The following is a 225,746-nucleotide window of genomic DNA, read 5'->3' as shown; positions in this document are numbered from 1 at the left end:
GGTGGCGATATTGGTTGACAGGGGTCCGATCTGCTGCGACGCCGGGGCGGTTCCGGGGTGAAAGACTACGAAGTGCGGCGACCCGCAGGCATACATTGGGAACAGGTGCTGTTCTGCGAACTGCTTATCTGGAAAAAAGCGGCTGTTTTACGGTGAAGATCAGGAACAAGTGGCCCGTGTTTCAGTGCACTGTAAACTGGGCACGCGCGCGACACAGGTCTACGTTTATCGCCGGTGGCGCGGCGGGGTCAAGTTCTTTTTGTGCAGCGGGAGTGCGGAAATGTGTCGCTACCGATGTGGAAAATTCAGTTCTACAGTCGAACAGTGATGTGAGTCATGAACTCATTGTTGACCGCGCGCTGCATGATGCCGGGTGCGTCGTTCTGGAGTCCTTTCTAAAAAGTGAGTCTGTCATGCGCAGGTATTATGCCGAACTTTGTGTGGGCGTTTTTTCCCTGCACATCAGGGCCGTTGGGCTATTGGCAGTGAGGGGGGATGAACTTCCAACAACTATATTTTGACTGTTATCGGTGACAAGCCTGCATACATGGATTAACATAACAGATCAATAAATCCTGATTCGTATTCCCGTCCGAAAAAAATGACCTTCCGAGGCGCTCCATGAAACTACTGCCTTCATTCGCTTTCCTGATCATTGGTTGTGTTTTCTCAACACCTGCGTCAGCAGACTGGCCGCAATTTCGAGGAGATGCGGCCCGCAGCGGCTATACTGCAGACCCATTGCCCAATCGCATGGAACTGCAGTGGACGTTCCGAACAAAACACGCTCCCGCTCCCGCCTGGCCGACGCACACCCGCATCAAGTTTGATGAAGTTTTTCAGCCCATCATTGTCGATCAGACGGTGCTGTTCGGCAGCTCGGCCGATGACCAGCTTTATGCCCTCGACCTGAAAACGGGAGAACTGAAATGGAAATTCTTCACCGAAGGCCCGATCCGTTTTGCACCGGCGGCCTGGAAAGACCGCGTGTTTGTCGCCAGCGATGATGGCTGTCTTTACGCGCTGGCCATCAAAGACGGTTCCCTGCTCTGGAAAAAACAGGGAGGTCCTGCGAAAAAATATATCATGGGCAATGACCGTCTCATCTCACACTGGCCCGCACGAGGCGGCCCGGCAGTGGTCGGCGACCAGGTCTATTTCGCCGCTGGTGTCTGGCCTTCCGATGGCGTTTACCTCTATGCCCTCGACGCCACAACGGGCGACGTAATCTGGAGCAATCAGAATTCCGGTCAAATGCTGATGAATCAACCGCATGGCGGCGCGAGTGCGAAAAGTGGTGTCTCTTCTCAGGGTTACCTGGCTGCCAGCGAAAACCAGATTTTCATGCCCACCGGACGCGCAGTTCCCGCGGCATTCGAACGGGCGACCGGCCATTTTCAATACTATCACCTGCAAAAGAACCAGCAGCGCGGCGGTTCGGATGTTATGCTCACCGATCAATTTTTCTGTAACGCCGGTTGTCTCTATGATCAGACAAACGGCAACCTGAGCCAACAGACGGGGACCGGTCCGATGGTGGCTACTCCCAAAGGCATTCTTCGCGGGAATGGCCAGTCCCTGATTTACAGCCAATGGTCAGACACAACGACTCGCGACCGCAAAGGTCAGCCGATCTCTGTCAGACAGCTCAAAGAGAAACGACTGATCCCGTTGGACTATACCGTTACCGATGTCATCGTGGCGGGCAACGATGCGTATTGTGGTTCTCACAATAAAGTGACTGGTGTCGACTTCAAAGCGCAAGCCAACTCCTGGTGGTCGCATGATATTAAAGGGACCGTCCGCGGCCTGGCGGCCTCCGATGAATGTCTCGTCGTCAGCACCGATCAGGGCGTCATCAGCTGCTTTGCGAATGCTGAACCCAATCAGACAAAGACCAGCAAACGTCCCTTCAGGGAGATGCCTTTTTCCGTCAGGCAGATTTATTCCACTGCCGCACAAGAAATTTGTGACAAAACCGATGTCAAATCCGGAATCTGCATCGATCTGAATGCCGACGATGCGTACCTCGCAGCAGCATTGGCCCGGATTTCGACTTTCCAGATATATGTCGTCATGAAAAACGAGGAACAGGCCGCTACTGCACGTCAATTTCTACATAATGCAGGCTTATATGGTTCACGGGTTATCGTGCATGTCGCTGATTCGGAGCAGCTTCCCTATTCCAAAAATTTTGCAAACCTGGTGATCTGCTCTGCTTCACTCTACCGGGATATGAACGCGCAACTTTTAAGCGAAGCCCGACGCATCCAGCGTCCTTATGGCGGTCAGTTTTGCCGGGGACCGGTCAGGAAAATGCAGGTGGAAACCAAAGCCGACCTGCAAGGGGCCGGGAGCTGGACGCACCAGTATTCCAATTCCACGAATACGGTCAACTCTGACGATGAAATCGTTAAAGGACCGCTCAAAATGTACTGGTACCGTGATGTCGATTTCCAGATTCCCAATCGTCACGGCCAGGGTCCCGCCCCACTGGTAAATCGAGGGGTGATGGTCGTCGGAGGCCTGCATGGTTTATGTGGTCTCGATGCTTACAATGGACATACGCTCTGGAAATACAAGCTCAAGAATAATCTCACCGATATGAATGGTATTCACCATGATGTCAGCACCGCGGAAGTCGGTAGCAACTTTTGTCTGGGAGGTGATTATGCCTTTGTCTGTAAGGACGAGTTTTGCCATCAGATCGAATTGAAAACCGGCAAACTGGTCAGAAAGATTTCCACCCCCGTCAGCCGTGATGATCCGAATCAGAACTGGGGATATCTTGGGTATCATGACGGCGTGGTATATGGCTCCGTGAGTAACGACGCGCATTACACCAGCCCCCGCTACAAAGGCCTGACACTGCGCAATGAATCCGTATTGTTTTACGCCATCGATGCCCACACGGGAAATGTACTCTGGACTTATCAGCCCGAATATTCGATTCGCAACAACGCGATCACTATCGGCAACGATCGTGTATTTCTGGTCGATCGGGAAATCGCTAAAGCAGACCACATCAAAGAAGCACGACGAAACGGACGCCCCAATCCCCCCTCACCTGAAGATGCCCAGCGCAAAGGTAAACTGAAAGCATTCCAGGCAAAAACCGGGAAAGACCTCTGGGAGGATAACCAGGAAGTCTTTGGTACTCAGCTGGCGGTTTCAGAAGAGAATGAGATGCTGCTGATGTTCTACCAGGGAATTCGGCACAAGTTTTTCAGACTTCCCTCCGAAGTCGGCGGGCGTATGGCGGCCATCGATGCGAAGACCGGCAAGCGGATCTGGGACATCAAAGCCGAGTATCAGTCGCACCCCGTCATTAACGGCGACAAGATCTATGCCCAGGGAGGTGCCTGGAATTTAAAAACAGGAAAACCCATCGATTTCCAATTCGACCGCTCCTACGGCTGTGGTCAGATCTCCGCCAGCAAACACATGATGGTCTTTCGCTCGGCGACACTCGGTTATTTGGATCTGACCCGTAAAGCAGGCGTCGAAAACTTCGGCGGTATCCGCCTCGGCTGCTACATCAACGCCATCCCCGCGGGAGGCCTGGTCCTCGTTCCCGATGGTTCATCCCAATGTAACTGCTCCTACCAGATGCAGGCCTGGTTCGCGTTGGAAGGCAGTGATTGAGCAGACGTATGGCCAGAAAACGAATTGAAACCAGTAGAATCTCTATAATTCGAGAATTAAACGGTAGTTCTGCTGTGAAGCGTGCGTTAGGGTACCTGACGGGTCAGTGTTCTATTTGATTTAAACCATCAAACACTGAGAAATCGAACTTGTGGGCCCCCAACAGGGAGATCGATTCTGATGAAATATCTGATAGCGTTCGCAGCAGTCGCTGTATTAATTGCGACAGGAGTCTCTTCTCATCCGCCACGTGGTAACAGAGATCAGGACTGCCGGCGACCGGAGGGTCCCCCTCCTGATCCCTATATGATTCTGTTTGATACCGATCAGGATGGTGAGATTTCTAAACAGGAAATCGAACAGTCAACCGTTGTACTGAAGAATCTGGATCGTGATCAGAGTGGCACGCTGACACGCGAGGAAATGCCGCGCCCTCCCCATCATCCACGAGATCACCACCCCGGTGCGGAGCATCACCGACGACCAGGAGCCAATCGCCCCCCTCGACATGAACTAAAACCAATGCCAGAACAAAGGCAACAGAAAGCAGTCTCAAAAAACACTGCTGCTGACACGGTCATTTTTACAGGAGGGTACGAAACAGATCCTCGTGATCACGGACGCCCGGTCGTTCTGATTGCTGCGGCACTTGGTGTGAAACCGGAAGTCTTTCGTCAGGCATTCAGTAATGTGAAACCGGCGCGCGGCGGTGATCCTTCACCTGCCAGAGCTCGCGCTAACAAAGAGACCTTGATGGCGGCACTTGGTAAACATGGTATCTCCAACGATCGGCTGGATACTGTTTCCAATTATTATCGCTATCAGCCTGAACGTGGAGGTCTCTGGAAACATACACCTGCCACAGCAAAGGCCATTATCAAAGAGGGAAAGGTAACCGACTTGCAGATCACCAATGCGGGTTCAGGTTATATAACGCCTCCCAAAGTAACTATTGCCGGCCATGAAGATGTAAAAGTAAAGGTCACGCTTGAATTCAGCCAGGACTTTTCGAAAAATGGCAGCATTAAATCATTAAAGATCGTGAAGTAAGTAGCCTCTTCCGGTGGTTGATGAAATGTGCAATTACCGGAAACAGTTTCACGACAGTCTCTGTAACACCAGACGGGAGGCTAACCGGCGGATAAGGCAGCCGCTTTTTGCTGAAGCAGTTCCAATTGCATTTTGATTTTCTCTTTTGCTGCAGCACTCTGGTAAAGTGATAACAGTTCTTGTGCCGTAACCCGCAGCTCAACGAACGGTTCGGAATTGTCGCTGGCGTAAGCGTCCAGAGACTCCATCAGCACCGTCAGGTTCTGAGCTGCAGCTTTCGGTCGTTTTTTTGCTGCGATCACAAACTCTTCAATGGATTTTGTAGCCATCTGACTTTTTTCTGTCGCTGTGGAAGGAGCTGCAGAACTGCCTCCACAACCGGAAATCAGAAGAGCCATCAGGAGGATCATCGCGTGATATGCCGGATACCCGGTAAGCTCTGGACTGTTATTCATCGTTTCCTCTTTCCGTTCTGTTAAAAAAACAACCCCAGTAATCCTTACTGGGGTTGTTGATTTTAAATGGTTAAATCAAATTAATACTCACCCAGTACGCTACCATCGCCGATCGACAGCAGGTTGAGGTAGGTCGTCTGATCGACATTTTCAGAAATAAACCGCACCGATCCATCTGCCAATGCAGTATGCACCCCTCCGGTATGGAAGCTGCGTGCTGCCTGCCCCGACCCGTCATTGGTATCATCCGGATTATTTCGTCGATTGAAGTTGTAATCGGTAGTATCATTGGATGCATAAGGTGTCCGGTCATAAACGGTCTGGCTGTTAGGTGTCAGAACTCCGTTCTCGTTGGTCCCACTGAACAAGGCTCCTGTGCACCAACCCCAGGCACCTTTGTCATCGCCTGTGTTGGTACCCACAACAATCTCAGCCAGCATAATCGTGTTCGAGGTGCCATCGGTAATATCGCGAATCTGCGCCCCATTCTGAGCAATCTCACTGAAAATCCCACGGCGGGTGCTGTTGAAATCTGCAAGATCCAATGTGGAACCAGCACCGACAGAACCGGCGTACGTGATCTTCGAAAATCCTGTGAAGTCCTGCGTCAGCAGGTAACTGTCAATGCCCGGTTGTGAGGGACAACGCAACAGAGGAATCTTAGCCTGCAGGACGCTCGTACTGGAATTGGAGTTCGTGCTGCGTGCGTTCAGGGACATATTGTAATTGTTATACAAGGTCGCCTGATCCATGAACGGCAGGATCTGCACGACCCAGGTCGTGCCCCAGTTGGCATCACGACCATTCGCGGGAGCAGAACCAACTCCATACCAGACCGCTCCCGGAGGAAACGTGCCATGGGAATCGTGATAATTGTGCAACGCCAGACTAATCTGCTTCAGGCTGTTTTTACAGGTGCTGCGCCGAGCTGCTTCTCGCGCCTGTTGCACGGCGGGCAACAAAAGTGCAATCAGAATGGCAATGATGGCAATCACAACCAGCAGTTCAATTAATGTGAATCCCCGTTTCGAATATACGTACTTTGATCGCATTTCCTTAATCTTTCAATGATTAAAGTAATCTGAATTTGATCCCCAACCAGGTTGGGATCAGGAAGACATGATCTCGCTGGCTGCCTTTCCAGAAAGCAGTCAGGGCCCATCAGGTTTGATGACAGGGAACAGGAGAAAAGCAAATCTCCGTCCTGTAGTGATAATGAAACACCCACGCGAAATCAGAGTATCGGGGATTTTTTGAAAATATCTCTCAAGCAGAAGTCACTGAAGTCGCTTCTGAAGAGGGACGCTTGTCTGACAAAAACGAGAACAATCGTACCCATCCCCGAGAATCGATCCAATGCGACATCAGAAAACTGAGCCAGATGAAACAATATCAGCTGACTGGTCCACGGACCGGTGGACCGATATCAGAACAGCAGTCCAGACGACATCGTCACAGCGGCTGCCGCCTGTCACGCGTGACCCCTGCGGCAGCCGAAGTGGAATTCATGAGAGGCGGGCTTCAGTCGGCAGTCGACAGGGCATTCGCTTTCTGCTGCAGCACTTCCAGTTGTGCGTTGATTTTATCTTTCGCAGCGGAACTCTGATACAGCGACAACAGCTCTTTAGCTGCATCACGCAGTTCGATGTAAGGTCCTGCGTAATCGTTGGCATAAGCATCAAGGGACTCCATCAGAATTGTCAGATTCTGTGCAGCCTTCTTGGGACTTTTCTTTGCAGCCGCGACGAAATCATCAATCGTTTTTTTCGCAACTTCACTTTTCTGTGTCTCCGAAGGAGGTGGAGCCGAAGGCCCCCCACAACCAGGCAATACTGACGAGAACAGAAGCAACATTGCAATGCAGGCCAACCGTCTGCAGAGCTCTGGGCTGTTTTTTTTCATTTCTTTGTTCCTGTTTTTGTTTAAAAAAAGCAGCTCCAGTGTAAAACACGGGAGCTGCAGATGAAAGCTATCGTTTCGGTGTCTCGACTCGATTAATACTCACCAAGTACGTTTCCGTCATCAATGGACAGTAAATTCAGGTATGTATTCTGATCTACGTTTTCCGAGATGAATCGTACCGAACCATCTGCCAGGGTCACATGCGCACCACCCACATGGAAACTACGTAGTCCCTGACCAGCACCGGCACCTGTAATGTCCGGGTTATTACGTCGATTAAAATTCTTATCGGAAGTATTGTTCGAAGCATAGGGGGTGCCGTCGGTTACCTTAGTTGTATTGGGAGTCAGGATACCATTACTGTTTCTCCCGCTGAACAAGGCTCCTGTACACCAGCCCCAGGCACCTTTGTCATCACCAGAACTCGTTCCCACTACAATTTCACCGAGCATGATGGCATTTGAAGTTCCATCTGAAATGTCACGAATCTTAGCACCGTTCTGAGCAATCGGACTGAATATACCGCGACGGTCACTGTTGAAATCAGAAATATTCAAACTCGAACCTGCTCCAACAGAACCAGCGTAAGTGATTCGGGAGAATCCGGTGAAGTCCTGAGTCAAGAGAGAACGGTCCACTCCGGTTTGGGAAGGGCAACGCAAAACTGGAATTTTTGCCCGCAGTACACTCGTACCTGAATTGGCATTGGCACTCCGTGCGTTCAAAGACATATTGTATTGATTATATAAAGGAGCCTGGTCCATATACGGCAGAAGCTGCACGATCCAAGTGGTTCCCCAGTTCGCATCCCGACCGTTGGGTGGAGCGGAACCATTACCATACCACACTGCCCCTGGAGGAAAGGTGCGGTGTGAATCGTGATAGTTATGCAATGCCAGTCCTACCTGCTTCAATGCATTTTTACAGGTACTCCGGCGGGCTGCTTCACGTGCCTGTTGCACTGCAGGGAGTAACAGAGCAATCAGAATCGCGATGATGGCAATCACCACCAGCAATTCGATTAATGTAAAACCTCGCTTGAGTGAGACGTTTTTCGATCTCATGATTTCAACCCTTTAACTATAGAAATATGAATGGAGACAATACCGGAAATAATGGCATTGAAATGAGAGCCCGGGTCAATCGCTTTAATAGATTAAAGCAGGGCAAATAAGAATGGCTTAACAATTGGAGGGAACACCAACACACTCAAAACAGCGTAAAGTAAAGCAGCACTCTATCTTTCGTTAATCTCTCATGAATTTTATAGATTTATCGGTTAGAGGCAACAAGAAGAATTCTTTAATTCACAGACTAGTTGAAAAAAAACCGACATGTACAGTGAATTAACAGTGAACACACCATATTCAATAAAACTAACTAATGGTTTACAGATAAATTATACTCCTACGTATTAATTCTTCGAAAGAGCATCACATTTAACCATAGCGTCTTTCAATCTAATAGACTCGGTCCAAATGAACCTCGAGACGCGACAGTAAAACGGTACACCTTCTTACGCCAGCATACCATCAATCTGAACGTTCACGATCAGATTTTCGGATCACTTCTGTTTCTTCTCGAAATTTGACTTCCAACTTGCGACCCACCCTTTCTTAACTTACATTAGAAAGCTCGTGTATTCCATAACGCACTCGAGTCAACAACCAGGTCCAACCCACAAGGAAATCCACATGAAAAAATTGACCGCAAACCTGGAGTCATCTGCCAGACTCGCACTCTGGTTCTGCCTGTTGACCGTCGGCCTTTTTCATTTTGGACAACCGGAAATCTACGCCACCCAGTGGAAAGCGGGGATCGCCAAAGCCATCATTACTCCCCAGACCGGTGTCTGGCTCGCTGGATATGGTTCCAAGCGGCTACCCGATGGAAAGCTGCATGAAATCTGGATGAAAGCCCTGGCCCTGGAGGATGACAAAGGCCATCGCGCGGTCCTGATCACCAGCGACTTTCAAGGTGTCCCCCGCAGTATGAGCGACCGCGTCTTCGCTGAGGTCAAACAGAAATACCAGCTGAATCGCCAACAGGTCATGTTTACCTTTTCGCATAACCACTGTGGTCCCCGACTGGGTGATGATCTTTACGATTATTATCCCGTCGACCCAATGCAGGTCAGACTGGTGAATGAATACACAGACCGCATGGTTGTAAAAACCGTGGAGATGGTCGGCGAGTCACTGAAAAACCTTGCTCCAGCTCGACTGCAGTTAGGTACTGGACACACCACCTTCGCCGTCAACCGGCGCAATAATCGCGAAGCTGATATTCCCAACCTCCTCAAGGCGGGCAAAGAACTGGTGGGACCAGTCGACCATGATGTTCCCGTAATGACAGTCACGCGCCCCGATGGCAAACTGGATGCCGTTCTGTTTGGCTACGCCTGTCACCCCACGACGCTCAGTTTCACCAAGGTCTGCGGCGACTATCCCGGCTTTGCCCAGCTGGAACTTGAACAGAAACATCCCGGCGTCACAGCCATGTTTGTCAACACCTGTGGAGGAGATCAGAACCCACTCCCCCGCCGCAAAGTCGAACTCTGTGAAAAATATGGACACATGCTGGCAGTCGCCGTTGAAGAAGTCCTGCAGAAACCACTTCAACCCATCTCGGATGGTTTATCGACCGCATTTGAGTACGTCGACCTCCCTTATCTTAAAACCGTCACCCGTGCCGATCTGGAAGCCGACCTGAAAAGCAACAGTGCCATCAAAAAACGCTGGGCTGAACGACTGCTGAAAAAACTGGACGCCGGAGAAAAATTCCCTTCTGCCTATCCTTACCCGCTCCATGCCTGGCGACTGGGAAGCGAAATGCTGATGATCGGTATGGGTGCTGAAACGGTTGTTGACTATGCGTTGAAATTCAAACGCGAATTTGGTCCGGGTACCTGGGTCTGCGGTTATGCAGATGACATGATCTCCTACATCCCCTCCAGACGTGTCTGGCTGGAAGGGGGTTATGAAGGGGGCTATAACCTGTATGAATACGGTCGTCCCGCTTACCGTTGGGGACCAGATACAGAAACACTGATTTCAAACTCTGTTGGCAAACTGGTCAAACAGGTTGAACGCAAATCTGACTGAACCAGTCCGATTCAATTTATGTTTTGACCGAAGCGCTCGGTTTCCCTGCCAGAATCTTTTGTATCAGCGGATGAGCGAGCAGCTCCTCTCGCTCGGCTGCGGTTGCAGGCCGTATCGGCTGAGGGGCAAAGTTGCCTGGAATACCCCGTTCATTCAGCAGGGTGGTGACTGATGAAAACAGGGGTGCAGAGAAAGTCGTCAGTAATTTCAGTAAAGCAGACAGATCCTGCTGCACCAGCGCCAGACGATTCCAGTCTTCAACCAGAGTCGCCTCTACCATGGCTTCAATCCATTCAGGTACGACAATATAGATTCCATCCAGATGTTCTTTGACTCCTGACTGCAGCAGGACATCCATGAGATTGGGTTGCGCTACGATCACGCGGAACTCTTCGCCCACCCTGTCAATCACAGGACGAATCGACGTAAAATGATCCGAGCATTTAATCCCTCGAATATTTGGATGCTTTGCCAATTGCAGAACCGTATCGACTTCCAGTTTCGTACCCGTCGTCTGTGGCAGATCGTAGAGAAACACTGGCTTGGTACTCAGGTCGGCGAGCGCCTCAAAATAATCAACCAGGTCACTTTGACTGTACTTGAGAAAGTAGGGGGATATCACCACAACCCCATCAATGGCGAAATCTTCTACCATGCGAATACGCTCGCTGGTGCGCACAAAGCTGGTATCGCCCACTCCCACCAGCAGCTCGGCATGTCCTGAATTGAACTGCACGCTCTGCTCCACAAGCTGTCGGTACGTGGTATCCTTCAGCAATTGCATCAGCCCCATCGTCCCGGCGACCAGAAAGCCATTAATCCCGTGCGTTTGCTGGTCCTGAATCTGTGCCTCCAGCCCCGCCAGATGCAGATCTTCTTCGCCTGTCAGAGGCGTTCCCAAAGCTGTAATCATTTTCAACGAGTGGGTCATGCTGTTTACTTTCTCAATAAGGATTTAAGCCGTCTGTTCGATAAATTCAGCGAAGGAGATCACCGGACAAGTCGTATCCGATAACATACGATCAACCGATCCCTGATCTTTAAACCCACTGCCCGTGATCACACAGACAACAGTCTCCTCACTCTTAATTTTCCCCTCGGCGGCTGCCTGTAATACTCCCGCCAGCGAAACCGCTGCAGCAGGTTCACAGAAAATGCCTTCCTGACGCGCGAGCAGCGCCTGGACTTCATATACAAATTCGTCTTCCACCAGATATCCATGACCTCCCGTTTCCCGGCAGGCGTCAATCACATCATTTCCATCCAGCACACTGGCCACCTGCAGGCCACCAATCTTCGTTGTACTCTGGCAGGTTTGAGCACGATCATTTCCCGCCTGTAACGGGCCTGCGATCGTATTGTTTCCTACTGGTTGCACACAATGAAACGCTGGCAATCGTTCGATTTGCAGTTCCTCTCGGGCCGCCTGAAATCCTCGATAGACTGCCAATAGCAGTCCTCCGCCTCCGGCACAACAGAACAGATGATCGATGGTCCCCTGCTTTTCAGAGATCTGGTCTACCAGTTCCCTTCCTATGAATTCAACTCCCGCCATTCCTGTGGGATTATACTGATAGCTGCTGACCTGCAACTCTGTATTCGCGGCGGCTCCCAGATGTTTCAGATACTTGAACACCTTACCAGAAATTTCCGGGTCTGCACCAAACCCCTCAATTCTCCAGACAGTAGCACCATACGCCTGCATCTGTTTCAGTTTGTTTTCAGGAGCACCAATGAATACGGCGACCTGACAGGTCATTCCCGCAGCCGCACAATAAGCTGCCAGCGCTGAACCGGCATTACCACTCGAACAGGTTACCACTCTGCTCTTCTCCTGCGCGAGCATATCTGTGATGGCGGCAGCAGCAAAACGGTCTTTGTAGGAACCCGTCGGGTTCACCGTTTCCAGCTTAAAATATAAATTGGCAAGGCCCGCGTCAGAACCAATCCGACGCGACTTGATCAGAGGCGTATGCCCTTCTCCCAGCGTGAAATACGCCGATTCCATAACTTTTCCTTTACCAGAGATGCCAACTGAGATACCCCCTGATTCACAAACATGAATGAGCAGACATTAAATCAGAATCAGACTCTCAACATCAGCAATCTTGATCAAAACTTCATGAAAAGTCTTGACGAGTAAATAACCGGTTATATGATAATAAACCAGATTGTCATACAATCTTTCTGTTTATAGTATAACTTGAGAGCAGCGACAATGAACTCCTCTCCTGGATTTTCAAACCAGATTTTAGCTGACTGTCATGCTTTTATTTTAAAATACATTTCTACTGTCATCTACGGCGCTCACAGGAAAGCAGTGAATCAATGGAAGTATCGCGGGACGATATCTCACTTGCAGCAACGGAACCCCGAACGTTGAGTGCCGAACTAGCAGACCATCTTTGTGAACGCATACGCAGCAAACGCCTGGCTCCCGGCGATCGTCTGGGAACCGAAGCAGAACTGGCAGATCAGTTTGGTGTATCACGGACCGTTGTTCGTGAAGCCGTTGGCTCTCTCAGAGGGCTGGGCGTGGTCATTGGTCGGCAGGGACGTGGTCTCTGTGTAGCAGAAGCGGATAATTTCTCTGACGTACTCAGAAAAGCACTGGTCCCTCAGGTTGCCAGTCCTCAAGGCTGGAGGGAGTTACAACAGTTACGTGCCGTGATTGAAATCGGTTCCATTGCACTCGCAGTGGATCTGATCACATCTGAAGAAATCATCCGCCTGCAGACCATTGTTTCCGAAATGAAACGCGTGATGAAAAAGATAAAACAGGACCCCCGGGGCGCCAGTAAGGCATATAAAGAGATGGATTGCCTGTTTCACCAGACGATTCTGGCAGCCTCGCATGGTAATTTTGTCAAACAGTTCCATGGTGTGCTGCTGGATTACTTTCATGCAGGTGACCTGTATGGCCAGGTCCCCACGACAAAGGGACTCCGACAACATGAACTGATCGCAAATGCGATTGCTGACCGGGACACCGACCAGGCAACCAGGCATCTGACTGATCACCTGAAACCTCAATTAAAAGCACCGACCCAGTAATTACGGAGACGAACGAGTCGCTCTAATATCAGAATACAGAAATTGAAATTACGATACATCCGGCGCGGATATCGAAACAAGAATAACAGCTTCAGCTAGATGAATTTGATTCCTGCAGACCTTATCACAGAACCTTTGGTCTTCTGGCTTACATTAGAAGATGCACCTGTGTGCCTGGGTGATTATATCGTTTATATTTTCTGAGCTTCGCTTGATGGAGACGATTCTATGTTCCTGATTAATAACAAGAAACGACATCGCGGATTTACTTTGATTGAGCTACTGGTGGTCATTGCCATCATCGCGATCCTGATTGCCCTCCTGCTGCCAGCGGTCCAGCAGGCTCGAGAGGCAGCCCGCCGCTCCTCCTGTAAAAACAATTTCAAGCAGGTCGGTCTGGCTTTGCACAACTACCATGACACGTTCACTGCCTTTCCCATCGGGGCAGGTATTAGTGGAGGATGCAGCGGTTACTCCGGCGCCCATCTGTTTTCCTGGGGCGTGCGGATTCTGCCTTATCTCGATCAGGCAAATATTTATAACAACCTCAACTTTTCCGGCCCCACGCCTTTCGTCCCAGCCAACTTCAGTTCCAGCACCTGCCTCGTTCCGGTCCAGCCATTTCTCTGCCCCAGTAACCCACAACCTGATGCCATCGTCAATAAAGCGGGCGCTTTTGCCGGTGCTCTCCCGGATGGAATGGCTAGAACCGATATGGCGGGCGTTGCCGACTCGATCAGCTGGAAATGTAACAGTGGCTCCGGTGTGCGTCCGACTTCGGTGGGTAATGGCGTCCTGTTTGCCATCTCGCGAGTTAAAATGCGTGACATCATTGATGGTGCCAGCAACACCCTCATTGTTGGAGAAGTCACAGGTTCCCTGACTTCATCCGGACTGAACGGAAACTCTTACACTGGCTACGATGTCTTCGACACCAGTAACGGTATCAATAGCATCGACACGGTTCCCGGCGGTGGAACCTTTGCTTTTCGCCCCCAGGGATTCTCCAGCTTTCACGTCGGCGGAGCCCATTTTGTACTCGGCGATGGCTCTGTCCGCTTTATCTCGGAAAACATTGACCAAGGAACCCTCTCGGCAATAACCACTCGCAATGGACGGGAAGTCGTAGGCGAATTCTAGAGCGCATCACATTTAACCATAGCGTCTCTCAACCTATTATACTCGGTCCAAATGGCCCAGGAGACGCTACAGTAAAACTGGACACAGTCTAAACGGAAAAAGTTTATGGACTCTATCTGAATTTTGAGTCAAACGCAGACCCGCTCTCTCAGGGATGCCACGAGGACGCCTGTAACTGGCAATCATGCATAGTGAGGCAGAGTCGAATAAACAGTTGAAAGGAGGCAGAAATGCCTGAACTGAAAATGGGATTATGCATTCTGATCAGCCTGCTGCTGGCAGGATGTGGCGGGGTCGGTGATGCCCCCGACCGCCGCATTGTCAGGGGAACGGTTACCCTCAATGGTACTCCACTTGAGGGAGGCGTCATTCGCTTTCTCCCTCAACCTACAGGCCCCATTGCAGCGGGAAAAATTCGTGATGGGAAATACGAAGTCATCAATAAAGGGGGAGTCCCTCTCGGAAAACATAAAGTGGAGATCAAAGGCACTCCGATTCTTCCCGACGATACCACCGGCATGTCACTCGGAGAAATTGATGCAGCAACCAAACCCGCCATCAAAGTTCCCGAAAAGTATTACAAAGACTCCCAACTCGAAGCAACAGTGGAAGCAGGCAATGCCCCCTACTCTGTTGACTTCGAACTGAAAGACTGACTCACTACATCAATTGAAATTAAGGTTTACAGATATGCTACAGCGCCTCATCATAGCCTCCTTCCTCGTTTCAATCTGCTTCTCATCAACAACAGTCACTCAGGCAGAATGGAATCATCCCCAGACGAAAAAACTGCCACACCAGCATCTGGGTCCCTTTATTAAACTTCAGAATGGCAGCCTGCTGGCTCCGGATGCAAAACAATCTTTACTCAGCACCGATCAGGGAAAAACCTGGGAACCCACTCCCCTGTATCAGGAACCAGCAAAGTTCCATACCAGCAATGAACGCGCTCTGCTTCAGACAAAAAAAGGAACCATTGTCCTCGCATTCATGAATCTGGCTGAACGGAAATTCCACTGGGATGACAAACAGGGAGGCCCACAGTCCGACTGTTATCTGCCCGTGTATATCGTCCGCAGTACCGATGACGGAAAGTCATGGCTCCCGCCCCAGATCCTGCAGGACCATGGCTGGTGCGGTGCCGTGCGTAGTATCATCCAGACTCGCTCCGGTCGCATTATCGTGGTCGTCTCTCAATCGATCGCCAACCCGGGCCGTCACGTGATGCTGACCTATTATTCCGATGATGAAGGGGCTACCTGGAATCACAGCAACATGATTGACCTGGGTGGCTCAGGAGATCATGACGGAGCGATGGAAGGGACGATCGTCGAATTGAAGGACGGCCGCATTTACGCGTTGATCCGCACGAAATTTGGACGGTTCTGGGAAGCCTTCTCAACTGACGAAGGCGCTTCCTGGCGGACCATTCGCCCTTCACAGATCCCTGCCAGCAGTTCACCTGCGATTCTGCAAAGACTGGAAAGTGGACGCATCGTGATGCTCTGGAACCGCTTCCGTGATCCCAAACGCAAACTCGGACGACGCGAAGAACTCTCGATCGCCTTTTCTGACGATGAGTGTAACTCCTGGAGCGAACCTGTGGTCATCGCCCGCGATCTGACACCGGCCGGAAAGAAACGCGAAAACCGGGTCTCCTATCCTTACGTGACAGAAGTTACTCCAGGAGAACTCTGGATCACTACCATGCAGGGACCAGTAAGACTGAGTTTGAAGGAAGAGGATTTTCTGAAATAACTCCAGAATCAGTTCCCACATCTTTCGTCTCAACTTCCCACAGAGCAAACGGTTACATGATTATGCGCCTGCCGACGTTCTGCAACCCAATGCAAATAAATTTTATTTGCATTGGGTGAATCCCATTCTACAGTGCCTCATATTCATTTTAATTCCAGAGATATTGGCATTATCTTCTTTACATCCAGACCATCTTTGTTTATCAACGAAACAAGGCAATGTCTTTTTCTCGCATTTAATTCCATACTATATGCGTTAAATTGCATTACATCAGATAATCTTGATTTACCAGGAAGCTTGAGGTCTGCTGTGAGTAAAACTGCTGAACTTGTCACGGTTAAGACAGTCGCCAAAGCAGCCGACTGTGCAGTCAGTACGGTCAGTCGCGCCTTGCGGGATGATCCTTCCATCAGCGATGCCGCCAAACAGCGCATTCGCCAGGTCGCTCAGTCTTTAGACTATCGCCCCCTCAGGCGTCGCCGCCCTAAAACTGAGACCAACCTTAATTCGACCAGTATCCTGACTGATAAACAATTGCTCGTCGTCTCCCTGGGACTGGATCGATCACTGATCTCTCTCCCGGTCGTCAGCTCTGCCATCAGTGGAGTTGAAGATGTGTCCTCCGAACTGGGAGTGCGTTTTCAGATCGCCCATATCCCCGACCTGCAGTCCGTGCCTGCCCATCTGGATTTCAATCAGATGGATGGTCTGTTTCTAATTGGTCCGCTTCAGGGAAAAATGCTGATCGAATCCAACAGAACATTAATGGAACGACTTTCTCGCATTCCATCAGTCTGGCTCCTTGGCAGACCACAAGGTTGTGCGGGTGACTGTGTAGGAGCGAACGATGTTCTTCTAGGCGAAAAGGCAGCAGACTATCTCGCCGATCACGGACACCAGCATGTCGCCTTTCTCAGTCCTAAACCAGATCACCTGATTATGATGAATCGCGAAACAGGCTTTGTCTCACAGGCCATGCGTCGTGGCCTGGAGATTCAGCGTTTCATCGACCCTCCCTCCCGCGGCTGGAAACTGCCGATGAAACCTCCTCTCTCCACAGAGGCCGTGCAGCATCTGGTAGACCAGTTGTTGAAGGCGAGAAAACGTCCGACAGCGATTTTCGCAGGCGCAGACAGTGTCGCGGCGGTCGTCTACGGATCGCTGGCCCGTCGCGGCATCAAAGTGGGTGAAGAGATCAGCGTCATTTCCGGCAACAACGACCACGCATTTATTACAGGCCTGTATCCACAACTGACGACGTTTGATATTCACGCCCATGATATCGGCCGCCTGGCAGTCCGTCAGTTGGAAACCCGCCTGACAATGAACAACGCCATCGCCAACGTTGATTTAACCCTTAAACCTCATTTGACACCTGGCGAATCAGTTCGCCAGCTCAACAGCTAACGATTATCAATCTGCACCAATAGAGGAAAACCAGATATGCAGGCGCTCACAAGACGTCAGTTTATTACCACCGCCAGTGTCGGCGCTGCCGGCCTGCTGAGGCTCAACAGATTACAGGCTGATAAAGCAGCTAAGCCGGAACTCACACTCGGCTTCAGCCTGTATGGCATGCCCCATATAAAAACAGATGAGGCACTTCGCATCGTCGCCGACATCGGTTATGACTCGGTGGAACTGACCCTCATGGATGACTGGGACGCCACACCGGCTAAAATGAATGCTGACCGTCGCGCATCGATTTCCAGAACACTTGACGATACCGGTTTGAAACTGACCTCGTTAATGGAGCATTGCAACCTGACCGGTTCCAAAGCCAGCCAGCAGAAAGTCCTCGAACGACTCAAAAAAGCGGCCGAACTGGGACACGATCTGCGACCAACACAGCCACCGCTCATTGAAACTGTAGCCGGTAGTGGGAAATGGGAAACGCTCAAAAACGAAATGCGTGATAACCTGGGAGAGTGGGCTAAAGTCGCCGCCAGCATGAAAACTGTCATCGCCGTCAAACCACATCGGGGCGGCGTGGTGGATCACCCTGATCAGGGAGTCTGGCTGGTCGAACAGATTAATAGCCCCTGGATTCGTCTCGATTATGACTACAGTCACTTTACGCATCGCGATATCTCACTGAAAGAATCTCTGCAGACCATGCTGCCTTACACGAGCTTCATCCAGGTGAAAGACACGATCATGAAAGACGGAAAAGTCCGTTTCGCTCTGCCTGGTGAAAGTGGTGAAATCGACTACGTACAATTGCTCAAATTGGCAGTCGCTGGGGGCTATCGCGGTGACATCTGCTGCGAAGTCAGCAGCATGGTCTTCCGGCAGAAAGGCTATGATCCGGTCGCTGCTGCCAGAACCTGCTACCAGAACCTGGCCCCCGCTTTCAAACAGGCGGGAATAGCGCGAGGTTAAACCGTTTTCAGAACCTGAGCATAAATGATTCACTGATGACGCAATACAAACAATTACAACAACTCGTTCTGGTCATGACACTGGCAGCATCATTTAGCCTGACCGATACACTCCGCGCAGTCGAACCTGCCAAGCCTGATGCCAGCCAGCTCGAATTCTTCGAACAACATATTCGCCCCGTGCTGATTGAAAAATGTGCCGACTGCCATACTGGTGATGCCGACGCCGAAAGCCCCCTGGCCGTCCACTCCCGTGCAGCCCTTATTAAAGGCGGTGATTATGGGCCCGCGATTCTGCCCGGAAATGCACAACAGAGCCTGTTGTTTCAATCCATCCAGCGAACCCACAAAGCTCTGAAAATGCCACCTGATTCAGATGAGAAACTCCAACCAGAAACCATAGCCCATTTCAAACACTGGATAGACGGGGGGGCTCCCTGGCCTGCTGAAAAATCAAAGCCAGTCACGACATCACAAAAAGCCAAACCACAGCAACTGACAACCTCGCACTGGGGCTTTCTGCCGCGAAAAGAAATCACCCCGCCAACCATCAGCAATCCCCACTGGTCGGAATCCCCTGTGGATCGCTTCGTCTACGCTCGACTGCAGAAAGAAAGTCTTAAACCTGTCGGCCTCGCTTCGCGGCGTACTTTAATCAGACGCGCCACGTTTGACCTCACGGGACTGCCTCCCACACCGGAGCAAGTCAAAGAGTTCCAAAACGATCCGGCAGCCGATTTGACTGCGTTTGCAAAAGTCGTTGATCGACTGCTGGCATCACGGGCATATGGAGAACGCTGGGGGCGACACTGGCTCGACGTCGCACGCTACGCAGATACCCAAGGCGATGTGGGCGATTTTCCCATTCCCGGCGCATACCTCTATCGTAACTGGGTTATTGACGCACTCAACGCCGATCTCCCCTATGATCAATTCCTGAAAGCCCAACTCGCAGGAGATATTCTGGCAGAACGCGAAGCCGATCCGGAACAGGCACGTCAGCTCAAAATTGCGACAGGCTTCATTGCTCTGTCGCGACGCTTCGGCAATACTCGCTATGAAGACCAGAACCTGACCATCGACGATACGATCGACACCGTCGGACGTGGCATCATGGGGGTCACCTTAAAGTGTGCCCGCTGCCATGATCATAAATTCGATCCGATGCTGGCCACCGATTATTACGGCTTGTATGGCATTTTTGAAAGCACGCTCTATCCCAGCATGGGTGCTTCCAATCAACCCTCACCCGCACAACTCGTCTCTGCAGAGCACGATCCAGATTCGCAACAGAGAATTGACGAATACTGGGACCTGCTCAGCTATTATCAACATCAAATCCGTAATCACTTCCGCCCCTGGTTAAAGCCGACCCTCGAAGAGTATAAAGAGGTCACTGTCAAAATCAAAGAAGCGAAAAAAAACGGAGACCCGACAAACAAACTCGAACAACGCCGCCAGAAACTCCTGGGATCACACAAAGGCAAATTCCGGGAACTCATGCTACACGGCCTCCCCTGGCTTAAATCCGAAAAAGCCCGAATGGTGAAAGAGCCTCCCGCAGAAATGCTGTATGCAGTCATCGATGGCAAGCCCCACCACTCCCGACTGCATCGACGCGGCAATCCCGAGAATCCGGGAGACATCGTTCCGCGACAGTTCATCAACGTCATCTCAAACTCAAAACCGGAGATCGACAAGACGGAATCTGGTCGCGAAGAACTGGCCGACTGGCTCACCGCCCCTGCACATCCCCTGACCGCACGCGTAATTGTCAACCGGATCTGGTATCATCACTTCGGACAGGGGCTCGTCAAAACAGTCGATAACTTCGGCGTACTCGGCGATACTCCCTCTCATCCGCAACTGCTCGATTACCTCGCGAACGAACTCATAAAGCAGCAATGGTCGCTCAAAGCCCTGCATCGCCAGATTATGTTAAGCCGCGCCTATCGACTCGACAGCCGTGATATCACGGAAAACATCAACCATGATCCGGATAATGTCCTGCTCTGGAAATATTCCCGCAGACGACTGGACGCCGAATCCATTCGTGACGCCCTGTTGTTTGTTTCCGGTGAACTGGATCGCGAACAGGGGGGACCGCATCCCTTCACCCCCTGGCACAAAAAAGGGTATAGCCTGAATCGTCCGTTCCATGAAGACTTTCCTACAAAAAAACGCAGCGTGTACCTAATGACCCAAAGGCTCTATAAACACCCTTTCCTCGGACGGTTCAATGGACCGGAAACCAACGAAACATCAGGCCTCAGAGACAGCTCTCACCTGCCGACACAGGCCCTGTACCTGATGAATGCCCCGCTTCTTCCGGAGCTTGCGGAAGCCTTTGGTAAACGGATACTACAGTCAGCCGCGACGGAGGAAGAGCAGATCATCCAGGCGTACCAGCTCGCCTTCTGTCGCAACCCGACCGCTGCAGAGCTGCCAGAGGCAACGCAGTTTCTGAAATACTATCGCGAGGAATTAAAAACAGAACGATCGGATAAAGACACGGATACCAGTCAGACCGCCTGGGCAGGACTCGCCAAGGTGTTGCTCACCAGCAACGAATTCTTTTTTATCGATTAACATCTTGAATTATAAACGATCAGGTTTGAACCCATGCACGACTCTTCCTTATTCTCACGTCGCCAGCTTCTGCAGACCGGACTTGGAACAGTTGCAGGACTTGCGTTGCCGAATACACTACCAGCAGGCCTTGAACTGCCGCATCACCGCCCGGCGGCCAAACATGTCATCATGCTCTACATGTCAGGCGGATATTCGCACGTGGACACGTTCGACCCCAAACCCGAGTTGACTCGGCGGCACGATCAGTCAATCGGTGATGAAAACAAAGCCGCTGTCTCCGGACAGCCGATTGTCGAACGCTACCTGAAAGCCCCTTTGTGGAAGTTTCGTCCCAATCGGGAATGTGGCACAGAGGTCAGTGATCTATTTCCCCACATTCGTAAGATCATGCATGAAACTGCTCTCATTCGCTCGATGAACTGTGACCACCGGGATCACGGTGAAGCCACACTGCAACTGCATACAGGCAGTACCTCAGCCGCCATGCCCGGTATCGGCGCCTGGTTAAGCTACGGGCTAAAGTCATTCAACCCGAACCTGCCTTCACATGTTGTTATTTCAGAACACCGTCCTTACAACGGCCCTCAACTCTGGGACTCCAACTTCCTGCCCGCTGCCAATACAGGCGTTCGCGTGGTTCCCGGCGATAACCCGATTCCGTTTCTCAAATCACCCACTTCGCAGTCACGGCAGCAGCTGGAGCTCGGGCTGTTAAGAAAAATGAACCAGCGTCACTTTAATCAGCGTGACCACGACGCCCAACTGGCAGGCCGCATGTCGACGTTCACCACAGCCGCCGGCCTGCAGAAACAGGCTCCTGAAGCGCTCGATCTGTCAAAAGAAAGCAGCGCAACACTCAAACTATATGGTGCCGACAAAAAAGATCAGGCAAGCTACGCAGGTCAATGTATTATGGCACGCCGCCTGGTTGAACGAGGTGTTCGCTTTGTTGAGATCATCGATGCCGTCGGTGCCTGCCGAGACAACTGGGATGCCGCCCACCGCGATATTGCGTCACACGAAAAATACGCCCGCCGTGTTGATCAACCTGTCGCCGCTTTACTGCAGGACCTGAAACAACGCGGCCTGCTGCAGGATACGCTACTCGTCTTCTGCACCGAGTTCGGTCGTACCCCCTGGGCGCAGGATGGCAAAGGAACCAAATCGCGCAACCATCACCCTGAAGCATTTTCCTGCTGGCTTGCCGGCGGAAATGTCCGGGGTGGCATGATTCACGGACAGACCGACGATATCGGCAATTATGTCACAAAAGACCTGGTGCACGTTCATGATTTTCATGCCACCATTCTGCATATCATGGGACTGGACCACGAAAAACTGACCTATCGCCACGCAGGTCGTGATTTCCGACTGACTGATGTCCATGGTCACGTCGTCAAAGAAATTCTCCACGCATAAAGGCTCATATCACAGAACAATCGCAGGCTGGCGTTTTTTTCGACAGCACTGACGCTTTTTCCAACTCCCCTGCTAAAATAAAATTCCAGACTTTTAAATTTGGTCTGCCTATACTGAAGAGGGCTGTTGCATTTCAAAAGAGGAACAGCTTTTGCGGGCTGTTTCAAATGAAAAACTCTCAGTATCAAAATTCAGGAGCATTTAAAATGAACTGGTTTCTACGCCTGATGATCATCGGCTGTCTCTGCTGGAATATCAGCCCTCTCTCTGCAGCAGGCCCGGATGCAGCAGAGTTAAGAGCATCCCGTGACAAAGCGATCAACTTCCTGAAGAACTCGCAGAACGAAGATGGTACCTGGACCTTCAATGAAGCAGCAGGGATCTCAGCTCTGGTGACATCGGCGCTGATTGAATCTGGCGTCCCTGTAACTGACCCGACCGTAGACAAAGCGTTAAAGAAACTTGTCTCCTTCTGCCAGGAAGATGGTCGTATCTGCTCTGCCCGCAGTCAGCACTCCGGTTACGAAACGGCTGTTGCATTGATGGCATTACAGGATGCCAACCAGTCCGGCAAGTACACACCTCAGATCAAAAAAGCAGAAAAGTTCCTTCGCAGTCTGCAGTTCGATGAAAGCAAAGATATCAAACCCAGCGATCTCGAATACGGGGGTGCAGGCTATGGTCCTGATGGAGGTCGTCCTGACCTATCCAATACCGTCTTCATGATTGAAGCCCTCAAAGCCGCCGGTGCGAAAGCCGATGATCCCGATATCCAGAAAGCACTCACTTTTGTTTCCCGCTGTCAAAACCTGGAAAGCGAATTCAATACTTCTCCTGCCGCTGCCAAAGTCAATGATGGCGGCTTCTACTACAACGTCTCTGCCGGCGGTGCCTCTCCTTCCGGAAAAAATCAAGACGGCGGCCTCCGCTCTTACGGCAGCATGACTTATGCCGGACTCAAAAGCATGATTTACGCCGGGCTGACTCCCAAAGATCCGCGCGTCAAGGCAGCCCTCGACTGGATTCAGAAAAACTACACTGTCGAAAACAACCCCGGGATGGGCGATAACGGTCTCTACTACTACTACCAGCTGTTTGCCAAAGCACTCGACACCGCCGATCTGAAACAGGTCAAAGACAGCAAAGGCCAGGAGCACGACTGGCGCAAAGAGCTGGCCAATCACCTGTTTAAAATCCAGCAGGATAACGGTAGCTGGGTCAACTCCAAATCCAATCGCTGGTTTGAAGGAGACCCGAACCTCGTTACCGCTTACACACTGCTCGCATTGAAGAACTGTGAGCCCAAACCTGAGGCGGACTGACGCTCAGTCCTTTGTACTCGGATTTGCCAGTGATCGCTGTCGCAGCCAGTCTGCGGCGCGATCCGGCCAGGTATCGACGTAGGAATCATCCACGGGCCGCATCCCGTAACCATGACCGCCATTCTCGTAAATATGCAGCTCGCTGGGCACGCCATTTTTCTTGAGAGCAGTATAAAACAGAATGCTGCTGATGGGCGTTGCATGGTCATTGTGTGCATGAACCATCAGTGTTGGCGGTGTTGTCTTATTAATCGTCAGCACCTCATTCAGTTCCCCTGTTTTTTCATCGACCAGTCGCCAGGGATAAATCAGCATACTGAAATCGGGGCGGCACGAAACCTGATCCACATCGTCAGCCGCTGCATAGGCTCGTTCCTCAAATCGGGTGGTAATCAAAGCTGCAGCCTGACCTCCAGCAGAAAAACCGATCACACCAATCTGCTCAGGCTTGATTCCCCATTCCGCAGCCCGTTTCCGCACCAGGCTGACAGCACGCTGTCCATCCTGTAAAGGCCTCTCCGAATAGGGGGGCAACCGGGAATCGGTCTGCGCGCGAGGCTTCGGTTCTTTGGTTCGATAATGCGCAACAAACGCGGTAATCCCCAGAGAATTCAACCACTCTGCCGTTTCAGATCCCTCTTTATCCGCGACTACATAATTGTAGGCACCGCCCGGAAAAATCAGGACTGCAGTTCCGTTGCGTTTTCCTGCTGGAGGTTGAAACAGGTGCAGTTGAGGGCGTGTGATCTCTTTAATGCGGGTTGCCGGTGGATTTTCGTTCGCCCGCCGGTCCAGAGTGACGCCAGTCTCACGGGTCGTTTCTCCTGGCGCGTTCTGTTCCCAAAGATCAATCACCGCATCCGGCTCGCGTGCTTCAACAAGCGAACTGAAACTCAAGCCTGCCATTAAGATGAATAACCATGTTTTGTTGAACCGTCTCACGCCAGTATCTCCTTGATGATGCTTGACGGTTCGACGCCCGTCAGTTTGAAATCCAATCCCTGATGTCGATAAGTAAACCGTTCATGCTCGATGCCCAGCAGATGCAATACGGTGGCATGCAGATCACGCACATGTACCGGGTTTTCCGCAACATTATAACTGAATTCATCAGTGGCCCCGTAGGTCAGCCCCGCTTTGACTCCCCCCCCTGCCAGCCAGGTAGTAAAGCAGCGTGGATGATGATCGCGGCCCCCTTCGGGACTGTCCCATTTCCCCTGCCCGGCAACACCACGACCAAACTCGCCACCCCAGATCACCAGGGTCTCATCTAAGAGCCCACGCTGCTTCAGATCTTTGACAAGCGCGGCACTGGCCTGGTCTGTATCACGACAACGGGCGACACACCACGAACTCAGACGGCTGTGATGATCCCAGTCGGGATGAAACAACTGCACGAACCGCACACCCCGTTCAATCAACCGCCGGGCCTGCACGCAGTTGGCTGCGTAACTTCCCGGACGCCGTGAATCGGGTCCATATAATTCGAACGTCGATTCCGGTTCGTCGCTCAGATCATTCAGCTCGGGGATACTGGACTGCATCCGCCAAGCCATTTCATATTGACGAATCCGCGTTTCGATTTCTGGATCGCCGGTCTGCTCCAGTCGCATCTGGTTCAATTCAGAAATGCCGTTTAGCATCCCCCGTCGAATACTGCGGGGCATGCCATCGGGATCGCGCAGATAGAGGACGGGCTCTTTCGCATTCCTCAGTTTAACACCCTGATATCGTGAAGGCAAAAATCCACTGCCCCAGTAATGATCATACAACGGTTGATCGCTGGGTCGCTTCATCTTCGAAATCAGCACCAGGTAATCCGGCAGATTCTGATTTTCGCTGCCCAGCCCGTAACTGCTCCAGGCACCAATGGAAGGACGTCCCGGCAACTGATGCCCGGTCAAAAATTTCGTCATCGCAGGGGCATGGTTGATCTGATCTGTGACCATCGACTTGATGAAGCAGAGTTCATCGGCAACTTCACCATGATAAGGCAGCCACTCTCCGAGCGTTGCGCCGCTTTCACCATACCACTTGAACTTCGTGCGGGAAGGCATGATCAACTGCTTCTGATTAGCAGTCATCGTGGTCAGCCGCTGTCCGCCGCGCACACTTTCCGGCAGCTCCTTGCCTGCCCACTTCATGAGATCAGGCTTATAGTCAAAGAGCTCAATCTGCGATGGACCTCCCGACTGAGTCAGAAAGATCACATTCTTTGCTCGTGGCGGTTTGTGAGGCAGATCGGGCAAGCCGATATTCTGATTCGGTTTTGCAGCCGCACGACGTGTGTTTTCTAACAGGTTGAGCGCCATCGCCCCCAGGCTGACGCCCGCTCCCCGCCCTAGAAAATAGCGGCGTGTCTCTTGAAGTGCTGCATACTCAAGTGGCTTATTCATGGGTGATCGCCTCGTCCAGATTAAAGATCATGCTCGCTACCACCATATAAGCGGCCAGTTCGTCTGCCGTAACTTTGTTTTTTACTGGAGGCTGCCCACTGGAAATCAGCTTCAAAGCCTCATCCTGTTTCCGGTGATAATAAGCGTAGGACTGCTGCTGTTCCTGTTTTAGAACCTTCAATTCCCGCTGCTGTAATTTTCGTGATAGAATATGTTGAGCAATAAAATTCAGACGCTCATCTATTGTTTTCTGCTGCTGAATCGCCGTGCGTGCTAATTCCCGTGAAGATTCCAGAATGCTTTGATCGTTAAGTAATGTCAAAGCCTGCAGAGGTGTGTTGGTTCGTCGGGGCTGTACTTCACACACCCGCCGCTGTGCACTGTCAAACAGAAATGTGGGTGCACTCGAACGACGCCAGAAGGCATATAGACTCCGTCGGTACTGGGCTGCTCCCTGGCTGGGTTCATAGCGGAAGCGCCCCATAAACATTTCGGCCCAGACTCCCTGTGGCTGATAAGGCATTACAGGAGGACCTCCCAGCGCCGGGTTGAGCAGTCCACTCGCCTGCAGCGCCGCATCGCGAATCATCCAGCTGGGTAAGCGAAAGCGGGCTCCCCGTGCCAGTAGACGATTTTCCGGATCGCGCTCCAGCAATTCCACAGTGACTCGGCTCTGCTGCTGATAGGTGCGACTGGTCACAATTAACCTGAGAATATGCTGCAGGTCCCAGTTATGTTCCATCAGTTCCACTGCCAGCCAGTCAAGAACCGCCGGATGAGTTGGTAATTCTCCCTGCAAACCAAAATCGCCTGGCGTGTGGACGAGTCCCGTGCCAAAACAGTTCTGCCATAAGTGATTCACTACAACCCGCGCCGTTAACGGATTATGACGTGAGACCAGCCACTCTGCCAGATCCAACCGGTCTTTTTTCTGGTCACCAGAAAGAGGCAGAATCGCAGCGGGTACCGCACGTGAAACTTCCTTGCCATGCTTGTCCCAGACGCCTCGTTCCAGCACAAATGTTTTGCGAGGTTCTTTAAGCTCTGCCAATACCATGACATTCAGTTTGCCAGCTGCCTTTTTCACCTGAGTCAACTGCGAGTTTGCCTGATCCAGCTCTGCTTTTCGCTGCTGATAAACATCGTGATCCACCAGAAACTGATCCAGCAGACGCTGCTTCAGTTTCGGATCGATTTTTTCAGTCTCGTTAATTTTAGCAGCTGTGAGTGCTTCTAAAGGCATGGGATCCAGCGAACGAACAGCGGGCCCCGGCTGGTCTGTCAGCATCACTCGAAAGCGGCCAATATTCGCATCTCCTTCAGTGGACCGATGCAGCATCACAAAGATCAGTTCTTCGCTCTCATCCAGAATCAATGGCTCTGCCAGCTCGAAAACAGCGACATGTTTCGTTTGAGCATCATGAGTTTCCGTCGTCCAACCGTTCCGGGGATCGTCATCAAGCGTGTCTTTAATTTTTCCATAATTGCGCCCTTTAACATCCTTTTCGACATCTGCAATCGCGGAGACAAAGTCAATGTCTTTCAGCTGCGAACTCCCCTCACGTCGAACCTGAAGTTTGACATCAGTCAGAATAAACTCACCACTGTCACCGCGACTTAATTTCCCTGCGGTGTGTGATTCATGTGGAAAGACTTCCAGCCGTACCCCTGTTACACGAGGCAACCTCGTCGCTGCAATCAGTCGATAATCATCCTGCCTGAGTTTCGGCCCACTGGTTTGAATTACTCCCGTTTTCTCAGCAGTCAAAACGGTTCCTTCGACCGAATTGACTGATCGCAGTTCCGGTAGATGCCACGCGGTAAACCCATTTTTAACCCGCTGCGTCTGCTCTATCAGCCACGGTTCAAATTCCAGTTTCGCCTGCTGAAGTGCGGTTGCTTCCAGTGGCTTGCGATTATCTACAACCTGCTGTGCTTCTTTGACGGCACGTGCTGCCAGCGGCGATTGATATTTTAAATACGGCTTCGCACGACTGCCGGCCTTGCCATCTTCGTCGATACTGTTGAAGAACGCATACAAACTGTAGTAGTCTGCCTGTGAGATGGGATCGAATTTATGAGAATGACACTGGCAACAGCCCAGCGTTAATCCCAGCCAGACCGTCCCCGTTGTATTGACCCGGTCGATCACATAATCGACGCGCGACTCTTCAGGATCGCGGCCCCCTTCGCCGTTGGTCATGTGATTCCGGTGAAAACAGGTCGCCAGTTTTTGCTCGTCTGTTGCATCCGGTAACAGATCGCCGGCGAACTGCTCAATCGTAAACTGATCAAAAGGTTTGTTTTGATTGAATGACTGAATCACCCAATCCCGCCACGGCCAGTTTGTCCTGGTCGAATCCTGTTGAAAACCATCGGTATCTGAGTAACGCGCCAGATCCAGCCACCACATCGCCATTCGCTCGCCATAATATTTTGACTTGAGCAGACGATTGACCAGCTTCAAATCCGCAGCAGGTGACTTGTCATTCACGAAAGCATCTACTTCATCCACCGTCGGCGGCAGCCCCGTTAAATCAAAAGAGAGCCGGCGAATCAGGGTCCGTTTCGATGCCGGTTCTGAGAACGCCAGTCGCTCTTCTAACAGTTTTCGATTGACCAGCGCATCAATGGGATTCAGTTGCGATTCCTGTTCATTCAATACGACTTTAACGGGAGGCTCGAAAGACCAGTGCTTTCCCCACTGTGCCCCTTCTGCAATCCATTGTCGGATGGTTGCAGTTTGTTTTTTTGTCAGTGGCTTGCGATGCGAATCAGCAGGTGGCATTACCAGATCTGAATCGGAACTGGTGATTCGCGACAGAACTTCACTCAGCTCCGGCTTTCCTGGGGCGATAGGATAAGTCCCGTCCCGATTCTCAGTTGCTGCTTCGACCAGATCGAGCCTGAGAGCGGCTTCACGATGTGTCGGATCCGGGCCATGACAGTGAAAGCAACGATCAGAAAGTATCGGCAGGATATCATGGCTGAAGTTGATCTTTTCCGCTGCGCACAACACATCCCCGGCGAAAACACTTAAAAGGATAAAGATCAGCTTAGGCAGGTCAGGCATGAACGCTCAATCCAGACTTTCAGGGCAGGCAGGGCAAAGAGAAAGAATTCTTTCTGGGTACTTTAAATTCATGTTACGGTCGACAGTTACCCAAGTCTAGACTGTGTCCAGTTTTACTGTAGCATCTCCAGGGCTGTTTGGTCCGAGCAGATTAAATTGAATGATACGATAGTTAAATGTGATCCGTTCTAAAGAAACCAACAGAATCAGCAGCTCTGATCTGTTTCCAAGGGCTTACTCAAGGGACGCATTTGAATCACGATTATAAGATTTCCGAAAAACAACCTAATCCTGAAACATCACTACACAAATAAAACGCCCCCCCCACTCTAATTACATAAATACATAAGCAGTTTTATTAAAAAATGATTGACAACCCAACTTCTCAGTATACCATTTTGTTTAGGACCTTTATTAACTTTTTTAACAGAGAAATACGAGAACGATATAAGAATAAGCGACTCAAATTTTCCAGCCGCTCACTATTTCCTTTTTCCATACCATATTAATTTTATATGAGGAAATTAACCATGGGCAATTTATCCAAACGAAAAGCTTTCACGTTAATTGAATTACTCGTTGTCATCGCGATCATCGCGATCCTGATTGCTCTGCTGCTACCCGCGGTCCAACAGGCACGTGAAGCAGCCCGTCGCTCCCAATGCAAGAACAACATGAAACAGTTGGGACTCGCCTTTCATAACTATCATGACACGTTCACCAGCTTTCCTAACGGCAGTCATCCCACCCCCGGTTATCCTGGTGGGGGTTATCACATGGGCTGGGCTCCCAAAATTTTCCCTTATATTGATGAAACGAACCGTGTACAAGCCATGGAAAGTTTCTCTGCAGATCCCATTACACAACTGGCCCCCTGGCGATTCGACAGTGCGCCCCACAATGGTTCCAATCAGATCTGGGGACCTGTACCTGTTTTTGCCTGCCCCTCCTCAGCCCTGGGGGATCGGTCTCCAGATATCGTGAACTCCACACTCCCCTGGATTGTAGGACATGGTGCCCTGCACTATCGAGGCTGTGCAGGACGCATTGAAGATGTCACAAACCCCACGGACAGTAATAACTATCGCTGGGCCAACACCGGGCTCATGTATCCTCAGAGCAAAACTCGTTTCCGTGATATCACTGATGGAGCCACAAACACAATTCTACTGGGTGAATCTTCTTCTTCGCACGGCTGGTCTTCTTCCATGAAGGCGGGCTGGGGAGGCATCCAACCCTGGACGTGGGGAATGTACTGGTACACTGACACCCGGAGACTGACTTTGGACAGTAAGAACATTCAGTTTCCCATCAACTATCGAGGAGACTTCGGTACGAACCACACACCTTTTACCAGCTACCATATTGGGGGCGCTCATTTCATGATGGGTGACGGTTCGGTTCACTTTATCAGTGAGAATATCGATCTGGCTCTACTCAAAGCACTAGGAACACGTGCCGGTGGAGAAATACTCGGCGAGTGGTAAGTCTTCTGAGAAACTCACCATTGAGACGGGAGAGCCGAGGTACAGGCATCCCGTCTCTGAGTCTCACTTACGAAATATATTAGAGGTTTCTAAACCAGTTCTCTGCTAACTACATGTCAAGTCAGGTATTTCCCATGAGCCTACCACTATTCATTTATAATCACTCAAGCCGCTTTAACAGGAAACCATTGCTCTTTATGGTCTGTGTTTTGTTATCAACTTTAACAGGTTGTGGGGATGGACATCCTGCAAGATCGCTTGTGACAGGCACAGTCAGCTATAATGGTAAACCTATAAGTATCGGATCACTCGTCTTCGTACCAGTCGGCGGTGGACCTTCAGCACAGGGAAAGGTCGCCCGCGATGGATCTTATGAAATGGGAACTTTCGATGAGGACGATGGAGTCATTCCTGGTAACTATAAAGTAATGATCGTTGCTTTAACCAGTTCCGGAGGTTCGGGTTTACCGGAAGATGAAGTAAAAGCAAACAACGAACCGGTCTCTGTCATTCCTGAATGGTATGGTGATCTTGAAAAGTCCGGGCTGTTGGTTACCGTCACCGCAGACAAACCCAATACCATTGATTTCCCACTGACTGACGATAAACCGAAAGATCCTGTCACAAAATAATTCAACTGGTCATTGCAGTACGGAACATCAACTCCGTACTGCAATGCTTTCCTCTCTTTACTGCCTGCCTTCTCCGAAACTCCACTCATACAGGGTAATTCCAGCGTTTTTTCGAAGTGTCTGATCGGCTCAAACTCGACTGAATGCCACTAATAACCTCATACTCTCCCCGTCACCGTAGATTCCGGCATTCAATTCGCTTTCAGACACACTGTTGAATATAATGCAGGAAGGCTGTTATTGCCTGCTTCCACCTCGCTCTCCACAAATGACCAGTTATTGCAGAGAACATAACTTTAAAGATTATTCATGAGTACAAATTCGCCTTCCAGTCGCCAGCAGTTTGAAGAATATAAAGCAGAATTTCGAGAAGTACAGACCGGCGCTCAGGGAAAGCCGTCCACAATACGCGACCGCACATCGTGGGAGCTGGTCAAGAGTTTTCTGAGGCTGCTCAAAGTTCATCGCCGGTCGATGATATTAGCTCTGTTGACCTTAACAGTCGCGACCTTACTCGCCTTGATCCCGCCAGCGGCAACCAAATTTGTCGTTGATTACGTGCTCGACAAAAAACCGCTGCCGAAGTTGATACCGGCTTGGTTTCCTCATGAACCCTGGCCAATGCTGGTGTCGATTACGGTGACCGTCATTATTATCTCCATGATTCGCATTGGCCTGCAGATCTGGGGACGCTGGCACGCGACACGCGTGACCAAAATGATTCAGATGAAAGTTCGCAAAGAAGTATTCGCACAGGCAGTCCGGTTGCCTCTGCATCGGGTACAGGAACTTAAATCAGGAGGCGCCGCAAGTATTCTACGCGAAGATGCCGGCAGTGTGGGAGAACTTGTGTTTGGCATGCTTTACAATCCCTGCCGTGCCATCATTCAATTGCTGGGCAGCCTGATAATCCTCGCCTGGGTCGACTGGCGACTACTGCTGGGGGCCCTCTTTCTTGTCCCTCTGGTTTATCTGTCTCATCGTACCTGGATCAGTCAAATTCGCCCACAACATAAAAAGATCCGGGCACAACGCGTTGCCGTTGATGCTTTGGCCACAGAATCGTTTGGTGGAATGCGCGTGGTCCGTGCCTTTGGACGCCAGCGATCAGAAACCAGCCGCGTGCTGAGAGGTAATCACCTGATGGGACGCCAGGAACTCTATGCCTGGTGGTGGGCACGCTTCATTGAGATTGTCTGGGAAACTCTGATCCCAGTCGCTTCCGCCTGTCTGTTGCTCTATGGCGGCTGGCAGGTGCTTCAGGGAGAATTAACACTCGGTGACCTGGTCATGTTTCTGGCTTACCTGCTGATGTTGCTCGGTCCACTGGCAGTACTCGCACAGAGTGCAGCACAGTTTCAGAACAGCCTGTCCGGGTTCGATCGCGTCCTGGAGTTGCTGGACGAACCTCGCGAAATGGAATCGGCAACCGCGCGGACAATCAACAAATCAGAAATCGAGGGACAAATCACATTTGAAAACGTCAGCTTTCAGTATCCGAATTCAACACAGTATGCATTAGAGGAGATCTCACTCGATATCGCTCCCGGTGAAACCATTGCCCTGGTTGGCCCCAGCGGCGCCGGCAAAACCACTTTCTGCAATCTGGTCGCCCGCTTTTACGATCCCACATCAGGACGGGTTCTGCTCGATGGTCGGAATCTGATTGATCTCGACGTGGAAAGTTACCGAAATCATATCGGCGTCGTCGAACAAGATGTATTTCTGTTTGATGGCTCGATCGCCGAGAACATTGGATACGGAGATCGCAAAGCGACAATCGAACAGATTCAATATGCTGCAAAAATTGCAAACGCAGACGAATTCATCAGAACATTACCGAACGGCTATCGTACATTGATCGGAGAACGTGGTGTCAAATTGAGTGGAGGACAACGCCAGCGACTGGCGATTGCCCGCGCGATTCTCGCTGACCCCAAAATATTAATTCTTGATGAAGCCACCAGCAATCTGGACACTGAAAGCGAACGGCTGATTCAGGATAGCCTGACCACGCTGATGCAGGATCGCACCTGCTTTGTGATTGCACACCGCCTGAGTACGATCACCCATGCCAGTCGTATTGTCGTTTTTGAGGGGGGGCGTATCATCGAAAGTGGCGCACATGAAACCCTGATGGAGACTGGCGGAAAGTATAAGGAGATGGTACTCCTACAGACCAGCCCTGCGAAGGTGACTTAAAAATGCGCAGGCGATGCACATTCGTTTTCTGAATTATGGACTTCTTGGTCACATTTTAAAATTGAAATCACACACTCGCATGTTTACAATTTTATGTATCACTCCTGTATCGTGAGTGCATCACGATCCCACCCAATGTTGAAATAAAAACAGATTCATTCATTTCAACAGCGTTCACAAGAAATCAACAGATAATCATTACCTTTTTCAGATAATGATTTGATATCGAAACCAACCCGAAAAGGAAATCAGTAGAATGAAATCCATCGTTCTCAGTCACAGTCAATCAATTTTCAAATTCAGCATCGTTTGCGGAATGACGATTGGCTTTCTTCAACAGAGCAATCTGCAGGCAGCTGAAAAACAGACCACCCCTAAATCAAATAAAGTGATGCTGGGGACAGCAGAGCTGACCTCAGGCATTCCTGGAAAAGGTCCTTTGAGCGAACAGGAAATCAAAAACTGGCTCAAAGATCCTGAAAACCATGAAGTTCTGGAAATCACACTGCCACTCGGCTTAAGTGCAGGCACTGCCCAGATGGTCGGACTCAAAGAGAATCCGCTCACTCGTGCGAAGGTGGAACTGGGACGCCAATTGTATTTCGATACGCGTCTCTCTGTCGACAATTCCATCAGTTGTGCCAGCTGTCATCACCCCGATGAAGGTTTTGGACGGCATACGCAATTCGGTATCGGAATCAAAGATCTCGAAGGGGGACGTAATTCACCTGTGAGTTACAACCGGATTCTAAGTGGCCCCCAGTTCTGGGATGGACGCGCCGCCACTTTGGAAGAACAGGCCGTCGGTCCCATTGCCAATCCAATTGAAATGGGACACACCCATGAAGCCGTCGTCAAATCAATTAAAGAGATTCCCGGTTACCGACTGCAATTCCACAAAGTCTTTAATGACGGTGTCAATATCGATAACATCGGCAAGGCCATTGCCGCCTTCGAACGCACACTGGTTTCTGGACCATCCCCCTTCGATTATTATGAGCAACTACGTCCGTTCCTGAAATTGGATAAAGAAGATCTGGAAGACTTCAAAGAAGAATACACGGCTGCCCTGACACTCGCCGAAGCGCATCCCATGTCGGAAAGTGCCAAGCGGGGACGCGAACTGTTTTTCAGTGAGAAGGTCAACTGTGCCGCCTGCCATCTGGGTCCCAACCTCGCTGATGAAAAATATCATAACCTGGGAATCGGAATGTCTGCCAAAGAGCCAGACCTGGGACGCTATGTAGTAACCAAACTGGAAAAAGATAAAGGCGCCTTCAAAACGCCGACGATTCGAAATGTTGAGTTCAGTGCGCCTTACATGCACGATGGCTCACTGAAAACGCTGGAGGAAGTCGTTGAACACTACAATAAGGGAGGGGACCCCAATCCTTATCTAAGTGAAAAAGTCAAGAAACTGAACCTTACTGACCAGGATAAAAAAGATCTGGTCGCGTTTATGAAAGCCTGCAGTGGTCCCTTTACGCAAGTCGAATCGGGACGGTTGCCTCAATAAATCACCTGATTCATCGAGAATGTATCACATTTAACCATAGCGTCTCTCAAACTAATATACTCGGGCCAAACAGCCCTGGAGACGCTACAGTAAAACTAGACACCGTCTAGCTCCTCACAGCCCGGTTTCCAGACCGGGCTGTTTTTTTGTCGCACAGAACTTTTCGTTCTCCTGTTGCATTTTCTTCCAGTCTGGTATTCTTAAAGATCACTGTAAATCAATTCCTGCCAAAGCACTGCTTTATTCAAGAAGGACTCAATTTGACAGGTGTAATGGAAGTCATCTTACTGACTACACTCGCGGGTATCACCATTCCCCTGGGCGGCTTTCTTGCCAAAATCGAACACATACATCCCCAGTGGCTGGAAGACGAGTTTCGGCACTCGGTCATCGCCTTTGGTGGCGGTGTACTGCTGGCTGCAGTCGCTCTGGTGCTCGTACCGGAAGGCATTTACGAACAGCCACCCTGGATTGCTTCCCTCGCCATATTGTCGGGTGGCATCTGTTTTATGTTCTGCGACATTTATCTGGCCACCCATCGCAGTTCAGCTGCGCAACTGCTCGCCATGCTGCTTGACTATGTCCCGGAATCGATGGCATTAGGAGCATCCTTCGCCACCAATAGTCAGTCAGTGGGACTGCTGCTGGCCATCCTGATTGGCCTGCAAAACTTACCTGAAGGCTTTAACGCCTACCGCGAACTGGACAGCTCATCGACTATGAGAAAATCATCCATCCTGCCCGGTTTTTGTCTACTTGTTCTGCTGGGGCCTGCATCAGGACTAACCGGATACTACCTGCTGGCTTTATATCCCCGACTGGTGGGACTGATCATGCTGTTCGCTGCGGGAGGTATTCTTTATCTGACTTTTCAGGACATTGCCCCTCAGGCACAGATCAAACAACGCTGGGCTCCTTCTCTGGGTGCAGTCATCGGTTTTGTCTTCGGACTGATCGCCCAGATGGTCATTGCCTGATAATCGTCAAATCTCCCTGATTCTTCTGCTACCGACATCAACTGTGTTTACACATTGAAATTCCAGTCTATAGTGGATTTATCATCATTTGCTTTCAAACATTTCTGCCATTTCAATATTAAAGGGATGTGCGTGTCGAACTCCAATCCATCGAGCCCGGGTTCACCTGTCTGGAAATCTCTGGAAACATTGATTGCTGTTTTTACGATCATTATGATCACCGCCCATTTAATTCTGCGGTATGGAACAGGTAGCTCTGATCTTCTACAAAACCTTCCTCTCTGGTCCGTACTGGCGCTGGGGGGAACTCCCCTGGTCTGGGGACTGCTGGTCAAAATGGTTCATCGAGAATTCGGCTCCGACCTGCTGGCGGGAATCTCCATCGTCGTATCCGTATTGCTCGATGAATATCTGGCAGGCTCCCTGGTCGTGCTGATGCTGTCCGGCGGTGAAGCGCTGGAAGCTTATGCCGTCCGTAGCGCTTCTTCTGTACTGCAGGCGCTCAGTAATCGCATGCCATCTGTTGCTCACAAGAAGACAGATGCCGATATAGAAGATATCGCCCTTGATCAGATTGCCGTCAATGACACGCTTGCTATCTTCCCGCATGAGATCTGCCCTGTAGATGGAATAGTCATCGAAGGTCATGGCGTGATGGACGAATCCTACCTCACGGGGGAGCCTTATATGATGTCCAAAACGCCGGGCTCCCAGGTACTTTCCGGAGCCATCAATGGTGAAGCGGCTCTGGTCATCCGCGCGGAAAAACGAGCTGTCGACTCCCGCTATGCCAAAATCATGCAGGTGATGCAGACCTCTGAACAGCATCGTCCGCGAATGCGACGTATGGCTGACAAACTCGGCGCCTGGTACACACCACTGGCAGTGCTGATCGGACTGGCTGCCTGGGGACTATCCGGTGATCCAGTTCGCTTTCTGGCTGTCATGGTGGTTGCGACGCCCTGCCCGCTACTGATTGCCATCCCGGTCGCCATCATTGGCTCGATTTCCCTCGCCGCAAGGAGAGCCATCATTGTCCGTGACCCCACGGCGTTAGAAACAGCGGACACCTGTCGCGTCATTATCTTCGATAAAACAGGAACCCTGACTTATGGAGAACCTCATCTTACCGAGCAACTGTGCGCAACAGGCTTCGATCCACTGGAAGTTCTCTCACTTGTTGGTAGCCTGGAGCGTTTTTCCAAACATCCCCTCGCCGGTGCAATTTTAAAAACAATGCAGGAAGCAAATGCGATCAGCCATGAAGCAACCGAAATCAGTGAGCCCCCGGGACAGGGCATGCGGGGAACTGTTGCCGGGCATTCTGTGCAGATCACCAGTCGCAAAAAGCTGTTCAAACAGCAACCCGCTTTGGAAGATCAACTGCCTCCACAGGCAGGAGGCCTGGAATGCGTGATCCTGATCGATGATCAATATGCCGGCATTTATCGATTTCGTGACACCCCACGCACGGATGGTCATTCTTTCATCTCACACCTTTCGCCGCGACACCAGATTCAGAAAACCATGCTGGTTTCCGGTGACCGGGAATCAGAAGTTCGTTATCTGGCTGAGGAGGTTGGCATAGAAAATGTCTACTTCAGCCAGAGCCCCGAACAAAAACTGGAAATCGTCAATGCAGAAACCAGTCAGGCCAATACAATCTTTGTAGGGGATGGTATCAACGACGCACCTGCCCTCGTCGCAGCCACCGTAGGCATGGCCTTTGGCCAAAACAGTGATGTGACCACCGAAGCCGCCGATGTGATTGTGATGGACAGTTCACTACGGAAGATTGATGAATTCCTGCATATCAGCCGCCGCATGCGTCGTATCGCTTTACAAAGCGCCATCGGAGGCATGGCTTTGAGTATGTTGGGAATGCTACTTGCTGCTGCGGGATATCTCCCTCCAGTGGCAGGTGCGCTCTCTCAGGAAGTGATCGATGTGCTTGCCGTACTAAATGCGCTACGAGTCGCTTTACCGCCCAAAGAACTTATTGATTTCAATCCTGATCGCCCTGCCTGAAGTTGCAGGAAAAATCAACGGGAGACGCTTCACTTCGCTTCAAATCGCACTGCAGGAATTCCGTTTGAATAGGAAATCACATAGCGCCCATCCGAAGTGGGATAGATCACATCCTGCTGCAACTCAAAATCAGTCGACGACTGACGCAAGCGAAACTGCTCTTTGCCGGGAATAATATACGGACCACCGTATTTGACAATCATCTTTGTCCTGTCACCCAGTGAATGTCCCGTTGATTTGAATATCACGCCATCCAGATCAGCCTGTGTGACAAACTTTGCCTCAACGTCCAAGTCCGCCGCCTGCATATTCTGAACCATCTGTTTTGCATCTTCATAAGGACAGGTCGTATCCCCTGCTCCATGGATGACCACAATTTTCCCGGCATGCCCCATTGTCTTCATCGCTTTAAGATGTTCCGGATTCCCAATGAAACGAATTTCCTGTGCTCCGGGTGCAAGATAATCTGCTGAATTTTGATCCTGACTGTAGCGGGCATCCAGACTACTGCCCCCCGGCAGATGAAAGGCGATATCATCCGACAGACGAGGCATTCCACAGATATCAACGACACAGGTAAAGGTATGTGGTGCAAACTTATTACACATCAGCGTCACATTTCCTCCTCCCGATCCACCGGTGGAGTAAATCCGACGCGAATTAAAAGGGATCTTCTGTTTGATTAAAGCATGGTAGACATGTGAAAGTGCCCGTAATGCATCAATGGCCTGCAGATAACCAAAATCGTAGGGAGCACCTGACTGATCTCTCCAGGAGCCGCTTTGTACATAATCTACCGAGATCGCAATCACATTCAACTCTTTAGTGAGTATCGCCGGATTCCCGGCCCCTGAATGATTCGTCCCTCCCCAGTTATGCAGATTGAGCATCAGCCCGGTTTCGGCATTCACATTCTTCAGGTCTTTTCCCGGATAATAGAGATACACTTTGACCGACCGTGGTCCCGGCTGAAACGGCCATTCCTGTGTCGCGATGGAAAAAGTGCTGTCCCGCTCTGGTAAATCTGCTGCCTGCAACAGAGAGCACTCTAACCCTGCGAGTATAAATACCAGGCTGGAAAATAGTAATCGGATCATGAAAAGAACCTTCACTGAATACAACAACGCAGAAACGGATTTACGGGAATTCAACAAGCAATCGCTTGACGCTCCCTCTGAGATCGATCATGGTAAATGAATCCCGCAGAGTCAACACTGACCATACCCTATCAGGAAGAAGCCCATGACTTCACTGCCGATTGTAAAACCAGAGGAAATCAAACTCGACAACGAGCGGTTGCAACAGGCGGGAAGTTTGCTGAAAGAGTGGACTGCAGCAGGCAGTGTTCCCGGAGCCGCCATTGTTGTCGGGCGGTACGGTATGATGGTCGAACCTCAATTCTTTGGAAAACAGGGACCCGAAAAAAACGCGGAAGCCATTCGGTCTGATGGTATGTTTTTGCTGGCCTCTATTACCAAACCGATCGTCTATATGAGTGCACTGCGTCTGGTAGAACGAGGCGATCTGGTTCTCTCACTTCCCGTTACACACTATATTCCCGATTTTGCAGCACACCACAAAGAATCCATTCTGGTCCATCATCTGTTTACGCACACTTCGGGCATGCCTGATATGCTGGAAAATAACGTCGCACTTCGTCAGTCCAGGGCGCCGCTCAAACAGTTTATCCAGGGAGCCATCTACGATACCGTCCCCCTGTTCCAACCCGCGGGAACCGGGCTCAGCTATCAGAGCATGGGCACATTGATTCTCGCAGAAATCGTACAGCGATTGACTCGAAAAACCATTGCGCAACACGTTCGGGATGAAATCATCAAACCGCTGGATCTGCAGAATACCTGGCTGGGACGTGGTGACTTTCCCCGTGAAAGACTGGTCCGCGTTGAAACCCCGGAGTATCAGATCGGCTCCAACTTTGGCTGGAACAGTGATTACTGGCAGGATCTGGGAGTCCCCTGGGGGGGCATGTTCAGCTCTCCCGCGGATATGGCAGTCCTCTGTCAGTGCATGCTGAATTATGGCGAAGTGCAAGACCGGCGTCTGCTCTCCCGCTCAATGCTGGAGATGGCAACAACCAACCGATTAAATGACTATCCGGATCTGCCTGAGCCCATCCGCCGCTCGCAGCCCTGGGGGCTGGGCTGGCGATTAAATCATCCTGGTCAGTCCGGGAGTTGGGGAAACCTGCTCGACCGCAGTGTATTTGGACACACTGGCGCAACAGGAACCATGGTCTGGATGGACCGCCGCCGCAATGGATTCGCAGTGCTGTTAACCACAGCCATTCGTTCTCAAGCCCCCTGGCGTCTGGTAAAACTGTCAAACATCATCGCGTCTGCTTTTAATTGAACAGAATTTCTGTCCAGAAATACGTCCCCCACAATTACGATAAATTAAAGTCTGGCTCCTGCTCATTACGATGGAAATGAAGACCGTATAGCAAAGATGCTCGAATTATCATTCGCATAGACAAGTAGGTAAGATAGTTCATCTGGGTCCCGAACCATTTTGGTCTAGGATCATTTTTTTTCATGTTAGAAATTGATGAATTCACATTCATTATTCAGAATAATCCACTATACTGAGTCTCATCCATTTTAAAGCACACATCTTCAAAGAATCATTTCTAAAGTAGAATGACCGGGAAGATGCAGATTTATTCTGGATCTTTACTGGGATCATCTCACCGATCCAGCAAGACATCAGCGCGAAACAGACACCTTTGAATACCAGATGCCAGGCATTGATTATGAACTCTGTGATTCCTGTTCTTGACCCCGCGTCTCCGCAGGCAGAGGCCATTAACAATTTATTTCTACAGGTATTACTCATCAGTGCTGTCATCTTCGCGATCGTATCAGGCTTAATCCTGATTGCCATCTCGCGTGGCCGACGCCGTGACACACTGCCCGAACAGGACTTTGGCAGCGAGAAATCAGAAATCTTCTGGATGATCGGTCCTGTGATCATTGTCATCTGGCTGGTCGCCATCAGTGCCAACCTCGTCATCACCCTCAATGCTATCCCCCAGGCAGACCCCGATGGAAAGACCAATTTCAATGATGTCGATCTGATTGTGACCGGTCATCAATGGTGGTGGGAAGTGAAATATCCCAAATCCGGAATCATAACCGCTAATGAAATTCATATGCCCGCGGGTAAAGACAAAAAATTCCGCATTCTGGTTACATCTGCCGATGTGATCCATTGTTTCTGGGTTCCACAACTGGGACGCAAGATCGATGCCATTCCGGGCAGAGACAATTATATCTGGCTGCAGGCAACAAACCCGGGTTCGTATCAGGGACGCTGTTCTGAATACTGTGGTGCTCAGCATGCCTGGATGAACTTCAAAGTCTACGCTGATACGGACGAAGAATTTCAGACCTGGGAAGCCAGTGAGAAGCAGGTCACCGAACAGCCCCGGTTACTCTCTCCCCTGGCCTCTGACGGCAAAAAGTATTTTTTCCAGGCAACTTGCCCGCAATGTCATACCATTCAGGGAACAGAAGCGGCTGCCACGATTGGTCCTGACCTGACCCACTTTGCCAACCGCAAGGAAATTGGTGCAGGAGTCATTGAAAACACACCGGAAAATCTGGCTTTGTGGCTCAAAAATCCCCAGGCGCTCAAACCGGGATGTAAAATGCCAGACTTCAAGCTGAGTGACACAAACTTAAAACAACTCGTAGCCTACCTGGAGACACTCAAGTGACGACAGGATCCGTCGAACAACCACAACTCACGATGCTTGAACCCCAGCCGACTTCCACGCGCATGCTGGACTGGGTCGGTACACTCGACCACAAACGCATCGGCATCATGTATATCCTCACCGCCGTATTCTATCTGGCGGTCGGAGGCTTCGAAGCTCTGCTGATGCGTATTCAGCTGGCTTTCCCCAACAATACGTTTCTTTCACCGGAAATGTTCAACCAGCTCTTCACCATGCATGGCACCACGATGGTCTTCCTCGTAGGTATGCCGGTCTTAACCGGCTTTGCCAATTATTTCGTTCCCCTGATGATCGGTGCACGCGATGTCGCGTTTCCCCGCTTGAACTCCTTTGGATTCTGGATGTTCTTTTTCGGAGCAGCCCTGCTGCACTTCAGCTTCCTGACCGGATCGGCTCCAAACGCCGGCTGGTTCAGCTATGTGCCCCTCTCTTCCAAAGCCTACAGTTCCCTGCAGGGAGTCGATTACTGGATCATCGGCCTGCTCATCATGGGCATCGGCTCTGTCTCCGGGGCAATCAATATTTTTGCCACGATTATCAATCTGCGGGCCCCAGGCATGAGTCTGCAGCGCGTCCCCCTGTTTGTGTGGATGATGCTGATGCAGGCGATTCTAATCATCCTCGCTCTGCCCGCTCTCAACTCGGCTCTGGCCATGTTATTAATCGACCGCTGGTTAGGCTCCGCGTTTTTCGATCCGACACGAGGTGGTTCCGCAGTCCTCTGGCAGCACTATTTCTGGATCTTCGGTCACCCCGAAGTTTACATCCTGATCCTGCCCGGCTTTGGTATGATCTCAGAAGTCATTCCCGTCTTCTCTAGAAAACCGATCTACGGATATACCTTCGTCGCAGCCTCGTCTGTAGCAATTGTCCTCCTCGGCTACGGAGTCTGGGCGCATCATATGTTTGCCGTCGGGCTGGGCATGTACGCCGACATCTTTTTCGCCGTCGGTTCACTGCTGATTGCCATCCCCACAGGAATCAAAGTCTTTAACTGGACCGCCACACTCTGGGGGGGAGAAATCCAGTTTAACACCTCGCTACATTTTGCAGTCGCGTTTCTACTGCAGTTTGTAGTTGGCGGGCTCACGGGCATCATGTTCGCTGCCGTCCCGATTGACTGGCAACTGACAGATACCTACTTCGTAGTTGCTCACTTTCACTACGTACTGATCGGGGGACTGGTCTTCGCCTTATTCTCGGCAGCCTACTACTGGTTCCCCAAAATGACCGGACGCATGCTGAATGAACGCATCGGAATTCTGCAGTTCTGGCTCTGGGTTCTCGGCTTTAATATGACTTTTATGGTACAGCATTTCCTGGGATTGATGGGTATGCCCCGCCGCGTCTACACCTATGCTGACAATCCCGGTTGGGCCATGCTGAATGGAATTGCGACACTGGGCGCCATTTTCATGGCAGTCGGCACCCTGGTCTTTCTCTGGAATATCTTCAAAAGTTTACGTAGCGGAAAAATTGCCGGCGACAATCCCTGGGATGCCTTCACGCTTGAATGGGCCACCACTTCGCCGCCTCCGCCGGAAAACTTTCCAGTCATCCCCGAAGTGAAAAGTCGACGTCCCGTCTGGGACATCAATCATCCGGAGTATGCTGACTGGAAAAAAGAAAAAACTCCAGAAGATAAAGGCAGACGCGGAAACCTGGCCAAAATCGCTGCCTGGTCATTCATCGCTTCCGAAGCAGTCTTCTTCCTGCTGCTCCTGATCGCATACGTGGTCTTCAATACAAAACTCATGGCACCGGTGGGCGAAGCCAGTTCCCCCGAGACGCTGTCTGATGTGACTTCATCCGTCCTGGACGTCAAACGGACTGGCATCTTCAGCCTGTTCCTGATTGCCAGCAGTATCACTTTCTGGATCGCTGAACGTTTTTTGAAAGCCGGAAAAAAATCTGCGTTTGTCTTTTCCCTGGGCCTCACCATTTTGTTGGGCATCATCTTCCTCGCCGGTCAGGTCTGGGAATATACGGGACTCCTGACGAGTGATATCAGTATCAATACAGACTTGTTCTCAGCAACTTTTTTCACAGTGACCGGGTTCCACGGAATTCACGTGACCGCCGGTGTGATTGCCCTGTTTGTCATGCTGCTGATGGGGCTCAAAGGAAATTTGACATCTGAGAAAACACACGTCTTCGGAGCCGTCGGCGTGTATTGGCACTTTGTCGATGTCGTCTGGATCGCCGTCTTTGGAATTATTTATCTGGGGCTTCTGCAATGAGTTCGTATTTCGATCTGACAAGCAGTTTATGGAAATGGGATTCCCCCGTCTGGCTGTTGGTCCTCGCACTGACCGGGATGTATTTCCTGTTACAGCGTGGCACCACAGGAAAACGCGTGACAGCATTTGCGACTTCAATGTTTGCCCTGGTACTCGCCTACGTCTCCCCAATTGGCGTTCTCTCCGACGGCTACCTGTTCAGTGCGCACGTCATTCAGCATCTGTTGCTCTTATTGATAGTCCCCCTGTTTCTGCTGCTCAGTCTATCTGAATCTGCCATGGAATCGCTGTTCAGCCGTCCTTTCATGAACCGGCTGGGATCTGTGATGGCCGTCCCGTTCCTGGGTTGGCTTAGTGGCCTGGGAGTGATGTGGTTCTGGCATATCCCATCTTTCTGCAATGCATCGACGGTTAACTACTCACTCGGAATTTTCCGGGATGCCACCTTCCTGCTGGCTGGCCTGGCATTCTGGTGGCCCGTCTTTTCGCCTGTCAAACGGTATCATTTGAATCCAGCGGTGGCGGTCGCTTACCTGTTTTCAGCCTGCCTGGCCTGTACGCTGCTGGGCATCTATATCACGTTCACCGTCATCTCCGTCTGTCCCGCGTTTGCCAGCCCCGTCGATCGCATCGGAATTCTGAATCTGCTCTACGACCAGGGACTGACTCCTGCGACAGACCAGCGACTGGGTGGACTCCTGATGTGGGTCCCCCCCTGCTCACTCTACGTGACCGCGATTATGGTCGTTCTCAAACGCTGGTATGCTGATATCGAACATGTCCCGGCTCCACAGTCGACGGCAACACCAGGTTCTCTCAGGGAGGCACATCAGTGAATCAGCCCGATTTACCCGAAACACATTCTGAAGAAACCACCGAACCGGAACTGCAGCCCACGTATGCCCCTGCAACACTCGCCCTGGGTATCATGTTTATGTTCTGGGGAATTTTGACACACTGGAGCATGTCACTGATCGGAATCATGGTCATGGTCGGAGGCATCTGGGCCTGGATGAAAGAGATCAACAGCTCATGGAGTGAAACGCCTTGAATACCGAACAACCTCAGTCAGATCAACCATGTTGCCAGCAACAGCAGCGCCGCACGTTTCTGACCCGTCTTTCCATCGGGTTATCAGCGGTGATTGGACTTATAATCACCTTACCGGGAATCGGCTTCGTTCTGGCACCTGTTTTTCGCAAACCCAAACAGCAATGGAGAACGGTCGGTAAGCTTGAAGACTTCAAAGTTGGTGGATTCGTGCTCGTACAATATGAAGACCCCTCTCCGGTCGTCTGGTCTGGTGTGACGGCCAAAGCCGGTGCCTGGATCCGACGCGCCAGCGAATCTGAATTCATCGCCTTTTCCATCAACTGCCGACACCTGGGTTGCCCGGTTCGCTGGGTTGAGGACCCGCGACTGTTCATGTGCCCCTGTCATGGCGGCGTTTACTATGAAGACGGTACGGTCGCTGCTGGACCTCCACCCGAACCATTGGATCGACTGAAAGTGCGTGTGCGTAATGGTCATGTGGAAATTGAAACAGCACCCACACCTTTGACGCTGACAAAGTTAACCTGAAAACCACCTTTGATGAAAAGCGAGTATCCGGCTGAATGAGTGACAACTTCCTGACTCGAACCTGGAACTGGATTGACAATCGAATTGGTTTTTCCGATTACATTGTTCCGCTGATGGTCCATCTCGTGCCCGACAACGCCCGCTGGTGGTATATCTTCGGTAGCGCCACTCTGTGTGCCTTTGTGGTTCAGGTTCTGACCGGAATCAGCCTGGCCATGTCCTATGTTCCGGGCGGGGAGAACACTTACGAGAGCCTGGTTTACATTACAAATACAGCACCGCTGGGCAGCCTGGTACGGGGCATGCATTATTACGGCGCCTCCGCCATGGTCATGCTCGCCGTCATACACATGGTGCAGGTCTACATGCACGCCACGTATAAATACCCACGCGAAATGAACTGGATGAGCGGGGTCGTGCTGCTCTTCGTCGTGCTCGGCATGGCATTCACCGGTCAGTTATTACGCTGGGATGCGAACGGCGTCTGGTCGGTTACCGTCGCTGCGGAAATGGCAGGGCGAACCCCTATCATCGGCCCGACACTGGCTCACTTTATTCTGGGTGGTGAAACGGTCGGCGGTTCCACCATCACCCGCTTTTTTGCCATGCATGTTTTCATCATGCCTGCTCTGATTTTTGCCGGCATCGGATTGCACATGCTGCTGATCATGAGGCATGGGATTTCCGAAATGCCCGATGTCAAAGAACCGGTTGACCCGGACACCTATAAAGAAGAGTACGAAAAGCGGATTCACAAAACCGGCGTCCCCTTCTGGCCTGATGCCATGTGGCGGGATATGATCTTCTCTACGATTATCGTGGCTGTCATCCTGGGCTGTTCCCTGTTTCTCGGGCCACCCGCTCTGGATCCGCCCCCCAATCCCAGCAGTATCAATGCAAACCCACTGCCCGACTGGTACTTTCTCTGGTACTTCGCCGTACTTTCACTGCTGCCTCCCCAGCTTGAAACCTGGGTCATCCTGGGAGTACCGGTCCTGGGATTCCTCGGACTCTTCTTTCTACCCATGATTTCCAACAAAGGGCACCGCGCCCCTTCCAAACGCCCCTGGGCCGGCTTCACCGTGATCTTCGGATTTGTCGCCTTCCTGGTATTAACAATTTATGGATATAAAAAGCCCTGGTCTCCCGACTTTGGCGTAAAATTTCTGCCGGCATCCATCGTAGGCACCGATCAGGGACCGCTGGCTGAAGGGGCCAAACTGATGCACATTAAAGGCTGCCTGTATTGTCACGATATCGGCGGCTATGGAGGGCATCGTGGTCCGGAACTGACAGAAATCGGGAAATTGCTGACTCGTGACGATTTGATTATCCGCATCAACAATGGCGGACATAATATGCCTGCCTTTGCCAGTTCCATCAGTGATCAGGAATTACAGTTGATTGTTGATTTCCTGCTGACGCGGGGCGTGATGCATGAGGATAATTCCCAAGCGACCGCCACACCCTGACATCGTCTTATTACAAGCGATTCCATCGAGTTCAGATCAAATTAACTCATCACTTCTGACAGGTAAGTTCCATGAGATATTCGGCGTATATCCTGACAATCGTTTTAGCACTGCTCTGCCTGATTCTCGGGCTGACTGTTGAAAGTGATTTTCTCTGGGCGCTACTGGTCCTGATTCCCCTGGCGTTGCTGGGAACCTGGGACCTGATACAGACGCGTCACAGTATCACCCGTAATTACCCGATCATTGCTCACATGCGTTTCCTGCTGGAAATGATCCGTCCTGAAATTCATCAGTATTTTATCGAAAGCAATATCGATGGGCGTCCCTTCAATCACGATGCCCGATCTTTGATTTATGAACGTGCCAAAAACATTGATGGTTTAAAACCTTTTGGAACCGAACTGGATGTCTACGGCGAGGAATACGAATGGCTCAACCATTCCATGGCCCCTCGTCCAAAATCAAAAGAACTCTTCCGTACCACCGTCGGCGGCCCTGAATGCAAACAGCCTTACTCCTGCTCCATTCTTAATATCTCCGCCATGAGCTTTGGTGCGCTCAGCCCGAATGCTCTACTGGCATTGAATGCGGGAGCCAAAAAAGGCAACTTCTATCACTGCACGGGCGAAGGGGGCGTCAGCCCTTATCATCTCAAAAACGGGGGGGACCTGGTCTGGCAAATCGGTACGGGCTACTTTGGCTGCCGTAATAACGATGGGACTTTTAACCCTGATCTGTTCCAGGAACAGGCGGCTCATGAATCCGTCAAGATGATCGAAATCAAAATCTCCCAAGGCGCCAAACCAGGACATGGCGGCGTCCTGCCGGCTGCCAAAATCACTCCTGAAATTGCCTCTACCCGCAAGATTCTGATGGGGCAGGACTGTATTTCTCCCCCCGGCCATAATACCTTCAATACGCCCATCGGTCTCTGCGAATATATCGCGCAACTCCGCGAACTCTCGGGCGGCAAACCGATTGGTTTCAAACTCTGTATCGGCCACCCCTCTGAATTTCTCAGCGTCTGCAAAGCCATGCTGCAGACAGGCATTCTCCCCGACTTCATTACTGTCGACGGAGGTGAAGGGGGAACCGGGGCAGCGCCGCTGGAATTCTCTGATAACATGGGAATGCCTTTGAAAACAGGTCTGATCTTCGTTCACAATGCACTCGTTGGCTGTAATCTCAGAGACAAAATTAAAATCGCCGCCGCAGGAAAAATCAGCTCGGCCTTTACCCTGTCCCGTGCCCTGGCGATCGGTGCCGACTGGTGCAACTCCGCCCGTGGCTTCATGATGGCAGTCGGCTGCATTCAGGCCCAGTCCTGCCACACCAATGAATGTCCCGTCGGTGTCGCGACCCAGGACCCCGGACGTCAACGCGCCCTGAATGTCGGAGATAAAAGCGAACGCACGTATAATTTCCACCACAATACGATGGAAGCGCTGGCGGAAGTCATTGCAGCTGCAGGGCTCGACCATCCCAATGAACTTCGCCCGTGGCACATCTACCTCAGAACCAAACGCACCGAAGTTCTTTCCTACCACGAAGCCTTCGATTTCCTGCAACCGGGTGAACTGCTCAACGATTGCCCTTATCCCGTCTATAAAAAAGTCTGGGACCTGGCCTCCGCGAACACTTTTGAAACACACCACGGCTAAACAGCACTCCCGCTGACAGCCTTTCAACACCTGCAATTTCAGCTGATCTTTCATCAAAAAAGATTGCCGCTTCGTCCCTGCATAAAATCAGATCGTTGGCACAGATCATTCCGGTACCAATCCGAACACTGTTCAGTGGTATTCCATCAATTCTTTGATACCATCCCCGCATGGTTACCACACTCATTGGACATATTGACTCAGACTGCTTCTATGTAAGCTGCGAAAGAATCAGATCTTACAGTCTGCGCGGAGTTCCCTGTGGCGTGCTGGGTAACCAGGGAGCCTGTGTCATCGCCAAGAGCTACGAACTCAAAGCCTATGGCGTCAAAACAGGACACCCGATCTGGGAAGCCAAGAAACTCTGCCCGCACGCCGTTTTCGTGAAGCGGGATTTTCGCTGGTACGAAGTCATTTCCCGGCGACTGCTCGATCTGCTCAAAACTGTCAGCCCCCTGGTTGAATATTACAGCATTGATGAAATGTTTTTTGATGCCTCCGAGCTTCAGCGATATTTTCGACTCCCCCTGGAAGCTGCCACCCGGGCTTTGCAGACACTGGTTCAGGAGGAAATCGGCGTCCCGGTCTCGATCGGAATTGCTCCCTCCCGCACCCTTGCCAAACTGGGCAGCGATGCCGCCAAACCATTCGGCGTGCAGATAATCGAGCGCGACTGTGAACGGTTTCTCCGCTCACAACCCGTGGGGGAACTATGTGGCATCGGCAGCCGTAGCGAGCGCAAACTCCGCGACAGAAACATTCACACCTGCTGGGACTACCGTCAGGCAGATCGTCTGCTGATTCGTAATCTGCTCACCATTAAAGGGGAAGCCCTGTGGTGGGAACTGCGAGGTGATGCGGTCAATCCGATTCAGACCACTCGCCCTCCTCACAAAGCGATTGCCCGCGGCGGCTCGTGTGGCGGAAAGACCATGGATACCGATCGTATTCGTGCCTGGGCGGTACGAAATATCGAGCGCCTGATTGAAGCCCTTGATCATCACCGCGTCTATGCCCGGCACATCAGCCTGCAGATCGACGCCAATAAAACCGCACTCTGGCTGGGACGTACGCCACTGGCGGTCCCTTCCGCATCCTTTCGCATGATTTATGATGCGGTCATGCCCATGCTGGCGACGGCACCAACCACGCACCCGGTCAGCCATATGCACATCATTGCCGAAAATCTGACCTGGCGGGACCGGATCCAGAAATCATTGTTCTTCGAAGACGCGCAAAGCCCCCTCGATCAGATCAAACGGGACATCAATCAAAAACTGGGCCGGTTTGCCATTCGCAGCGCCGAGACACTGCCGCTGCATGAAATCTACCATGACGCGACACACAACTATGACATCTGTGACATTTCTGGAAAGATGTGCTTCTAATGTGCACCGGGATCACCATTGCCTGGCGGGACATCCCCACCAGACTCATTCGCAAACACCAGCTCGACGAACGCATCATCCAGCGCTCGGAAACAGCAGACAAAGAAATCATGTTCATGCAGCGGCATCGTCAGCCCCTGCTCCCTGTCTTTTACCAGGGAGAACTGCAGATCCTTCCCTGGGGTAATCGACAGCGTCACAGCAACGCTCCTCTCGCCTGGTGGTGTGAAGTCGCCACCCTCGAATCAGGCGCCTGGTCCATGTACCACCCCGAACCGGTAGAAATCCTCGCGAACTTCGGACTGGAACGCGGTGTCTGGTTTCAGATCAGAGAAGGCATTCAAGGCGCAATCATTCACGATCAGCACGAACACCCCTGCGTCTACCTGCTCCTGCAACCCGCGTCCCACTACTACCAGGTCATGACCGGCTATCACCGCGAACCCGTCTTTCTGGGTGAGCAGATTTGAAAACGCTGGAGTCAGTTCAAGCCATCCAATCCCAACTAAGCTATTGAGCACACGCTCATCACGCGATATACTTCAGCAAAATTCCCGTCACTCAGGAGAGAAGATTATGAACGGATATCGCTTCTACACTGCTACCAGCCTGCTGTTACTCACCGCGCTATTCACCGCCTGCCAGAAGCCAGCGCCTGCCCCCAAGGAAGAGCCTGGCGTCAATGCAGAAACCGAGATCATCCCCGAACCCAATGCTGGCTCGGAAAAACCGCAGTTGAATGTCGCCATCAGCACGGACATCGCCCCCTATGTCATGAAAAATGGGACGACAGGCATCGAAGTCGATATTGCCACCCAGGCACTCCCCGGTTATCAGCTCAATTTCGTTCAGATGCCTTATGAGAAACTGCAGTCAGCAGTCGCCGAAGATCGGGCCGACATGGCTCTGGGAGTACAGAAATTCAAAGACGTCGAAGGAATTTTCTACTCCGAAAATTTCATCGACTTCGTGAACGCGGCAATCACCAAAAAGTCAGCGAACCTGAAAATCGAAAAGGTCGCCGATCTGGCTGACCATAAAGTGCTCACCTGGCAGGATGCGTACCTCGAACTCGGCCCCGAATTCGAAAAACTGTTCGCCCCCGACAGCCCCCAACGTAAGAACTATGTGGAAGTCGCCGACCAGAGTGAGCAGGTCCAACAGTTCTGGGACGCCAAAGACGCTGTGATTGTAATTGACCGCAGTATCTTCAACGCCATCAGCCAGGCGACAGGACACAAACTGAGCGAAGTCGAGTATGCGTCGATTTTCCCCGAGGCCACGTATTTCAAAGCCAATTTCGAAGAAGCCGACGTCCGCGACGCCTTCAATACCGGCCTGAAAAAACTCTGCAGCAGCGGTGATTACGCCAAGCTGCTCAAGAAATACAACATCGACCTGCCAAGTACCATCTGCGATCAAAAATAGAAACCATGACCAGGATTACCTACCTGAAGGGCGACGCTACCCAGCCGCAGTCGAAGGGCAACAGGATTATTGCGCATGTCTGTAATGATCTGGGCGGCTGGGGCAAAGGCTTCGTACTGGCGATCAGCAAACGCTGGCCTGAACCGGAGGCCGAATACCGCCTGTGGCATCGCCAGCGCGCGAAGAACAGCTTTGGTCTGGGTGAAATTCAGCTGATCAATGTCGAAAAATATATCTGGGTAGCCAATATGATTGGTCAGCGCGGCATGAAAACCGGCAGCAAAGGCCCTCCCGTCCGCTATCCGGCCATCGAACAGGGCTTGAAATCAGTCGCTGAGCAAGCCCGTGAACTTTCGGCATCAGTCCACATGCCACGCATCGGCTGCGGACTGGCTGGTGGAAAATGGGATAAAATTGAACCACTGATTAAACAGACGCTCTGCACTGCAGAGATCGAAGTGTATGTGTATGACTTTGACACATAACCTGGATAGTATTGCCTGTTACTTCAGTCGGCGGCACCGATGTCATTATTGAACGCATCCTGAAGAATCCGGCGTTCGTGCCGTTGATGAGCAATGTAACTGGTAATCCAGTCGCGCAGTTCATCCCGCAATTCAGCTGCCATTTGCTTCATCTGCTGTAGTGGCTGAGAATCTTGCAGACGAGTTCTTAGTTCGTCCAGTTTCTTCAATAACTGGCAGCGTTCCTGGTACAGGTCGCGCACCTGCCCCTGCCAGTTGGGGTGCTCTTCGAGCACCTCTTCAAGATAGCCACCTTCATCCTGCAACTCGAATTCACGAGGCATTGCCTTCAAAAGTGTATCGAGTACTTTTGAAATCCATTTCCAAGCTCCCGCATCACCTTCGGCTTCTTCCAATAAGTCTAATAAGTCACCTAACAGGATATATTCCAGCGCTGAAATCTCTTCCAACGCACCATCGACAAGACATGAATGTTTTCTGGACATATTTAAACTCCTTGATTCACAAAGAGACCACTCTGCGCAAGACGCTCTCTTTGTTGCGGGATAAATTGATATGACGTAGGCAACTCCTGTTTAAATTTTGCTGGGTCAATCGGAAATGAAATAAGAACGCAGTGATTTGCTGATATCAATTTACCACTCCTGCGGGAATACGTCAAAAAAACTTTTTACAGAACTGGCAAATCTTCGGTCTGATACACAGGTTCCCCGACCCCACTTCGCTGAAACAGAGCCTTTCAACCTCTTACAGTATTGAGAGTTAGAATTATTTCCGATAAAAAGATTCCAGCAAAGCAGATACCTGTACCACCCATCACTGACAAGCTGACTGACTCGAATCTGACAACGCTCTCATTGTGAATTTTCCTTTCAAACCGCAGCTTCATTTCATACCCGTTGATCAATAGATTCGTGCCTTGCATTCCACTACACTTGATCATGAACTTAGATTGATTCGTTACTCCCCGGAAAGTAACTCAACAGTGTTGATTACCGAATAAAACGAGATAAAAAGCATGCCTACCACTACTGGAATGAAAGGGGGCGGCTATTACGATGCCAACTCCCAAGTACAACGATTGACATCAGAGGCATTACTCCCCTGGATGGAAGAAGCCATCGACGGCCTTCCGAAACCGGCTCCCGATCAGCGTTCGTGGAATTTTCTGGATATCGGTACGTCGGAAGGCGCCAACTCTATCTATACGATGAACCATCTGATTGAAATATTGCGTCGCAAGTCAGACCTGCCTGTCTGGGCATTGTTTGACGATCTGCCCACCAATGACTTTAATCAGATGTTCCTGAATCTGTTTCCGACATCAAATTCTGCACTTTCTGGTTCCGACGTCTATTCTGCTGCCATCGGCGGATCAGCTTTCGGAAGACTCGTTCCCCCAGAAACCCTGCATTTAGCAACAACATATAACGCCATTGGTTTCTTTGAATCCAAACCATCAGCGCCCCTGCCGCACTTCGTCATTCCGATGATCCCCAATCCTGATGCACCGCGAAAAGGGGTTCATGTTTCCGCCAGCGAATTGATCCCATTCCAGAAACAGTCCTATCAGGATCTCTGCCAGTTTTACACTGCCCGGGCACAGGAACTGGTTCCCGGCGGTAAACTGCTGATCCAGGTCTACGGGAAAACTGAGTCGCAATGCACCGGGCATGGGATCATGGACGTGCTCAGTGATGCGTTTCTCGACTTCGTCGAAGCAGATATGTTACCTCGCAGTTTCTATGAAAACTTTGTCTTTCCTGCCTATTATCGCGATCTCGATGAACTGACGGCTCCCCTCCGGAACGAACCGGAACTTTCAACTTCGTATCGCATTGAACACACGCAAGTCTATGACACTCGGGCCCACTTCGATAATGAATTCGCCCGCACAGGAGACCGCAAGATCTGGGCTCAGAGTTACACCAGCTTCCTGCGGGCCTTTACAGAGCCGGTGCTGGCTGATTCCTTACCCGACGCATTAGTCAAGGATCAGATAGTCGATAAAATCTATCAGCGGATTGAACAGCTTCTGGCTGAAAATCCTGAGCGGTATGAATTCCACTTTATTTCCATCGCTGCTCTGCTGACCCGTCTCTGACCAGTTATTTTCAAACAGGATAGATCGTATGTCATCAAAACAACAATTTAATAGACTGACACCGGAAGAAGCCCACATTATTCTCCATAAAGGAACCGAGCGTCCTTTTATCGGCGAATATACCAATCTTAAATCAGAGGGAACATTTATCTGTCGTCAATGCAATACTCCCCTCTATCGCAGTAAAGACAAATTTGAAAGCCACTGCGGCTGGCCCAGCTTTGATGACGAATTGCCGAATGCCGTCGATCGCATTCCCGATCCGGATGGCTCACGCACCGAGATCATCTGCCATAACTGTGGCGGTCATCTGGGGCACGTCTTTCTGGGAGAGCGCATGACCGACAAAAACACCCGGCACTGTGTAAATTCGATCTCGATGAAATTTATCCCCGCCGGTGAACAATTGCCGCCAGTCATTTCATCAGACAACTCCTGAATATTCACGAACTGCAGGACAGCATCGAACAGCCGGGACGATTGCGGGCCCACTCCGGTCGCTTCCCGGCGTATTCTTCCTGTTCAGGCTGCTCGTCATAAGGTCGCCTCAACACTTCCAGCAGTTCATTCACCAGGGAGAAATCGCCTTCGGCTGCTTTATCAATCGCCAGTTGCGCCAGATAGTTTCGCAGTACGTACTTGGGATTCACGCGATTCATCCGTTCCCGCCGCACTGTGTCTGAAGACTGCTCCTCACGCAAGCGTTTTAAATATCGTTCCAGCCAGCTGACTATTTTTGTGCGCACTTCACCCGTCACTTTTGCGGGATCATAATAGGCATCCATCAGGGGAGCCATTAACTCAGCTGCGTCTGACGATGGTTCACTTTCGGCTTTCAATAATGCCAGTCTGCGAAAGAAAATCGTCATGTCCGTTTCTACCAGTTGCAGCACCTGCTGCAGTTCTTCAATCAGCGGCAAATCACTGTCCCTCTGCAATGAACTGAATCCCAGTTTCTCTGCCATCATCTGCTGGAATCCCTGTTCGAACCCGTCTACATATTCATCCAGCGATTGCTGTAGCGGTTCGGCATCTTCAATTAAAGGAAAGATGGCATTCGCCAGCTGTACGAGATTCCATAAGGCGATCTGCGGCTGATTTCCAAAGCGATAGCGTCGCCCCGCGGCATCGGTGGTATTTGGTGTCCAGTTAGGGTCATAATCTTCCAGCCAGCCATACGGACCATAGTCAATCGTCAGTCCCAGGATTGACATGTTATCCGTATTCATTACGCCATGCACGAAGCCGACGCGCATCCAATGGATAATCATGTCCGCCGTACGACGACAGACTTCTTCGAACCAGCGCAGATAGACTTCACGGCTCGGTTCACCCAGCTCGGGAAAGTCAGTGCGAATCGTATAGTCGACCAGTTTCTGTAACGGTTCAATTTCACCACGGGACGCGAGGATCTGATAATTCCCGAATCGCAGAAACGAAGGCGCGACGCGACACACCACAGCCCCCGGCTCATGCTCGGGATTCCCATCATAAAACATATCGCGCAAAACCTGTTCCCCGGTAAGAACCAGACTCAGCGCCCGTGTTGTCGGCACTCCGAGATGATACATGGCTTCACTGCATAAAAATTCGCGCACGGACGACCGTAACACCGCCAGTCCGTCAGCAGTGCGAGAATAAGGCGTCGGGCCTGCCCCCTTTAACTGCAGTGTCCAGTGTTCCCCTTTTTGATTGCGAACCTCTCCCAGGTTGATCGCCCGGCCATCTCCCAGTTGACCGGCCCAGTTCCCAAACTGATGCCCGCCATAACACATGGCAAACGGGTCCATCCCTTCCAGAACCTGATTCCCGGCGAAGACCTCGGCAAATTCATCTGATTCGACCGCAGCAGTGGAAAGATCTAAAAGATCCGCCACTTCTTTCGAATACGCCACCAGTTGCGGCTGACTCACTCTGGTGGGGGTGACGCGCGAGTAACAGGCCTGACTCACCTGCCTGCGGAAGTTCTCCGTCTCCGGATCAGCGGGCATTTCCCGGGTAAACTGGTTATCAAATTCAAGATCATGCAGATTTTTTATTGTTTGTTGACTGTTCATACCTGAATTCTATCAGCTGAACAGTCTGAAGAAAAGATATGCATTTTCAGCAACCGCTTACCGAACTCTAAAACAACATTCAGAATTCCAGCTGTTTAACCTTCCGTGAAGCGAGATACGCGGTTAAGACCGTGATTGCAGAAATCGTACCAAATACCGGGGGAAAATGATTTCCTGAGAGATCAAACTGACCCTGACTCTCAGCGGTAAACAGATTGTTATAGACATACATCGGGTCGAATTCCATGATTCCAGGAATAGATTCAATGACCATGGTACTGATAATAAATATCGCTAACGCCATCACGGCTCCCCGTACAGGCTTTTTCCACCAGCAAACCCCCAACACAGCGAGAGAATACATCATGGCATGTAAAACAGGAAAACAGGCGATATACGACCAGCTTAACAGATTTCTGTCATGGATATACTGATTATTAATATAAGGATCCAATGGGGATCGGGAGAGCATGTTCCAACCGAGAAGAATGGTAGTGCCATCCAATACGGTCAGTACAGCACACAACCCAACCAGATATTTAAACCAGAACCAGTGGTTCATTTTGAGAGGTCGAGACATCCAGAAATGCCCCAGTCCTGGTGTAAGCTCCGCGGCAAATATTCCCGACCCGACAACCGTCGCCCAGAGTATTCCAATAATCCGCATTGCCGATGATAGACTATAAACTGTTAACTGTATCGTTCCGCCTTCCGTATAACTACTCGTAAGAATATTCGCAAACGACATCAGACAGGCTAAGGTGAGTCCAGCCAAAGCTAATGGAACTGACTGTCTCAAATTAATCCAGGTGAGAGAAAAATATTGTCCCCGATGCGGGAACGAGATCCACGAGAAGAAAGGTGGCCAGCTCCAGCGACGATTCTTTCTTCCTGTGAGATCCAAACTCCGCGTTCCATAACGCTGCGTAAACCAGTACCCCAGCCCGCATAGTATCAGCACATTCAAACACAAAGGCAACCAGATACGATTTGACATATCAAGATCACTGAAACTGCCGACTCCATCTCCATAGCCATAATATATAACCATCGACTGGGGAAACAGCACACCAATCCAGTCTTCCAGGTAAAACAACCCCGCTCTGGATAACATCACGCGGGCTTCCGTTGGTAGAATCCAGGCAAACGAAATCGCTGCTCCCAGGAAACCGATGTGTGATTCTTGTCGTCGTCGCGCACCAGCCAGCACTAGAACCATAAATAAAGCAGTCGCCGATACGGAAGCGACACTGGTAACTTTTGCCAACAGGATCAAGCCTGCCGCGGGTGTCAGACTCTTAAGTTCCCCAATGGAGAAACCGGAAGGGTACCCATCTCGACGCTGAGGAACCTGCTCCAGTATCCCCAAAGCCAGAAGTAAAGCGAGTATCATTGATCCCAGAAAGATGGGGCCCACGAGAGAAATGATTCCCCCAACCAACCTTATAACCGCCACCCGCGAAAGAGATACCGGTAAGGACGAAGTAAACGGAAGAGTGCCTTGCGTGACTTCGCTCAAACAAACCCGCATCGCCAGAAACACGGTCATGAACATACTGTAGACCATACAGATCGAACCGAAACGGGCAACCGGTGTGCGATACCCTGAGGCCAGTTCATAGATAGTCACATAAACCACACCACACAGAATCCAGGACAGACAGACAAAAAATGTCCGCCTGCGTTCCCGCCATTCTTTATAGACCAGTGACTGTAATATTAATTCCATCTGACTGTTCCTTGAAACAAGCCACCTTTTCAGCAGTATTACTCACACAACAGCAGGCATCCCCGCCTGAGGCCAGGCTTGTGTACGACCAATCACAAAGCTTTCAAATATCTCATCCAGGTTCAACTCGATAATTTCATACTCTACTCCCAGTGAAGTCAGTTGTTCCATGAACGGTTCCGCCCCGTCGACGGTCACAACGAACTGCGACTCCCACACTCGGACATCCAATAATCCGGGAGGAGGCGTGATTCCTGCGATTTCCACTGAATTCAGTACAAAGCGTTTGACCTCGGACCGTAGTGTTTCCGTCGCAGACTGTCGAATGATTTTTCCTCCCTCCAGAATCGCCACGGCATCGGCGACCGCTTCGACTTCATCCAGCAGATGCGAGCTGAACAATACCGTTCGACCGGCTGCCTGCAGATGTTCAATCAGATCCCGATTGAATTCTTTGCGGGCAATCGTATCCAGGCCGAGTGCGGGATCATCGAGAATCACCACATTCGGCTCATGCGCGAGCGCCAGTGTCAGTCCCAGCTTGACGTTCTGCCCCTTGGAAAGTCGTTCAATCCGCTGATGACGGGGAATATCGAACCGCTCCAGATAATCGTCTGCCAGCGACTGATTCCAGGCCGGATAAAAGGGATTCAGAAAATGACACAATTCCACCGCCGTCATCCAGCCATACATGGTCTGATCTTCTGCCAGATAACCGACCCGGCGACGCAACTCGATCGCTTCCCTGGTGGGATCGCAGTCATCCACTTGTATTGAACCGGCATCCGGCTTGAGCAACCCCAGCAACATGCGAATCAGTGTCGTCTTACCAGCGCCATTTCTGCCCAGCAACGCCAGCGTCTGTCCGCGGGGAATCTCCAGAGAAACATCTTCCAATACAACATTCTTACCAAACTGTTTTAGGACCTGATCAATTTTGATGGCTGCTGCTGACACGTTCGACTCCTGTGAAATAGATGACTTTCCCAATTCTGTCTCGTGTTATTGACGCGTTGCTGCTTCTGTTTTCAATTCCCGTTTCGACTCTGCAATCGAGGTCGTCAACAGCTTTCGGAGTTCAGCCGCGGTGAGTCCGAGCAGTAACCCCTGGTGAACCACCGCTGAAAATTCCCGTTCCAGTTGCTCCCGCTGCTCCGCCATCTGCTGTCGATTTTCGGAGAAGGCAGCCTGGGGTAATACAAAAGTGCCTTCCCCATGTCGCATTTCCACCAAAGACTCGGCAGCCAGTCGCTCATAGACGCGTACCACCGTGTTAACGTTCACCCCCAGCCGCGATGCCAACTTGCGCACGGAAGGCAGACTATCCCCCGGCTGCAGTGTTCCAGACAGACAGTGTGCCCGGATCTGCTCCATGATCTGCCGGGAGATCGGCGTTGAAGAACCACGTTCGATTCGGATATGCATAAAAACTCACCTCAAAGAGTACACAGTACTATAACAGTTTCTTTCTGCATGTCAATCTTTTTTTTTGAGAAGCACCCGTGAAATACGCTCTCACCTCCGTAACTGTGCCTGCTTCTCCAAAAACACTTGTAGAAAAGCAGACAATCCTTCATAGTTAACATAAACCTTCCTTGATATTTTCTGCCTTCACTAAAGCTCACAGTGATTCACCAGTCAGGATGACCCCGACAGGAGCGAAAACATGAGTCTCATCAATCGCCGCACCTGGTTGCAGCAGGCTTCCGCAGCCTCCCTCCCCTGGCTGATGACACAACCTGTCACTGCAGCTGGCACCGCCGAAAGATCAAAGTTACCAGTTGCTGCTATTGTGACCGAATACACGCCGAACTCGCATGCAGATGTGCTGGTCGGAAAAATCCTGGAAGGCTTCCAGCAACAGGGAGGTGCCGGTCCTGACTTAAAACTGGCTGCACTCTATACCGATCAGGTGCCCGCGCGGGACATGAGCCGCAGCCTGTCACGTAGATACAAATTCCCCCTGGCAGGAACAATTGAAGAAGCGATCACACTCGGAACAGATCAGGTCCAGGTCGCAGGAGTTCTGATTGTCGGCGAACATGGCAACTACCCTTTTACACCTGACACGAAACAACACATGTATCCCCGTAAACAGTTCTTTGATGAAATCACTGCCACGTTCAAGAAATATGGCAAGTCGGTTCCCGTGTACAATGACAAACACATGGGTTATCGCTGGGAGGATGCCAAAGCCATGTACGATACATCACTCAAAATGAATTTCCCCATGATGGCCGGTTCTTCCCTACCAGTCGCCTGGCGCAAACCGAGATTAACGCTGCCCGCTAATTGTGAAATTGAGTCCGTGCTGACAATCGGTCGCGGCAATTTTGAAGCCCACGGCTTTCATTCGCTGGAAGCCCAACAATGTTTAATTGAACATCGCAAAGGTCCTGTGGGAGTTACCGCTGTGGAAACCGCGCAAGGCCAACAGATCTGGAAAGCCGGACGGGAGGGAAAATGGGATCGGGCCATGCTGCAGGCGGCGCTGGATGTAATCCCGAATGTCGCCAAAGGAGACAGGGAGGAGATCCTGAAAGATGACAGTGCGTTCTATTTTCTGGAACATCAGGACGGTTTAAAAAGTACGATCGCGATGGCAAATCGACTCAGTCGGCATTATGCTGTCGCCGTTAAACTGAAAGGAGAAGACAAACCGCGGGCCACCTGGTTCAAACTGGAACTCAAGCCCCCGTTCGGTCATTTTGCCTACCTGCTTCAGGCCATCGAACACATGATTCATACAGGCGAACCAGCCTATCCTGTCGAGCGAACGCTGCTGACTACCGGCATTCTGGACGCCGTCATGCATAGTCTGGCAGCAGACGGCAAACGGATTGAAACGCCTGATCTGGCCATTGATTACAAGCCCGCCCACTGGCCGTATGCGAATCAGCCTGACATTCGATGAGAACACGCTATTTCAAGACATCACACAAACGTTGTGCCAGCAGATTGACCTGATCTGATCTCAGACACAGTGGGTTGACCGTCAGCAGGCCTTCATGCAGCCGGGCATGACCAACATACACCGCAGGCGTACCCTCTCTCAATTTCCGGCAGACATCAAAGGCTGTTCCGACTTTGTCTTCTTCAATCTGAATCTCCAGCAGCGGACAGCGTTCACTGCATTCCGGTATTTCCAGAGAACAGGCGGCATTCACATTCGCCTGTTCCAGCTCCCCTGCGATCTGTTCCAGCCAACGGCGGTACTCCTGGTTCTGCGTATCGTAGGCACCGGAAGAAAACAGTTCTAATGCGGTCAGCAACGCAATGATCTCTTCTTTCGAAACTTTCAGAGCGCGTCCAATCCCATGCCGGGGAATGCCATCGAACAATGTCAGGTCAATCAGGTCAGCCGGAGGATCCCACAACTGCCCATGATCGTCCATGTCAAGCAACTGCAGTGCTGCCGAAGAAATCAGCTCCCGCTTTCCACATAACAGACCTGTCGACTGCGGACCGCGAATTGCTTTTCCACCACTGAAGGCGATCAGATCGGCTCCCGTAGCGGCAATTGCTTTCAGATTGGAGCGCGGTGGCACTTCTCCTGCTGCATCAACGAGAACCGGAATCCCCCGCTGCCGGGCGACTTTAACGACTTCACTCAACGCCGGCTGCGAATTCGGAGCATGCACATAAACAATCCCCGCGGTATGCTCATTGATGGCAGCAGCATACTCCCAGGGTTCCGTTCGTCGAACACCTGCATTCGAAACAATTTCATTGAAACCGACTTCCACCAGCCGTGCCCCGGATGCCCTGACTGCATGGTCATACCCGCTCCGCTGTTCCCGCGCGATAATGAATTCATGTGGAAAGCCGTCACAGTGAGGCAGTTGTTCCATCCGCCTCAAATCATGCCGTGCCAGTATCGCAGCCGCTCCCAGTGTCAACGCTCCCGCAGCACCAGAGGTCACCAGACCGGCTTCCGTACCTGTCTGCTCGGCAATCTTGCGTGAAGCTGCCGCCTGGAGCTGCTCTAATGAAACAGCAATTTCAGACGCCTGTCGAAATGCTTCCAGCACTTCTTCAGGCATCGGTGCGCCGCCCAGTCGAGTCACGCTGCCACAGGCGTTAATAATCGGCTCCACACCAAAACGTTGATAGATACTCACCCGTGACTCACTTTCCATATTTCTGGCGTGCCCAGTTTTTGAAGGCACCCTGAGCTTCTTTTCCTGTTCCAGGAAATCCACCATGCTGCACCATCCAGATGGTAACGATTCCGTCTTCAGGTCGAATTTCCATATTCGTGGCGTGCGCACCACCATGTCCAAACCAGTCTGGTCCCACAGCCAGTCCCAGTCCGTAGCTTTGCTTAACTGCTGCGGTCGTCTGTCGCGTTGTCAGTGCTTTAAACGAGTTTTCGCTTAAATAACGTTTGCCCTTGAACTCTCCTCCGTTAAGCAGCATCTGACAGTAAATCGCAGTGTCCTGCGCAGTCGAAAACAGTCCCCCCGCCGGCATTGGAAACCGGTGCGCGGTATCAGTCAAAGGATAGGTCAACTGGTTCAAGGGGAATTCTGCCAGATCAGTCTTCGAGGCATCAGGGCGATATGACTTCGCCAGTCGAGCGACCTGTGCTGCGTTCGGCCAGAAGGTGGTATCCTTCATTCCCAGGGGATCAAATAATCGTTCCTGCATGAAATCTTCATACTTCTTACCTGACACGACTTCGAGAATCCGCGCCGCCGTGTTAATCCCAGCGTTCGAATATTGATAATGTGTCCCCGGCTCAGTCTGCAGAGGCGTCATCGCATAACTGCGTACGGCTGCTTCCAGAGGCAGCCCATCCAGTGCAGGCACTTCAATCGCGGACTTGAAGGGTAAACCACTCACATGACTCAGCACTTCGCGAATTGTGATTGGATGTGAGGGCTTACGAAGCAGTACATGATTCTCATTTTTTTCTGCGATCACCATCTGTCCCTTGAATTCCGGTAAATATTTCTCCACCGGGTCATCCAGGGATATTTCCCCATCATCGACCAGCATCATCACCGCCGTCGCCGTCATTCCCTTGGATTGAGAGGCGATCCAGAACATCGCGTCCTCAGGCATCGCTTTTTCACCCTCGATATCAGCAAAACCGACAGTATCCACGGAGAGAATCTGATTTTTATCAGCGACCAGGGCAACAGCGCCTGCCAGTTCATGACGATCAACATACGGTTGTAACACAGAAACTGCTGATTCCGGAGTATCAGCATTGGCATTTTTTACTTGAGTTGTAACCGCTGCCAGAATAAGAATTGTAAGGAGTCGAATGCGAGGCTTCATGAGTGTCCTTCAGCTGTTGGAATCAGATTATCAAGTCATTCATCTTACCGAAAGTGTATATCGAAGGTAAAGCGGGCAGACCAATCCTGGTCAAACCGTACGGCTCAGACAGAAGAAATTCATAAGTGTCGAATTGATTCATCGATACTTTTTTCCTGATTCCGGGCAATCATGAACAACTGCACTATAGTCGAGACTCCTGTTTTGTCTATGATTGAGTGTAGACTACAGGTATCCGAACACGCCTGCCCAGCTCATTATCGACTTGAAAATACTAATCCAAACTGGAATGAGATAACTTTATGAATCGTCCCACCAATCTGGCGGAACTCCGCGAAAGCGGCTGGAAGAGTAAAACAGTAAAACGCGAAATTTATGATAATCTCATGCAGGCCCTGCAGACCGGCGATGAACTGTTTCCCGGAATCGTCGGCTATGATGATACTGTAATTCCCGATATCGTCCTGGCACTCCTGTCAGAACATGACATGCTGTTCCTGGGAGAAAAAGGGCAGGCGAAAAGTCGTATCATGCGATTACTGATCCGATTTCTTGATCCGGAGATCCCCTACCTGGACATCCCGGAATCACCGGTCCACGATGATCCCTATCAGCCGATCACCAGTATCGGAAAAAAGTTTATCGCTGATACTCCCGAAGATGAAGTCCCTATCGCCTGGTGGTCCCGAGAGGATCGCTACGCAGAACGACTTGCCCCTGGCACCAAATTCGCCGATGTCATTGGTGAAATCGATCCTGCTAAGCTCGCGCACGGCGAAAGCATGTCCGCAGAAAGTGCCCTGCACTTCGGACTGATTCCCCGCATGCATCGCGGCATCTTTGCCATGAACGAACTTCCCGAACTGGATGAACTCGTACAGGTGGGTCTGTTTAATATTCTGGAAGAACGGGACGTGCAGATTCGCGGCTACCCCATCCGCTTCGACCTCGACATGCTGATTCTGTTTTCATCCAATCCATCAACATTCAACCGTAGTGGAAAAGTCATCCCGCAGTTGAAAGACCGGATCGGCTCAGTCATCCATACTCACTATCCCCGCGATCGCAGCCTGGGAATTGAAATTATGGAACAGGAAGCCAGCGTGGAACTGGAAGGGGAAGTCCCTGTAGTAGTACCTTACTTCATGCGGGAAATCATCGAGCAGATTACCGTTGCCGCCCGGGCTTCAAAATATGTTGATCACGACTCCGGTGTGAGTGCCCGCTTCAGTATTGCCAATTATCGAATGATGGTTGCTGCCGCCCGCAGACGAGGTGCCGTGCTCAATGAAAAACCGGCGGTCCCCCGCATCAGCGACCTGGGACACCTCTACTCTTCTTCATTGGGAAAACTGGAACTAGATCTGATGGGTGCCAACCAGATGTCGGAACGTCAGGTTCTGGACGCCATCATCGCCCAGGCAATTCAGGATGTCTTCCAGGAATACATCGTCGAACATGGTCTGGCAGAGATCGGCGAAATTTTTGCACAAGGCATCAAAATTGAAGTCGGTGACATGCTCCCCTCCTCCCAGTACGCAGATCGACTGAAACGGGTTCCCCCAGTATGGGATAAAGCCTTCGAAGTCAATGCATCGGGAGATGAAGCCATCCGGGCGTCCTGCATCGAATTTGTATTAGCAGGCTTGTATGCCAACAGCAAAATTTCGCGTTCCCAGGATCATGGACGCATTGTCTATGAAACATAAGTGTCACACACTACTACTACCACAACTCTCCCAAGAGAGATTGAGATACGACTATGTCTGATAAACGACTGACCGGCGGGATTATCCATACGTACCAGAAGTACGACCCGAAACGCATCCCCGACCCGATGCAACCTCCTCCCGATCTGGTCTCTCCCGCTTTGAATCACATGATGTATTATGGTTCCATGCGGGAACTGACAGAGGAAGAACTGGCGCGGGCGATCAAGCTGGACCCCAGCCAGATCGCAGGTCTGGGCCCCAGCCTGGATGCACTCGTTGCCATGCTGGAAGAACGTAAACGGAAAATCCTCGAAACGTATGAAACCGACAGTGTAAGAAAAAAAGCCCGTCGTACTTACCGAGACTACGCCAAACACATGCAGCCTCCCCGACGCCTGAAGGATTATTTCAAACAGGCGGTCCGAGAAGAGCAGATCTACGATCTGGAACGAATCTGGTATAAAACAGAAGATGACAGCAGCCCATTTGCCCGGGGACTGGTTCAACTGGTGGATCGTCTGAGCGACAAATATGAAATCGATGAGCTGGCGTCCAAATATTACTTCACCGGGCAAACGTCGATGACGATACCGGAAGCCCTCGAAATCAAAGCAGAACTTGAAAAGATCGAAGAGCTACTCAAGCAGCTGGAAGAAGCCCGCGAGACCGCACAGATTGCCATCATCGATATGGAGGCCCTGTCTGAATTCACACAGCCCGGGGACATGGAAACGCTGGAAGCCCTGCAGAAACAGGTCCGCGACCTGATGCGGGAGATGGCCGATCAGCAGGGACTCGAGTTTTCTAAAGGTCAGTTTCGCCTGACTCCCAAAGCATACCGCCTGTTTCAGAGTCGCATCCTTGAAAAAATCTTCAGCGACCTGCAGGCATCACGTACCGGACGACACACAGGCCCGGTAGTTGGCGAAGGAGCGGTAGAACTTCCCACCACCAAACCCTACGAGTTCGGAGATTCCGTTTCGAACATGGACATCACCCAGTCCTTCACGAATGCGATTCTCCGCGATGGTCCCGGCTTACCTATTCGCTTGAAATCTGATGACCTCGTGATTCATAAAACCCGAAACACGCCCAAGTGCGCTACGACCGTATTGATGGACATGAGCGGCTCTATGCGATACGAAGGTCAGTACGTCAATGTCAAGCAGATGGGCTTGGCGCTCGAAGCATTGATTCGTGGTGAATACCCCGGCGACTACCTGAAATTCATCGAGATGTATACATTCGCCAAACCGCGAACGGCAGCAGAAATTGTAGAGTTGATGCCCAAACCGGTGACCATTTTTGATCCCGTTGTGCGTCTGAAAGTCGACATGAGTGATGAAAACATCAGCGAGCAGATTGTGCCGCCGCACTTCACGAACATACAACATGCCCTGCAGCTCTCAAGACATTTTCTCGCTCTTCAGGATACACCCAACCGCCAGATCATTCTGATTACTGACGGTCTACCTACTGCGCATTTTGAAGGCGAGCAACTGTATCTACTATATCCGCCGGATCCACAGACCGAAGCGGCTACGATGCGGGAAGCCCATTTATGCAAACGTGAAGGCATCACCATCAATATCTTTCTGATTCCCAGCTGGTCACAATCCAGCGAAGATATCCAGTTCGCCCATCGTCTGGCCGAAGCGACGCAGGGCCGCGTCTTCTTCACCGCCGGCCGCGATCTGGACCGCTATGTCGTCTGGGACTACGTTTCTCAACGCCGCGACATCATCGGCTGAGCTGGGCTGAATGTGAAATCATTCCGGCGAATACGATCTTTCAATTACATTAAAGTCTTTGCCACTGCGTATAAATGGCAGTGGCAAAGACTGAAAAATTAATTCTGGGCAAAACCGCCCTTGATATTATAGGGGATTAGTTAGGTTCTATGGTGGAAACATCAACGTCAAGCGTTGAAAGATCCGCCCCATCCTCAGTGGCAACAATTCCGACATATCCATCCAGGGTGAGAATATCACCGGTTGTAAATGTCAGAGGGTAAGTCCCCTCATACAAAAAGTTGTGATTATAATAGTTCTGGTTGGGGATATAACTTTCCAGAATCGTTCCACTGGCATCCTTTACGACAACCTCATCGGTACCAGCCTGAATGCTGAGCACTTTCACGCCATTCTTTTTGACTTCCAGGTATGACAGTCCGTGAGAATCTCCAATCGAGGTATAGCGGTACTTCACATATACAGTGGTCGTAGAAGTTCCCCCCGCGGGTTTTAACAGTTCGTAGCTCGCAAGGTATTCTGCAAAAGGCCAATCAATGGCAGTGGTACTGCTCAGGCTGAAATCAGCCACTTCCTGTTCATCCACATTGGATCCGCAGGTCACGTTATAATAGGAATTGCCCAGTGAAGCAGAGTAAGAAGTTCCATACTGGTCTGCCGACCCGTGGGTTCCTGTGACGGAATCTGTCGTTGATCCACTTTCTGAAGCGCCCGGCACCCCGGTACACGCGTAAGAATCAACCTGAACGTACCCGGAAAGCAACCCCCAGACATCCCCCGGGTCTCCAAACGCTTGTGCTCCCATCCACAGACAGGCGACTCCCATCACCCCGACATTAAAACTCAGTTTTCGCAATCCAATCATAGATACTTCTCCTTCTTAAAAGATGAAAGTATTTCGCAGTCACTAGTCAGTGCCCACGAATCGACTGGACGTATACTACCACGGCAGCATGAACATATTATAAGTCACCGGTGAATGTGTCGTTAATTAGCAATTAGCAAAGCCGGCCTGGTATGACCTCACAATGAAACCGATACTCTTAATGCAATTAGCGATTGCTGCTTCGCCAGACATTCAGGCAACCAAAGTGCTGCTGTTGCAATGAAGTGATCAGTTTTTTACCGGAGTTTCCGTAGCGATCAGCATTTAATGCCATCGCCTGAAGAGCGTGTTCCCGTGCTTTGGTTGTCTGTTGAGTATCTTCATAAAACTGCGCGAGCAAATAATGCTGGTCAGCCGTGGGTGCCAGTGACAACGTCGATAAATACGCACTTTCTGCTTCTTCATAGTTCCCTCGTTTCCTTTCAGCAAAAGCAATCCCTTTCCAGGCAGAGACAATCCCCGCCTGTTGCTGTTCTGAATGCGGCAGTCGTTTCCAGGCATTCAGGGACTTTCGGTACCATTCTTCACTTTCTGCCCACTGCTCCTGCTGCTGATAGATATTTCCCAGCAACTGACAGGTGAGTGGACTGACGGTCTGTTGATCACTCCAGGTAGCCAGCAGTCGGATTGCTGCTTCGCCTTTTCCCAGAATGGTCAATAGCCGGGCCTGTTGATAGGCGGCTTCTTCACTACCTACGGGCTCAAGCTGCATAAACCCGAGGTTGCGTTCGATTTCATAACAGCTCCGATCCAGGTCGCGAGCCAGATCTCCTGCGGGTAGATCACCAATTTTCTGCCAGGGTGCCAGTAAACAGACTTCGCGCGTCAAACGCCGTGCATCCCCCAGGCGACCACTGCCCAATGATTCGTCAATGGTCGTGACGATTTCATCCACCCGCGATTGAATATAGATCGATGGGACCAGGACCGCTGTAATTACAGCCAGCCCCCAGATCAGAGCCCCCTGTTTAAAGGTCGGATCAGAGTATTTCCCTCGCCTTGAGATCTTTCCTTCAACCAGGCACAGAGTCAGCATCAGCCAGAAGGCCAGAACAGGCCGTAAGATGATGGACTCCCACGCATCATAGTTGCTCAATGTTCCACTGGGATGACTGCTGCTCAAAGCCATTACCAGAATCCCTGCCGCCCCAATATAAAAAATCAGCTGAACCAGCTTAAACAGGGGAGGACTGTGTTGACTGAACACACGAAACAACCAGTCTGAGATCAGAATTGCCAGTGGTAACATGCAGACAAAACAGACAATCGCAATATCGACACGCAAATAAGGTAGACTAAGGCTTCCCGAGTTGCGGACTGTTGAGACCCACCAGCCAATCAAGCAAGAAAGAATGATGGCCAACAGAACCAGCAGGCTGCGATTGGGAATCTGAATTGGTGTCTCTGTACCTGGGATTGATTCAGCTGTTGAGATATCGGAAAGGTGCCCCTCTCGGTCCTGACGTTTCATGCGCGAGCGGGCCTCCTCGATTTCCAGAGCAGACCATCATAGGCGTAATGCAGAAACGCCATGATCAGATTGGCCGTAAGCCAGAGTTCCAGCAGACGGGATTCCATCAACCAGGCTCCCATCCCCAAAATCACAACAAACACAGCCAGAATCAGTCCCCAGCGAGGCATCAGTCGCTGAAACAGTTGCGTTGTCGATTGACCGGATTTCCGGGTCCGATCAACTGACCAGTTGACGATCGCCAGGTATTCAATGGAATGAAACAAAGCGGAAGCCGTCGTCAGGACCAGTAGCATCATCGGGTTTTGAGCGGCTACTGCCCCCAACATCGCCAGATACAAGGTCATCACACTGGTGAAGTATAAACATCGACCCACCGTTTGCGCTTTGAGTTGCCAGAGCTCTCTGAGAATCATGGTGACTGGAATCAAAGCAAATACATAATCCAGAGTTCCCCACCCCTGGCTGGCAGCAGACCCCACAGAAGCCCAACTCGCGATTCGGAACGTTACATACAACAGAAAACCCCGCATGAGCCATTTATCGATCCTTAGCCGCCCAGGAGAAAGCCCTCCCGTTTTTCGACCGTATATACTATAGATGCCGTGATGTTGAGCAGCAAAATGCCAGGCATTCCAAATATAATCGATCGTGAGCAGACAGGTGAGTGCCCCCGTAGAGATTTTAACTGCTAGTGGAATCGTTAAGAGGCAGACCGCAATCAGAATGTACTTCGTCTTGTTCGCCTGCAGGCGATCTCGCTCTAAAAACAGCAATGCGGGTGTGATCCAGCGATGCGGCGTTGTAATAAAATAGACCTGCCAGAAACTGATACCACTCTGGATCTCCAATCCTCCCCACCACTGGAGGAATACCAGTACTGGCCACCCCAGGTTCGCCAGGAAGAGCAGGTCGTATCGGGGATCCACGAGCCAGGCTGCCTGTAGTGACTGGCGAAAGCTGCGCACTGCGGAGTCAGGTTGTTCAACAGCCGCTTGTGGCAAAAGTGCGGATTGACTGATTTGAGACATATTTATCATTGCCCTGGAATCAAACCAGGTTCAAAAATATCAAATTACGAACGATTAAGAAAATTGATTCATCTCACAGATCACTAAGCGATACTTTTGAGTCACGTGCTCGGCGATTTCTCTGTAGCTTGAGAATGATTGGAATGAGATTGTTGATCCAGTCATTAATAGAACTCTAGGATGTGGAGTTATTTTAAGCATGAATTGTTAAGAAATTGTTAGCAAATGAAGAAATAGCATTTGCAGATCAGCCTGAAAGTGAAAAAGGCTGTTTCAATCGAAACATTTACATTAATATTTTCAACGTTAATTTTTCGTGAAGCACAGTTTCGGATCCGAATAATACCTGAGAAACAGGCAATCTGCGCAGCAGCAAGTGATCGACACTTCAGAGGGACTGAAACGTGTATCGAGCAGCCTTACATTGATGGAATTAGCCGGCAGGCTGCTCGGGATTAAAGCCTTTGGTATTCTGTCCATGCGGCTTCACAGAAGAATTGTCATCTTCGACTCGAAAAAAGGTGGTGGCACTTTTCCCGGAAGCCAGTTCTTTCACCCGTACTTTCCAGATTCCTGCTTTATCGTTGGGAGCAATCTGGACCAGAAAATTTTGCGCGCCATCCTGGAGAGCACGATAACCGGACATTTCCGCCACTCGTCCTTCGGCATCTTCAATCGATACTTCCACAGGAATGACAGCTGAGACCGGCGCCCCCTGATCATCAAGAACTTTGATCGAAACCGTGGCTGTTTCCCCCCGTTTCAGTGTCGCCGGAATTTGAATAGCCACCTCATTAACAGGTTGATCCGTGCAGAGATAAATCCCGCCTGCACCGGGCCCCAGTTTCACATTGACTGCCTGCTGCAGGTTAGATGACTTTGTATTGACCTGCTGATGTTGAACCAGATCATAAAAATAGCCATTCTTGCGATTCACAGACAAAGTCGCTTCTGCGGGGAGACCGTTTTCCATCACTCGACCATGATGCCCCACATAATCGCCGAATTCGCGATTGTCATTCACCACAAAAATGTAGTCGGCATGCGAGGCTCGGCGACAATAGGGAACCACATTCGGATGAGAAGAATCTACATAGCGTGTGTATTTCCCATCAAGCGCCTGTCGTAATTCTGCAGACTTCTTCTGTAACTCCTGTTTATCAAGATCTGCATTACCAGTCCGCGTGTAAGAAGAGATCCGAATATCAGGTTTGACTGCAGGTGAAACCCGTTCGTCAGCAATTACAATCCCTCCCTGCTTCTGGAAGTCCTTGATTGCCTGCAGGATGGATTCGGTAATCACATCACAGTCCATCATTACCAGTACTTTGTACTGGTTCAGGCCTGTCTGATTGATCGTTTCATCAAACACGACGTCCGTTTGTAAGCCAGCCCACTGTAGCATCTGGTGCGCATCCCCCAGCCAGTAACCGTTCCAGCCATATGTTCCGCGTCTGGCGAAAACCTGAGAGGCAAAACTTTCATAGAAGGCAATATCATTCTTTGCAGCAGGCATCTTTTTTAAGGCCGGTCCCAGAGGCTGGACAACTTCGTGTATTAAACGTTCCAGTTCATATTGAGTCTGGGGATTGGTATATCGATATCCTCCGGCTCCATCAGTCGGCACCAGTGACTGCCAGCCATGGTACATGATTCCCTTAATGGGACGGGAGATTTTAGCCCAGAACGCTTCCCTTAAATGCATCGGTGAGATTGTGATAAAGGCCGCATCGGGTTGCTCTTCTTCCCAGTGTGACAGATTCTCCGGCCCATCACCTGGTTTCTTTGCGATCGGCGCAGTCTGCGAACGATACCAGATGATCTGTGTCATATTCATGACCTCCTGATGCTTCCCAGCCCCCTTCGCCATGGCAAAAAGTTCGTCACCAACGACATTAATACGAATCGGATCCGGATAACTGTAAGTCCAATGGGAGAGCACATCCACATTCCCGCCGGAACCAAATACACTCGCCACGCGCATCGCCGGGTCATACCAGGTCCAGAATTTTTTAGAAGTCGAATTCAGCCCCCGTTCCAGGTCATTGTTTAATTCGTTCCAACCATCACCGGTTTTCCAGTGCCACTTGTAATAAACATATAGCGGATCATTATCTGACACGACACGGTCGGCAGGAAAGTTTTTCAGTTTTTTATAATCGACTCCCCGTGGCGGTCCGGCTTCTGAAGGAATCTCAATTCCGGCAAACTTCTTAAATGCTTCCCGGTCATGCTCATGGAAACAGGGGCGCGAATGTCCTCGAACTTCAGAATGCAGCAGTGCGGCATCCAGTGCGGGATAATCCTGATACGTCTGTGCCAGTGAAGCGCCCACGTTATACGTAAACTCTTTGATTTCTGGAATCAGCGGGCAGATATCTTCCCGGGAAGAATGCGTGGTTCCATCCTGATTGACACGCTGTAGGTTTTCTCGAGTTCTCAGATAAGAACCGGGGGACAGGGATGCATAGAAAGAAATACCATTGGCTAATCCCCGATCTAACCCTGCTCGTATCTCAGCGACATTTTCTTCAGAATCTGCCAGCGTGGGTTTCTCCGCTTCCAGCACTTTCGCGTAGTTCACTCTGGTTCCGACCGCGTGGGTAAAACCGATTTTTTTCAATCGATCAATTTCATTGATCCCGGCCCCCCACATGATTACGGGAAACTTGTCAGGCAATTCCCTTCCCACTATCTGAATCGGAAATGCAGCTTCCGCAGTAGTCCCGGCAGGTCCTGCTGTTTTCAATTTTGCCGTTAATTCATATTCATCCGGTCTTAATGCAGTATTCAAAGGAAACAACACCTGCTGTGGTTTACCTGACTCCAGATTGTTCAATGTGGATGTTCCCTGCACATCACCATTCAGTAACCAGGTGACGGTCGCTTCAGACAGCAATTGCGGCTGCAGGTTTGTCACCTGAAAAGTAAGTGACGGGTTCTGCTCCATTCGGATATAACAGGATCGCTGTGTGAGTCGATCAAAACGGACCGGACGAAATTCCAGTTCTCCGCTGCTGATACGGACCTGATCAATTAGCCCTGGAAAGCCTCCATAATTACTCCCATTGCGATCCCCGATTGTCAGCGGTCGCGTCCCTGGAGTGATTGCTCCTACACTGGCTACAGTTTTGTCGCCATGAGGCAGTCCATTGACAAGGAATCGACCTCGACCAGCCCCGTTATACATAAAAACAATGTGATACCAATTGTCAGGATTCAACTGAAGTGGGTTCGAGTACCAGGTTTCTGAAAAGTCTCCAAAGCCAAGAACAGCTCTCAATGTTCGGGTGCCCGTACGTCCTGCAGGATTAACAATGAGTTGATAATCAGTATGGCTCACATACTTTTTATCGAGCAGATAGGCGGTCTTTGCTTTCTTTATGTCTGCCTCAGGTTTGATCCACATCTCCAGGGTAAACGCGCCTCGAGGTGAAAGTTTGGGAGAATTTTTGACAAAAGCATTATGGCGTTTGTCTTCCACGGGAAACCCTGGGAAAGATCTCATGGCAGCACCAAATTTTCCCTGAGACTCAATATCTGCTCCGTTGAATGTAGCTAAATGATCATTTCCAGAAAGATCAGCCCCCGGTTCTGAACCATCAAACGTCCATAATCCCAGGACATGAGGACCGATGGCATTCTCGTGCGTGTATAATGACTGCCATGGTTCCTGTAATGCGAAAGATTCAGGATCAGCGGCGGAAAGACTGGTAACAAAGCCTAATGATAAAAATAACAGAACAACAGATGGAATTATTTTTCGCATGAACTCGAACTTTCAAATACCACATTTCAGGCTTCAATGGTGTAGACGCTAATTAGTTAACACAGTTTAACAATCCATGTTGCTGAATAAAACGGACTCGCTTCTGATATTTATTTACTAACAGAGACCTCCCTACTGTTGGTTCGTATGAAGTGTCGAGATGAGCTATGACTTAAAGAACGTTCATTCTGTTCAAAAGCCGAACCTTATTTGTTCGCGCGAACGATACTTGCTAGGATACTGAAAGCGTTTCTCGAAAACGGCTTTGATTTGTCTCTTTTTTCGCTGCATCTGCCAGGTTATGTCTACTGAAACTCAACAGACTATAGATAAACTTCCACCGTTGGTCGTCATGAGTGATCTGGACGGCACATTGCTGGATCATGATACATATTCGTTTGCACCCGCTATACCTGTAATCACACGGTTACAGGCAGCGGGAATTCCGCTGATACTGAATACCAGTAAAACGGCAGCCGAACTGATCGCGTTGCGTGAAGCACTGAAAAATACCGATCCCTACGTCGTGGAAAATGGTTCTGCCATCTATTTTCCGGATCCTTCGTTTATCCACACAAGCGGCTCAACTGCACATTTTTCAGGAAATGATGTGCATGTTTTAGGGGCACGCAGAACTGAGATCCTTTCGATCATTCAAAAAAAACGCCATGAAGAAAATTTCCTGTTTTCTGGATTTTCAGACATGGAAGTCTCTGAAGTTATTGCATATACGGGATTATCGGAGTCCGAAGCTGAGCAGGCGATGAACCGGGAATTTTCAGAGCCGTTAATTTGGCAGGACTCGGCACATCAATTGCGTAAGTTTGAAGCACTGATTGCCAATCATGGTCTGCGGCTACTGCGAGGTGGTCGGTTTGTGCATGTGATTGGCGCGTGTGACAAAGGAAAATGTCTGCAATGGTTCAGGGAGTTTTATACCCGTTCCGGTAAACCCACTCCTCGATTCGTGGCACTCGGTGACAGTCAGAATGACGTCGCCATGCTGAATGCAGCAGACATCGCAGTCATTGTGCGCTCTTCCCATCACGAACCTCCCGATCTTGAGAAGCAATCTTCGGTCATTATTACTGAAGAGACTGGCCCACAGGGATGGGCTGTTGCATTAACGCAAATACTGGATGAAACGCTGACCTGATCATCCCGGTTTTGACGCTCAAACTACGATCATGGAGAGCTGGTATGGGAGACTTTTACCAAAACGGTATTATCACGACATTACATAATCTCTCGTCACGCTCAATTGACGAGATGGAAGCGGAACTGCTCCAGTTTTCTAAAATACGCCCGATGAGCCTGGTGCTGCCCTGCCTGTATAGCGAACTGGAAGGGCCTGCACTTGATAAAATTGTCACAGAATTGGCGAAAGTCCGTTATCTGAACGAAATCGTGATTGGCCTGGATCGAGCGGACGAAGCGCAATACAAACACGCCATTCAGTTTTTCAGCCGACTACCTCAGAAACATCGGATTCTCTGGAACGATGGCCCGCGACTGCAGAATGTCAATTCCGTACTGCAAAACCAGGGACTGGCTCCTAACGAACTGGGAAAAGGCTGTAACGTATGGTACTGCCTGGGTTATATTCTGGCCCAGGGAACATCGGCCTCCATCGCATTGCATGATTGCGATATTCTCACCTATGATCGCAGTCTACTGGCACGCCTGATTTATCCTGTTGCCAATCCCAGTTTTAACTATCAGTTCTGCAAAGGTTACTATGCAAGAGTGGCTGACAGCAAAATGAATGGTCGGGTGACCCGTCTGCTGGTGACCCCACTGCTCAGGGCATTGAAGAAAATTCTCGGCTCACTGGATTATCTAGAATACCTCGACAGCTACCGCTATCCACTGGCTGGCGAGTTCTCTTTTCGCGTTGATGTCATCAACGATATCCGCATTCCCAGCGACTGGGGGCTGGAAATCGGCGTGCTCTCGGAAGTGAATCGGAATTACTCGACCAACCGTCTGTGCCAGGTCGACATTGCTGACCGCTATGATCACAAACATCAGAATCTTTCCGTTGACGATTCCCAGGCGGGGCTGTCGAAAATGTCGATTGATATTTCGAAAGGCATTTTCCGTAAGCTGGCCACAAATGGAGTCGTTTTTTCAACGGAAACGTTTCGTTCTATCAAAGCCACTTACTATCGAATTGCCCTCGACTTCATTGAAACGTATCGAAACGACGCCATCATTAATGGATTAGCCCTGGATATTCATAATGAAGAAAAGGCCGTTGAGCTGTTCGCAGAAAATGTGTTAAAAGCGGGTCTGCATTTCCTGGAAAATCCGATGGAAACGCCATTTATCCCCAGCTGGAATCGTGTCCAAAGTGCTTTTCCGGATATTTTTGCGAGCCTGTGCGCCGCTGTTGACGATGACTATCGGGAGTTTGCCTGAAACCATGAGTGAGCCAGTTGAGCATTCTGCAGTCAGTGAGTATCAGTTTCTGATAGAAAACCATTTAAGAATCATTTACCCCGAAATCGATCATACCGCATTTGCCCGGGAACTGATTCAAATCATGTGTCCCGACGGGAAATGCCAGACACCACAGACGCATCAGAATCACTGGGACCAGTCTAATGTAATGATGATCACATACGGCGACAGCCTGCTTACGGAAGACCAGCAGCCCCTGGAAACGCTACTTCAGTTTTCTAAAGAATTTCTGAACGAAACTATCAGCGGAATTCATATCCTCCCGTTTTTCCCCTACAGTTCAGATGACGGATTTTCCATCATTGACTATCACCAGGTGAATCCGCACCTGGGCGACTGGCCCCAGATTAATGCCATCGCAGAAAATTTTCAGTTGATGTCAGACCTGGTAATCAACCATTGCTCCAGTCAAAGTAAATGGTTCCAGCAACTCAGGCGAGGAGAAGCACCAGGTAAGGATTATTTTTTCTGCGCTTCTCCTGAAGACGATTTATCTGAGGTAGTCCGCCCGCGCACCAATGAGCTGTTAAGCCTGATCGAAACCCCCGATGGACCGCGTTATGTCTGGTGCACGTTCAGTCAAGATCAGGTGGACTTGAATTTCGCTAACCCCCAACTGCTGCGGGAAATTGTCAAAATCATCAAGCTCTACCTGGACCACGGAGTCAATATTTTTCGGCTCGACGCGATCGCCTTTATCTGGAAGGTGGTGGGAACAAGCTGTCTGAGTCTGCCGGAAACTCATGAGATCGTGCGTCTCTTCCGTACATTGATCCAGTTTGTGGCACCGACGGCCATGATCATCACAGAAACCAATATTCCCAACCGGGAAAACCTGGCCTATTTCGGGAACTCGAACGAAGCCCATGCCATTTACAACTTTTCACTCCCCCCGCTGCTGGTGAACGCCATGCTCTGTGGCAGCTGTCAGCATTTAAAAACCTGGATGATGAGCATGCCCCCTGCCTTGCATGGCACCACTTATCTGAATTTCATTGCCTCTCACGATGGCATCGGACTCAGACCCGCTGAAGGTCTGATGAGCGAAGATGAAATTGGAAATATGGTCGCCATGATGGAACAATTTGGCGGACGCATCTCCATGCGATCTCTCGCTGGAGGAGTCAAGCGTCCTTATGAAATCAACATCTCGTTAATTGATGCGATGAAAGGGACCTTGGATGGTGAAGACGAATGGCAAGTCGAACGGTTCCTCTGTGCGCACGCCATCATGTTTGCTCTGGAAGGAATCCCTGCGGTTTATATACACAGTTTTCTGGGCACTCTGAATGATCAGGCTGGCGTAAAAGAGACAGGCCTGAACCGTTCTATCAACCGTCATCGCTGGGATTACCACAAACTGGCATTGGCACTCGCCGATGATACTTCCATTCACTCGCAGGTCTTTCTGGGAATGTGCCATCTGCTGAAAGTGCGTCGACATCAGCCGGCTTTTCATCCCAATGCGACGCAGTTCACCTTACATCTGGGAGACAGTGTATTTGCCTTCTGGCGACAGAGCATGGATCGCCAGCAGAGTATTTTCGCGCTCAATAATATTTCCAATCAGGAACAGATTGTCCCGTTATCGGAAATTAATCTGATCGGAACCGATAACTGGACCGATCTAATCAGCGGTGAATTATACTCCGACCTGCGCGCTGAATTGATTCTGAAACCCTATCAGGTAATCTGGTTGACGAATCGCTGGTCGCGCAATTAACTCAAAGCCGCTGATTACACAGAATCAAACCTGGCTCTGAAAGCAGAGTTCGTAACCATCCGGATCTTTGAGAAACAGTTGATTCATTCCATAAAAAGCGGCCCGGGGAGGTTCCAGGTTTAATCCTTTCTTTGAAAACTCTTCAAACATGACCAGGGCATCAAAGCAGAGAAAATAGAAACCCACTCCCTTGATTCGTTCTTCTCTGACTCCATCCTCATCGGGACAGGCAGATTGTAACATCAGCGCCGCCGAACCCCGTTCCAGTCGACACCACTGAATTTTATCTTCAGGTTCCCATTTCATCCTGATTTCAAACCCAAGTTGATCTCTGTAAAAGGAGATCGAATTATCAATATTTTCTACAAACAGGAGAGGCACCAACTCCTGAACAGGATTATTTATCATTGACATGACTGCTCCCTGTGCACTGAGAAAATAAAATGAACATTACCACTTAGTCATCGGATTCGCGATGGACCGTTCCTGGTGAAAATGCAGGCAGGCAGATGGCGATGTACTCCGCCCCGGCTTCTCCAGGAGTGCTGTAGCGGACCCACTCCCCTGCATCCAGTATGATCGCCTGTCCCGTTTTGACTTCAAAAATCCCCTGCTTTGTTTCCACATGTAGTACACCTTTCAAAACGACAGACATCTCCTGAAACTCGGGGGATTGTGCAGGTTCAACCCAGCCGCCGGGAGATACCATTCGGGCGACACTGATGAATTCGTCACCCGTATTCACACGCCCGATAAATTCTTCTATCTGTTTCGGTTTATTACCGGCAGCTTTTACAATTGTGGGGAGTTCAATATAGCGAGGCATGGTGGCTCCTTAATAAAACACAGCATTCGGCAGTCGTTAATGAACCAAAATATTGCAAGATGCTTCTGGCATGAAAGCCAGGACCATACATCCTGTTTTACGCATTCGAAATCGGGATCCTGAAGATCGACTGGCATCAGAAAATATTTCAGTATGAACAGGCTAGGAATGCTATGAATGAATTCTTATCATGATACCAGACTCATCTTAATCAACCTAAATTTAAAAAACTCTGTCACCCAGTTCCATTCGGACCTGCTGAATAATTCATATTTCAGGAGCCAAAATATGTTGACAAGTTTACTGCTACCTGTCCTGCTATCAGCGGTTGCCCTGTTTTTTGCCAGTTTTCTCTCTTGGATGGTCCTGCAACTTCACCGGGATGACTGGAAAAAAATGGAACAGGAAGACGAGTTTCTCAAAACGATGCAGAACCTGAACATGCCTGTTGGCAGTTACATGTTTCCTGGATGTGAATCACCTGATGAAATGAAAAGCGAGGAATATCAGAAGAAATGGAACAAAGGTCCCTGTGGTGTAATGACCGTATATCCCAAAGTGAACATGGGCAAAAACCTGGGCCTGACCTTTGTATTCTTTCTGGTCATCAGCTTTTCTCTCGCTTATCTGTCTTCGCTGGCGATAGCGCCAGGTGCAGAATTTATAGTCGTCTTTCGTTTTTTAGCCACAGCTGGCCTGCTGACTTTTTTATCAGCGAGCATTCAACACTCGATCTGGTTTCACAATCGGATTCTCGGACATGTGATTGAATCTATCGCTTATGCTGTCATAGTCGGCACCATCTTTGGTCTGATGTGGCCAGCTACCTAACTTCTGCAATTCTGATTTTCAATTTGTAAACTGAGGTATATAAATGACTGTTTCTCTTCCACTGTCAGGTCAAAAGTTTCTTCTGTTTACTGGTGAGGACTATGAAGACCTGGAACTCTGGTACCCCAAACTCCGACTGGAAGAAGCAGGCGCAGAAACCACTCTGGCTGGTCTGGAAGCGGGGAAAACCTATCTGGGAAAACACGGATATCCTTCCGTATCGGAAGTCACCATCGACAGTATTAACTCAGCTGATTACCAGGGAGTCATCTGTGCTGGAGGATGGATGCCTGATAAACTCAGGCGATCCGAAAAAGTACTCTCACTCCTGCAGGAATTCCATGAATGCGGAAAACTGATCGCCGCCATCTGTCATGGAGGTTGGATGCCTATTTCTGCAGGAATCTACAACGGCGTCAAAGTCACCGGTTCACCGGGAATCAAAGACGATCTGATCAACGCAGGCGCTGTCTGGGAAGATGCTCCCGTAGTCGTCGACCGCCATTTCGTCTGCAGTCGACGTCCCTCTGATCTACCTGATTTCTGCAAGGGAATTCTCGAAGTTCTGAAAACAACTTAGCCGGTCAATCAAAGATCTGGTTGGCAAGCTGCTGCACTTCTGCAGTCTGATGTATTTTCAGTTGCTGCTGCAATTCGGCGTCTATCAACTTCACTAATCGCTGTTGCTGTTGAATTGCTTTCAACAAGGCGATCGCGCGTCTGTCTGTTCTGATTAACGCCTGCAGCGCAATTTTCTGATTGCGGGGAGTCAATACAGGGAGTGCTGCAATCAGATCTTCAGTTGCTGTCGGTACATCGATATCGCCAAGCCCACTTACGGCTCCCATCTGCAGTTCAGCATGACTGGCATCCTTCAGGTACCGCTTCAGCTGTTTTTGACAGACGTCATAATCCAGCATAGCCACCATCCGCAGCGCATCATAACGGGTGCCCCCTTTCACATCTGGATCATCAGCCATATTGACGGCCCGCTGGAGTGCCTGCTTCCAACGGACCGTCAATTCCGGCCTATCTTTCAGAAGTGAATCAATTTTGCCGCGAGGCCAGTCACCGGCAATCGTAATCCCATTGATGACCCCGCCCCCAATCACTACCGCCTGCCAGCATTCCAGACGTTCATCCAGTTCGGGAAGAGATCCCTCCAGCAGACGAATGACTTCGTCTGCCTGGTTTCGTTTTCCGACAGCGATCGCGGTACGCCAGATCTCAGGTATAGTGCGATATTCATCCGGAGTCCCTACTTTGACGTCTGCCACAAGTGTTTTGATCAATGTGATCGGATCTACTTCTTCCGTTTTAGAGGTTTCCTCACCAGGCAGCACTGGCACTGCCATGTTTTGATTTCCCGTTGTAGTACTGCCCAATGAAATTTCGGAAAGAAAGATCCAACCCTGTTTTCCCTGAAAATCGATGCGAACAAACTGTGCCCGCTGCTCTGGAATATTGATATCAATCGCCCGTCGATCAATTTCATACAGCCCCAGTCCATCAGAGCTGTCATCGAAGGTGGAAAACTTGTGGGGATTTCCAAACTGTTTATTGTTATTACTGAAAGAAACCTGGATCGCGGAGGGTGCATGAATTGATCCCGGTTCATGATTCACGCCATATACTATTCGCAAGGCATTTACAGGCATTTTTCGCTGCAGATCAATCACAATGCGTGGCTGAGGCTCTGTTCCTGCAAAGCGAAAACCAACCCACTGACCGTCATTAAATTGTGTGGAACCAGTAGAACGATTCACCAGTTTTAGATTCTGAGGATCGTCAGGGTAGCTGACATCCGGTTTGACAGATCCTGCATAGCTGTATTTCAAAGGTGCACTGTGTTCCTGCAGAAATACCAGCAAATCCGCCATCGCACCTAAAGGAATCTCACGTTCGAGGCCTTCAGGCATGAGAGATTTCCCACTATTGCTTAATTCATCCAGCTGCGTTCTGAGAATGGTCTGTACCTTTCCCTGCTGCGCTTTCAAGGTAATGCTATTGCTTTGCTCAGACACCAGAATCCCAGTCGTGATGCGACCATCATCAGTCACAGCCAGATACGAAGCATAACGACCATCGACCGCTTTATTCGGGTCGAGAATAGAAGTCAGCAGAAATGACTTCGACTGATCAGTCAGTGCAGCCAGATCCGGCCCCACAACATGCCCCTTCCCATTCAAACGATGGCAGTTAGCACACTGTTTTTCAAAGACCAGACTGCCGCGTTCCACACTTCCCTGCTTCAAATCGAGCGTCGCATACTGTTTCAGGATCGCTTCACGACTTGCGCTGGTGGCGACTGAAAACAATTTTCTCGCACGCTGTTTGATCTTTTCATTTTTATGATCAATCAAAGTCTGACGGTTTGTTAAATCAATCTGAGCAGGTTGAACGATCTTCTGCTCAATTCTGTTTAATAAGTCCAGTGTCGACGATTCGCGGGACAGTAACTGGTGGATAACCTCAGCCTGTAAGGCAGGTGTAAATTGTTTCCAGTTACTGAAAACCAGTTCGAACGCGGCGGGACTCTGTGACTGGATCAGACTTTTCAATGCAGCCATTTGAATGTTCAAAGCAGTTTGAGGTGACAACAATTCTGAAACCAGTTCAAGACTGCCCTGACTTTGCTCCACTGCTAGCACAAACTGTAATGCGGCGATCCGTATGGGCTCTGATTGTTCGGTATTTGATACCTGTTCGCGGGCAAGATTTAAGAGCTCCTTCAATTCCGACTTCTGTTTCTCCACTCTTGATTTATCCCGACTCTTCAAAGACTTTATCACCTGTGTTAAAGCCATCCATTCCCAGGCTTCCGATTTCTGACTCTGAACAACATGGGTAGTCAGTGCTGCAAATACCTGTTCCAATAAGCCAGGATCCCTGGTAGCAACCGCCATCTCCAGCAATGAACGGAACATGGGGAGTAATTTTGGTTTCCCTGCTATTCTGGGAAGCAGACTTACCAGTGCAGGGCTCAAACGAGCGGGCTCAAAACCAGTCAATACAGCGGACCTGAGGTAAAGATTTCCCGAATGCTGCTCCAGCAACTGTAACAGTGCGTTAGTCGCCTCGTCCTCTTTTAGAGAACCTAGCGTGTATGCCAGTTGGAGTTGTACCGGAAGTTCCTGCTCCTGGCCGGCTAGTTCAAGTACTGCTTTAGCCAGTGGTTCTGACTGTTCCAGGAATGGTTCTGCTAACCGAAGTGCTTCCCTGCGTACACCGGGATTCTGATCGTTAATCCGAGTCAGCAGTAACTCGGGGGGCAACGCTTGCAATCCATCCAGGGTACATAATGCCTGCAACCGAGATTGCGACAACTTCGCTTCTTTGGCTATCTGTGACAAGGATGGAATCACTGCTTTATCATCTCGTAAAACCAGTTCCTGTTGAACCATATCACGTAGCGTTCCATTCTCACTCTTGAGCATCTGTGAAAGTTCCTGAGAAGGCAACCGTTTTAAATTGGGAATGGGCTGATATGGTTGATCTCGCACAGAAATTCGATAAATTCGGCCGCGGGTTTCACCAGCACGCACGTTTAATTTCTGGACTGCTTCTGGCGAGAGGAACTTGGGATGTTCAATCAGATACCGGTACATGTCCACAATCAGCAACGAGCCATCAGGTGATGTCCGCGCCTGGACAGGTCGAAACCAGTTATCTGTTGAAGTTAAAAATTCCCGTTCCTGTTCTTCGGGTGCCCTCAGTCCCGAAAACGTCACTCCCGCTGGTGTCACTAACAGACGATGCACCAGCTGATTGACGGGTTCACAGACAAATGCATTTCCATAAAACTCTTTCCCCAGTTGATCATCCCGATACAGCCCCAGACCACAGGCAGAAGTGGGGCGGCCCCGCTGTCCACTTAAATGAAACTGAACCAGATCCCCCACGGGAAACAACTGATTGGCATTTTTACCTTTGGGGATCGAAACTTCCGGGGGAGGCGAACTCACATAAGAGTTCTTCTGGAAATAGGATTCATTCACCGGGTAATGCACGCATAGCGTGCCGTTTCGACAGCCGAACCAGTTTCCACAGTCATCACGCACGCGCCCCTGCTGGGTCCGGCCACTGACTGGCTCCAGGACACCGGTCTCTGGCTGAAACCGGAAATCCCGGTTGGTCACGTTCACAGTCTGCCCGTTGAAGGACTGGATGATGCCGCCGAACAATCCACCGGAGGCATAGACCCAGTTGTCAAGCCCGGGAACCAGGCTGTTTACCCGCGCCTGATAATTATGTGTTGCGAAACCAGTCAGAATTTTCTTCTGAAGATCTGCTTTCCCATCACCGGTGGTATCTTCTGCATAAATGACATCCGGAGCCGTACAGACCAGTACCCCCTGTTTCCAGACCATCAATCCTGTCGGAAAAGCCAGCCCTTCCAGAAATACAGTCGCTTTATCATACCGGCCATCCTGATCCAGATCTTCCAAATATTTTACCATCCCGCCAGGCTTATATTTTCCATCCATGCCCGCAGGATAATCCCGCATCTCCACGACCCACAGTTTTCCATCCGGTCCAAACTCGACCGCTACAGGATCAATCACCAGTGGTTCCGCAGCGACAATCTCCACTTTCAGTTTGTCAGAAAGATTCATGCGCGAAATGGATTCCGCGGGAGTCAACGGCCGTTTACCTCCGGTACGGCTCACATCATCGGCTGCCTTAAAGGAATCAGGAATCTGCTGTGACACCACATCCAGAATTTTTTTCTCCAGACCAGGAGCAAGCGGGCCGGGCAAGTCATACCAGACCATGGCATTCTTCCCCTCATAGCCCCCTTCCAGTAAAACCCGTTCGGATGGGATGTAGCAGGGAACATCATTCGCATAGGAATTCACCCAAACCTTCGCGCCATGTTTTTGTTTGATCGCCAGAGAGTAATCTACGACCACTTCTCCACCGAGAAAAACTATCGCCAGATCATCTCCAAAGGACCAGGTCTTGATCGGATATTCAACTTGATCTGTTAACGCCTCTCCCCGCTTTAGTCTCTCCAGATTTTTTTTCGCATGGTATCCCGTGATCCCCGGTTTGCCGGCACGCTGTTTCCACTCCTCTTCCGTTGGCAGCATCGCCAGCGGCAGTTTAATTTCATCACTGTGCGCTGAAATATTTCCGGCTATGCTTGTGAGACCGCTTTTCAGCCGTTGCTGGACTCCCGTTGCAACAGCTTGCCCGTTCACGCGTGCGGCTCCCTGGTCATCACCTCTGAATTTTGGATTTTGATCCGCGCCACACCCAATCACAACCATCGCCATACAGCCTGGAATATCTGCTTCGATTTCCTCGACAGCACTACCAGCCCAGTCACCGGACATAAAAGACACTCCCCCCAGGGTCGTGCAGTGACAGGCATATCCGACCAAAATGGCCCGTGATTTCCCTTCCGGGCTTTTCACGCGTAAAATCGGTAAGTCATAATCAGTAGGTCCTGTGATATTTCTACGATTTTTTGCAAAGGTCGCAGTCCCGATTCCCCACTCCAGAAATGCAGGTTGTGCATTTTTGATCGCCTGTCGGGCAACTGTCGTTAATTTCTGAACCAGCTCGCTGGTATAACGGTCCACGACTGCCTGCTCTGCCTGGGTAAGATCCTTAGTGTAAATATTGGGAAGCACTCCAGTGAGCATGGGGGCAGCGTGCGTGTGCGTCGAACAAATAACCAGGCCTGCAGGTGTAACCTGATGCTGCTCTTTCAGATTCGCGACAACGCGATTTGTCACTGATGCAGGCACGCCACAATTTTCAACTGAGATCAGGACATGCGGTTGGCCCTGCAGATTCAGGACAGCGACCGCACGAGCCCAGAGCGATTGTTCGACCTGATCAATTAAGTCAGTTCCCCGTGATGCATAACCATTCAGGAGAACTGGATACGCTGGCGTGATGTCGACTTTCGCTATGCCGACCTGATAGGATTGAACATTATCTGCATGACTTCTGGAAAAAGAAATAAATAGAACGACGAGTGACAGCAAGGAACGTGTAAGATGCATTAACTTCTTTCCTCATCCCGGATCTTATACTATGAGCGAAGTATACCAGCCGGTCCAACAGTTAAATCAGGCACACTTTTTAAAAAGAATTCGATTTCTTTAGTATCTTCAGAAACCTTAGTGTACCAGCAGCTTTCAGGCCACATCAATCCAGTAGTGCGACAATCTCTTTCAATTTTGCGACAACAGAAAACTGACCGATGAACTCCGACTCAACACCGCAGGTTGCAATTTTTATCGAAACATCAAAAACATTTGGTCGTGAAATTCTACAGGGAATTTCCACCTACTCACGTACTCATGGTCCCTGGTCGATATACATCGATGAGTGGGGACCACAAACGTCTTTACCTGAGTGGATCAAAAGCTGGCAAGGAGATGGCGTTATCGCTCGCGTTCGCTCGCGCCAAATGGCGAAACGACTGGCACAACTTCAAGTCCCGGTGATTGACACTCTGCAACAGGTGCCCGACCTGGAGATGCCTGCAGTCTATGCCGATGATTCTCTCATCGCGAAACTGGCCTTTGAACATCTACACGATCGTCATCTCCGACAATTCGCATTTGTTGGTGTCGAGAAAGTGCACTGGTCCCATCGGCGTCGAAACGCCTTCGCAGAGATCGCCCGCGACCAGGGGTTTCCCTGCGAAATCTATTCTCCCCTTTCACGTCGGCGTTTTGTGGAAAGCTGGAACGGAGGTCAGGATGATCTGGCAGACTGGCTGGAAGCACTCCCCAAACCCGTCGGTCTATTTGCTGCTCACGACCTGAGAGCGTTATGTGTTCTCGATGCCTGCCGCCGCCGTAACATCGCGATACCGGAACAGGTGGCGGTCGTAGGTGTCGATAATGACGACGTCTTTTGTGATGTCGTTGCCCCCACCCTCACCAGTATTGCACATCAGGCGAAAGAAATTGGTTATGAGGCTGCAGCTCTTCTGGATCAAATGATGCGCGGTAATCAATCTGCACTGACCCGACGACCAATCCCACCCCGGATCCTGATCCCACGCCGATCTACAGATATTATCGCCGTCGAAGATCCCGCTATCGCCTCTGCTCTGGAGTTAATCAGAAGAAAAGCGTGCGAAAAAATCAGCGTCTCCATGATCGCCAGTCAAGTGAATCTAACCCGCCGCTCTCTGGAAAGACGTTTTATAAAGCTTGTTGGTAAAACACCTCACCAGATCATTTCTGAAGAACGCCTGAGACGAGCCAGACAACTACTTATTGATACTGATTTTACACTTGAGCAGATAGCACTGATGGCAGGTTTCTCCAGCGCTGCTTACCTGAGTGTGATTATTAAAGAGAATGAAAACTGTACTCCTACCGAGTTTCGCCAGAGACCCTGATGCAGCTGGCTCAAAACATAATTAACATTCTTGATTTTCTGCTTTTTGAACGGTCAACCTGCCTGCATTACCATTATTGTTCTCATAGTGAATGCCCCCTAAGCCACAACACTGTCTAGGCACTATTCCATATCATCATGATTGAACAGAAGCCACACAGCCTATTGACGATCTAATAGTTTACTCATAAAATGGCCGGATTACCTTCCATTAGCCAGGGGTCAAAATGTCACACAGCAAACTGCAGCATGAGATTAAAAAAAAACAACCTTTTGACTCTTTAGAACAGGCAGCCATTTTAAATATTCTTAGAACCAGTGATGTCTTTCATAACCAGTTTGGCAGACTCTTCAGGGAATATAGTTTAACCCCTTCACAATATAATGTTTTGCGTATTTTGCGTGGTGAAGGCAAGCCTATGCCTTCTCTCGAAATCGCAAACCGTATGGTTCAGGTTGTCCCCGCGATTACAGGTTTACTTGATCGCCTGCAGGCACAGGAATTAATCAAGCGAAAGCGCTGTACCGAAGACCGACGCGTCGTTTATATCGAAATTACTTCCAAAGCCCTGAAATTACTAAAAGAGGTCGATCAACCAGATCTGGACCTGCATCGCAAATTGATTGGTCATCTCAGTTCTACTGAACTCACTGAACTTTCCCGCTTACTGGAAAAAGCAAGACATTCAGTAAAAAACGTAGAATAGACAACACGTAATTGACCAGCCCTTCTCAATTTAAATCCCTGATTGCTAGAGGGATCTCTTCTAAAATCATCAAGGTAGCTCCACACTCGCTTCTGGATGCGAACTCAGCTTTCATTCAGACATAGACGTCCATTCAGATATAGATTACAGATAGAGTGTTACCAGAGCTCGACAACGTTCTGAAAAAGCTTTAGCTCAACGATGCTGATTTCCCATCCGTAGTGAATTTCAATTGAATTTACATCCTCTTACCCGACTTACTGCAGATTCTTATTTCATTCGAGCAGTAGTTTGAGTAAATTGATTCTAAGGCCTGTCCCTGTTCAGAGACAGGAAATGATCATGCTATTGCATTTAATGGTCAGTGAGTCGCAAATCGAGATTCATAGGTTCACTAAACGAAGTTGGCAAACCAACACACAGAAGCCCTTCACCGAGGAACTGACTTAATGAACTACAGCCCTGAATGGCCTTCGACTCATATCACTCTTTTAAATCGAGTTCGATTTCAGACAGATGCCGAGGCATGGAGGGAATTTGTTCGCATCTACAGCCCTCTTATTTTCAATCATTGCCGGAAGTTCCGCCTTAAAGACTGCGACGCGGAAGATGTATGCCAGGAAGTATTTCGGCAGATCAGCACTTCAATGCATTCATTTGAATATAACCGGAAACTGGGACGATTTCGCTCCTGGCTGGGCACGGTAACTTATCATGAGATCTGCCGTTATTTCAAAAATAATAAACGATTCCAGAATCAGACAGGAACTTCTGGTCTACAGGATGCGATCTATCAACAGGCAGGTGAATCAGATGCTGCCTGGGCTGATGAGTTCTGCAGCCATATTTACATGACGGCCCTGAATAATATTCAACCATTGTTTGATGAGCAAACCTGGAAAGCATTTGAACTGACCTGGATAGAGGATCTTGATGCACGGCAGGCTGCTGAAAAGCTGACCAGGGAAATCACCTGGATATATAAAGCGAAATTTCTTGTGCAGAAAAAACTGAAAGAGGAGATACAGCGTCTCTCATTCGACAGTGTCGTATTTCAAAAGTGACGTTTATGTTGGGCCTTTTATGGAAAAGTGTATTTCAGACAGCCAGATCGTTCATTATCTCTCCAACGAGCTTGATGAACTTGAAAATCAGCACGTCAAAGAGCATCTGAATCATTGCGCAAATTGCCAGAAGCGTATCGAGGCCTTCTCGGAGGATAAGGAACTGAAGAGCTGGCAAGAATGCCAGAAACGGCAAAATCAGTCCGGGAATCCAGAACAGCATCCCTTTTCGGAGCAGCAACTGGACCGCATTTTCAACTCCACAATCTCCTCAATAAATCAGCCACCATCGACGGCGTATTCTCCGACCCCGCACACCGGCCCCGGAATTCATAGCCAAGTCGACGAGGAATTGAATCAGATTACAATCCGGGTCATAGGTAATTACCATCTCATAGAGAAAATCGGCCAGGGAGGAATGGGCGTAGTTTACAGGGCAATTCATGCTCGCCTGAAGAAACAGGTTGTCCTCAAATTACTGTTAAATAATCAATGGGATAATGACACACAGACACAAAGGTTCTATCGAGAGATGGAACTGATCGGACAGTTAGATCACCCCAATATTGTCAAAGCCACCGATGCCGGAGAGGCCGATGAAACCTGCTTTCTAGTCATGGAATATTTATCTGGCCATGATTTGAAAACAATCCTCAAATCCGAAAAAATGATCTCGATTACATCTGCCTGTTATATCGTGCGGCAGGTCGCCAACGGTTTGCAATACATCCATAATCATAAACTGATTCATCGGGATATTAAACCATCGAATCTTTTTCTCACCACGGAAGGTGAAGTGAAGATTTTAGACCTCGGGTTAGCTGGCCTGAGTCAGGCGAATACACACTTGAGTGATCTGACAGACAGCCAGTGCATCATGGGCAGTGTGCAATACATGGCCCCCGAACAGGCACACAGTGTGAAAACAATCGACCATCGGGCAGATATCTACAGCCTGGGATGCACATTTTTTAAATTGCTGACCGGACAGTCGCCTTTTAAACAGGAAACCCAGATTGCTACAATTATCGCACATCGTGAAGAGACCGCTCCTCGACTTTCAGATCTGATTCCGGAGATTCCAGAAACATTAGAAGAACTGTTTCAGTCGATGATGAAAAAAGATCCCGTCGACAGAATTCAGACGATGGCCGAAGTAGTCAAAATACTGGACCGATTCCTGAGCCAGCAAAATGAAATCCCTCTCAATGAATCGGCGGAAACCTATCTCAGCGAAAGCCAGGAATTAATTGAACTCTGCCGAAATACAATTCTGACTCCGCCGATTGAGGTCGTCTCCACAGAAGACAGTACTCAGGTTCAACCGTTGAACCGTTTTGTAAATCAAAAACGAGGGATTCTCTTTTTGACACTGATCCTGCTGTTTGGCCTGGGGGCATGGGGGATTTTGAGTTCCCAATCTCCCCCGACTCCGATAGTCGGGCCAGGGCCAGATCAAGAAGCCCCACACTCCCCATTGCCAATGACAGAACCGTCCACAGAACAGGCTAAAATTGAACGCGAGGCAGCGGTCTGGCTCTTGAATCATGACTGCGAAATCGTAATCGATGGAATCTATGATCCGATAATCCAGGTTCAGGATTTACCAGAAGCTGTATTTTTTATCCGAGAGATTAAGTTTCATCCCCAGACAGTCACGCGAGAAGTCATGGCACCACTGAAGGGCCTGGCAAAATTAGAGATCCTGCGTATGGAAGACTGCCACGTTATGGATGATGCGCTTGCTCCGCTCGAAGGAAAGCTAACCTTGAAAACTCTGGATCTGCATGAAACGGGATTGACAAATGCAGGCCTCTCTCACGTAAGCAGCCTGCTTAACCTGACTCACATTTCGCTTCAAAAAAATCGAGAGATTACAGATGAGGGCTTACGAGCTCTGGCTAATTTTAAAAAATTGAGTTCAGTCAATCTGGACCGACTTAATATCACTGACTATGGACTCGAATTCATTAAACACAACCCCCGACTGGACTGGTTAAATATTAAGGACACACATGTTTCTGATAAATCAATTCCTCACCTCATAAAGCTGAATCGAATGAAGGATCTGTATCTTGAAGGATCCAAAATCACAGACCAAGGAATCCAGGAAATCAGAAATGCTTATTCAGGTAGAGACCCCATCAAGTACTAAGCACTCATAACCGCAGTTCTCTCGTTAAAACTCAATTTTGCTGCATAATCTTCCATAACCCTCAGTGTCAGATTTGATTCATGATCTGAAACAGACGAAATCTGATTTCTCATCTTGACCCGTCCGTGCCCTTCTGAATACTACATTAAAGCTGATTTTTCTTCACACTATCCATGAAAAAAGGGCTTCACTCATGGTCGGAAACGCGATTTGGCCGTATGACACTCAGTCAGACATACAACGAAAACCTCGCAATGAACACTCCCCTGCACGATCTCAACGGATCAGTATTGTCATAGCTGCCCGTAATAACTCGGCCTACCTGGCAGAGACGATCGAGTCAGCTTTCAACCAGAGCATTCCTTGCGAGGTGATCTACGCAGACGACTGCAGTTTTGACGATTCAATCAGCATCGCTCGAAAGTACCTGAATCAAGGCTTGATTCTTCTACAATCTCCCTTTCATTCCGGTGTTTGCGAAACTCGTAACAGAGGTTCTGAAATAGCGAGAGGTGATTATCTTCTGTTTCTTGACGGGGATGACATCCTGCCGACAGACTATGTAGAAAAGCATCTCGAAAAAATGGCACCGGATACCCCGTTTGTATATGGGGGTGCAGAAGCCTTTGGAGATTATTCTACGCTCTGGAATGCCCCTGAATGGACAGATGGACGACTCTGGTTAAGAAATTTTGTGAATACATCCGCGCTCTGGAATCGTCAGGCATTTGAAACCGCAGGCCGCTGGCGGAATAAGATTAATACCATGTGGGACTGGGATCTGGCATTACGAGGCTCTCGGCTGGGCACACCTGTCCGCAGTAACGCGATTCTACAATATCGTCAGCATGCAGACTCCTGGTCAGCAAATATCAAGACAAAATATCAGCAGCGCCAGGAAATCTTACTGCCTCAAATGCGACAAATCTGTTCGCGTCTCAGTATCGGTTCGATTATCAGCGGCAGGGTGGCTGACTTTTTTCCCCAGTGGATTTCTGCTCTTACACAATCAGTAAATCTGATCAACTGCTCTGAACCAGCAGAACTGGTACTGCTTGATAATACCAATAATAGCGACACATTGAGAAAGATAAGATCCGAAGTCAGCCGTTACGTCAACACATTTGAAACAATTCGTATACTTCCACACCCAACTTCTTTCACTTTCTCAAATGAAAAAGAACGCAGAGATAAAACAGCTCGTTTTATGGCCCAGGCTTGCAATCGATTGCGATTTGAAATGCGGGGGGATATCCAATGGCTGATTGAAGACGACATCCTGGTCCCACTGGAAGCAGGTATCAATTTAATCTCAAACTTGACAGCTGACTGGGTCCCACCCAATGCGGTCTCTGGATGCTATCGCAATCGTCATATAGAAACCCAATATGTCGGCGGGCAGTTTGATGACCATCATGTCGTGAGTGCATTTTCGGATATTGGCAATGAAACCTGTGCAGTAGATTATTGCGGAACTGGCTGCCTGATGTACTGGAAAGACAGAACCCCACGCTACTGGAATAGCCACTACAGAAACATACCTGCTCATGACTGGGAATGGTGCTCCCAACTAAAATCGATGGAGGGCGCCCTGCTGATGCTACCATCGGTGCTCTGCGGCCATGCAAAGTCTACTACCGAGATACTGTACTGACAGATAATTTCGGGAGACAAAAAAAGAAAGCACGAGCTCACTTACACAATGATAGGAAGCAGGCACTAGTCCCCTAACGTTGTGTGCTCAAGAAGCGTGTGAGCTCGCGCAATTCCATGATGAGTTCATTGATGCATAACACAAAAATGAATAACACCCTCTACCATGCATATAGTGATCTGGATTCGATTTCTTCCAAAAATAATTTAGTTTTTTGATTCTTTTTTAAAAGAAAACAGCAAGAACAATTCGTATGTTTATCAATATATATTTCAACAGACTATAAGTTTAATCAGACATGGCCCAGACAGCAACCCCGAGACCATCTCTCAACAATCCCCCCAATTCCTTTCATATATAACACTTACAATCAATCTATGATTTACACATCGATTGAATTGCAATTCTTCATTCACAACCTTTACCACATTGAGCACACTTTAGATAAATATTTTTAGCCCAGAGAGAAACATGGTCTTTTGACCAGACACTGCCGTACTACGATAAATTTACACCCAACGTATCAGTCTCCTTTATTTTCATTTGACTTCTGATTGTTAACAATTAACATTAAATGATAAATTGCTATATCTGAATTCTTTTGTTCAAGGAACAAAAATGAATGAGCCTCAGCTGGTTCGCGGACTGGGCGAACAAATCGTAGAACGCCTTCGAGAGGACATTCTCTCCGGCAGGATCGCTGAAGGGGAACGACTGCGCGAAGTCGATCTAGCCAAACGATTCTCTGTCAGTCGTGGCCCCATTCGGGAAGCGATTCAGCAACTCGCCTGGGAAGGGGTTGTCGACACAGATCGAAATAAAGGAGCACTGGTTTCCACTTCAGCTCCGGATGAAATCACGGAACTGATCATTCCCCTGCGTTGTACTATTGAAAAATATGCCATTCGCCTGTTTTTTGATCAGCTGACTGATGACGACTTTCTTACCTGGGAAACGATACTGAATAAGATGAAACAGGCATGTGAGTCAAATGATTTTGCTCTCATCTCGGAACATGATATTGCCTTTCATCGTTCTCTGGTGACGCGTGCCAATTCCCCCGATCTCCTCGCCATCTGGTCGGCCATGGTATCACGCATCCGCAGGCACTTTCGGGAATCACATCTGAAATACCAAAAACCGATTCAGATCTATGAGGAACATCTCCCCATCATCAAGTCACTTCGAGAAGGCAGTCTGGCGGAAGTATTACAGACCATTGAAAACCACATTGAATAATTTAGCAGAAATGCTGATTTGCACTATCCGGAATTTTATGCGATGAAATATATTCTGCACTGTTTGTTATGGCTCTTCACTCTGCTCTGGACTTCACCCGCGGAATACGCCTCGGCAGAAGACGCTCCGCTCACCCATAATGAAAAAGAGCTCTTTTTCGAACAACATGTGCGTCCCTTATTGATCAAGCACTGTCAGGAATGTCATGGCGCAAAAAAACAGTTTGCCGAACTAAGACTTGATTCCCGCGCCGCGCTACTTAAAGGAGGAGAAAGTGGTCCGGCTGTCAAAGTAAATCATCCAGAAAAAAGTCTCCTGATCAGTGCCGTCCGTGGTGAATCTCTGGAAATGCCCCCCGACAATTCGCTGACACCCGAAGAAATAGATATCCTGTCGACCTGGATCAGGCAGGGAGCCATCTGGTCTCAATCTGCAAACACAAAACAGCCGATTACCATCGATTATACAAAACACTGGTCTTTTCAGCCGATTCAAGATCCTGCTATTCCCCAGGTAAAAAATAAGGCATGGCCAAAAAATGAAATCGACTTTTTCATTCTCGACCGACTTGAACAGGCAGGGCTGACACCAGCGCCTGCAGCAGACTCAACAGTACTCCTGCGTCGAATTTTCTGGGACCTGACGGGATTACTGCCCTCACGAGAACAGGTTCAGCAATTCACGAACAACGACCGTAACTCCATGGTAGATTCAGCTATCACAGCACAACTGGCTAGCCCGCACTATGGAGAGCGTTGGGGCAGACACTGGCTCGACCTGGCACGTTATGCTGATACCAAAGGTTATGTATTTTTCGAGAAACCAACTTTTCACTTCGCCTACACTTACCGTGACTATGTCATCAACAGCTTCAATCAGGACAAACCCTTTGATCAGTTCATCCGTGAGCAACTCGCCGCCGACTACCTGAAAGAAGACCAGACTCATGAATCACTGGCAGCTCTCGGTTTCATCACATTGGGACCACGCTTCAAAAATGATATCCATGATATCATTTCTGATCGCATCGATGTCGTCACGCGTGGATTCCTGGGGCTCACCGTCGGATGTGCCCGTTGTCACGACCATAAATATGATCCTGTTTCCATCGAAGATTATTACTCGCTGTATGGTGTTTTCCGAAATTCGATTGAGCCCCTCGACCTGCCGTTTCGCAATCAGGACGAACTCTTACCTGAACTACAGGAAAAAGCAGCTCAAATGCGGTCGGCAGCCAGAGAATTAAACAACCTGTACCGTAGTCAGCACGAAAAAGTTTTACGGGACACTTCGGAACGCCTGGCAGAATATCTGATCGTTGCACAGTCACGCCGACAGGGCCCTGATACTGTTAAATTCGATGTGATCGTGGATGGTGATGATCTCAACCCCGAAGTACTTCTGCTTTGGCAGGAATTTCTTGATATCGCTGAAAAATCCGAGGATCCGGTATTTTCGCTCTGGCAGAAACTGGAAGCGATTCCACAGGAAATATTTGCTACCCAAGCTGCAAATGAGCTTGAACGGACAATTTCTGGCTCTAATCCTGACTCAATTGAATATCTGATCGCATCTCATCTGATTAAAATGAAACCACAGCAATTCAATGACATCATTCACGGCTATGCCACGCTCTATCATGAATTCGATCAAGAATGGGCTAACAGAAGTGTCACCGCCAGAAAACCAGAACAGAAACAAAAGCAACGGCCGTTTCCGATTGCCAGACGAGAATATCTGAATTCTTTTTATAGCCCGCATTCACCACTGGTTATTCCATTACATGGCTATACGGTTTTAAAACTTTTTCCAGATAGAAAACTTCAGGAAAAAGTCAAAAAACTGAATGCCGCACTCGACCAGGCCCGCGCACAGGCTCCGGTCGAATTGGCGCAAATGATGACACTCCGTGATGCCGATCATATTATCGAACCACGAGTCTTCAAACGCGGTAATCCCGGTTCACCCGGTCAACCGGTCACCAGAAAGTATCTGAGTTTTTTCAATCAAATCTCCAATGAACCATTTCAGCAGGGAAGTGGAAGGTTGGAATTGGCAAATGCGATTACATCTCCCCGGAATCCACTCACAGCCAGGGTCATCGTGAACCGTGTCTGGCAACATCATTTTGGACAGGGAATCGTCTCCACCCCCAGTGATTTCGGGATTCAGGGTGCCCGGCCAACTCATCCTGAATTATTGGACCACCTTGCCAGTTGGTTCATACGAAATGACTGGTCCATCAAAAAACTCCATCGTTATATCATGCAGTCAGCAACTTACCAGCAGTCAAGCAAATCACATGAGGCAGGTGAGAAAATCGATCCCGCTAACAAACTGTTATGGAGAAAGAATCGCCAACGCCAGGACTTTGAATCGATGCGTGACACCCTGCTCCAGGTGAGCCATCAACTGGAGCAAATGGTAGGTGGTAAATCGGTCGCAGGGATCACAGCTGACTCGAACCGTCGACGTACTCTCTATACTTTCCTCAATCGCCAGGCGGTTCCCGGTCTGCTTCGGACATTCGACTTCCCCTCTCCCGATGTCAGTACCGGTGCTCGAAATTCGACATCGGTCCCTGGTCAATCCCTGTTTCTGATGAATCACCCCCTGGTACTCAAAGCTGCACTCATTCTGGGAAATGAATCAGCACAAGCTTCCACTCCGTCGGCGGGCATTCATCATCTCTATCAGCAAATTCTACAGCGTGATCCGACACAAGCAGAAATCCGCGAAGTACTGGAGTTTCTCAATACAGATCAGGTCCAAATCAAACCAGAACCAACTCGCTCCGAGTGGGAGTATGGCTACGCCGCCTACGACCTGAAAACAAAAACTCTAAACGGTTTCCAAACACTGCCACACTGGAACGGCAAACAGTATCAAGGTGGGGATAAGCTGCCCGATTCCAGAATCGGTTGGGTCTTTTTAGATCAAACCGGCGGGCATCCTGGCAACGATCTGGATCATGTCGCAGTGATTCGCTGGCGTGCTCCTGAAGATATCACCGTGTCCCTGACAGGAACACTCAAACACGAACTGCCACAGGGCAATGGAATTCGTGGTCGAGTACTGGTCAACAATCAGCTGGCACTCGGCCCCTGGACATTACATGAAAGCACGGCGAAAACGGAGATCGAAACAATCAAACTGGAGAAAAACCAGACGATTGATTTCGTCGTCGATATTGCCGGGCAGCTCGGCTACGATTCATTCGTCTGGTCGCCTGAAATCACAGAACATGCGCCAAAATCAACTCCTGCTTCCGAAGCCGAACCACAACCACCGTCACATCAGTGGAACTATTCCAAAGATTTTCGCAAACCTGTACCAATGCAAATTACTCCCTGGCAGAGTCTGGCTCAGGTGCTCCTGTTATCCAATGAATTTCAATTTATCGATTAAATCGGCAGGAACTTATCATGTCCCTCAATCAGCCTACACAACTGACACCGCAGTTTTCCCGGCGTGAAATGCTGACCCGCTCCGGTATGGGAATAGGCATGCTGGCTCTGGCGGAACTCACTGCGAGGGAAAACACCCAGGCTGCCGGCAGAGAAACACCAGTCACACGACATCATCCGGCTCAAGCCAAACAGGTCGTGCATCTGTTTATGAACGGGGGCCCTTCACATGTCGACACTTTTGACCCTAAACCACTACTTAAAAAGTTTCATGGCAAGCCACTGCCAAATCCGAATTTACCTACGGAGCGCAAGACAGCGGGTGCACTAGGATCTCCCTTTCAGTTTAAAAAGTATGGTGAGTCCGGCATCGAAGTCAGTGAACTGTTTGACAAAACAGCCGCGCACATTGATGATATGTGCATTATTCGTTCGATGCATTCTGATATACCCAATCATGAACCATCTCTACTACTCATGAACTGCGGCGACAATGCACTGCCCCGCCCCAGTTTTGGTTCCTGGGTGAATTACGGCCTTGGTTCCCTTAATGAAAATCTACCCGGTTTTGTCGTACTCTGCCCGAACGGTTTTCCGGTCGTCGGCCCTAAAAACTGGCGGTCAGCCTTTCTACCCGGTGCATTCCAGGGAACCCATCTCGACACCAAAGAGACGACTGTCTCCCGGTTGATTGAAAATATCAATAATCCCCAGACTCCCAAACGACAACGACGCCAGTTGGATCTGCTGCAGAAAATTAATCGACGCCACCTGGAACAGCGAGGACACGATTCCTTGCTGGAAGCGCGAATCCAGTCTTTTGAGCTCGCTTACCGTATGCAGTTTGAAGCATCGGATGTGCTTAATCTTTCCAAAGAACCTAAACACATTCAGGAAATGTATGGAGACGGTTTACAAGGGCGTCAACTGTTGATGACACGTCGCCTCCTGGAAAAAGGAGTTCGTTTCATTCAAGTCTGGCATAGTGGTGGACAGGAATGGGACCATCATAGTGGCATTGAAAAAAACTTAAGACGTTTGTGTGGTCAATGGGACCAACCCATCGCCGCTTTTCTGACCGATCTGAGACAACGGGGAATGCTCGATTCCACACTCCTGCTCTGGGGAGGCGAATTTGGCAGAACTCCGGTCGCCGAACTCCCCTCCATGAGTGGACGCGATCACAACCATTACGGCTTCAGCATGTGGATGGCAGGGGGAGGAGTCAAAGGGGGATACGTCCACGGCGCCACCGATGAAACCGGCTTCGCTGCATCAGAGAACAAAGTTCACGTCCATGATCTGCATGCAACGATGCTGCATTTACTCGGCATTGATCACGAACGACTCACCTATCGATACGCCGGTCGGGATTTTCGTTTAACTGACGTTCACGGTCATGTTGTCAAAGACATTATCTCATAAATCACAATTCCATATTTTTCTTCAACCAAGGCTCTCAACATCAATGAAAATTGAACAAATCACGTGTCAGATCTTACGTTCCGGTTCTGTCACCAACAAAACAGCCAGCTGCCAGGATTCCGTTCTGGTCAGAATTAAAACTGACAATGGTCTCGAAGGAATCGGGGAAGCCGACTCCTCTCCTGAAGTCGTCAAAGCAATTATTGATGCTCCCTACAGCCATAATGTGGCCTGTGGTTTGCGAGAATTGCTGATCGGTGAAAACCCGCTTGAAACAGAACGTCTCTGGCAGAAAATGTATCGACACACCATGTATTTCGGGAGAACCGGCGTCACCATCACAGCCATGGCAGCCATTGATATGGCACTGTGGGATCTGAAAGGCAAACACTTTGGTGAACCAATTCACCGACTGCTGGGAGGCCAGCATCATACCGAGTTCCAGGCCTATGCCTCGATCCTGTTTGGTAAAGATGGTCAGGAAACCTGTGACATCGGACAGCGGTGGATTGAAAATGGTTACACCGCAGTCAAGTTTGGCTGGGAACCCATGGGACAGTCGGAACAACTCGATATCGAACTGGTCGCGGGCGCCCGCGAAGGCATGGGTGATGGCATTTTATTGATCGACGCCGGCTGTGTCTGGGATGCCCGTACCGCCTTACAGCGGGCACAGGCTTTCTCCGAATACAATATCGGCTGGCTCGAAGAGCCACTGTTTCCTCATGACATCGCCGGTTATGCCTGGTTGAAAGACCGCTCTCCGGTACCCATCGCAGCCGGCGAAGAAGAGTGTGGCCGCGAATCGTTCCGCCCCTACTTTGAACAACGTGCTCTGGATGTCTATCAAATCGACCTGGCCCGCAATGGTTTTACCGAAGCCAGTTATCTGAAACAACGGGTCGCAGAAATCGGTGCCCGTCCCTGTAATCACTGTTACACCAGTCCGATCACTGTCGCCGCCAGCCTGCATTGGCTAGCCACCTGCAAAGATGCCTTCATCTTTGAAGACTGCGTGGAAGATGAGCCTCTCCGACATGAGTTGACTCTCGAAAAAGTACAGGCCGAAAATGGAGTGATTCAGGTTCCCAATCGCCCCGGTCTGGGAATTACTCTGAATGAAGAATTCGTCGCAGCACATATCGTCGCTGAATCAAACTAAATCAATCCTGTTCCCCTACTCAGAAATAGAAGCTTCAACATGTCTCAAACTCCGATCAGCACCAGGATTGACTTTGATAAGCCCGGCATTCAATGGGGAACACTCAATATCCCGTTCTCCTACAATCTGAGCGGCTGGGCACAACTACAGATTCCCATATCAACCATGGCCCACGGTGAGGGGCCCACTGTCCTGTTGATGGCGGGAAATCATGGCGATGAGTACCCGGGACAGATCGCCATCATGAAACTGATGAAATCGTTGAATCTGGAAGAACTTTCCGGACGGATTATCTTCATCCCGGCAATCAATATTCCCGCCGCCAAAGCTGCGACGCGGCTCTCTCCGCTGGATGGAAAAAATCTGAATCGCTGCTTTCCCGGCAATGCTGAAGGCACCGTCACTGACATCATGGCCCATTATCTGACCCATGAGATCTTTCCCAAAGTCGATATCGTTATTGACCTGCATACCGGAGGTCGTGGAGTCTATTTCTATCCGTGCGCTCACATGCATCTGGTTGAAGATCCCGAACAGCTCCGTCGTATGGCAGCTGCTACCACAGCGTATAATACCGATTTCTCCTTTCTGTATGCCGATATCGCTGGTAAAGGACTACTGCCCGTCGAAGCCGAAAACATGGGTAAAACTGTTGTCACAACGGAAATGGGAGGCGGAGAAGTCACCAACGCCGCCGTACACCGTCTTTGCCAGAATGGTCTGCAGAATGTGCTCATTCATCTGAAAGTCCTCGCTGGTGAAGAAACCTCACGCTCCGATCTGGGACTGCCTCCTACTCGCTGGATCCAGGCACTTGACGCGGAAGATTATATTTTCGCTCCGGAATCAGGCATCTTCGAAAGCTTCGTCGATGTCGGCGCAGATGTTTCGACAGACCAGCCTTTAGGGGCACTGCATTTTCTGGAGCGTCCGGATCGTGAACCCACGATTATCCACGCCCCCTCAAAAGGAATCGCCATTGCTCACCGGGGCCCCACCCTGACCAGTCAAGGCGATATCCTGTTCTGTCTCGCCCATGATGTGGAAGCTGATGTTCTGAAAACATTTTCCTAACGGCAGCTGTCGAAGCAAAAGGGATCACACATATGAGCTGGCTGGACTGGATGATCGTATTCGTGCTGAATGGGTCGGTAATCGCCTTCGGGTTTTACCTGGCTCGCAGCACCCATTCCAGTAGCGACTGGTTCCTGGGAGGTCGCTCCCTCCCCTGGTGGGGACTGGGGCTCTCCATATTTGCTACCAGTGTAGACAACGCCGATGCCGTCTCGCTCACCGGCTACGCCTACAACCACGGCATGCACATCATCACAGCGTTCACACTCGCCAGTGTCTGCGGTGCCGTGCTGGCTTCGTTCGTTGTGGTACCGGTACTCTACAAAGGGGGCTTTTACACAAACGCAGAATACCTGGAAACACGTTTCGGAAAATCGATTCGCACCATCAGCGCACTTATTCAGATTCAGTATCGCACTAGTATGCTCGGCCTGATGATCTGGTCCATCTACCTGATGCTGCAAGGCATACTTGATTTCTCACCCGTTCAATGCTGGTCTCTGATCGTGCTTCTCGTTATTTTTACCGCCGCCTATACGACCTGGGGAGGTTTAACATCTGTTGTCTGGACCGATGCCTTACAGAGTCTGATTATGATCGCTGGCGGCATAACCATTTTTAGTGCAGTCTGGTCCGCCAGCGGCGGCTGGACAGAGACCGTTCAGAAACTTTCAGAGTCAACCGATGCCAACGGTCAGCCGCTGATTAACTGGCTGCACATCGGGCAGTTTCAGGACAGCCAGTCGACTTCCCCTTACCTGATCGTCATGGGCTGGTCGATTATTGGCCTGGGTTATTATACAGTTAACCATACGCAGACTATGCGACTGATGGGGGCTCGCTCCTTGTGGGATATGAAAATGGCGACACTTTTCGGTTGCCTGCTGATTATGCCTATCATGATTGGCACGACGCTGATGGGCGTCATGGGACGCGTCCTGGTACCTGAATTCACAGAACACTCCTCAGCAGACCACTTATTCCCATATTATGCCAATCAGTTTCTGTCCCCCGGCTTCAAAGGATTGGTCGTAGCTGGAATTCTGTCCGCCGCCATCAGCACCTTCGATTCGATCGGCTCCGCATTATCCGCTTTATTCACACGCGATATTTACGCACGCTGGATTTGTACCAGTCAAACCGAAAAACATTACCTTAAAGTCACTCGCTGGGCCACTGTTGGAATCCTGCTCATTGGTTTTCTATATATCCCCTTCATTGTCCGTTATGATAATATGATTCAGGCTTTTCGCACTCTGATTCCAATTTTTGTGACGCCGCTATTCACGATCTATCTTCTGGGAGTTCTCTCACGTGTTCCCCGACAAAGTGGTCTTGTCGGCCTGATCGCCGGATCGTCGTTCGGATTACTCGGCTTCATCGACCGCGAACTGGTTGACATCGGTTGGCTCAGTCCTCTGCTCACTGAAAAATGGTATGCCTTCCCCTGCTCCATGTTAGTCACTGCACTCGCAATGTTTTCAGCGGCTTTGAAATGGGGCTGGTTGGAAAAAGAAACAACACTGGTACTGAAACAGGATGACGTGACGAAAGGAAAGAACTGGCTCACAGACAGCAGGAAAGAACTGCTGGATATCAAAATCAATCCCTTCAAAAAACCAACGCCGCAATACCTGAATCCGAACTGGTACGCCCTGGTCTTAATCGCGATTTCCTTCTGGATAATTTTTGGATTCTTCTGGTAAGCCACATTCTGGCAGGTAGGCAATTAGGATTATTCTCATTATGAATCAATTTCACATCAGATTGTCATTAATAGTACTCTGTCTATTAATAAATACATCAGCACTCATAGCAGAACCCGGCCCGGCACTGTCTGCTCCTCAAGACATCTCATTCATAGCCAGCTGCGATCAGAGCCAGCAACACTACGTCCTCATGCTCCCGAAACCGTTTGATGACCAGAAGCCTCATTCTGTCTTGATTGCCTTACACGGGCATGGATCGGATCGCTGGCAGTTTGTGAAAGAGACGAGAGGGGAATGTAAGGCAACCCGCGATCTCGCCGCGAAGTATCAGATGCTGTATGTCTCCCCCGACTACCGTGCCCGAACATCCTGGATGGGTCCCAAAGCAGAGGCAGACCTCGTCCAGATTATTGCTGACCTCAAAAAACAGTATCAGATCAAGCAGGTCTATCTGTGTGGCGGGTCCATGGGAGGCTCTTCCAGTCTGACCTTTGCAGCTCTGCATCCCGAACTGATTGACGGGGTCGCGGCGATGAATCCCACAGCCAATCACCTGGAATATGATCAGTTTCAGCCCGCCATCCAGACATCATTCGGAGGCACGAAACAGGATATTCCCATTGAGTATAAAAAACGCAGTGCCGAATACTGGCCGGAAAAGTTCACCATGCCCGTCAGTATTTCCGTTGGCGGTCAGGACCATCTGGTGCCTCCCGACAGTGCCCGTCGACTCGCCCAGATCCTCAAACAGCTTAACAGACCGGTTCTGCTCATAGATCGCCCAGAGGCAGGACATTCGACATCCTATGAGGACAGTTATTCCATTCTAAAATTCATGATGGAAAAATCAGCGCAGCAGAATCGGCGTTAAAATTGGTCACGGTCCAATCTGAGTATCGTTGCGCAGCATATTCCCGCGGTTCAGCAACTCTTCAGTCGGCACAACCACCTTGGGCTGCAACTGGTAGGTGAACTCGTGCCGATTGGTCACTTCGAAGGGCAGCAAATTGTCCGACACCGCATCCAAAGGGAAGACCTGATACCACGGAGTTTTCACTTTCTGCATAACGGATTGAGTTTCATAGCCATCTTTGGTTAATGTAATTTCCCGTGTTGCATAATAGGTGAAATCGACGGAGACCGGAGTATACCCGATCTCATCCCCATCCACTTTAACCAGGGCACCGGAGGGAATGGAACGGATCGTCATTCTCCGATGGACACAGCCAGATTGAGAAATCGCCAACAGGACCAGCAGCGCAAGCAGATACCGCCGCTTTGTATTCACGGTTAATTCGCCGCAAAATCCGGAAATCTCAGGCTGACAGGAATCGGACATGGATAATTGAAATCAGAAGTAACGTGAACGGCAAAATAATTCGATCTCGGGTTGGGAAACCCGATAGAAGAGCGGGGATTTTACTGAGATACTGGATTTCTGCCAAGACAAGTTTCTCTATGATAAATGCCCCTCGATATACGTAAGTCATTTATAAATAACACCTTAACAACCACCCACAAACACGATCCCGATCTGAGAAACTGCGAACCTCTTCACAACTCCTTGTTTCAATACATTAAATCGATCGTGAAAACAGCAGATTTAAGGAATACAGGAAATTATTTTGCAGACAAAAGCGGGTAAGTGTGCCCGTTATCTTGAATTTCTTGTCCGAGCGTGCGATAAAGTGCGAATCAACAGTAAGTTATAGAACTCTGAGCCTTACAGCTAGAGTTTTCAACAATCGGGACGTGGCGCAGCCTGGTAGCGCGCTACACTGGGGGTGTAGAGGTCGCAGGTTCAAATCCTGTCGTCCCGACTATCTTTAAAATAAGCTCTTCGGCGAGTATGTCGGAGGGCTTATTTTTTTAACAAAGCGACTTACATCATTTACAAGACAGATGGATTATGTGGTAAGAATAATCCTTAACAGGTTTGCAATACAGAGATCGCTCTCTCTGTATCACATAAGAGCCAATTGATCTAAACTGCAATCTCTGCCTGACTATAGACTCCTCATCTGGATTACTGACGCTCCGCAATTTTGTGAATTCAGTTTCCCCCCCCGGAGTATGACTTCTGATTCGAGATGACATTGCTGAGAGCTAGACTGTGTTCAGTTTTACAGTAGCGTTTCACTGGCTGTTTGGCACGAGTCTATTAAATTGAGAGACGCTATAGTTAAATGTGATGCGTTCTAACAACAATCAATATTGATACCATAGAAACTGAAGAACTATGAAAACTCGCAAACTCGGCAATAGTGGCCTCGAAGTTTCCGCGCTGGGACTCGGTTGCATGGGAATGAGTTTTGGCTACGGCCAGCCCATTGATGAAGTAACCGGCGTTTCACTGATTCGTGCAGCCGTCGATCTGGGTGTCACCCTGTTTGACACGGCCGAAGTCTACGGTCCTTTCACGAATGAAGAACTGGTCGGTAAAGCACTCGCTCCCGTTCGAGATCAGGTTAAAATAGCCACCAAATTCGGCTTCGCTATCGACGATCAGGGAAATCAGACCGGCTTGAACAGCCGACCAGAGCACATCCGAAAAGTGACCGATGCGTGCCTGCAGAGACTGCAAACCGATCATATTGATCTGATGTATCAGCATCGCGTCGATCCCGATGTACCGATCGAAGACGTCGCCGGTACGGTTAAGGAGCTGATTGAAGCTGGCAAAATCAAACATTTTGGCTTATCAGAAGCGGGGGTGGATGTCATCCGACGGGCACATGCCGTTCAACGCGTCGCGGCGTTACAAAGTGAATACTCGCTCTGGTGGCGCGAACCGGAAGAAGAAATTCTGCCCACTCTGGAAGAGCTGGGAATCGGTTTCGTGCCCTTCAGTCCGTTGGGTAAGGGGTTCCTCACCGGTAAAATGGACGAGAACACCACGTTTGAAAGCAGTGATTTTCGTAACAAGGTCCCGCGTCTTTCCGCCGAAAATCGAAAAGCGAATCAGGCGTTCGTCGATCTCCTGGCAGAAATTGCCAGTCAGAAGCAGGCGACCTCTGCACAGATAGCCCTGGCCTGGATGCTTGCAAAGAAACCCTGGATCGTCCCGATTCCGGGTACAACCAAATTACATCGACTGGAAGAGAACATGGCTGCCGCTTCCATTGAGCTCACTGAGGGGGAACTCAGTCAAATCGAACAAGGGGCAGCACGGATTGAAGCAAGCGGCGAACGCTATCCCGAAGCGGCAATGAAAATGATCAATCGTTAAATTATGATCACTTTGAGCCTGAGTCCGTTTCTACGACTCAGGTCCCTTGATATCAAACCCGAAACGAGAGCACATTACTTTTAGCCATAGGATCTCTCAATCTATTATACCCGGTCCACAAGGCCCTGGAGACGCTAGAGTAAAACTGGGTACAATCTAGTCTTCTGCCTTCAATCCAACTGCCTTACCGTCCAACTGCCATTGCTCTTCGATCTCACCCAAAAGATGTGCCAGCGCAGTTGCTGTCACGTCCACCAGATAGGCCTGCTGCTCGATGCGCCCCGGTTTTACTGAGGGTCCATGGACAATCAGGAAGACCCGGCGAATTTCTGGCACCTGATGACCTTTACTATGACCACGTTTCAGGCCACCGTGGTCAGTGCAGACAATGGTCAGCCAGTCTTCGTTTTCATAATTGGGACGGGCTTGCATTGCTCTGAGAACGGTTTTCACACACGCATCAACCTTCTCAATCGCCGAAATGTACTCGGGAACATCCGGACTGAATCCAATCGCATGTCCGGTGGCATCGGTCTGATGAAAATAGACAAACATCGCAGTCGGATTCTCTTCTCTCAGGATGCGTGCTGCCTTGGCTGCGATAATTTTGTCACGCTCTCCTTCCCGTTCCAGTGAACCCGCATTACGGGGATCAGGAGGTTGAACATAAACTCGCACGGTATTGTCTTGATGCAATTCCAGATTTAATGCGCCGGCTTTCCCATCATAATTACCCATTAAAATATTACGGCCCTTATCCGTCGTCTGAAAACGAGCTTCTAAGGTGAAATCCGATCGAGTGACTTCTTGTAACGGTTTCTTCATCGCTATTTTCAAGCCATGCGTTTTGTTGCCATTGACAGGCAATTCCAGTGCCTGTGAATCCGAACCGCTCCTTTGCTTCACCAGCTTGAGTTCCGATGCAGGTGAAACTGGTTTCGCTGGAAAAAGACCTCCAGCATGATCGGCAATATCAGAGAACTGTCCGTCCTGGGCATCGCTTTCCGGCTTGCATTCAAATGTGTACTCAGCAAGCAGTCCTTTGCGATCCACCGATGGACTCGCTCCGGTCGTTCCTTTTACCGACAGTGCAATTTCCTCAGTCGATAACGCCCGCTTCCAGATTCGGATATCATCCAGTTGACCATGAAAGCAGGTTTGCCCCGCACGGGAATCTCGCCCCAGATAATAAAAGTCTCCGCCCAGCTCAAAATCCAGATCCGCTCCGGGCAGCGTAGCGATCTGCTTACCGTCGAGATACAACTGCAATACATCCTGTTTACGGACAGCCAGCAAATGATGCCATTTTCCATCCCGAGTATCGATATTGAGTTTTGATGCAGAAACACTTAAATCCGCGGTCTGATTTTTTACACGTGGTAATGACTCAACCTCAGCAATATCCGCTTCGGACAAAATGTGTTCATGGATCGGCTCCCACGAGACCAGTGATGCTGTCTTTGCATCAGGTCGCTCCCGCTTCAGTCGTTTGAAAAAATGCGGAAACAGTTCGTAGTTCTTGCCTTTGAAATTATTATCTTGTACACCATGTTTGTCGGCCCAGACACCGGTCAGAATACTCGACCAGCCGGGCCCACTGATCGTATCATTTTTCTGATATCGTTCGCCCAGGATCTGTGCCTGATCTGTAAACGCGCCCTCGTGAACCAATCTGTCAAACGTCGGAGTCTTCGCTTTCAACAGCGCATCCGGTCGCGTGCCATCCATGCCGATGATTAACACGCGTTTGCTTGTTCGATCCCCATTAGTCTCAGCCGCCGATAATGGAGGTAACAGAAGAATCTCAGAGAGAAGTAGACAGAAAATGCCGGCTATCTGTTTCAAGTTGCTCATCACAGTTCTTTCCATCAGGCGAGTGATTAGAACTGGCTTCAGTAAAAATCTCTTCAGCCAGATAAGACTATAGTATAGCGCGGCCTGTTTTGAATACTCAACCGCGTTGTGATGAATTTGCGATGAAGTTCTTACTCAGTCCACAAATGGCTGCATTGCCAGATCAGCGACATCATACAATGGCTTCTGCCCCGCTCTGCCTGCCGCATGCGGCCGATTCTGATGACCGCCTTTTCCTTTACCGTGGGTGTCATTCCCCTTGTAATTGCCACTGGCGCCGGTTCTGAAATGCAACATGTACTGGGCACAGCAGTTTTCAGCGGAATGCTGGGTGTCAATCTGTTTGGACTCTTTCTGACTCCTATGTCATGCTACGAAAATGGTCACCTTTCGTGAGCAGACCTGTCCACATGATGTGAAGCCCGAGACATTTCTCGACAACCAGTTATAAAATAAAACCTCAGCATCGATACAATAGCGATGCCGAGGTTTTTCGTATTTCGATCGCGACTCTTGGTTTGACTGTGCCCAGCTTTACTGTAGCGTCTCCAGGGACATGTGAACCGAGTGTAATAGGCCGCGAGACGCTATGCAAAAATGTGATGCGATCTAGGCTACTGTCACATCCAGAGTAATGTCAGCGTTAAACAGTTTCGAAACGGGGCAGCCGGCTTTCGCCATGTCGGCCAGTTCTTCCACCTTGGCAGCATCTGCTCCTGGAACGCTGGCTTTCAAGGTCAGGTGAATCGCATTAATCGCAAAACCCCCTTCAACCTGATTTAACGAGACTTCAGCAGAAGTCTCCAGCTTGTCGGCTGTGAAACCGGCATCGCCCAGAATCTTCGACAGGGCCATTGAGAAACACCCCGCATGTGCAGCTCCCAGTAGCTCTTCAGGGTTCGTTCCCTGCTCACCTTCGAAACGGCTGGAGAAACCATAGGGTAAACTGGTCAGAGCACCACTCTCGGTTGATACTGTCCCTTTTCCATCCTTAAGCCCACCCTGCCAGACTGCAGATCCTGTTCTTTTAATTGTCATAACAAACTCCTTTATTTTGATTGGATACTATTTACAACACCGTCCCGTCAGCTTAATCAATTCTCAGCATCCTGTCACGTTCCAGCCGACAAACACATCCACAGTAAATCTTGATGATTAAAAATCAATCAGATTGAGAATCCCACCATTGCGAGTTACCCGGCCCCAAGACTACAATCTATCATTCTTAAGATCTTGATAACATCTAACCTCAAAATCAGGTTAAAAAAGAGGAATCCAAACCATGTGTCACCGCAATTCATATAGTTATCAAATCCTCTTATTTATCATCATTCTGGTCCCCTGCACCACCGTTCTCGCGGAGCCCCCATCTCCCTTTAAACCAGACACTCCCTATACAGCGAAAAAAAGTGGACCCGTTACCCATGACGTGGAGTTCTCAATCATTGTGACTCCCCCTTATCACTGCAAAGTGTTGAAAGTATGGGTTCCGGTCCCCCAATCCGATGTAGCGCAGAAAATTTCAGAGAGTCTCTTCAGTACCTTTCCAGAAAAAGTCAAACCGCAGGTCTCCAGTGAACCAGTCTACGGAAACCGTTTTGCTTACTTTGAGTTTCATAATCCGCATGGCGCCCAGATCATTACTCATCGCTTTCAGGCAAAGCTCTGGAATCTGAACTGGCAAATCAAACCGGAAGCTGTCGAAATGGTCACAAACTGGCCCGCCCAGTTCGCCCCTTATCTGACACCGCAAACCATTCAGGACCAGCAACAGTTTCAACAGGTGCTGAAGCAGATCGGGAATAAGAACGAAATGAAAAACCCAGATTTGATGCAGGCGATGAGCTGGATTGATCAGAATCTGACCTACGATCACATCAACGCGTCGTTACAGGCCGATGCCAATCACGCCCTTAACAAACGACGCGGCCACTGCAGTGATTACCATGGTTTATGTGCCACATTGGGACGGGCTCTGGGATATCCTACACGTGTCACCTACGGACTGGCCCTCTTCCCCAAGAACTCACCCTCGCATTGTAAAATGGAAGCCTTCCTGCCCCCGTATGGTTGGGTCAGTTTTGATCTTTCGGAAACTCAGAAAATGGTTAAATCAATTCAGGCCTCAAGCGAACTGACTCCACCAATAAAGCGATCGCTTACCACAGCAGCCCGACACAGGCTTCGCTCCGGTTTTCGTGAAAACAGCTGGCTGCTTCTGACAAAAGGCACCAACTACGAACTGGCACCTCCTGCATTAAAACCGGTACGGATCGTTCGCACCGCCTATGTTGAAGCAGATGGAGTGGCACTCCCGGAACCAGACCCGGCTAACAACAACAAGCGTGAATTCTCCTGGATGACATCACACCGCTACACGGCTGACAGGCCCTTCAAGAAACCATTCAAAGATTTCTCGGCGCTCCGCAGCGATTAGCTGGTCCGAGATTTCTATTCCACATCAATTCAATCTCGACAGTTACTTTAGAGAACGATAAGGAATCAGCTTCCACAATCGTTTGTCGCGCAGAAACAGGCTCAGCCAGACCAGTACGCCAATTCCCGCCTGAACGACAAAGGGATCGCCGACGCGCCAATGAATGCAGATCGCACCGCCCAGATAGCCGGTCAATAGAATGGCTCCCAGCACCGACGTCCAGGGAAGCAGATACAGTACCAGGCAGGTCAGCTCCAGAACCGCCAGCGGAACCACCATTGAGTCGGGCAGTCCCAGATGAGCCATGCCTTCTGCCAGTTCAGGGCCTCCTTTAAGTTTCATCACTCCGCTCATTCCGAACAGGAAAGCCATGGCAGCAGCAATCAGACGACCAATCCAGACCAGTGCAGTCTGAGGGCGTTGACTCGGGGTGGATATGGCGTCATTCATAATCAATCCCTGGTTGAGAGCCGGGAAGCAGTGATAAACAGATCAAAACATATACATCAAACAGAGAACGCTATCGTTCTGTTTAAGATCGCAATTGAAATTCACTCGGCTGCAGAAGGATCCATATAGAACACTTCCCAGATATGACCATCCGGATCCTGGAAGCCGTGTGCATACATAAAGCCATGGTCCTGGGGCTCATTATAAATACTTCCCCCGGCAGCAACAGCTTTCTTTACCAGTTCATCTACCTGATCCCGATTCTCACAGGATAATGCCACCAGCACTTCCGTACTTTTTGTCGCATCACAAATTTCTTTGGGAGTGAACATCTTAAATTTGGGATAAGTCAACAGCATGGCATAAATTTCCTCGCTGATCACCACGCAGGCAGCTGTTTCGTCTGTCCATTTTTCATTAATCGAATATCCTAATGCTTTATAGAATGTCATCGACTTATCCAGATCTTTGACCGGGAGGTTTATGAATACTTTTTTCGACATCTCAACTCCAGAATCCAATGTGAGTGATGATTGATTGATTTCTCGTTCGCTTAAACACAAAACTCGGGAATCGCGATAATTATTCTGCCGAGTTCAACCGCTCCGCAGCAGTTCTGATCCGATCTTCCTGCACCTGTAACTCCGGTGTAAATTCTTCGCCGAAATCTTCGGGTTCAAATAAGGGCCGTATTTCAATGTCCGACTCCTCAGACATGGGATTGGGACAGCGTTTCACCCACTTGATCGCTTCTTCCATCGAATCCACCTGCCAGATCCAGAACCCGGCGATCAGCTCTTTCGACTCTGCAAACGGACCATCGATCACCGTACGATTGGTACCGGAAAAACGAACACGGGCACCGCGTGAGCTGGGGTGCAGCCCTTCTCCGGCCAGCATGATTCCTGCTTTGGCCAGTTCTTCATTGAAGTTTCCCATGTCTGTCAGCAACTGTTCGCTCGGCATTTCACCTGCTTCCGAACTGGGAGTGGCCTTGACCATTACCATGACTTTCATTTGATTTTCCTCTCTGTTCATCTCGGAACTGCTATCTGTTTCGCCTGCTGTTCGATTATTTAACAGGTAGTACCGGATTCGACATCGCGGTCTATTTTTTCACTGGAATTTCCGGCAACTCGAAAATGGGCCGAATCTCCACAGTCCCTTTCTTCGCCGGTGGAAGACGACTGGCAATCGCGATCGCCTCGTCGAGATGATCGACATCTATAATATAATATCCCCCCAGCTGTTCGGTGGTCTCTGCAAATGGACCATCTGTAACAATGCGGCGGTCCTCACGAACCCGCACACTGGTAGCCGTCGAAACCAGATGTAATGGCGAAGACGCCAGGTATTGCCCTTTGTCATTCAACTCATGGCAAATCTGCATCGACTCTTCCATGCAGGCAGACCGTTCTTCTTCGGTCCAGTTTCCTTCTTCACCATAAATCAGCAGCATATATTTCATCGTATTCACCTTTAACACTTCGATAAAAATCAATAACTCACGTCAAATTGAATCCAGTTTTATGATTTCGACTCAGGCAGATCAGTAAGTTCAACCACGGGACGCACCTCAACGGTACCGACTCTTGCACCGGGAATACGACGTGCGACCGCGATGGCCGCCTCTCTATTTTTCACATCCACCAGAAAATAACCTCCCAGGTGTTCCGTCGTTTCTGCAAAGGGACCATCTGTGATAAATGCTTCTCCTTCACGAACTCGCACACTCACAGAGGTCGTCACCGGCTGCAGAGGTGCAGCAGAACAATACTCGCCTTCCGCGTCCAGTTCGTAACACAACGCAACAGACTCTTTCATCGCCAGCTTCCGTGCTTCTGCTTCCCAGGCATCTGCTTCTGCATAAACCAGTAACATAAATTTCATAACCGGAATGCTCCCGTTAAGTCTTTCGACGGTAGTGCGAAGTCATAATCTGATGCCACTCTCCTTCTTCGGTCAGGATTTCACTCGCAAGGATCCAGTGAGCGTCATCAATCAGTTCAAGGGAGTCTCTGTAAGACGTCATGCCTTCTCCGTGAAACCTGGGGCCCTCTGCATCCAGGATCAGCTTCTTCTCCGCTTTAATTACACCACGCGTGTATTGCCACAGACAGGTCATCATAGACCCCACGAACGTTCCCACATAACAACTCTTTTTAGCATCGTAGCCTAAAGTCATCAGCGTTGACCAGCGTCCTCCCTCGGGTTCCTCTCCCCTGCCTTCCAGCAGATACCACATTCCCTCCATCGAGCGACATGTGGTTTCGCCTGTTGATTGATGTGTTGGCTCTCCGGGCCCCATCTGACATTCTGTTTCCATCAACCAGTCTCCCAGCAATGGCTCCAGCCAGCTGTGTTCCACCTGGGGTTTTTCAAACATCCTACTATCCTTTTGTCAGTTTATTAAAAAGTGACTTTCTGATATCTGCCTTTCAGGTATTCCCGGCAGTTGCATCACGTGCCTTAATTAAAGCGTTGATCTCATCATCCGCAGGCCGGATTTCAAAAGGCCCGAAACGAACGCCTGGATGCTTTGACATTAGAGCAATGGCATGATTCAAATCCCGGGCTTCCAGAAACAGCAAACCACCAATCTGCTCTTTGGTTTCCGCGAATGGCCCATCGGTCACATCCACCTGCCCTCCTTTCATTCGCAGTGTCACAGCAGCTTCCGCGCGCTGTAATGCTTCACCTCCGACAAAGTGACCGCCTCGTCTGAGTTCGTCATCGTAAGCAAAACATTCTTCCATGAACCCTGCCATTTCAGCTTCCGTTTTGCCTTCCATGGTTGCATCATCGTAGTAGCCCAGACAGACAAATTTCATCTTTTACTCCCCAGAAATGTATATGATCTGATCGTGAAATTTATTGAATTACAATGACTCTCCAGCCGCAGCCTGTTGCAGACGTGCAATATCCAGTTTTGTCATCTGCATCAATTCCTGCATCACCCTCCCGGGAACAGCAGGATCGGGATCTGACATCAACTCAGGCAATATACTGGGAACGATCTGCCAGGAGAGTCCGAACTGATCTTTCAACCAGCCACACTGCCCCGGCTCTCCACCTGCAGATAACTTTTCCCACAGCTCATCGATTTCGTCCTGGGTATCACAGTTCACAGCAAATGAAACCGCTTCGGTAAATCGAAACAGGGGGCCGCCATTCAAGGCCAGAAACTGCTGACCTTCCAGTTCAAATGCAGCTATCATGACCGAACCCTCAGGTCCCAGGGCTCCTGCGCCATAATAATTGACATTCAGTTTCTTCGAGTTTTCAAATACCGACAGATAGAATTCCATCGCCTGCTCGGCATTGTCATTAAACCAGAGAAATGGCGTAATTTTCTGCACCTTGGACATGATCCAGATTCCTAATGATTGGAGTAATAAAGAAGCTGAAAGCAGACAACAGCAAAATCAGCCCTGGCTGAACATTGCCTGCATACCTTCCTGAATTTCTTCCTGACTCAGATCACGCACATGTGTCGCGATCGCCCAGCAATGCCCGAACGGATCTTCCACTTGCCCGTAACGATCTCCCCAGAACATATCAGTCACAGGCATTTTCAATGTGGCTCCCGCTGTGACTGCCTGCTCAACCAACGCATCTGCGTCTTCCACCTGCAGATGCAGTGTCACAGGTGAACCGCTCAATTCTTTGGGACCTTGAATGCCACAATCGCTGTTTGAATCTACCAGCATTACCTGCGAATCACCAATTTTGATACAGCCATGCATCAGCCTTCCATTCGGTCCAGGCATCCGCATTTGTTCGACTGCACCGAAGGCTTTCTCATAAAATGCAATCGCAGCGGCCGCCCCGTCACAGACTAAATGAGGTGTGACCGTATGCATGCCTTCGGGAACAGGTTTAACGTCTGAGTTCTGGTTTGCTGAATTCATGGTATTCCTCCACAGTGCATCTGAAAATGTGAGAATCCGTATTTGCTCTCAATGAGAATCAAATACCTTATTTACCCTGTAGTCGAATGTAACCCGGCGAAATCGACATTCAGGCAGAAACTTTTTTCATTTTGAGAAAAACACGTCTCCCACAGGGAATCTCATCCACATAAAACCAGCAATAGCACTCTCTTACGAATGGATAACTTTACTGAGATTGAGCCTGAATTTGCGCCAGTTCCTGCAGACGCTTTTCCAGAAACCGAGATTCTGCCGTCTGATTCGTCAGGGAGAGTGCTTTCCCATAAGCGGCTCGTGCTGCCTCAATCTGCCCCAGTCGTCTGCAGAGTTCAGCGCGGGCAGCATAGATCAGATGGTACTCCTTGAGATCTCCGCGAATCAGAATCGCATCAATTAACTGCAAACCTACTTCTGCACCATCACGCATCGCAATCGCCACGGCGCGGTTCAATTCAATGATCGGCGTCGGATTGGCCTGTAACAGCAGATTATACCAGGAAACGATACGTGACCAGTCAGTCTCCGCGCTGCGTGAAGCGACTGCATGGACGGATGCGATAGCCGCCTGAATCGTATAACTGCCCACTTCACCGGAGGCAATTGCCTGCTCGACCAGTGCCGTTCCCTCCCGGATCTTTTCCTGATCCCATAAAGAACGATCCTGATCTTCCAGCAGAATCAGATCTCCTTCAGTAGTCGAACGGGCTTCACGGCGCGACTCGTGGATCAGCATCAACGCCAGTAAGCCTTTCACCTCCACATCATCCAGCAGGGCCAGCAATAGGCGGCCCAGTCGAATCGCCTCCTCTGATAAATCTTTACGTGTTAAAGAATCGCCTGACGAAGCAGAATAGCCTTCGTTGAAAACCAGATACACGACCGTCAACACAGCATCCAGCCGCTCAGGCAGATCAGCCCGGTTTGGCACAACATAGGGAATGCCCGCATCACGGATCTTCGACTTGCCCCGTACGATTCGCTGCGCCATTGTGGAAGGCGAAGTCAGAAATGCGCTCGCGATTTCCTCCGTTGACAAGCCACACACTTCGCGTAAGGTCAGCGGAATCTGGACCTGGGGTGCAATCGCGGGATGACAGCAGGTGAAAATCAACCGCAGGCGGTCATCTTCCACTTCATTATCCGACTTGTCAGAATTCAGGGCCGCTATCCCCTCCAGTCTTTGTGCCACTTCAAGCTGTGCCTCATCAAAGCGGACACTGCGGCGAATATGATCAATGGCTTTAAAACGCCCAGTCGATACCAGCCACGATCGGGGATTGGCGGGAATTCCATCACGGTGCCACTGTTCGACCGCTGCAGCAAAAGCTTCGTGCATCGCTTCTTCAGCCAGATCGAAATCACCGATCAGCCGAATTAACGTCGCGAAGACACGTCGTGACTCGCTACGATAAACTTCGTCTACTTTTTCGCGAATTTCTGCAGAGGAAATCTTACTCATCTGACTTCTTCTTTAATCTCAGACGAAAACTGCGCGTTCAAGCAATCTGTATGAAACGACCAAGCGGAAAGTTCAAGCGGGATCTACTTTCCCTTAATGATCTTGCTCAAAATAGGATGATTATCCCGAATGTGATAGGACAATGCCTTGCGGGCTGCACGCCAGTCCTTTTTGATCAATGCTGTCAGAATGGCCTGATGCTGTCTGACCGTTTCAATGGCGGTTTCCCGGTCCTGATCTTCCCAGTCAAACAGAATATCATAATACCTGCCCTGTCGCTGAAAAAAGTCTTTGATGTAATAATTACCCGCTTTTTCGATCAGATATTCATGTAAAGAATTATCGATCTGAACGTCTTCTTTCGCAGACTGTGGAATGACATTACCGTTCAGGATCTTTTGCAGATCTTCTTCCTTAAGATGAGGTTTCGCCAACTCCAGTGCTTTGAGCTCCAGCAGCTCCCGGACTTCGAGAAAAGCCTGCATGTCTTCCTGGCGAAACGGTCTGAGCCGCCAGCCACGTCGCGGAATATGATCCAGAATCCCAGTACCCGCCAGGCGATTTAAAATAATCCGTAGCGAAGAACGACTGATTTTATATCTGCGGGCCGTCACCTCTTCTCGGATATCGACCGGCTCTCCCTTCAGACTGAGCTTCACAAAATCATTTGTGATCACTTCAAACATGTCTGCTGGTGGTTCTGGTAACTCGGAACTTTGCCCCTGTTTGAGAGGCGTAATCTGCTCTGCATTTCGAACCAGTCTGCGATTCGCCCCTTTCTGCAGCAGGCCTTCTTCAACCAGCTCTGCCAATGCTATCCGAACCGGTGAAAAGCTGACCTGGTAGTGTTCTGACAGTGACTCCAGCGTCAACGGAGCCGGTAGTTCCTGACCACTCCGCAAACGAATTTCCAGGTCATTCTTGATGTAGTTCTTGAGAGACATGACGCGATTCTGAGACTAACCGTCTTTGTGGTGAAGTGCCTAAAACAAGGCTGAACCAGTAAACCAGAGGCGAAAGAATACTGCTTCTCCTTCCCATCCAGTTTACATTTCACGCTTCCTGTATGAAAGTCTGCACCTTCAGAAAAGCATAAAACCTTGTTTGACAGTTCTTTCCACAAGTCGCTCTGCTACACGCCCAATTCTTCCCAGGGGCCAGTGATCGCGAAGGTCACGCCTGGATGTTGAATATTTACAAACAGCCATTCCCCATCCGGGCTGAAACAGGCCCCCGCCCATTCACCACCGCTGAAATCTCCTGCCAGCGAGCCGTGCTGACCGCTCTTCAACTGAATATTGTTGACCGCGACCGTCTGCAGTTCCCCTTTACGCGAAAGGGCATGCAGACGCAGAGGCTTCAGGTCAGCGTCTTCACACAGGATCAGTCCGCCTCGGGGGCTGACTGTTAAATTGTCCGGACTGTCGAGAATCTCATGACTCGGCGATTGAAATACCAGCTCCAAAATGTGATCCTGGGGTGAGTAGGACCAGACTTGCCCCAGACCGGCTTCGCCACCATTCGTGCAATTAAAGTACACAACCCCATCGCCAAACCAGCAACCTTCCAGACGGCCAAACGTGGTTGCACCTTTGGCTTTTCCCTGCGAGTAGACTCCGAGACCGTCTTCTTTGCCCGGTGTATTGCGACGCAGGGGATCTTCAATATTTACCCACTCTGCTTCGTAGCGAATTCCAGTCCTGGCGCCGGTTCGCAGATCATCTTTGCCTTTGATCTTAATCATCTGCAGGCGGCCTCCTTTCGTCAGAACCTCAGGTTCGTTCGGCAGGAAGCGATAAAAACCGGCAGTATCACGGTCCTCGGTTTCGTAGATCGTGCCTTCCGCAGGATCAATGGCGAGTGCTTCATGGACGAAACGGCCCAAAGCCTGCAAAGGTTCCACAGAAGCCTTCCCTTCAGCGGGTACTTCGAAGACCCAACCATGATGTTTTTCATGCTCGTACTGAACGTCCCGGAAACTTTCCTTCGGGCCTATCACTGTTTCCTCGCAGGAGAGCCAGGTACCCCAGGGAGTAGGCCCGCCGGCACAGTTCTGTACGGTCCCTGCCAGACTCGTCCAGCTCCTCAACCATTTCCCGGATTTGACATTGAACTGCAGATTCGCACAACCACCGCCTGCCTTGGAATCAAAGGTCAATTCCGCCGGACCAAAACTTTTCGCCCCCTTAATTTCGTGATTTCGACAAAGCGTTATGATATCACCGGTCTGGGAGATCACTCCCATCCCATCATGACCTTCCGGCGTGATTACACCATCAGACATCACATCCCCCACCCAGCCGAATGACTGGTAGCGAAACCCTTCAGGCAGCTTTAATAAAGGCAATCCTGTTGTTTCATCCCGGATCGGGTTGAGACCGGAATCACTTTTCTCAAGCCCTTTGGCTTCGACTGCAGACAGAAAACGAGAAAAGACAGTACCTGCTGCAGGAGCAGCAATCGCTGATTTAAGAAATAGACGCCGCGATGAGGATGTACGCACGAGTCCCTCTGTGAAACTGGAAAGCAGGACATTGTGTCAAATTGTGGTTCCGAACACAGAACCCGGGGAGGAAATGACACTTTTGCAAAATAATACAAGGTTTTGTTAAGTTTTAATGAACAAACAATGAAGACTTCCAAACCAGTTCTTCTTATTCGCATAACCAGAATTTCTTGAACAAAGGGAGAGCCTCTGTTGGGCTCCCTTTTCATTAACACATATGCCCAGTAGAGCTCTATTTCCGCTGAAAACATTCAACTTGACCCGCTCCTGGCATTCAGCATACTTCCCTTGTTTTATGCGTCGCGCGCGTTGCTCATTTTTTCACAATATGAGAATTGATTCACACCTGCCGTTTCTTCACCAGAACAAGTCCCTGAAAACAAGGCTTTTTCTTATTTTCGGACTTTTCAGTCAGCATCCATTCACTCATATTTCTGTCAATTTTGACCCATTTCAAGCCCTTTCAGTACCACGTTTACGCTTTAACACGCTCTGGGGCGCACCAGCCTGAGGACAGTCTCGCACTTATCTAAGTCAACCGACCTGGAATTCAGTATTGAAATTCCAATCTTCTTGCTGCGGGGAGACTCTCAGGCGATAACTGATCTGCGCATCAGCTCCTGCTGAATTTCCAGCCTGGAATATCTGCGTTATTTTATCAGTTGCGCAGCAGTCAGCGGAGATGAAAAGCCGACAGTACCACCAGATAGCAAAGTCACCTCAATCAGCGAGTGACCTGCTGGAAAGGCCGCTCGTCTAGGGGCCTTTTGAAGAAGGAAACGAGAACCCGGACTGACGGATTCGTGAAGGTTGCTGCTGAGGTTGATCTCCGGCCTCCTTCAGTCCCGAACTACCTTTCATCGCACCGCTCACACCCAATACTTCCGGATGGCGGGCAATCTTATCACTGAAAATGCGAATGTCCCGGGCAATCGGCTCCAGGTTATTCAACAACACAGTGAGTGAGCTGGCAGATCGGTTCATGTTCCGATAGAGCTCCGGATCGGACATGAATTTTTTCAGTGACCCATCCCCCTCGTTCAACGCTCGAGAGAAGGAGTTCAGTTCTGCCAGGATGGCATCCAGGCGTGATAAACTGCGATCCATTTTGATAACCATTGACTGGCTGTGTTTAGCCAGCGGATCGGTTACCTGTGAAAGATTATCCAGGTTCTGTCCGGCCTTCTGAACTGCGATTTCGACTGAAGCAATCGTACGTTGTGTACTTTCAATCATCGCTGGCATGGCTGCCATTGAACGTTTCAGGTTTTCCTGCTGCACGGGATCAGCCACCAGTTGATTGACACTGGTCATCATCTGGTTCATCTTACGCATCGCCAGCGAGAACTCTTCCAGGGAAGTCGCTGTGCGTTCGATGACAACATCCAGATTCCCCTCTTTGGTCTCCATCAGGCGATTCATATTGCTCGCTACTTTTTCCCATTCCTGGCTGGTGGCAGAAAAAGCATTGAGGGTTTTGGTCACCTGCTGCTCCATTCGATGCACGATCTCCATCGGATCACTTGACTCACGTCCCACCAGGCGATCCCCCGGGTTCAGGAAATCAGTGCTGACGCCGGGCTCAATCACGATTTTCGAATCCCCCATGATCGAACTGACGATCTGCGGACTGGCATCTTTGCGCAGATGCTGTGACTCGCTGATATTCACCAGCAGCATGACTCCCGGTTTACTGTCACTGGTAATAATCTTATCCACTTCACCAATGCGAATTCCGTGACGCACGACAGGCGTGCCACGATGCACGCCGGAAATCGACTCAAACCGCATGGCAATCGTGTACTTTTTCTTCCACAGTGATTCCAGTTGGCCGAACTGAAAAATCATCCCGGCTCCGGTGATCATTGCAGAAATCACAAATAGTCCTACGCGAAATTGAATCTGGCGGTCCGTCATAATTAACCTCTATCTCGATCTCATCCTTGAGACCAATGACTCTGATCTGGTATTAAAACAATTCTTTTTTCTGTCTCAGAATGGGACAGTTCAACTGGCTTCAGCCAGTTCCCGAATCCGGTCTCCGGCTTCACCATGCACAAACTGATGCACACGCGGTAAGTCAGACTCAAATGCTTCCTCAGCCGTACCTTCGAAGACAATCTGTTCTTCGTTCGGCCCTAGTCGTGCCAATGGATACAGCATGATGATCCGGTCCGCTACTTTTTTCACAGTACTCATATCGTGTGTCACTACGATGCTGGTCACCGGGCGACTGGCGCGTGTCTGTAGGATCAGTTCGTTAATCACATCGGTCATCACCGGGTCGAGCCCCGTGGTAGGTTCGTCATATAACATGACTTCAGGAGTCATCGCCAGCGCCCGTGCCAGACCAACCCGTTTCTTCATGCCACCAGAAAGCTGTGCCGGTTTTTTCTGACTGATCGCTTCGGACAGCCCCACTTCCCTTAAACGTTCTACCACGATCTGATCGATCTCTTCTTTTTTCAGTCGCGTATTCTGTTTCAATCCGAAGGCCACATTTTCGTAAACAGAAAGACTGTCAAATAAGGCAGCTCCCTGAAACAGATAACCAATACGCAACCGGTCGCGATGCAGTTCTCGGGGATTGCGATCCGCAATCGAGCGACCGTTCCACAGAACATCGCCCTGTGAGGGCTGTAGCAGATTCATGATCATTTTCATGGTCACGCTCTTGCCACATCCACTCTCGCCGATCACGACCAGAGTTTCACCGCGGCGCACTCCAAATGAAACATCGCGCAACACCTGCTGTGTGCCGAACTGGCGGGAAACATTCCGCAGTTCAATCACATAACCATCATTGGCGGTTCGTTCATTCATAACTTTAATTTTTCTGTTCGATGTCCAACTGCTACGCTATCGGAGCACACCCGGGTAAACGGTCTGCATGAAGTGATAAAAGTTCACAATCGTGACTCCCAGCAGAAAGTCCAGAATCATGATGACAATAAAGGAATACACAAACGCTTCCGTCGCCGCCTTACCCACTCCTTCAGCACCTGCACCACAATGAAAGCCTCGATGACAGGAAATCAGTGAAATCGCAGCCCCAAAAAAGAAACTTTTGAAAATGCCTCCCAGGACGTCATACGCATACACGAACTGCTCGGAATAATGCCAGTAATAAAATGAATCCACGCCTAAGATCTGCGTGCTGAAAAACCAGCCTCCCAGAATCCCGACCGCGTCGGCAATAATCGTCAACAGGGGAATCAGTAAACAGCAGGAAAGAAACCGTGGCACGACAAGATAGTGAATCGGGTCTGCACCCAGCGCCCGCAAGGCATCAATCTGTTCGGTCACCCGCATCGTTCCCAGTTCCGCCGACATGGAGGTACCCACTCGACCAGCCAGCATGATCGCCGCCAGGACCGGCCCCAGTTCTTCTACCAGCGAAATCGCGATGACGGCACCAATCTGGTTTTCCATATGCATCAATTTGAACTGATCATAAGACTGGACTGCCAGAACCATACCGATAAATCCACCGGTAATCAGAATCACCGGGATACTCTGGATTCCAATATGGTACATGCACGACCAGAGATTACTCCGCGGTGGCAGCCGCGTAATGATCCAACCCAGCATCTCCCAACCAAAGAGAAACAGATCACCCAGCAGGCAGACAGTATTGATGACTCCACGTCCCAAACCGTGAATCAGGGTGTCTCGAGGGACTGAAGGCGAAGCAGATGACATTAATTCTTTCCAGTTCAGACTTTACTATGCAATTGACTTTCTCGTCCGCGGGCAGAAGGTTAATGGATTTTCGGATTTGAATCGAGACCATTTCTGCGCTGCCACCCCAATTCGGCATCGAGGGAATTTTCTAAGCAGAAGGACACATTTTTTGGGTTGAGTCTTTCCGTAACACCGCTTCCCCTGATAAAATACATCAAGATCAGTTGAATTGATAAATTGGGGTGTATCTCCAAGGCCTATATTGATTTAATGAACCTCACTCACTCAGAAAGTCGGTCGATCTGGATGACCAGACCCTGATGTGCTTACCACTTTGACACCAAATCCGATGTACAACAGAGAAAGTAAGGATAGGTAAAATGAGATTTTTTTCTGTCGCGCTGATTTCCGTTATCTCGTTCACTCAGGTCGCTAACCTGTCAGCCGAGGATAAAAAAGCCAATCCCGCCACTGAACAGGCCAAAGCCAAAGTGATTGCCGCCGGGGGATCCGTTCTGGAACTGGCTCAGAATGATGACCGACTTGAAATCGCCTTTCACTTGTCAGACCAGAAAATTACCGACGAAACCCTCAAAACCCTCGCAGGGCTCACAAAAGTGGCCTCACTCAATCTGCGTGGCACAGAAGTGACTTCCGCCGGTCTCGCACAACTGCAGCATCTCAAAGATTTAACTCACCTGCACCTGGAAAAAACCAAGGTGAATGATGCAGGGCTCAAGCAGCTGCAACAACTCCCGAATCTGGAATACCTGAATCTGTATGGTACGGAAATCACTGACGCTGGTCTTTCCCAGCTGAGTTCACTGAAAAAACTCAAACGACTTTATGTCTGGCAGACGAAAATCACTCGCCCTGCTGGACTGGCACTGCAGGAACAGATCACTGGACTGGAAGTTATCGGATTACCCGAAGAGCCCAAACCTGTCGTAGCCGAAAAACCAGAACTCCCTAAACCGGTGGAGAAGAAACCAGAAGCGAAAAAAACCGCTGAGAAAAAACCAAAGCCCAAAACAGAAAAGAAACCGAAACCTAAGCCTGCTGAAAAGAAAGCAGAAAAGAAACCCGCTGAAAAGCCAGCAGAGAAAAAAGAGGCTCCCAAAAAACCTGAGAAAAAAGAGAAATAAGTTCTCAGGATCAACCACCAAATAAAAAAGCAGGGCTGACAATGCCCTGTTTTTTTTGATCCTCTGGAGAAGAGTCGCTCGCATTTCTTGAACGCATCACATTTTGTGAAAGCGTCTCTCAATCTATGGTACGCGGGCCAAACGCCCCTGGGGACGCTACAGTAAAACGGGACACAGTCTAAAACCGGTTTTCACAGGCATCAGAACCGGATTTCCACGGTTATGCTCCCCCCAGGGTAAGTCTGACTGACCTGAACAGCCGACTGGAGACCAATTCCTGCCTGACCAGTTTGAGCAAAACACATCAATCCAGTTGTAAACGTGATCACACTGGCAGTAAAAGCATGGTACAATGCTACATGAGCTACGACTGGAATATCACCTTATGAACAAGGTGATCAACTCAAATCTCAAATGACAAGTCAGGTTCAACCGGGGAGAGAGCGGCATTGGAAATCACATACCAGCAGGAAATAATTGCGCCCATCGAAGTCGTATTCAGTTACTTGAATGACGATGAAAAAATGAAGCTCTGGATGGAAGGGCTGGAATCGGTTGAATATCCCAAGAGGAAAAACACGGAAAATCAGGTGGGGACAAAATTCATTCATACTATTAAAGAAGGTTTGAACACCCAAACGTACGAAGGGACTTTCACCGCATACGAAGCACCCACGCTGATCGCTGTTGAACTGACCCATCCCGCACACCGGATCGAAGTCAGTTATGAATTAACCTCGCTCGGCAGAAAAACGGAACTGGACTATCACTGCGAACTGGAGTTCGCCTCGTTTTACTACCGCTTCATGGGAGTGTTGTTCAGCTGGTTCACAAAGCGAATCCTGAAAACACAGATGGCGAAGCTGAAGGAACTCGCAGAACAGGAATCGGTACGACGTGTTCCGCCGGCGAAATAGCCGCTATTTCTTCTTGACCTTGTCTTTTTTTCTGGCTGTCAGCTCTGAAGGAGTTTCGGGCCCCAGGTGATAGAGCCGCGCTGTCTTGTCAAAACAGGCCACACACATCCGCAGTCCATCGGGATGGAAATCCAGATCGTAAGGCACACTTTTAACCTTTTCTGATGCGAAAGGCTTCTCTTCCCCCAGTTTCCAGAACCAGATCATACCCGACGAATTTCCGCCAACAGCGGAAATGAAATCATTTTCGGGATGAAAGCGGACTCCCCAGCAGGTCCCTTTAAAATTATCATCGGGTGTCATGACCGCCAGTCGCTTACCCGTCGCCCAGTCAAACAGAATTACGGTGGGCACACCAATACCGGCAAAGGCATTTGTAACTTCACCGATTCCACTGATGGCGAAGTATTTGCCATCCCGGCTGATATCCATTCCCCGTACGCCGCCAATGTGGCCACGAAACGTGGTATCGTATTTATAAATCGCGCTCCCGTCGAAATCACGTACCAGCTCGCCAGTTTCAACATCCCACTGTTTTAGATTTCCACGCAAATCTCCGGAAATCAGCCAGCGACCACTCGGGTGGAACTTTACGTTATAAACCTGATATTCATGACCTTCCAGTACCCGGACCAGCTTCGCCGTTTTGACAGACCAGAGTTTGACCAGACAGTCATTTCCCCCCGTTGCTACCAGCGTTCCGTCAGCGCTGATGGCCACTCCCCGCACATACCCTTTATGGGCAGAGACTAAATGCTGTGGCTTTGGTTGCTCTGTCTCAAGATCCCACCAGGCGATCTTGCCTTCATAGGCCCCCGTGATCAACAAGGGATGAGAACGACTCACATCAAAGCGACGGACCCAGCTCTGATGCCCCAACAGCTCCGTATTCTCAGCACTCACCAGATCCCAGCGATTAAAGGCTGACCCCTGGGCGCCTGCCAGCATGTAATTTCCAGTGGCATCAATCTTGCAGGAATACAACGGTCGCGAATGGGAAAAGCTACCTACTTCCCGAAATCGTTCTGGATCGGCGACAGGCGGTTGCTGACGAAACAATTCGACGAATTCCTGATACTGACTCTCTTTCGTCCGCTGTTCTGCCAGTTTTTTTTCAGCTGCCGCTGTCTGCTTTTTCAATTCTGCCTGCTGCTTCTGTTTCACAGGCAGTGACTGCTCCAGCATCATAACCTGCTGTTCCAACTGTTTCAGTTCCTGAGACAATGTTTCAGCTTTGAGTTTCGCCGATTCAGCCGATTCATCAGACTTTGCTTCCAACTTTTTTTTGTCTGTTTTTTTCTCCGGTGTCGCTTTTGCTTCCTGTTGCAGCACTTTCAAAGCATCCGTTGCGGTTTTGATCTTCTGCTTTGTCTTCTGGATCCTGTTCTGAATCTTGCTGATTTCAGAGTCGGCCTGCTTCAGATCTGCTTTGATCTGATTCACGGCTTTCACTTGAGCGTCAGTAAGTTGTGACGCTTTGTCTGCGTCAAGTTCCGCGAATTTCAGGGCAGCAGGCAACTGCGTCGGTCCATGATAGAGGATCGGTTTGACTGCCTGTAGCGGCGATTCGGCAGCATTTTTTTTGTCAGCAGTTTCTTCTGCAGCCGATAAAACGGAAACAGACCACAGTATGACAGCAGTCTGCAGACCGATTATGGAAAACTGCCGTAGATGAAATCCACTCACGCCAGAATCTCCTTGATTGCTTCTGTCTTGGGATCGGCTTTCGCAATCGGCTGACCGTTGGGATAAAATTCTTCTGACGAATCCAGTCCGACTGCCTGATAATAGGTATGAAACAGATGCCCGCCGTTGACTTCACGATCAATCACTTTTGTGCCGGTTTCGTTAGTTTTGCCGGAAACCGCGCCCCCTTTGATTCCAGCCCCACCAACCGCGATAGACCAGGCGGTGCCCCAGTGATCTCGCCCCACGCGTGAATTAATTTTAGGAGTGCGGCCAAATTCACACATGCAGATAATCAGGGTATGTTCCAGCAAACCTCGATCGTAGAGATCAGAAACGAACATCGCGAAGGGGCGATCGAACTCGCCCAGTTGCTCGATATGAAAGTTGAAATTCTCTGAGTGCGTGTCGTAATTCGTATGGCCTACTTTGACAAACGTCACCCCTTTTTCAATCAGCTGTCGCGCCATCAGGCAGTGCTGCCCGAAATCATGCTTGCCATAGCGTTCCACGTCTTTGTCCGAAAAGTGACTGAAGTCAAAGATATCCCGCCGGGACATCAACGCTGCTGCCTGGTCAAACGATTCATTGTAGACTTCGGTATGGGCAGTCTTGCGTTTCTGCTCAAATCGCTGACTGACTTTACTTCTCAGACTCCGCCTGAGCACGTCCCGCTCTGCCGTCATAGAAGAATGCATCGCCAGATTCGCCGGCGCCTTCCCACCTGACAAAACCAGTGGTGCATGACGCGGTCCTAGAAATGTGGCTTCCTTAGAAGAGCCGCCTGCTCCCACAGAGATATATCCCGGCAACGGACTGTCGGGTGGTGACAGATGGCTGGAAAACGAGGAGCCCAGATAAGGATAGGCAAATCCAGGCTGTTCTTTCCGCCCTGTCTGCATAATGTAGGCGCCTTTACCATGGTTATTTTCTTTGGTGTTGATCCCCCGAACCAGCGCCAGGTGATGCATCTGCTGGGCCGTGTGAGGGAGCAGCTCGCTGATCTGCACACCAGGTGCTGATGTGGAAATCGCCTGGAAGGGGCCTCCCGTTTCCGTCCCCGGCTTTGGATCCCAGGTCTCCAGCTGACTCACTCCGCCGGACAGCCAGAACACGACCACCTGTTTCTGTTGCGACGCCAGTTTTTTCGCAGCCTGAACCTGGGTCATTCCACCAAAACCGAGCATACTTAATGCACCAGCGGCAGACCCCCCGAGAAAAGAGCGACGCGTCAGTGATTCATGTGATCCACAAGTATAGTTACAACGCATTGTCATACCTTCTCCCTGCATCCCCTAAGACTGACTGTGTTTGAATCCACTTGAGGATGTTCTATCAGTGATTAAATCGAAACTCCGATGACATTAACAACGCCCAGATCAGATCAGTGACGATCACTGCCCGGTCCTGTCCCTTTTTTCCCGCCAGCAAAGCCGCCACATCCTCAGTTTCGTCCTGAGCTGGATGTCTTGTTAAGACACTGAGGTACAATTCTTCCGCCAGTTGATCGGATTGATCGGCTGGAATCTTCAGGAGACGATCGGCCAGATTTCCGGGCCGCGCCGGCAGAATCACCTGAATCCGCTGATCATTAGACAAATATAAGATCTGATCCGCGGTCGCTTCGAACTCTTTGACGGGCTCTCCGGGTACTCCTCCGAATAAGGATACAAACTGGCGTTCATAGCCCAGCAGGTTTTTTCGTAGTGTTGCTTCACTCAACTTCTTTTTCAGGCTGTTGCGATGCACTTCTGCCAGCCCGGTTGCTTCCATGACCGCCCAGGCATACTGCTCTGGATTTAAAGGCTTCAGTAACGCATGAGTGAATTGCGCATCGGACAAGTCTTTCGCTGTTTTATCCTCAAACAATTCGTTGGCACTTGAGCGCTGGTATGTTTCGCTTAAAGCGATCTCGCGCAGATACCATCTCAGATCATAGTCGTGTGATATCAGTTGATCGGTCAGTACTTCCAGTAACTGCGGGTGCGAGGGAGGATTATCTGAATGGTCCGCATCAAGCGGATGGACGATTCCCCGCCCCAACAGCATCGCCCACAAACGATTTGCCATTGTCCGTGCAAAGCGGCGATTATCAGTAGTAATGGCCTCTCCCAACTGAGCACGTCGGCTGTATTTGGGAATCGGCCTTACATTTTTCGCTGGTTTGACTTTGTACTCTTCTCCTTTTTTGAATGCAGGTTCAGCAATCTTTTTGCCATCAAACACGGCGGGCAGTGTTGTCTCGGGACCTTTGGACGTTTTATCGCGCACTTCAAATACCGACTCATATTTGACTTCGCCTTCTGCTTTCTCAGCAAAGACCGTCTGCTTCTTCTTTTTGTCGGTAAACACAAAACTGCGAACCAGAAACGCGGAGATCCCGTAGTAATGATCCTGCTTCCAGTCTGCGACTTCCGGGTGATCGTGACACTGGGCACACGTCAGATCGGCTCCCAGAAAAATTCGACTGATGTCCCGTGTCAGTTCATTCACCTCACCACTACGAGCCAGATAAAATCGTGCCTCGGCCTGATGTGCTTTATCAGAGCCATCCGCAGAAAGGATTTCTCGCACCAGCTGATCCAGTGGTTTGTTCTCGGCAACAGATGCCCGTAGATATTCTCCCCACGCGCCGACATCAATATACTTCTTATTCATCCGCTGCATCAGCATTACATCCAGACGCTGCGAAACAAAACGGGCGTACTCGGGAGAGCGCAACAGTTCATCGACCAGAACCACACGCTTGTCGTGCCGTTGGTTATTCAGAAACGTCCGCGTCTGTTCGATCGTGGGAATCCGCCCCGTCAGATCGAGATAGATCCGTCTCAGAAATTCAGCATCATCACAGAGCGGAGATGCCAGTTTGTCGTAATCGGTTTGACGGCGCTGGATGAACTGGTCGATCAACACATGCAGTACAGGCCCAGTGGGTAGCATCGGCTTTTTCGCTACCAGTGCCTCATCCCCAGACTGCGATTGACCAGCAGCCGAAATGGAATTTGCTATCGTTTGCAGGAAGAATACCATCAGCAGCAAAACGTAAACTCGCATGTTCGCGCGAAACATGGGTCTCCTTTCTTCCGTTCTCTGCAATGTCGTTCAGACAGTCTCGCTATCTGAGGCGGGACGTAGAGAAACTCATGTTGTTTCAATACGTTGTGGGAAGTCAAAAACACATAGGCAGGTGTTTATTTATCGTCTATTGTGCCTCCCCTGCTCCACTCCGTCAAGTATAATCCACAGATCTTACTTAGCTTTACATAATCCGGCGAAAGGAAACAGAGACGAAACCGAAGCTTGAAAAGCAGGCGCTAGCGGTTCGTTTTCTCAATGGAAGTGGTTTGCGAGTCCGGGGAAATGTCATAACAAGCAGCCATTTCACTGTTTCGCACAAACAGTTTCCCATGCGCTAAAGCAGGATGATTCCAGGTCTGCCCACTGAGTGCCTGAAATTTCGCGATCGGGGAATACTCTTCGGAATCCGCTTTGACCAGTTCCACGCTACCGTCCTCTGCCAAGATCAGCAGCATCGATTCCACGAGCAGCATCTGACCATATCCATAGCGTCCTCTTTTCCACATGCGTTTGCCATTCTCCAGGTTCAGGCAGGTGAGGATCCCTTCATCCAGCCCATACACACAGCCATCACGCATCACAGCAGAATTGAATTTCAGTTTGGGACTTTTACTCGTCCAGACTTCAGTGACTTTCCACTCGTCTCCGGATTTCACTACTGACAGCCGCGCCGAACCAACCCCATAACCGGAGCCGATAAAGACCGACGAATCATCAATGACAATCGGTTGGGCCGCATTGATGCCGGCCTGATTTGTCCAGGGAAAAAACCACAGTGATCGACCGTCTGCCGGCGCAAAGCTTTCCAGTCCTTTCGCGTGAAACACCAGGACCTGAGACACTCCCTGCAATTCAGCCAGTTGAGGAGAGCTGTAACTCGATTTCCGGCTGCCTCCTGTCCAGAGCTGCTTGCCAGTCCGTTTATCAAAGGCAATGATCGAACGATGATCCAGCTCTGACGTATCTACAACCAGCCCCTGATTCACAATTACCAGGTTTTCCCAAATCAGAGGGGAACCTGACATACCCCATTGCAGATTGTTCAGATTCTGTTCTTTGAGCAGATCGTGAGTCCAGACCTCAATGCCGGAAGCCGCTTCGAAACAATGGAGAATTCCCGTTCCTCCCACTGTGTAAAGAAATCCCTGATCGAAGGTCGGCGTCGCGCGTGGCCCCACTCCTCCCAGGGTTTCTTCAAAACGTACTTCATCTTCATAAACCCAGAGTTGATCTCCGGTCCGCCCGTCATAGCAGACCACGACTTCGACAGCGCCTCGCTGCTCTTGAGTATAAACCCGATCGCCGACAATACAAAATGATCCCCAACCCGCGCCGACCGGATGTTTCCAGACTAATTCAGGTGGCTGCGTATTCCAGTCAGTTCGGATCGACTGTTCGCCCGCGATTCCCGTCCGGTCGGTTCCCCGATAGCCAGGCCAGTCTCCTGATATCACTTCCAGAGCCTGTCCCGTTGTTTTTGGCTTTGCTTCGGGGTTATTCTCAATCTGTTCGAAATACGCTTTGGCCCGTTGCTCTGGAGTTGGCAAGAACCGAAATCGAAATCGGGGAACCATATCCCCTTCAAAACTTTCCACGCGCAGCAGCCCAAAGAACAGCACAAAAGCGAATCCAGCAAGCCCGAGTCCTTTGAAGCGTGTCTTCCAGGCTAAACCTGAAAACAGCAGCCACCAGATGAAGAGCCCCACCAGGATATTGCGGATCCCCTCATAGACTGCAAATACCTGATAAGTACGATCCGGCGCAAGCTGAAACCAGCGAAAAAAGATGGCTGCGATCCCCAGCAACAGAATGCCAAGCCCCCACTTCCAGCGAAACGTATGTCGGGGAGTGTCAACACTAGTCGCCTGATCCAGTTCAGCCTCGGTCTGGGGCCCGCCCTCACTCATAAATCAGCCTCGTTATTTTTTAAACAGACCCACATAGGCTTTGACAACACTGGAGGCCGGCTCAAGATCCGATTTCACAATCCCTGCCAATGGCGCATAGATGACTTTTACAGATTGAGAAAAAGGGGGAAACTTCATCTTCCCTTCCATCCAGACCAGTGGTCCCGCCAGCAAGAAGTAGAGCAGCAGGAATGCGGCTGCACACATTGCGACAACCCCTGATTTTTGCAGCATGGTCGTCTGTTCCACATCGGGATCGGGTGACAGACTGGAAATGACTGGCGCATTCATAATTCAACTCAAGATTGTGGGAAACTTCATGGCAATCTTACCCCAAACTCATTTGAGACGTTTCAACAATTATCTGAAATGAAATAGAGTCTGTTTATTTTTTACGGAAGGCAGGCAGTTGCTGGCCGGTTTCACGATCAAATTCATCCGGTCGGCGGGTGCGCGGCAAACGGTCGTGAGTTTCTTCCTGCCATTGATCAAGGGCCGTTCGCAATTCCTGTTGAACTTCCCGATACTCCGGATTTCCCGCCAGGTTGTGTAATTCATGAGGATCTGCTTCCATATCGTACAGTTCCACTTCCTGCCGAGGAATCTGAAAACAGCTTTGCTGATCTTCGGTCAGCTTCCCCGCGTCACGCAGTTCCAGCATTTTGACGTAAGTGTCACTGCGAACGGCATCAGCCGGTGGAGTTCCCGGAAGATCAGTATAGAAATTTCGAATATACTTATAACGAGGAGAACGGACCGCGCGACCAAAATCTTCAAAGTCATGCCAGTTATGCTCCGCAAAAATTAATCCACGGGTAGTTGCTTCCGGACTCTTCAGGAGTTTATGGAAGCTTTTTCCCTGAAACGTTTCTTCCATTGGTAAGCCTGCCAGTTCCAGTACGGTCGGCGCAAGATCCACTGAACTGATCAAAGAATTACAGACACTCCCCGCTTTAACCTGAGCAGGCCACGCGACAATCCAGGGCGTTCGAATTCCGCTGTCATACACGGTTGTTTTACAACGGGGAAAGGGGCGACCGTTATCACTTAAAAAGACAATCACCGTGTTGGATGCCACTTTCTGCGAGTTCAGTTCTTTCCGTACATCTCCAACGACACCATCCAGCCTCGCGATCTCATCATAGTATAAAGCCAGATCGCCGCGCACCTCTGGAGTGTCAGGCAGATAAGGAGGCACGCTGACATCTTCATGAATATGCGGTCGTTCAATGATATTCCGTTGATAGGGACGATGCGGATCAGTAAAGGCAAACCACATGAAAAACGGTTTGTCCTTCGGCCTCTGCTTCAGCGTCGGTACCCATTCGTTCAACTTCGTAGTTACCAGATCAAACTTGCTTTCCGTGGGTGTCCCCAGATGCCATTTCCCGGCGGAGGCAGTATAGTAACCGGCGTCCTTTAACTTCTCCACAAAAGTCACCTGGCTGGCTGGTAGAGGCAGATGCAGTTGATGAGCCCCCGTGCTGTGGGGATAGCGGCCGGTAATGATACTCGCTCGACTGGGACTGCAGGAACTACAGGTTAAATACGCATGATTAAACTTCATGCCATCTGCAGCCAGCTGATTCAGATTAGGCGTCTGGATTTTGGGATGACCATAGGCACCACAGTCATCCCAGGCCATGTCATCCGCAATGAAAACAATAAAATTAGTCTTCGCTGTCGGTTGCGTTTGCGCTGACAATTCCCCTTTCAGCCCCATGAATACCAGTACTGTCATCAGGAAGCATTTCAACGGCATCAATCGCATATCAGTCTCTTTATCAACTTGAAATGAATTCGTTCAAGGCAGGATACGGGCACGCTCATCAGGACTCGGCATCCGGCAGGTCTCGTGTTTTCCAAACAGGCGATAGCGAACACTCGCAATCAATCGGTATCCCAGATCCCGGAACGGAAGGGGAATACACCACAACAACCATCCACAGACATTCCAGGGAAATCCCAGCAGCCACAACAGCCTGACGACTGCCGCTGATCGCTTGTAACAATGCGATCCCTCTACAGTCCGAAAGACAACCGTATCGACATTTGCGAGATCCTGCTCGCTCAATAACTCCTGGGCAGTTTCTCCCTGCAGAGGCGCATAATACAATCGTGCGTGCCGGTCTCGAGCCATCGCAAAATCGACACTGGAATTACATAAACCGCACACACCATCAAAAAACAGAATCGGCTTATCTCTCAAATTGGAAGCCTCTAATTCTTCCGAATTGACGTCCGCAGAAGCAGCAGAGATCGGACGATCAGAATCCATGGTGATCACTGATTTTTTCATGTGATTTCGTTTCTCAATCTGAAACACGATCCAATCTACCGAAAAAACGTACCTTACCTGTAATATTATACGTAATAAGCATTTATCTCCAGTCGTATTTTAATGCATTCGCCGGAATCCCGGTAAAACACTCTGCCTCGCACATTGCTTATGCCCTGAAGGTTCAGATTCACTGAATACTTCTGTCGTTTCCTCAAAATTAACGCTAGAATTCAGGTAGCTATCATGCCGATTTTACTTAAAGAAGGCTGACCACACGTTCTTTACGGTTTAAGGGTTCCATGCACCACCAATCCACACATTCTGATTCGCAATCGCGCTGGAATCAGGGGCTGGGTGTCTCTACGCTGGTTCATCTACTCATTATCGGCAGCCTTTCACTGATCTTCGAATATCAGATCGGAACAGAGTTTTCAGCAGAGTCAGATGCGATTCAGACTCGTTGGGTGCCGGCACAAAATCAACTCGAACCAGAAGTACTTGAACTGGTCCCAGTTACGAAACAGAAAGAGAGCACCAGCAGCTCTGCCCTGCTTTCAAAATTACCACCGCTCGTAGAGCGTTCTTCCGCACCAGATCCTGAATCACGATCATCTTATCTTCAGGGGCCACTCCCTCAGGTGACACAGTATGAAGAAGCACTGACGACAAAATACGGCTCAGAAATCGTGGGTGCACTGCTGACCACAACGGCCCTTGGAAACGCAGGTGACGGTTCTGGTCCGGGAAACGGTAATGGGAAATTCTTTGGAATCAATCCACAGAGTAAAAAGATTGTGTACGTGGTTGATTCATCCAATAGTATGAATTTCCCCCATGAAAGTGAGGGAAAAACCAGACTGGGGCGGGTCAAACTCGAACTGGCACGCGCGATACACTCCATGAGCGAAGACCAGCAGTTTTTTGTGATCTTCTTCAATGACATTGCCATCCCCATGCCCGCCCGTGAATTGCAACCCGCTACGAATGAGGCCAAACAGAAATACCTGACCTGGGTAGCCCGCGTGCCCGGCATCGGCATGACAGAACCATACCAGGCATTACAGCTGGCCTTAAAATTGCAACCGGATACGATTTACTTTCTGACCGACGGTCAGTTCGACCCTGTGATCGTGAAGTCCTTCAATAAAGTCGCTGCACAGAGATACCACAATCACAAAGTTACGGTGAATGGAATTTGCTTTGGTAACCTTGAGGGAGAACAGGCCATTCGGGAACTGTCGGAAAATAATTCCGGGACATTCACCTTTATTCCCTGATCCCAGGCCCCACTACAGAACAAACACACACCAAAGCATGTCTCTCATAGATTCTTTAGTGCCATTCATTATCTAAGTCTTTACAGATAAATGCTTTTTGGAATAGTATGCTCTCTTGCTTTTCTATCATTGCTTTTTTTCGCGTGATATTTTCGGTCGCACTTCGCCCTCTTTGAAGTGAGCATTTTGATTGCTTTTCCTTCAAATAAGTTTCCCGAGCTCGTTATCCGATTCAGTCTGATTGAATCCCAGATAATTTAACAGACAATTTAAACGAGCCGTAAGAAAACCTGGATCACTTAACAACATGAACTCAACGATCACCGCCAAAACACAACCACGAAAACGCGGTGTACGCAAAGGGACGCTGAACTCGCCTTCCTTTCTGGCCTTACTGGCAACTCAGTTTCTGGGAGCAATGAATGACAATATGTTTCGCTGGTTCATCATTCCCATTGCCAAACCAGAGATTGGTGATGCGAATGCCCTTTCCCTAGGGTTGGCGTGCTTTACGCTCCCCTACCTGCTGCTGGCCAGCGTCGCCGGTTATCTGGCAGACCGTTTCAGTAAACGCACCGTTATTATCGCCTGCAAAGTGGCAGAAATCATCATTATGATTGCGGGGGTCTGTGCCGTTCAGATCGGCAATCTCTATCTGCTGTTTTTCATCGTGGCTCTCATGGGCTGTCAAAGCGCACTCTTCGGTCCTGCTAAATTCGGCAGTATCCCCGAAATGTTGCGAGATAATCGTCTTTCACGCGGCAACGGTATCATGGGATTGACTACCGTCGTGTCTTCGGCCCTGGGATTTATCGCAGGTAATTACCTGTACCATTTTACGCAACCCAGTCTCTCCAACCCGGGCTCATTTAGTGATATCAGCTTCGCCGCTTTCACCCTGGTGGGAGTCGCTATACTGGGAACAATCGCCAGCCTGAAAATCAGGAAGCTGGAACCGGCTGCCCCCGATCGTGGGTTTCCCTATAATCCAGCAAAAGAGACCTGGCATCAATTGCAGCTGCTCACCAGCAGTACCCCCCTGCTGAGAACCGCTTTGGGAGTCGCTTTTTTCTGGATGCTTGCTTCACTGGCACAGATGAATGTGGATACGTACGGCATCAATGAACTGAATCTGACTCAGAAAGATATCGGCCCTCTCCTGGGGATCCTTGTTTTCGGCGTTGCCCTGGGTAGTATGCTCGCGGGAATCTGGTCTGCAGGACGCATCGAACTGGGAATTGTTCCACTGGGAGCTGCCGGGATCGTCATGACCTCCCTACTGCTCTACTTCACTGGAAACAGCGTCATCCCCGGATCCGAATCGAACTCACAACTGCTGTACAGCCTCTCGCTGTTGTGGCTGTTTCTACTGGGTGTCAGTTCCGGACTGTTTGACATTCCTCTGGAAACATTTCTGCAACATCGTAGCGATGTCGAAACCCGGGGCAGCATCTTGGCGGCTGCCAACTTCCTGGCATTTCTGTTTATCCTGATTGCCTCCTTTGGTTTCTGGGTGATGCAGGCAAAACTTGAAATGACAGCCAGCCAGATCTTCATGGTTCTGGGGCTGCTCACAATCCCGGTAGGCATCTACATTTTCAAGCTGCTCCCCAATGCCACCATTCGCTTCATGGTCTGGCTGGTCAGTTGTACGATCTATAAACTGCGTGTGAAGGGACTCAAAAACCTGCCTCCCAAAGGGGGGGCCTTGCTGGTCGCCAATCATGTCTCCTGGCTGGATGGCGTGTTCCTGATTCTGACATCCTCGCGTCCGGTCCGTATGATTGCTTATTCCACTTATGTTCAGGGCCCCTGGGTCGCCTGGCTCACGAAGATGTATAATACGATCCCCATCAATGTGGAAGATGGTCCAAAAGCATTAATGAGATCCATCAAAACCGCTCGATCTGCCATTGAAAATGGAGAATTAGTCTGTATCTTTGCGGAAGGGAAATTAACCCGTTCGGGATACCTGCAGCCTTTTCAATCCGGTCTGATGAAAATTATTAAAGGCACCGGTGCTCCGGTGATCCCTGTCTACATTGATGAACTCTGGGGGAGTATCTTTAGTTTTCATGGCGGAAAATTTTTCTGGAAAAAACCCCGCCGGTGGCCTTACCCTGTCTCAATTCGCTTCGGGAAGCCCATTCTTCATCCGGAGAATGAAAAGCACGTCCGTAAGGCAGTGCAAAACCTGGGAGTCGAATCTGCCAATTTTCGAAAGACATATCAAATGATAGCGCCGAGATTGTTTCTGAGAAAATGTAAGAGTCGACGATTCCAGCAAAAAGTTTCTGACTCAACAGGGGTAGAACTGACTGGCGGAAAATTATTGACCGGCGCGCTCCTGATGAGGCGACTGCTCAACAAATACGTTCTGAAGCAAGATGAAAAAATGGTCGGCGTACTGCTGCCTCCCTCCGTTGGTGGGTCTGCTGTGAATGCCAGCCTCGCGATCTCAGGCCGCGTGCCTATCAATCTGAACTACACCCTTTCTGACAGTGATATCAATTACTGTATCAGGGAAGCAGGTATTAAGACCGTACTGACCAGCAGTAAGTTCCTGGAAAAAAAGCCCATCGAAATGGAAGCCAATGTGGTCCTGGTCGATGAGATCAAACTCAAAGCATCCCTGCTCGACAAACTCATTTGCCTGTTCATGGCATTTATCGTCCCAGCCTGGTTGATTGAACGCATTATTGGCCTGACTCAAGTCAGCTCAGACGATCTGAGTACGGTCATCTTCACTTCCGGTTCAACGGGACGCCCCAAGGGAGTCATGCTGACCCATCATAACATCATTTCCAATATCAACTCAGCCGACGACCTGCTGCAACTCGCCCCCCGAGATTGTATTCTGGGAATCCTGCCTTTCTTTCATTCGTTTGGGTACACGATTGCACTCTGGATGCCCTTCGTCAGAAACATGCGATCCTGTTACCACTTTAATCCCACCGATGCCCGCACCGTGGGGAAAATGATTGAGAAATATAAAGTCACACTCTTCACATCCACGCCTACGTTTCTCAGGCACTATTTGAAACGCTGCACTCAGGAACAATTCAAATCGCTGGACATCGTGATTACCGGTGCAGAAAAATTGCCTCAGAGTCTGGCGAAAGAATTTGAAGCGAAATTTGGCATTTTCCCGACCGAAGGTTACGGTACAACAGAACTGTCCCCCGTCGCTGCGGTCAATGTCCCTCCCACACGGCAGTTGGACCCGACGGAAGTCAGTGCCAAACCCGGAACCGTAGGTCGCCCGATCCCCTGTGTGATGGCCAAAACGGTTGACCCCGATACCAATGAAGATCTTCCTGAAGGACAGGAAGGCCTGCTGTTTATCAAGGGGCCTAATGTCATGAAAGGCTATCTGAATAATCCGGAGAAAACGGCAGAGGTCATTATTGACGGCTGGTATAATACCGGTGACTTTGCCACCATCGATGAGGAAGGATTTGTCACGATCACCGGCAGGCAGACCCGCTTCTCCAAAATTGGTGGAGAAATGGTCCCGCATCTCAGGATTGAAGAACTCATCAATGATATTGTGAGTAACCCGGAGGAAGATGAACCCGAAGTGCAGATCGCTGTGACTTCCGTTCCCGACACCAAAAAAGGGGAACGCCTGATCGTCCTGCATAAACCGCTGCAAATTTCAGTCGACGAGATCCTCAAACAACTCGCCAGCGAAAATCTGCCGAATCTCTGGATGCCTTCCAGCGACAGTTTTCTGGAAGTAGATGCGATCCCTCTGCTGGGGACCGGCAAACTCGATCTGGCAAAAATCAAACAGGTCGCCGGTGAAGCCTTTGCAGCCGAAGTCACCAACTGATATTATGGTGTATACTTTACATGCTTTAGCGATGTGCATTCCACACATCTTTCGCTTTCGCAACAACTTATGCAAGTTTTCTGAAAACTGCGTTAGGTTTTGGGGTCTCAAGAGTCCATTAGTGTAAAGAACGGGCCATTGTATAGTAAATTCACTTTTTAGCGTGAAATTACTATGTTATTACCGTTTAGCGATAGTGTAAGCGATAAGGAAGCAGGCATGATAAATCAAAAAGTCAAATTGACGGAGCGACAACTGGCAATCTATCAATTTCTGAAAGACAAAATTGTCAACCGCGGTTATGGCCCCACGGTCCGGGAAATTGGTGATGCATTTGATATCCGATCCCCCAACGGGGTCATGGGACACTTAAAAGCCCTGGAACGCAAAGGGCTGATCAAACGCAAATCCCATATTTCCCGATCTATTCAACTCTGTGACAATGCACAGAAACCGGCAAATGTTACTTTCTCCGGTTCGCTACAGGCTGGTACACCAATCATTCCACCTGCAGCAGATGACTCACAGGTTGATTTCAGCTCTCTGTTCGAAAGTGGCGACAATTTCTGCCTGAAAGTCAAAGGCACATCCATGATTGAAGCACAAATTCAAGATGGAGATTTTGTTGTTGTCAAAAAACAGGACACCTGTCAGCAGGGCGAGATCGTCGTTGCACTGGTTGACAATCAGGAAGCCACATTGAAACGCTTCTACCAGGAAGCAGACCGTGTGCGACTCGAACCTGCCAACTCGACCATGTCCCCCATCTATTCCACCGATGTCAAAGTACTGGGCGTCGTTAAAGGGGTCATCCGCAAATTTAACTGAGAGTCCCTGGTCTGGCTAATCCAGGCCAGTCAGTGTCGCCATCTGAGTTCGAGCCAGGGTAATCAACATCGTTGCCGGCAGTGGTTCTGCCCCAAGCTGACGCAGCATGTTGACGACCTGCGCTGTCGTATATTGCGCATGCGTACAAACATGTAGCAGGATGTCTTCACGGCGGGTCTGGTGGACGCGTCCTTTTCCACTGCTCGTACTCCGTTTACCGACCAGATCATCCAGCGTCTCTGGAGAAAGCTGCTCCAGATACTGAATCCACCGCTGTTCCTGCTCATTCCATTTCTTCGCTAGCTCTTGCAGTGATTCGATTCCACCGGTCCCAAGTTGATTGCCCGGCAGAGCGTCAGCCAAATCGCCAGGTAAAACAGGCGACTCGTTACCCAGCAACGCTTCCAGCCAGACATACTCCGCCGCATACAGATGCAGCAGCGAATTCCAGACCGTCCCCTGACCGATGGAAAATCTCTGATGGAGCTGTTCTTCTGAAAGTGCGGCTGCAGAGCCCAATAAAGCCTGGTTCACCCACCTCCGGTGTTCGTGTAAACGCGTTATTAGTCGAACTGCCATAGAATCCCTCTGAACGAATTAAGCGAATTTTGAATATGTAACTGGTGAATGACGAGATATCTGTTTCTGTTCATAGAGTCAGAGCGGAATTTCACTCCTGGGGTTCACAGTTCAGCTGTATAATTGCCTGACACCACACACTGTTTCTACTTGCGATGACCTGTTTTTGTTTTTTCAGCACGATTTTTGAGCGTTTTTTTATTTAGATTGTTTCTCAGCTCTTGAATTGCCGAAACTATTTTCTATCCTTAGCCTTAGATTCAGCGGGAATCAACACCAACCAGGGGGGATTAGCTCAGTTGGGAGAGCGTTTGGCTGGCAGCCAAAAGGTCACCGGTTCGAGCCCGGTATCCTCCACTCAAAGCCACTTGCAGTATTCTGCAGGTGGCTTTTTTGTTTCTTCGACATCATTTCAAAAACACATCTCGAATTAGAATGCGCCCAGTTTTATGGTAGCGTCTCCAGTGCTGTTCGGCCCGCGAATATTAAATTGAGAGACGCTATGGTTAAATGGGATGGGTTCTAGTAACTCCATCCATTCGCCGACAATAGCGGTTGAACGCTACTCCGTTTTTTACAACTTTCACCAATCGCATCACTTAAGAGAAAAGCCATTCATATAGAATTCATCTTTAAGCGGTTGCAGTGCAAGAATCAGAGAAGGATAATATCCATCTCAAAAGGCAGATAAACGGGGCTCACCCCCACAAAGGCTCATCAGATTTCATTCGCTGACAGAATTCCTGCATCCATGAATTTACACGAAATCGAAGTGGAAGTCCGCTACCTGACAACTGCAGAGGGTGGTCGACAGAACGGGGTCTTTAGTGGGTACAGAGGACAGTTTTATTATAATGGGGGTGATTACGACGGCCCACAGTTCTTTCCGGATCTTACAGAAGGAATGCTGCTTGAACTGGGTGTAACTGTGCGAGCGTTCGTTCGGTTCCCACAAAAACGGTGGGATGAATTTCATTCGCAACAGATCAAGGAAGGGATGGATTTTCTAATTCGCGAAGGCGCAAAAGTCGTGGGACGAGGGACCGTTAAGAAAGTTTAAGTGATTTTTCATTCTCGATATTTGCAGAAGCCGTCTAGTTGTTAAGGAGATATGAGAATGAATGTTTCAAATTCCCTCGAAGTAATTCAACAGTTCCATCGCAGAAAATTTACCGGACCTGAAAATTATGCAGCGGTCTCAAAAGCAGCCAGGCAGGCGTACCAGACTCTCTCTAAAGATGAAGTGGAATTCCTGGTCTTAATGGCACTCACTGATGATAAGAATCTTCAAAATATTCTGGCTTGCCTGGCATGCCTGAATCCGGGTTGCCTGAAAGATTTTCACCAGACATTGATCGAACAGGAAGCTTTCAATCCATCTGAAATCTATTTTGAAGCTAATCATGACGTGACCTCAATACTCATCAGGCTTGTGACAAAGTCAAATGAGATGATGCAGCGGAGTTGTTTATTATCATGCTTGGCGTGGGCTGGAAATGGATATGTGCAAAAGCAGTTTTCGGACTGGAAACAGTCTCCTCCCGAATGGGTTTCTATGCTTTATGTTCCACCGCATCAATATACTTATCAGGCAGGCTGGGAACTATTGTCCAATGGAACGCGGCAGGATTTGTTCTTTGAGACCACCTTACCACTCGTCATACCAGAGGAAGCCCCTTGCAGTAATGACTCGGTTCAAACGGGTATCCCAGCGGAACAACATTGTCCCTGGTGCGAGCGTCAACTTGTCTCCTTACTGGAGTTAGATCTCACCAGCGATGAACTTGCCTTTTTGAATCTTGTGGGGAAATCTCTGCGTTTCACAACTTGTGATGTATGTGCCTGCTACGGCACTCTCTTTTCCAAAGTAGATCGGCAGGGAAATTCATCCTGGCATGCAGCAAACACTCGTCCGGGTTATTTACCCGATGACACCTCTGACTGGGGAGCTTTTCCCATAAAACCACTTGTGCTTTCCGGCCAGGAGCGACACTTTATGGAATCGGCTGACTGGTGTAGTTTACCGGCGATCAATTTCTCTCAAGTTGGCGGCCTGCCATCGTGGATTCAGGATGACAGCTACCCTGATTGCCCGGAATGCTCCAGGAAAATGAAGTTCGTCAGCCAGATCAGTAACGAAGATTATGAAAAATCCATGGAAGGGATCTACTATCTGCTTTTATGCTGTGATTGCAATGTGACGGCCACCGTTTATCAGCAAAGCTGAATCGGGGATCGTCACAGCAATAGATACAGAAGTTTTATCCAGCATAATCGATTTTAATGTATCAATTCTTAACAATTGGACTCCTGCTGAAATCAACTAACCCTGGCGAACGGATCTATCATAAACGGTCCCGTTAAAACGAAAAAGGTCGGCCAGTTTCCCATCGGAAAGACTGGCCGACCTTCAGCTACCACATGCCCGGTCAGGTGAGCACCGGGGTTACATCTCCCCGGTGAGCCCACATTTGGAGCGCGTCACATTTAGTTATAGCGTCTCTCAATCTAATATACTCGGGCCAACAGCCTGGAGACGCTATAGTAAAACTGGACACAATCTCCTTACTTCTGTTTCACATGGGGAGTGGGAGATGGTTGCGGTTCAGGAATCACTTTCTCTTCTCCAGGCACACAACCGGGGCAATCTGGCCCCTCAATCACATTTTCATGGACTGTCCCTGGTTTACAAAGCTCGCAGGGCTGATCCACTACTTCTGGCTCCAGTACTAAATCTTCGGAGTAACTCCCTTGAGTGCCACCGTAGTTAAGACCGTTGCCCACTACATTACAACTGTTATACCCCAGAACCGCTCCGCCGCGCGGATAGTTGTAGTAACATGATCCTGAATAGAAAGCTTTAAACTTGCCAAAATAGCTTTGCGAATAATATCCACTGTAAGCGTAACTTTGATTCAGTGAAGAAATCGCAGTCCCGATATCGGAAAATTCACTGATAACGGCCGTCTGAACATAACTTAAGCCGACAATCATCGCCAGGACGGCAACGGTCAGGATGATGACCAGTTCGGCCGAGAGAACGAATCCACCCTCATCGTTCCAGAACTGAGTTACAAATTGATGCATGGGAAGCTCCTTTTTTATCTTGATATTCCGCGTTTTAATTGAAACGTCTGCTTGATCCGCCCTGAAGAATCACTCCAGCGCGTACAGGATTCAACAGCACGAAGTCAACCTGACTGTTAACTGCATTGATCGTTGCTGTTGCACAATAAATTGTTCTTTTCTCAGGGACATTTCCCTGTCACTGACACTGTTGATCGATTGAAAAACGCCGATTGGCTAAAGCGGGAGAGGAAAGTTTCTCAGGCTTTCCTTTTCTGGTTTTCGAGGCGGAACTCAATTACCTCACTCACCATAAAATCAGGGTAAATACCAGAAGTTCTCTCCGCTTCAGTCAATCAGTCATCGGTGGTCTCTCAGGTCACCGACTTGTGTAACGGTCTCTCAGGTCGCCACACACTCTCTCTATACTTTTGATTTCTCCCGTCGCGTTTAGACAGGAGAAGCTATTTGAAAATGGAATAACCGGCATATTCGGCCTTTTCAGTAACTCCCGAATAACCGGCATGCTTGTTACATTAGGCAATATGCGTGCCATGCAAAGAATCATCACTTCAGATATAACCCCAACATTCGACATAAGCCCTATAATCGGAAGAACTTATAAATTCAGAACAAAGCAACTTCTGATAAAATGCGCAAAGGGAAAAGCGTCAGATCAACCTGAAATGTACAGATTGCTTTACATCGGATTTAACGCTTTTGATAAGAAATCTGGTCGTATCGATTTTGACGATCACACAAGTAAAGCAGATGGCAGGCTCAGAATCAGAACCACTGAAAGGTCTATTACCGCCAGGGAAGTAATTTCCTTTGAATCAACTACTTACGGCTGGATTTGATAGTGAAGAGAAGATTTGAAGTGTTCAGGCGAGGATGGATCCCTCAATTCTGAGATAGAATGGAAGCCACAGACCATTCCACCTTATTTCCTTAAAACTTTCACGGACCCCATCTTGTTCATCTTTACACGAGCAGTGTTCTATGGCCAAAATACTGTTCAGGGCCATTACGACTTGGATCGGCCTAACGCTCTATCAAGCAGTTGAGAAAAGAGAACCATGAAGAATCAGACGCATTTGAAGTATTCAGGAGTGATGTTACTGTCACTGGTCTGCCTGGCGAGTTCATGCCAAAAGTCTGAACGGGACTTACTCGTCGGTCGCTGGCAGAACTCCAGTGGGCCTAACATGATTTTCAATAAGGACGGAAGCGTCTACAGCGTGCATCAGGGGCAACGACGCAAGGGAGCCTATTACCTTGATGTAGAAGCGAAACCTCATCAAATGATCCTCGATATGAGGAAAACCAACATCAATGCGGTATTATTCTTTGATTTCAAAGCTTTCTCGGAGAAACACTTCGAGTTGACTCCGACCTATGTGCAGAGAACCGGGGGAAAGAAAAAGGAGTCTGAGCAGAAACGAAAATTGCTGTTTCAGAAGATCGATCCGAATGACCCTACCATGGGCATCAACCGATTTACCGCAAAAGCGACTCCCTCAGAAGCCCCATAAGCAACCGTTTCGATCGAGTTAGAACAAACGTGTATAGAAAAAGCAGCAGACGTCGGTTGGCGTCTGCTGCTTTTGTTTGTGTTTTATCAATTCTATTATTCAGCACTGCGGACGTTTGTCAGCGATTCCGAACTTTGAACCGTTTCGAAAAATGAGCTATCTGCTGAAGGAATATAGTCATCATTACTGATATGCATCGGAGGCTCGAATCCCTGAATAGGCAGTTCCTGAACAGCGGAAATCTGAGCAACAGATTGTTCCATTGCTCCGATCGCTTCTGCATCAGCTTCTGTGATGATTCGGAATTCTGACTCATCTGCTTCAGAAAGACTCGGCTCTTCAGATACCGTAACGACTTCTTCAGACACCAGTGTATTTGTATCAACTGGTGCGGTGGCAGTATTCTGTGCAACCTGAACTTCCGGTTGAGACATTGCTTTTTGCATCTGTTGTTTCTGCAGCTTGGCAACCTGCACCACGGCTTCTTTAATCGAATCCAGATCTGGATTGATTTCTAAAGCGCGGTGATAGTGCTGGGCGGCGTCATCCAGCTTTCCTTTCTGCAGGCAGATGTATCCCAGATTTGCATGAGCCTCTTCAGCACTCATGACAGAGCGGGCCACCTGGTAAGCTTCATCCATCCGTCCCTGATGCCCTAATACCAGGCTCAAGTTATTGAAGGAGCGTTTGGTGCTGGGATCACGCTTGATAGATTCTTCCAGAGCAATCTCGGCTGCAGGAAGATCATTCTGAAGATACAGGGCATACCCCAGGTCTGTCAGATATTTGGGATTCTCGGGCTGAACCTTGACTGCTTCCATCAAATATTTTGTAGCAGTTTCATGTCGACCCATTTTTGAATTGACGATCCCCATCCGATGCAAAGCAACGGAGTTCTGGGGATTTCGCTGCAACATGACACGATAAGTCTGCTCGGCTTTCACGAACTGGCCTTTTTCTTCAGCCTGTCTTGCCATCATCATTTGGGGAGACTCATCGATTGGCAACTTCAGGCCATTGCCCACCACGTTGTACGAGTGAGAACATCCCGTTGTCAAAAGAGCGGCCACTCCCGAAAAGAGCACCACAGTCCACATTGTTGAGTTTCGCATTCCATTACCTCACAAAATCTAATTGTGATTTTTCACTATCCATTGTGAGAAACACTCAGACCATCCTGGGCAGACACAAGTATAAAAACAGGCATTATTGACCTGAAAGTGACTCGAAATTGAATCCATTCCATATTCAATCCCAGTGAGATTATTTAGTGTAGATTCTATCTACAAAACACCGGGTCTTCTTTACATTTATCGACCATGATTAAGACTTAGATGAAAGAACTCGCAGAATACCGGAACTCTTCGTGAATTCCCATCTGGAGCAAACCCTATAAGTTCACATTGAAGCACTTGTCGGCAGAATCTGCCGATTGAAAGCAGCAAGATGCATCTAGATCGTGTCACAGACAATCGTAGCGACTCTCAATCTAATATACTCAGGCCAAACATCTCTGAAGACACTACAGTAAAACTGGACACAGTCTATACCGCGTGAACGTCTGGGAAATTGAACCTGTCACCCAGACAACCGATTCTCGGGTTGAACCGGTATCAGGCAGCCAGGCCGCTCGTTTAGGTTTCCGATTCGTCAGGGGCCACTTTTTCAAACTCGGGCAATACCTCAAACCCCAGCAGTGTTTCCACCTCTTCCGCCAGTAAACAGAGTCGCCCCAGAACCCGATGATTCAAGGCCATCAAATTCTCAAACAGAGCTTCGGCAGCCCCCAGAAGTTCTCCTGGATTATTCGATTCCGGAATCTTCGCCAGCGCAAATTCTGCGATCGAAATATCGACACGAGAATGTTCAAACGGGTACAGCAAACGCTTAAAGCGATTATAAATCGAATTCAATAACGTCTCCATTTTTTCCATTTCGGAAAGTACCACTTCGCAATATTTATCATCAGTACGTAATTCATCAAAAAACCGCAGTAACACCTGAAGAGCGACCGAGTTCATATGCAGTTCCCATAAACGGCTGATTTGTGAACTGGTAGCCTGCAGCGCCAGAAGTAGATCACGCAAGTCACGCTCCCAGAGAGCGGCGTCAGCTATCTGCGTCTGTACTTTCGGTATATAAAACAGTTGTAAGGCCCGCTCAAGTCGATTCACAATCAATGTTTCATACTTTTCCAGTTCGACGCGTGTTCCGACTTTCTTCCGTTCAAGACCCTGTTTTGCATTGATGACCTTATCGTAATTTTTCAACGACTTGAAAAAAGGATCATCAACATTCAGCTTGAGCCGCGCACGTACTGCTACCTCAGCCATCGTCACACTCATTGATTTTGACTCATACTCCCGATACTCATCCACAAACGATTGATACTTCTCCCGATATTTCAACAGCTTCTCTCGACTGCTTTTCAGATCCTGCGCACACTGTTTTGCATCTTCCGGCGCCCGAACTGCAGACTCGGAAAATAACAGGGGCCGGTTGGGGTAAATTGCTCCCTGATAAAATCTCTGTACCGCTTTGTGTGACTCATTTTCTGCATCCTGGCGGACCAGCAGTTCATCCACTGAATGCAGGTCCTCACGTGGAATCTTCTTGCCAAACACACCATAATAAAAATCGCGTGTGACAAATTTTGCTTCGCGGGAAAATTCACTGAATAAAATCGTTGCCGGTGATTTCAACCGGAAGATTCCTTCAGGATCCTCATTCTGAATATTGGCAATTCGCTCCAGCGTTGCGGGATGTGTATCAAACCAGCCGGTCTGTTCCTCTCGAATATGTTTATCTACAGCCCGCTTTACTTCTTCCGGCATCTTGCTCAAATTGATATTGATGAGCGCAGGGAAATTATCAACCAGTCGCCCCTCTGCATAAAACTGTCCCAGATCATTCAACGCCCCCTGGTTTGCTACTCCCAGTAATGCCAACCGTTTACTGGTTGCTGCAAAACAGCGACTGCCCGCCAGTCGTGCCTCGTAACGGTCTGCGTCAAACTCCATCTGCCGCATCAGAAACCCACTCACCAGATGCCCCATCATCATCAGTAACCACAAAATTTTGCGCGTAACCCAGACAAACAGTCTTGCCAGGTGCAGAATCCAACTCACGCGAATGTCGATAGATTGTGACAGATACTCCAGCCGGTCATCCCAGGCATCACGTTCATAAACTACGCGCATGAACCACATATTGATACTGCGAATAATAAATGACAGCCGCATGCCCGCGCCTTGTGAAAAATGTCCAAACTCGTGTGCCAGCACTCCGGAAAACTGCCTGATCGATAAACCGGCAACCAGAGGCATGCCGATCGTCAGCACCAGGTCATTCCCCAGCATACTCAACCAGCCCCGGCGGAAACCAGCGGACGCATTAACCTGAATATCAAGATTGATCTGCACAGGCCGCGGCGCACCAACGGCGTCACAGACCTGATCGACAAACATAAACAGTAATGGCTCCTTCTCCCGTTTCAGCGCACGAAAAGCAGAAGAGTGAGAAGGACGCGAAAAGAGGGGCTTCAGCATGAACATAATGAGAATCACACCCACGACAAGTGGAGCCAGATAGACCAGGAACAGCAGAACCATCCCTTTGCCGCGGTTGCGCGTGGAAGAACTCGAATTGCCGGCTTCAAATAAACCGAGTGAATGGACCGCATGATAATAGACGCCCCAGATCACTCCGCCAATCATCGCGATATAGATGACTGGCAGTAAAATCATCACAAAACTGACTAACAGGGCACACAGGCGATACATCAGCGTGGGAGTAACCGGCTCAATATTCCCCTCAAAAGCCTGCATAATTTTACGAGAAGACAGTTCCTTCACTTCCCGGTCAGTTCGTTTCCGCGGTTTTGAAGTGGAGGACTTGCCTGCTTTGGCGGGGGACTGGAGAGACTGTCTCACTCGACGGGGGTCAGAATTATTCATCACGGTTCCTGTCTCAAACTCGCCACCGTGAAGACGTTCCAAAGCCCCCACATGATCTAACGAACAGAACAATCACTTAACATATAGTAAGTACTCCGATTCGTAAAATCCATGACCAAATTCGGCACCTTAAGACAAATTTAACTCAATACTGACGAGCGGGATCCTGCCGATAAAACATTCGCAGAGTTTCATAAAGATCGAGGGAATATTCCTGCATCAGGCAAGGCTGTTCAAAATAATGTTCTGAACAAACGGCAAAGAATTCAGCAGGATTGGTAGAACCATACGGATCGATAAATGTTTCCTGTCCCTGCTGAACCTGCGAAACCAGCCTCTGAAATTCTCTGGTCATCACTTCATTCCAGCGCCGATATTCTTCGGGACCACTCAGCAGTGGCGTACCATTAAACTGCCGGTCAATGGCATCGTAATAATGAGCGAACTCATGGATTACAACATTTCGGCCATCATCGGGAATCTGCCCTCCTTCCCGAATACTCTCCCACGACAACACGATTGGCCCCTGCCCCCAGGATTCGCCCAGACGGAAGGATGTCCCTTCTGTCAGCACACCAATCGAGTTGAGCATCTCCTCGCGTGCCAGATACGTATCTGGATAGACGAGCACCGTCTGCAGGCGGTCAAAGCAGTCGGTGGCAAATCCCAACGTCAGCAGGCAGGCCTGCCCGGCGATCGTCAGTTTGACTTCTTCCGTGATTTCAAAACCATTACAGCCTTCCCAGTACTTTTCTTGAAAGAAAATCTGCACACGCTGATACAGTAGTGCTCGCTGAGTATCGGTCAACCGGGACAACTGCGAGACATTCTGATCCAGAATCGCTGCCCAGTGGTCCGGCATCGGCGAAGCTAGAATTTTCCTGCGTCTACGGTTCCGCCACCAGGTAAATAACATGAAAAACAATCCTCATCAATGAATCTGAAATCGTAAGCTTGACGTTCGATGTAGAATTCAGGAGCATTATAGTATCAGTGAACTCAAAGCATAGTCCACGAACTATATTCTGAAGTATCTAATTCCATCGAAAGCAGCCATGAAATATCTCGCCCGACTCACGCTCTTCGCCGTATCACTTTGCTTCCTGATGCAAGATCCGATCACACTCTCTGCAGCAGTTCCTGCCAAGCCTAACATCGTCTTTATTCTGGCCGACGATCTGGGCTATGGGGATCTGGGCTGCTACGGGCAGAAAAAAATCAAAACGCCCCGTATTGATCAGATGGCGGCCGAAGGCATGAAGTTCAGCCAGATGTATGCGGGCAGTACCGTGTGTGCCCCTTCAAGATGCGTCCTGATGACAGGTCTGCACATGGGCCACTGCCGCGTCAGAGGCAACACGCGTGTCAAAGAAAATCAATCACTCAAACCCGAAGACGTGACTGTGGCCGAAATACTGAAACAGGCTGGCTACAAGACCGCCCTGACAGGTAAGTGGGGGGTCGGGGAAGAAGGTACACAAGGCGTACCAAACCTGCAGGGTTTCGATTATTTTTATGGCTATCTGAATCAACACAACGCCCACAATTATTATCCTGGTTTCCTCTGGAAGAACGGAAAAAAAGTTTCGCTGAATAATATTGTCGATCCCAAAACGATCAACTCCGACGGGCTGGGTGGCGTTGCGACAAAAAAAGTCGACTATTCGCATGACCTGGTCATGCAGGAAGCACTCGACTTTATTGAGCGGAGTGCCACAGATCCTTTCTTTCTGTATGTGGCCCTGACAATTCCCCATGCCAACAACGAAGCAGGACGCAAAGTGGGCGACGGTCAGGAAGTTCCCGATTACGGCATCTATGAAGACAAGGACTGGAAGAAACAGAACAAAGGTCAGGCCGCGATGATTACCCGCATGGATACCGGCGTCGGCCAGATTCTGGATAAACTCAAGGCACTCAAGATCGACAAAAATACGCTGGTCATTTTCAGTTCAGATAATGGACACCACCGCGAAGGTGGCAATGATCCGGAATTCTTCGATGCCAACGGCCCCCTCAGAGGCATGAAACGCGATCTCTACGAAGGGGGGATCCGCGTGCCTTTCATCGCCTACTGGCCCGGCACAACACCTGCGGATTCTGTTTCTGATCACATCGGCTATTTCGGTGACCTGATGGCGACTGCTGCGGATCTGGCTGATGTCCCCTGCCCGGCTGGACTGGACAGCGTCAGTATCGCTCCCACTCTCACAGGGCATCCTGACCAACAACAGCAGCACGAATTCCTCTACTGGGAATTCTATGAGCAGGGCAGCAAGCAGGCTGTCCGTGCAGGCAAGTGGAAAGCCGTTCGCATGCCCATGCTGACGGGTACGACCGAATTGTATAATCTCGATCAGGATCTGGGAGAGAGCAAAAACCTGGCAGATCAGCATCCGGAACTGGTGAAACAGCTGGAAGCCATGATGCAACAGGCCCATTCAGATGACCCACTCTGGCAGCCCGGTGGAAAAACTCCCAAAAAGCAACCGGCTCCCGGCGATGGCAAACCACGATTTTAACCATCCGTTTCCATTTTTTTCAAAGCTTCAAAAACAGACTGAAAATTCAGTCTGTTTTTTTTGGTATGGATCAAAATCCCAGGATTTCCATCAATCTGAGTATTTTTATTGCGAGAGTCACAATTTAGAAACGTAATATGATCGGGAAAAAATGAAGCAACAGGAACCAGCTCCAGAATAGAAACTCTTAGAAACAAGGAGACGAAATGATGTGTTACACCATCGATCAGGTTGAAGAACCAGAGCAGAGCTCAAATACAATTTGCAGTAGCAATTTCTTTCGGAGGCCTATCAGAGATTAGTATTAGGGAAAGATAAAATTGCTGATATTGACGAGGGATGATCGATTGCTGCTGCAGTCATAGTAGGCAACAGAAGAGGCAGAAACATTAAAGAAACTGACTCCAAACAAAGAATTGCAATATCCATGCACTGGTGCGGTAGCCTGTGCTAAGACAGCAGGAAAGCCCCCAGTGGCCCCACCTGCAAAAGTTGCCTCTGAGGTATCGCCTGCTGGAACATTCACAAACACAGCTGAAGCAGTTGAAGTCTGATTGGTAATCGTATTGCGGAAAGTAACCTCTGCTGTAACCCCAAATTCTCCCCACGAATCACCAACATTACCTTGAGGAGGAGAATAACCAGGTGGTTTTAAATTATTGGTAGAAACTCCAAAGTTTAAAAAATCAGTTTCAGTGAATGAATTTCCGTCAAAATTGATTCTTACGGTTTGATATTGGTTAACCGCTAACAGATTTTCAAATGTAAAACAAATGTCACCATTTCCATTGGGGCAATCCCAGTTGGGTACTCCAGAATTCGTGGGATTAACGTCTAAACCATTGAAAGGAGGGTAAGGAAGCGGTCCACCAGGCGTTAACACCTGAGGGGGATCTGTAGCATCAAAGTATGCGAATGCATTAGCGGGGCCACCAGTCTTGAGTGGCAAAGTAAATGCAACTGAGTCAATAGCTAGATTCGTTCCCGCATCAAAACTCATGAGGATCGAATCTGGATTTACACTACCGTCATTACTGTTATCTGTAATCCTAATAGTAACGTCACCCGCAGCACAACTAGCATCTGCATTTCCATTGAATGTTATGGGAGCTGTTGTGGAATTAATGGCACCAAAGACAAAGTCCCCTGTATCCGAAGCATTTGCATTTGGATTGGCGCCAGTGACAGTACCTAAATTCGTTTGCGGTGTGAAGACAACGCCAAGTATGGGATTGGCAACCGTGTAGGCAACACCAACATCTCGGGGTATGGCTGTCGAACCACTTCCACCGGTCCCCCAATCTTGTGCGGCAGCCAGCGCAGCGGAATCGACCGCACTATTCAATTCGACTTGTGCCTGCCACAAAGTGGCAACTTCCAGCACGACACAGAAAAACACCATCAAAAATGATCCCCAGAGGATCAACCAAAGAATAGCAATTCCGCGCCGGTTCTCTTGAGTTTTACAGTTGGAATGAATTCGCATCATGAGTCTGAGATCAGTCTAATCAATTACTTCAAAAGCGGTTCAGTAGTCCCTGGAATCAAAGTTCGTAGAGATATGTTGTCGATTCTTCAACAACAAAATCGGCCACAGAAAATCCAAAGGTCGATAGAAAGTCCGGTATATTATCACCCAGCCGAACACAGACCGTCGTTCGTACGGATTCATCAACAGATGCCCCTGGCACTTGTGGTAATGCTATCGCAGGGGGACTGCAGTTACAATTGGCCGCAGCAGGATCGGGATCGGCAATCGTCAGTTCGGCTCCCCCATTATCCACATTGTGTTCTAAGATCACACGGCAACTCCCCTGTGGTAACCCACCCACACGAAGCACTCGGTCCACTTGCGTTTTTAATATTCCCATGGGACCAGTGTTTAAGCTATTGATATTTGCCTCAGTAGTTTCCGAAGCGATTTTGGCAGCATAGCGGCTGGCATAGGCGGTCTGCTCGATCACAACATAAATCAAAGATATCTGCACGACAGCAAGCATCATGATCAGAAACGCCGGCATCGTCAGGATTAATTCCAGTACAACAACACCCGAGCGAGGCACTTTTTTCTTATTAAATTGTTGCCTGATTTTCTGCACAGTCAGATTCCATATTATTTCGCAAGACAAATCTTTTAATCATTTCCAGCAAACTAATTGCTCCTATACTAGTTTGGCAAGCAATTTGCGTTCCCTACACTCCTGTCACTTCAGTTCTCAGCAGAAACTGCCGAGAATCTGGAGAACATCTGTAATTCAAGCAATCTGGGATTCTCGCAAAACTACGCTGGATGCCAATTCTGCTTGAACAATGATAACCATACTTAGCATGCGCGAAGCGAATGTCTCCATTTGTTAACACATGCCAGTCCTGAAGTGCGTAACATGAAAATGAGCGGGCCACGAACCTTGTTGGATGATAGGAACAGTCGGTTTACCAGAGTGACTGGCTGCAGGCAGCGCACAGGTTCGGTACTGCTGGAGTTCATCCTGGCATTTCCGCTCATTCTGATCCTCTCCCTGGCGGTGATCCAATTTGGTTTTTTCGCGTTGTTACAGCAGACTGTGACTGTAGCCACAATCGAAGGTTCACGCGAAGCAGCGCAGGTAGGTTCAACAACCAGTTCCGTGGGTAACTTGATTCAGCAATACGTCGCCATTAATTCCTTGAATCTGGTGGTCACATCACCGGCTACTTCAGGAGCAGGTGATGTGCTGGTTGTGATTCAGGAAGGGGGAGATCTTCCTGCCCAAACGCAATCAATAGGAAACTCTGATATCCCCTGCACACCGGTTGGTCCTGCTCCCGGCGCTTCAGAAGTCAAAGTTACGATCTGCCTGAATTTAACTGATACCAACGGTACGTCCCCCCTCCCCAACCTCTTATCTTCATTTGGGTTCACGCTTTCGGGAAAACAGCTTGAAATCAGCGCTATGACCGGTTTAGAGTAAGAGCTGTCTGATTATCTCTTTCACACCTCATTGAGTTCTCTACTGATCTCGACTATCAGTCAGAACAGTAAGTATCCCCGCATATGAACGAAATCGCGACAGGAATATTCATCTGGCTGCTGAAGATACTGGGAGCGTATCTTGGCATACTGATCGTGATGACCCTCATACTTTCCCACTGGAAAAAAAAGTCAGCTCAGGAAACGGAAGAGATTGCCAACCAGAAGAAGCAGCAGCAGAAAAAACGCTGATACACTGCATCCTCATTACTGAGCAAACGGCAGTGGAAACTGTTTCTGAGTCTGGTTACCGGTTTGCGCAGGTCGAGCCCAGCGTCCCGTCGCATTTCCAGCCGGTCTGCCCCGCATCACATTATTCAGAAACGTTTTGAGAGAACCATCCAGCAACGGGTTCGATTTGATATCGACGATCGGATTGGATGTGGTCCCTCGCAACTCAACCCGAATCCAGCCACTGGTAGCATGACCAATCAACTGGGTAATCGCAGGCAAAGGCAGCTGGCGGCGGGTAAGCTGTGAAAACAGATCCACTTTCAAACGACCATCAAAGTGGGCTTCCCCCGCCTGTCCATACAGACTGATGGCGTTCCCTTTGAGTTCAATGTACTTTAGATGAAAGGTCTGGTTCGAGACGGTAAAATCACAGAAAGCAGAATCAAAGGCGGTTTTATCGGGCTGTGCCAGACGTACCACTTTGAAAATCTGGGCAATCGGAGGCAATTCATAAATAGCAGCCGGACTGATCTGTAATTGCCCCTGCCCTTTCAGGTCTGATTTACTGGACCCACGTCCCCAGAGCTGAATCCAACCATTCATCACACCACGCAACTGGGACTGCCCCGGCATATACCGCGCCGCATATTCTTCCAGCAAACCGCGGTTCAATTCAAGCTGCATGTTATAGGTGGGCACATCATTCAATTCAATATCCCCCATACAGGTCAGCACACCACGAATGGCCTTGGCTGTAATCGGCTGCTTGGAATTGATTTGAGGCAGACTGACTGACTGAAACTTTTCACGACGAATCTCTCGTGAACCAACAGTTAAACGTTGGTCATGAATCTCAAACGGGCCTCTAATTTCAGTCAGATGATAATCCAGAATGACCGCCGAATCTAAATCCAGTTCGCCTTGCAAATGCAGATGACTTCCATCCCAGGTCCCTTCCGAATGGACCTTTCCATAGACCTTGGTTAGATCCACACCAGCCGTCAACGTATTCTCAGCCAGGTAAGAATTCATATCCCACGCTGCGGTAATAGCCGTTCCCGGCTGTTGCGACCCACGAAATTCGATCTTGCCATTCGCAGAAATCGGCCGCTGGATATTGAGTGTGTTCAATGCGGATGCCATTGCTTCCGGCAGAGCTTTCTGAAATGCCCGGTCAGTCGACAAGTCATCAATGATCATATTGTCCAGCAGAACCCGCCAGTCCCCCCGCGTCGTAACTTCGGCAAATGCTTTCGCGATGCGGATTTTTGTCTCATCATGATTCCCGGAGATACCAGACATGCGAACTTCGCTGACCCCTGTTTCCGGATTGACGACATAACTCCCGTGGGCTTTCAGATTATCCAGCGGGTAGGGAAAGTCTTTCAGGCTCATACTACCGTCAGACAAGTTCACACTGGGAATACTGACCTGCAACGGTTTGCCACGCTCCCAGACAACATGCGTATCCAAGTCCAGCTTCCCGGTAGGAGAGAAATTCATCCAGAGTTCCTGCAATGCTGCCGGTAATGCCAGTTTGAGACTGGAATCGCAGGATGCATTTTTTGCTGATACTTTCAGTTCCAGTTTACCATCATTGGCAAAACGGGCGTAGGAACCATCTGCAGTCAGACTCGCACTGCCATGCTCGCCTTCCAGTTGCTCAAACCGGGTGATGCCTGTCTTGCTGAAATACGAGACGCGCCCTTTGAGATCGCTGATTCGATACGGAAAATCCTGAAACTGTAATGAGCCATGATCCATTTGCGCTACGAAGTTCAAATGAATCGGCTGATCTAACAAAGCCTCTCGTGTGAGCCTGAGGGTGGCATCAGCTCTCCCTTGCAGGTCAATCTGATCTAGTACTTTTCTGACGACCTCAGGAGAGGCAGCCCGCAAAGTCGCATCAATAGGCACCTGTTTGATCTGGACCCAGATATCAATCTCAGAAGCAGGACCGGGATGCCTGACATGGCCTTTCGCCTCCACACGCCGCTGACCAGCAGTCCCGTCAAAGTTCAGTTCCAGTTTATCTCCCTGCGTTTGTTTCATCTGCCCTTTAATATGTGAAACACGATAAGGAAAATGCACCGGAATCACTTCGGCATCATAAGTCGAAACGTTCAGGTTCTGAATCTGCCACTTGCCTGTGCCAGGGTGATTTAAATCAACTTCCAGATCCACATTTCCACTGGGCCGCAGAGTGTCATAAGTGCGGGCCAATCCTCCCGAAAGTCGGCTTCGTAATCGTGCATCGAGTGGAAGTTTACGCGCCTGGAAGGAAAAAGAACTCTTGTATTTTAAAGGCACATCTACAGTCGCATGCTCGGCAAAGCGATGATTGCCATTCAATTCAAAACTGGTTTCACCATTGAACGCCTGTAAATTCTGTACCAGTACCCGCTGATTATTCACCAGCACTTTCCCCGCGATGTTGCGCAATGGAAATGGTAACACCGGATGCTTGAGCTTGCCTTCCCGCAAATGCGTGAGTACCTGAAACTGCGGTGGTTCGTCCTTGGTACTGCGGGCAAGACTGAATTGAATATCCATCTGGGCACTCACACCCAGGTCGTACATTCCGGTCGCCGGATCTGGCTTTAACTGCATAGACGGAAATGCTGTTTTTAGTTGTGTCATCAGCTCAGGAGAAATTCCGGTCGCCATCCGCACCAGATTCGGTCCGAACTCCAGTTGGCTCCATGTGCCTGTAATCGAACCCAGCTTGGAATTGATATCCCAGTAGCCCGAGATTTCCAGTTTACCCGCCTGGGGAATTGACGTATGTCCTTCAATTTCATAACGGCTTGTCCCTGAGGGAATCAGTCTCAAATCCAGATTCTGAAACGTCATCGCCGTGGGAACTCCCTGCGTTCCCCGTTCAAATTTCAACGACAGACTGCCCCGCTCAATGACCAGCTCAGGCAGCGGGTTATCACTTTTGACCGGTTCGGGCAGGCCTTCCCAGTTCCAGGTTCCGTCTGCCATTCGTACCAGTACCAGCTGGGGACGATTCAGTACCACTTTCTGGACGTCGATGATCTGGTGCCGCGCGAGCTTCTCCTGGTTCAAGGTCACTACAACCTCGGGTAAATCGATAATCGTGTCAGGATGATTCACCACATTCACCCGGCAACCTTCAATTCGTACCCGACGTCGATAATCGAATTGCGCCCGATCCATGTCGAGCATCAGTCCCGGAATATGGTTCGTAATCTTTTCCAGGATGCCCGCTTTTAACATTTCATCACTGCGCATCCATAGATAGTACCCGTAACTACCGCCGGTAATGACCAGCGAAATCAGGATCAACAGACACCATTGAAATGTTTTACGAACAACCATAGCTTCACTTAATCGATTGAGATCTGATACAGATCACGGATGGATTTCTTTCTTTTGAAACCGGGAAACATACAACTGGCAAATACCCACGGCTGACAGAATATACAAACTGTATTCCGCCGGCAGTCGATACCGCAGCGAACTGACAAACACCATATGAATCAGTGAAAAATACAGGATCGGTCCTGCAGTAATCAGCAACAACAGACATTGATTTCGCGAAACCCAGGCACCATACACGGCAAAGACCATCACAGGAACAAATACTACTGATACCGCAAGCATCATCGACCAGGACTGGAACTGGGCGGCATTAGGCCATGGCTTCCAGAAACGCAGTAGTTTCGCGCCCATTAACTCAATCACACGCCCCGGATGCTGCTTCGCATAAGCCACAGACCGCTGGGTGTAGTGTTGATTCATTTCGTATTCGCTCATGGAATCCAACACATGTTCCTGATCAAAAAAAGTCATATCACTGTCACCGGTTGCCCCTGGATTCAAACCATCGTACAGACTGGGCCCCGACCAGAGTGTGGTCGGAACAAAATGGCCTGTGACGCGATAATTTCGAACCACCCAGGGCAACAGCATCAAACTAAAACCCGCCAGCAAAACCAGCGTTCTCTGCACCGCAATCTTGCGATGTCCCTTCGCACTGAAAATATAAAACGCGACAACCAGGGGAACCACCAGTAACCAGCTGGGTCTCACATAATACGCCAGTGCCAGCGACACACCTGCCAGCAGTGACCAGAGGATTCCCCTGTTCCGATCTGTTTTCTCCCATTTGATTTTTGATAATCTCACAAGTACCCATAATGAAATCAGCATCGTGAGTGCAAATACGGTCTCGCTTAAGATCAATACACTAAAGCCCGCCATCACTGGTGAGACTGCCGTCAGACCTGCCGCCAGCACCCCCACCGTTTCATTCACCAGTTCTTTCCCCAGTAAATAAACAACAAAACAGGTCACCACTCCCAGCAAGGCCAACACCAGTCGCACCCGCGCATGTGATTCACCAACGACCGACATCGCTCCTGACAGCACCAGCGGAAAACCGGGCATCCGTAGTACACGTCTTGGTGGCGTGTAAATCGAATACGGTTCGCCATGTTTAATCGTTTGAGCCAGCTTCCAGTAACCCTCCGCATCTCCCTCAATCACATAGGTTCGTCCAGGCTGACGCTCCAGTTGGCGCTGCACGTACACTGCCACACCGCACCTGAGGAATGCGGAAATCAATAAAACCAACAATAATAAATACTTAAGCCGTTTTGTTTGCGGCATATTTTTCCCTGCCACTTTTGAAATGTGGGAATAGTACGACTACTCGACTATCAGGGTCAATTCCAATATAGCTGCCCCTCATTCGCAGGTATAAATCATCTCCTATTTGAGGACGGGATTTCCCAGATAGTAAAGGTCTCTACTGAACATATTACGTAATAACAGGAATCCACAAATCTGAATCGGTCTCATCCAATCCACCCATCTTGACACAAAATCAAAGATCCTGTAGGCTCCGCATCCTCTCTCTCAAGACGCATCACCTCTACTACACCTCACTCCTTTCACGAAGCCCCATTTTCTCAGGCTGAGGGAAACTATGCGCTATCTCAAATTTTCGATACTGTCCGGAATCGCCCTGTTCGCAGTCGCCATGTTTTTTCTTTCCCGTTCGATTGATGGCTTTCTCGGAGTCAACGACGAATCGGAACAGGTCGCGACTGACTCTGCGTTGGAATTATCATTATCAGAACCTGGCGAATTTCCCGAGCTCAATCTGGATTTCCCGGCGGGGGCAAGTGAGAGTCTTGAGAAACCAGAAGTAGACATGCATTCTCAACCTGGTCCTACAGACAACAAGCCATCCACACAAAAAACACCGGAACAGGTTTCCGGTCAGCCTCAGGTAAGACTGTTAACCACGGTTTCCAATCAGACAGGGACCGTGCCACAACTGAATATTCTCTTACTCTCACAAACGTCTAAAGAACAACGTACTACTTTAATTGAAGAACTCATTCGCCTGGATGCAGACCTGGTGCGCCAAGTGGCAATCGCAGCCGGTATCCAGCCTGAGCAGTCATCGGGTACACGTCAGGCGGTACAGCAGATCGCACTTTCAGGCAGTGCGCCGGGACAGACAATCTCAGCAGGATATTCACCCCGGCCGAATCCGTCTTTGGGGAACCCGTTTCTGGTACATCAACAACAGCCCACACAAATCGTTGCCTCTTACCGTGGAATCACGATAAAGCTTCAAGGGACTCCCCTGCAAGATGGTCAACTGCACCAGAAGATTAAAGTTGTCCCTGCAAATACCAATACACTGATGGCGGCAACAGTTTTAAGTCAGAACCTGGTGTCTCTCGATCTGCCGGCTCAACTCTCACGGTCAGTCAGTAGCCAGACTGTTCCTGTAGTGAAGCTGTCTGAGGTAGGGGAATTTCAGCCAGCAGAAATTGTGAAACTGACTGGTGCAGGCCTGGTGATCGGCTTGAATGGTACCGGGGACAAAAATATCTCTGCGGAAGCGATCCGGGCACTCAAGTCTTCCATGAATGCGATGAACATCGACCAACACAACATCAAAACACCACTTCAATCCGGTAATCTGGCCAATGTTTCTATTGTCGTCTATATCCCTAGTCAGGGAGTTTCCCGTGGAAAGCAGCTGGAATGTTACATTTCAGCTACCACTCCGGGAGTCGATCTGACTGGAGGATATCTCCTGCCCGCGACAATGAATATTTCAGGTTCAAAAAACTCAAAAGCAGATGCCATGGCGATGGGCTCAGTCCAGACCGATCACAGCAAACAGAAATCACAGGCCATGATTACCAGGGGCGCGCAACTCCTCACCGATGTGAGTCCCCGGCTGGTTTCAGGCCAGGGTATCCCCCATCTCAAATTTTTTCTGAATGCGGAATCACATTTTCCCCAATTAAGCACACAGATCACGGGGCGAATCAATCAGTTTCTCCAGGCGGAAAAGCATCTGAATTCCAAGGCCATGCTGCAGTCCTCCAGCCTGATCATGATCTCGCTTCCTCACAATGACCCACAGCAGGCACATCATCTGGCAAACCGGTTACTTTCACTTTCCATCCCTCTGCAGTCCACCAGCCCCGCTTCACAACAACCACAGGTCATCCTCGAAAACAGATCTGGAAAAATTCAAACCAGGGGTAACGTGCTCCTGCAGCCTGCCTTGATCAATCAACAAGACTTGATTCTGGAAATCGGAACTGCAACACAAAACACCACCACGGATGGCGCAGACTTAATAGCGTTGATGCAGCATTTGCAGATTCCCCCACAGACTCAAATTCAATTATTACAGCAACTGCAACAGCAGGGCAAAATTAATGCGATGCTGCTCCGGCAATAAACCACCCCTTGTCGTTGCCTGATGAATGTGGGAAAATATCGGATCACCTGAATTATCATGGTCCCGTTTATTCTTGAGTTGATCTTTCATGTTTTCCGAATTGACAGGCATCCAACTGCTCGTTCTTGCACAAAGGCTCGTCCCGGTGATTCTACTGGGACTGTTTTGGAGTTGGGAAAGCTGGGCGGCGTTCAAACCTTTTGACAGACAAATCCGTTATCGGCACGCCTTTCATAACCTGCTGCTGGCAGTTTTGAATGCCCTGTTCATTGGCCTGTTATTTGGAACAGCCGTCGAATTCATGTCCCAATGGTCTCGCGAACATCACTGGGGATTGCTTTATTATTTGCCAGTGGGAGTCGTGTGGCAGACAGTTCTGGCCGTGGTGTTCCTGGATGCCTGGATGTATTGCTGGCACTGGATGAACCATCGCATCCCCCTGTTCTGGCGTTTTCACCGCATGCATCACAGCGATCCTCACATGGATGTCTCCACGGCCACCCGCTTCCACTGGGGAGAACTGATCTTCTCCACCCTGTCGCGTCTGGCGTTAATCCCAGTCCTCGGACTGCAGGTCTGGCAGTTGGTTATTTACAGCATCCTGGTTTACCTGTCCACGCAGTTTCATCACGCCAATATCTCACTGGGAAAGGCCGATCCAGTTTTACGCTGGCTGTTTGTGACACCTGACATGCATAAAATTCATCATTCACGCTTTCACCGGGAATTCAATTCCAATTATTCGACCGTCTTTTCCTGCTGGGATCGTCTGGCGGGCACATACCAGATGCGCAATCGTCTCCAAAACATCGAGTTCGGTCTTCCTGAATATGATGAACCAGACAGGCAAACACTCTTAGGTATGTGGAAAACTCCGTTTTGCCCCCCGTCTCCACAACCGGACCCAGATAACAGGAAAAGACCTCCTGACTGACCTTTCTGCTCTGCTTTTCAATAGAATGGGGACACCGCTGCCGATACTCTGAATGTGATTCTGAATTTTATGTCTTGGCAAAGATCCTTCTCCGAGGTATACTTTGCTGAGTAACCTGAGTATATTTATATCAAATTCAGGACTATCTGGTTGGAACAAGCGAGTAGCGTGTCTCTTGAATGAATACGTTTTCCGACCTGAAAGGGTGTTTTGCAGAGCTGGATCCTCTTGTGGCCCTTTCTACTTGTGCAGCTGGTTTGTTGCACATCCCTGCTAACTGCCAACGGTTGTGTTGACCGCTGACTTAAGCATCCGCGTCGTTGTGGACGCATTGAATTCTGTGATTTTCTTGTTTATCCAGAGTTCCCACAGAAGCGACGTTTGCTTTTGGTCAAGCTGGTCTTACCTGCTTCCCCCCAAGCGAATCCCTGAAGAGTCAGGCGAACGATTCACCTGCTCTCGTACACTCCCAGGTGTACCGTTGCAACCAGGCGGAACCGATGAAACTCACATGATCGTGAATCAGCGTACCTCCGCTTTGTCTTCCCAAACGAATCGAATTACAAACAATATCAGTCTTGTCATCTGTGTTATTTCACAGAATTCGTCCCACATGATGAAGCCAGATTTCGGCAGACAGGACCATAAAAAACATTAAGGCAGAACATTGAATACGTTTCAAGAACTCAATTTAATCGCACCAGTACAAAAAGCACTGGTGGAAGAAAACTACAAAACACCTACTCCCATCCAGGCACAGACGATTCCCGCCGCACTGGAGGGACGTGATGTTCTAGGGTGTGCCCAGACAGGTACCGGTAAAACAGCAGCTCTGGCGTTACCGATACTACATCAACTGGGAAAAAACAGTCGAAAATCAATCCCACATCACCCGCTTGCTCTGGTACTGGCTCCCACGCGAGAACTCGCTATTCAGATCGGGGACAGTTTCGACGCGTATGGCAGACACCTGAAATTACGCCAGGTTCTGATTTACGGCGGTGTCGGTCAAGGTAATCAGGTGAAAGCATTAAAACGGGGCGCTCATATTCTGGTTGCAACCCCGGGGCGTCTGCTCGACCTGATGAACCAGGGACACATCAAGCTGAATCAGCTGGAAGTCTTTGTTCTGGATGAAGCAGACCGCATGCTCGACATGGGATTCCTCCCTGACCTCAAGCGAATCATCAGTCAGTTACCAACGAAACGACAATCATTATTCTTTTCAGCCACACTGGCACCGAAAATTACGGAACTCGCACACAGCCTGCTGCACAAACCCGTCACAGTCAATGTGACTCCCAAGACAACCAGCGTTGAAAAAATTAAGCAGCAACTTATGTTTGTGGAACGCAATTTGAAACAACCGCTCCTGCAGAAAATCCTGGGCGGTGATGAAGTCGAACGGGCACTGGTTTTCACAAAAACAAAACGGACTGCCAACACCCTTTCACAACGCCTGGTACGCAGTGGATTCAAAGCCACCGCCATTCACGGCAATAAGTCGCAGGGGGCCCGGCAGCAGGCTTTGGAGGCATTCCGACGCAAACAGGTCCAGGTTCTGGTCGCCACCGATGTAGCAGCACGCGGAATTGACATCGATAGCATCACCCATGTCATCAACTTCGATCTCCCCGTGGAACCGGAAGCCTACGTGCACCGCATTGGTCGTACAGGTCGCGCAGGGGCAGAAGGAATCGCCATCTCATTCTGCAGTGAAAGCGAACGGAAGGAATTGCGATCCATTGAAAGGCTGATTGGACAGAAAGTTCCCGTTTCTAAAGAGCATTCGCAGGCGGGACTGAAAGCGGAAAAACTCGAACCGGAACCCCGGAGAGGCAGACAAGCCGCCAACGTCAGACAGCAGGCAGCCAAAGGGGCACGGCCTCCGCGTCGTAGAAGTCGTCGTGCGGCTGAAGCGGCAACCGAAGCTAATAAAGGCAAACCAGGGCAGAAGCGATCCAAGTGGCGGCACATCAAAGCACGTTCTCAACAAACCAGTTAGATTGAGAGCTTCCTCTGACGGCTGCATTAATTCAGATACACTATTGAACACACGCTAAAACCTAGATCTTTACCAGGAGAGTTATTATCGCAAAAAACCAAAATACTTTTGCCAAACGTCAGCGTGAAGCAATTAAAAAGGCAAAAGCCGAGGCTAAGCGAGTCCGTCGCAACAATATTAAACAGGGAATTGAAGTTCGCCCCCCATTCCAGGAGGACATGGAACCAGGGAACTACAACGAACCAGAGGACCAGTCTTCCTTGTAAGATGGAAACGATAAAAAAAAGACCGGAAGTCAAACAGGCTTCCGGTCTTTTTTATTTGCTTCTGATACAAACCCGATTGATGGATCTCGTTCAAGCTGATTAGATTGTGTCCTGTTTTACTGGAACGTCTTCAGAGGACTTTGGACCAGGGATCGTAGTACGAGGAACACTATGGTAAATGTGTCACGTCCTAGAATTCACCCAGTACCTGACCATCCTGTTTGTCACCCAGATGTTGGAATGTGGGACGATCGATATTGGAAGAAATAAAGCGTACTGCTCCGTCAGCAAGTAAAGCATGCACGCCCCCCACATGATAACTGCGGGCAAAGTTATATTTAGTACCGGTATTCACTACGCAAGGAGAATTGGGCCAAGTCGTTGTTTTACAGGCATAGTTCTGATCCGGTACTGGTGTATTCGGCACTTCGCGCGTTGAAAAGGTCATCTCACCATGGGCGCCTCCAATCCCGTAACAACCAGGACAGCCCCAGTATGTCGTTGTGGCGGCGTTGCCTCGGATGATGATTTCTGAAACCATGATGGTATTCGATGAGCCATCCTTAAGATCACGAAGCTTGGTTTTAGAATTCTCCGAAAATATACCGTTCAGATTTGCACCAGTCGTCACCGCGACGTTACCTGCTGAACCGATATAGCTCCCCTGCGAACGCCCGGCTGAGTCTGCATTTCCAGGTGTTGAAGGATCGGAAGGGCACATATAAATGGGAACGACGGCCTTATAAATTGTCGGGTCCGTTACAAGATGCACGTGAGTCGCCGTGCTGGCTGAATACTTGTTATATAAAGGTGCCTGGTCTACATATGGTAAGATCTGGTGTGCCCATGTATCGCGCCAGAGATGCGTCCCATAAGGTGAAGAGGGATTATAATTCCCAGCCTGAACTTCCATATGACCATAGGGAAACGTGACGTGCGTATCATGGTAGTTATGTAATGCGATACCGATCTGCTTCAGATTATTTTTACATGTCGAGCGCCGGGCGGCTTCACGGGCCTGCTGAACCGCAGGCAGCAACAAGGCAATCAGGATCGCGATAATGGCAATGACAACTAACAACTCAATGAGCGTAAAACCTCGCTTGTGAGATGTAGACATGGGGACTCCTCTTACATGATAAGAATTACTTAAGAAAACGCAGGTGGGATTCAGTCAGGGGCAAGTAAATCTGCCAGGCAGGATGTTTCAGGAAAACAATGGCAGGGTGGGCGCTGTATTACTTACTGATTCAAAGTATCGAGTCGAATTGACCCCCTGACAATGTCTAAGATTCTCGGAAACCGGATGTTTCCTGATTCTTATGTACACATCCACCCTTTAATCCTTACAATGCGTTCCTCTGAACCTGAAGTTTCAACGTGGCTTCTCTACCGTGCGTAAACAGCAGTCAATGGGACAGACATCGTGGCTTGGCCCCAGGTCACCCAGCGCAGGACGTTCCTCCGTACCACTGATCCGCTCTTCGATCAGCTCTCTAATCATTGTGATAAACCGGGGATGAACTCCCACAGTTTTTGCGCGGACCAGATTAATTCCCAGTTCTTGACTCACATCTTTAGCCTCGGTATCCAGATCAAACAACACTTCCATATGATCAGAGACAAATCCAAGAGGTACGACTACAAGATCCTTGACATCCCCTTTCGCCCCCAGTTCCCTGATAAAATCACAGATATCCGGTTCCAGCCACGGCTGGTGAGGAGGACCACTGCGACTCTGATAGACCAGATGCCAGGGGTGCTTCCCCAGTCTATCACTGACCAGGCGAGCTGACTCCTGTAATTGAACTTCGTAACGACAGCCGGCCGCCATCACCATCGGAATACTATGGGCTGAATAGAGAATCGTTGCCTGTTCTCGTCTTTCCTCCGGGATCTGATTTAACGCTTCCTGTGTCCGGGACACTGATGCTTCGATAAAGCCGGGATGATTGAAAAACACACGCAGTTTATCAACTTCGGGCGCGCCTGCCCCTACTTCTACCTGGGCACGTTGAATGTCTTCCCGGTATTGTCGGCAGCCTGAATACGAACTGAAAGTAGAGGTAAAAAATGCCAGTGCCCGTTGAACGCCATCTGCTTTCATCTGGGACAGCGTCTCTACCAGCAGCGGGTCCCAGTTCCGATTCCCCCAATAGATGGGGAGCTGAGGACCATGCTCTGCCAGTTCCTGCTCCAGAGCCCGGATTAAAGCCCGATTCTGTTCGTTAATCGGGCTTACGCCACCAAAATGCTGATAATGCTCGGCGACTTCCAGCATCCGCTCGCGAGGCACATTCTTGCCACGAAGTACGTTTTCCAGAAAGGGAATGACATCGTCAGGCCCTTCCGGGCCACCAAACGATACAACGATAATGGCATCATACGAATTACTCATCGAAGACTTTACTTTCCTGCCCTGCTCTCCAGAGAATACTGGCATCTATTCCAAAACACTGGACATTTATTCGATTCAGCGACTGTGAATTCCTTTTTATTTGTAGCCCGCGACTGAAAAAATACCACTCCAAACACAAAATTATTTCAAGATGGTGTTGATCAGTTGAATCACATTGAGTCCCCCCGCCAAATTCAGATACCGTGACTGCAACCATCCTCCAGTAAGGTCAGCATTAGATAACGATGCCGTTTAGCAACAGCCAGGAAAATTTCACAGGAACAGAATTGCAAATAGTCAGGTTCTAAGGATTAATCCACGCTCCTGCATAACTCAGCCTGACAAACAGGTTTTCTCTTCAAATTATGCCGATCTGATTTATTGTCAGTGGGTATAAATAGTCATACCCGCCGCCAATAACAATCATCGCTCATACTCCCAACTCATTACAGGCATAGATTCGGATGACCCCTCATACCGTACGGGAACTCCCGGAAACACCCGGTTTACGTCAACAGACGCAGTCGGCCAGTCCTCAAATCCAGACAGCTTCCACACGTTTTTACTACATGGACTCGATGCGTTCGATTTTGATGATGCTGGGTGTCGTACTGCATGGCGCATTAATCTATTCGTCAGGTGACCACTGGATCGTTTCTGATTCTCATAAATCCGTTTTTTTTGCCATCCTCGATTCTGTTATCCATGCCTTTCGTATGCCCGCATTCTTCATTATCGCCGGTTTCTTCTCGATGATGAGTTTAAAAAAATATGGTATCGGCACTTTTACACGCGTTCGACTGACCCGCATCCTGGTACCTCTCTTCTGTACCGCCGTCCTGATCAACTCCATTGAGTTGTATTTCCGTACGACCATCCTGCAACATAACCCCATGACGGTCACTCACTTTTTGACTCAGGTTCTCCCCCAGAAATGGATCGCCGGCGATTGGGTCTCGCACCTCTGGTTCCTGTTGACTCTGGTGCAGTTTTTTGCTGTTGGGATCACACTGTTCGCATTGAAAAATCATTTCAGCAGGTTATCCCATTTTGCTCGCTATCTCAGTGGTCTGCGAAAAAACTGCTATTTTCTATTTTTACTTCCGCTGGCTGACATCTCCTGGTCTGTCGCTGCCCGACTGGCCCCTGATATTTTCCATGGTTCCCTGTTTTGTGGCCTGTTAAATTTAGAAGATTTCATGGTCTATCTCCCCTACTATCTGGTAGGGCTCTGGCTCTTTCATGACCGATTCCTGCAGGATGAATTTCATACCATCGCCCGCTGGGAATGGGGCGCACTGGTTCTGGCGATTCTGACACATCATCTACTGGCAAATGCCCACGGTTTGAGCCAGGAAAGTTTTTTGCGGATCTATTCGACAGGCCTGATATTTGCCCTCTCAAGCCACATCTGCTACGTCCTGTTTTATAAGTTCATGAACCGGGACTCCCTGGTCTTCCGCTATCTGTCCGATGCATCCTATTCGATTTATCTGTTTCACCACCTGTGTGTCATCGTGATGGGATACCTGTTGCTCAATGTACAGATTGCAATTGGCTACAAATTTCTTATGGTCGAACTGGCAACGATTGCTATCACGCTATCAATTCATCATTTTCTGATCTTACGATTCAAAACCCTGCGATTTATGTTCAACGGTAAATAAAGTCCGGCTGGCAGAACCACTTTCTCCCTGTCCTTCAAGTCGCCCATTGCCTAAAATACTTCAGGCGTTCTACGAACTCTGAACTTTTCTGGCATACAAAACGAGGGATAAAGGTGTCATGACGATTTCACAATTACCACTCCTGATTTTTATTGGATTATCATTCACGACACTCTTTGCATTGATCAGTGGTTGTGAGAAATCCATTTCCATCGAAGACCGCCCCGTCGCCATCGCAGAAGAGCAGCCACAATCACAGGTAGCTTCCGTTGCACAGGAAGATGATGGCCTGGAAGTCGTCACGCTGGGCTCAGGCTGTTTCTGGTGTACGGAAGCCGTCTTTCGGGAATTGAAAGGTGTCAAATCAGCTGTTTCCGGATACTCTGGTGGCAAAATAGACAACCCTACCTATAAAGCCGTCTGCAGCGGTACCACCGGCCACGCAGAAGTGATCCAGGTCACATTCGATCCGCAACAGATCGCCTTGACTGATATTCTCAAGGCCTTCTGGGAAACGCATGATCCTACGACTCTGAATCGCCAGGGAGCTGATGTAGGCACTCAATACCGTTCCGCGATTTTCTACCACAATGAAAAACAAAAAGAAGAAGCGACTGCTTATAAAAAACAGCTTGATGAATCGGGCCAGTTCAAGAGCCCTATTGTGACCGAGATCACTGAATTCGACAAATTCTACCCGGCAGAAGATTATCACCAGGATTACTTCAAACTCAATCCGGAAAATCAGTACTGCCAGTACGTGATCCGCCCCAAGCTGGAAAAATTCCGTAGCAAATTTGCTGATCAACTGAAGACACCGGAACCTGAGAAAGAATGATACTTGAATCTGCGAATTCAGATATCTCCGTTACAAAACTGACGTTAGTTCAAGCGTCCAGACGTTACTTTACGTTACTGAGATCTCAACGCCAGGTAGCTGATAACTTAGAATTATCTGTAACTTTTCTCACATCCACGGCTTCATTTGAAAACCGGTCACGATACCAGTCGGCAAACTGATGACTGAGCTGCATCAGCTTAGCGGTCACGGATGTCGCAGAATAGTGCACATAGCGGTAACTGTTCTCAACCGATGTGTACCAGTTCTTCTTTGCATCAAGTGAACCAGGGCCAATATCCAGAATCCGGTCCCCGCGCTGCATGCTGTCTTTGATCATGCGCCCCATTAGAACGCAGCCTGCTCCTTTGATGGAAATTCGGGGATCAAAGCCCATCCGCAGAGAGTAAATAAGTCCAGCATTGACATAATTATAATTGAAAGCGGCCGGGCGACCTGCAACATAAAGCAGATTCAGATCAACGGCGCCGACCTGGGCAGCCCGTTCATGTGCATCACGAAAAAAAAGCGACACACTTTCATGAGATAACGTGGTCCCCGTTGTTGATCTCCCCTGCCAGCTCTGGCGGGCAATCTCTTCACACTGGTCGTATAAGTCCCAGCGTGGATCACTTTCCCCCTGTTCCACCCCAGAAGGGCGATATCTGAGATATTCCACATCCCCTTCCTGCTGCACACGTTTTTCAGAACCCAGGTACGTTTTGCGGGCTTTGGTCGAGCGGGATTCCAGATACTGATTCCAGTTCTGCTTCAGATCTACGCATGCAGTCTGACACCACAAAAGTCGTTCGAAGGAAATATTCTCTGACTGTAATGCCTGTTCTGTTGATCCACGGTCAAATCCGGCACTGTCCACACAGCGCAGGTCGATCAGGTCCCAGTCGCGCCGGGACTGCTGAATATAATTTAAGGCAGTACGTAATGTTGTTTTCTGATTGGCGGACACCGGACCATAAAAGCTGCCCCAGTCATCGAAAGGAAAAGTTAATATCCGACAGAGTCCAAACTTTGATTTAATTCGACGCACGCAAAGAGGAACGATTCCCGACACCTGGTTACCGTCTCGAATAATCAGAACTCTTAATATCTGATCTTCAGCAAAATGTTTCCAGTAAACCTGCAACCATTCCAGTGAACGGAAAAAGGTTCCCCCCGGAGTAACTTCAAGTAACCGCGACCAGTCCCTCTGATAGTCGGCAAGCGCTTCGATCTCGTTCAATTCAATAACATCTGACATCTGTCTCTCGTTCCAGCTTCGCCGTTCAGCTCACGATCAAATTGGAAATGAAATCATAACAACTGCAACAAAACCGGAAATGATCGTCGAGATCCACATCCTTTAAGCAGCCTGATTTTCATAGGTTGTTGAAACTTAGCTTGCGTACACCGGGAATAGCGGTGTTTCACCTCGTCGAATTCTTACTTCAATGTGAAAACTGATTTGCGATGACGAACTATGACGGTTATAGCGAATAAAATATTTTCAATTCAGGCAGGACATACCGGTTTTATAATTCGGAGCCTGAACCAGATCATTGCGATCCCCCCCTTGATGACTTTCCTGCAACTTATTCGACGCCAACTGTCTCAGTGTTGTTTCACCGGTACATTCTGGCCCTGCAAATCCTGCTGCAGACCTGTGTCACTGCTGGTAAATCGATCCCGAAACCAGTTCGCCACCTGATGACTCAGGCGTAAAACATTTCCAATCGGGGATGCTGGCGAGTAATACACATAGCGATAACTGTTTTCGATGGATGTGTACCAGTATTTCTTGGCATCCACGGCCCCAGTCCCGACATCCAGTAGCAGATCACCCCGATCCATACTGTCATGCAGAATGCGTCCCACCAGCAACCTCCCCAGTCCCTGATCAGAGACTTCAGGATTATACCCCATGCGCAAACCATTGATCAGACCGTTCTGGACGAAATTGTAGCTGAACGCAGCCGGTTGACCGGATAGAAAGATCAGGTTCAAATCGAATGCTCCGGCTCGCACCGCGCTTTCGTAGGTATCGCGAAAAAACTGATTTACATTCTCATGCGTAATTGTAGTTCCGGTCGTTGAAGACCCCTGCCAGCTTTTGGCAGCAATCTGTTCGCACATCTCATAGAGGTCCCAGCGTGGATCACTCTCGCCAAACACTTCTCCGCGCGGACGATACCGCAGATGTTCAATATCACCTTGGGCCTGCAGGTTTCGTTCAGCCCGCGTATAGGTCTGGCGGGCCTTTCGAGGGCGGGCAGCCAGATACTCTTCCCACGACTGGCTGAGATCCACATACATCGCCTGCTCCCACAGGAACTTTTCAAACTCCATATTTTCCGCCTGGAATGCCCGTTCGGTCGCCCCCCCATCAAAGCCATCCGTTTCGACACACCGCAGATCGATCAAATCCCAGTCACGCTTTGAATGCTGTAGATAATCCAAAGCAGATCTCCACGTTGATTCCTGGTCGGCTGAAACCGGACCATAAAAACTTCCCCAGTCATCGAAAGGAAAAGTTAAGATCCGACAGGGCCCGAATTTGGATTTGATTTTTTTCCAGCAGAGAGGCACGATTCCTGTGACTTCACCATTCTCGCGCACGATCAGCACACGTAATTTCTGATCGGCAGCAAAATGTTTCCAGTAAACCTCTAGCCATTCCCGGGATCGGAAAAACGTCCCCCCCGGCGTGATAGCAAGCAGCCGGGTCCAGTCACTTCGATAGTCGCTTAATGCTTCGATTTCATTCAGTTCAGTTACGTCTGCCATGGCGGGGTCTTCTCTTGTATCTTTTAATAATCACATGCTGCAGTCAGCGCATTACGGGCTCCCAGTTCGTCTCTCAAGCCTACGTTGCGAACACTGATTGCCAAATGCGTCTGGCCAAAAGAGGGAAAATACCGAGGTCAGTTTTTAACGAATTTCAGAATTAAACCGAAACTGCGGATCGATTCAGGACGGGAAATGGAGAGATCAGACAGAGATGACTGACAAGCGATATGAAAAGTACAATGAAGTACTCAGAAAGAGAGGGACTGCAATATCAGGCAACAAGAAAAGAAAAATAGGGCCGACAGGACTCGAACCTGTAACCAACAAATTATGAGTTTGCTGCTCTAACCGATTGAGCTACGGCCCCAAGTTGTTTTCAGATTACCATTTACCGCGATCATTCTGGTAGCAGATACTGTTCAGTCCCTGCTGATATTTTACGTGGAAATGTAAGGCTGATAGCTTACTGGACCTCCTTCTGACTGTCAAAGCAACAAGAGTTGAAAGCGGCATTCCTGTTTAACTTTCCGTCAATTTTACTCGTCTGTTGAAGTCTGACACGAGCCACGGTAAACAGGATCGTAGCAGCATTCGTTTTTTCGGGATTATTCCCAGTCCATAATTGGAGGCCCGCTTCCCGTATGCACTCAGTCTCTCAATCAGCCAGCCGTCGCTTTCCGATTCACCTGCGGATATTTTGCAGTCTTTGTCTGATTTTCGGAATCGTCCCTCTCCAGATCAAAGCGGAAAATGCTCCCACGGCTCCGGGAACTCCCATTCGTGTTGGCTCCGTGGTTGGCGGACACATTCACCCTGCCCTCTGTCGTGCTACGAATGGAGATCTGCTGGCAGTCTATAATAAAAATGGTGGGGGTGGGAAAGAACTGCTGCTCGCCCGCTCAACCGATGGCGGTCTGACCTGGTCGGCCAGTCATCCCATTCCCACAATTAAAGCGTGCTCTATTTATCCGGGTTCACTCACGACACTCAAAAATGGCGAAATTGTCCTGCACTGGTCCTGCTACCGCGTAGAAGGCACACGTCGCTGGCGCGTACCTCAATTCTGCACCTCCAAAGACCATGGCGTGACCTGGTCTCCTGTCACGGAGATCCGACTGGATGACTATACCAACTACACCTGTCTGCGACACCCGATTCTCGAACTCGATGCCAACCACTGGGTCTGCCCCTTCTATGATCGCACGGTGATATATAACCGCAGTAAGAATACGATTGCTCCTTTCGGCGATGGTCGCAATCACGGTATGGTGCCTCTCGTCCGAACAAACCAGAATACCCTCATCAGCGGAGCGCCACAGAGCCACGCTCCCGTCCCATCCGGGAAACCCGGCAAGATGGTGTATGGACTGTGTTCGAGCGATCAGGGACAATCCTGGCAAGCCCTGCAGTCACTCCCCTATTTTGGTGTCGCCGGTTATGACCTGACCACTTTGAAACAGGGACCCGTCGTACTTACATCGATCCTGTATGGTGTCGGCCGGGATGATGAATGGGCTTATGAACTGCAACTCTCCCACGATGCAGGTCAGACATGGGACAAAGATCACGCCATCATTATTTATAATCCCGGTCGCCCGATTAAAGGTCGAGGCTGGCCAAGAACGGTGCAGATTGATGATAACACCCTGGGCACACTGTTTTATGATCTGGATCCCAAACAAACCGGCGGTCCCGGCATATTCTTTGTTCGCACACCATTGAACGCATTACAGGCAATCGAACGTTAATTGGTATTGCGGGCGATCTGGCTGGCACGCCAGGCTTCCCCATACAGGGCAAATCCAAGTTGTACGGTCTTTGATGCACTGCGCAACGCTTTTGTCAGTTTCGGATCAAATGGCTCCAGGCCACGCGTTCTTAACAGACTGGCGACCTGCATGACGACTGCCTGATCGTAGCCATCCAGTTGCTTGAACAATTTATTCAGATCTTCTGCATGCTGTTTCACCAATCGTTCTGCATACTCAAAAGCAGTCGTTTTTTTACCATCGTCGTCGACATCGATCCAGACCGCCCCCGTTGATCCTACAACCTGCGATTCAAATTCTGGAGAATCAGGCTGGTACGGTTTCGCGAACTGCCAGTACGGCGCGGACACGCCGGGGCCTGTCGCCACCGCTACCAGAAAACAATCGTGAGGTCGCTGTTTCAGCTTCCAGGTCCCCTGCCACTTTATGCCTCCCCCCTTCTGGGACTTGATCTGCTCACTGCGAATTAACACTCCGTTCGCATACAGTTGGATTTGTTCTGCTGTCACCCATGAGGGTCCGGCAACAGTCAGCCTCAACTCCCACTCTTTCGTATGAGGGACCAGTTCCCCCGGTCCATATTGGTCATTGACCTTGATCTGTGTGAAAAGTCCGTAAGAGAGTAGTACCTTCCCGTTCACAAAATTCTGAATCGTCTGAGCAGTATCTATCTTTGCAGGATCTTTGTCTTCTGCTTGAATATACGTCCGTGCCTGCCCTACGATATAACGACTCACATCATGCGAATCACTGCAACCAACCGGAGTTAATAAAACGCCCCGGTTCAACAGACCAAACCAGTCATGATATAGTTGTATGAAGTCGGTTTGTGTGGCCTCTGAATTGATGATTTCCATCGCATTTGCCTGTAACCGCCATCCTTCCAGGTTCTCGCCCGTCAGACTGAGATGGTTTTTCGAATCAAACGGACGGTAGTTGGAATGAATATCACGGGCATGATTCAAAATCACAGCCTGCACATCAGGGGTTGTCAGAATGCTCTCAAAAATCCCGTCCCAGCCAGGAAGTTTATGATCGGGAACTGGCCCCTCTTCCCGGACTGGAAACACATTGAAGTGTCCCCATCTGGTTGTAACTTCATTGCCGATCACGGGCGTGAAATATTGTCTTACCTTTAATTTTCGTGCGAGCGGTTGATAGTTAATCTGTTTGTTATGATCCGTGGCAATCGGAAATTCAATCTGCTCTCCTGCCAGGGTCAGCATGCGTTCTTCCATCGAACAGTCACCGTGCCCGGAATGAGTCAGCGTATGAATGTGTGTATCACAACTCACATAACCCGATGTATCCACCTCCCGGCCAATCTTGAGTTCGATCTGCTTTTGATCTCCCTTTTTCAGAATCAGTTGACGCTGATCGATTCCGTACTCAAACCCTCGACCGGCATAAACGGTGTATTCCCCCGCCGGCAACTCGAATTGCGTTTTCCCGTCGCGAGTATAGATCACTCCCGTCCTCACCGCCTGACTTTGATTCGACTGAGCGGAGGTCGCCACCAGGGTTCCCTCTGCATTCACAATTGTGATGCGACAGGGCACAGGCTGATTCGATTCTTTGTCAACAACTTTGATCAATAACTGCGTCTCCGACAGAAACTCTGAAGCTGGTTCAGGCAGTAGTACAATTTCACCTACGCGGATGTCATCGGGAATTATTTTTCCTGACTGATAAATCCGCAATTCATTGACGCCTGTTTTTACCGTGCCTGGTGGAATGGATAATAGCAATTGCTGATCCTGTTCATGCCGAACCAGTTTCCCCAGACTTTTGCCATTCAGTTCAACATTCCAGGTCTGTTTGACATCCTGTTGCCGTAAAAATAAAATGGTTTCACTGGAATTTGACTTTGCATTAAAACGTAGAGACAGCTCTTTGCCCTGGTCCTTTTCCGGAAATGATGTCCATTCACGGTCCCCCGAATGGCGCAAATGAACCAACTGCTCGGTAATGATCACGGGATCTGCAGCCAGCACAGCTTGAGAAAAAATCAGGCACAGCATCAGCGTCAGGAAATGTAAGGCCGGCATGGCGAGCAACTTTCGTTCGGAATAAAGATGATTCTTGAAGACCTGACCAGATCAGTGACTTGTCGTTTCTTTTATTGTACTTTGCAGGAGATAGGCTAACAGATCGTGCAGTTGTTGCGGCGTAAGTATCTCCAGCAAATTAGCAGGCATCAACGAAAGAGGTGACTGCTGCTGCTCGTCAATTTCGTTTTTTGCAATCGTAAACTCTTTCCCTTTATTATCAACGAACACCAGCAGCGCCCCTTCCTCCCGCCGCTTCAAACCGGAGAAGATACGCCCGGCATCCGTGATGACTGTCGTCGTTCGAAAGTTGATGTCCACTGCACGATTCGGATCCAGGACATCTTCCAGCAGTCGCTCCAGTCCCCGGTTACCAATGCCATCCAACTGTGGTCCCACAACCGCACCTTTGCCGAACAACTGGTGACAGACAGCACAGTTTTTTTCAAAGACCGCCCGACCGTTTTCGACAGATAACTGAAATGATCCATGTGATTTTAAATGTTTGACAATATGTTCCTGTGTCTTTTTCCCACGGGCAGGCAATTTGTTGAGCAGTATTTCCATTCGACGTTTAAGCTCTGGATCAGCTGATTGCTGAATCTGATGCTGGATCGCTGGTTCTGTCAGTAACTGTGGTGATATTTTCCCCTGTTCTGCATACACGATCAGTCGCTCAATGCCTCCGGGTTGTTGAGACACCTTTCCACCTAATTCCGTCTGGAGACGGGAAGGATACATCTTGAATGCGCGCTGCAATAGTACATCAACCTGGTCCTGCTTCTGCCCAATAACTGCCTGGATTACATCCTGTTGAAAGCTGCCTGCAGCAGGATTTCGTGGAACTGGCAACGGAAACAGAGGCAAAAACACGTCAGTTCCATCCAGGGCCATCACCGCTGAAGCCAGTTCATTTTTCAGTTTAGGGTCGAGATATGGGTCAGCCAATAGAGTAACCAGATCCTGGCGGGCTGCATTAATCTGAAACTGTTCGACAAGAAAAGCAGACGCGGACAACCGGCTGATTTGCTGTTGCATACTCTGGTGGGGAATTGAAATCACTTCAGGTTCAAATCGCCCAATCGCCAGCCAGGCATAGGCCTTTCCGTTATCACTGTCAACGACTTCCAGATATCCCTCTGTGTCTGCAAATTCATTCAGATCCCAATTCACCCGCTGCGCCAGAACTTTTCGTGGCACGCCGACTCGTTTGAGTATTCGATAATCATCGAAACTTCGCAATTGCACAAAATTCAATCCATTATCGGGTTGCTTCGGAAAACCCGCATGACCGGCCAGGTAAAAACTCAATTGAGCGGGAATGCGAAACGGTCTCGAAATCAGTCGACCGGTCGCCTGCTCTCCGGCAGGTAAGCTGCAGATAAAAGGCGCAGACTGTTTCCCGTCAGCAGATGCCCTCTGCTGCCAAGTCCAGGGATAGTCAATGTTCTCTTCGTTAAATGGTAAATTGATCCATTGAAAGGACTGCTTTTCTTTTTCCACCAGCAACTGTTGAGTCAGCTGGATCGCCCAGTCAATGAGTGCCGAATCAATGTCCAAACCTTTCTGCTGATATCCCTCTAAAACCGCTTTGATAATTTCCACCTGTAAATCGGGATTCTCTGACAGTTGAGCTCGTGCCAGTTTTATGATCTCAGATAACTTCTCAGTAGGTAAGTATCGTATTACATGTCTGAAGTAATCAGGTTGTTTCTCTGGATCTACCTGGGAGGTCTGCAGATAATAAACGAGGTACATTGCTGCCTGCGATGTGGGCACAGCCAGCGACAGTGATGCCAGTTCGCTGCGCTGCTTGGAAGTCAATGCTTTCCAGTCCAGCTGCTTCAGAATATCCGCATTCCGAATCTGCAGCATCAATGCCCGTCTCACAACATATTCCAGATGATGGTCTTCAGCAGGAATCTGTTTATGCAACGCGAACAGAGCCGGAATATTTTCTAACGCAGGGTGCAGTCCCAGCGCTTCCGCGGCAGCTCGTTGCACAAACGCATTTTCATCTCCCAATGCATCTACCATCCGCTGACGGTGGAAAAGGCTCCATGATTTTCGTTCTGTCAGTATTTTCGCTGTGTGAATCCGGATCAGATCCGATGGACTCGCCAAAGCATCCGCCAACAGATTATCGGTCAACACATCTCGACGAAATAATGTCCACAGAGCATGCACAACGATCATCGGCTGTTTCGCTTCGCGCACCGCTTTCTGTAACGGACCTGCTACCTCCAGTTCTGTATGATCAGAGAGGTAATCCGTGATCAGAGTTCTCGTCGTCAGATTCGATGAGCCGAGAGCTGCTATCAACTGCTCGACATTCATTTTCGAATAGTCAACCGGAGAATGATCTTTATTTTTACAGACAATACGCCAGATTCGTCCCCGGTAGCGATCTCGTCCTGGATGAGCGAGGGGTACCTCATAATGTCCAATGATCTTGTTATAGAAATCGGCTACGTACAGCGCACCATCGGGTCCCTGGCGAATATCTACCGGGCGAAACCAGGGATCGGTCGAGCTCAGGAAATCCGGTTCTTCCTGCGCGGTGATAGTGGAACCATGATACACGGGAGAATTCCGATTGATGCGGCTCGTCATCACGTTCCCACTGAAGAAATCGCCCCGATAGTCCTGGGAATACTGTTCAGCAGAAATAATTTCCACACCGGCAATTGCTGTTGAACCATGCAGATGGTCCATCATCGGTTTAACGAATCCTAGACCGTCATGCGGTTTGCCAAAACTCGGATAATATCCTCCTCGCAGAATCTGGTAGATCGGCTTGGAATGGCAGTCCGCGGTAAACAGGTTTCCCTTTTCATCAAAGGTGGAACCAAACGGATTCACCTGTCCGTGAGTAAAATGTTCAATCCGTGAACCATCCAGCCGCATCCGATAGGTATTCCCAGACTGCATCGAAACGACATGTCCGTCACTGCCACTCACCTGGGTCTGGTTATTAAAGCCGTGATTGGCGTATAACCAGCCATCAAACCCCCGTCGAAATGAGTTATTCATTCCATGTGTATCACGCTCAAATCCCATGGGCCCATACAATTTTGTAACCTTGTCTGCGCGATCATCCCCGTCTGTATCTTCATAATATGAGATATCGGGGATACTGAATGCAATGACTCCCTTTCGATAAGGATACAGACCGATCGGAATATTCAGCCCTTCCACGAACGTCGTTATTTTATCTGCTCGACCATCGCCGTTCGTATCTTCCAGAATCTTGATCGCGTCTTTCCCCTGTTCTCCTGCTTTTGCCGGGTATGGATATTCAGAAGATTCCGTGATCCAGAGCCGACCTTTGATATCAAATGCCATATTCAACGGCTTCTGTATCTCAGGCTCGGCTGCGAACAACTGAATCTCAAACTCAGGAGGCAATATGAAAGACTCCTGCTCTGCCTGTGGGGTCAGCGGTTCCGTTGGGCGAATGTACTCCCGAAACGGATTACCTGTCTTCTGAGCAAATAATATTGAAGGTGCCATGAGACACCAGCTAAGACACAACCAGGAGACTCGAAAATTCTGTATCATCGTTACTTCACCTGTGAATCTTCAAAAAGAAAAAACCCGCCTGCTGTAGGCACCGGAAGTGACAGCAGACGGGTTCAATCGTAAAGGATCAATTCAGCAGAATCAATCAGGAGTTAATCAAGTTCTTTGATATAAATATTGCGGAACTGCATCAGGCTGCTGGCGGGGCTGAATGTCCCATCCTTCAATTTACCGCCATGATGCTGAAAGGCAATCGGACCTTTTTCCGGCACCTCAGGTAGTTGCGCGTTTTCCAGAACCATTTCATTGTTCAAAATGACGGTCAGACGATCTTTGACCATGATGATAATAAACTTATTCCATTCCCCCACCGGTTTGTCGGCGTTGACCTTGGGAGTCACACCTGCACGGACTTCGGGAGAAACCGATTGATTACGACGGTAGGAATAGACTTCACCCGAACCAATGGGCCAGCACCAGATATTGACCTGGGCTTTCGGTGTTCCACGCAGATAAATCCCTGAATCGGCATTCGGAAGTTCGACGGTAATCATGTTACCATTCGCATCTTTTAGCTCCGAACCATCGGCTAGTACAATGGGTACTTTATACAGGCCCGTCGTTTCTTTAATTCGCCATTCCAGGCTCATAATGAAGTCGCCATACTCTTTCTCGGTCCAGAGATTTTTATCCCCTTTGGCTTCGCTCTGGGCATCGTAATCAATGACTCCTTCCACCACTTTCCAATGCCCGTTGTCTCCTTCAGGGACTTTCCAGCCAGCAAAGTCTTTGCCGTTAAACAGAGATGTGTAACCTGGATGTAAAGCATCTTCAGGGGAAATTTTGACAATCGCCCCATCCGTAATACTTCCCTCTTTGGGTAGCTGCTTTGGTAATGTCTTCGGTTTAACCGGTTGAATCTTTTTCTGTGCCAGAACATTGGACTGACTGAGTAGAGAACATGCTACGAACAAACAGAACCCCCAGCCGATTTTCTTATAACGAATACTCATGACTTGCCTTCTCTCAAAATAGGATCTCAATGCAGAATTGCCACTGCTGCAATACAGCAGTCGATTGCAGTTAATCGTATCGCAACACTGTTCGCCTTCCCACCCAAATACACAACATTGTTAAGAGAATAATCAGTGTAAGTTTGTGTCGATCCAGTTAAACCAGATCGATATAAAATTGATTTCTCGCGATCCAACCAGTACCTTTATAGATAAGTTTTCTACAATATCATCCCGAACTTCTCATCTTACTCTGAGAGATTTCTCTATGTACGTTCCTTCTGCTCTCACGGCACGGACATTTTGCAGTTGCCTTTGCTTTGCTCTGCTCCTGAGCCTGCCATTCGGTGAAACTGCCACAGCACAAGAGGCCCCGCTCACAGCGCACGAGAAATTCTATCTTCAGAAAATCCGCCCCCTGTTGGAACAGAAGTGCCTGGGTTGCCATGGTAGTACCCCTGATGACATCAAAGGGGAATATAACATGCTGACGCGGGACTCTCTCATTAAAGGTGGTGAGTCAGGTGAACCTGCCGTGGTCAGCGGCAAACCCGAACAAAGCCCTTTCTGGAACGCGGTCACCTGGAAGGACGACTCCATTCAAATGCCCCCGCAGGAACGTAATCGTTTGAATGCTGCAGAAATTGCTGACCTGAAACTGTGGATCACCACAGGCGCCGTCTGGACAGACAGGGAACTCCCCACTTCGACCACAAATAATGCCAGCCAGAACACCGCCATTACCATGTCCACATCAGGTGGACAGAGCCCGACCTGGACCAATCGTACTTATGAACCTGCTGAAGTCTGGGCTTATCAGCCGATTCGACGCCCCCCGATCCCCTGGAATGCGCTTGCTGAAAAACAGATTTCCAGGCAAAATCCTATCGACGCATTCATTCAGCAGAAACTGAAACAGAAACTGAAACTGAAACAGAAACAACTTACCACTTCCCCACCGGATGAGAAAAAGACACTCGTGCGGCGTGCCATCTATGATCTGACCGGATTGCCTCCCACACTGAAACAGATCAGTGAATTTGAAATTTCCAAAGCTCCCAACAGCTGGTCAAAGTTCATTAAGAAGCTACTGGAGAGTCCCCACTACGGCGAACAGATGGCACAGATGTGGATTGACGTCGTCCGTTATGCGGACACCAGCGGCTTTGCCAACGATTATGAACGGCCCAACGCCTGGCGATATCGCGACTATCTGGTACGCAGTTTTAATGCAGACAAACCATATGATCGGTTCATCATTGAGCAAATAGCGGGAGATGAACTGGATTCTGACGATCCAGAACTGTTGATCGCCACCGGTTACCTTCGCAGCGGCCCCTGGGAGCATACAGGGATGAGTGTCGCTGCAGTCACCCGCCAGCTCTTTCTAGATGATATTACTCAAAGCGTCGGCGTCAGCTTTCTCGCCCACAGCTTCCGTTGTGCGAAATGTCATGATCATAAATTTGACCCGGTCCCAACCCGCGATTATTACCGCATTCAGGCAATCTTCGCTCCGCTTCAGTTCGCGGACCGTAAAGTGGAATATCAGCCCTACGAAAATATATCCAACTTTGCCGACATGAAAACCCGCACGGAACGACTCCTCGCAGAAACCCGGGCACAACAACAGATATTTAAAGAGAAAACAGACGCCGCCATCGCCGCCTGGCTGAAAGAAAACGGTTATAAAAACCTTAAACAGGTTGCCGCCGACAAACGACCGCCACTCAGGTGGTTTGGCTTAACTGAACACGAAAAAAGCCTGCTGAAAATCAACAACAAACGCATCGATTATTTTGAGCGGGAACTCAAACGATATGAACCGTATGCTTTCAGCGTTTATAATGGTCCTCCCAACAATTACCGCTCGACCAAAACCGTTAATCTCATCCCCAATGCAAAACAAAAACAGGGTGAGATCCAAGAAACCTTCATCCTTGCCGGTGGCGCCATCACAGCTCCCACCGACAAGGTTACTCCAGGAGTACTCAGCGCGGTTGCTGGCTCTAACAGCTCTGAAGCACCGAACGCCTGGAATACAATCCCCCAGTCTTCCGAAGGTAGACGCCTGGCTCTGGCACGCTGGATTGCCAGCTCAAACAACACACTGACCGCCCGCGTTATCGTGAATCGCATCTGGCAGATGCATTTCGGCACCGGACTGGTCGCCACCCCCAATAACTTCGGTCAGAAAGGGGATTCCCCCTCACATCCTGAACTGCTGGACTGGCTCGCTACCTGGTTCATGGATCATGGCTGGTCGATCAAACAACTACATCACCTGATTATGACCTCGAATACTTATCAACAAAGCAGTCATCCCGTTGATGCAGAACGGGTTCAGAAGGTAGATCCCAACAACCGACTATTGTCACATTTCCCCACGCGCAGAATGACTGCGGAGCAGCTCCGCGATTCGTTACTCGCCATGACAGGTGAATTGAGTCAGGAAATGGGAGGGCCGGGAGTCTTTCCGGAAATCAACTGGGAAGTGGCCCTGCAACCACGCCATATTATGGGTTCGGTAGCCCCCGCTTATCAACCAATGCCTCTCCCTGAACAACGTAACCGCCGCACATTGTATGCCTTTCGCTATCGCACACTCTCGGACCCGATGCTGGAAGTCTTCAATCGACCGGGGAGCGAATCATCGTGCGAACGCCGCGATGAAACAACGGTCACTCCGCAGGCGTTCGCCCTGTTCAATGGACAGTTCACCCATGACCGCGCCTTGGCGCTGGCTCACAAAATCAGACAGGACTCAAAGACAGACGAAGATGCGGTTCAGCGCGCGTTTCAGCAGGTTGTCTTACGGAAGCCTGAATCTTCCGAGTTGCAGATGGCTTTGAAACACGTCCAGCAGATGCAGACTTTTCATGAAACACATCCTCCCCAGAAAATCAACCTGCCACGCGAAGTGAAACGGGAAATGATTGAAGAGTTGACAGGTGAGTCTTTCAGCTGGACCGAAAAACTTGATCTCTCAGAAAATTACAAGCAGGATCTCAAACCCTGGGATGTGGATGCAGAAACCCGCGCACTGGCAGAACTTTGTCTTGTCCTGATGAACTCCAACGAATTTATTTATTTGCGATAACAATCCCATGCATCGATTACAACGCCGCGACTTTCTCTACGGTATGAGCGCCAGTCTGGGTACAGTAGCTCTCAATGCGCTCCTGCAGGCAGATGATAATTCTTCACCGAAGCCAGCGAATCTCAAACGGGAGAAGCCACTGGAACCGCGTGATCCGCACATCAAGCCCCGCGCCAAAGCCTGTATTTTTCTGTTCATGGAAGGAGGTCCCAGTCATCTGGATACCTTCGACCCGAAACCCGCCTTGGAAAAACTGCATCTCAAAGAGTTCATCCGTGAAGACAAACAGGCTTCCGCAATGGCCAGTGGCAAGCGGTATTACATCAAGAGTCCGTTTAAACACAAGCAAGCCGGTGAATCGGGAATTTCACTCTGCGAACATTTTTCGCATCTCTCTGAAGTGGCTGACGATCTTTGCGTCTATCATGGACTGCAGGCAGAATCCATTAATCATCCCACCGCCTGCTATCATATGAATACCGGTAACCGATTCGGCGGGGACCCGGCCATTGGCTCCTGGATGACCTACGGACTGGGGACGGAAAACCAGAACCTGCCCGCGTTCATCGTTCTTCCCGAAGTCGCTTATCCGCAGGGTGGCTCTGCCAACTGGTCGAATGGTTTTCTCCCCGCCTACTTTCAGGGAACGGCTTTGCGTTCTCAAGGCTCTCCCATTCTCGATCTGAATCCCCCCGCACATGTCACTCGCGAGACGCAACGCAAAAACCTGGACCTGCTATCGCAGCTCAATCAGGCAGACATGCAGCGTCACCCGCACGAAGAAGTCCTGGCGGCCCGGATGGAATCATATGAACTGGCGTTTCGCATGCAGTCACAGGTGCCTGACATAATCAACCTCGACCAGGAAACCAGGCAGACGCAGCAAATGTACGGTCTGGGACAACCGGAAACCGACAGCTTCGGTCGCCGTTGCCTGCTGGCTCGAAAGCTGGTCGAAGAAGGTGTCCGCTTCGTGCAGATTTATGCCGCGGGCTGGGACTCGCATGACTTTCTGGAACGTTCGCATAAAGCCCGCATGCAGGCGGTCGACAAACCAATTGCAGCTCTACTCAAAGACTTGAAATCCCGAGGACTACTCGAAGACACGCTGGTCGTCTGGACGGGAGAATTCGGGCGTTCTCCCGACAATGGCATTCGTAGCGGTAGACAGGCCGCCGGCCGCGATCACAATGCGAAAGGCATGGGGCTGTGGATGGCGGGTGGCGGCGTCAAAGCGGGGCACCGTATCGGAGCCACTGACGAAATCGGCGATCACGCAGTCGAAGTCGTCAACCCGATCAAAAACCTGCATATCACCCTGGAACACATCATGGGGCTCGATGATAACCAGCTCACTTATTTCCACGAAGGTCGCTTTAAAGTCCTCAGCCAGACAGGAGGGGCTGTGATTAAAGAACTACTTGGTTGAACTGCCACTACGAATTTCATCCTGCCTCTCATTGCTGAGTGACTTTCTCATCCGTTGATGCGGAATTGAAACCGACTGAAATTCTTCTCCTTCCAGCGCGTAACCCAGTTTTTGATAAAAACCGACCGAAGTCGTGCGTGCATCAAGCTCAAACAAGTGAAACCCCCGCTGTTTGAGACGGTCCTCCATATTTAATAATAGCTTTTTACCCAGCCCCTGCTTTTGAAAATCAGCCGCTACCGCCATCTGTCGAATTTTTGCTTTCTCAGCAGAAACAGGAATTGCCAGTACACAGGCAATTACACGATCTCCCTCCAGAATTCCAAAATGAAAATAGTCAGCTTCGACCGTCAGATCTTCTTCAAACAAATTCAGTCCCAATGGCTGACGTAAGATCTCGTTACGTAACCGACAAGCCTGGGCGTAGTTATCTGATTGAAAAGGTATTTCCATGAATTGCATCGATCAGTCACCGGCTTTCTATACAAAATCACCCATATACAACGTAAAACTCTTCATCTTTTACAATGAAACACAAAGAAACTTCAGTTGAAACATTATTAGCACAAAAGACTTACAGTTTTCTTATTTTTTTGAGGCTAATTTTAACCCCTTCACGCTGTATTCAATATGGGTTGAGATTGTAAAGACTTCTCTCGTCGCGACTCAGTGAGAGGTACTGGAAATGGCGGTAGCAACCGACCGGACAACTGAATTTATCATGTTATTCTCACGGCATAGTCAGAGAATCTACCGATTCATCAGATCGCTTGTAGATAATCGGACGGATGCTGAGGAGATTTACCAGAATACGTGCACCGTACTCTGGTCAAAATTTGATACCTTCGAGCCTGGATCTAATTTCTGGGCCTGGAGCTGTCAGATCGTGCGCTATGAAGTTCTCAATTATCGACGACGACAGAACCTCGAACGCAATATATTCAGTAATGAGTTTTATAGCCGAGTTGCCGATAGTGCAATGGTTTGCGTTGACGAACTGGACCAGCAACAGGCCGCCCTCTCAGTCTGCTTTGAACTGTTATCTCAACGGCAGAAGGAAGTCCTCGAAAAAATCTATGAACCGGATGCCAGTCCCAATTCCGTCGCTCAGGATCTGAAACGATCTCCTAATGCCATCTACAAAACCCTGAAACGGGCACACGATCTCCTTTTCAGTTGTATTCAGAGACGCCTTGATTCAGGAGACCTTTTCTAATGCTCACTCCCGAGGAACAGGAAGAATTGATGGAACTCTGCTGGGAGTACCAGTACGGAAACCTCTCATCCAGAGAGGCCGGTCGACTTGAGAAGCTGGTTTTGCAATCCGATTCCGCCCGAGATTTCTTTACCCAGTATTCCGGAATGTGCGCGAATCTGGAATGGGAAGGGATTGTCGATCCCGGCCCCTTAGGGCGCTCCCTGAATTATGAACCGCTGCCTTCGGGTGAACTCAAAACCATTCCCGAGCACCTGGGAACAACACCCGCTGTACCAGATCGTCGAAAGGCCATTTCTGGTATCCTTACATTTTCGATCTGTATACTGGCAGTCGCGTATTTTTTAACATCTTCACTCTTGCAGAAAGAAAATCCCCGATATCTGGCCCGGATCATCAATACAAAAAATGCGACCTGGTCTGAAGAAAAACAAAACTGGTTCCCAGATGACTTATTGCATGCCGGGGACCAGATTCACATCAGTTCGGGAATGATTGAACTCGAGACCATCACAGGTGCCAAAGTGATCCTGAAAGGGACTTCACACCTGAAGCTCATTCAACCAGATCAGTTCCTGCTCGACCAGGGCAACCTGTTTGCCCATGTCCCCCCCCACTCACAGGGACTTACAGTCGATACACCCACATCGCGTGTTGTGGATCTGGGAACATCCTTTGGACTAATCGTCTCTCCGACTCACGAAACGGAGGTGCATGTTTTAAAAGGGCTGGTTCGATTCGATCTGCTAAATGCAGACCGCGAAACAACAATCACCAGAGATCTGCAGGAAAACACGGCAGTCCGAGTGCAACCTGATTCCAGGGAAATGACACGTATCAAATCGACGCCGGAACTGTTCGTCCAAAACCTCACACCAGATCAGCCTCAGTTAATTGCTCACTGGAAACTGACTGAGCGGAAAGCATCGCAAATTGCCCATGATTCCGGAGAGCATCTTCTGCATCTGAATATTCTAAAAAGCCAGGGGCAGTCCCCCTTCACCGGATGCCAGGCACCGCAAAACATCAAATCGGCAGCCGGCCCGTTTGAAACGCAATACCATAAACTGTTTCGCACGCTCTCTGAACAGGAGGCTTCCCTATTCGATATGCAGCGATTCACGATCGAACTCTGGGCACGCAATCCGAATATCAGACAGCAAGGCGATTCCGACACACTGTTTCATTATCGAAATACCACCCTGCATTCTACCTCTCAATTCAATCTGTTTACGGATGACCATTCTGGCGTTCTGGGGTTTGGATTCCTGAATTCAGACAACCAATATGTTTCGTTCCATACAAAAAAACACATCCCCTGGGAACAGAACCGCTGGTACCACATCGTTTTCACATACGACTCCAATACTGCAGCTCCACATGACAGTATCGTTACTCTCACAAGAACACCAGAATTCAGTTCCAGACCCGATCTGCAACAGACACTTACAAAGATCCCCGACATCACCCCCCTGTCGCCGGGTGGAATTCTGGCCATTGGTGGATCTACTCTCACAGATATTTCGCGACACTGGGGAGGCGATATTTCCGACGTCCGCTTCATTAATGGTATACCCACGCGATATCTCACACACCAGAGTTCAACAGCAAAATAGCAATTTATTGATCTTGTGAACGGTTCTCAAGAGCCATTTTTATATCTTTATTAAACCAGGATTCTTATTATGAGTTTTAAGTCCAGACGAGGTTTTACCCTGATTGAACTATTAGTCGTAATCGCCATTATTGCGATCTTGATCGCGCTCTTACTTCCCGCCGTCCAGCAGGCACGCGAAGCCGCAAGACGCAGTACCTGTAAAAACAATCTGAAACAAATCGGGTTGGCACTCCACAATTATCACTCCACGCATGGCACATTTCCTGCCAGCCGCATCGGACCTTACGAAAGCACCTGTACGACTTGTGGACTCGACTCCCGGTTCAGTACATATATCCCACTACTCCCCTACATTGATCAGGCACCATTATTTGAACAGATTACCGGCAACCTGGGTTCCACTTCTTATGTCTGGAATACGGGATTTCCCGCCTACAAAACAAAGCTGCCTATTATCAACTGCCCCTCTGATATCAACACGAATGATATAACCGATCTGGGACAGCATAACTACCTGTTCTCCATCGGCGATCAATACACTAACTTCCAATCCATCTCCCCGGGAAACCTGCGGGGCGTCTTTGGATTTCAGTCCAGTGTCCGCATGCGGGACATCATCGACGGGACAAGTAATACTGCAATGGTTTCGGAATGCATTCGCCCTCCGGGGTCAGGGGCACTGACTCCCGCCAATGGTGCAGGAACCAACTCTACCAGCAATTCCAATAATCCGTCCGCGTGCCTTGCCAGCTTCGTCAACGGCGCATTTACAACAGGATTGCTCGATCGAAACCGTTCCCTGGGAACACGCTGGACTGATGGACGATCCGGCTATATTAATTTCAATACTGTTCTGCCTCCCAATGCACCCGTCTGTAATGGACAGACAACTCAAGGTATTCAGCCCCCATCCAGTCGCCATGAGGGGGGAGTCCACCTCCTGATGGGAGATGGTGCCGTCCGCTTCATCAGTGAGAATATCGATACGGGAAATATCAGTGCCACACAGGTCGCATCCGGCAAAAGCCCCTACGGCATCTGGGGGGCACTGGGATCAAAAAATGGTGGAGAAACACTGGGTGAGTTCTAAGCCCCGTCGCAGCGAATGGCTGGACTTCAGTTCTACGAGAATTGATATGCCAGCCCCAGGAAGACACCTCTCATTCATATCTGTGAGCGGAACTCAACACTTCAGAGTCCCGCTCACTGTAACTTTTGATACATAAAGGAAGTTGTTCGTATGCGTCGCTCACTGATTCCACTGTTGATAGTTATGATCTGTACGGCCTGTTCTGGAACTTCAGAAGATAAATGGACTAAACAGCGGCCTCCCACCTATCCCGTATCGGGCACAGTCACTTTCAAGGGAACACCGCTGGAAGGGGCCACTGTCGTTTTTCAATCAAACGGTGCACAAACACAGGCAGCTGTTGGCCGCACTGACAAAGAGGGGCACTTCCAGTTGCGCACCTTCGAAGAAGGCGATGGCGCCATTGCCGGTGAACACCGCGTGGCGATCACCTGCGTCCAGACAGAAGGCCCCGCAGACGGAGCCAATCTGGATGAAGTGGATGTCGTCATCAAGGAAACGTCTCTGATCCCCACGATATATGGGAATGCGCAAAAGTCCGGTCTCACTGCCACGGTCAACCCGGATCAGGAAAATGAAGCGACTTTCGAACTGGACGACAAGAAATAATTGACGAGAGTTCGAATCAAGCTCATTATGTGCCCTTGGGTGCAGAACGAGCTTGATCTTTTTTACTATCAGAAACGAGCCTGGCCCCCTGCAAATGATGCACGATACGCCAGAGATGAAAGCCGATGCGCGTCAGCCAGCGAAATGAGTCCAGTTGCTGCAGCAGATCATCAAATCGAGCATGAGTTGTGGTCGCTGATTGCGTGAACTCACGACGCGTCTCTTTCTGCTGACCATCCCACTTTTCCCAGAAGCCTTGTAACGTTTTTTCATCGTCTTCTGAAAAACCGTTCTTGATCGTCGTTTCCAGATGTTGGATCTGGCTGGCAAGCTGATCGACAAACTCACTCAATGTGCTGTGATTCTTTGTTGCCTCCAGTTGCTCCATCTCATCACAGCGGCGAAGAAGACGTTGCAGATGATCCAGCGCCAGCACCACTTCCTGTGAGGAATGAATCGTCTTCTCATCAGAAGTAGTTACATTGATCCGCTGCAGATACCGGGACACTGTTTCCAATGTATCATGATACCGGGCAATCTCATCATCCAAATCCTCTCTAATAACAGCAGAAGTAAACAAACCATGCATCGTGTGTAGAATACTTTGATACACGTCAACTAATGTGGAACGCGCGGCTTCGATGGCAACATTCGGGTTGGAGATAAAAGATTCATCCAGCCGCTCTGTCTGATCATTGACTGCTTCCGGAATCAGATATCTGATTGATCGTGCAAACAGATCTGTTACGGGAACTAAAATCAGGATTCCCAGTAGATTGAACAGTGAGTGAAATGCAACCAATGCAATTTCCGGTGACAGTTCACCTCCCGATTGCATGTACTGAGTACATCCCCATGTATAGAAAGGTAAGATGAAGTATGCCACGAATGCAGTAATCAGATTATAGAACACATGCGCAAACCCGGTACGTTTCGCTGCAACCGACCCTCCCAGAGTTGCTACTGCCGCAGTAAACGTTGTTCCCAGGTCAAATCCAATCACCATCGCCGCTGCCTGTGATAGAGAGATCGTGCCCGTATGCACTGCCGTTAATGCCATCGCCACACCTGCACTGGAAGACTGGGTCAGTAAAGTAATTCCCGCCCCAATCAGTATAAGTAGCAATCGTCCCAGCCAGTCATCCTGGGGGAAGGACTGTGGAGTCACACTGCCTGCCAGCCCGGACATTCCCGCCTGCATATTATCGATTCCGACAAAAATCAATCCAAACCCGGCCAGAGCGAACCCGGCAGCTGCGACGCGTTTCCGGCCAAATAGATGCAGCAAGGTTCCGCTCAATATCAGGGGAAACGCAATTTGCCCCAGCTTAAGTTGAAAGCCGAAAATCGCAACAATCCAACCGGTAACAGTCGTCCCCAGATTCGCTCCAAAGACAATTCCCATAGACTGAGTCAACGTCAACAAGCCAGCGCCTGCAAATCCGACAGCGGTGACGGTGGTTGCACTGGAAGACTGGAGAACCGCGGTGACGATGGCGCCTGTGGCGATCCCCGAAGTCAGACTCCGGGTAAACCGCGCGATCATACGTCGAATCGTATTACCGGTCAGGTCTTTCAAGCCACTGGTCAGAATCACCATTCCCAGCAGAAACAGTCCCAGACCACCAATTGAAATAATTATCCCTGAACCCATGTCTTTTCCGGCAGTGTTGTAGCAGTATCAGTTATGTCTCTGCAGCCTCTTCTGCAGCCATCAGGAATTATTCTATCAAAATTGAGTCCCATTTCGATACAGTCACAACAGCTGGAAAGTTACCAGGCGGTCCAGCCTCCATCGATCAGCAGATTTTGGCCCGTGATATAACTACTGGCATCACTGGCGAGAAATACAATTGCCCCCTTTAATTCAGAGGGTTTTCCCATGCGTCCCATCGGGCTATGCGTATTCAATCGTTCTGCCAGTCCCTCCGGTGCCGCCTCGGAAGGAAATGGACCGGGACTCAGACAGTTCACACGCACACCATCTTTGGCCCAGTAGACCGCCAGATGCCGCGTCTGATGAATTACCCCCCCCTTCATCGTGTGATAAGCGACCGGGCTGGCATTACAAATGCCCTCGTATGCATCCGGATAGGAGCCGACCACACCATACATTGAACCAATCATGATCACATTGCCCTGGGCCTTTCTCGACACAACATGATTTCGTAACTTACGCGCCAGGAGAAAAAAGCCGGTCGCATTCTGCAGATGACGCGTAAAAGCTTCAGCAGTGACGGTCCGCCAGTCTTCACCCACCGGATCATTTCCATTATTCACCAGCACGTCAATCTGACCGGCTGCCTGGCAGGCGGAATCAAAGCCCCGTTCGAGAGATGCCTCGTCCATATGATCCAGTTCGACTCCCAGATGTCCCACCTGCTGCGGATCGGGCAGTTCACTGGCGGCCTGTTGTGCCCGTTCTGCACTACGGCTACTGATAACCAGTCGTGCGCCCGCTTCGGCCAGTCCGCGAGCCATCGCACTTCCCAGGTAACCACTGGCACCGGAAATCAGCACCGTTTTGCCGCTCAGGTCAAATAACTGTTGAATCGTCGGTTCGGTTGTGGAATTCATAGGTCTCTCAAATAATCAGATCAGGTTATTGAAGAAAGAAAATGAGCCGGTTCCATCCAGGTTCGATTTTTCACCGAATCCAGAATCGACAGATTCACCGCCAGCGTCTGCAGCCCCGCTGAGAGTGGGCATAAAGGTGGACTTGTATCGTCCAGATAGTCCAGAAACGCGCTCGCCTGTCGTTGAAATAGTGTGTCTCGCTCCAGTGTTTCCTGAAAACCAATCTGCCATTCTGTATCGGGTTCAGCGATCCAGCGATACCAGCTTTTCTGAAATTCAAACCGCAACATACCCCGTTCGCAGATGACTGTAATCATCGATTCGTTCGCGGGCTGATGCTGGTTCAGACTGAAACTGCCCAGCACATTCCCCTGACGGGTGATGACGTGCACCGTGTCCTCGACATCAACGCCTTCCAGCACCTGATGTGAAAAGTCCGCCACCAGCGAATCGACGGGGCCCACCAGGTATTCACCCGCGTTCATGGAATGTGTTAATGCATCCTGAACCGCACCGCCTCCCGTCGCATGGGATTTATAATAGATGTCTCGATAAGCCGGTCGATAAGTTGGAAAATGCTGTCCTGAAACGACAACTAATTGAACCGGCTTGCCAAATTTCCCCGAGTCCAGCGCCGCTTTCATTGCTGCCAGAGCCGGATGCGCGCGATACACATACGCGACGGCTGCCTTGCGACCTGTTTCCTGAAGTAGTGCCTGGAGTTCACCAATCCCCTCAACACTGGTACTCAATGGCTTTTCGATAAACAGATCCAGTCCCGCCCGGACCGCCTGAATCGAATTGGCAATATGCACATGTGCGGGCGTGGCGATCACGGCGCAATCATGAGGCTCCGACAGCGCTGATTCCAGATCCGCATACTGCCGTTCAACTCCATATTGTTCCGCAATCTTGGATCGCAAGCCGTCATTCAACTCGCAGATCGAACTATCCACGCGACCTGTAGACTGGAAACAACGTAAGTGCCGCTCACCAATCGAACCAACGCCCACAACCAGTAATCGTTTTCGTTCCGTCATCGCTGCCTGCTCTCTTATCAACGGGTGGCTTCCAAATCAATTTCAATTTGATTCCGGTTTGCCGAGAATTCAATACTCATCATAAAGTGACACTCTGATTCAGCAATAAGAGGCCAGCAAAAAACTCCGGAAAAGTCTGAGTTCAGTTTACCAGCTCTTCCGGAGTTATCTTATGCATTGAGGATCGCTTTCAATTCTGAAACTGCAATGAATACAAGTCAGCATCTTTCATCACAAATTTCAGACGTACCGGCTTCCCACTCAGCGATTTCAAATCGCTCCCCTGCTTCCAGGCAACAACGCGATCTACTTCGTTACCGATTTGTTCGCGGCAGTCAGCCAGGGTAAATCCAGGAATCGGCTGGCCCTGCTCATCCTGAATTTCAACTTTAATGCCCCCTGCAGCAGATGTGGAAAAGTTAATCGACAGCTCTGAACCATCGAATACCAGCGGTTTCGTAACCATCTCCCCCCCTGCATAGTCGGCGCGAACCGAAGCAAATCCATCCAGGCGTAACGAATACCGCCGCAGATGTGATGTCGGCTGGGCATAATCCTGATTCACATACACCGACATTTCCGCAGGACCTGTTTGAACTACATTCAACGCAGGATAATTAGTCCGTGAGACCCAGTTCTGGGCACCGATGCCGCCGGAAATATAACCACTCAGAAAGGTTCTCTGATAAGTACCATCGCCGCGTGTACTCATCAGAATTGCATCAGAGGTATCCTTGAAATAACGGGGATGCACGCCGATTTCTTTTGCCTGCTCATCAGTCAGCACCTGGCGTCCCGGCATGAAACGGGCTGCGATCGCCAGATAAATATGAGGAGCACGAAAGTAAGGATGCGTCTGGTTCGTATAAAGATGCTCAATTGGTGCCTCGCCATCGAGAGTGGTATACTCCATCAGAACCGGCGCAGACCAGTGAATGAAATCATCACTCTCGCTACGGGCAATCCGTCGAATTTTATCTTTGAATACGCGAAAATAACTGAGGTATTTTTTCTCGACTGGAGACCAGAAAGCGACGTTTTGAGAATCAAACATATACTTATAAGGAACCATCTTTGTAGAGATCACGGTTCCAGCAGAATGCTGCTTCCAATGGATTCCATCAGGTGAAATAAACGCCACCAGGCCACTCTTCATCGTTCCCCCCAACGCCTTATACTTTTCGGCTGCTGGGACATCAGGGCGGGTATCCAGAAAGGGAGAAAAATTATGGGTCATCGGTGCGGCATCGGCCAGGATGATATTGTTCTTCTTGTGCCCCTGTTTTTCAAACAGTGAAAACTCTGGTTTAGTCCAGTTCACACCATCTTCGGATTCTGCATAACAGTAAACCTCTCCATCATCACCATCTGCACCGGCATTCGGCCGCCCGCGATAGTAAGCCCGATAAACGTCCCCATCCTTGATGATCGTACTGTACCCGCAAAACAAACCTTCCCAGGCCTTATCAAACTTCAGGACAGGGCCTTCATCGACGGGATGATGCAGTCGCAGTTCTGCTCCCTTTAGACTCCCAATCAGATAATCATCGACAAATAGTTCGCGGCGATCCCCAATCTCGAGTGGCTTTTCTGCCTGTTTCTCTTCGCCTGCCCTGATCAGGGAAAGATCAAGAAAACTCACGACAACAAATAGCGATACCATTAATTGCTTCATTTGAATCCCCTTACTGCCAGTTAAGACATGTTGTACTAACTCATTGTTGATTACACATAACTTCGGGCTCATGTTTCACATTTACAACCATTTTCACAGTTGACAACACACAAACAACTTGTATCTTATTTAAATACAAGTAACCACAGAAGCAGCAAAATTCAACCCTGAATTGAACAAAAAACCGAAACCATGGCAGCACGTGCTCTTGAAACAACCCAGAATACGACACCCCCTGGTTCACCCCCGGCTGGAAAACAGCGTCCCAAGTACATGCAGCTTGTCGATCAGATCCTCCTGCAAATCACAGGCGGTGAGATCCGCCCGGGTGAAGCCCTGCCTTCCGAACATCAGCTTTGTGAAACGTATCAACTGGCCCGGACTACCGTCCGCAACGCCATGCAATTACTGGAAGAACAGGGCTGGGTGAATCGGATTCATGGCAAAGGCTCGTTTGTCAGTACCAATCCTCCACTCCCCGTTTCCAAATCATTGGATATTTTCGCGTTCGTGTTGCCTGAGACACGTACCGGCTATTACCCTTCCCTGCAACGCAGCTTCGAACAGGCTGCCGCATTAACACAGCATCAGGTACTCGTCTGTTGCACCGAAAACAAAGTTGATGCTCAGGGTAATACCATCCTGCAACTGATCGACAAGCATGTCGCAGGAGTCGCACTGGTCCCCGCTACGGTTCCCGCCACTCCCGCTTATCAGGTCCGTCAACTACAGCAGCATGGCATTCCTGTTGTCTTCTGCCATCGCGAAGTCGAAGGCGTTCAAGCTCCCTTGCTCTCCATCCCCTTCCGCGAAGTGGGCAGACGGGCCGGACAGACCCTGTTGGAACAGGGGCATCGTTCACTTGCCCTGTTTTCACCACATCGCGCGAGTGCTTCCATTGAATACGAAGCAGGTCTGCGGGAAGCACTCGCTTCACAAGAGCCTCCCTGTCCGGAGCCTTTTATTTTTCATGGCCCGAGTTCTCAAATTCATCCCATTGATTACGAACAGGATCTACTGCAGACACTCGAAACCATGTTCCAGCGTGAACAACCTCCTACCGCCATTTTTGCGACCTTCGATTCCCTGGCCGAACTGATCTATCTGTTACTGGGGAAACTGGGAAAGCGTGTCCCCGAGGATATCTCACTATTGGGATTTGGCGGTACGATTCGCAATGGCGCGATCCAGAGCAGACTCTCTTCCATCACGGTCGATGAAATCGCCATTGGTCAGAAAGCAGCAGAACTGCTCACACAAATGAAACAGGGAACAGTGCCCCTGGATTCCGCAGAAGTTTTCCCCATACCCATCAACACCAGCCTCGGGCAGACACTCGGACCACCCCCTGCTCCAACAGTTTGATCAATCACAGCTGAATTTTTTACTGTGCGACAGGAAGAATACTATGACTTTGAGAAATCGACCATTAAAACATGCAACACAGACATTCCTGTGGCTCCTCATCGCTACTCTTCTGATGTCGCCTGTATCACAGGCTGACGAACAATCAGAACTGAAACAAAAACTGTCCAGTCTGCCTCAACCCTGGCGGGAAAATCTGCATCGACTGACGCTAAAAGAATATACAGAGACCTTAAAATTCTGGGAAGAAACCTATCCGAACCAGGTTCAAGTGGATCGCATTGGCGTGACACTCGAAGGCATCCCCCTTCCAATGCTGAAAATCACCGACCAGAAAACTGACGATAAGTTGAAACAGGTCTGCCTGGTGACCGCCCTGCATGGCGGCCCCGAACGCAGTGGCACTACAGCCGTCATGCACTTTATCGAATGGGTCCTCAGTGATGACCCGGAAGCCATCAAAACACGTCAGAATCAACTGCTGCTGATCATTCCCATCATCAACCCTTATGCGTATTTCGAAACGGATCGCTTTGGCAATTCCCAGAAAATTGATCCTTACACAGGTGGGGGCACCGCCAACTGGGACCTCAAAACATTCGAATTTAAACTACCAGAAAAAGCCCCCGAAGTGATGGCGGTCCTGTCCGTGATCGACCAGTTTCGTCCCGATGTCCACGTCGACGTGCATGGAACAGGTTTGCAGGAATACGCGCCCGATCAGCTGGGATCCCGTGAACGCTATCGCGGCCAGACCATGTTTGAAGTGACAGGTTCCGCCTATTCGAACATGTCGCTCCGCCCCTGGGACTGGCGGATTACGGAAACAATCAACGCCGCAGGAATCAAAGCAGGATTTGGCTATGATCGATTCGAAGCCGATGCCCAGCGTCTCTTCTGGGGCTCCTCACTGACTGCCATGTCAAACAGACTCTGGCTCGGTCGTCCCAATTTTTACACAGCACATTACAGTTATGCCCGCTACCACACCATGGTGATGGCCTTAGAGGTCGGCTGGGAACAAAGCGGCCTGGCACGCCTGCAGGCCCTGATGAACATCGGCAATGACAGATGGAAAGGCGAATATTTCACGGGTTATCCTGTGAACCGGGTACAGGGTTATATTGGCCACTTCGTCACTGCCTGGGGAACAACTCCGCAGACACGGCGCCAGAGTCGCAGCGAACTCTGGAAACGGCAACCTTATTTCTCTCAGGCGATCCTCTATCCGCAAACTGCAGGCAGAGAAACCTATCTGATTGCCACATCCAACAAAGCGGCCGCCCTGCTTTCAGCTGACATCCCTGATTTTCTGGACAATATAAATAACATTCCCACCGTTGATCAGGAATCGTTGAAGACCATTATTGAAGCCGGGCCGGAAATCAAATTCGCCGTCAGCAAAGGTCACACCGCCACTGAAACAGAACAACCAATCGAGCATGGCATCTCGTTTCAAATGCGCATCCCCTATCGTGATCCGGATCTGGTAGACATCAGACTTAACGGTCACCTGCTCAACAAGAGTGCTACCGATGGCTACCTCGCCTGGTACAGTGACGGGTTCACTCACGTGCAGGTTAATGTTCCGCCGGAAAAATCAAAATCCAATGACTTGTATCTCATCACCTGTCTCTACAATCCCAAACAGACCAGAACGTATGGCTGGAAGCCACCTCAGACAGTCATGGAACGAATCAAAGACACTGAAAAATAAATCGTATCAACACAAAGGAACCTGCCATGAAATCCGCCTCGCCACTTATTGCAGCCTGCCTGTTGCTGCTGTCTTCAACACAGCTCCATGCAGACGAACCCGTCCAACTGAAACTGGAAAGCGTCCAGAAAATCTGGGATCAGGACCCGCATAACGCTTTCACCGGACTGACGCGTTTTAAAGATCAATGGTTTTGTGTCTTCCGAACCGGTAAAGCACATGTCTCCCCCGATGGATCTTTGCAGGTACTCTCTTCCAAAGACGGCAAAACCTGGAAACCGGTTGCCCGTATCTCTTCAGAAACGTCTGATCTGCGCGACGCTAAAATCAGCGTGACGCCGGAAGGTCAACTCATGCTGAGTGGCGCCGCGGCTCTTCCTCAGCCTAATCCCGTCAAACATCAGTCGATGAACTGGTTTTCGGACGATGGCACGCACTGGTCGAAAGGTCATAAAATCGGCGACCCCAATGTCTGGCTCTGGGGCATGAAGTGGCATAACGGCGATGTTTACAGCATCGGCTACCACACAGGCAAAGACGGCCCCCGCTTCACACGTCTCTACAGAAGTAGTGATGGCAAAAACTACGAAACGGTAGTCGACAAACTGTTTGATACCGGCTACACGAATGAAAGCTCGCTGGTTTTCACTAAAGATGACACCTGCTACAGCCTGCTGCGACGCGATGCCAAAGGCGCGAATACAGGACTGCTGGGTGTCTCCCAACCACCTTACACCGACTGGGAATGGAAAGATCTCGGTGTTCGCATCGGCGGCCCCGATCTGTTCCAGCTGCCCGATGGTCGTTTTCTGGCTACCGTGCGGCTCTACTCCCCCAAAGCCCACACTTCAATCTGTCAAATCGATGTCAAAAAAGGAACACTGACAGAACTCCTGGAACTCCCCAGTGGCGGTGACACCAGCTACGCCAACATGGTTCTCCATAATGGACTGTTGAACGTAAGTTACTACTCCAGCCACGAAGGAAAAACTTCAATCTACTTCGCCAAACTCAGCTACGAATAAGATTTAACGATTGTGTGGCCTGCACGCGTGACAGGGGACTGCGAATCTGATTTCACAGTCCCCTGTTTTTACATCAAATCACGAAACGAGAGTTATTAATAGCGGCGTCAACAGAGTTACCAGAACCAGGGCAACAGGATAAACAGTAGCATAACTGGTAGCGGGAATGCTGGAATCCACAACTGATGTCACTGCCCCTAATCCCGGTGTAGATGTCATGGCACCACACAGTCCTCCCGCGATTTCCAGCAGGTCCAGTTTCAACCAGTAACGGGCAGCCACAAACCCGGTCAGCAATGGCACGACAACCAGTATCATCGCCACCAGACACAGCGTCCAGCCATTCTGGAGCACAACCGATACAAACTGGCCTCCCGCCTGACTGCCTGCCTGTGCCAGAAAAACCGTCAGTCCCAGCTCTGCCAGCAGCAATCTACCCGCGCGTGGCATGCGGACTGCCAGAGATCCAAATTGTCCAAAATGGCCCATGATTAACCCCACCAGTAAAGGGCCTCCCGCCATCCCCAGAGAAAACGATAAACTCCCAAATGAAACACTCAACCGCCCCAGAATCATCCCCAGGATTAAGCCACCTGCCAGGATAACTAAATCAGTTTCCTCTGCGGTACGTGCCCGGTGACCCGCATAGCCACTAAAGGCTTCCAGGTTCTCTGGCTCACCGATGGCACGCAAAATGTCACCAAAATGAATTGTCTCATTGGCCCCAGGTACAAATTCAATATCCTGCCGTGTGATTCGCGCTATCGTTATCCCGAACCGTGAAAGCAGATGCAGATCTTTTAACGTGCGACCCACCATGTCTTTTGAAGATACAACAATATACCGCCGCTGACGTTCCACATCGAGTACATATTGTGTCTCTGAACTCTTGACACCCAGAGTTTCGATTACCGATTCGATTTGCCCGGTTCTGCCAACGATTAGTAATTGCTGACCGACTTCCAAGTGGAAATCTGCTGGAATCGGTCGCAGTTGGCCATCCCTGATCATTCGCGATACCTGACAATTCATGCGGGCCAGTATTGTGACATCCCTTAAACGCTTTCCACTCAGATTGGGATTTGTCACCTCAACCAGCTCTCGTATGATCTCTCCTCGACCAGTAGCTCTTGCAGCAGCCGTCATTTCAGGGAACCAGCGTGGCAGCAGTTGAATAAACAGAATCACCCCGATCACACCAAAGGGATAGGCAATCCCAAATCCGACTGCGACCTCTGAACCTGCCGACAGTTTTTCTGTGGCAGCCGCCAAGGCAGGCGTGCTTGTTAACGCGCCAGCGAACAGGCCACTGGTCAGATCTGAACTCAACTGAAATACCCTGGCCAGTCCCCAGGCGACCGCTCCGGTGACTCCCATCATCACAACGGTTAACAGCATCAGAGATTTGCCGCGACTGACAAACATCTGCAGAAAACTGGGCCCCGCCCCGATTCCCAGGCAGTAGATAAACAGTACGACTCCTACCATGCCGACTTCAGACGAAACATGAAATCCAAAGTGCCCCGCCAGCAAAGCGACAAAGACCACACCAGAGGATCCAAGCGAAACACCCTTGATGGAGATCCTTCCGAGAATCTGGCCCAGGCCAATCACAGCAAACAATATGATGATATCTTCGATGGTACTCAACCTTGTAACTAGCAACCCAGAGCGCGAGTCCGGGATCTCCGTAACATAATCAAGTCACTGCCTGAGTGCTACCAGAGGTCGATCCAACTTGGCATGTTCTTCCCAATTAAATGAATACAGAACCGACGCGAAGCAACACTGGATGCATAGACAACTTGCCAGTATCCTTCCAACCCGATAAAACTACAAATTCATCACTCAGTATCGATTTCCGACTTTTACAGCAGGTTTATCATGTTCCACACCCTCCCCTGTCTCCTGGTACTCACTCTCGGTTTCACAACCGGCACCAGCCAGATACTCGATGAATTCAATTATGCATCATCAACCGAGGTCAGAAAAAACTGGCAGGAACTGAAGGGAACGCTGCCCCTCGCCATGCAGAAGTCGAATGATCAGAATGTCCTGCTGCTCTCTGCCCCGTTCGCTTCGAATCGTGATATTCCTCGGGCCGGCATGGACAAGCAGGTCAAACTTGATCTGACCACACCGGGCGTATTCACAGTCGATGTAAAACCGGAAAGCCCTGACAGCAATCACCAAGTCAACCTCTACTTCAAAAGCGGTCCTGGCTGGTACTCAGCCGCCAGAAGTGTCAAAGGGAATAACTGGCAGACACTCCGCTTTCTCAAAAGCGATTTTCGTCCCGAAGACAAACCAGCGGGCTGGAACAAGATTGATACGATTCGTCTGGTTATCTGGCGGGAAACGGATTCCGAACCGAACACACACTTTCAGATACGTGACCTGAAAGCGATTGCCAATGACATCGTGATCATTGTCCCTGATCTAAGTCTGCAGCAGAAAGACACCAATACCGTTGCCGCCGCTGATCGTATCGAAGGCTTCCTGCAAACGTCCGGTATCAACTGTGACCGCATCAGCGAGTCTGAGCTGACCGCGGCTTCTCTGGGAAAACGGTCCATCGCCATCCTGCCTTTCAACCCCGAGCTCTCTGCAAAGGCCTGCAGCACACTCAATCAGTTTATGGTACAGGGAGGTAAAGTCTTTCTGAATTTTCATATTCCCCCTGCACTCGAAAAGAATCTGGGCATTAAAAAAGGGAGTTACTTTAAGCCGACAACTCCGGGGGGGCTGTCTTCGATCCGTCTGAAAGATTCCAAAATCCTGGGACTACCTGCCGAAGTCAAGCAGGCCTCCTGGAACCTGGTCACCGCCACTCCCTCAGGGCACGGGGCACGTGTGGTGGGCCAATGGTATGATGAAAACGGTAAATCGACTGGTAAACCGGCGCTCATCATCAGTGATCGCGGTGCCTACTTCAGCCATCTGATCCTGGGTGATGACCCCATTCATAAACAGGCCCTGCTGACCGCTATTATGGGGCACTTCCAGCCCCGACTCTGGGATGCTATCGCTACTGCGAACATCGCCCAGGCTGACCAGGTAGGCCCTTTTCAAACCTTTGCCGCTCTGAGACAACACATCATTTCGACTGTCACTCCCGCTAAAAGCAGTGAACTGGCCGCCCGCGACCTGGATCGGACCACTACCACTCTCGACCAGGCTCGACGTCTGCTCAAGCAAAACCAGGCATTTCAATCGATTCCCTTTGCGCGAACCTGCCGTGAGAAACGAGTCAAGATTTATCTGCTCACCCGCGCCAGTCCTCCCCGGGAAGCCCGTGCCGTCTGGGATCATTCTCCCACAGGTCCTTACCCCGGCGACTGGAACCGTACATGTAAAGAGCTGTCCAATGCCGGTTTTAACATGGTCATTCCCAACATGCTCTGGGGTGGTCTGGCTCATTATCCCAGTGATGTGTTACCGCGCAGTACCACCTACGAAAAGTATGGCGATCAGATTGAACAATGCCTGAAAGCCGCGCATCAACACGGCCTGGAAGTCCATATCTGGAAAGTCAATCACAACCTTTCGACGGCCCCTGCAGCGTTTGTCAAAAAGATGAGAGACGCGGGACGAACACAGGTCAGTGTGACCGGTGAACCTTCTGACTGGCTCAACCCGGCTCATCCGGAAAACTTTAAACTGGAAGTCGACAGCATGCTGGAAGTCGTCCGTAAATATCCTGTGGATGGCATCCACTTTGACTATATTCGATATCCCAATGATCGCCACGACTACAGCGACTTTAGCCGACAGAAGTTTGAAGCCGACACAGGCATCAAAGTGCAGAACTGGCCCGCTGACTGCTATAACGGCAAACTGAAAAGCCAATATCGCGACTGGCGCGCTGCCCAGATCACTCGTCTCGTTGAGACCGTCCAGCGCGAAGCCCGTAAAATCCGACCAGCCATCAAAATCTCAGCCGCCGTCTTCCGCGAATACCCTGACTGTCGGGAATGGGTCGCACAGGACTGGCCGCTCTGGGCAAAAAATGGTTATCTCGACTTCATTTGTCCCATGGATTATACCGAGAATGACACACAGTTTCGGATCTGGATTGAAGATCAGCAAAAACACCTTGCCGGCAACATCCCCGTTTATCCAGGCATCGGTGCCCTCTCTAGTGGATCGGCACTCAGCAGTGATCGTGTGCTGGGACAGGTTGATATGACACGCAAACTGAATGCCGGTGGCTTCACCGTCTTCAGCCTGAATCCACAAACAATCTCCAGCATCATCCCCGACTTCAAAAAAAGTGCAGGCAAAGTCAAAGCAGTACCCCCACATCGATTGAAAAAGTAATTCTGATTCCCCTGGGGGTAGTACCAAATACAATTCGATACGAGCGCAGCGTGCAGAAAAATGATAGTGCAGTCCACAAGCCCTGCTCCAGCATACCTGATCAGGTAGAGGTTCAAACTATTCCTCTGAATCAATAAAAACAGGCAGGTCAGAAACGGCTTCCAACCTGCCTGTGCTCATTCACTAAAAAGAATCAATCTTCGGCACGGCTTCCATCGCCGCACATCTTCACCACTTTCGGATTAAAACGTGCTACGATCTCGACCAGGTCCTGCTGCTCCGCCATGACTTCATTGATGTTTTTGTAAACACCGGGCACTTCATCAGCGCCCGCCGAAATCACGGTGATGCCTCGTTTTGCCAGATCATTCTTCACTGCATTCCAGCGATATTTATCTTTGGCTTTATTACGCGACATACAACGACCTGCCCCATGCGAAGCCGAATTCAAGCTGGCGGCGTTTCCTTTTCCACGTACCACAAATGCCGGATCAGCCATGGAACCGGGAATCACACCCAGTTCACCTGCTGCCGCTGGAGTTGCCCCCTTGCGATGCACGTAAACTTCTTTTCCGCCATGCTTTTCCTTCCACGCAAAGTTATGGTGGTTTTCCACGCCGGAAATCACTTTACTTCCCAGAATCTCAGACACATTCTGATGAATTACGGCATGATTGGCTGCCGCATAATCACCCATCAGATTCATCGCTGCCCAGTATTCCTGGCCTGCTTCGGAATCCATCTCCAGCCATGCCAGTCGGCCCAGGTGATGATGTCGTTTCCGCAGACGCGCCTGCGCGATCCCGGAATAAGTACTGCATACCGACGCACCGGTTCCCCGGCTTCCGCTATGGCTCAACAGCGCCACATACTCGCCTGCATCCAGCCCCAGTTCGACATCATCTTCTGCAATCGTCAGCACACCAAATTCCACAAAATGATTTCCCGAACCGGAAGACCCTAACTGCTTCCACGCTTTGTCTTTGTTCTGGCGCGTGATTTTAGACACAGACCAGTCCTCATCCATCACGGCATGTCGCTGACGTTTTTCATGCGCCTGCCCAACTCCAAACACGGTTCCCCGATTCAGCGCGTCCACAAACTGGTGATGTTTCTGATTCAGCTTGCTCACCGAAATATCCAGCACAGACAATTTCATACGACAGGCGATGTCCACACCGACGGCGTAAGGAATCACAGCATCCTCCAGCGCCAGTACGCCACCGATAGGCAGTCCATACCCGATATGCGCATCAGGCATCAAAGCGGCACCCCATGCCGACGGTACATGACAGGCCAGATCCATCTGCGAGAACGCACCTTCATCGATGCCCTCTTTACCCCAGATCTGGTAAGTAATCGGTTCAACTGCTTCTTCGCTGTTATCATCTACGAGTTCCAACGCCAGTTGTCGAAATGCAGAATCTTCCAGATACTCTTCAGGGTGTTCTACCACCTTCTGCACAAGTTCTTTCAGTTCCTTACCGCGCACTTTGCCATTCGCTTTTTCCTCGGCGACTTTCATCTGAATTGCCGTTTTCGCTGTTTTCAGACAATATTCAGGCACTCCGATTTTCAGCAACTGTCGAGAATTCATTTCTCTGTTCCTCTCCCCTCAAAACAGGACACGACGCTCTGCCCCTCTCTGGTTTTAATGCGTCATCATTTAAAATAAAACCAGTCTTCAGATTAACACGTTTCGTTCTCAGTGGACACACGCAAACCGGGCAGGTTCTCTGAAGTTGAAAATACATGATGAAAAAAGATCAGCAAGTTCCTCTCCCCTGTCATCTGTTCCTCACAACGTGAATGGCTTCTGTAATCATTAAGAAAAGTTCCAGCCAACAATACACCTCAGAGAAGCGTATCACTGACACAGGCATTTTAGATGTTCCTGAAAAGCCGTATGAACCTGAAATCTGCTGGCTTTTGCCTGTAATTAACACTGCCATTAAATTCAAACCAGACCGAACTAATGTATCCACAGGGAGATACGACAAAATCCCTCAATCATCGTCTTGCAAAGGGTTTTCGCTGTGATTAGAATAAATGAATGAACCTGAATTCAGAAACGACAGCTTTGTTCCCCTGTTTCTGAAACAAGTGCCATCCCGCCTGCTGAACCGCGTGGCTCAGCTACCACCGTTGCAAACTGATATGGATTGTCGGTCGGACAGGTATCACCAGAGATTCATTGACAAGTTGATTTCGGACATTCCCTTTTCAGGCAACCGATCTTAACTTGAAAATTTTCATCCTGAAGGTGAACGTCATGCTTCTTCTGTGTTTGAGCAAGCGCCTCATCCCTGCTCTGCTTCTGACTGTTTTCTGCTGCACACTACCTGCCGCCCGCGCACAGAATTCAGATAAAGTCTCCCCCATAAAAATTCGCTCAATCCTGTCTGAAAACTGTTTTCAGTGTCATGGACCAGATGTTAAAAAACGGGCAGCCGATCTGAGGTTTGACACGCAGGAAGGCGCGTTCGCCGATCTGGGCGGACATAAAGCCATTGCCCCCGGCAATGTTAAAGAGAGTGAACTGATCACCCGCATCACCACCGCCGACGAAGACCTCCAGATGCCTCCCGCAGAGAGCGGTAAAAAACTGACGGAGGAAGAAGTCAACCTGCTCACACGCTGGATTGAACAGGGAGCAGAATGGCAGGATCACTGGTCGTTCGTAACTCCCGTTAAACCAGCGCCCCCCGCAGTCAAACAGACAGACCATGTAAAAACTCCCATCGATCAATTTATCCTGGCCCGCCTCGAACAAGAAGGATTGAAAGCATCACCTGAAGCAGATCGTCGCGACCTGATCAGACGAGTCACACTAGATCTGACCGGACTGCCCCCCACCCCCGCTGAAGTGGAAGCTTTCGTTAATGACAAATCAGCCCAAGCCTACGAAAAAGTAGTCGATCGCCTGCTGAAATCTCCGCACTACGGCGAGCACATGTCCCGCTACTGGCTGGATATTGCCCGCTATGGAGATACGCATGGCTTACACCTGGATAATTATCGGGAAATGTGGCCTTACCGCGACTGGGTCATCAATGCCTTCAACACGAATATGCATTATGATCAGTTTGTGATTGAACAGTTGGCGGGTGATCTGCTGCCTAATTCCACTCTTGATCAACAGATCGCGACCGGCTTTAATCGCTGCCACGTCACCACGAACGAAGGAGGCTCGATCGCTGAAGAGGTTTACGTGCGGAATGTGATTGATCGCGTTGAAACTACAGGCCAGGCCTTCATGGGATTGACTCTCGGTTGTGCCGTCTGCCACGATCATAAATTTGACCCCTTTACGAAAACCGAATTCTATCAGATGTTCGCCTTCTTCAATAATTTAGATGGCCCTGCCATGGACGGGAACATCAAAGATTCTCCACCATCAGTGCGGGTACCCAACGCAGCCCAATCCAAACAACTTGCAGCATTGAAATCCCAGATTACTGCCATCGAACAACAGGGAGAGAGCCGAACGAAAGTCAATGAACCAGCGTTCCAATCCTGGCTGCAGTGGAAACAGCAGATCCTCAAAACTGGCAGCAACCCGGAGCTCTCGATCCCACAACCGGGGGGATTACTGGCTTCCTTTCCGCTCAATGAAAAAACAGAAGCCACTGCCGCTGATCTGAAGAATGAAAAGAACAAAGCCACCGTCAAAGGGGCTCCCAAATGGGTCGCCGGGAAATTCGATAACGGATTCCAGTTTGCACCGGGCAGCTATCTGGACCTGGGAAAAACCGGACAGTTTGCCAAAGGCACTCCCTTCAGCTTTGCCATCTGGGTTAAAACAAATGGTAAAACATCAGGCCCGATCGTATCCAGTCTCAATCCAAATTCGCGCGAACGCGGTTACGATCTACAGATAACCAACCAGAACCTCGGCGTCAGACTGATTGATCGCTGGCCCGGATATGCCGTCGAGGTGAAGACCGCTAATAATGAAATTACTGCCAACCAGTGGCATCACGTTTGTGTAACATACGATGGTTCCGCAAAAGCGCATGGCGTCGCCATCTATGTCGATGGTAAGCAGTCAGAGTTGACGATTTCCTCCGATTCGTTCAAGCACACCACAGCTTTGAATTCTGCGACTCTGATGCTCGGCCACTCTGCAACAAATGCTCACCTCACAAACGGTTTCGTCGATGAATTTCGCATCTATGATCATGAACTCACAGAAACCGAGGTCAATCAGGTGTACTTCGACAACCAGGTCGATCCCATCCTGAAACTAGCCGCTGATAAACGCACACCGCAACAGACCGAATTACTCAGGCAGTATTATCTGAATCAGTTCGACTCCGAATATCGCAAACTCCTGGCAAAAAAAGTTCAGGTCAAATCGCAGGAAGAGCAACTGATTCAATCCCTGCCTACCACACTCGTTTTCCGCGAACGAAATAATATCAAAGATGCCTTTGATCTCAAACGCGGTCAGTACGATCAAAAGGGGGATAAAGTCGCCAGAAAAACGCCTTCGCAGTTCCCCGCTATGGCAGCCGAATGGCCTGTGAATCGCCTGGGTCTTGCCAAATGGCTCGTCGCTCCCAGTCACCCGCTGACATCACGGGTCGCCGTCAACCGCTTCTGGCAACAGCTGTTTGGAACCGGTATTGTCGAAACCAGCGAAGATTTCGGCAACCAGGGCGCGCCGCCCAGTCATCCCGAACTGCTGGACTGGCTGGCGGTCGACTTCCAGGATCACCACTGGGATGTCAAACGCTTCATGAAGCAGATGGTCATGTCAGCCACTTATCGACAAAGTTCGAATGTGACTCCCGCGTTGTATAAAAAAGATCCAAAGAACCGCCTGCTTGCGCGCGGCCCCCGCTTTCGGCTTGATGCAGAAACGCTCCGCGATCAGGCATTGGCTGTCAGTGGATTACTGGTACCCAAAGTGGGTGGCCCCAGTGTCAAACCACCTCAACCTGATGGGCTCTGGTTTGCTGTCGGCTACTCCGGATCGAATACGGTACGCTTCAAGCAGGATACCGGCCCGGAAAAAGTCTTCCGTCGCGGAATGTATACTTTCTGGAAACGTACGTCACCTCCTCCTGAAATGTCGACCTTCGATGCCCCCAGCCGTGAGGCCTGCACGATGCGTCGAGAACGCACTAACACTCCTCTGCAGGCCCTCCTGTTATTGAATGATCCTCAATACATGGAAGCTGCCCGCGCACTGGGAGAGCGAATGCTCAAAGAAGGAGGCACCTCACCGGAAGAACGGATCAAATTTGCCTATCTACTGGCCACCGGAAAACCAATCTCAGCAGAAGATCTGACGCTGATGCAGAATACTTTCCAGGATATGCAATCGTATTACCAGGGTGATCCGAAAGCCGCTACAGAACTGATTGCCGTTGGAGAATCCAAACCGGATCCGAAACTGAATCCCCAGGAACTGGCAGCCTGGACCATGATCGCCAACCTCATCCTGAACCTGGATGAAGTGCTCACGAAAAACTGAATTTGAACTGAGTCTCAGAGAAAAATACAATCCGGTTGAGTATAAAACAGAATAAAAGGTAAAGTCATGAATCCCATTCAGGAACGACTCTCACAAATCACGCGCCGCCACTTTTTCAAAACGGGTGGATTAGGCCTGGGTACCGCCGCCCTGGCCTCGCTGGAATCAGGGCGGCTGCCACTACAGGCCGCCAGTCCGGAAATGAAGGCGACAGGAGGACTGCCGGGGATACCACACTTCGCTCCCAAAGCCAAGCAGGCCATTTACCTGTTCATGGCGGGTTCCCCTTCTCAGATTGATACACTTGACTACAAACCCAAACTGAACGAACTTTTTGATAAAGACCTGCCGGAAGAAGTCCGCAAAGGGCAGCGACTGACGACCATGACGTCTGGACAGTCCCGCTTTCCATTGGCTCCTTCCAAATTCAAGTTTCAGAAATACGATAATGGAGGCGATGGTGCCTGGGTCAGTGAACTGCTGCCGCATACTGCTGGCATCGTGAAAGATATTTCCATCGTCCGCTCACTCTGGACAGAAGCGATCAACCACGACCCTGCCATCACCTACATCTGCACCGGCAATCAACTACCCGGTCGCGCCAGTCTGGGCTCCTGGTTGAGCTATGGACTGGGTTCCATGAATGAAAATCTGCCTTCCTTCGTCGTACTGACTTCCACCTGGTCGGGACGTCAGCAGGCACAGGCACTTTACAACCGACTCTGGGGCAGCGGCTTCCTGGCCAGTAAATATGCGGGCGTCTCATTAAGGTCGAAAGGCGATCCCGTACTGTTTCTCTCGAACCCTCCGGGGGTTCCTTCCAAACTGCGGCGACGTATGCTCGATACGCTGGCAGAGATGAATCAGAATGAATTCGACCAGATCGGCGATCCGGAAATTCAGACCCGTATCTCTCAGTACGAAATGGCATTCCGCATGCAGACTTCGGTTCCCGAACTGACCGACATTTCCAAAGAGACCAAAGCCACCCTCGACATGTACGGCCCGGAAGTCCATAAACCTGGGACGTTCGCTTACCACTGCCTGCTCGCTCGACGCATGGCCGAACGGGGCGTGCGTTTCTCACAGATCTTTCACCGAGGTTGGGACCAGCACGCAAACATCGCCGGTGACCTGCCCAAGCAGTGTAAAGACATTGATCAGCCGGCAGCCGCTCTCGTTAAAGACCTGAAACAGCGTGGCATGCTCGATGACACACTGGTCGTCTGGGGTGGTGAATTTGGTCGCACCGTTTACTGTCAGGGAAAACTGACACGCGAAAATTATGGACGCGACCATCATCCCCGTTGCTTCAGTATCTGGATGGCCGGTGGTGGAATCAAAAGAGGCATCGTGCATGGCACAACCGATGATTTCAGCTACAACATCACGGAAAACCCGGTTCATATTCATGAGTTCAATGCGACGATTCTCAAGTGCCTGGGCATTGATCACAAAAAACTCACCTATAAATTCCAGGGGCTCGACCAGAGACTGACAGGGGTAGAAGAACACAGCCCCGTCCAGGAAATCCTGGCCTGACCCAAATCGATCACTGATTAAATGAAACAGGATCGCCCATTGCTCTCGACGGGCGATCCTGTTTTTGTTTAAAAAGTCAGCAATGTAACAGATCTCTCTTTGTTATTTCTCTGCCGCCTGCTTCTGCAGTTTCAGCATCTGAGCAGCATAGCGTTTGCCAAACTCCCGTTCAGACTCTGCATTGAAGTGCACCTGGTCGCTTTTGGCAGGTAATCCTTTAGAGGAAGCGACTGCCGTGGCAGGGACTTCTTTCGCAATCCCATGTAATGCCTGATTAACGGTCGGCGCTCCCTCCCGCGTGAAAAATTCTCCCAGCTCTCCCATCACGAAAGGCATGTCGGGTTCTCCCAGATCTGTTCGCAGATCAGCAATCATCCCGCCCAATCGTTTCTGATAGCTGTTATATAATTTGGGGTTAGAGGAATCACCTTCGCCCTGATGCCAGATCGCTCCTTTAATCACACCCTTTTTCTGATTCTCTTTGGCCAGTTTGACGGCACGTTCATAAAGATCGCCCCCCTTCACCCAGCGACTGAGCGGAGTCCCTCCCACCGCTGCGGGAATTAATCCGATGGTCACTTCAGGGTAAGCATCTGCGATGACAGGACCAAAACCGGAACCTGGCCCCACTCCCGCAATTTTCGGCTTATCGAAATGCAGCGGATCTGTTGCAGGCACCCAGTTCCCAGCTTTGTCGAGTTTCAACACCCGGGGATGTGCTTTGTTGGTGGCGGGATCAACTTTCCCCCGTCCTGCCATATTGGACTGCCCAATCAATAGATAAATATGAAACTTTTCTTTTTCAGGTAACTCAGCCGTTTTGTCCGCGGCCATTAACGGCGATAAAACCGCAAACATCCCCAGGCACAGGGTTAGATTCAACAACCATTTAATTTTCATTTTTTGGGATTCCCACTCGAAAACAAGAGACAAATTCATCGGTATTTCTTTTACTATAGAGACAGACACAATTCCAACTCAAGTATACGGTTTCTGTTTTTATGAAAGAAGCGTCGCGCCATGAACTTCCTCACCCAAAATTCTCTCATTCTGATTCTGTTGGCAACCGTATTCAGCCTGTCACCAATGGAATCATTAACAGCGGCTGACAAAAAACCGGCAGCAAAAAAGAATACCTGGAAACCATTACCGGGTGCGGAATACAAAGTCTATAAAAAAACCGATCAGGGTGATCTGCATCTGAATATCTATAAACCCGCAGACTGGAAAGCCAGCGATTCCCGTCCTGCAATCGTATTCTTTTTTGGTGGCGGCTGGAGGAACGGCAATCCCAGCCAGTTTGAGCCACACTGCAAACACCTGGCATCCCAAGGCATGGTCGCCTGCACCGCTGAATATCGCATCAAATCCAAACACAACACCACTCCCTTTGAATGTGTAGCCGATGGAAAATCAGCGGTCCGCTGGATTCGCGAGCACGCCCAAGAACTGGGGGTAGATCCACAACGTATCGCTGCCGGAGGCGGTTCCGCTGGTGGACATGTCGCCGCCAGTACGGGAACCGTAATCGGCTTTGAAGAACCCGATGAAAGCAAAAGTATCTCTTCCGTCCCGAATGCGATGGCATTATTCAATCCTGTCGTCGATACCACCGAAACCGGTTGGAAAGGCGGCCCATCACAACTGGGGAAACGCTGCAAGGAAATCTCTCCAATTCACTTCGTCAAAAAAGGGACGCCCCCCACTATCATTTTTCATGGTACTGCTGATAAAACCGTCCTGTTCGAAAATGTAGAACGCTTTACCGATCAGATGAAACAGAGTGGCAATCGTTGTGAACTGGTCGCTTATGAGGGGGAAGGTCACGGCTTCTTTAATCTGCGCAAAAACAGCGAAGACAACTACCACTCCACAATTAAAAAGCTGGATCAGTTTCTGAATTCACTGGGTTATCTTGGCCCGAAAGAGTAACAGCCTTCCTTTAATCGCCGCGCACACCTTAAATTTGTATCATCAATTCGAGGATCTATTCCATGACCTGTTTTACTCATCGGAAGAGACTTTTCCCCTGTATCAGCGGCGTCATGATCGTTCTGGTTACATCGTTCCTGCAGGCCAAGGAAATCAAAACGCCTCGTTCACTCGATAATCGTGTGAAGATCGAACTGTTCGCTTCAGAGCCGGATATCGTCACCGTCACCGGTCTGACGGTCGATCAACACCACCGCGTTTATGTCGTTGAGAGCCACACTCACTTTCGTCCCGAAAATTACCAGGGACCGAAAACCGACCGTATCCGCATCCTGCAGGACACCACCGGCAATGGACGCGCCGATCGCATTCAGACTTTCTACGAGGGTTCAACGGAAACGATGAACGTCGCCGCACATCCGGATGGCTGGATCTACGTCGCCACCCGCAGCTCGATTTTTCGACTCCGCGATAAAGACGATGATGGCACCGCTGATGTCAGACAGAACCTGGTACAACTTGAGACGACAGCCACTTATCCCCACAATGGTTTCTCAGGCTTTGCATTCGACTTTTTCAACAATGTCTACTTTACTCTGGGAGAAAACGAAGGGGCAGACGCGGAACTTGTCGGCGATTTTGGAAACGTCTACTTCACACTCGGTCAGAATTACGGAGACGATGCCACGCTCATCGGCAACGGAAATATACGTATTCCCGCTCTCCGCGGCGAAGGAGGCATATTTCGCTGTCGCCTGGATGGTAGCAGACTCGAACGCATCGCCACCGGTTTCTGGAACCCCTTCCACCTCTGTTTTGATGTCAACGGCCGTATGTTTGTCGGCGATAATGATCCCGGGAACCGGCCTCCGTGCCGACTGCTAACCATCGTGCCAGGAGGCGACTACGGCTATCGACGCCGGACACTCGAACCCTTTATTGCCGTTAATGCAGAAACTCCCGGTACACTGCCGATGACCTCTTCCACCGGCGAATCCCCTACAGGTCTGATCATTTACGAATCCGAGCAGCTACCCGCAGATTATCGAGGCGATCTACTGGTCGCCAGCTGGGGCGAACATCGAATTGATCGCTACCACCTCACTCCGGACGGAGCTTCATTTAAAGCAACCACTCAGCCGGTAATCGCCGGCGAAGAACATTTCCGACCCGCCGGAATCACCGCTGGTCCTGATGGCAGCCTCTACGTCGGCGACTGGGCTGACCGCTCTTACCCGCTGCACGGTAAAGGTCGCATTTGGCGGATCACTGCAGTCAAACCAGTAGAGATACAGAGAACGAACTTAATCACTTCTTCAGACTGGCAGACACGCGATGCCGCTGCACGACAGTTACTCGCAGAGGGCGAAGCCGGTATCACGGTTTTAAAAGCAGCTCTCAAAAATGAAGCCCCCCGCGTCCGTGCCACCGCCTTGAATGCCCTGGTCAGTGTCGACAAACTCACGCCCGAGCTGGCTACTGCAATCCTGCATGACAAACAGCCCGGACTTCGGGAGCAGGCTGTGACGATCCTGCCTGAAAAGCTGATCAGTTTTCAAAAAGTCGTTCAGCAAGACCCTTCGCCTGCAGTTCAGGCAGCGGCGTTAAGACGTATCTCAGAAAAGTCGGCTTTACCGCTGATTTTTGAACGGCTCTCTTCTTCCGATAAATTTATGCAGCAGGCCGCGCGACAGGGGCTCCACAATACATTATCGGATGCGGAGCTTGTTGAAAACTTTTCGCACGCAGATCCCGCCGTCCGTCTGGGCGTGATCCTGTTATTAAAAGAAAGTCGGGAAAAACCATCCACTTCTATTTTGAAACAGGCATTAGATGATGAGAATCCACAGGTCCGCTTTGCAGCCGTCGAGTGGATCGGCCGCGATGAACTGCACGAATTCCGCGAGACACTGATTGCAGATCTCGCCAGTAAAGCCACGACGCCAGAACTGCTGAAAGCCTATCTCGCGGCCATCGCACAACTGGATGGCGTGATGAAAGACTGGACGCGAGGCACAACCGGCGACTGGTGGGTCAGCAAATCCCAGGCTCGCAAGCAGGCAGCACAATTGCTTGAACTCCCCGAGACTTCGCCAACTGTACTACAACAGATACTGCTATTCCTACCTGCTAATGATCCCGCTCTAAGCGAAGCTAAACTCACTGATTTCCTGAAATCAGATGATTCCGGTCTGCGAATCGAAGCCGTTCGTACTCTAAGGGAACTCAAATCCCCTGCTGCCAGAACGAAGCTGTTGCAACTTGCAAATAATGAATCAACGAATGCGAACCTGCGTGCAGAAGCCATTATTGGACTCGACTCTTCCCTTGCAATAAATATCCAGCCTCTGTTGAAATTAGCCCGGGATAAAAACCCACTCGTCAGCAAAGAAGCCCTGCGCACACTGTCCGGTGCGACGCTGACAGAACCGCAGCGTACAATACTTCAACAGATCGCAGCAGGAGATGCTGACAAAGCTGCTGCTGTCGAACGGATCTTAACGCGACAACTGAAAGAGAAACGACCTGCCAAAGATCAGCTCACAGTTTGGATGCAGACACTCGCAGGTCCCGCTGACTCACAGGCCGGTCAGCGACTGTTCTTTCACCCGAAAGGCCCCGGCTGTTTCCGCTGTCATCAGATCGATGGCCGCGGTCAACAGGTGGGGCCGGGACTGATTCGTACCAATGGCAGAATTGCCCTCAATCGAGAACGATTGGTGGAAGCAATTATCAACCCCAGCAAAGACATTGATCCTGGTTTTCTTCCCTTGACGATTGTTACCATCGATGGAAAAACTGCATCTGGCATCTATCACAAACACAATAATAAAGAACGCTCGATCTATAATTCGCAGGGAGAAGTGATCTCATTCAAGATCAATGACATTGAAGAAATGATCCCATCCAAAACTTCGATCATGCCGAACGGCCTGGCGGACCAGATGACCATCCAGGAATTCCGAGACCTGATTGCCTATCTGCTGCCGGAACCAAACTCGAATCGTTTGTCAGACTGAACCTCAGTTTAACGCACGGCTCCTCCGTTGACATTGATCACCTGACCGGTGATATAAGCTGCTTCATCACTGCAGAGATAGCGAGACATTTTTGCAATATCTTCCGGCGTCCCCCAGCACTGCATGGGAGTTTCCCGTTTGACCCGTTCCTGCCAGACGTTACTGGCGTCTTCACCCCAGGCAGTCAGAATCCACCCCGGTGCGATGCAGTTCACACGCACCTGGGGAGCCAGCGATACTGCCAGCGATCGACTGAAACCCATGATGGCATTCTTACTGGCAGAAAATAATTCTCCACTGGCACCTTCCATGCCCCGGTCTGACTGATCCCAGCCAATATTCAGAATACAGCCGCTCCCCTGCTGCTGCATGCGCGATCCTACAGCCTTGGACAATAGCACGGTTCCCCGCACATCAACGTCGAGCAGCTTTTCCAGTTTCTGACCATAATCCAACTTCGCTTCGCTGCCGGTTAATAAATCGACCCCCGCATTATTCACCCAAATGTCCAGCTGCCCCCAAATCTGAAAAGCCTGATTAATAAAAGATTCATAGATTTCGAGACAGGCAAGGTCTGCAGAGAGTGTTTCCGATTTTCGACCCAGTTTTTGTATCTGACTGGCAACCGCGTCAGCCGCCTCTTTCGATGCCCGGTAATGAACCAGCACGTCTGCCCCCGCTTCTGCCAGCTCGATTGCGATCGCTTTTCCGATCCCACTCGAAGAACCTGTGACCAGAACTTTCTTTCCGGTGAGATTACAGAACGAAGATACAGACACGTCATAACTCCATATTTATAAAACACTTAAGCAGACATTTCGCATGTTTTTTCGCGAATAATTAGATAAACTGGATAAATACTAGTTGACGATCGGGTAGAGCACTACCATAATTGCCAACGAATTAGGGGAGCGATCTTCGCGATCTTCGAGATCGAAAGCGACTCCCTCATATCACATCTTTCGCCTGTCTGGCAAATAATACAAGTAGTTGAGTAAGTAATTCAGCTTTGAGCTGCGCGCCATGTATTACAGGCGATTTAGGGCCACAATGTTGTAAAGTTGGTATGGCCAGCGGTTGGCTGCTTGTTATTTTGCGATTCATTCCCCCCACTTGACTTGTGAGCGGAACGAACAGATTATGCCCCACAGGCCGGTCGTTGAAAACGAACGACGGTTGAAAATGAGCTTTTTTGCATGAATTTAAAAAAGGAATCTAGTAATATGGCCACAAACCTTGTGGATCCGCCCCAAGAAGGAACGACACAGCGATTTCCCACTCTGCCAGATCATCTTGAAAAAAATCTGGTGAAGGTCTTTAAGTTGTTGTCTGACGAGACACGACTGCGCATTATGCTTTACCTGGCCCAGGAAGAAGAATTATTCGTAACAGCGCTATGCGAACGACTCAATCAGAGCCAGCCGGCTGTCAGCCACCATCTTGCGTTGTTGCGGGATGCGGGTCTGATCGAAGCCCGACGAGATGGAAAGCACAATTATTATTCCATCTGCCGTGAACACTTCCATTCCATTATGGGAGAACTGTTCAACAGTTTTAATGATCCCGATGAAAATATCATTCGAATCGACCATTTCACACTGACACAAAATCTGGGTTGATCTCGACATAAGACTCAATTTTGAAAAATCCAGCGAAGAGACCGACCTGATACAGTCGGTCTCTTTTTATTTGCGCCCATCTTTGATAGAACATAGCAGATTTAACCAGATTTTTTCCAGATCCTGAGATCAGTAAAAACAATGCAGAAAACAGCGAAATTAGCCCTTGCCGATGGTAGTGTGTTCACAGGGACGGCCTTTGGTGCGGACGGTGAAGTCCACGGTGAAGTTGTGTTCAACACGAGCATGACCGGCTACCAGGAAATCCTGACCGACCCCTCTTATTGCGGCCAGATCGTCACCATGACCTATCCGCAGATCGGCAATTACGGGATCGTCCCCGAAGATGTGGAATCCGGGGGCATCGCTTTACAGGGCTTCATCGTACGCGAACTCTGTGAAATCCCCAGCAATTACCGGTCAACACAAACTCTGGATGAATACCTTAAAGCCGCCAATGTCATTGGTCTGCAGGGAATCGATACCCGCGCCCTGGTTCGAAAAATCCGCACCAGCGGAGCCATGACAGGCGTACTTTCCACAACGGATCTCGATGATGAATCCCTGGTGAAGAAAGCCCAAGGCAGCCCGCAACTGGTTGGACAGGACCTGGTCAGCAAAGTCATTCCCCAAGCAGCCTCCGAATGGAATGAAGCCCTGCATCCACTGGCGCATAGCAGTTCCACACACTCCTTCGCCGGTAAAAATATCGCAACGCTTTCCGAAGACGATCTGGCTGCCGAAAGCGCCTACCACATCGTCGCCATTGATTATGGCATGAAATGGAATATTCCCCGCCACTTGAAACAACTGGGATGTAAAGTCACAATCCTGCCCGGCAACTGCACTGCAGCGGAAGTCATGGAACTCAATCCTGATGGCGTCTTTCTTTCAAATGGTCCCGGAGACCCGGAACCGCTGACTTATGCAATCGAGACCATCCGCGAACTGCTCGGCCAGGTCCCGATCTTCGGTATCTGCCTCGGACACCAACTACTGGGGCTGGCTTGTGGATGCAAGACTTTCAAACTGAAGTTCGGTCATCGTGGTGCCAACCAGCCTGTCATCAATCACGCCACCGGTCAGGTCGAAATTACCTCGCAGAATCACGGCTTTGCGATAGACCCTGAGTCCAAACCCGACGATGTCGAAGTCACTCATATCAATATGAACGACAATACCGTCGCCGGATTACGCCATAAAACATACCAGGCTTTCAGCGTGCAGTATCACCCCGAAGCCTCAGCCGGCCCGCACGACAGCCATTATCTGTTCCAGCAGTTTTTTGAAAGCATCAGTCAGGCTCGTGTTTCTTCCTGATCGCCCCTATGATTCATAGTGAATCAGGGTTGAAATGATTGCTGAATTTCATTTCAATTCAATCAGGCGTGAGAGATCCGTTCATCCTCAACTGACCCAGTAGACTAAATACTGAATTTCAAGATTCCAATATACATTACCGACGGGAACAGAATCTGACCCCGCACTTTTTACAGACAACCGACAAGATAGAAAGAAACCCACATGGCCCTCGAACGAACTCTGATTCTGATTAAACCCGATGCCATTCAGCGTCGCCTGGCAGGTACCATTCTAACCCGTTTTGAAAACAAGGGACTGAAAATCGTCGGCCTCAAACTCCTGCAGGTCACCAAAGAATTAGCAGCCGAACACTACGAAGAACATGTGGAAAAACCATTCTATCCGCTGCTGGAAGAATTCATCACTGCCGGCCCTGTCGTCGCGATCGTCGCCGAAGGACCGGAAGCCATCTCCGTCGTCCGCTCCATGATGGGTTCCACGAATGGTCGTGAATCTGCTCCCGGAACCATCCGCGGTGATTATGGTATCAGCCGCCAGATGAATCTGGTGCACGGCAGCGATGGTCCCGATGCTGCGACCCGCGAAATCAAAATCTACTTCAAGCCTGAAGAGTTGATCGAATACGGCACTGCCCTGGGCGACTGGGTCTGTGCAGACGACGAGAAATAATCTCGCCTCTCAACAAATTCGAAACAAAAAAAGGCCATCCTGAAATTGGGATGGCCTTTTTCTTTTTTAACTCTCAGCAGAAAGCAGCTTATTTAGCAGCTTCAATCGCCCGCTTCATGGCAGTACCCATGTCGGCTGGACTTTCTGCCACAACGACGCCGGCTGCTTCCAGAGCAGCAATCTTTTCATCAGCGGTTCCACTTCCACCACTGATGATCGCGCCTGCATGCCCCATCCGTTTGCCGGGAGGGGCAGTCTTACCGGCAATGAAACCAGCCACTGGTTTGGTGACATGTTCCTTGATATATTCAGCAGCTTCAATTTCAGCCGTTCCACCAATTTCACCAATCAACATGATTGATTCCGTCGCAGGATCGTTTTCGAACAGCTCCAGCAGATCAATAAAGGTCGTCCCGATAATCGGGTCACCACCAATGCCAACCGCCGTGCTCTGCCCCAGACCAATATTACCCAACTGCCAGGCCGCCTCGTAAGTCAGCGTTCCACTCTTACTGATCAGCCCCACAGAGCCGGGAGTATGAATATAACCGGGCATGATCCCGATCTTGGCAATCCCCGGGGTTATGACACCAGGACAGTTCGGACCGATCAGGCGGCTCTTTCTGTCTTTCAGATAATCCATCACACGCACCATGTCAAAAACGGGAACGCCTTCCGTGATGGCGATGATCAGTTCCATACCGGCATCTGCAGCTTCCATGATTGCTTCACCACAGAATGGTGGTGGCACGAAGACCAGACTGGTGTTGGCACCGGTCTTCTCAACGGCTTCTTCCACTGTATTGAAGACTGGAAAACCATCAACCTCAGTTCCCCCTTTTCCGGGAGTCACTCCGCCCACCAGAGGAGTCCCATATTCGCGGCATTGCTGGCTGTGAAACAGGCCCGACTTACCAGTGATCCCCTGGCAAATGACGCGTGTCTTTTCAGTAACTAAAATACTCATAATCTGTCACCCTTGCGGGAAATATGTGTTTGAATAATGGCAAAGATCGCTTTTTACAAAACAACCACGTCAAATGATCGCGGCCCGTTGATCAGTCAACAGGCCGCAGTCAGTCCTACGAACTCAGAGTGGCAACCACTTTCTGGGCGGCATCGGTCAGGTCGGTCGCTGAGATAATATCCCGACCGCTTCCGGCCAGCATCTCGCGCGCCTTGTCCACGTTGGTCCCTTCCAGACGCACCACCAGGGGCACAGTGAAGCCAACCTTCTCGTAGGCTTCCAGCAGCGCGGTCACAATGGTGTCGCACTTCATGATCCCGCCAAAAATATTGACTAGAACCGCTTTCACGTTATCATCCGCCAGAATAATCCGAAACGCTTCGGATACCTGGTCAACGTTCGCTCCGCCACCTACGTCCAGGAAGTTTGCTGGTTCCCCGCCATGATGCTTGATCAAGTCCATCGTGCTCATTGCCAGACCGGCTCCGTTCACGAGACAACCAATATTTCCATCCAGTTTGACGTAACTTAAACCCGCATTACCTGCGTCCACTTCAGCAGGCTCTTCTTCCGTCAGGTCGCGCAGTTCTTCCAGAGGCTTGTGACGGAACATCGCGTTCTCATCAAATGAAACCTTAGCATCCAGCGCCACCAGTTCTCCCTCACCGGTAATTACCAGCGGGTTGATTTCGGTCATGCTGCAGTCATTTTCAATAAAGAAGCGGCTCATCTGGCAAAGGAATTTCTCGGCACTGCGAACCGTTTTTCCTTCCATCCCCAGTTTGAACGCCAGCTTGCGTGCCTGGAAACCGAGCAGCCCGGTGTGAATTGAGAATGGCTCGCTCAGAATTTTTTCCGGGCTCTCTTCTGCCACCACTTCAATTTCCATTCCCCCTTCCGTAGAGAGAATTAAAACCGGGCCACCTGCTTCGCGGTCGACCACACACCCCAGATACAACTCCTGGGCGATATCCAGTCCCTGCTCGATGAACAGCGTGTTGACCTGCTTGCCTTCTTCACCCGTCTGAATCGTCACCAGCGTTGAACCCAGCATCCGCTCCGCGTTCTCACGGACTTCTTCAGCGGATCGTGCCAGCACAACACCTGCCTGATCGGGGTATTCTTTGAAACGACCTTTTCCACGGCCGCCGGCGTGAATCTGTGACTTCACAACGACTAAAGGACGATCCAGCTTCTCAAAGGCGGCCACCGCTTCATCTACGGTCTTCGCTATCATTCCCTCAGGTACGGGAATTCCGGCTTCGCGAAACAACTGTTTGGCCTGATATTCGTGAATTTTCATTGATTTTTCAGACTTTCTCCTGAAAATTTGCTACCGATTAGAAAAAGCGGCGTTCAAAAACTTTGTCGAGCCCACAGCTTGAACTCAAGCCATCATAACGGGTTCACAACTGCATATCCAGCAAGCCATCCTCGCCAGTGACGTAAAATTTCTGCATAATGGAAATCAATGACCACTGCCGGTTTCAATCTGTTTTTTGATGCGTCAAAATCAGAAAACGGCAATCTATGACACGACTCAAATCAATCCATTCAGAGAAATCGTATGCTGAAAAACATCCCCCCCATCCTCTCGCCTGATCTGATGTATGTTCTCCTGAAAATGGGACACGGCGATGATATCATCCTCGCAGATGGAAATTTCCCCGCCGACTCCCACGCCCAGCGACTTGTCCGTCTCGACGGGCATGGCGTTCCGGAAATTCTGGAGGCCCTCCTGCAGTTCTTTCCCCTGGATTCCTTCGTGGAACAACCGGCAGGAGTGATGAACCCGGTCGACGACCAGACTCCCACGCCTCCGGTCTGGAAAACTTATGTGGATCTTATTCAACAGCATGACTCCCGCAAGCCGGAACTGGAAAAAATCGAACGCTTTGAATTCTACGAACGGGCCAAAAAGTCCTACGCCATCATCGCCACCAGCGAAACGGCCCTGTATGCCAACCTGATTCTCAAAAAAGGAGTGGTGACCACTTAGTCACCCTTTCCCCATCTACTGAAATAAATCCCCTTGACCGCTGCGCGCCACCGGCGATAAGCGCTGTCTTGTGTCGCGCGCGTGCCCAGTTTACAGTGCACTGAAACACGCGACACCTGTTCGAAATATGCACCCGATTTAAGGGCCTTTTTTCCAGATGAGCAGTTCGCAAAACAGCACCCGTTCCCGATGTATGCCTGCGGGTCGCCGCACTTCGCGAACCGTCACAACAGCACCGGCACTGATCACCCCGGCATCGGTTCCACATCAACAAATATCGCCACAACATTCTGAAAATCCACTTGATCGCCTCACGCCCTTCGCGAAGATCAGACGTACTTGGGATGCAAACCATCATCCCGATCATCAGAATCTTATAAGCAGAGAAAGCATTGTGAAACATGACCAACTCCTCTCTCGAACCAATTGTCCGTACTCCCCGCCGTAAATCAGCGAAGAATGTACGAAGGATAAAAATGATTGATCGTGTCTACTGCATTTCCGGAATCTCGGCGCTATCGCCGACGAATCCGACGAAATCCCGTCAGTACGTCATCAGAGAACGCGAACAGTCACCTGAGCAATATTACGGAAACGCACCAGCAATCCCAGCTGAATCTCGACCACCAGTGCTCAATAAGAGGCTGAATTAATCAATCAAATCCACATACAGGCGCTAAAGCATGGGGTGGTACCGGATCCAATCCGGTACGAGCGCAGCGAGCAGGAAACTGACAGAGAAACCACACAAACAAAAGCCACCGTTTCATACCACACCAAAGGAATCGCCAGCACCTTCTGAATCGACGAATGAACTGACAGTTTCCTGTTGTCTACGACAACCCCGGATTACATCCGGGGTCACCCGAAAAAAGTTGGTTCAAATAATTTACTGGGTGGTACCGGATGCAATCCGGTACGAGCGAAGCGAGCAGGATACTGACGGGGAAACCACACAAACAAATGCCACCGTTTTATACCACACCAAAGAAATCGCCAGCACCTTCTGAATCGACGAATGAACTGACAGTTTCCTGTTGTCTTACGACAACCCCGGATTACATCCGGGGCCACCCGAAAAAAGTTGGTTCCAATAATTTATTGGGTGGTACCGGATGCAATCCGGTACGAGCGCAGCGAGCAGGAAACTGACAGAGAAACCACACAAACAAATGCCACCGTTTCATACCACACCAAAGGAATCGCCAGCACCTTCTGAATCGACGAATGAACTGACAGTTTCCTGTTGTCTGCGACAACCCCGGATTACATCCGGGGCCACCCGAAAAAAGTTGGTTCAAATAATTTATTGGGTGGTACCGGATGAAATCCGGTACGAGCGCAGCGAGCAGGAAACTGACGGGGAAACCACACAAACAAATGCCACCGTTTCATACCACACCAAAGGAATCGTCAGCCCCTTCTGAATCGACGAATGAACTGACAGTTTCCTGTTGTCTCACGACAACCCCGGATTACATCCGGGGCCACCCGAAAAAAGTTGGTTCCAATAATTCACTGGGTGGTACCGGATGAAATCCGGTACGAGCGCAGCGAGCAGGAAACTGGCAGAGAAACCGCACAAACAAATGCCACCGTTTCATACCACACCAAAGGAATCGCCAGCACCTTCTGAATCGACGAATGAACTGACAGTTTCCTGTTGTCGCCACCGTTTCATACCACACCAAAGGAATCGCCAGCACCTTCTGAATCGACGAATGAACTGACAGTTTCCTGTTGTCTCACGACAACCCCGGATTACATCCGGGGCCATCCGTAATAAGTTGGTTCCAATAATTTATTGGGTGGTACCGGATGTAATCCGGTACGAGCGCAGCGAGCAGGAAACTGACGGGGAAACCACACAAACAAATGCCACCACTTCCGACCAGACCGAAGATATCTTGAGACACACTCTGGATTAAGAAGCAACCCTGAAAGTTTCCAGCCACCTACTTCAACAGAATTGTCTGCTCACGGTCTGGACCAACGGAAACAATTTCCACCGGTTTACCGATGATTTCCTCGACCGCCTTGATGTAGGCAATCGCATTTTCCGGCAGATCTTCCATCTTACGAATGCCGGTAATGTCTTCCTTCCAACCTGCGATGGTACGATAGACGGGTTTTGCCTGTTCCAGATCCAGAATATGGCTGGGAAAGTCGATGACCTGCTTACCGTTCACATCATAAGCTTCGCAGATTTTCAGTTCATCCAGGCCGCTCAAAACATCCAGCAGCATTACGGCAATGCAGTCCACGCCACTGATGTTCGCACCATAACGGGTCGCGACGGCATCAAACCAGCCACAGCGTCGAGGACGCCCGGTAACCGTACCATATTCATTCCCCACGTCGCGGATGCGCTGTCCGATTTCATCATGCAGTTCGGTGACGAACGGTCCGCCTCCTACGCGCGTGGTATAGGCTTTCACCACGCCAATCATTTTATCGATATAGCGTTCGGAGACACCACTTCCATTATGAATTCCACAACCGGAACTGTTGGAAGAAGTGACATACGGAAACGTACCATGATCAATATCCAGCAGACTTCCCTGGGCCCCTTCGAACAGAATTTTTTTCTTTTCGGCGACCGCTTTCAGCAGATAAGTACTTGTATCGACCACGTGGTCTTTCAGCTGCTCTGCATAACCGGCATATTCTTCGTAGATTGCATCGACATCCAATGGTTCCGCTTCCGGGTCGAGCGCCTGAAATATCTTGTTCTTGTAGGCGACGATTTCTTCCAGTCGGGCGCGGAAATACTCTGGACGTACCAGATCACCCATCCGAATGGCATGAGTCCGCCCTGCTTTGTCACGGTAGCAGGTCCCAATTCCCCGCATGGTCGTGCCGATCGCTTTTTCTTTGCGGCTCTGCTCGAAAACCACTTCTTCCTGCATATGATAGGGAAAAATCACATGAGCCCGGTCACTGATCAGCAGTCGACTGGCTTCAATGGGACCATTCTGCTCAGCAATGGAGGCCATTTCCTGCAGAAATGCCTTGGGATTAATGACCACGCCCCCCGTAATCACGGAGGTGACGTTGGGATTCAGGACTCCCGCAGGCAAGAGTGAGAGTTTATAAGTCTTTCCGTCAAACTTGACAGTGTGGCCTGCATTATTTCCCCCCAGGTATCGCACCACGATTTCGTGCTGCTCTGAGAGTAAATCTACAATTTTGCCCTTGGCTTCATCGCCCCACTGCAATCCGATTACCGACGTCGCTGACACTACACTATCCCACTGGTTAGACAATATAAAACGGAGAAAAAATGATTCTGCCTGATTCAGAAAGGACCAGACAGGGCGCATTCCAGGCGCGCACCGGCCCATTTTATCGAACTAAAACCCGTTTGGGGAGCGCCACGCGTCAGGTTGATCTTAATAATTGGATTTTCGCTGACACTGATGATATAATTCCTTACAGAGATCGCCTCCGTGCGGGCCAGACCAAGATTTTTCAGCAGGATAATGAACATAACTCCTCAAAAACGCGTACTGATAATTGATGATGACGAAGGTCTGACGGAACCGCTTCAAATGGCCATGGAAGCCGCCGGGTACGAGGTTCTGGTTGCCCACGACGGAAACGAAGGTCTGATGAAAATCGAGCGGGATGCGCCCGATCTGGTGCTATTGGATCTGGTTATGCCTCGCCGTAGCGGTTTTGCCGTCCTCGACACCATCACTAATTATAAACAGCGCGCCCCGCGGATTATCATGGTGACAGGGAACAGCGAACCCAAATACCGGGAACTGGCCCTCGATCGCGGCGTCGACCGCTTCATCCCCAAACCCTACCACATCGAAGACCTGGTTGAAGCAGTGAATGAACTGCTGAAGCCCGAGTAACCACCATTCTGGTTTTTAGAAGAAAAATGGATGCTACCGGATGCAATCCTGTACAAGCGCAGCGAGCAGGAAACTGACGGGGAAACCACACAAACAAAAGCTACCGTTTCATACCACACCAAAGGAATCGCCAGCACCTTCTAAATCGACGAATGAACTGACAGTTTCCTGTTGCCTGCGACAACCCCGGATTACATCCGGGGTCACCCGAAAAAAGTTGGTTCAAATAATTTATTGGGTGGTACCGGATGCAATCCGGTACGAGCGCAGCGAGCAGGATACTGACGGGGAAACCACACAAACGAAAGCTACCGTTTCATACCACACCAAAGAAATCGCCAGCACCTTCTGAATCGACGAATGAACTGACAGTTTCCTGTTATCTACGACAACCCCGGATTACATCCGGGGCCACCCGATAGTGACCTGCGGTAACCAGTGTAATCCCATCCCAAATAT

The 225,746-nt window shown here is 49.8% G+C and carries 170 protein-coding genes, 3 tRNA genes and 1 pseudogene; 95 read left to right on the top strand and 79 right to left on the bottom strand.

Annotated features, from left to right (window positions below; all coding sequences use genetic code 11):
• From ACN0YH_RS21515 to ACN0YH_RS21505, 3 genes are all read left to right on the top strand, one after another.
• Positions 1-521: hypothetical protein (locus ACN0YH_RS21515; protein WP_417381653.1), on the top strand; the 521-nt coding region annotated here is incomplete at its 5' end.
• 100 nt (positions 522-621) lie between these two features.
• Positions 622-3,645, top strand: a complete 3,024-nt coding sequence (locus ACN0YH_RS21510; protein WP_417381652.1) for a PQQ-binding-like beta-propeller repeat protein — start codon at positions 622-624, stop codon at positions 3,643-3,645.
• Between the two features lie 180 nt (positions 3,646-3,825).
• Complete coding sequence (locus tag ACN0YH_RS21505; protein ID WP_417381651.1) at positions 3,826-4,695, top strand: hypothetical protein; 870 nt, start codon at positions 3,826-3,828, stop codon at positions 4,693-4,695.
• An 80-nt stretch (positions 4,696-4,775) separates the two neighbouring features.
• Here the strand turns inward: ACN0YH_RS21505 and ACN0YH_RS21500 are convergent, their stop codons facing one another.
• The 4 genes from ACN0YH_RS21500 to ACN0YH_RS21485 all read right to left on the bottom strand — a co-directional run bounded on the left by ACN0YH_RS21500 (position 4,776) and on the right by ACN0YH_RS21485 (position 8,116).
• Entirely contained in the window at positions 4,776-5,150 is a 375-nt protein-coding gene (locus tag ACN0YH_RS21500; protein WP_417381650.1) for a hypothetical protein, read from the bottom strand.
• Between the two features lie 80 nt (positions 5,151-5,230).
• Positions 5,231-6,202, bottom strand: a complete 972-nt coding sequence (locus ACN0YH_RS21495; protein ID WP_417381649.1) for a DUF1559 domain-containing protein — start codon at positions 6,200-6,202, stop codon at positions 5,231-5,233.
• 469 nt (positions 6,203-6,671) lie between these two features.
• Positions 6,672-7,052, bottom strand: a complete 381-nt coding sequence (locus ACN0YH_RS21490; RefSeq protein ID WP_417381648.1) for a hypothetical protein — start codon at positions 7,050-7,052, stop codon at positions 6,672-6,674.
• Between the two features lie 92 nt (positions 7,053-7,144).
• A complete protein-coding gene (locus ACN0YH_RS21485; protein ID WP_417381647.1) occupies positions 7,145-8,116 on the bottom strand; it encodes a DUF1559 domain-containing protein in 972 nt (323 codons plus the stop codon).
• Positions 8,117-8,746: 630 nt separating this feature from the next.
• On the opposite strand from ACN0YH_RS21485, the gene ACN0YH_RS21480 reads away from it, so the two are divergent.
• Positions 8,747-10,156, top strand: coding sequence for a neutral/alkaline non-lysosomal ceramidase N-terminal domain-containing protein (locus ACN0YH_RS21480; RefSeq protein WP_417381646.1), 1,410 nt, complete (start codon positions 8,747-8,749; stop codon positions 10,154-10,156).
• Positions 10,157-10,172: 16 nt separating this feature from the next.
• Here the strand turns inward: ACN0YH_RS21480 and ACN0YH_RS21475 are convergent, their stop codons facing one another.
• Both ACN0YH_RS21475 and ACN0YH_RS21470 read right to left on the bottom strand, forming a co-directional pair.
• Positions 10,173-11,087, bottom strand: a complete 915-nt coding sequence (locus ACN0YH_RS21475; protein ID WP_417381645.1) for a dihydrodipicolinate synthase family protein — start codon at positions 11,085-11,087, stop codon at positions 10,173-10,175.
• A 24-nt stretch (positions 11,088-11,111) separates the two neighbouring features.
• Positions 11,112-12,164 carry a pyridoxal-phosphate dependent enzyme gene (locus ACN0YH_RS21470; RefSeq protein ID WP_417381644.1) on the bottom strand — a complete coding sequence of 351 codons (1,053 nt, stop codon included), beginning with the start codon at positions 12,162-12,164 and terminating at the stop codon, positions 11,112-11,114.
• A gap of 320 nt (positions 12,165-12,484) precedes the next feature.
• Here ACN0YH_RS21470 and ACN0YH_RS21465 point away from each other — a divergent pair, with 320 nt between their 5' ends.
• The 9 genes from ACN0YH_RS21465 to ACN0YH_RS21425 all read left to right on the top strand — a co-directional run bounded on the left by ACN0YH_RS21465 (position 12,485) and on the right by ACN0YH_RS21425 (position 23,822).
• On the top strand, positions 12,485-13,210 hold the full coding sequence (locus ACN0YH_RS21465; protein ID WP_417381643.1) for a FadR/GntR family transcriptional regulator: 726 nt from the start codon (positions 12,485-12,487) through the stop codon (positions 13,208-13,210).
• A 228-nt stretch (positions 13,211-13,438) separates the two neighbouring features.
• Entirely contained in the window at positions 13,439-14,350 is a 912-nt protein-coding gene (locus tag ACN0YH_RS21460; protein ID WP_417381642.1) for a DUF1559 domain-containing protein, read from the top strand.
• Positions 14,351-14,580: 230 nt separating this feature from the next.
• Positions 14,581-15,006, top strand: a complete 426-nt coding sequence (locus ACN0YH_RS21455) for a hypothetical protein (RefSeq protein WP_417381641.1) — start codon at positions 14,581-14,583, stop codon at positions 15,004-15,006.
• A 34-nt stretch (positions 15,007-15,040) separates the two neighbouring features.
• On the top strand, positions 15,041-16,108 hold the full coding sequence (locus ACN0YH_RS21450) for a sialidase family protein (protein ID WP_417381640.1): 1,068 nt from the start codon (positions 15,041-15,043) through the stop codon (positions 16,106-16,108).
• 309 nt (positions 16,109-16,417) lie between these two features.
• The gene (locus ACN0YH_RS21445; RefSeq protein ID WP_417381639.1) at positions 16,418-17,515 is read left to right on the top strand and encodes a LacI family DNA-binding transcriptional regulator; all 1,098 of its coding nucleotides are present in this window, start codon (positions 16,418-16,420) and stop codon (positions 17,513-17,515) included.
• 36 nt (positions 17,516-17,551) lie between these two features.
• A complete protein-coding gene (locus ACN0YH_RS21440) occupies positions 17,552-18,490 on the top strand; it encodes a sugar phosphate isomerase/epimerase family protein (protein WP_417381638.1) in 939 nt (312 codons plus the stop codon).
• A gap of 35 nt (positions 18,491-18,525) precedes the next feature.
• Complete coding sequence (locus ACN0YH_RS21435) at positions 18,526-21,078, top strand: PSD1 and planctomycete cytochrome C domain-containing protein (protein WP_417381637.1); 2,553 nt, start codon at positions 18,526-18,528, stop codon at positions 21,076-21,078.
• A 33-nt stretch (positions 21,079-21,111) separates the two neighbouring features.
• Complete coding sequence (locus ACN0YH_RS21430; protein ID WP_417381636.1) at positions 21,112-22,500, top strand: DUF1501 domain-containing protein; 1,389 nt, start codon at positions 21,112-21,114, stop codon at positions 22,498-22,500.
• A gap of 206 nt (positions 22,501-22,706) precedes the next feature.
• Positions 22,707-23,822, top strand: coding sequence for a prenyltransferase/squalene oxidase repeat-containing protein (locus ACN0YH_RS21425; RefSeq protein WP_417381635.1), 1,116 nt, complete (start codon positions 22,707-22,709; stop codon positions 23,820-23,822).
• A 3-nt stretch (positions 23,823-23,825) separates the two neighbouring features.
• Here ACN0YH_RS21425 and ACN0YH_RS21420 read toward each other — a convergent pair whose 3' ends face one another.
• Genes ACN0YH_RS21420 through ACN0YH_RS21410 form a run of 3 tightly spaced genes read right to left on the bottom strand, consistent with a single transcriptional unit; the run spans position 23,826 to position 29,291 of the window.
• Positions 23,826-24,764, bottom strand: a complete 939-nt coding sequence (locus tag ACN0YH_RS21420; protein WP_417381634.1) for an alpha/beta hydrolase — start codon at positions 24,762-24,764, stop codon at positions 23,826-23,828.
• Complete coding sequence (locus ACN0YH_RS21415) at positions 24,761-26,218, bottom strand: DUF1501 domain-containing protein (protein ID WP_417381633.1); 1,458 nt, start codon at positions 26,216-26,218, stop codon at positions 24,761-24,763. Before ACN0YH_RS21415 ends, ACN0YH_RS21420 begins: the two co-directional genes overlap by 4 nt.
• On the bottom strand, positions 26,211-29,291 hold the full coding sequence (locus ACN0YH_RS21410) for a PSD1 and planctomycete cytochrome C domain-containing protein (protein WP_417381632.1): 3,081 nt from the start codon (positions 29,289-29,291) through the stop codon (positions 26,211-26,213). The genes ACN0YH_RS21415 and ACN0YH_RS21410 overlap by 8 nt, the downstream gene beginning before the upstream one ends.
• A 530-nt stretch (positions 29,292-29,821) precedes the next feature.
• Between ACN0YH_RS21410 and ACN0YH_RS21405 the strand changes: the two genes are divergently transcribed.
• The 6 genes from ACN0YH_RS21405 to ACN0YH_RS21380 all read left to right on the top strand — a co-directional run bounded on the left by ACN0YH_RS21405 (position 29,822) and on the right by ACN0YH_RS21380 (position 38,133).
• Complete coding sequence (locus ACN0YH_RS21405; RefSeq protein WP_417381631.1) at positions 29,822-30,778, top strand: DUF1559 domain-containing protein; 957 nt, start codon at positions 29,822-29,824, stop codon at positions 30,776-30,778.
• Positions 30,779-31,038: 260 nt separating this feature from the next.
• Entirely contained in the window at positions 31,039-31,410 is a 372-nt protein-coding gene (locus ACN0YH_RS21400; RefSeq protein ID WP_417381630.1) for a hypothetical protein, read from the top strand.
• A gap of 309 nt (positions 31,411-31,719) precedes the next feature.
• Positions 31,720-33,612: an ABC transporter ATP-binding protein gene (locus tag ACN0YH_RS21395; protein WP_417381629.1), complete on the top strand. Its 1,893-nt coding sequence runs from the start codon at positions 31,720-31,722 to the stop codon at positions 33,610-33,612.
• 256 nt (positions 33,613-33,868) lie between these two features.
• Positions 33,869-35,128, top strand: a complete 1,260-nt coding sequence (locus ACN0YH_RS21390) for a cytochrome-c peroxidase (RefSeq protein ID WP_417381628.1) — start codon at positions 33,869-33,871, stop codon at positions 35,126-35,128.
• Positions 35,129-35,388: 260 nt separating this feature from the next.
• Complete coding sequence (locus ACN0YH_RS21385; protein ID WP_417381627.1) at positions 35,389-36,105, top strand: ZIP family metal transporter; 717 nt, start codon at positions 35,389-35,391, stop codon at positions 36,103-36,105.
• A gap of 126 nt (positions 36,106-36,231) precedes the next feature.
• Complete coding sequence (locus ACN0YH_RS21380; protein ID WP_417381626.1) at positions 36,232-38,133, top strand: heavy metal translocating P-type ATPase; 1,902 nt, start codon at positions 36,232-36,234, stop codon at positions 38,131-38,133.
• A 29-nt stretch (positions 38,134-38,162) separates the two neighbouring features.
• Here the strand turns inward: ACN0YH_RS21380 and ACN0YH_RS21375 are convergent, their stop codons facing one another.
• On the bottom strand, positions 38,163-39,230 hold the full coding sequence (locus ACN0YH_RS21375; RefSeq protein WP_417381625.1) for a DUF2920 family protein: 1,068 nt from the start codon (positions 39,228-39,230) through the stop codon (positions 38,163-38,165).
• Positions 39,231-39,375: 145 nt separating this feature from the next.
• Here ACN0YH_RS21375 and ACN0YH_RS21370 point away from each other — a divergent pair, with 145 nt between their 5' ends.
• From ACN0YH_RS21370 to ACN0YH_RS21315, 12 genes are all read left to right on the top strand, one after another.
• Positions 39,376-40,503: a serine hydrolase domain-containing protein gene (locus ACN0YH_RS21370; RefSeq protein ID WP_417381624.1), complete on the top strand. Its 1,128-nt coding sequence runs from the start codon at positions 39,376-39,378 to the stop codon at positions 40,501-40,503.
• A 400-nt stretch (positions 40,504-40,903) separates the two neighbouring features.
• Positions 40,904-41,869, top strand: a complete 966-nt coding sequence (gene coxB / locus ACN0YH_RS21365; RefSeq protein WP_417381623.1) for a cytochrome c oxidase subunit II — start codon at positions 40,904-40,906, stop codon at positions 41,867-41,869.
• Positions 41,866-44,130 (top strand): cytochrome c oxidase subunit I, encoded by a 2,265-nt coding sequence (ctaD, locus tag ACN0YH_RS21360; protein WP_417381622.1) that lies wholly within the window; start codon positions 41,866-41,868, stop codon positions 44,128-44,130. Before coxB ends, ctaD begins: the two co-directional genes overlap by 4 nt.
• The gene (locus ACN0YH_RS21355) at positions 44,127-44,966 is read left to right on the top strand and encodes a cytochrome c oxidase assembly protein (protein ID WP_417381621.1); all 840 of its coding nucleotides are present in this window, start codon (positions 44,127-44,129) and stop codon (positions 44,964-44,966) included. Before ctaD ends, ACN0YH_RS21355 begins: the two co-directional genes overlap by 4 nt.
• Positions 44,963-45,181 (top strand): hypothetical protein, encoded by a 219-nt coding sequence (locus tag ACN0YH_RS21350; protein ID WP_417381620.1) that lies wholly within the window; start codon positions 44,963-44,965, stop codon positions 45,179-45,181. Before ACN0YH_RS21355 ends, ACN0YH_RS21350 begins: the two co-directional genes overlap by 4 nt.
• Positions 45,178-45,711 carry a ubiquinol-cytochrome c reductase iron-sulfur subunit gene (locus ACN0YH_RS21345; RefSeq protein WP_417381619.1) on the top strand — a complete coding sequence of 178 codons (534 nt, stop codon included), beginning with the start codon at positions 45,178-45,180 and terminating at the stop codon, positions 45,709-45,711. Before ACN0YH_RS21350 ends, ACN0YH_RS21345 begins: the two co-directional genes overlap by 4 nt.
• A gap of 35 nt (positions 45,712-45,746) precedes the next feature.
• Complete coding sequence (locus ACN0YH_RS21340) at positions 45,747-47,183, top strand: cytochrome b N-terminal domain-containing protein (RefSeq protein WP_417381618.1); 1,437 nt, start codon at positions 45,747-45,749, stop codon at positions 47,181-47,183.
• A gap of 71 nt (positions 47,184-47,254) precedes the next feature.
• Entirely contained in the window at positions 47,255-48,847 is a 1,593-nt protein-coding gene (locus ACN0YH_RS21335) for an FMN-binding glutamate synthase family protein (protein WP_417381617.1), read from the top strand.
• Between the two features lie 170 nt (positions 48,848-49,017).
• On the top strand, positions 49,018-50,235 hold the full coding sequence (locus tag ACN0YH_RS21330; protein WP_417381616.1) for a DNA polymerase Y family protein: 1,218 nt from the start codon (positions 49,018-49,020) through the stop codon (positions 50,233-50,235).
• Positions 50,235-50,705: a hypothetical protein gene (locus tag ACN0YH_RS21325; RefSeq protein ID WP_417381615.1), complete on the top strand. Its 471-nt coding sequence runs from the start codon at positions 50,235-50,237 to the stop codon at positions 50,703-50,705. Before ACN0YH_RS21330 ends, ACN0YH_RS21325 begins: the two co-directional genes overlap by 1 nt.
• A 106-nt stretch (positions 50,706-50,811) precedes the next feature.
• Positions 50,812-51,663: a substrate-binding periplasmic protein gene (locus ACN0YH_RS21320; RefSeq protein WP_417381614.1), complete on the top strand. Its 852-nt coding sequence runs from the start codon at positions 50,812-50,814 to the stop codon at positions 51,661-51,663.
• Between the two features lie 5 nt (positions 51,664-51,668).
• Positions 51,669-52,148: a macro domain-containing protein gene (locus ACN0YH_RS21315; protein WP_417381613.1), complete on the top strand. Its 480-nt coding sequence runs from the start codon at positions 51,669-51,671 to the stop codon at positions 52,146-52,148.
• Between the two features lie 23 nt (positions 52,149-52,171).
• Here the strand turns inward: ACN0YH_RS21315 and ACN0YH_RS21310 are convergent, their stop codons facing one another.
• The gene (locus ACN0YH_RS21310) at positions 52,172-52,633 is read right to left on the bottom strand and encodes a hypothetical protein (protein WP_417381612.1); all 462 of its coding nucleotides are present in this window, start codon (positions 52,631-52,633) and stop codon (positions 52,172-52,174) included.
• Between the two features lie 533 nt (positions 52,634-53,166).
• Between ACN0YH_RS21310 and ACN0YH_RS21305 the strand changes: the two genes are divergently transcribed.
• Together ACN0YH_RS21305 and ACN0YH_RS21300 are read left to right on the top strand one after the other, a co-directional pair.
• Complete coding sequence (locus ACN0YH_RS21305; protein ID WP_417381611.1) at positions 53,167-54,252, top strand: cyclopropane-fatty-acyl-phospholipid synthase; 1,086 nt, start codon at positions 53,167-53,169, stop codon at positions 54,250-54,252.
• A gap of 28 nt (positions 54,253-54,280) precedes the next feature.
• Entirely contained in the window at positions 54,281-54,691 is a 411-nt protein-coding gene (locus ACN0YH_RS21300) for a methionine-R-sulfoxide reductase (RefSeq protein WP_417381610.1), read from the top strand.
• 4 nt (positions 54,692-54,695) lie between these two features.
• Here ACN0YH_RS21300 and ACN0YH_RS21295 read toward each other — a convergent pair whose 3' ends face one another.
• The 4 genes from ACN0YH_RS21295 to ACN0YH_RS21280 all read right to left on the bottom strand — a co-directional run bounded on the left by ACN0YH_RS21295 (position 54,696) and on the right by ACN0YH_RS21280 (position 59,463).
• Positions 54,696-56,309: a protein adenylyltransferase SelO gene (locus tag ACN0YH_RS21295; RefSeq protein ID WP_417381609.1), complete on the bottom strand. Its 1,614-nt coding sequence runs from the start codon at positions 56,307-56,309 to the stop codon at positions 54,696-54,698.
• Between the two features lie 79 nt (positions 56,310-56,388).
• A complete protein-coding gene (locus ACN0YH_RS21290; RefSeq protein WP_417381608.1) occupies positions 56,389-58,038 on the bottom strand; it encodes a hypothetical protein in 1,650 nt (549 codons plus the stop codon).
• 42 nt (positions 58,039-58,080) lie between these two features.
• Complete coding sequence (locus ACN0YH_RS21285; protein WP_417381607.1) at positions 58,081-58,995, bottom strand: ABC transporter ATP-binding protein; 915 nt, start codon at positions 58,993-58,995, stop codon at positions 58,081-58,083.
• Positions 58,996-59,040: 45 nt separating this feature from the next.
• Complete coding sequence (locus ACN0YH_RS21280) at positions 59,041-59,463, bottom strand: GntR family transcriptional regulator (RefSeq protein WP_417381606.1); 423 nt, start codon at positions 59,461-59,463, stop codon at positions 59,041-59,043.
• A gap of 241 nt (positions 59,464-59,704) precedes the next feature.
• Here ACN0YH_RS21280 and ACN0YH_RS21275 point away from each other — a divergent pair, with 241 nt between their 5' ends.
• Positions 59,705-60,952 (top strand): hypothetical protein, encoded by a 1,248-nt coding sequence (locus tag ACN0YH_RS21275; protein ID WP_417381605.1) that lies wholly within the window; start codon positions 59,705-59,707, stop codon positions 60,950-60,952.
• A gap of 7 nt (positions 60,953-60,959) precedes the next feature.
• Here ACN0YH_RS21275 and ACN0YH_RS21270 read toward each other — a convergent pair whose 3' ends face one another.
• Both ACN0YH_RS21270 and ACN0YH_RS21265 read right to left on the bottom strand, forming a co-directional pair.
• Positions 60,960-62,207: an aminotransferase class V-fold PLP-dependent enzyme gene (locus ACN0YH_RS21270; protein ID WP_417381604.1), complete on the bottom strand. Its 1,248-nt coding sequence runs from the start codon at positions 62,205-62,207 to the stop codon at positions 60,960-60,962.
• Positions 62,167-63,324 carry a serine hydrolase domain-containing protein gene (locus tag ACN0YH_RS21265; RefSeq protein ID WP_417381603.1) on the bottom strand — a complete coding sequence of 386 codons (1,158 nt, stop codon included), beginning with the start codon at positions 63,322-63,324 and terminating at the stop codon, positions 62,167-62,169. The genes ACN0YH_RS21270 and ACN0YH_RS21265 overlap by 41 nt, the downstream gene beginning before the upstream one ends.
• 302 nt (positions 63,325-63,626) lie before the next feature.
• On the opposite strand from ACN0YH_RS21265, the gene ACN0YH_RS21260 reads away from it, so the two are divergent.
• Together ACN0YH_RS21260 and ACN0YH_RS21255 are read left to right on the top strand one after the other, a co-directional pair.
• Positions 63,627-65,033 carry a magnesium chelatase gene (locus tag ACN0YH_RS21260; RefSeq protein WP_417381602.1) on the top strand — a complete coding sequence of 469 codons (1,407 nt, stop codon included), beginning with the start codon at positions 63,627-63,629 and terminating at the stop codon, positions 65,031-65,033.
• A 53-nt stretch (positions 65,034-65,086) separates the two neighbouring features.
• The gene (locus ACN0YH_RS21255; RefSeq protein WP_417381601.1) at positions 65,087-66,787 is read left to right on the top strand and encodes a hypothetical protein; all 1,701 of its coding nucleotides are present in this window, start codon (positions 65,087-65,089) and stop codon (positions 66,785-66,787) included.
• A 136-nt stretch (positions 66,788-66,923) separates the two neighbouring features.
• Here ACN0YH_RS21255 and ACN0YH_RS21250 read toward each other — a convergent pair whose 3' ends face one another.
• The 4 genes from ACN0YH_RS21250 to ACN0YH_RS21235 all read right to left on the bottom strand — a co-directional run bounded on the left by ACN0YH_RS21250 (position 66,924) and on the right by ACN0YH_RS21235 (position 73,944).
• Positions 66,924-67,652 (bottom strand): hypothetical protein, encoded by a 729-nt coding sequence (locus tag ACN0YH_RS21250; RefSeq protein ID WP_417381600.1) that lies wholly within the window; start codon positions 67,650-67,652, stop codon positions 66,924-66,926.
• 187 nt (positions 67,653-67,839) lie between these two features.
• Positions 67,840-69,144 (bottom strand): tetratricopeptide repeat protein, encoded by a 1,305-nt coding sequence (locus ACN0YH_RS21245; RefSeq protein ID WP_417381599.1) that lies wholly within the window; start codon positions 69,142-69,144, stop codon positions 67,840-67,842.
• Positions 69,141-70,175, bottom strand: a complete 1,035-nt coding sequence (locus ACN0YH_RS21240) for a hypothetical protein (RefSeq protein ID WP_417381598.1) — start codon at positions 70,173-70,175, stop codon at positions 69,141-69,143. The genes ACN0YH_RS21245 and ACN0YH_RS21240 overlap by 4 nt, the downstream gene beginning before the upstream one ends.
• Before the next feature lie 433 nt (positions 70,176-70,608).
• Positions 70,609-73,944, bottom strand: coding sequence for a LamG-like jellyroll fold domain-containing protein (locus tag ACN0YH_RS21235; protein ID WP_417381597.1), 3,336 nt, complete (start codon positions 73,942-73,944; stop codon positions 70,609-70,611).
• Between the two features lie 301 nt (positions 73,945-74,245).
• Between ACN0YH_RS21235 and ACN0YH_RS21230 the strand changes: the two genes are divergently transcribed.
• From ACN0YH_RS21230 to ACN0YH_RS21220, 3 genes are read left to right on the top strand one after another with little or no spacing between them, the layout of a single operon-like run.
• Positions 74,246-75,100: an HAD-IIB family hydrolase gene (locus ACN0YH_RS21230; protein ID WP_417381596.1), complete on the top strand. Its 855-nt coding sequence runs from the start codon at positions 74,246-74,248 to the stop codon at positions 75,098-75,100.
• A 44-nt stretch (positions 75,101-75,144) separates the two neighbouring features.
• Positions 75,145-76,365, top strand: coding sequence for a glycosyl transferase (locus ACN0YH_RS21225; RefSeq protein ID WP_417381595.1), 1,221 nt, complete (start codon positions 75,145-75,147; stop codon positions 76,363-76,365).
• 4 nt (positions 76,366-76,369) lie between these two features.
• Complete coding sequence (locus ACN0YH_RS21220; protein WP_417381594.1) at positions 76,370-78,130, top strand: sugar phosphorylase; 1,761 nt, start codon at positions 76,370-76,372, stop codon at positions 78,128-78,130.
• Between the two features lie 24 nt (positions 78,131-78,154).
• Here the strand turns inward: ACN0YH_RS21220 and ACN0YH_RS21215 are convergent, their stop codons facing one another.
• Both ACN0YH_RS21215 and ACN0YH_RS21210 read right to left on the bottom strand, forming a co-directional pair.
• Positions 78,155-78,544, bottom strand: coding sequence for a VOC family protein (locus ACN0YH_RS21215; RefSeq protein WP_417381593.1), 390 nt, complete (start codon positions 78,542-78,544; stop codon positions 78,155-78,157).
• A gap of 43 nt (positions 78,545-78,587) precedes the next feature.
• Positions 78,588-78,956, bottom strand: a complete 369-nt coding sequence (locus ACN0YH_RS21210; protein ID WP_417381592.1) for a cupin domain-containing protein — start codon at positions 78,954-78,956, stop codon at positions 78,588-78,590.
• Positions 78,957-79,244: 288 nt separating this feature from the next.
• Here ACN0YH_RS21210 and ACN0YH_RS21205 point away from each other — a divergent pair, with 288 nt between their 5' ends.
• Together ACN0YH_RS21205 and ACN0YH_RS21200 are read left to right on the top strand one after the other, a co-directional pair.
• Positions 79,245-79,787: a hypothetical protein gene (locus ACN0YH_RS21205; RefSeq protein ID WP_417381591.1), complete on the top strand. Its 543-nt coding sequence runs from the start codon at positions 79,245-79,247 to the stop codon at positions 79,785-79,787.
• 43 nt (positions 79,788-79,830) lie between these two features.
• Positions 79,831-80,367, top strand: a complete 537-nt coding sequence (locus ACN0YH_RS21200; protein WP_417381590.1) for a type 1 glutamine amidotransferase domain-containing protein — start codon at positions 79,831-79,833, stop codon at positions 80,365-80,367.
• Between the two features lie 4 nt (positions 80,368-80,371).
• Here the strand turns inward: ACN0YH_RS21200 and ACN0YH_RS21195 are convergent, their stop codons facing one another.
• On the bottom strand, positions 80,372-85,804 hold the full coding sequence (locus ACN0YH_RS21195; RefSeq protein WP_417381589.1) for a PVC-type heme-binding CxxCH protein: 5,433 nt from the start codon (positions 85,802-85,804) through the stop codon (positions 80,372-80,374).
• Between the two features lie 200 nt (positions 85,805-86,004).
• On the opposite strand from ACN0YH_RS21195, the gene ACN0YH_RS21190 reads away from it, so the two are divergent.
• From ACN0YH_RS21190 to ACN0YH_RS21135, 12 genes are all read left to right on the top strand, one after another.
• Complete coding sequence (locus tag ACN0YH_RS21190; protein ID WP_417381588.1) at positions 86,005-87,159, top strand: substrate-binding domain-containing protein; 1,155 nt, start codon at positions 86,005-86,007, stop codon at positions 87,157-87,159.
• A 226-nt stretch (positions 87,160-87,385) separates the two neighbouring features.
• Entirely contained in the window at positions 87,386-87,865 is a 480-nt protein-coding gene (locus tag ACN0YH_RS21185; protein ID WP_417381586.1) for a MarR family winged helix-turn-helix transcriptional regulator, read from the top strand.
• Positions 87,866-88,314: 449 nt separating this feature from the next.
• Entirely contained in the window at positions 88,315-88,929 is a 615-nt protein-coding gene (locus tag ACN0YH_RS21180) for an RNA polymerase sigma factor (RefSeq protein ID WP_417381585.1), read from the top strand.
• Positions 88,930-88,948: 19 nt separating this feature from the next.
• A complete protein-coding gene (locus ACN0YH_RS21175) occupies positions 88,949-91,084 on the top strand; it encodes a protein kinase domain-containing protein (protein ID WP_417381584.1) in 2,136 nt (711 codons plus the stop codon).
• 193 nt (positions 91,085-91,277) lie between these two features.
• Positions 91,278-92,738: a glycosyltransferase family 2 protein gene (locus ACN0YH_RS21170; RefSeq protein ID WP_417381583.1), complete on the top strand. Its 1,461-nt coding sequence runs from the start codon at positions 91,278-91,280 to the stop codon at positions 92,736-92,738.
• 618 nt (positions 92,739-93,356) lie between these two features.
• Complete coding sequence (locus ACN0YH_RS21165; protein WP_417381582.1) at positions 93,357-93,977, top strand: GntR family transcriptional regulator; 621 nt, start codon at positions 93,357-93,359, stop codon at positions 93,975-93,977.
• A 42-nt stretch (positions 93,978-94,019) separates the two neighbouring features.
• The gene (locus ACN0YH_RS21160; RefSeq protein ID WP_417381581.1) at positions 94,020-97,385 is read left to right on the top strand and encodes a PSD1 and planctomycete cytochrome C domain-containing protein; all 3,366 of its coding nucleotides are present in this window, start codon (positions 94,020-94,022) and stop codon (positions 97,383-97,385) included.
• A gap of 17 nt (positions 97,386-97,402) precedes the next feature.
• Positions 97,403-98,809 carry a DUF1501 domain-containing protein gene (locus ACN0YH_RS21155; protein WP_417381580.1) on the top strand — a complete coding sequence of 469 codons (1,407 nt, stop codon included), beginning with the start codon at positions 97,403-97,405 and terminating at the stop codon, positions 98,807-98,809.
• Between the two features lie 43 nt (positions 98,810-98,852).
• Positions 98,853-99,971 (top strand): mandelate racemase/muconate lactonizing enzyme family protein, encoded by a 1,119-nt coding sequence (locus ACN0YH_RS21150; protein WP_417381579.1) that lies wholly within the window; start codon positions 98,853-98,855, stop codon positions 99,969-99,971.
• A 39-nt stretch (positions 99,972-100,010) separates the two neighbouring features.
• On the top strand, positions 100,011-101,045 hold the full coding sequence (locus tag ACN0YH_RS21145) for a succinylglutamate desuccinylase/aspartoacylase family protein (RefSeq protein ID WP_417381578.1): 1,035 nt from the start codon (positions 100,011-100,013) through the stop codon (positions 101,043-101,045).
• Positions 101,046-101,077: 32 nt separating this feature from the next.
• Entirely contained in the window at positions 101,078-102,751 is a 1,674-nt protein-coding gene (locus ACN0YH_RS21140) for a sodium:solute symporter family transporter (RefSeq protein ID WP_417381577.1), read from the top strand.
• A 193-nt stretch (positions 102,752-102,944) separates the two neighbouring features.
• Positions 102,945-103,625 carry an alpha/beta hydrolase family protein gene (locus ACN0YH_RS21135; RefSeq protein WP_417381576.1) on the top strand — a complete coding sequence of 227 codons (681 nt, stop codon included), beginning with the start codon at positions 102,945-102,947 and terminating at the stop codon, positions 103,623-103,625.
• Positions 103,626-103,631: 6 nt separating this feature from the next.
• On the opposite strand, the gene ACN0YH_RS21130 is transcribed toward ACN0YH_RS21135, so the two are convergent.
• On the bottom strand, positions 103,632-104,093 hold the full coding sequence (locus ACN0YH_RS21130; RefSeq protein ID WP_417381575.1) for a PEGA domain-containing protein: 462 nt from the start codon (positions 104,091-104,093) through the stop codon (positions 103,632-103,634).
• Between the two features lie 407 nt (positions 104,094-104,500).
• Between ACN0YH_RS21130 and ACN0YH_RS21125 the strand changes: the two genes are divergently transcribed.
• A tRNA-Pro gene (locus ACN0YH_RS21125) sits at positions 104,501-104,574 on the top strand.
• Between the two features lie 419 nt (positions 104,575-104,993).
• On the top strand, positions 104,994-105,983 hold the full coding sequence (locus ACN0YH_RS21120; RefSeq protein ID WP_417381574.1) for an aldo/keto reductase: 990 nt from the start codon (positions 104,994-104,996) through the stop codon (positions 105,981-105,983).
• A 156-nt stretch (positions 105,984-106,139) separates the two neighbouring features.
• On the opposite strand, the gene ACN0YH_RS21115 is transcribed toward ACN0YH_RS21120, so the two are convergent.
• Positions 106,140-107,837, bottom strand: coding sequence for a LamG-like jellyroll fold domain-containing protein (locus ACN0YH_RS21115; protein ID WP_417381573.1), 1,698 nt, complete (start codon positions 107,835-107,837; stop codon positions 106,140-106,142).
• Positions 107,838-108,038: 201 nt separating this feature from the next.
• On the opposite strand from ACN0YH_RS21115, the pseudogene ACN0YH_RS21110 reads away from it, so the two are divergent.
• Positions 108,039-108,233, top strand: a pseudogene (locus ACN0YH_RS21110) (efflux RND transporter permease subunit); the annotation flags it as partial.
• 213 nt (positions 108,234-108,446) lie between these two features.
• Here ACN0YH_RS21110 and ACN0YH_RS21105 read toward each other — a convergent pair.
• Positions 108,447-108,875, bottom strand: a complete 429-nt coding sequence (locus ACN0YH_RS21105; RefSeq protein ID WP_417381572.1) for an OsmC family protein — start codon at positions 108,873-108,875, stop codon at positions 108,447-108,449.
• Positions 108,876-109,119: 244 nt separating this feature from the next.
• Between ACN0YH_RS21105 and ACN0YH_RS21100 the strand changes: the two genes are divergently transcribed.
• Positions 109,120-110,274 carry a transglutaminase-like domain-containing protein gene (locus ACN0YH_RS21100; RefSeq protein ID WP_417381571.1) on the top strand — a complete coding sequence of 385 codons (1,155 nt, stop codon included), beginning with the start codon at positions 109,120-109,122 and terminating at the stop codon, positions 110,272-110,274.
• A gap of 42 nt (positions 110,275-110,316) precedes the next feature.
• Here the strand turns inward: ACN0YH_RS21100 and ACN0YH_RS21095 are convergent, their stop codons facing one another.
• The 15 genes from ACN0YH_RS21095 to ACN0YH_RS21025 all read right to left on the bottom strand — a co-directional run bounded on the left by ACN0YH_RS21095 (position 110,317) and on the right by ACN0YH_RS21025 (position 122,323).
• Positions 110,317-110,724 carry a DoxX family protein gene (locus tag ACN0YH_RS21095; protein ID WP_417381570.1) on the bottom strand — a complete coding sequence of 136 codons (408 nt, stop codon included), beginning with the start codon at positions 110,722-110,724 and terminating at the stop codon, positions 110,317-110,319.
• 101 nt (positions 110,725-110,825) lie between these two features.
• Positions 110,826-111,227 (bottom strand): VOC family protein, encoded by a 402-nt coding sequence (locus ACN0YH_RS21090; RefSeq protein WP_417381569.1) that lies wholly within the window; start codon positions 111,225-111,227, stop codon positions 110,826-110,828.
• A gap of 79 nt (positions 111,228-111,306) precedes the next feature.
• Entirely contained in the window at positions 111,307-111,741 is a 435-nt protein-coding gene (locus ACN0YH_RS21085) for a YciI family protein (RefSeq protein WP_417381568.1), read from the bottom strand.
• Positions 111,742-111,832: 91 nt separating this feature from the next.
• Positions 111,833-112,192: a YciI family protein gene (locus tag ACN0YH_RS21080; protein ID WP_154897958.1), complete on the bottom strand. Its 360-nt coding sequence runs from the start codon at positions 112,190-112,192 to the stop codon at positions 111,833-111,835.
• A gap of 59 nt (positions 112,193-112,251) precedes the next feature.
• Entirely contained in the window at positions 112,252-112,614 is a 363-nt protein-coding gene (locus ACN0YH_RS21075) for a YciI family protein (protein WP_417381567.1), read from the bottom strand.
• A 16-nt stretch (positions 112,615-112,630) separates the two neighbouring features.
• Positions 112,631-113,110: a DUF1579 domain-containing protein gene (locus tag ACN0YH_RS21070; protein ID WP_417381566.1), complete on the bottom strand. Its 480-nt coding sequence runs from the start codon at positions 113,108-113,110 to the stop codon at positions 112,631-112,633.
• Between the two features lie 52 nt (positions 113,111-113,162).
• Positions 113,163-113,555, bottom strand: a complete 393-nt coding sequence (locus ACN0YH_RS21065) for a YciI family protein (protein WP_417381565.1) — start codon at positions 113,553-113,555, stop codon at positions 113,163-113,165.
• A gap of 48 nt (positions 113,556-113,603) precedes the next feature.
• Positions 113,604-114,092 (bottom strand): VOC family protein, encoded by a 489-nt coding sequence (locus ACN0YH_RS21060; protein ID WP_417381564.1) that lies wholly within the window; start codon positions 114,090-114,092, stop codon positions 113,604-113,606.
• A 57-nt stretch (positions 114,093-114,149) separates the two neighbouring features.
• A complete protein-coding gene (locus ACN0YH_RS21055) occupies positions 114,150-114,635 on the bottom strand; it encodes a VOC family protein (protein WP_417381563.1) in 486 nt (161 codons plus the stop codon).
• Positions 114,636-114,843: 208 nt separating this feature from the next.
• Positions 114,844-116,115 (bottom strand): RNA polymerase sigma factor, encoded by a 1,272-nt coding sequence (locus tag ACN0YH_RS21050; protein WP_417381562.1) that lies wholly within the window; start codon positions 116,113-116,115, stop codon positions 114,844-114,846.
• A gap of 83 nt (positions 116,116-116,198) precedes the next feature.
• Positions 116,199-117,059, bottom strand: coding sequence for an FCD domain-containing protein (locus ACN0YH_RS21045; RefSeq protein ID WP_417381561.1), 861 nt, complete (start codon positions 117,057-117,059; stop codon positions 116,199-116,201).
• 188 nt (positions 117,060-117,247) lie between these two features.
• On the bottom strand, positions 117,248-118,618 hold the full coding sequence (locus ACN0YH_RS21040) for a PhoX family protein (protein ID WP_417381560.1): 1,371 nt from the start codon (positions 118,616-118,618) through the stop codon (positions 117,248-117,250).
• A 759-nt stretch (positions 118,619-119,377) separates the two neighbouring features.
• Positions 119,378-120,538, bottom strand: coding sequence for an MlaD family protein (locus ACN0YH_RS21035; protein WP_417381559.1), 1,161 nt, complete (start codon positions 120,536-120,538; stop codon positions 119,378-119,380).
• Between the two features lie 90 nt (positions 120,539-120,628).
• Positions 120,629-121,444 carry an ABC transporter ATP-binding protein gene (locus tag ACN0YH_RS21030; protein ID WP_417381558.1) on the bottom strand — a complete coding sequence of 272 codons (816 nt, stop codon included), beginning with the start codon at positions 121,442-121,444 and terminating at the stop codon, positions 120,629-120,631.
• A gap of 36 nt (positions 121,445-121,480) precedes the next feature.
• The gene (locus ACN0YH_RS21025; protein ID WP_417381557.1) at positions 121,481-122,323 is read right to left on the bottom strand and encodes an MlaE family ABC transporter permease; all 843 of its coding nucleotides are present in this window, start codon (positions 122,321-122,323) and stop codon (positions 121,481-121,483) included.
• A gap of 362 nt (positions 122,324-122,685) precedes the next feature.
• Between ACN0YH_RS21025 and ACN0YH_RS21020 the strand changes: the two genes are divergently transcribed.
• Positions 122,686-123,450 carry a hypothetical protein gene (locus ACN0YH_RS21020; protein ID WP_417381556.1) on the top strand — a complete coding sequence of 255 codons (765 nt, stop codon included), beginning with the start codon at positions 122,686-122,688 and terminating at the stop codon, positions 123,448-123,450.
• A gap of 449 nt (positions 123,451-123,899) precedes the next feature.
• Entirely contained in the window at positions 123,900-124,367 is a 468-nt protein-coding gene (locus ACN0YH_RS21015; RefSeq protein ID WP_417381555.1) for an SRPBCC family protein, read from the top strand.
• 3 nt (positions 124,368-124,370) lie between these two features.
• Here the strand turns inward: ACN0YH_RS21015 and ACN0YH_RS21010 are convergent, their stop codons facing one another.
• From ACN0YH_RS21010 to ACN0YH_RS20980, 7 genes are all read right to left on the bottom strand, one after another.
• A complete protein-coding gene (locus tag ACN0YH_RS21010) occupies positions 124,371-126,053 on the bottom strand; it encodes a hypothetical protein (RefSeq protein ID WP_417381554.1) in 1,683 nt (560 codons plus the stop codon).
• Positions 126,050-127,330 carry a DUF1501 domain-containing protein gene (locus ACN0YH_RS21005; protein WP_417381553.1) on the bottom strand — a complete coding sequence of 427 codons (1,281 nt, stop codon included), beginning with the start codon at positions 127,328-127,330 and terminating at the stop codon, positions 126,050-126,052. Before ACN0YH_RS21005 ends, ACN0YH_RS21010 begins: the two co-directional genes overlap by 4 nt.
• 58 nt (positions 127,331-127,388) lie before the next feature.
• Positions 127,389-129,122, bottom strand: coding sequence for a DUF1549 domain-containing protein (locus ACN0YH_RS21000; RefSeq protein WP_417381552.1), 1,734 nt, complete (start codon positions 129,120-129,122; stop codon positions 127,389-127,391).
• Positions 129,123-129,367: 245 nt separating this feature from the next.
• Positions 129,368-131,038: a PQQ-binding-like beta-propeller repeat protein gene (locus tag ACN0YH_RS20995; protein WP_417381551.1), complete on the bottom strand. Its 1,671-nt coding sequence runs from the start codon at positions 131,036-131,038 to the stop codon at positions 129,368-129,370.
• 12 nt (positions 131,039-131,050) lie between these two features.
• Positions 131,051-131,329: a hypothetical protein gene (locus tag ACN0YH_RS20990; RefSeq protein ID WP_417381550.1), complete on the bottom strand. Its 279-nt coding sequence runs from the start codon at positions 131,327-131,329 to the stop codon at positions 131,051-131,053.
• A gap of 94 nt (positions 131,330-131,423) precedes the next feature.
• A complete protein-coding gene (locus ACN0YH_RS20985) occupies positions 131,424-132,809 on the bottom strand; it encodes a sulfatase (RefSeq protein ID WP_417381549.1) in 1,386 nt (461 codons plus the stop codon).
• Positions 132,810-132,842: 33 nt separating this feature from the next.
• On the bottom strand, positions 132,843-133,337 hold the full coding sequence (locus tag ACN0YH_RS20980; protein ID WP_417381548.1) for a thiol-disulfide oxidoreductase DCC family protein: 495 nt from the start codon (positions 133,335-133,337) through the stop codon (positions 132,843-132,845).
• A gap of 281 nt (positions 133,338-133,618) precedes the next feature.
• On the opposite strand from ACN0YH_RS20980, the gene ACN0YH_RS20975 reads away from it, so the two are divergent.
• The 3 genes from ACN0YH_RS20975 to lexA all read left to right on the top strand — a co-directional run bounded on the left by ACN0YH_RS20975 (position 133,619) and on the right by lexA (position 139,259).
• Positions 133,619-134,596 carry a vWA domain-containing protein gene (locus ACN0YH_RS20975; RefSeq protein WP_417381547.1) on the top strand — a complete coding sequence of 326 codons (978 nt, stop codon included), beginning with the start codon at positions 133,619-133,621 and terminating at the stop codon, positions 134,594-134,596.
• A 307-nt stretch (positions 134,597-134,903) separates the two neighbouring features.
• Positions 134,904-138,431 (top strand): acyl-[ACP]--phospholipid O-acyltransferase, encoded by a 3,528-nt coding sequence (locus tag ACN0YH_RS20970; RefSeq protein ID WP_417381546.1) that lies wholly within the window; start codon positions 134,904-134,906, stop codon positions 138,429-138,431.
• A 219-nt stretch (positions 138,432-138,650) separates the two neighbouring features.
• Complete coding sequence (gene lexA, locus ACN0YH_RS20965) at positions 138,651-139,259, top strand: transcriptional repressor LexA (protein WP_417381545.1); 609 nt, start codon at positions 138,651-138,653, stop codon at positions 139,257-139,259.
• 15 nt (positions 139,260-139,274) lie between these two features.
• Here lexA and ACN0YH_RS20960 read toward each other — a convergent pair whose 3' ends face one another.
• Positions 139,275-139,838: a DinB family protein gene (locus tag ACN0YH_RS20960; RefSeq protein ID WP_417381544.1), complete on the bottom strand. Its 564-nt coding sequence runs from the start codon at positions 139,836-139,838 to the stop codon at positions 139,275-139,277.
• 284 nt (positions 139,839-140,122) lie between these two features.
• On the opposite strand from ACN0YH_RS20960, the gene ACN0YH_RS20955 reads away from it, so the two are divergent.
• The 3 genes from ACN0YH_RS20955 to ACN0YH_RS20945 all read left to right on the top strand — a co-directional run bounded on the left by ACN0YH_RS20955 (position 140,123) and on the right by ACN0YH_RS20945 (position 142,065).
• Positions 140,123-140,195: transfer RNA gene (locus ACN0YH_RS20955), tRNA-Ala, on the top strand.
• Positions 140,196-140,589: 394 nt separating this feature from the next.
• Positions 140,590-140,898 (top strand): elongation factor Tu, encoded by a 309-nt coding sequence (locus ACN0YH_RS20950; protein ID WP_417381543.1) that lies wholly within the window; start codon positions 140,590-140,592, stop codon positions 140,896-140,898.
• A 57-nt stretch (positions 140,899-140,955) separates the two neighbouring features.
• Positions 140,956-142,065 carry a hypothetical protein gene (locus ACN0YH_RS20945; protein ID WP_417381542.1) on the top strand — a complete coding sequence of 370 codons (1,110 nt, stop codon included), beginning with the start codon at positions 140,956-140,958 and terminating at the stop codon, positions 142,063-142,065.
• A 338-nt stretch (positions 142,066-142,403) separates the two neighbouring features.
• Here ACN0YH_RS20945 and ACN0YH_RS20940 read toward each other — a convergent pair whose 3' ends face one another.
• Complete coding sequence (locus ACN0YH_RS20940; protein WP_417381541.1) at positions 142,404-142,925, bottom strand: Flp family type IVb pilin; 522 nt, start codon at positions 142,923-142,925, stop codon at positions 142,404-142,406.
• A gap of 503 nt (positions 142,926-143,428) precedes the next feature.
• Here ACN0YH_RS20940 and ACN0YH_RS20935 point away from each other — a divergent pair.
• Positions 143,429-143,764 carry a hypothetical protein gene (locus tag ACN0YH_RS20935; RefSeq protein WP_417381540.1) on the top strand — a complete coding sequence of 112 codons (336 nt, stop codon included), beginning with the start codon at positions 143,429-143,431 and terminating at the stop codon, positions 143,762-143,764.
• Between the two features lie 219 nt (positions 143,765-143,983).
• A complete protein-coding gene (locus ACN0YH_RS20930) occupies positions 143,984-144,439 on the top strand; it encodes a hypothetical protein (protein WP_417381539.1) in 456 nt (151 codons plus the stop codon).
• 95 nt (positions 144,440-144,534) lie between these two features.
• Here the strand turns inward: ACN0YH_RS20930 and ACN0YH_RS20925 are convergent, their stop codons facing one another.
• From ACN0YH_RS20925 to ACN0YH_RS20915, 3 genes are all read right to left on the bottom strand, one after another.
• Positions 144,535-145,551, bottom strand: a complete 1,017-nt coding sequence (locus ACN0YH_RS20925; RefSeq protein WP_417381538.1) for a tetratricopeptide repeat protein — start codon at positions 145,549-145,551, stop codon at positions 144,535-144,537.
• 522 nt (positions 145,552-146,073) lie between these two features.
• Positions 146,074-148,395, bottom strand: a complete 2,322-nt coding sequence (locus ACN0YH_RS20920) for a M48 family metalloprotease (protein WP_417381537.1) — start codon at positions 148,393-148,395, stop codon at positions 146,074-146,076.
• A 145-nt stretch (positions 148,396-148,540) separates the two neighbouring features.
• Positions 148,541-149,311 (bottom strand): zinc-dependent peptidase, encoded by a 771-nt coding sequence (locus ACN0YH_RS20915; RefSeq protein WP_417381536.1) that lies wholly within the window; start codon positions 149,309-149,311, stop codon positions 148,541-148,543.
• A gap of 190 nt (positions 149,312-149,501) precedes the next feature.
• Between ACN0YH_RS20915 and ACN0YH_RS20910 the strand changes: the two genes are divergently transcribed.
• Positions 149,502-150,917 (top strand): arylsulfatase, encoded by a 1,416-nt coding sequence (locus tag ACN0YH_RS20910; protein WP_417381654.1) that lies wholly within the window; start codon positions 149,502-149,504, stop codon positions 150,915-150,917.
• Between the two features lie 304 nt (positions 150,918-151,221).
• Here ACN0YH_RS20910 and ACN0YH_RS20905 read toward each other — a convergent pair whose 3' ends face one another.
• The gene (locus ACN0YH_RS20905; protein WP_417381535.1) at positions 151,222-152,406 is read right to left on the bottom strand and encodes a pilus assembly protein TadG-related protein; all 1,185 of its coding nucleotides are present in this window, start codon (positions 152,404-152,406) and stop codon (positions 151,222-151,224) included.
• Between the two features lie 55 nt (positions 152,407-152,461).
• Positions 152,462-153,016 (bottom strand): TadE/TadG family type IV pilus assembly protein, encoded by a 555-nt coding sequence (locus tag ACN0YH_RS20900; protein WP_417381534.1) that lies wholly within the window; start codon positions 153,014-153,016, stop codon positions 152,462-152,464.
• Between the two features lie 285 nt (positions 153,017-153,301).
• On the opposite strand from ACN0YH_RS20900, the gene ACN0YH_RS20895 reads away from it, so the two are divergent.
• Positions 153,302-153,868, top strand: a complete 567-nt coding sequence (locus ACN0YH_RS20895) for a TadE/TadG family type IV pilus assembly protein (protein WP_417381533.1) — start codon at positions 153,302-153,304, stop codon at positions 153,866-153,868.
• Between the two features lie 83 nt (positions 153,869-153,951).
• Positions 153,952-154,119 carry a hypothetical protein gene (locus tag ACN0YH_RS20890; RefSeq protein WP_417381532.1) on the top strand — a complete coding sequence of 56 codons (168 nt, stop codon included), beginning with the start codon at positions 153,952-153,954 and terminating at the stop codon, positions 154,117-154,119.
• A 15-nt stretch (positions 154,120-154,134) separates the two neighbouring features.
• On the opposite strand, the gene ACN0YH_RS20885 is transcribed toward ACN0YH_RS20890, so the two are convergent.
• Both ACN0YH_RS20885 and ACN0YH_RS20880 read right to left on the bottom strand, forming a co-directional pair.
• On the bottom strand, positions 154,135-157,446 hold the full coding sequence (locus ACN0YH_RS20885; protein ID WP_417381531.1) for a hypothetical protein: 3,312 nt from the start codon (positions 157,444-157,446) through the stop codon (positions 154,135-154,137).
• Positions 157,447-157,479: 33 nt separating this feature from the next.
• Positions 157,480-158,667: an ArnT family glycosyltransferase gene (locus tag ACN0YH_RS20880; protein ID WP_417381530.1), complete on the bottom strand. Its 1,188-nt coding sequence runs from the start codon at positions 158,665-158,667 to the stop codon at positions 157,480-157,482.
• Positions 158,668-159,058: 391 nt separating this feature from the next.
• Between ACN0YH_RS20880 and ACN0YH_RS20875 the strand changes: the two genes are divergently transcribed.
• The 3 genes from ACN0YH_RS20875 (at position 159,059) to ACN0YH_RS20865 (ending at position 163,785) form a co-directional block, all read left to right on the top strand.
• Positions 159,059-160,846 (top strand): flagellar basal body P-ring protein FlgI, encoded by a 1,788-nt coding sequence (locus ACN0YH_RS20875; protein ID WP_417381529.1) that lies wholly within the window; start codon positions 159,059-159,061, stop codon positions 160,844-160,846.
• A gap of 88 nt (positions 160,847-160,934) precedes the next feature.
• Positions 160,935-161,780 carry a sterol desaturase family protein gene (locus ACN0YH_RS20870; protein ID WP_417381528.1) on the top strand — a complete coding sequence of 282 codons (846 nt, stop codon included), beginning with the start codon at positions 160,935-160,937 and terminating at the stop codon, positions 161,778-161,780.
• Between the two features lie 667 nt (positions 161,781-162,447).
• The gene (locus ACN0YH_RS20865; RefSeq protein WP_417381527.1) at positions 162,448-163,785 is read left to right on the top strand and encodes a DEAD/DEAH box helicase; all 1,338 of its coding nucleotides are present in this window, start codon (positions 162,448-162,450) and stop codon (positions 163,783-163,785) included.
• Between the two features lie 456 nt (positions 163,786-164,241).
• On the opposite strand, the gene ACN0YH_RS20860 is transcribed toward ACN0YH_RS20865, so the two are convergent.
• Positions 164,242-165,171: a DUF1559 domain-containing protein gene (locus tag ACN0YH_RS20860; protein ID WP_417381526.1), complete on the bottom strand. Its 930-nt coding sequence runs from the start codon at positions 165,169-165,171 to the stop codon at positions 164,242-164,244.
• A gap of 255 nt (positions 165,172-165,426) precedes the next feature.
• Positions 165,427-166,449, bottom strand: coding sequence for a ferrochelatase (locus ACN0YH_RS20855; protein ID WP_417381525.1), 1,023 nt, complete (start codon positions 166,447-166,449; stop codon positions 165,427-165,429).
• Positions 166,450-166,913: 464 nt separating this feature from the next.
• Between ACN0YH_RS20855 and ACN0YH_RS20850 the strand changes: the two genes are divergently transcribed.
• Both ACN0YH_RS20850 and msrA read left to right on the top strand, forming a co-directional pair.
• On the top strand, positions 166,914-168,116 hold the full coding sequence (locus tag ACN0YH_RS20850; protein WP_417381524.1) for an acyltransferase family protein: 1,203 nt from the start codon (positions 166,914-166,916) through the stop codon (positions 168,114-168,116).
• A 118-nt stretch (positions 168,117-168,234) separates the two neighbouring features.
• The gene (msrA, locus tag ACN0YH_RS20845; RefSeq protein ID WP_417381523.1) at positions 168,235-168,954 is read left to right on the top strand and encodes a peptide-methionine (S)-S-oxide reductase MsrA; all 720 of its coding nucleotides are present in this window, start codon (positions 168,235-168,237) and stop codon (positions 168,952-168,954) included.
• Between the two features lie 85 nt (positions 168,955-169,039).
• On the opposite strand, the gene ACN0YH_RS20840 is transcribed toward msrA, so the two are convergent.
• The 3 genes from ACN0YH_RS20840 to ACN0YH_RS20830 all read right to left on the bottom strand — a co-directional run bounded on the left by ACN0YH_RS20840 (position 169,040) and on the right by ACN0YH_RS20830 (position 172,105).
• On the bottom strand, positions 169,040-170,212 hold the full coding sequence (locus ACN0YH_RS20840) for a GNAT family N-acetyltransferase (RefSeq protein WP_417381522.1): 1,173 nt from the start codon (positions 170,210-170,212) through the stop codon (positions 169,040-169,042).
• Positions 170,213-170,562: 350 nt separating this feature from the next.
• Positions 170,563-171,735 (bottom strand): GNAT family N-acetyltransferase, encoded by a 1,173-nt coding sequence (locus ACN0YH_RS20835; RefSeq protein ID WP_417381521.1) that lies wholly within the window; start codon positions 171,733-171,735, stop codon positions 170,563-170,565.
• Between the two features lie 296 nt (positions 171,736-172,031).
• Positions 172,032-172,105 (bottom strand) — tRNA-Ile (locus ACN0YH_RS20830).
• A gap of 274 nt (positions 172,106-172,379) precedes the next feature.
• Between ACN0YH_RS20830 and ACN0YH_RS20825 the strand changes: the two genes are divergently transcribed.
• Positions 172,380-173,486, top strand: a complete 1,107-nt coding sequence (locus tag ACN0YH_RS20825) for a sialidase family protein (protein WP_417381520.1) — start codon at positions 172,380-172,382, stop codon at positions 173,484-173,486.
• Here the strand turns inward: ACN0YH_RS20825 and ACN0YH_RS20820 are convergent.
• The 3 genes from ACN0YH_RS20820 to ACN0YH_RS20810 all read right to left on the bottom strand — a co-directional run bounded on the left by ACN0YH_RS20820 (position 173,483) and on the right by ACN0YH_RS20810 (position 180,090).
• Positions 173,483-175,555 carry a CehA/McbA family metallohydrolase gene (locus ACN0YH_RS20820; RefSeq protein WP_417381519.1) on the bottom strand — a complete coding sequence of 691 codons (2,073 nt, stop codon included), beginning with the start codon at positions 175,553-175,555 and terminating at the stop codon, positions 173,483-173,485. The genes ACN0YH_RS20825 and ACN0YH_RS20820 overlap by 4 nt on opposite strands.
• 51 nt (positions 175,556-175,606) lie before the next feature.
• Positions 175,607-179,068, bottom strand: coding sequence for a PVC-type heme-binding CxxCH protein (locus tag ACN0YH_RS20815; RefSeq protein WP_417381518.1), 3,462 nt, complete (start codon positions 179,066-179,068; stop codon positions 175,607-175,609).
• A gap of 161 nt (positions 179,069-179,229) precedes the next feature.
• Positions 179,230-180,090 (bottom strand): 3-keto-disaccharide hydrolase, encoded by an 861-nt coding sequence (locus ACN0YH_RS20810; protein WP_417381517.1) that lies wholly within the window; start codon positions 180,088-180,090, stop codon positions 179,230-179,232.
• Positions 180,091-180,358: 268 nt separating this feature from the next.
• Between ACN0YH_RS20810 and ACN0YH_RS20805 the strand changes: the two genes are divergently transcribed.
• Positions 180,359-183,190, top strand: coding sequence for a PSD1 and planctomycete cytochrome C domain-containing protein (locus tag ACN0YH_RS20805; RefSeq protein WP_417381516.1), 2,832 nt, complete (start codon positions 180,359-180,361; stop codon positions 183,188-183,190).
• 7 nt (positions 183,191-183,197) lie between these two features.
• Positions 183,198-184,619, top strand: coding sequence for a DUF1501 domain-containing protein (locus tag ACN0YH_RS20800; RefSeq protein WP_417381515.1), 1,422 nt, complete (start codon positions 183,198-183,200; stop codon positions 184,617-184,619).
• Here ACN0YH_RS20800 and ACN0YH_RS20795 read toward each other — a convergent pair.
• Positions 184,608-185,072, bottom strand: a complete 465-nt coding sequence (locus tag ACN0YH_RS20795) for a GNAT family N-acetyltransferase (RefSeq protein WP_417381514.1) — start codon at positions 185,070-185,072, stop codon at positions 184,608-184,610. The two genes, ACN0YH_RS20800 and ACN0YH_RS20795, sit on opposite strands and share 12 nt — an antisense overlap.
• Positions 185,073-185,304: 232 nt before the next feature.
• Here ACN0YH_RS20795 and ACN0YH_RS20790 point away from each other — a divergent pair, with 232 nt between their 5' ends.
• From ACN0YH_RS20790 to ACN0YH_RS20775, 4 genes are all read left to right on the top strand, one after another.
• Positions 185,305-185,835, top strand: a complete 531-nt coding sequence (locus ACN0YH_RS20790; RefSeq protein WP_417381513.1) for a sigma-70 family RNA polymerase sigma factor — start codon at positions 185,305-185,307, stop codon at positions 185,833-185,835.
• Entirely contained in the window at positions 185,835-187,451 is a 1,617-nt protein-coding gene (locus tag ACN0YH_RS20785; protein WP_417381512.1) for a FecR domain-containing protein, read from the top strand. The genes ACN0YH_RS20790 and ACN0YH_RS20785 overlap by 1 nt, the downstream gene beginning before the upstream one ends.
• A 69-nt stretch (positions 187,452-187,520) precedes the next feature.
• The gene (locus ACN0YH_RS20780) at positions 187,521-188,543 is read left to right on the top strand and encodes a DUF1559 domain-containing protein (RefSeq protein ID WP_417381511.1); all 1,023 of its coding nucleotides are present in this window, start codon (positions 187,521-187,523) and stop codon (positions 188,541-188,543) included.
• 150 nt (positions 188,544-188,693) lie between these two features.
• Positions 188,694-189,152, top strand: a complete 459-nt coding sequence (locus tag ACN0YH_RS20775; protein WP_417381510.1) for a carboxypeptidase regulatory-like domain-containing protein — start codon at positions 188,694-188,696, stop codon at positions 189,150-189,152.
• 25 nt (positions 189,153-189,177) lie between these two features.
• Here the strand turns inward: ACN0YH_RS20775 and ACN0YH_RS20770 are convergent, their stop codons facing one another.
• From ACN0YH_RS20770 to ACN0YH_RS20755, 4 genes are all read right to left on the bottom strand, one after another.
• Positions 189,178-190,806, bottom strand: coding sequence for a Na/Pi cotransporter family protein (locus ACN0YH_RS20770; RefSeq protein WP_417381508.1), 1,629 nt, complete (start codon positions 190,804-190,806; stop codon positions 189,178-189,180).
• A 119-nt stretch (positions 190,807-190,925) separates the two neighbouring features.
• Positions 190,926-191,729, bottom strand: a complete 804-nt coding sequence (locus ACN0YH_RS20765; protein ID WP_417381507.1) for an SDR family NAD(P)-dependent oxidoreductase — start codon at positions 191,727-191,729, stop codon at positions 190,926-190,928.
• A 20-nt stretch (positions 191,730-191,749) separates the two neighbouring features.
• Positions 191,750-192,769, bottom strand: coding sequence for a Gfo/Idh/MocA family protein (locus ACN0YH_RS20760; protein WP_417381506.1), 1,020 nt, complete (start codon positions 192,767-192,769; stop codon positions 191,750-191,752).
• A 190-nt stretch (positions 192,770-192,959) separates the two neighbouring features.
• Positions 192,960-194,444, bottom strand: coding sequence for a hypothetical protein (locus tag ACN0YH_RS20755; protein ID WP_417381505.1), 1,485 nt, complete (start codon positions 194,442-194,444; stop codon positions 192,960-192,962).
• Between the two features lie 192 nt (positions 194,445-194,636).
• On the opposite strand from ACN0YH_RS20755, the gene ACN0YH_RS20750 reads away from it, so the two are divergent.
• The 3 genes from ACN0YH_RS20750 to ACN0YH_RS20740 are packed head-to-tail and all read left to right on the top strand — an operon-like array spanning position 194,637 to position 198,551.
• On the top strand, positions 194,637-195,809 hold the full coding sequence (locus ACN0YH_RS20750) for a GntR family transcriptional regulator (RefSeq protein ID WP_417381504.1): 1,173 nt from the start codon (positions 194,637-194,639) through the stop codon (positions 195,807-195,809).
• A 43-nt stretch (positions 195,810-195,852) separates the two neighbouring features.
• Positions 195,853-197,526, top strand: a complete 1,674-nt coding sequence (locus tag ACN0YH_RS20745; protein ID WP_417381503.1) for a M14 family zinc carboxypeptidase — start codon at positions 195,853-195,855, stop codon at positions 197,524-197,526.
• Positions 197,527-197,552: 26 nt separating this feature from the next.
• Entirely contained in the window at positions 197,553-198,551 is a 999-nt protein-coding gene (locus tag ACN0YH_RS20740) for a sialidase family protein (RefSeq protein WP_417381502.1), read from the top strand.
• A gap of 78 nt (positions 198,552-198,629) precedes the next feature.
• On the opposite strand, the gene ACN0YH_RS20735 is transcribed toward ACN0YH_RS20740, so the two are convergent.
• The gene (locus ACN0YH_RS20735; RefSeq protein ID WP_417381501.1) at positions 198,630-200,201 is read right to left on the bottom strand and encodes an aspartate:alanine exchanger family transporter; all 1,572 of its coding nucleotides are present in this window, start codon (positions 200,199-200,201) and stop codon (positions 198,630-198,632) included.
• Positions 200,202-200,435: 234 nt separating this feature from the next.
• On the opposite strand from ACN0YH_RS20735, the gene ACN0YH_RS20730 reads away from it, so the two are divergent.
• Complete coding sequence (locus ACN0YH_RS20730; protein WP_417381500.1) at positions 200,436-202,871, top strand: glycoside hydrolase family 10 protein; 2,436 nt, start codon at positions 200,436-200,438, stop codon at positions 202,869-202,871.
• 193 nt (positions 202,872-203,064) lie between these two features.
• Here ACN0YH_RS20730 and ACN0YH_RS20725 read toward each other — a convergent pair whose 3' ends face one another.
• Entirely contained in the window at positions 203,065-204,468 is a 1,404-nt protein-coding gene (locus ACN0YH_RS20725; RefSeq protein ID WP_417381499.1) for an RtcB family protein, read from the bottom strand.
• A 675-nt stretch (positions 204,469-205,143) separates the two neighbouring features.
• Here ACN0YH_RS20725 and ACN0YH_RS20720 point away from each other — a divergent pair.
• Together ACN0YH_RS20720 and ACN0YH_RS20715 are read left to right on the top strand one after the other, a co-directional pair.
• Positions 205,144-208,353, top strand: coding sequence for a DUF1553 domain-containing protein (locus ACN0YH_RS20720; RefSeq protein ID WP_417381498.1), 3,210 nt, complete (start codon positions 205,144-205,146; stop codon positions 208,351-208,353).
• A 66-nt stretch (positions 208,354-208,419) separates the two neighbouring features.
• Positions 208,420-209,895 (top strand): DUF1501 domain-containing protein, encoded by a 1,476-nt coding sequence (locus ACN0YH_RS20715; RefSeq protein ID WP_417381497.1) that lies wholly within the window; start codon positions 208,420-208,422, stop codon positions 209,893-209,895.
• A 102-nt stretch (positions 209,896-209,997) separates the two neighbouring features.
• Here ACN0YH_RS20715 and ACN0YH_RS20710 read toward each other — a convergent pair whose 3' ends face one another.
• On the bottom strand, positions 209,998-210,834 hold the full coding sequence (locus ACN0YH_RS20710; RefSeq protein ID WP_417381496.1) for a sialate O-acetylesterase: 837 nt from the start codon (positions 210,832-210,834) through the stop codon (positions 209,998-210,000).
• A gap of 81 nt (positions 210,835-210,915) precedes the next feature.
• Here ACN0YH_RS20710 and ACN0YH_RS20705 point away from each other — a divergent pair, with 81 nt between their 5' ends.
• Together ACN0YH_RS20705 and ACN0YH_RS20700 are read left to right on the top strand one after the other, a co-directional pair.
• Entirely contained in the window at positions 210,916-211,827 is a 912-nt protein-coding gene (locus ACN0YH_RS20705) for an alpha/beta hydrolase (protein WP_417381495.1), read from the top strand.
• 62 nt (positions 211,828-211,889) lie between these two features.
• A complete protein-coding gene (locus tag ACN0YH_RS20700; RefSeq protein ID WP_417381494.1) occupies positions 211,890-214,847 on the top strand; it encodes a PVC-type heme-binding CxxCH protein in 2,958 nt (985 codons plus the stop codon).
• A gap of 8 nt (positions 214,848-214,855) precedes the next feature.
• On the opposite strand, the gene ACN0YH_RS20695 is transcribed toward ACN0YH_RS20700, so the two are convergent.
• Positions 214,856-215,626, bottom strand: a complete 771-nt coding sequence (locus tag ACN0YH_RS20695; protein WP_417381493.1) for an SDR family NAD(P)-dependent oxidoreductase — start codon at positions 215,624-215,626, stop codon at positions 214,856-214,858.
• 444 nt (positions 215,627-216,070) lie between these two features.
• Between ACN0YH_RS20695 and ACN0YH_RS20690 the strand changes: the two genes are divergently transcribed.
• From ACN0YH_RS20690 to ndk, 3 genes are all read left to right on the top strand, one after another.
• Positions 216,071-216,466: an ArsR/SmtB family transcription factor gene (locus ACN0YH_RS20690; RefSeq protein WP_417381492.1), complete on the top strand. Its 396-nt coding sequence runs from the start codon at positions 216,071-216,073 to the stop codon at positions 216,464-216,466.
• Between the two features lie 141 nt (positions 216,467-216,607).
• Positions 216,608-217,786 carry a glutamine-hydrolyzing carbamoyl-phosphate synthase small subunit gene (gene carA / locus ACN0YH_RS20685; RefSeq protein ID WP_417381491.1) on the top strand — a complete coding sequence of 393 codons (1,179 nt, stop codon included), beginning with the start codon at positions 216,608-216,610 and terminating at the stop codon, positions 217,784-217,786.
• A gap of 204 nt (positions 217,787-217,990) precedes the next feature.
• On the top strand, positions 217,991-218,458 hold the full coding sequence (gene ndk, locus ACN0YH_RS20680; RefSeq protein ID WP_417381490.1) for a nucleoside-diphosphate kinase: 468 nt from the start codon (positions 217,991-217,993) through the stop codon (positions 218,456-218,458).
• An 88-nt stretch (positions 218,459-218,546) separates the two neighbouring features.
• Here the strand turns inward: ndk and sucD are convergent, their stop codons facing one another.
• Both sucD and sucC read right to left on the bottom strand, forming a co-directional pair.
• On the bottom strand, positions 218,547-219,425 hold the full coding sequence (sucD, locus tag ACN0YH_RS20675) for a succinate--CoA ligase subunit alpha (RefSeq protein ID WP_417381489.1): 879 nt from the start codon (positions 219,423-219,425) through the stop codon (positions 218,547-218,549).
• A gap of 115 nt (positions 219,426-219,540) precedes the next feature.
• Positions 219,541-220,728 carry an ADP-forming succinate--CoA ligase subunit beta gene (gene sucC / locus ACN0YH_RS20670; protein WP_417381488.1) on the bottom strand — a complete coding sequence of 396 codons (1,188 nt, stop codon included), beginning with the start codon at positions 220,726-220,728 and terminating at the stop codon, positions 219,541-219,543.
• A 264-nt stretch (positions 220,729-220,992) separates the two neighbouring features.
• Here sucC and ACN0YH_RS20665 point away from each other — a divergent pair, with 264 nt between their 5' ends.
• A complete protein-coding gene (locus ACN0YH_RS20665; protein WP_417381487.1) occupies positions 220,993-221,424 on the top strand; it encodes an RbsD/FucU family protein in 432 nt (143 codons plus the stop codon).
• 1,955 nt (positions 221,425-223,379) lie between these two features.
• On the opposite strand, the gene ACN0YH_RS20660 is transcribed toward ACN0YH_RS20665, so the two are convergent.
• On the bottom strand, positions 223,380-224,666 hold the full coding sequence (locus ACN0YH_RS20660; RefSeq protein WP_417381486.1) for an adenylosuccinate synthase: 1,287 nt from the start codon (positions 224,664-224,666) through the stop codon (positions 223,380-223,382).
• Between the two features lie 56 nt (positions 224,667-224,722).
• Complete coding sequence (locus ACN0YH_RS20655) at positions 224,723-224,914, bottom strand: hypothetical protein (RefSeq protein ID WP_417381485.1); 192 nt, start codon at positions 224,912-224,914, stop codon at positions 224,723-224,725.
• Between ACN0YH_RS20655 and ACN0YH_RS20650 the strand changes: the two genes are divergently transcribed.
• Positions 224,907-225,287, top strand: a complete 381-nt coding sequence (locus tag ACN0YH_RS20650) for a response regulator transcription factor (RefSeq protein WP_154897897.1) — start codon at positions 224,907-224,909, stop codon at positions 225,285-225,287. The two genes, ACN0YH_RS20655 and ACN0YH_RS20650, sit on opposite strands and share 8 nt — an antisense overlap.
• Positions 225,288-225,746: the final 459 nt, after the last annotated feature.

It is taken from the genome of Gimesia sp., assembly GCF_048262075.1.
GTDB lineage: Bacteria > Planctomycetota > Planctomycetia > Planctomycetales > Planctomycetaceae > Gimesia.
This window is presented reverse-complemented; position numbering and strand designations above follow the sequence as displayed.

Coding starts and splice junctions, on each gene's coding strand:
- ACN0YH_RS21510 (WP_417381652.1), top strand. CDS start 622: ATGAAACTACTGCCTTCATTCGCTTTCCTGATCATTGGTTGTGTTTTC.
- ACN0YH_RS21505 (WP_417381651.1), top strand. CDS start 3,826: ATGAAATATCTGATAGCGTTCGCAGCAGTCGCTGTATTAATTGCGACA.
- ACN0YH_RS21500 (WP_417381650.1), bottom strand. CDS start 5,150: ATGAATAACAGTCCAGAGCTTACCGGGTATCCGGCATATCACGCGATG.
- ACN0YH_RS21495 (WP_417381649.1), bottom strand. CDS start 6,202: ATGCGATCAAAGTACGTATATTCGAAACGGGGATTCACATTAATTGAA.
- ACN0YH_RS21490 (WP_417381648.1), bottom strand. CDS start 7,052: ATGAAAAAAAACAGCCCAGAGCTCTGCAGACGGTTGGCCTGCATTGCA.
- ACN0YH_RS21485 (WP_417381647.1), bottom strand. CDS start 8,116: ATGAGATCGAAAAACGTCTCACTCAAGCGAGGTTTTACATTAATCGAA.
- ACN0YH_RS21480 (WP_417381646.1), top strand. CDS start 8,747: ATGAAAAAATTGACCGCAAACCTGGAGTCATCTGCCAGACTCGCACTC.
- ACN0YH_RS21475 (WP_417381645.1), bottom strand. CDS start 11,087: ATGACCCACTCGTTGAAAATGATTACAGCTTTGGGAACGCCTCTGACA.
- ACN0YH_RS21470 (WP_417381644.1), bottom strand. CDS start 12,164: ATGGAATCGGCGTATTTCACGCTGGGAGAAGGGCATACGCCTCTGATC.
- ACN0YH_RS21465 (WP_417381643.1), top strand. CDS start 12,485: ATGGAAGTATCGCGGGACGATATCTCACTTGCAGCAACGGAACCCCGA.
- ACN0YH_RS21460 (WP_417381642.1), top strand. CDS start 13,439: ATGTTCCTGATTAATAACAAGAAACGACATCGCGGATTTACTTTGATT.
- ACN0YH_RS21455 (WP_417381641.1), top strand. CDS start 14,581: ATGCCTGAACTGAAAATGGGATTATGCATTCTGATCAGCCTGCTGCTG.
- ACN0YH_RS21450 (WP_417381640.1), top strand. CDS start 15,041: ATGCTACAGCGCCTCATCATAGCCTCCTTCCTCGTTTCAATCTGCTTC.
- ACN0YH_RS21440 (WP_417381638.1), top strand. CDS start 17,552: ATGCAGGCGCTCACAAGACGTCAGTTTATTACCACCGCCAGTGTCGGC.
- ACN0YH_RS21435 (WP_417381637.1), top strand. CDS start 18,526: ATGACGCAATACAAACAATTACAACAACTCGTTCTGGTCATGACACTG.
- ACN0YH_RS21430 (WP_417381636.1), top strand. CDS start 21,112: ATGCACGACTCTTCCTTATTCTCACGTCGCCAGCTTCTGCAGACCGGA.
- ACN0YH_RS21425 (WP_417381635.1), top strand. CDS start 22,707: ATGAACTGGTTTCTACGCCTGATGATCATCGGCTGTCTCTGCTGGAAT.
- ACN0YH_RS21415 (WP_417381633.1), bottom strand. CDS start 26,218: ATGAATAAGCCACTTGAGTATGCAGCACTTCAAGAGACACGCCGCTAT.
- ACN0YH_RS21410 (WP_417381632.1), bottom strand. CDS start 29,291: ATGCCTGACCTGCCTAAGCTGATCTTTATCCTTTTAAGTGTTTTCGCC.
- ACN0YH_RS21405 (WP_417381631.1), top strand. CDS start 29,822: ATGGGCAATTTATCCAAACGAAAAGCTTTCACGTTAATTGAATTACTC.
- ACN0YH_RS21395 (WP_417381629.1), top strand. CDS start 31,720: ATGAGTACAAATTCGCCTTCCAGTCGCCAGCAGTTTGAAGAATATAAA.
- ACN0YH_RS21390 (WP_417381628.1), top strand. CDS start 33,869: ATGAAATCCATCGTTCTCAGTCACAGTCAATCAATTTTCAAATTCAGC.
- ACN0YH_RS21380 (WP_417381626.1), top strand. CDS start 36,232: ATGTGCGTGTCGAACTCCAATCCATCGAGCCCGGGTTCACCTGTCTGG.
- ACN0YH_RS21375 (WP_417381625.1), bottom strand. CDS start 39,230: ATGATCCGATTACTATTTTCCAGCCTGGTATTTATACTCGCAGGGTTA.
- ACN0YH_RS21370 (WP_417381624.1), top strand. CDS start 39,376: ATGACTTCACTGCCGATTGTAAAACCAGAGGAAATCAAACTCGACAAC.
- coxB (WP_417381623.1), top strand. CDS start 40,904: ATGAACTCTGTGATTCCTGTTCTTGACCCCGCGTCTCCGCAGGCAGAG.
- ACN0YH_RS21355 (WP_417381621.1), top strand. CDS start 44,127: ATGAGTTCGTATTTCGATCTGACAAGCAGTTTATGGAAATGGGATTCC.
- ACN0YH_RS21340 (WP_417381618.1), top strand. CDS start 45,747: ATGAGTGACAACTTCCTGACTCGAACCTGGAACTGGATTGACAATCGA.
- ACN0YH_RS21335 (WP_417381617.1), top strand. CDS start 47,255: ATGAGATATTCGGCGTATATCCTGACAATCGTTTTAGCACTGCTCTGC.
- ACN0YH_RS21330 (WP_417381616.1), top strand. CDS start 49,018: ATGGTTACCACACTCATTGGACATATTGACTCAGACTGCTTCTATGTA.
- ACN0YH_RS21325 (WP_417381615.1), top strand. CDS start 50,235: ATGTGCACCGGGATCACCATTGCCTGGCGGGACATCCCCACCAGACTC.
- ACN0YH_RS21320 (WP_417381614.1), top strand. CDS start 50,812: ATGAACGGATATCGCTTCTACACTGCTACCAGCCTGCTGTTACTCACC.
- ACN0YH_RS21315 (WP_417381613.1), top strand. CDS start 51,669: ATGACCAGGATTACCTACCTGAAGGGCGACGCTACCCAGCCGCAGTCG.
- ACN0YH_RS21310 (WP_417381612.1), bottom strand. CDS start 52,633: ATGTCCAGAAAACATTCATGTCTTGTCGATGGTGCGTTGGAAGAGATT.
- ACN0YH_RS21305 (WP_417381611.1), top strand. CDS start 53,167: ATGCCTACCACTACTGGAATGAAAGGGGGCGGCTATTACGATGCCAAC.
- ACN0YH_RS21300 (WP_417381610.1), top strand. CDS start 54,281: ATGTCATCAAAACAACAATTTAATAGACTGACACCGGAAGAAGCCCAC.
- ACN0YH_RS21295 (WP_417381609.1), bottom strand. CDS start 56,309: ATGAACAGTCAACAAACAATAAAAAATCTGCATGATCTTGAATTTGAT.
- ACN0YH_RS21290 (WP_417381608.1), bottom strand. CDS start 58,038: ATGGAATTAATATTACAGTCACTGGTCTATAAAGAATGGCGGGAACGC.
- ACN0YH_RS21280 (WP_417381606.1), bottom strand. CDS start 59,463: ATGCATATCCGAATCGAACGTGGTTCTTCAACGCCGATCTCCCGGCAG.
- ACN0YH_RS21275 (WP_417381605.1), top strand. CDS start 59,705: ATGAGTCTCATCAATCGCCGCACCTGGTTGCAGCAGGCTTCCGCAGCC.
- ACN0YH_RS21265 (WP_417381603.1), bottom strand. CDS start 63,324: ATGAAGCCTCGCATTCGACTCCTTACAATTCTTATTCTGGCAGCGGTT.
- ACN0YH_RS21260 (WP_417381602.1), top strand. CDS start 63,627: ATGAATCGTCCCACCAATCTGGCGGAACTCCGCGAAAGCGGCTGGAAG.
- ACN0YH_RS21255 (WP_417381601.1), top strand. CDS start 65,087: ATGTCTGATAAACGACTGACCGGCGGGATTATCCATACGTACCAGAAG.
- ACN0YH_RS21250 (WP_417381600.1), bottom strand. CDS start 67,652: ATGATTGGATTGCGAAAACTGAGTTTTAATGTCGGGGTGATGGGAGTC.
- ACN0YH_RS21245 (WP_417381599.1), bottom strand. CDS start 69,144: ATGAAACGTCAGGACCGAGAGGGGCACCTTTCCGATATCTCAACAGCT.
- ACN0YH_RS21240 (WP_417381598.1), bottom strand. CDS start 70,175: ATGTCTCAAATCAGTCAATCCGCACTTTTGCCACAAGCGGCTGTTGAA.
- ACN0YH_RS21235 (WP_417381597.1), bottom strand. CDS start 73,944: ATGCGAAAAATAATTCCATCTGTTGTTCTGTTATTTTTATCATTAGGC.
- ACN0YH_RS21230 (WP_417381596.1), top strand. CDS start 74,246: ATGTCTACTGAAACTCAACAGACTATAGATAAACTTCCACCGTTGGTC.
- ACN0YH_RS21225 (WP_417381595.1), top strand. CDS start 75,145: ATGGGAGACTTTTACCAAAACGGTATTATCACGACATTACATAATCTC.
- ACN0YH_RS21220 (WP_417381594.1), top strand. CDS start 76,370: ATGAGTGAGCCAGTTGAGCATTCTGCAGTCAGTGAGTATCAGTTTCTG.
- ACN0YH_RS21215 (WP_417381593.1), bottom strand. CDS start 78,544: ATGTCAATGATAAATAATCCTGTTCAGGAGTTGGTGCCTCTCCTGTTT.
- ACN0YH_RS21210 (WP_417381592.1), bottom strand. CDS start 78,956: ATGCCTCGCTATATTGAACTCCCCACAATTGTAAAAGCTGCCGGTAAT.
- ACN0YH_RS21205 (WP_417381591.1), top strand. CDS start 79,245: ATGTTGACAAGTTTACTGCTACCTGTCCTGCTATCAGCGGTTGCCCTG.
- ACN0YH_RS21200 (WP_417381590.1), top strand. CDS start 79,831: ATGACTGTTTCTCTTCCACTGTCAGGTCAAAAGTTTCTTCTGTTTACT.
- ACN0YH_RS21195 (WP_417381589.1), bottom strand. CDS start 85,804: ATGCATCTTACACGTTCCTTGCTGTCACTCGTCGTTCTATTTATTTCT.
- ACN0YH_RS21190 (WP_417381588.1), top strand. CDS start 86,005: ATGAACTCCGACTCAACACCGCAGGTTGCAATTTTTATCGAAACATCA.
- ACN0YH_RS21185 (WP_417381586.1), top strand. CDS start 87,386: ATGTCACACAGCAAACTGCAGCATGAGATTAAAAAAAAACAACCTTTT.
- ACN0YH_RS21180 (WP_417381585.1), top strand. CDS start 88,315: ATGAACTACAGCCCTGAATGGCCTTCGACTCATATCACTCTTTTAAAT.
- ACN0YH_RS21175 (WP_417381584.1), top strand. CDS start 88,949: ATGGAAAAGTGTATTTCAGACAGCCAGATCGTTCATTATCTCTCCAAC.
- ACN0YH_RS21170 (WP_417381583.1), top strand. CDS start 91,278: ATGGTCGGAAACGCGATTTGGCCGTATGACACTCAGTCAGACATACAA.
- ACN0YH_RS21165 (WP_417381582.1), top strand. CDS start 93,357: ATGAATGAGCCTCAGCTGGTTCGCGGACTGGGCGAACAAATCGTAGAA.
- ACN0YH_RS21160 (WP_417381581.1), top strand. CDS start 94,020: ATGAAATATATTCTGCACTGTTTGTTATGGCTCTTCACTCTGCTCTGG.
- ACN0YH_RS21155 (WP_417381580.1), top strand. CDS start 97,403: ATGTCCCTCAATCAGCCTACACAACTGACACCGCAGTTTTCCCGGCGT.
- ACN0YH_RS21150 (WP_417381579.1), top strand. CDS start 98,853: ATGAAAATTGAACAAATCACGTGTCAGATCTTACGTTCCGGTTCTGTC.
- ACN0YH_RS21145 (WP_417381578.1), top strand. CDS start 100,011: ATGTCTCAAACTCCGATCAGCACCAGGATTGACTTTGATAAGCCCGGC.
- ACN0YH_RS21140 (WP_417381577.1), top strand. CDS start 101,078: ATGAGCTGGCTGGACTGGATGATCGTATTCGTGCTGAATGGGTCGGTA.
- ACN0YH_RS21135 (WP_417381576.1), top strand. CDS start 102,945: ATGCTCCCGAAACCGTTTGATGACCAGAAGCCTCATTCTGTCTTGATT.
- ACN0YH_RS21130 (WP_417381575.1), bottom strand. CDS start 104,093: ATGTCCGATTCCTGTCAGCCTGAGATTTCCGGATTTTGCGGCGAATTA.
- ACN0YH_RS21120 (WP_417381574.1), top strand. CDS start 104,994: ATGAAAACTCGCAAACTCGGCAATAGTGGCCTCGAAGTTTCCGCGCTG.
- ACN0YH_RS21115 (WP_417381573.1), bottom strand. CDS start 107,837: ATGAGCAACTTGAAACAGATAGCCGGCATTTTCTGTCTACTTCTCTCT.
- ACN0YH_RS21105 (WP_417381572.1), bottom strand. CDS start 108,875: ATGACAATTAAAAGAACAGGATCTGCAGTCTGGCAGGGTGGGCTTAAG.
- ACN0YH_RS21100 (WP_417381571.1), top strand. CDS start 109,120: ATGTGTCACCGCAATTCATATAGTTATCAAATCCTCTTATTTATCATC.
- ACN0YH_RS21095 (WP_417381570.1), bottom strand. CDS start 110,724: ATGAATGACGCCATATCCACCCCGAGTCAACGCCCTCAGACTGCACTG.
- ACN0YH_RS21090 (WP_417381569.1), bottom strand. CDS start 111,227: ATGTCGAAAAAAGTATTCATAAACCTCCCGGTCAAAGATCTGGATAAG.
- ACN0YH_RS21085 (WP_417381568.1), bottom strand. CDS start 111,741: ATGAAAGTCATGGTAATGGTCAAGGCCACTCCCAGTTCGGAAGCAGGT.
- ACN0YH_RS21080 (WP_154897958.1), bottom strand. CDS start 112,192: ATGAAATATATGCTGCTGATTTATGGTGAAGAAGGAAACTGGACCGAA.
- ACN0YH_RS21075 (WP_417381567.1), bottom strand. CDS start 112,614: ATGAAATTTATGTTACTGGTTTATGCAGAAGCAGATGCCTGGGAAGCA.
- ACN0YH_RS21070 (WP_417381566.1), bottom strand. CDS start 113,110: ATGTTTGAAAAACCCCAGGTGGAACACAGCTGGCTGGAGCCATTGCTG.
- ACN0YH_RS21065 (WP_417381565.1), bottom strand. CDS start 113,555: ATGAAATTTGTCTGTCTGGGCTACTACGATGATGCAACCATGGAAGGC.
- ACN0YH_RS21060 (WP_417381564.1), bottom strand. CDS start 114,092: ATGTCCAAGGTGCAGAAAATTACGCCATTTCTCTGGTTTAATGACAAT.
- ACN0YH_RS21055 (WP_417381563.1), bottom strand. CDS start 114,635: ATGAATTCAGCAAACCAGAACTCAGACGTTAAACCTGTTCCCGAAGGC.
- ACN0YH_RS21050 (WP_417381562.1), bottom strand. CDS start 116,115: ATGAGTAAGATTTCCTCTGCAGAAATTCGCGAAAAAGTAGACGAAGTT.
- ACN0YH_RS21045 (WP_417381561.1), bottom strand. CDS start 117,059: ATGTCTCTCAAGAACTACATCAAGAATGACCTGGAAATTCGTTTGCGG.
- ACN0YH_RS21035 (WP_417381559.1), bottom strand. CDS start 120,538: ATGACGGACCGCCAGATTCAATTTCGCGTAGGACTATTTGTGATTTCT.
- ACN0YH_RS21030 (WP_417381558.1), bottom strand. CDS start 121,444: ATGAATGAACGAACCGCCAATGATGGTTATGTGATTGAACTGCGGAAT.
- ACN0YH_RS21025 (WP_417381557.1), bottom strand. CDS start 122,323: ATGTCATCTGCTTCGCCTTCAGTCCCTCGAGACACCCTGATTCACGGT.
- ACN0YH_RS21020 (WP_417381556.1), top strand. CDS start 122,686: ATGAGATTTTTTTCTGTCGCGCTGATTTCCGTTATCTCGTTCACTCAG.
- ACN0YH_RS21005 (WP_417381553.1), bottom strand. CDS start 127,330: ATGACAATGCGTTGTAACTATACTTGTGGATCACATGAATCACTGACG.
- ACN0YH_RS21000 (WP_417381552.1), bottom strand. CDS start 129,122: ATGTTTCGCGCGAACATGCGAGTTTACGTTTTGCTGCTGATGGTATTC.
- ACN0YH_RS20995 (WP_417381551.1), bottom strand. CDS start 131,038: ATGAGTGAGGGCGGGCCCCAGACCGAGGCTGAACTGGATCAGGCGACT.
- ACN0YH_RS20990 (WP_417381550.1), bottom strand. CDS start 131,329: ATGAATGCGCCAGTCATTTCCAGTCTGTCACCCGATCCCGATGTGGAA.
- ACN0YH_RS20985 (WP_417381549.1), bottom strand. CDS start 132,809: ATGCGATTGATGCCGTTGAAATGCTTCCTGATGACAGTACTGGTATTC.
- ACN0YH_RS20980 (WP_417381548.1), bottom strand. CDS start 133,337: ATGAAAAAATCAGTGATCACCATGGATTCTGATCGTCCGATCTCTGCT.
- ACN0YH_RS20975 (WP_417381547.1), top strand. CDS start 133,619: ATGCACCACCAATCCACACATTCTGATTCGCAATCGCGCTGGAATCAG.
- ACN0YH_RS20970 (WP_417381546.1), top strand. CDS start 134,904: ATGAACTCAACGATCACCGCCAAAACACAACCACGAAAACGCGGTGTA.
- lexA (WP_417381545.1), top strand. CDS start 138,651: ATGATAAATCAAAAAGTCAAATTGACGGAGCGACAACTGGCAATCTAT.
- ACN0YH_RS20960 (WP_417381544.1), bottom strand. CDS start 139,838: ATGGCAGTTCGACTAATAACGCGTTTACACGAACACCGGAGGTGGGTG.
- ACN0YH_RS20950 (WP_417381543.1), top strand. CDS start 140,590: ATGAATTTACACGAAATCGAAGTGGAAGTCCGCTACCTGACAACTGCA.
- ACN0YH_RS20945 (WP_417381542.1), top strand. CDS start 140,956: ATGAATGTTTCAAATTCCCTCGAAGTAATTCAACAGTTCCATCGCAGA.
- ACN0YH_RS20940 (WP_417381541.1), bottom strand. CDS start 142,925: ATGCATCAATTTGTAACTCAGTTCTGGAACGATGAGGGTGGATTCGTT.
- ACN0YH_RS20935 (WP_417381540.1), top strand. CDS start 143,429: ATGCTTGTTACATTAGGCAATATGCGTGCCATGCAAAGAATCATCACT.
- ACN0YH_RS20930 (WP_417381539.1), top strand. CDS start 143,984: ATGAAGAATCAGACGCATTTGAAGTATTCAGGAGTGATGTTACTGTCA.
- ACN0YH_RS20925 (WP_417381538.1), bottom strand. CDS start 145,551: ATGCGAAACTCAACAATGTGGACTGTGGTGCTCTTTTCGGGAGTGGCC.
- ACN0YH_RS20920 (WP_417381537.1), bottom strand. CDS start 148,395: ATGAATAATTCTGACCCCCGTCGAGTGAGACAGTCTCTCCAGTCCCCC.
- ACN0YH_RS20915 (WP_417381536.1), bottom strand. CDS start 149,311: ATGTTATTTACCTGGTGGCGGAACCGTAGACGCAGGAAAATTCTAGCT.
- ACN0YH_RS20910 (WP_417381654.1), top strand. CDS start 149,502: ATGCAAGATCCGATCACACTCTCTGCAGCAGTTCCTGCCAAGCCTAAC.
- ACN0YH_RS20905 (WP_417381535.1), bottom strand. CDS start 152,406: ATGATGCGAATTCATTCCAACTGTAAAACTCAAGAGAACCGGCGCGGA.
- ACN0YH_RS20895 (WP_417381533.1), top strand. CDS start 153,302: ATGAAAATGAGCGGGCCACGAACCTTGTTGGATGATAGGAACAGTCGG.
- ACN0YH_RS20890 (WP_417381532.1), top strand. CDS start 153,952: ATGAACGAAATCGCGACAGGAATATTCATCTGGCTGCTGAAGATACTG.
- ACN0YH_RS20885 (WP_417381531.1), bottom strand. CDS start 157,446: ATGGTTGTTCGTAAAACATTTCAATGGTGTCTGTTGATCCTGATTTCG.
- ACN0YH_RS20875 (WP_417381529.1), top strand. CDS start 159,059: ATGCGCTATCTCAAATTTTCGATACTGTCCGGAATCGCCCTGTTCGCA.
- ACN0YH_RS20870 (WP_417381528.1), top strand. CDS start 160,935: ATGTTTTCCGAATTGACAGGCATCCAACTGCTCGTTCTTGCACAAAGG.
- ACN0YH_RS20860 (WP_417381526.1), bottom strand. CDS start 165,171: ATGTCTACATCTCACAAGCGAGGTTTTACGCTCATTGAGTTGTTAGTT.
- ACN0YH_RS20855 (WP_417381525.1), bottom strand. CDS start 166,449: ATGAGTAATTCGTATGATGCCATTATCGTTGTATCGTTTGGTGGCCCG.
- ACN0YH_RS20850 (WP_417381524.1), top strand. CDS start 166,914: ATGACCCCTCATACCGTACGGGAACTCCCGGAAACACCCGGTTTACGT.
- msrA (WP_417381523.1), top strand. CDS start 168,235: ATGACGATTTCACAATTACCACTCCTGATTTTTATTGGATTATCATTC.
- ACN0YH_RS20840 (WP_417381522.1), bottom strand. CDS start 170,212: ATGTCAGATGTTATTGAATTGAACGAGATCGAAGCGCTTGCCGACTAT.
- ACN0YH_RS20835 (WP_417381521.1), bottom strand. CDS start 171,735: ATGGCAGACGTAACTGAACTGAATGAAATCGAAGCATTAAGCGACTAT.
- ACN0YH_RS20825 (WP_417381520.1), top strand. CDS start 172,380: ATGCACTCAGTCTCTCAATCAGCCAGCCGTCGCTTTCCGATTCACCTG.
- ACN0YH_RS20820 (WP_417381519.1), bottom strand. CDS start 175,555: ATGCCGGCCTTACATTTCCTGACGCTGATGCTGTGCCTGATTTTTTCT.
- ACN0YH_RS20815 (WP_417381518.1), bottom strand. CDS start 179,068: ATGGCACCTTCAATATTATTTGCTCAGAAGACAGGTAATCCGTTTCGG.
- ACN0YH_RS20810 (WP_417381517.1), bottom strand. CDS start 180,090: ATGAGTATTCGTTATAAGAAAATCGGCTGGGGGTTCTGTTTGTTCGTA.
- ACN0YH_RS20805 (WP_417381516.1), top strand. CDS start 180,359: ATGTACGTTCCTTCTGCTCTCACGGCACGGACATTTTGCAGTTGCCTT.
- ACN0YH_RS20800 (WP_417381515.1), top strand. CDS start 183,198: ATGCATCGATTACAACGCCGCGACTTTCTCTACGGTATGAGCGCCAGT.
- ACN0YH_RS20795 (WP_417381514.1), bottom strand. CDS start 185,072: ATGGAAATACCTTTTCAATCAGATAACTACGCCCAGGCTTGTCGGTTA.
- ACN0YH_RS20790 (WP_417381513.1), top strand. CDS start 185,305: ATGGCGGTAGCAACCGACCGGACAACTGAATTTATCATGTTATTCTCA.
- ACN0YH_RS20785 (WP_417381512.1), top strand. CDS start 185,835: ATGCTCACTCCCGAGGAACAGGAAGAATTGATGGAACTCTGCTGGGAG.
- ACN0YH_RS20780 (WP_417381511.1), top strand. CDS start 187,521: ATGAGTTTTAAGTCCAGACGAGGTTTTACCCTGATTGAACTATTAGTC.
- ACN0YH_RS20775 (WP_417381510.1), top strand. CDS start 188,694: ATGCGTCGCTCACTGATTCCACTGTTGATAGTTATGATCTGTACGGCC.
- ACN0YH_RS20770 (WP_417381508.1), bottom strand. CDS start 190,806: ATGGGTTCAGGGATAATTATTTCAATTGGTGGTCTGGGACTGTTTCTG.
- ACN0YH_RS20765 (WP_417381507.1), bottom strand. CDS start 191,729: ATGAATTCCACAACCGAACCGACGATTCAACAGTTATTTGACCTGAGC.
- ACN0YH_RS20760 (WP_417381506.1), bottom strand. CDS start 192,769: ATGACGGAACGAAAACGATTACTGGTTGTGGGCGTTGGTTCGATTGGT.
- ACN0YH_RS20755 (WP_417381505.1), bottom strand. CDS start 194,444: ATGAAGCAATTAATGGTATCGCTATTTGTTGTCGTGAGTTTTCTTGAT.
- ACN0YH_RS20750 (WP_417381504.1), top strand. CDS start 194,637: ATGGCAGCACGTGCTCTTGAAACAACCCAGAATACGACACCCCCTGGT.
- ACN0YH_RS20745 (WP_417381503.1), top strand. CDS start 195,853: ATGACTTTGAGAAATCGACCATTAAAACATGCAACACAGACATTCCTG.
- ACN0YH_RS20740 (WP_417381502.1), top strand. CDS start 197,553: ATGAAATCCGCCTCGCCACTTATTGCAGCCTGCCTGTTGCTGCTGTCT.
- ACN0YH_RS20730 (WP_417381500.1), top strand. CDS start 200,436: ATGTTCCACACCCTCCCCTGTCTCCTGGTACTCACTCTCGGTTTCACA.
- ACN0YH_RS20725 (WP_417381499.1), bottom strand. CDS start 204,468: ATGAATTCTCGACAGTTGCTGAAAATCGGAGTGCCTGAATATTGTCTG.
- ACN0YH_RS20720 (WP_417381498.1), top strand. CDS start 205,144: ATGCTTCTTCTGTGTTTGAGCAAGCGCCTCATCCCTGCTCTGCTTCTG.
- ACN0YH_RS20715 (WP_417381497.1), top strand. CDS start 208,420: ATGAATCCCATTCAGGAACGACTCTCACAAATCACGCGCCGCCACTTT.
- ACN0YH_RS20710 (WP_417381496.1), bottom strand. CDS start 210,834: ATGAATTTGTCTCTTGTTTTCGAGTGGGAATCCCAAAAAATGAAAATT.
- ACN0YH_RS20705 (WP_417381495.1), top strand. CDS start 210,916: ATGAACTTCCTCACCCAAAATTCTCTCATTCTGATTCTGTTGGCAACC.
- ACN0YH_RS20700 (WP_417381494.1), top strand. CDS start 211,890: ATGACCTGTTTTACTCATCGGAAGAGACTTTTCCCCTGTATCAGCGGC.
- ACN0YH_RS20690 (WP_417381492.1), top strand. CDS start 216,071: ATGGCCACAAACCTTGTGGATCCGCCCCAAGAAGGAACGACACAGCGA.
- carA (WP_417381491.1), top strand. CDS start 216,608: ATGCAGAAAACAGCGAAATTAGCCCTTGCCGATGGTAGTGTGTTCACA.
- ndk (WP_417381490.1), top strand. CDS start 217,991: ATGGCCCTCGAACGAACTCTGATTCTGATTAAACCCGATGCCATTCAG.
- sucD (WP_417381489.1), bottom strand. CDS start 219,425: ATGAGTATTTTAGTTACTGAAAAGACACGCGTCATTTGCCAGGGGATC.
- sucC (WP_417381488.1), bottom strand. CDS start 220,728: ATGAAAATTCACGAATATCAGGCCAAACAGTTGTTTCGCGAAGCCGGA.
- ACN0YH_RS20665 (WP_417381487.1), top strand. CDS start 220,993: ATGCTGAAAAACATCCCCCCCATCCTCTCGCCTGATCTGATGTATGTT.
- ACN0YH_RS20650 (WP_154897897.1), top strand. CDS start 224,907: ATGAACATAACTCCTCAAAAACGCGTACTGATAATTGATGATGACGAA.
- ACN0YH_RS20655 (WP_417381485.1), bottom strand. CDS start 224,914: ATGTTCATTATCCTGCTGAAAAATCTTGGTCTGGCCCGCACGGAGGCG.